This window comes from Streptomyces sp. NPDC037203 (genome assembly GCF_055605065.1).
Map to the genome: position 1 here is coordinate 171,081 of NZ_JBVJUC010000007.1, position 207,530 is coordinate 378,610.

A 207,530-nucleotide genomic window follows, 5' to 3' on the forward strand; every position below is an offset into this window, starting at 1 on the left:
CGGGAGTAGATGTTCAGCGCGCCGAGTTCCTCTTCCTCGGTGTAGAGCAGGAAGCCCATCATGCTGCCGAGGCCGAGCTTGCGGGCCTCGGACACGTATCTGGGCCAGCTGGGATGGGGCTCGCGGAAGTCGGCGATCCGGAACACCCGCTCGTCGCTCTCGGGGCGGGCGACGTCGTAGCAGGGGCCTTCCTGGAGGCGCTCCTGCAACTCGTCGCTGTCGATCACCAGCCGGTCGGTCGGCGCGAGGGTGCGCACGCCCTTGGCGTGCAGGATGAGAATGCCGGCCGCGTCGCAGTCGGGGACGTGCTCGGTGGCGGAACGGGTGATCCGCTCCAGAGTGTCGGTCACCGTGTCCTGTGCCAGCAGTTCTCTGGCCATTCCTGCCATCCGCTCGGCGAATATGCGCCAGTCCATCCTGCTCCTCTCCGCCCGCCTCCCCAGACCGACAACCTGCCCTCTTTCCACCATCGCATCCCTCCGGGGGCGCGGCTGAGTGGGACACGAGTGCGAAGGGGAACACGTCCGCGGTGGAGCGGGGGGATGCCTTGGCGGGCTTGCCTTGGTGGGGGGCGGTCTGGGTAGGGCGATGCGGTGAGGGGGCGGGCTGGTGGGTGGGAGCGGGCGTGGGAGAGGTGGGGGGCGGGCCTGAGGGGCGCCGTGGGGGGCCGGGGGTGTGCAGCCGAGGGGCGGCGCGTGCGGCTTCGGCGGGCGGCCTGGGTGCGCGGGGGCGCGGGATCCGGGGGCGTGCGCGGATCGCGGGAGCGCAGGTGGAGGCGGTGGCAGCGGGGCCGGGGTCGAGACAGGTCGACCCGTGCGCCGGGGGGACGCCGCCATCCGGAACCCTGCGCGACGTACCGGAGGGCACGCCGGCGGCTCATGCTCGGGCGGCCGGTCGGTGCGGAGGTTCCCAGGTCAGCCGCCGCAGGGACCGGCCGGGCGGCCCCTGCGGCGGGGATCGCTCTGTCCAGCTACCGCCGGTGATCAGGATGCGCCCGGCCGGCGGTGCGCCGGGGCGGAAGGGGCGCCGTGGTGTTCGGTCGACGGTCGCCGGCCGGGTCACCTCGACCCGTTCGGTGCGGCCCCCGCGTTCGCGTCCGGCTGCTGCCCCAACTGGTCTGGCCGCGCGAGGGGTTGCCCCTGCCGCCTGCACCTGGTCCGTCCGTGGTCGGGTGTCCGGGGCGCCGGGGTGAGGCGGCGCCGGGGTGTGGCGGCCTGGGACGCACCGCTCACGGCCCGTCCCCGTGTCGCGGCGGTGGGCGGGCGGGCGGCGGGACGGCGCATACTGCCCTATTTTTTAAGAGATGACCGAAAGGCCAGTTCCGCCGCTCCATGTCCCGGCCTCTGAGCACTCAGGGTCACTCCAGGAGGGCGCAATGTACCGCTCCGATACCGGACGACCGGCCGAGGGGAGTCCCTGATGGCCGGGGCGGAGGACGGGGCGCCACCGCGGCAGCCGGACGACTCCGACCTCCATGTCCGCCTACGGTCCGAGCTGGGCCGCATGGACGAGCAGATGCGGAGCCTGCTGGACGCCATGGACCGGCTCCAGGGTCTGCTCGACGCGGTGGTCGCCATCACCCGCGAGAACGAGCTGCCCTCGGTCCTGTACCGCATCGTGACCACCGCCATGGACCTGGTGGGCGCCCACTACGGGGCCCTCGGCGTACTCGCACCCTCCGGCGACGAGCTGGAGCAGTTCATCACCGCCGGCCTCACCGAGGAGGAGCGGGCCGCCCTCGCGGGCACCGACTTCCCCCACGGCCGGGGTGTCCTCGGCGAGCTGATCCAGCACCCGGAGCCGCTGCGGGTCGAGGACATCGCGGCCCATCCGTCCTCCGTGGGCTTCCCGCGCAACCATCCCTCCATGAGCACCCTGCTCGGCGTCGCCATCAGCGTCCGCGGCGAGATCTACGGCGACCTGTACCTCTCCGAACGCCGGGACGGGCAGCCCTTCGACGCCGACGACGAGAGCGTGGTCATCGCCCTGGCCGGCGCCGCCGGCATCGCCATCGAGAACGTCCGCCTGTTCGAACGGGTCCGCGAGGGCGCCGAGCAGTTCCAGCGCCTGCTCCTGCCCGCCCTGCCCGATCTGCACCCCTTCACCGCCGCCGCGGTCTACCGGCCGGCCGCCGAGCCCAGCCAGCTCGGCGGTGACTGGTACGACGCCATCCCGCTCCCCGGCAATGTGGTGGCGGTCGTCATCGGCGACGTGGTCGGCCACGATCTGCCGGCCGCGGCCGCGATGGCCTCCATCCGCAATATGCTGCGCGCCCTGCTGTTCGACCGGAGCAGCCCGCCCGGCGCCATCCTGTCCCAGCTGGATCACACCCTTCAGGCCCTCGCCGAGAACCCCATCACCACCACCACACTGGCCCGTATCGAACCGGACGAGGCGGGCTGGCGGCTGTCCTGGAGCTCCGCCGGACACGTCCCGCACCTGGTGGTCGCGCCGGGCCGCCCGGCGGAGTACCTGGACGCCGAGCCCGGCCTGCCGCTCGGCGTCGATCCCGCGGTACCGCGCCCCGACCACTCCTGTTCCGTGCCGCCGGGCGCCACGGTGGTCTTCTTCACCGACGGGCTGGTCGAGCACCCCGACCGCCCGATCGACCAGAGCCTGGCCGAACTGACCGGACTCGCCGACGAGTACGCCTCCCTCCCCCTGGACGACTTCGTCCACGCCCTCGCCGACCACCACCCCAGCGACGGTCACGACGACATGGCCGTCCTGGCCCTGCGCACCCCGCCGGCCTGACCGGGCGACGCCCGCCCGCTCTCCCCCACCGGCCCCGGTCGGCCGCTGCCATGGAGGATCGCCGGGATCCGGCGGATGATGGTGACCGGGGTGGTGTCGATGCGGAGGTCGCGCCATGACGGTCGCGCGGCGGGCAGAACTCCGGCGCGGCGGTGTCGCCGTCCTGGAGATCTGCGCCCTCGCGGCCCTGTACTACGGCTCCGCCGAACTGGGGCTGCTCCAGCAACTGGTGCGCGGCCAGGTCACCCCCTTCTGGCCGCCGACCGGTATCGCCGTGGCGAGCCTGCTGCTGCGCGGTCCGCGGACCTGGCCCGGCATCGCGCTCGGCGCGCTGCTGGCCAACCTCGCGCTCGGGCCGTCGTACGCCGGCCTGTTCCTGATCGTCGTGGGCAACACCCTCGCGCCGCTGTGTTCGTACGCCCTCCTGAAACGTGCGGGGTTCCGCCCCGGACTGGACCGGCTGCACGACGCGCTCGCGCTGATCTTCCTCGGCGCCTTCGCCGGGATGCTGGTCAGCGCGACGGCCGGCAGCGGGACGCTGGTCCTCACCGGCGCCCTGGGCCCCGACCGGTTCTGGCCCACCTGGTGGGTCTGGTGGACCGGCGACGCGATGGGCGTGCTGGTGGTGACACCGGTGCTGCTGGTGCTGCGCCGGGCGTGGCCGCCCAGGCCGGTGGTGCCCTCCCGCTGGGCGGAGGTGCTGCTGCTCCTCGCGGCCACCGCCTGCGTCGGGGTCGTCGACACCGGCAGAACCCCCCTCCTCTTCCTCGGCTTCCCGCTGCTGATCTGGGCCGCCTTCCGCTTCCGGCTGGCCGGGGCCGCACCCGTCGCCCTCGCCGTGTCGACCTTCGCGATCATCGCCGCGACCCACGGCTCGGGCCCGTTCGCCGAGCACGGCATGCTCGGCGACATGGTCACCCTCCAGGCCTACAACGCTTCCTCCGCCCTGACCGGCCTGCTCGTGGCGGCGGCCGTCACCGAGCGGGACAGGTCGCAGAAGGAGATCGCGCGGGCCTGCGGCCACCTCGCCGATCTGGTGACCAGGCTCTCCCACACCGGCACGCAACCGATGCCGCCCACCGCAGGCGCGAGCCCCGCCCCCGGCCTCGCCCCCGACTCCGGCTCAGGCTCCGGCTCCGGCTCCGGCTCCGGCGCGGAACGCCGGCACTACCGATCGCCCCACCGGCCTGCCCCGCCCCCGCGCAGACCCGCCGGCCCGAGCTGAGACGAGGAGCGCGGCAGCGGCCGTAGCACCGCCGCACCCTCTCCGCCGGGCAAGCGGTCAGGCCGAGGCGAGTCTCGGGAAGAGGACCTCTGCGTTGCCCCGGTTGATCGCGTCGAGCTGTCCCGGCTCGTAACCGTCGTAGCCGTCGAGCATCGAGTCGAAGAGGGTGCCGTACTCCTCCGCCGCGAAGGGCCAGTCGCTGCCGTAGAGGACATGGCCGGGAGCGGCGAAGGCGAGCAGGGAGGGCAGGGCGGAGGGGCTGGCGGACAGCGCGGTGTCGAAGTAGAAGCGCCGCAGGTCGGTCAGGATGCCCTCGGGGGTGGTACCGGGGTGGAACTGGGCGCCGATGGTGAACCGCCAGGCCGCGTAGGGCAGGAAGCCGCCCGCGTGGGAAAGGATCACCTTCATCCGGGTGTGCCGGCTCATCACGCCGTTGAGCGTCATGTGCAGTGCGGTGCGGGTGGTGTCGAAGGGGAAGTCGACGACGGGACCGGGCAGACCGTCGAGCATGGGCAGCGGGGAGCCGGTGGGGTGGATGAACACCACGGCACCGCGAGCGTCCAGCTCGGCCCAGAGGGGGGCGAACTCCTTGTCGCCGAGATAGCGGCCGTGGACGTTGGACATGAGCACCACGCCGTCGGCGTGCAGTTCGTCCAGCGCGTAGGCCGCCTCGGCGAGCGCGCCGTCCACGTCCGGGAGGGGGAGGCTCGCGAACAGCCCGAAGCGGTCGGGGTGGTCCTTGACCAGCTCCGCCGCGTATTCGTTGACCCTCCGGGCCAGCGCGCGGGCCTCCGCGTCGTCGCCGAAATGCGTGCCCGGTGAGCTGACGGAGAGCACGCCGGTGGCGATCGAGCGGCGGTCCATCATCGCGATCGCGCTGTCCGCGTCCCACGCGGGCGTGGGCCAGCCGGCGGCCGTGGCGCCATGCCGCTCCATCACCTCCCGATAGGCGCCGGGGATCAGGTGCTGATGGACATCGATGCGTCGAGAAGCAGCCATCCTCTCCTACCCTCCTAACATTTAGGGTGCTAACGATTGCTTTGCTAAAGTAGCACCCATGAGTGACAGACGCAACAGCCTTCGCGCCGCCGACCGGGCGACGCCCGACAGTGCCCGGTCGAGTGCGGAAGGCTCCCCGTCGGCGGCGGAAAGCCCACGGCAGGCCCCCGAGGCCCCCCGGCCGGCCACGGACACCCAGCGGATCGCGGCGGATCACGTCCAGCCGGCGGCGCGCGGTGACATAGGGGCGGAGGAGATCTCCCAGGCGGCCGATGCCCTCTTCTTCGCGATGCGCCGGGCGCGTTCGACCGGCGCCGAGCACTACGGCGGCCTCTCCCTCCCCCAGGTCGCCCTCCTCGAACCCCTGGCCGCGGAGAAGGACCTGCCGGTGGGCCGGCTGGCGAGCAGCGCGGGCGTCAGCGTCCCGACCGCGACCCGGATGCTCCAGCAACTGGAGGGGAAGGGCATCGTCGTACGGCGCCGCTCCCCCGAGGACGAACGGCGCGTCCTGGTCAGCCTCACCGACGACGGCGCCGAGCGGCTCGCCGGACTCCGGAGCCACCTGCGCGAGCGCCAGGCGCGCGCCTACGAAGCGTTCACCCCGGCCGAGCGCGCCCTCCTGGTCACGCTGCTGCACCGGCTCACGGACCTGGTCGCCGACACGGGCACCGGCTGAATCCCGCCGACCGGTCCGACCAGCCCCCGCCCCGGATACGCATGGCCGCATGACCCAACGAGGTCGCCGAGAACCTGCCGGAACTCGCCTCCTTCGTCCGGGCCGTGCGGACACGGCGGCCGGGCGACGGCACCTGGCGCGCGGCGTGGACGGTGCGGGACGTGCTGATCCACCCGACGGGGAACGCCGGGGAACCGGCCCGCGTCCTGGAGGCGTTCCTCGCGGGCGCGCCGGTGCGGACCCGTGCCTTCGACCGCGGGCTCCCCACCGCCGCCTGTCCGACGCCGACCTCTAGTCCGCCTTCCTGCGCCACCGCGCGCATCCGGCGGACATCGCCACGGCCGCCGCGCGGGATCTCTCGGACGGGCCCTGGATGACGGAGCACAGCGCGCTCTGCGTCGGCCGCCCTCTGCCGGCTCGTGGCCGCGCCGCCGTGGACCTCGCCCCGGACGAACGGCTCGACGCCCCTCTGCGCACTCCCGGCACGAACCACATCGCGCTGACCGCGACACCGAGACCGCCGGCGTCCGCCTGGCAGCCCCGAGGGCCTCGCCGCGATCGAGAGCGACGCGGCCACCCGGCTCCTCCTGCTGTGGGGCCGCTTCCCCGGCGGCCCGTGAACAGCCCTGCGGAGCCTTACAGTTCGGCGATGAGGGCGGGCAGCTTGCGCATGTCGTGGAAGACGACGGTGCCGGGCCCCTCGAGACGCTCGGCGGGCGTCAGTCCCCCGGCGTACCCGAACGCACGCATCCCCGCGGCGCGCGCCGCCCGCACACCGGGCGCGCTGTCCTCGACCACGGCACAGGCCGCGGGTTCGACGCCCATGCTGCGGGCGGCGTGGAGGAACAGGTCCGGCGCGGGCTTGCCGCGGGCGACCTCGGCGGCACTGTAGATGCGGCCCGCGAAACGGTCGTACAGTCCGGTACGGCCCAAGGTGTGCCGCATCTTGTCGTGCGACCCGCTGGAGGCCACGCAGGTCGGCAGCGTGAGCGCGTCGAGGGCCTCCACCAGCCCTGCCACGGGCGCGAGTTCGGCGTCGACGGCCTCGCGGTGCAGTTCCTCGAACCGCCGTGCCCAGACCGCGGCGGTCTCGGGACCCAGCCGGTCGGCGACCTGCTCGCGGATCGCGGCGTGCGAGCGGCCGATGAACCGGCCGACCACCTCATCCTCGCTCAACGGCCAGCCCAGTTCCGCGCCGAGGGCGACCTGGAGGCGGACGGCGATGCGCTCGCTGTCGACCAGCACCCCATCGCAGTCGAATATGACGAGCTTGATCGGCTTGATCACCCCGGCAGGATAGACGCTTGCCCGGCGTGCCGCCTCCTCTCTCCCGAGGAGGTGGCGCGCCGGGCCTGGTGTCCAGCCGTCGCGGCACTACTCGTCCGAGGCCGGGTCCGACCCCCGTGCGGATCTGCCCTCGAATCCCCCGCGTGTTCCCTCGCCACGACCACTGGCTCGCTGACTACCTATCAGCAGACTTGAAACTCAGCAGATATGAAGCGTGAGCGAGTCGGCCGAGGCGCCTTCACCGTCTCGGTCGTCCTCCTCCAGCTGGTCCTCGACGCGATCCAGCAGCGCCTCCCAGCTCACCGGATCGATCTCCTGTGGGGGCTGCCGAGTTGGTGCCCGGCATGCCGCCGCCGCCTGGCGGAGCAGTTCGAATGTCTGGTACATCCCGCGTATTCCCTCCCGAAGTGCGCGTGTGGGCCTTGTTCGTCTTCCGGGTCGCTAGGACCCAACCTGGGCTCACGGGAGACGACATGGAGCCCCCTCCCGTGAGTCCGAGTAGCGGCACTAGCTCGTCACGTCGCCCAGTACCTCGTCGTAGATCGTTTCCTTGTAGGGCTCCAGGGCCTTGCACACGTCCTTGAACCGGCGGCCCACCGTATGCCGGTCGATCTTGAGGCAACGCGCGATCTCCGCCTGGCTGAGGCCCTCGATGATCGCGAGCCTGCCGACCGGGTACAGCCGGTCCGTCAACTTCTCGGCGAGGAAACGGTCGATGGCCTTGAGGCGGACCTCCCGTGCGTGGTCGCCCTCGTCCGCCTCGACCGGCAGCTCGGGGAACTCGTGCACCGGGGACGAGAGATCACGGTCCCTGCCGCGCGCCGCGTCGGCGATGACATCGCGCATCACCTTGCGCGCGAAGGCCCGTCCGCCGTCCCGCCGGTCGAGCACGAAGTCCGGCCTCGACCATGCGCGGACCAGTTGGAGCACGCAGCTCTGCACCAGGTCCTCCAGCAGGTACTGCATGCGCGCCTGGCGCACCATGCCTTCGAGGAACGGCTTCAAGCGCCGCAGCTCCTCGATCTGTTCCGCCGTGAGCCGTCGGCGGGGCTTGGGCTCCGGGGCGGGTCGGGCGCCGGGAGCGGGGTCCGGCGGGGTACTCGGGGGGTCGTTCGGCTCCGTCGGCCCTCGAACGTCGGGGGCATTGCGCATAGGGACCAGTCCTTCCCGTCGGTCAGCCAACTCGACACTTGATTGCGGCAGTTAGCCGCTCATTCGTCCATGCCGTGGGACGGAGTCCGTACGGTGCATTTTCGGCGCACGAGTTCGGGGACCGGCGCTCACCCCAGCACCTGGAGTACGAAGACCGCGACGCCGGCACCCACGAGCAGGGCGACCCCGAGCGGCGGGTCGAGAAAGGCGATGTAGGTGACCAGCCCCGCGATGACCAGGATCAGCAGGGCGCGTTGAAGCTTGTGGACGGGATCCATTCGGGCTGCTCCAAGGGGAGTTACGACACCGGCTCCGATCCGGCAGAACCGGCCACCGGCGATTCATCCGAGCAGGCCGCACGGGCAACCCCCCGAGGGAGCGCCGCGCACGGTGACCATCCTCACCTCCCCGAACGCGCCTACCGCACCCGTCTTCAGGGGGCATCGGAAGGGAGGCCGTTGTCGGAGGTGGGTAGGCTGCGGTGCCGTTCCCTCAGAGATGTCATGCCCATTCGAAAGGCCGCAGTTGAGCACGCCACCGTCGTATCCCGATCCCCGGCTGACGCAGGGGTCGTATCCGCAGCCTCCCGGTCCGTACCAGCAGCCGCAGGCGCCGGGGCCGTACGCCCAGGCGCCGGGGCCGTACGCGCCCGCGTCGGGGTCCTATGCGCAGCCCGGAGCGGTGCCGTACGCGTCCGTTCCGGGGCCGTATCAGCAGGCGCCCGCGCCCGTTCCCGGTCCGTATCAGCAGGCGCAGGCGCAGCCGTACGGCGGGGGGTTGCCGGTCGGTGGGGCGATGCAGGCATGCCAGCTGTGCGGGACGGGGCCCGCGGCGCAGGTCACGGTGCGGGGGCATCAGGGCATGATCGTGATCATGCGTTCCCTGCGCCGCAGGGGGACGATGTGCCGTCCCTGCGCGCTGGCCACCTTCCGGGAGATGCAGGCCAACACCCTGGTGCAGGGGTGGTGGGGGCCGATGTCCCTGGTCATCACGCCCATCATGCTGCTGATCAATCTCGGTGCCCTGTCCACGATCCGCCGGATACCCGAGCCGGTCGTGGCCGGGCACCGGCCTCCGCTGAACCCCGGCAAGCCGGTGTTCAAGCGGCCGCAGGGCATCGTGGGCCTGGTCCCGCTGCTGGCGGTGCTCGGCATGGTGCTGCTCGTCGTCATCGGCATGGCGGCCGGTTAGCGCGACGACCGTACCGCCGTACGGGGCGGGGCCGTGTGAACGGCAGCGCCCCGCAGAACCGCCTTGGTTCCGCACGGCGCCGACGGTGACGGGCCGGTGCATTCCGCACCGGCCCGTCTTCCGTAGGGGTGGATCGTCAGCGGTGGTGCCTGGTGCGCCACTTGCGGCCCGCGTAGACGCATCCCGCGCCCGCGCAGAGCAGCAGAGCGACCAGCGAGAGGGTCCTCCCCATGCCGGCCAGGCCGGTGCTGGCGAGGGGACCGCCGCCGCCCTGGCCCGTGCCGCCCGGTGCGGGGGCCGGGGACGCCCCGGTGGTCGGCGGCGCCGAAGGCGAGGGGGCGGACGCCGAGGGCGACGGGCTGGGGGCCGGCGGCTTGGCCTTGGGGATGTACACGCCGGCGTCGATGGTGTGGTCGACCCCGCCCGGCTTCGCGGGTGCCGTGACCGGTGCCTGTCCGCTGCACAACCGACCGGTGGTCGGCGGGGTCACGTTGGAGTCGTGGGCCCGGTCGGCACCGGCCCGCGGGAGGGTGAACCGCAGTGCGGTGGCGGCGGGCCGGCCGGGCACCTCGCTGGTGTCCGCGGTGCACACGTCGAACCGTACGGTGTACTTCGCGCCGGGCGTCAGCTGGTAGTCGGCGCCGACCCCGCCGAAGTAGTACTCGCCGTCGGCATCCGTCTTGGTGCTGGCGACCTGCTTGCCGTGGGCGTCCAGCAGGTCGATCGTCGCGCCCGGCAGCAGTACCTGCCCGGCGTCCTGGATGCCGTTGTGGTCGCCGTCGTACCACACCACGTTGCCGATCTGGATCGGCGCGTTCGCAGCGGCGTACGCGATGTCGCCGAGGCCGCCGGCCTTGCCGAAACCGTTCTGGTTCGGGCCGATGAACTGGTAGGCGTTGGCGGCCGGGTCGTTGCCGGGGCCGGCGCCGGTGGTGATGTCGTAGTAGCCGGTGCCGTCCGTGATGACATTGCCGGTCGGGTCCATCTGCGTGCTGACGACCCACTGCTGCTGCGGGATGTAGGCGACCGAGCCCAGCGAGGACTCCTGGTGCGGTCCGGGCTGAGTCGCGGAGCCGCCGTTCGGGAAGAAGTCGCCCGGAAAGTACTCGGTGACGCCCGGTGCCTCGGCGCCGTCCACCGCGGGAGCCGCGTGGTTGGGGCAGGCGCCGGTGCCTTCCCAGTCGTACCCGCCGGCTGGCTTGGCACAGGCCATGTTGATGTCGCCGCCGGACATGCCGTTCTCGGGGTCGTCGTTCGACGGCCTCGGGTCGAGGCCGCCCCAGCTGACGATGTCCATGAACCGGTCGCGGAAGCCGAGGATCATCGAGCCGTCGCGGGCGAAGGCCATGCTGGCGAGTTCCGGCTGCGGATCGATCATCGTGCCGTTCAGCTTGAAGCTGTCCCAGTCCTTCAGGCTGCCGTTCCACGGGTTCCAGAAGTGCGACTGCGGGAAGGCCGCGTCGCTGCTGAGCACGTCGCCGCGCTGGTCGGTCAGCGTGTGGGTCAGCACCGGGGTGAACCGCTTGCCGTCGTAGGCGTAGACGACGGCCTTCAGGTCGTCGCGCTTCTGGGTGCTCTCCGCGTCGCACACACCGCCGACGTACAGCGTGTTGTCGTGGGTGGTCAGGCCGAAGGGCCGCCAGTCGCCGGAGGCCGCGCAGCCCGGATCGGGGATCGGCACGGTCGCCTCGGGCGCGGAGGCCCGTGTCCCGGTCGCGTCGAAGCTCACCAGTGCCCGCGTACGCAGGTTCACCGCGTACAGCGTCGAGCCGTCCTCGGACAGGGCCAGCCCGCCGATGCTTTCCTTGCCCGGCACGTCGGTGAAGCCCGCGTCCTTGATCAGGCGCGCGGTGTCATGCGGGGTGACCGAGGCACCCGGCACCTTCGCGAACAGCTTCGGGGCGCCCCCGCCGGCGGCCGGCACGGTGTAGATCGCGTCGCCGCCGTCGGGGCCGTACTTGGTGTAGCGGCGGGCGAACTCGGCCTGGAAGAGGCGCTGTCGGTCCTTGTCGTAGGCGAGCCCGAAGGTGGTGCCCACTTGGTCCTGGGTGTCGAGTACCGTCGGACACGCCGCCTTGTCGGGGCAGTTGCCGCGGGCGCTCGTGCCGAAGGCCACCAGGGAGCGGGTATCCGTCCCGCTGCCGCCGTTCTGGATCGGCACGAAGTACCGGGAGTCCGGCAGGGCGTAGTCGGCCGCGTCCCAGACGCCGGTGATCACCGAGGCGTCCTTGCCGTCCGAGACGTCCACGAAGGAGGTGAAGCTGTCGAAGTGGTTCGCCGCCGTCGAGGCCGGTGCGGCCCGGAGGTAGCGGCTGTAGGGCGCCGGAACGCTGACGTCGACGCGGTAGCGGCCGCCGGACAGTTCGGCCGACGGCTGGACGACGACTTTTCCGGTGGCGTCGGTGACGCCGCTGACGTGATGTCCGGCGCGGTCGGTGACCTCGACCTTCATGCCGCGCTGCGGCACGTCCATGGTCGTGTTGATGACGCCGGTGCCGAAGAAGTCCCGCAGTGTCTCGACGGTCAGTGTGCCGTCGGTGGTGGCGGCGCCGGCCTGCCCGGCGCTCGTCGCGATCGTACCGGTGGCGCCGCCCATCAATAACAGACCGGACAGCCCCACCCGCAGCAGCCTACGTAATGGCATCGCATTCCTTTGCGTTGTCTGCGTCGTCGCCCGACTCGGCGAAATGACGGCAACCCCCGCCTGGAGGGTACAAGTTGACGGTCCGTCATACGATGGGAACGGGGAAATTGGAGACGCGTCGGCAAAAACTGTTAGCGTCGCGCCGCGTGTGGACCAAGAGGCGCGTGCGGACCGGGGGAAGCGAGCGAGGTCTCCGGCGGGGGGCGGCGGGCGGGCGCCGCCGATGGTCGCGATTACCGTGGATCGCGGGCGGGGTCGCCCTCGCGGTCGCCGCGGCGGCTGCGGCGTTCGTTCTCCTCGGCGGCGGTGATCCGGCCGGCCGGCGACCGCTGACGCCGGACGAGGCGAACCGGCTGGCGATCACCCGCTTCCTCAACTACCAGACGGGCGGACGCGCGATGACGATCACCGTGCCGGGCACCGCCGGCGGGCTGGTCGTCACCGGGTCCGTCGACTACCGCGCGGGGATCGGGTACGCGGTGGTGCGCGGCACCGGGCGGGACACGTCCAGCGACGGGCTGCTCCAGTGGACGGCCGACAGCGTGCTCGTCCACCCCATGACCGGTGTCCCGGACTCGGCGCCACCCGTGCCTCCCGCGTCCGGCTGGTACCGCCGCCCCCTCCTGAAGTCCGGCAGCACGCTGGACAGTTCACTCGCCATCGCACTGGGACTGGGCAGCGACCGGCCGGACAACGCGGAGCTGCTGCCGCAGAACGGCGCGGCGATGGTCGGCCGGGACACGGTGCGCGGTCATTCGGTGGAGATCATGACCGGCCCGAACACGCATTCCAGAGGCGGGAATTCGACCGCTCTCGATTCCGGCGCCGGGGACAGCGTGCGCTATTGGATCGGCGCCGACGGGACGATGTACCGGGTGCGGGTAGGCGTTGCCTCCGAGTCGCGGCCGGTCGTCATCGATTTCGACACCCGGACATACGTACCCGTCCGGCCCGCGCCCGGCATTTCAGCGGCGAAGTAGTCACCCGCTCCCGCGGTCGTCCCGATCGCCGGCCCCCGGCTCAGGAGGTGTGCACCCGTGCCGCACCGGCGAGCAGGGACGGTGGCGGCAGCGGGACGCGGGTGACGTCCGGGAGCGCGGGAACGGCCGGCACCTCGGTGGCGCCGGTGGTGGTGGCATGCGGGAACTGCGGCTGCGGACCGGGCGCGGCCACCTCGGTGAACGGGATGCCTCCGGGGGCCGCCGGGGACCGCCAAGTGCCGGACGGCGTGGGCGTGTCGGGTGCGAGCGGACAGGACGCCGCCACCGCGAGCCGTGCGGGCACGGTCGTCCGCAGCGTGTTGCCGTGCAGGCAGTTGCCCTTGCCGTGGGTCGCGGTGGGGAACGTCCAGCCGACGTCGACGCCGTTGGCGGCGAAGATGTTGTCCGTGACCCGGTTGCCGTCGGGCGGCACGTCGGCGGTCGCGGTGATCACCAGCCCGGCGTTGGTGTTGCCGGTGATCCGGTTGCGGAGGAACCGGTTGTCGCCGCCGCCGTCGACACCGATGCCGATCCCCCAGCCGCCGTCGGCCTGTTCGGGGGTCCGCGCCTGCTGGTTGTCCGCGATCAGGTTGCCGGCGACGACGGCGCCGCGCTGCGGGAGCAGCTTCTCCTGGTGGTCGGAGTCGGTGGTGAGACCGACGCGGTTGCCGACCAGGCGGTTGCCGACGACGTACAGGTCGCCGCCGGCGTTGGTGCCCTCGTACCCGACCGCGTTGAGCTCGGCGATGTTGTCGCGCACCACGACGCGGCACGGCTTGCACTGTCCGACGTAGATTCCCGAGTCGGCGCCGCCCGAGGTGTAGGAGTGCTCGATGACGCCGTTCTGGGCGGAGAACGCGTAGATGCCGTACAGCCCGTTGCGGGTCGCGGTCACGTACGAGACCAGGAAGGACTTCAGGAAGGTGACGGGCTCGTCCCCGGTGTCGTAGCCGCCGCTGCGGCCCGGCAGTCCGGCGACCGCCGCCGCGGAGCCGGTCACCAGCACACCGTTCTGCGTGTTGTTCCGCACGGTCAGGTTCTCGACGGCCACGCCGGGCGCCGCGACGACGACACCGTTCGGCTGGCGCAGCCGCCCGTCGATGACGACCTTGTCGCGGGAGGCGCCGCGCAGGGTGATGCGCGGCGTCCTGATCCGCACCGACTCGTGGTACACGCCGGGTGCGACCAGCACCAGGTCACCGGGCCGGGCCAGGGACACCGCCGCCGAGATGGTCGGGGCGTCGGCGGGCACGCGGATCGTCACCCGCGCGCCCTCCGGCCGCCGGCCCTTGGCCGAGCCGCCGTCGCCGCCACCGCCGCAGCCGGCCACCAGGGCGAGCGCGCCGAGCACCAGCGCCGCCATCACGCGAAGAGAAGCTGATCGAGGCATGGCCCCAGTCTGGCAGCGGCGCGAATACCGCGCCGGAATACGGGAGTTGACCAGCAAGGGTGTTTCGGTTGTGGCACCCTGCACTCCATGCGCCGAGCCGATCACCGCCCGTCACGCCGTGCTTTCCTCGATGCCACCGGCGCCCTGATGGCCGCCGGTCTCACGGCCGGGTGCACGGCGGAACCTGCAGGCTCCGGGCAGCACGGCGCCCCGGCGGCACCGGCGTCTCCGGCTCCGGTCCCGGCGCTGGGCCGGCATCAGGCGGGTGTCGCGCTTCCCCAACCGGCCCAAAGCAACCTGCTGGTCGTGGTGGCCGACCTCGGTACGGCCGTGGACCCCGGCCCGCTGCTGGCCGAACTCGGCACGTCCATCCGTACGTTGACGGCGGGAACGGACCCCCGGCTGCTGGGCCTGGCTCCGGGTGACCTCACCGTGACCGTCGGTGTGGGCCCCCGGCTGGTGCGCGCGGCCGGCGCCGCGCTGCCCGGCGCGGCCGGCCTGCCGCGGTTCTCCCGCGAACGGATCGCCCCCCGCGAGCGCGGCGGCGACCTGCTGCTCCAGATCTGCGCGAGCGACCCGCTGGTCGCCCCGGTCGCCGCCGCCGCGCTCCTGGAGCGAGCCGGTGACCGGGTCCGGGAGCGCTGGCGGCAGTCGGGGCGCCGCGGTCCGAACGTGCCCGTGGACAAGGGCCTCGCCGCCCCGCGCAACCTGCTCGGCTTCATCGACGGCATCGTGGGCCCGCACAGCGCCGCCGAGCAGCGGCGCGACCTGTGGCTGGCCGGGCCGCCCGCGGTCGCCGGGGGCACCCTCGCCGTCGTACGGCGCATGGAGCTGGACCTGCCGCGGTTCGCCGCGCTGTCCGTCGCCGAGCAGGAGGCGGTCTTCGGGCGGCGCCGGGCCAGCGGGGTGCCGCTCTCCGGAGGCACGGTCGCCGCGGGCCCGGACCTCGGTGCCAAGACCCCCGACGGCCGCTACCTCGTCCCCGCGGACGCCCATGTGCGCAGGGCACACGCCACGGTGGTCGGCGTCGGCCTCATGCTCCGCCGCTCCTACAGCATCGACGCGCCCGCGCCCGGTCTGCTGTTCATCAGCTTCCAGAACGACCTGCGGACGTTCACCGCCACCCTCACGCACATGGACACGGCCGACGCGTTGCTGGGGTTCACGACGACGACGGCCAGCGCGACGTTCCTGATCCTGCCCGGCTTCGACCGTCAACGGGCTTTGGGGGCAGGGTTGTTCGGGGGCGGGGGGTGAAGCCCTTGGGGGATGCGGTGATGTGACGCGGGTGCGGCGTGCTCCGGATGCGGGCGGTCGCACCGGCGTGGGCCTGGAGCCTGGCGCCGACGCCGGTGCGACCGCTGGCGCGTGACGAGCCCCGGCCCACCGCATCTTCATCCCCCGCGGAGGCTCAGAAGTCGTCCGCTCCGTTGCGGAGTTCGGGGGTCCACTAGCCGGTACGGGCCTTGGCCGCGTCGACGGCGATACCGGCGCCGCCGGGCGCGGTGACCGCGATGACCGCCGGGTCGCCGGCGAGCATGACGGAGAACGCGGACACGGGCTCGTCGTCCTCCTCACGCCCGCCGTCCGACAGCTTGACCAGGGCATAGGCCGGCTCTCCCGCCGCGAGCACGACCGGTGCCTCCGGCTTGCTCCTGGCGACGGCCGACACGTCCTGCCTGTGGCTCTCCAGGAACTGGATGTGCGGGAAGCCCGTCATCCGGCAGGAGCGGCCGGAGTGGGAGCCGACTTGGTGTCCCCGCCGCTCTGGCAGGCGGGCAGGGACAGGGCGCGGCCCGCGCATGCAGGGACGGCCTTCGGGAGGGCTGGGCCCTCGGCTACGGCGCGGGCGCGCTGCACCGGCAGGGGCGGGTACCGGAGGCGCAGGCGCGGCTGCACGCGGCGGCCGACTGCCTGGCCCCGCAGGAGTCCGCGCAGGCGCGGCCGGCCGAGCTGACGACCCTCAACTCCCTGGGCACCCTGCTCCGCCAGACCGGCGATCCAGCCAAAGCCTTGGAGACACACCGCCGCAGCGAACGGATCCGCCGGGCGGGGCTTCCGGGCCGCACGGACGAGCTGATCGCGCTGTATCACGCGGTCGCCCGCCGGCAGATCGGCAACGACCTGGCCCCCCTGGAGCGGTGGGTCGAGGCCGAGGTCCCGCTCCGCCGGGCCCTCGCCGCCTTCTAAGGCGCGCAGATGCCGGCCCCGGCCCGCCTCGACCTGGGCCATGACCTCACCGACCTGCCCAGCCCCCGCCAGGCGGAGGCCGCCGCGGTCCTGGGGGCCCTGGACGAGGCCACGGCCACCCGGTGCGGCCCGTAACCACCACACGGCCACACTTTCCATCCAAACGTTTGATCCAAAGGTAAGAAATTCATTAAGGTCAGGCTCCAACCCCTCGTTCAGTGCTCACTCAGACGGAGTGACAGCGGCGGGTCCCGCCCACCGCAGGTTCCGGCAGGCGGCTGAAGGAGCAAGGAGTTCCCCTGTGGCCTCCCACCGTCGACCCAAGCAGCCCAGCCGAACGCGTGTCACCGTCCTGACCGGCGCGGCGGCGGCCGCCGTGGCGCTGAGCGCACAGGCCGCCAACGCCGCTCCGGGTGCGAAACCCGGCAAGGACGAGGTCAAGGCCAGGGTCGACAAGCTCTACGAGCAGGCCGAGCAGGCGACCGAGAAGTACAACGGCGCCAAGGAGCGGCAGCAGAAGCTCCAGAAGGAGATCTCCGCGATCCAGGACGGTGTCGCCCGCGGCCAGCAGGAGCTGAACGCGCTGCGCGACGGACTGGGTTCGCTGGCCAGCGCGCAGTACCGCTCCGGCGGCATCGACGCCTCGGTCCAGCTCTTTCTCTCCTCCGACCCGGACGACTTCCTGGACAGGGCCGCCACGCTCGACCAGTTGAGCGGCCAGCAGCTCGCCGCCCTGAAGAAGATCCAGGGCAAGCGGCGCGAACTCGCCCAGCGGCGCGCCGAGGCCACCGAGAAGCTCAAGGACCTCGCCACCACCCGCACCGAGCTGGGCGCGAAGAAGCAGGAGATGCAGGGCAAGCTCACCGAGGCGCAGAAGCTGCTCAACACGCTTACGGCCAAGGAGAAGTCGGCCCTCGCCGAGGAGCAGCAGCGGGCCGGCCGCTCCGCCACCGAACGGGTGCGGCTCGGCGACGACAGCTCCGCCTCCGGCCGGGCAGCCGCCGCCTTCTCCGCGGCCCGGAGCCAGCTCGGCAAGCCGTACTTCCGCGGCGCCACCGGCCTCGCCTCGTACGACTGCTCGGGCCTGACCTCCTGGGCCTACGCGCAGGCCGGCGTCCACATACCGCGCACCTCGGAGGAGCAGGCGGGCATCGGCACCCGCCTCACCCGGAGCCAACTCCAGGTCGGCGACCTGGTGTTCTTCTTCAACGACCTGCACCACGTCGGCCTCTACGCGGGCAACGGCCAGATCCTGCACGCCCCGCGCACCGGCACGGTCGTACGGTACGAGTCGATGGACACCATCGGCGGCCCGTTCATGTTCGGCGTGCGGGTCTGAACCGCCCCGGAGCGTGCCGGGCCGCCCGCGGGCGGGAGCAGGGCGCCGGCCTCGTCGAGCGGCGCGGCCGGGACCGGGTCGCGCCTGCCGCGAGGCACGCGCGACCGGCCATCGTCGGCCGGTTTCCCGCCAACGACGGGCCGGTGGACCGGGGCGGGGGTCCGTTGTCAGTGCCGGGCGCTAGTGTCGTTCGCCCGGCAAGGAGCCGGTGAACTCACGGGGAGCACGAGATCGCCATGCCCGACAACCACACCGGATACCGGATCTCCGTCGTCGACGACGACCCGCTGCGCGCCCGCAAGGACGCGCGCGAGCTGCTCGCCGCGCTCGGGGAGGCGGACCCCACGGCCAGGCTCGACCTTCCCGAGTCCGGCATCCGGGTGGGAGCCGCCGACAAGGGCGGGCCGTCCGCCGAGAGCGTCGGGCTGCTGCTGAGCGCCGGTTCGTTCGTCGTCGCGCTGGTGCAGACGTGGCTGGCGCGGGTCCCCCAGCGCACCATCGTGGTCAGGCGGCCCGACGGCGCGGCCCTGCACATCACCGGCAAGGAGGCCCGCGAGGACGACACCCTGGTCGAGCGGTTCCTCGCGGACGACGGCGACGACGGCACCTCCGCGAGCTGAGCGCCGATGACCGACAACGACCGGTACGCGCTGCTCGTCGGCGTCTCCACCTACGACAGCGAGGCGTACGCCGATCTCCCGGCCGTACGGGCCGATCTGCACTACATGCGGGCGGTGCTGGAGAACACCGAGATCGGCATGTACAACGAGTGCGCGCTGGCCGCCGAGCCGACGCGGGCGCAGATGCTGCACGCCGTCGAGACCTTCCTGGAGGCACGGCAGCCCAGCGAGACCGCACTGCTCTACTTCAGCGGGCACGGCGAGTACTGCGAGCAGGACGGCCAGCTGTACTTCCTGACGCGGGACACCGACCCGGCCGACCTGCCGGGCACGGCCGTGCCGGCGGAGTTCCTGGAGCGCATGCTCCAGTCCTGCCGGGCGGCCTCCAAACTGGTCCTGCTGGACTGCTGCTCCAGCGGCTCCGTCGTCCAGGGCTGGACCGCCAAGGGCCCCTCGGAAGCGGACCGGCCGGCGCCGAGCACCCTGCTGCGGCCGACCGGCGTGTACTTCATCACCGCGTCCGACGCCCTCCAGGCGGCCTCCGCGATGGCACCGCCCGGATCCAGCCTCGGCACCTCCCGGTTCACCGGGGAGATCGTCGAGGGGCTGCGCAACGGCCGGATCAAGGACGGCGGCTGGATCACGCCGGACGACCTCTTCGACTACCTGACCGCCCAGATGGCGAGCGAGGGCGTGCCGGAGGAGCAGCGGCCCACCAAGTCCACCATCAGGGCCACCCGCAGCCTCCCCTTCGCCCGGTCGGTGGCCCGGCCGGTACGGCTCCCCGCGCTCCCTCGGGACGCCCTGGGAGCCGTCCACCACTCCCCTGCCCTGCTCAAGGCCCGCGAGCTGGCCGAGGCGGACGAACGCGACGGCGTCGACCGCCGACGGCTGCTGCGGTACTACGCGGACTGCCTCACGGCGCAGGCGGCGGCCTCGATGCGGCCGGACCGGGACGGCGGCCGGGACAAGAAGTACTTCCTGCTGGCCCAGGGCGAGGAGACCATCCAGTCGGGACGCGGAGCGCACATCCCGGCCCCCGGAGCGCTGCCCCGGCCGCAGGACGGCGGCTCGGGCACCGAGCCGGGCTCGCGCCAGGAGTACTGGTACGGCTATCCGGCGATCACACTGCCCACGCGGGACGGCGGCCGGGGGCGGCGCGCGACGGTGGAGCTGGCGCCGTTGCTCATCCAGCAGATGGAGCTGGCGCCGGACGAGGAGGGCCGGGACGTGCTCCGGCCCAGCGGGGTGCCGTCCCTGCACAGCGGCGTCGTCTCGGAGCTTCTGGACGCCGGTGACGCGGCCGACCTGGTCGCGCGCTGGCAGCCGGCCTGGCAGGAGGGCAACAGCGCCCAGATGCTGCGCGCCATCAGGGAGTTGCTGGACGAGCTGGGGCTGCCGGAACTGGAACCGCTGGACCCGGCCGCGCTGAGCGACCGTACGGTGCTGCAGGCACTGCGGCCCGGCGCGCACAACGCGGCGGTGCTGCTGGTGCCTACGGGTGCGGAGGCCATGGCCACCCAGGCGCTGGTGGACAACCTGCTCCAGATCTCGACGCGGACCGCGCAGATCGAGGGCACCGCGCTGGACGCGCTGCTGAACGCCGGAAGCGGGCAGGCGCCGGCCGCCGCGGCGAGCCCGGTGACGCCGGTCGCTCCGGGGCCGTGCAACGAGAGCCAGGAGCTGGTGATCTCCTCGGCGATGACCCGGCCGCTGACGGTGGCGACCGGGCCACCCGGCACGGGAAAGAGCGAGGTCGTCACGGCCGTCGTCACCACCTGCGTCGCCGCCGGGCAGTCGGTGCTGGTCGCCTCCACGAACAACGAGGCCGTGAACGTCGTCGCCCAGCGCTGCGACGACATCGCGCCCGGACTGCTGATGCGCACGGGCAACGTGGAGGCGCTGGAGCGGGAGGCGGCCAAACTGGAGCGGCTGCTCGCCGAACCGGCCGGGGCGCCGCGGCGCGGATCGGCCACCGTGGGCGGCGCACTGCGCAACACACGGGAAACGGCCGACCGGCTGCGGGACCAGGCCGCACAGCGTGTCGCCGAGGAGAGCAGGCTGCTGGAGCTGCTCCGCGACCGGGAGGAGCGGGCCGCGGCCCTGGAGCTGCCCCTGCCCCTGCTCGAAGGAGCCTGGGCGGCGGACGCGGACGGCCCGGCCCCGCTGAGCCGGTGGGCGGACAGGGCGCGGAAGACGGCCGGGGCCCGCCGGTGGCAGCTGGGGGCGTGGCGGCGCGGGCGGACACTCGCCGCGCTGGTCGCGGCGGTGGCGGAGCAGCCCGAGGAGCCCGGCGCGGCATGGCCGGCGTGGGCGGCGGAGCGGCCCGTGCCGCCCGCGCTGCTGGAGTCCCTGGCCGCAATCGTGTCCGTGGAGCGTGAGCTGCGGGAACTCGTCCACCGGCACGGGGAGTGGGACGAGGACGGGCTCAAGGCGTCCAGGGCCGCGACGGCGGACGCCCTGTCCGCGCTGTCGGCGGAACTGTCCCGCGCGCTGTCCGCCGAGGCGCTGAACCGCGCCGACGCGCTCATGAACCAGCGGCTCCAGGCGCTCCGCCGCCGCTCCGGCTACCAGCGCAGCCAGAAGAACCTGATGCAACACATCAAGGGATGGGCCGTCAGCACCCACTCCGTGCGTCAACTGGAGCTCGCCCCGAAGCTGTTCGACCTCGTCGTCATCGACGAGGCCAGCCAGTGCTCCATCCCGTCGGTGCTGCCGCTGCTGTTCCGGGCCCGCCGGGCACTGATCATCGGTGACCCCATGCAGCTCGGGCACATCCCCGGAGTGTCACCGCAGCAGGAGCGCCAGGCGCGGATACGGGCCGGGCTGAGCGCCGCGCAGCTGGAGCACCATCGCCTCACCTACCACGTGCACTCCTCGTACCACGCGGCCGAGCAGCACGGCGAGGGCGCGCTGCTCCTCGACGAGCACTACCGCTGCCACCCGCGGATCGCGGACGTCGTCAACGGCCATTGCTACGGCGGCCGGTTGCGGGTGCTGACCGACGTACGGCGGCAGGTACCGGCGCACGACCCGGCGGGAGCGGCCGACCCGGCGCCGGTGCTCGGCTGGGTCGACGTACCGTCCGGGGAATCGGCGCGCGGCGGCGACGGGCAGTCCTGGCGGAACGCGGCGGAGGCGGAGGCCGTCCGGCGCGTGGTCGACGGACTGCTGGCGGGTCTTCCGCCGGACGCGACGGTGGGCGTGGTCACGCCGTTCCGGGCGCAGAAGGAGGCACTGGCCCGGATGTGGCGGGACGACGACCGCGTCCGGGTCGGCACCGTCCACACCTTCCAGGGCGGACAACGGGACGTGATGGTGCTCAGCCCGGTGGCGGCGCACAACACCCCGCCCCGGACGACGCACTGGGTCGCGAGTCAGGTCAACTTGTGGAACGTGGCGGTCACTCGGGCCAAGTCGCAGCTGATCACGGTGGGTTGCCGCGCCTTCTGGCAGGACCAGAGCGGCCTGCCCGCCCTCCTCGCGGCGCGTTCGATGCCGCTGGGCGCGGCCGGTGAGGGTACGACGGCCGAGGCCGGCGCGCCCGGTCCGGCGACCGGGGCCCGCGAGGATCTCGCCGACCGCCTCCAGCGGTTCCTCACCGGGCGCGGCATCACCGATCTGGAGCGGGCCGCGCTGGTCGGCGGACACCCGGTGGACCTGCTGTTCACCGACGCCGGCGAGAACACGGCGGTCCTGATCGACCCCGGCCCGGCGCCCGGCACGGATCCCGCACGGCACCTCCGGCTGACCCACGCCCGCGGGGACCTGCTCACCGGACTGCCCTCCGGAGGCCGCGGCGCCAAACCCGGTCCCGTGACCCGGACGGTACGGGTCCCCGCCTGGCGCATTCTCGCAGGCGAGCCCGCGCTGGCCGCCCTGTTCACCTGACCACCGGTCCCGGCGGCCGACCCGGCCACCGGGTGCGGGCGGCACGGCGCGTTGTCGACCGCGACCCGCCGCCGGGGAGGTGTGCGCCGGTCTGGGTGATGCCGCCGTCTATCAGTTGGTGCGGTCGGCGAAGCCTCGGGGCAGGTCCTCGGGGCCTACGGCGACGACGCTCTCGTCGTTCTCGCCGACGTGCTCGAACAGGGTGATGCGGGCGAACTCCGGGACGACGTAGATCGGGTAGGTGGGTCCGGCGTCCCGGTAGGCGCGCATCTCCTCCAGGTGGTCGTTCTGGTAGAGCACCGTCTTGCCGCCGTCCTGCTCGATCCACTGCGGGAAGAAGATGGTGCCGTGCAGCACCCGTCGGCGGGGCAGCACATTGACGACGACCGAGGTGCCGGTCGGTTCGTTCCAGGACACCTTGTAGACGTCGTCGGCGAGCCGCACCAGGTCGACCTCCTGGTCCTTCACCCAGCGGCCGCCGACCATCCCGGAGTGGATGCGGTAGTCGATGGTCGTGGCGTTCTTCACGTACATCTCGTACTGCCAGCCGTTGGCGTACGTGTAGATGAACCGGTGCCCGACGATGCCGGACAGATCCTGCGGCGGGACGGGGTTCTCGACGGTCGTCTGGGTGTCGTGCTCGGGGGTCATCGTGGTGCTCCTTGCCGTGCTGCGAGTGGTCACCCGCCGGCGTGGGGTTCGGCCGGTCCGGTGCCATCAACCTGCATGCCACTTTGCCACAAAATCTGTTTGTAACAAAACATTACCTGCTCAATGCACAATGGAGCATGCGCAACACAGAGAGAGCGGCGGACGGGGTGGCCGGCCGCGGTGCGACCGGGACACCGGAGGCGGCGCGCGTCGCGTCGGGACTGGGCGGACTCCTCGGACCGCTGCGGCGTGCCGTCCTGCGCGCCACCCGCAACGCCGAGGGACTGCCCGACCTGCCGGAAGCGCAGATCGAACTGCTGCGAGCACTGTCCTCCTCGCCCGAGGGTCTCAGCCCCGGCGCCGCGGCCACGCGTGTGCGGGTGGCACCGTCCACCGTGAGCAACCTGGTCCGGGCGATGTCCGCCGCACGGCTCGTGGAGCGGGTCCGGCCCGAGCACGACCAACGGGCCGTGGTACTCACCGCGTCGGAGGAAGCCCTGCACCTGCTGGAGCGCTACGACCGGGCCAGCACCAAGGCCCTCACGCGTGTCGTGGAGGAGCTGTCCGACGCCGACCGAGCGGCGCTGCACCAGGCACTACCGGCCCTGAACCGGCTGGTCACCGCACTGGAGACCGGCGACGGCACACGGCCGGACCCGGCCAGCCCCTGATCGGGGTGCCACCATCCCGCCGGGTGGGACCCCAGGCCGCGGGAGCAGCCGCAGATTCATGGTGGGCGTCGTCAGCTTGCCGGCGGCGCAGCGGGCGGTGGACAACCGGGGGCCGGGCAGGGGGATGGCCACCCAGGGACCGTCCCAGGCGGGCTCAGCCTGCCGCAGGTGCCGCGGAGCGGGCCCGCAGGATTCCTTCGACGCCCTCCATGAACGTCTCGGTGATCAAACCTGGATCAGAGAGGCACCCCGCGGCCATGGCCCCGTCCCGGAGCATGACGAAGTGCCGCCCTGCCGGTTCCGCAGGCGCGTTTCCGACCTGCGCCAGCAGGCCCGTGACGGTGTCGAAGAACCACTGCCGGTGCGCGAGCACGGCTTGGTGGATCGGATGCGCCGGATCGGGATACTCGGCCGCGGCGTTGAGGAAGGCACAGCCGCGGAAGCCCTCCGACCGGATGCCGTCGGCGATGGCGCGGCCGACCGCGCGCACCTTGTCACCCGGCGTCCGAGCACCCTCCTGGGCAGCCGACAGCTGCGCCCTGATGCCCTGGTCGGCCTGCTCCAGGTAGGCAAGGACGAGATCCTCCTTGCCGGAGAAGTGGCGGTACAGGGTCGCCCGCGTCACCTGCGCTTCCGCGATGATCCGGTCGACACCGACGGAGTGAATCCCCTCCGCGTAGAAGATCCTCACCGCCGTCCCGAGCAGCCGCGCTCGGGCCTCGGACGTGCCGCCCTCTTTTGTCTTCCGGTTCATGGCCCCCACTCTACAACCGAGGGAGAACGTTCGGTCTTGACAGGTTGGCCGGCACGCTCGACGATAAGACGAGACCGAACGTTCTCCCTCATTGTGAGAGGCGGTTCCGCCATGAACACCGTCACCCAGCCCGTTCCCACCGCCCCGGCAGAGCTCTCATCGGCTCTGCGCAGGCTGTATCTCCTGCGTTTCGCGTTCGCCACCGTCTGGGCCGCCCTGCTGTTCACGGCGGCCGACAGGCTGGGCCCGCTCAGCGGGACGCTGCTGGTGCTCTATCCCCTCTTCGACGCGGCCTGCGCGGTGATCGACCTGCGGTCGGCTCGGGCGGCCGACGGCGCGGTAAGGAGGCTGTCCGTGAACATCGCGCTCAGCGTTCTCACCGGCATCGCTCTGGCCGTCGCACTCGCCTCCGGCATTCCGGCCGTCCTGCGGGTCTGGGGCGTCTGGGCCGTCACGGCAGGCATCACACAACTTGCCGTGGGCCTGGTCCGGCGCCGGATGGGAGGGCAGTGGCCGATGCTCGTGAGCGGGGCCATCTCCGCCCTCGCCGGTGCGAGCTTCTTCCTCCAGGCCGGCAAGGACGGAGCCTCGCTCACGAATCTCGCCGGGTACGCCTTCCTCGGCGGCGTCTTCTTCCTCATCTCCGCGCTTCGCCTCAGGTCCGCGGAGCGCAAGGGCTGAACGCCAGGCGGCTCGAACTCTCCCCGCCAAAACCGGTCCGCGATCCGGGCCACGGCCTGGCCGGGCATCGCCCACGGTCGTGAACCCTGACCGAGATCGTGAACCATGACTGAAATATCAGGGGCGATCGAACAGAGTGACCACGCTCCGCGGTGCTTCCCGGCCGAAGAAGGTCTCCAGGTTTTGCGCCGAGCGGCTGGCGGCGGCGCCACTACGCGGGAACAGCCGATCTTCGTAGGCGGTGAGCGCGCCCTCGATGTCGGGTTCCTCGACCAGCTTGCTCGCGAGGTCCGCACCGTCGTACATGGCGAGGTTCGCCCCCTCCCCGGCGAAGGGCGACATCAGATGCGCGGCGTCGCCGACGAGCGTCACGCCGGGCACCCTGTCCCATTCGAGACCGACGGGCAGGGCGTGGATGGGCCGGAGCCACGGTTCCACGTCGCTGCGGGTCACGAAGGCGGTGAGCAGCGGCGACCAGCCATCGAACTCGTCGGCGAGTCGGCGGAGGCCGGCGGACGGGTCGCCGAAGTCGACCGACCTCATCCACTCCTCGGGCTTGTTCAGCGCCACGTATCCGCGCACATGCCCGTCGGCGTAGCGATGCGCGATGATGCCTTTGCCCGGCGCGACCGCCATCAGTGTGCCGCTGCCGATCGCGGCCACGCTGGCTCGGCAGTCCCGACCGCCCGAGGTGAGGGCGATCTCGACGAAGCAGGTTCCGCTGTAGACAGGCTTGGCGGGGGTGAGCAGCGGACGCACCTTCGACCAGGCACCGTCCGCGCCGACGACGATGTCGGCGCGCGTGGCGGAACCTTCCGCGAAGGCGAGGACGCAGCCGCCCTCCGGGAGGTACCGGACCGAGGTGACCTTGCGGCCCCACCGGATCGTCCCAGGGGTCAACGAGTCGATGAGCAGGCGCCTGAGTTCGCCACGATCCACCTCAGGACGGGCCGAACCGGGGTCCGCAGGCATGTCGAACAGGATCGTGCCGTCGCGGTCGACCACACGCTTGGCGTCCTCGCCCGGACGGACAAGAGTCAGGAACTCGTCGTACAGACCAGCTGCGCGAAGCGCGACCTGTCCGGTCTCCTCGTGGATGTCCAGCAGGCCGCCCTGTGCACGGGTCGCCGCCGAAGCCTCGCCCTCGTAGATCGTCGCGGCGACGCCGTGAGCCTGAAGCACCCGCGCGAGCGTCAGCCCGCCCAGTCCCGCTCCGACAATGGCGATGGTCTTCCGCATGCTGCGCTCCTCGGTAGCGCCGGCACGTGCCGGCGATGGTCAGCGCCAAAAGCGGGGCGGGATGCCCGATCTCGGCAAGGAGACGCTCACCGATCAGAACCATCTGCGTCGATGTACGAGCGATGTCCGGCGGGAGGACCGCGGAACATCGTTTTTCGCGACCTCACGACTATAGCCCGGCCGCCAACGGTCCCTCGGTTACGGCGACGGCAGGCGACGCGTTCACCGACGTCGCCAAAACGGTGGTAGCCCTGCTCGTCGGAAGCCTCGGCTTCGACGCCGTACCCGGTCCGTTCCGAGGCATCGCGGGCGCCGGGTGAGTTTCGTCAGCCCACCGCCTCCAGGACCTCGCTGTGCTCGAAGAAGGCGGGTCGTGCCACCTCCTCCGGCGACAGGGTAGCCAGCTGGTCCGCGTCGCGGATCGGGATCAGCTGGTCGGCGGAGATGGTCTGCGCGTGCGCTTCCAGATGGTCGACCATGGCCAGTGCTTCGCTGTGCGGGGCAAGGTGCTTCCTCGGCGGACGGTTCACCTCCGACTGCGCGGAGCAGACGACTTTGCAAGCCGTCCCAGCTCCCGTTCTTCCGGTTCGCCTCCGCCTAGGTGGAGGCGAACCGGCGGCACCGGGCTTGTCACCCGACTCCAGGTTGTCGCGCCCTCGTCGGCAACAGCGTCTACCTGGAGCTCGCAGTGGCGTACAAGAAGGAAGGGGCGCCCGTCAGCGGTCGGAGCCCTCTGGGACTTCCGGCCCCACCAACCGGCACGAACAGGAAACAACTGAAAGACCATGCACGCAGGTCATGAAGCCGTCAGTCACTCATAGCGGCAGGTCACCGCCTTCCCTGGTCTCTTCCAGGACATCTGACCAGCATGACTCAACAGGTCTGCGCTCAGCGTCGCCTGTCCTGAGCGCCCCATCGATGCTCGCCACCTTGACAGGGTCCACACCGCACATAATGCGCGTGCATAAAGCCGCAGGTCAGGAGCCCTTCGCGGCCGGTTCGAGGATGGCCACGCACTCCACATGATGCGTCATCGGAAAGATGTCAGCCTGAGCAGGTCTCCGAACAGACCAGGTCAGGCCCACGCTTCGGCGCGTTGTCCTGCGTTCGGGTGTCAGGAGCGTCAACCGAGCGTCAGGACGACATCTCTCCCTCGCCCTCGGATGGAACTGTCCGGACCGGCTGGGTGCGCAGATCCTCAACCGGACGCTGAGGCCGTCCTCATACGCCTGCGGCGCGCGAACCGCGGGCGGGCAGTTCAAAAGGCCGTGAGGAGGTCATCGCTCAGGCCCGGACACGGACCAAGGGCGTATCGACCAGGTGTTCTGCGAGGAACCACGCCTGGAGTTCGCCGGTCCGGATCACCTGGGAGACGAGCAGGTCGTTGGTGCCGTCGTCGCCCAGCTCGACGGTGCGGGCGGCCGCGTCATGGGCCTCCGTCAGGATGACCTCGTGGGCCTCCAGCAGCCGCGAGAGCATCGCCGGGACCTCCTCCACACCGTCCGGAGGGCGCGGGATCGACGTGATCTCGGCGACGTGCCGGGGATCGCCCACGGCGACACCGCCCAGGGTCTGGACCCGCTCGGCGAGGGCGTCGACGAGTTCCAGCTGTTCCCCCGCGTGCTTGTCCAGGACCAGGTGGAGTTGGTAGAAGGTCGCCCCGCGCATCAGCCAGTGGTGTTTCTTGTAAAGGCCGTAAAGGATCTGGGTGTCCGCGAGGACCTTGTTGAGGCGCTGGCAGGAGTACATGCGCGTCTCGTAGGACAGGCCGAGGGGGAACTGCTTCACGGTCCCGAACTCCTGGATGATCTCGCCCTTCTGGTGCAGCCACGGCTGGCTGCCGACGTGCTGGGATTCGATGGTCATGTTCCGCCTCCTGTTGACTGGCCGTGGACACGGGTGACGCTAGGTGCCGGCACGGCGGGTGGGTTGCCCTGAAGCGCACATGCACGTGCTCGGGAGCGCACGGAACGATCCGTGCGTGCCCTTGTTCGCTCTCGGGCAAGCCCCCGTGCGCCGGCGGGCACGGCTCAGCACCTCGTCCCGCCTAACGTCGCTGACGACGTGGGCCCGGAAAACGACGAGGAGAGGCATGATGCCGAGCGAGCAGCGGAGGGTGGATTGCGCCCCGGGAGCCCGGCGTTGAGCCTGCGGGGGCGGGACCCGAGGGAAGCGCACAGAACCGCCACGACGCTGGAGTGCTTTTTCGACCTGTGCTTCGTCATCGCGGTCGCGCAGGCGTCCGCGTGCCTGAACACGGCGGTGACGAGCGGGCGCTGGCTCCCTGGCGCCCTGCGCTTCGCGCTGGTCTTCTTCACGATCTGGTGGGCCTGGATGAACTTCACCTGGTTCGCATCCGCCTATGACCCTGACGACGTCCCCTACCGGTTGACGGTGCTGGTCCAGATCGCGGGCTCCCTCATTCTCGCCGCCGGTGTCCCCAGCGCGTTCGAGGAAGGCGATCTGCGCGTCGTCACGCTCGGATACGTCGTCCTGCGTACGACGCTGACCACGCTGTGGCTGCGTGTCGCACGATCGGATCCCGCTCGGCGGCGGACCGCGCTCCGCTTCGCCAGGGGAGTGACGGGTTGTCAGGTCGGCTGGGTCGGGGTGCTAGCCCTCCCGGCCCCGGCGCGCCTGCCGGCCATCATCGCGTTGATCGTTGCCGAGGTCTGTGTTCCGGTGTGGGCGCAGTCCGCCGGAATGACGCCGTGGCATCCGCAGCACATCGCCGAGCGGTACGGGCTGTTCGTCCTCGTCGTGCTGGGTGAGTCCGTCGCGGCAGCCGCGGCGGCGGTCCGCGGTGCCCTGAACCGGGACCATGGCACCGCGGCCCTGTACCTGCTGGCGGCAGGTGGCCTGCTTCTGGTCTTCGCCCTGTGGTGGCTGTACTTCGCCCGGCCGGCCCATACCCTGCTCGCCACCTCGCACCAGGCCCATCGCAGGAGGTTCACCTGGGCGTACGGCCACTACCTGATCTTCGCCTCGGCAGCCGCCGAGGGAGCCGGCCTGGCGGCGTACGCCCAGCTGATCACCGGGCGCACCGGTGCCCCGCCGTTGTCGGCGGGTGGCGCGGTCACGGTGCCGGCGGCGGTCTTCCTCATCACCGTGTGGGCTGTGCATGTCCGGCCGCACCGGCGGAGCCGGGTCGAACAGCTTGCGTTTCCCGCGGTGGCGGTGGCAGTCCTGATGGCTGCCCGCTCGCCGACGCCAACCCTCCTCGCCGCTCTCGCGGCGGCGGCCCTGGTCGTCGTGGTCACGCTGGTCGATCGGGCCGAGCGGGTACGGCGAGCGGACCCGTGACACGGAAATGGGGTGCCGCCCGGAGTCCTTCTCCGTGCAGCACTCCTTTCCCCTGGTCAGGTTGTGGCGCGCACCGCCTCGCGGATCAGCTCGGCGACCTGCTTCGGCTGGGAGACGGCGACCGCGTGCGAGGCGCCCTCGATCTCGACGACGGTCGCCCCCGCGCGCTTCGCGCCGAAGCGCTCCACCTCCGGATTGATCGCGCTGTCGGCGCCCGCGACAAGCGCCCAGGACGGCTTGGTCTTCCAGGCGGCGGCGGAGGCCGTCTCCTCGAAGGCGGCGGCGGCCAGCGGGCGCTGCGCCACGGCCAGCACCTTCGTGACGTCTGCGGGCACGTCGGCGGCGAAGACCGAGGGGAAGGCGTCCGCGGCGATGGTCACCTCGACGGCCGGGTCGCCGTCCGCCACGGGGTACGTCCACTGCTTGAGGTTGCTCACCAGCGGGGAGAGCGGGAAGCGGCCCTGCAGCTCGCCGAGGCTCTCGCCCTCTTCGAGGACGTAGGCGGCCACGTAGACCAGCCCGACGACGTTCTCCGTGGTGCCGGCGACGGTGATCAGCGCACCGCCGTAGGAGTGGCCGACCAGCACGACGGGGCCGTCGATCTGGGCGGCCACGGAGGCGACGTACGCGGCGTCCGAGGCCAGGCCGCGCAGCGGGTTGGGCGGGGCGACGACCGGGATGTCGTGGCGCTGGAGCTCCTCGATGACGCCGGACCAGCTGGCCGCGTCGGCGAAGGCGCCATGGACGAGGACGACGGTGGGAGTGGTGGTGCTCATGTCTGCCGGATCTCCTTGCGGTCAGGCGGTGTGCAGGGCGGCGCGCAGGGTGCCGGCGGCCATCGTGATGGCGGCCTCGGCGGCGTGGGTCCCGCGCAGGGCGTTGAGCATCACGAAGTCGTGGATGATGCCCTGGAAGCGGACGGCGGTGACGGGGACGCCGGCCTCGCGAAGCTTGCCCGCGTACGCCTCGCCCTCGTCGCGCAGGACGTCGGCCTCGCCGGTGATGACCAGGGCCGGGGGCAGGCCGGTGAGCTGCTCGGCGGTGGCGCGCAGCGGGGAGGCCGTGATCTGGGCGCGCTCGGCCTCGTCGGTGGTGTACTGGTCCCAGAACCACTGCATGCCGTCGCGGCGCAGGAAGTAGCCGGTGGCGAACTGGTGGTAGGACGGCGTGTCGAAGTTCGCGTCCGTCACGGGGTAGAACAGCACCTGCTGCAGCAGGGAGATGTCGCCGCGCTCCTTGGCCATCAGGGTGAGGGCGGCGCTCATGTTGCCGCCGACGGAGTCCCCGGCCACGGCCAGACGCGTGCCGTCCAGGCCCTTGGTGGCGCCCTCCTCCACGACCCACCGCGCGACCGCGTAGTTCTGCTCGATGGCGACCGGGTAGCGGTGCTCGGGCGAGAGGTCGTACTCGGGGAAGACCACCGCGGCGTCCGCGCCGACGGCGAGTTCGCGCACCAGGCGGTCGTGGGTGCGGGCGTTGCCGAACACCCAGCCGGCGCCGTGGATGTAGAGGATCACCGGGAGGGTGCCGGTGGCGCCGGCGGGCTTGACGATGCGGGCCCGGACACTGCCCGTGGGGCCGCCGGATACGGTGATCCACTCCTCGTCGATCGCCGGCTTGTCGATGTCGCCGGACTGCACCTCGTCGACGGCCTTGCGCCCGTCCGCCGGAGGCAGGTCGAAGAGGTAGGGCGGGTTGGCGGTCGCCTCCGCGAAGGCGGCCGCCGCGGGTTCCAGTACCGGCTGAACCGGCTCGACGGTGTGGGACATGTGCCTCTCCCGATGTTCCGAGGGTCTGTTTCGTGTGGTGCGCCGGTCACGCTAGTGAGCGTCGCCGGGTCGGGGTTCTCCGTGAGCGCACCACCGCTGTTCCCCCAGCGCACAGCGGGCTGCCGGCCGTCTAGCGAGCATGCGGAGTACTGAGCGACGCAGTGCACTGTGGGACCAAGTCCGGTGCACTGCGGGGACATTGCAGCAGGTCGGGCGTGCCTATCGTGAGGGCCCGAGCGAGACCGCGGCCCCTTGCCGCGTCTGCCCTCCATCCCACCGGCGCGGCGCGTATCCCGGACTTCGCCTTGGCGCGCCGCGAGTGGACGGAACCGAACTCCCCTGCCCCGGAAAGGACTTCAAGAGATGTCGACAATGCCGGTCGGCGGGCTCGTTCCGCATGCCTCCGACGATGCCGCAGACCTCGTCGTCCGCAACGCGAAGATCCACACAGCCGACCCGAGGCTCCCGCACGCCGAGGCCATCGCGGTCCGGGACGGCGTCATCACCGTCGTCGGCGACGACAACGACGTGGCCCCGCACATCGGTACGGCCACCAAGGTGGTCGACGCATGCGGCCGCCGGGTCGTCCCCGGCCTCAACGACGCTCACCTGCACGTGATCCGCGGGGGCCTGAACTACGTACTGGAGCTGCGCTGGGACGGGGTGCGCAGCCTGCGGCAGGGACTGGCGATGCTGCGTGAGCAGGCCGCGCGTACCCCGAAGGGCCAGTGGGTGCGGGTGGTGGGCGGCTGGTCCGTCGAGCAGTTCGCCGAGCGCCGGCTGCCAACCGTCGCCGAACTGAACGCGGCCGCCCCGGACACCCCGGTGTTCGTGCTGCACCTTTACCACTCGGCCGTGCTGAACCGTGCGGCGCTCAAGGCCGCCGGCTTCACCAAGGACACGCCCGACCCCAAGGGCGGCCAGATCATGCGCGGCCGGGACGGGGAACCGACCGGCATGCTGCTGGCCGCGCCCAGCGCCCTCATCCTCTACTCGACCCTCGCCAAGGCGCCGGTCCTGGAGAGCGAGGAGGACAAGAAGACCTCCACCCGTCATTTCCTCCGCGAGTTGAACAGGTTCGGACTGACCTCGGCGATCGACGCCGCCGGCGGATTCCAGAACTTTCCCGACAACTACGCCACCGTCATCGAACTGGCCAAGGCCGGCCAGCTCTCGATGCGCATCGCCTATCATCTCTTCCCGCAGACTCCGGGCCAGGAGGTCGACGATCTCGCCCGCTGGATCGAGATGGCCCGCCCCGAGGACGGGGACGAATGGCTGCGCCTGAACGGCGCGGGCGAGAATCTCACCTGGGCCGCCGCGGACTTCGAGAACTTCGCCGAGCCGCGTCCAGAACTCACGTCGGACTACGAGGTCGAGTTCGAGCAGGCCGTCCGTCTCCTCATGGAGAACGGGTGGGGCTTCCGGCTGCACGCCACCTACGACGAGACCATCCGCCGGGACCTCGCGGTCTTCGAGAAACTCGCCGCGGACGGGCTTTTCCCGGCCGGGAACCGGTGGCTGTTCGACCACGCGGAAACCGTCTCCAGGGACAGCCTCGACCGCATCGCCGCGCTCGGCGGCGCCATGTCCGTGCAGAATCGTTTGTCTTTCCAGGGTGAGGCGTTCCTGCGCCGCTACGGTCCCGGCGCCGCCGCGGACGCCCCGCCGATCCGGGCCATGCTGGACCGCGGGCTGACCGTGGCCGCCGGCACCGACGCCACCCGGGTGTCCTCCTACAACCCGTGGGTGGCCCTGCACTGGCTGGTCAGCGGCCGCACCGTCGGCGACCTGACGCTGCGGCCGCCGGCCAACCGCGTCGACCGGCAGGCCGCGCTGACGATGTTCACCCGCGCCGGGGCCGTACTGACCGGCGAGGACGAGGTCAAGGGCGTCCTGCGGCCGGGCTGCTACGCGGACCTGGCGATGCTGTCCGAGGACTACTTCACCGTGCCCGAGCCTGAGATCGCGCACATCGAGTCGCTGCTGACGGTGACCGGCGGGCGGATCGTCTACGCCGCCGGCACCTACGAGGGGCTGGACGAGGAACTGCCGCCCGTCAGCCCTGCCTGGAGCCCGGTGGCGCATTTCGGCGGCTACCAGGCGTCTCCCTCAGCGGCCGGCGCCCGCCAGGCGGAGTCCCTCGGCCAGGCCGTCGCCGAATCGGAGCAGCACCGCCAGTGGCGCATCGCCCGTGGCCTCACCCCGGAGACCGCGAGCACGCCCTTCGATCCCTGCTTCGACCTCTAGAACACCCGGCAAGGGCCGGGCCGTTGAGCGCCCAAGCCGGGACACCCACCGACTCCGTCCGCACACGGACGGTTCTACCTGGATAGGAAAGGTTCATCCTCATGGTCAACATCTCCGACGTCACCGCCGCCCCCAGCCCCGACCTGCTCACCCCCGACAACTGCGCCGTGCTCTTCGTGGACCACCAGCCACAGATGTTCTTCGCCGCCGCCAGCGGTGACCGCACCTCGATCATGAACGCCACCGTGGGCCTGGCGAAGGCTGCCAAGGTCTTCGACGTGCCGACCGTGCTGAGCACCGTGGCCGCCGAGTCCTTCTCCGGCCCGATCATGCCGCAGCTGGCCGCGGTCTTCCCCGACCAGAAGATCATCGACCGCACCTCGATGAACGCCTGGGAGGACGTGCCCTTCGTCGAGGCCGTCAAGGCGACCGGCCGCAAGAAGCTGGTCATCGCCGGCCTGTGGACTGAGGTCTGTGTCGTCCTGCCGACGCTGTCGGCCCTCGCCCAGGGCTATGAGGTCTACGTCGTCACCGACGCGTCCGGCGGCGTCAGCCCGCAGGCACATGAGCACGCCGTCCAGCGCATGATCCAGGCCGGCGCGGTTCCGGTGACGTGGGTGCAGGTACTCCTGGAGCTTCAGCGGGACTGGGCGCGCACGGAGACGTACGTCCCGGTCACCGAGGTCGTCAAGGAGCACGCCGGCGCCTACGGCCTCGGGGTCGTATACGCGCAGGCCGTCATCGGCGCCCATGCCGCAGGCTGACCGCACCGATTCCGATTCAGGAACAGGCAGGAACACGATGGACGCTGGACTACTGGTCCTCCGGCTGGTGGCGGGCTTGCTCATCGCCGGTCACGGGGTGCAGAAGGTGAGCTTCCGGCTCGGGGGCAACGGCTTGGCGGGCGGAACCGAGGAATTCCGCCGTGACGGATTCCGCGGCGGAGTGCTGACCGCACTCGTCGCGGGAGCCAGTCAGATCGGTGCCGGCCTGTTCCTGGCCCTCGGGCTGCTCACGCCCCTGGCCGCGATGGCCGCGACGGGCGTGATGACGGTCGCGGGCTCGGTCAAGTGGCACAAGGGGCTGTGGGTACAGCACGACGGCTACGAATACCCCCTGGTCCTCGTCACCGTCTCCGCCGCACTGTCCCTCGCCGGGCCCGGACGGTGGTCCGTGGACCACGCTCTGGGCATCGCCTCCTGGCCGGTGTGGGTCGCCGTCGCCGCGATCGTGCTGGGTCCGGCGAGCGGACTGCTCACCCGCGTGGTGCTGCACCGGTCGGGCGCCGGGTCGGAAGGGGTGCGGCATGCGCACGTTGCTGACTGACGCGGTCCGCACCCTCCTTCCCCGCGGCGAGGAACGTCATGGTCCGCTCCCCCCGCTGCTGCTGACCATGACGGTGGTCACCGGCCTGGTGGACTCGGTGAGCTATCTGGCCCTCGGACACGTCTTCGTCGCCAACATGACCGGCAACGTGGTCTTCCTGGGGTTCGCCCTGGGAGGCGCCGGCAGCCTGTCCGCGCTCGCGTCCGTCGTCTCGGTGACGGCGTTCCTCCTCGGCGCGCTCGCGGGTGGCAGGCTTGGAACCCGGTTCGCCACGCACCGCGGGCACCTGCTGAGGGCGGCGACGGCGGTGCAGACGGCGCTGGTCGCCGTCACCGTGGTGGTCGCCGCGGTCGCCGACGGCCGGGTCACCACCTCCGTCCAGTACACGCTGATCGTATTCCTGGGGCTCGCCATGGGGCTGCAGAACGCGGTCGCCCGGCGCCTCGGCGTCCCGGACCTCACCACCACCGTGCTGACCCTGACGCTGACGGGCCTGGCCGCCGACTCCACGGCGGCCGGCGGCGAGGCCCCGCGCCCCGGCCGCCGGATCCTGTCCGTGCTCGCCATGTTCCTCGGCGCCCTGGTCGGAGCCGCGCTCCTGCTGCACGGCCACCTGGTCCTCGTCCTGAGCCTCACCCTGGTCCTGCTCGCGGTCACCTCCGTGACCACCCATCGCCTCACCGCCGCCGACGCCCCCTGGCTGCGGCCACGGCCATGAACACGGCGGTGACCACCCCCAGCGCGGACGCCGGAGCCGGACCTTCGGCGCCTCCTCGGGGCCCCTCGTCCATGGAGGCCCTGCGCACCACCGACCCGCACCCACCGAAAGGAACCCGATGAACCGGCCCTCCCCCGCCCCGGCCGTCGAACGGGCGGACGACAGGCACCGTTACGAAATTCTGGTCGGCGGCCGGCTCGCCGGTCTGACCGCCTATCGCGACCATGCCGAGCAGCGGGTCTTCTACCACACGGAGGTCGACGACGCCTGCGCCGGACAAGGGCTGGCCGCGCGCCTGGTCCAGGAGGCCCTCACCGATGTACGCCGCTCAGGCATGCGCATCGTGCCGGTGTGCCCCTATGTGGCCAAGTACCTGAAGAGGCATGAGGAGTTCGCGGACATCACCGACTCGGTGACCCCGGAGATCCTGCACTGGCTCAAGACGGAGCTGCGGACCCTCACCTGATGGCGCCGCTGGTGGCGTCGACGGTGAGGAAGCGCTGGGCTGCGACCAGCAGCACCGCCGTCGGCACCGACGCCAGGACCGCGGTGGCCATCACCGCGTTCCACTGGGTCGTGTGAGCACCGATGTACTCGTAGATGCCCAGGGTGACCGGCCGGACCGTCTGGTTGGTGGTCAGTGTGAGGCCGAAAAGGAAGTCGCTCCAGGCGAAGAGGAAGGTGAAGAGCGCGGCGGTGACCAGAGCGTTCCGGCTCAGCGGCAGCACCACGGCGCAGAAGGTGCGCAGCCTCCCGGCGCCATCCATGCGCGCGGCTTCGATGATCTCCCTGGGAATGCCCCGCATGAACGAGTGCAGGATGATGACGGCGAACGGGACCCCGGAGGTGGAGTCCGCGAGGACGAGTCCCAGGCGGGAGTTCAGCAGTCCCAGGTCGTTGTAGGCGCCGTAGAGCGCGTTCGCCACGACGATGCCAGGCACCATCTGCGTGAACAGGATTCCGATGAGGACGAGGCGGGTTCCCCGCAGGGAGAACCGGGCCAGGGCGTAGGCGGCCGGGGCCGCCAGCCCGAGGCTGAGCGCGACGCTGCCGAGGGCCACGACGAGGCTGGTGACCAGGTTGGGGCCCTGATCGCGCAGCGCCGTGGCGTAGCCGCTGAGGTGCGGGCGGGAAGGGAACCAGCCCGCCCCCAGTGTGGTGCCCGTCGGCTGCAGAGAGGCGTTCACCATCCAGTAGACGGGAAACAGCATCACCGCGAGCAGGACTGTCCCGACGACGGTGGAGAGCAGGCCACGGCGGCGTCCGCGCCGCGCCGGCCCGCCCCTCATGGGTGCGCGGCGCGCCGGTCGGCGCGCAGGAAGACGAGGGCGAGGACGAGCGAGAGGATGATGAGTACGTTGCCCATGGCGGCGCCGCGCCCGAACTCGAACTGCTGGAAGGACAGTTCGTAGGACTGCGTGGCGAGGGTCTGCGTGGCGTCGGCCGGTCCTCCGCCCGTCACGACGAGGATGATGTCCAGCACCTTGAGGGTGTAGACCACGCCCAACACCAGCACGACGCTCACGGCGGGCCGCAGCAGCGGCCACGTGATGTGGCGGAACGACGCCACCGGACCGGCGCCGTCCAGCTCTGCCGCCTCGTACAGCTGGGCCGGGATGTTCCGCAGGCCGATGTACAGTATCGCGGTGTTGAAGGGGATTCCCACCCAGATGTTGACGAGGGTCACCGACACGAGTGCCTGTGAGGTGCCGGTGAGCCAGGGGATGCCGGACGACACGAGGTGGAGGGCGCGCAGTGCGTTGTTGACGACTCCGTCGTCGGTGTCGAGCATCCACTTCCACGTCGTGGCCGAGACGACCAGCGGCAGCAGCCACGGCAGCAGCAGGAGCGAGCGCAACAGACCGCCGAGCGGGAAGCTGCGGCGGAAGAACAGGGCCAGGGCGAGACCGAGCAGGAACTGCCCGGCGACCGAACCCGCGGTGAACAGGACCGTGGTCAGCAGTGTCTGGGAGAACAGGCCCGACGACAGGATCTCCGCGTAGTTCCGCAGCCCGACGAACGGCGCGGCCCCGGTGTAGAAGGTGGCGGGCGTGTACTGCTGGAAGCTCAGCACCAGGTTCTTGACCACCGGGTAGCCGAAGAACAGCAGCAGGTAGACCGCGGCGGGCACGACGAACAGCCATGGGGCGAGCAGTTCCGGCAAGCGGGTCCGGGTCGCGGCCGGCGGACAGGTCATGAACCGGTCGCGGTTCGCTGCGCGCGTCGGAGCGCCTCCTGCGGCGTCTGCTCGCCCGTCAGCGCGGACTGGATCGCCGTGGATATCGCGGTCGCCGTTCCGGGCCACTTGACTCCGAGTTCGGCGGTACGGGACCGGGCCCGCTCCACGCTGGTGACGAAGCCGGACATCGACGGGACCCGCTCGGCGTACCGGGCCGCCACCGCGGTGCGGGAGGGCACGGTGAAGTGCTCCTTCGCCAAGGCGAGCATGGTCGTGGGGCCGTTCAGGCAGGCCAGGACCTGGGCGGCCTTCTCCTGCCGGGACGGGGAGGAGTTCTGCGGCACCGTCCACACCTCGCCGCCGAGGGGCGTGACGAGCGTCTGCCCCTCATGACGGACGGGGAGGGGGGCCACTCCCCAGTGCAGGTCACGGTCCTTGTTCAGCGCGGGGATCCGCCAGGGGCCGTTGACCATCATGGCGGCCTTTCCAGCGGCGAACTGGTCGTGGAGGTCGGCCTGGGTCCAGTTCAGTGCCGACCTCGACATGGATCCGCTCTTCACCAGGTCGGTCCACAGCCGGAGGGCCTGCGCGGCCTGCGGCGTGTCCAGGTGCTTCTCGTCCCCGCCGTTGGACCACAGGAAGGGCAGGAACTGCCAGGTGCTTTCGCGGGTTGCGTCGGCCGAGACGGCGATGCCGTAGCGCCCCGGGCGGGTCAGGCGGGCGGCCGCCGTCTGCAGCTCGTCCCAGGTTCGTGGCACGGCGACACCGGCCTCGGCGAGCATGTCCTTGTTGTAGATGAGGGCGACCGTGTTGACGGTGGGCGCCAGCCCGTACACCTTCCCGCGGTAGGTGCCCGCCGACAGGATGCCCTCGGCGAAGCCGGTGGTGTCGATGCGGTAGCGGTCCAGCGGCGTCAGTGCGCCGGTGCTCGCGATCTGCTGGAGGTCGGGGTTGTCGAGCATCAGCAGGTCGGGCAGGGTGCGTGACGACGCCTGTCGCAGGACCGTGGGGATGAGCGACGGCAACGGGACGCTGGCGTGCTCGACCTTGACCCCGGCGGTCCTGCCGCAGTCGGTGAGCCGCTTGCTCCACTGGGCGTGCTCGGTCGCGTCGGTGTAGTAGTCGAGCGCGGTGATGGAGGTCACCTTGTCCGGGGCCGACGCGGCGCCGGTTCCCCCGCCGCAGCCGGCCGCAACCAGTGTGAGGGCAACGGTCCCGAGGAGGGTGGTGATCCGTCGCGCCGACGGTCTGGGGGCCGGTGAGGTCAAGGTGGTGCCTTCCCGAGCTAGCCTGTGGTCGAGGCCAGGCGTCCCGCGTCGCCGAGGAGAGGCTTTGACACCGGCGTCTTACCGATCGAACAGGGATGCTAGCTGATTGATCTGCGCATCAGCCGCACGGGAGCCCGTAGCCGTCGCCGCGGTCCATGCCCTGTTCGGCGGCTTCCCGGATCATCGCCGCCACGGCGCCGGGCTGTGACAGGACGACGCCGTGCGAACCGGCCACCGCGTACTCGGTGGCCGCCATGCGCTGGGCCATGAAGCGCTGGGCCGTGGGGACGATGATCCGGTCGGCGGCAGCGATGGCGTACCACGACGGCTTGCAGGCCCAGGCCGGCGGCCCTGACATACCGGTCAACGCGCGTCTGGCGATGGGGCGTTGGGTCACGGCGAGGACATCGGTGACGTGCGGTGGCAGGTCGGCGGCGAACATCGGCCCGAACTGTTCCTCGATGAGGTACAGCTCGTCCCCCGGGCCGTCGGAGAACCGCGCGGGCAGCGCGGCCGTGATGGTGGTGTCGGTCACCGGTGCGCGGGCGAAGCGGCTCAGGATGTCCAGGACGGACTCTCCGGCATCCAGGCCGAACGCCGCGACGTAGCACATGGCCACGATCTGGTCGCAGTCACCGGCGGCATGGGTGATGACCGCGCCGCCGTAGCCGTGTCCGACCAGCACGACCGGGGCATCGAGCTGACGCACCACGCTCCTGATGTAGGCGGCGTCCTGCGCCAGTCCGCGCAGCGGGTTCGCCGGGGCGAGCACGGTCAGGCCGGCGGCCTGCAAGAGGGTGATGACCCCGGCCCAGGAGGAGGCGTCGGTGAACGCCCCGTGCACGAGCACGACGGTTGGTGGGTGGGGGGCGGGTCCGTTCACGTTCCGATGACCTCCGGATGAGTCCTGGCGTTCAGCCAAGCGCATCCGGTTACCGCGGGCATCGCGTGAACGTACCAAGACGTGGCGGACGTACCGGCGGATCCGCTCAGTCCTCGGGCAGGGCCATGACCACATGGGCCAGCTGGACCCTCGAGTTGACCGACAGCTTACGGAAGGCGGAGGCCAGGTGGGTGTTGACCGTGTGCGGGGAGACGACGAGCAGGTCGGCGGCCGACCGGTTGGTGTGGCCCGCGGCGACCAGGCGCGCGATTTTCTTCTCCGAGGCCGTGAGCGCCTCCCAGCCCTGGACCGGGCGCGGTGTGGTCGCCCCGCGGCTGTCGGCCCCGGCACGGTCCAGATCGCGCTGTACGCGTGCCGCCGCGGCGTGGGCACCCGACTCGGCGAACAGGCCGTGGGCGCGGGTCAGGGCGGCCTTGGCCTCGGTTCCCCGGCCTGCCGTCAGCAGTGCCCGGCCGAGATCGGCATGGGCGCCGGCCCGAACCAGCGGGCGCGGGCTTTCCCCGAGGAGTGCCACCGCGCGTTCCAGCAGAGCGAGGTCGCCCCGCACCAGGCCCGCGGCCTGGGCGGCGATGCCCGTGGCGGTGGGCACGGCCGGGTTGCGGGCACCGTGGGCCTCGGCCTGTGCGGCCAGATCCTCCGCCAGCGCGTGGTCCGCGCCGCCGAGGGCCATGCGTATCGCGGAGTCGACCCAGGTGCGCAGCAGCCGCCAGCGCATGAAGGGACCTTCCTGCTGCACCCGCCGGATCCTGTCGAGGGCGAGCGCGGTGTTCCCCTCGTCGTCGGCGATGAGCGCCTCCAGGAAGCGCACCGCTGCCGTGTTGCCCGGGTTCGGTTTGGTCGCGCGTCGTTCCCGCGCGGCGGTCAGCTGGTGCCGCGCTGCTTCCCGGTCGCCGCGTAGTAGGGCGATCCAGGAGCGGATCACCCGGGCGTTCACCTGCTGGACGCAGATGTGTACGTCGTTCTCCAGGCGCTCCATGGTGACCAGGTCGGCCTCCGCGTCGTCGAGGTCACCCAGCCCCAGATGCTGCGAGGCCTGAGCCCACAGCAGCATGGTCTGCGGCACCGAGCCGCCGTCGTCCGCCGTCCGCAGCAGCAGCCGCCGGCCGGCCTCGAAGTCGTCCATGTGCTGGTGCGCGACGATCTCTTCGGGAAGGAAGGCGGGCTCGACGGCGCTGAGCGCGGTGAAGCGTTCCAGCGCGACGGCGTTCGCACCAGCGTTCAGAGCGCTCTCCCCCAGACCGAACAGGGCCAGCACGTGTGCCTCCCGGTCACCGGTCGCGATGGCCGCACGCAGGGCGTTCTCGCCGGCTTCCCGTGCCGCGCCGAGATCCTCGCCCCGGGAGAGGGCCAGCGCGCGCAGGGCGGTGAGCCGCGCCTCGACCTCCGGGGCGGCACCGCCGAGCGCGAGGGCTGTCTCGGTGCGGCGGCGCAACTCCTCGGCGACGTCCAGGTTCCACAGCGTCCCGCCGAGGGCGGCCTGGATCCGGCCGAACGTCTCCAGCGGCGGCCGGGCGGCCAGCAGCCGGTCGCCGGTCTCCAGCGCCTCGCGGTTCCGGCCGGCCCGGGTCAGACAGACGATCGCCTGCACACCGACGTCGTACCACGACGGCCGTCCGGGAGGCACCAGTTCAAGGGCCCGCGTCATCAGGTCGGCCGCGAGGCCCGGCGTGACCGACAGGACGTCGTCGGCGGCCTGCCGCAGCAGCGTCACCGCTTCGTCGTCTCCGGGCTGGGCGCTCCGGAGAATGTGCGACACCGCGTCGATCGGCCGGTGCCCGGCCGCGACCAGGTGTCCCGCGGCCTCCCGGTGCAGGGCCTTGCGGGCTGACGGCGGGATGTCCACGTAGACGGCCTGGCGCAGCAGGTCGTGCCGGAAGACCAGCTGGTCGCCGTCGTCGTCCAGGAGCCCGGCGCGCACCGCCTCCTCCAGCTCCGCGAGCAGGCCGGCGGACGGTCGGCCGTAGAGCGCGGCGGCCTCGAGGAGGCCGAATCTGCGTCCCAGCACCGCTCCCATCTGCAGGAAGCGCAGGGTGCTGGGCTCAAGTGACCTGAGCCTGCCGCGCACGCCCACCACGAGCCCCTCGGGCACGGGCTCCCCCGACGGGCCGGTGGTCCGCAGTCCCGTGAGCATCTCGACCGCCAGGAAGGGGTTCCCGCCGGCTCCGTCGAGCAGCTGCCGCACCCGCTCGTCGACGGCCGCGCCCAGGGTGTCGTCGGCCAGCTGGCCGATCGCCGTGCCGGAGAGCGGTCCCAGGGGCACGGTGACCGACGGGAGCCCGCTCGCGGCCGCCTCGACGATCTCCTGCGCCGGGCCGGCGGGATCCTGCCGCCCGGTGAGCACCCAAAGAACCGGCGATGTCCGCAGGCGTGCCGGGAGCTGTTTCAGGGCGAACCGGCTCAGTGGGTCGGCCCACTGCACGTCGTCCAGGGCGATCAGCACGGGCATCTCGGCGGCCCTGGCCTCGATCGCTTCCGCCACGCGCTCGACCAGCCAGATCCGCTGGTCGTGATGGCGGGTGAGGTCGGCGAACGCGTCACTGGACAGCAGCGGCCGGTCACCGTACAGGAGGCAGGCCGCCAGCGAGGAGAGCGGGACGATGTGGTGCAGTTCGTCGGCCTTGCCCAGACCGACCGAGAAGCCCGCCATACCGGCCGTGATGACGACCTCGCCGAGCAGCGCGGTCTTGCCTATGCCCGGCTCCCCTCGGAGCAGGACCAACGCGCCGCTTCCGGTGCCGACCACCGATGCGAGGACGGCCCGCAGCTGTTCGAGTTCGGTCTCTCGGCCACGCAGACCGCGCCGGGACAGCGACCCGTCCGACCGCTCCACTCACGCCCCTCTGTCCGCACTCGCCGACCGCCTCCGGTCCAGGCAGCCATACGGAGCGGCGATGTCGCCCTATGCCGTCGCCCGCCTGTCCGGGTGGGGGGCCGGCCGAGGCGCGGACGGCGCTCCGCGTGTCCACTATCGCAAGAACCGCAGCTCAGTGCATACCCCGGGGGGGGGGCGGCCAGGGCCGTGCGGCGGCTCTGAGCGGGTTGGGTGACGTCGGCTACGGTTCGGCAGCGCCGCCAAGGGGCGCGGCGAACTGCGCGACCAGCCACGACGACGGCCGTGGACGAGCGACGGCATGGCGCGGCACTTCGAGCGGAGGGTTCAGGCGTCCAGCGGCGACGTGTGCGTACGACGCTCGAGTGCCGCGTGGTCCCGCCACTCGACGGGGGACATCCCGTAGGCGGCCCGGAACGCCCGGCTGAAGTGGGCGGCGCTGATGAAGCCCCACCGTCGGCCCACCGCGGCGATGGTCCGGCTCGCCGCGTCCCGGCGGGCCAGCTCGCGTCGGCACTGCTCCAGCCGGCGGCCCTGGATCCACCGGCGGACGGTGGTCCCCTCGTTCTGGAAGAGGCTGTACAGGTAGCGCAGGGAGATCTGGTTGGCCCGGGCGATGGCCTCCGGGGCCAGGTCGGGGTCCGCCAGGTGACGGTCGATGTACGCCTGGACCCGCATCAGCAGCACGCGGGTGGCGCTCGGTGTGCCCGTGCTGTCACCGCCGCGTCGCTCGTCGGCCAGCACCGTGAGCAGGTCCAGGACGTTGCGGGTGATCAGGTCGCCGACGTGCTGCGGATACGCGTCCGCGGTGTCCACGAGGCGGGACAGGAAGGGGGACAGCAGGTGGCCGAGGGGCGTCGTGGAGTCGAGGGGAGAGGCCGTGATCCGGCACAGGTCCGACTCCCTCAGGCTCAGCAGGTGCCGGGGCAGGACGAGAGCCTTCGTCTGGAAGGTGTCGGGGAAGGTCAGCCGCATGGGACGCGCCCGGTCGTAGACGAAGAGCTGCCCGGGCTCGACATACGCGTCGCGCGCGTCCTGCTCGACCCGGGCGAGCCCGCTGTTCAGCAGCATCACGACCACGTGGTCGTCGCCTGTGGACCCCGCGATGAGGCGCGGTGTGCGCACGGTCTGCAGGGCTTCGCTGTCCACCGTGACGCCCCGTGTCCGGCCCGCCGGTGACGCATGGATCGTGCCGGAGAACACCTCCTCGGCGAGCTTGACGTCCACGGCTCCGAAGGTGTGGGCCACGGCGTCGCGCCAGTAGGTCCGTCTTCGCTCCCTGGGCACCCCGTCCGTGGTGTAGAAGATGCCCGCGGGCTGCTTCCCCGTCCCCTTCACCGATACGTCCGACATGATCTCCGCCCTTCAGCCGCTGTGCGCTGCGGACACCGTGCCAGCGGGGCACGGGGTGGCGCATCGAGTGAACGCACTAGATCCGGGATCCGGGGCGGAGATACGGGGGACCGCGGGACCTCAGTCGAAGCGCAGGTCGGAGAGCTGCCGTTCGAGGGCGGTGACCTCGTCGTCGGGCGTCGTCCCCGACGCCGGGCGGGCCGTCATGGCGACGGTCAGTTCACCGGCCGCCCGCTGGATGCGGGCGGGCAGGCCCTCGGTGTAGTCGTCGGCGCCGGACCCCCAGTCCTCGGACGCCGCGTACACCGCGGTGGGGACGACACCGGCTCGCAGGTAGGCGAAGAGCGGGCGCAACGCGTGCTCCAGAACCAGGGAGTGGCGGGCCGTCCCTCCCGTCGCCGCGATCAGGACCGGCGTGCCGGTGAGGGCGTCCGGGTCGATGAGGTCGAAGAAGGACTTGAACAGCCCGCTGTAGGAGGCGGTGAACACGGGCGTCACGGCGATCAGGCCGTCCGCGCCCGTCACCGCGTCGATCGCGGACGCCAGCTGGGGCGGCGGGAAACCGGTCACGAGCTGGTTGGCGACGGCGACGGCCAGTTCGCGCAGCTCGATGACCTCGGTCTGTACGTCGTGGCCCTCGGCGGCCAGGTCGGTGCGGGCCGACTCGGCGAGCCGGTCGGCGAGCAGGCGGGTGGACGACGGGGTGCTCAGCCCCGCCGAGACGGCGACGAGCTTCACGCGGCGGCCACCTCCCGCGCGGTCCGCAGGGACTCGTGGGTGGGCGCGTCCGGCACGTCGGCCGGGCGGCCGATCGCGAACTCCTTGCGCAGCACCGGTACGACCTCCTCGCCGAGGATGTCGAGCTGCTCCAGCACGGTCTTCAGTGGCAGGCCCGCGTGGTCCATCAGGAACAGCTGCCGCTGGTAGTCGCCGACGGTCTCGCGGAAGGACAGCGTCCGCTCGATGACCTGCTGCGGGGAGCCCACCGTCAGCGGGGTCTGCTCGGTGAAGTCCTCCAGGGACGGCCCGTGGCCGTAGACCGGCGCGTTGTCGAAGTACGGGCGGAACTCCCGTACGGCGTCCTGGGAGTTCTTCCGCATGAACACCTGCCCGCCCAGGCCGACGATGGCCTCCTCGGGCCGGCCGTGACCGTGGTGGGCGTACCTGCGCCGGTACAGCTGGACCATCCGTCGCGTGTGGTCGGCGGGCCAGAAGATGTTGTTGTGGAAGAAGCCGTCGCCGTAGAAGGCGGCTTGTTCGGCGATCTCGGGCGAGCGGATCGAACCGTGCCACACGAACGGCGGTACGCCGTCCAGCGGGCGGGGCGTGGACGTGAAGCCCTGCAGGGGAGTGCGGAACGTCCCCTCCCAGTCCACGACGTCCTCGCGCCACAGCCGGCGCAGCAGGGCGTAGTTCTCCTTGGCGAGGTCGATGCCCTGCCGGATGTCCTTGCCGAACCAGGGGTAGACCGGCCCGGTGTTGCCGCGGCCCATCATCAGGTCCACCCGGCCGCCGGCCAGGTGCTGGAGCATCGCGTAGTCCTCCGCGATCTTCACCGGGTCGTTGGTGGTGATCAGTGTCGTGGCAGTGGAGAGGATCAACTTCTCGGTGCGGGCCGCGATGTAGCCGAGCATCGTGGTCGGCGACGACGGCACGAACGGCGGGTTGTGGTGCTCACCGGTCGCGAAGACGTCCAGGCCGACCTCCTCCGCCTTGAGCGCGATGGCGACCATCGCCTTGATGCGCTCGTGCTCCGAGGGAGTACGGTCGTTGGTCGGGTCGGGGGTGACGTCCCCCACCGAGAAGATTCCGAACTGCATGGGCGCCTCTTCGTTCCGGCGAGCTGTGTGGATGCGGGAAATGTAGGCACGACTCGGACGATGCCCCTTGTCCGTGCGTGCAGCGGTGCTGGTCCCTCGGTGCCCTCCTGCGGCCCCCGGGGTGAGCTGCCGCCTTTCCGTCCGTGACTGTGCAGCGTGGGGCCACTGCACGGGCGCTGAGAGGCAATCGCCTTACCCGGTCGGCTGCCTAGCGTGGCAGTCCCCCCTGCTTCCCCGGAGTACCCATGGCTTCCGCAACCGTCGTCGAACTGTCCCGATGGCAGTTCGCGATCACCGCGATCTTCCATATGACCTTCCCCGCGCTCACCGTCGGCCTGTCCGTGCTCCTCGCGGTCGTGTACACGGTCTACGTGCGCACGGGGAATCCCCTGTATCTGCAGATCTTCCGGTTCTGGAAGAAGATCTTCGCCGTCGGCTTCGGCCTGGGCGTGGTCGCGGGCACAGTGATGACGTTCGAGTTCGGCCTCAACTGGGGCGTCTACGCCCACGCCGTCGGTCCCGTCATCGGGGTCACGATCGGCATGGAAGTGATCACCGCCTTCTTCCTGGAGGCGGGATTCATCGGCCTGATGCTCTACGGCGACGGGCGGATCCGCCCGCGCACCATTGCATTGGCGAGCTGGATGGTCGCCTTCGGCACGCTGCTGTCCACCACCTGGATCCTGTCGGCCAACAGCTGGATGCAGGACCCCGTCGGCTACGAGAAGGTCGACGGACAGTTCCACGCCCGGGACTGGGCCGGCATCCTGCTCAATCCCGCCTTCGCCCACCGCTTCCCGCACATGCTGCTGGCCGTGCTGATCAGCGCCGCCTGGTTCGTCGGCGGGATCTCCGCCTGGTATCTGGTGAAGAACCGGGTGCACGCCCGGCCCATGGCCCGCCGCTGTTTGTCCATCGCGCTCGGTGTGCTGGGTGTGCTGATGCCGATCCAGCTGTACGTGGGAGACGGCACAGCGGTCTTCATGGGTCAGCACCAGTTGCCCAAGCTGGAGGCGTTCGAGGGCAACTGGAAGAGCGACAACAACGGCTACAACCTGCTCGTCGTCCCCGACACCGACAAGGGCGAGAACAGGCTGCACGTCGAGATCCCCTACCTCGGCTCGGCCATCGCCCAGGACCTCAGCGGCAAGACGAACACGCCCGGCCTGCTGCTGACCCCGCCCGGTGAACGCCCCAACATGTGGACCACCTTCTACGGCTTCCGCGCGATGTACTTCACCGCGCTGCTCATGTTCGGCACGGCCTTCGCGGGCGTGGTCCTGCGTATGCGGCGCCGCCTGTTCGACTCGCGGCGCTTCCTCAAGTGGCTGGTGTGGATGACCCCGGCCGGGATCATCGCCATCACCGGCGGCTGGATCGTCGCCGAGACGGGCCGCCAGCCCTGGGTGGTCTACGGCCAACTGCGCACCGCCGACGCGGTCTCCCACCTCAGTGTCCTCGAAGTCACGGTCAGTCTGGCGGGCTTCGTCCTGCTCTATCTCACCCTGCTGGCCATCTGGGCCCGCTACATCGTCCGCACGGTCAAGGCCGGCCCCGAGGCCCTGCCCACGGGGCCCGCCGCGCCCGACACACCGGAGGCCCTCGTTGCTTGAGTACGCCAGTTACGTGCTCGTCCTCTTCTCCCTCGCCATGTACGTCGTTCTCGACGGCTACGACCTCGGGGTGGGCATGCTCAGCCTGGCCGCGCGGCCGGAGCGCCGACGGGAGTACGGCGAGATCGTCGCCACCGCCTGGGACGCCAACGAGAGCTGGCTCATCCTGGCCGGGGTCGTCCTGTGGGCCGGACTGCCGGGTGTCTACGCCGTGGTCCTGCCCGCCGTCTACCTGCCGTTGACCGGCATGCTGATCGCCGTCATCCTGCGCGGCCTCGGCCTGGAGATGCACAGCGCGGCCGACGGCTACCGGCGGGGCTGGGCGTTGCTGTTCGGTGGAGCGTCGCTCGCCGCGGCCGTGTGCCAGGGGCTCGTCCTCGGGACCGTGCTCACCGGCCCGCACCAGCGCGACGGCGTCTTCACGGGCGGTGCGTTCAACTGGCTCAGTCACTACGGCGTGCTGTGCGCACTGGGCCTGGTCGCCATGTACCTGCTGGCCGGTGCCGCCTGGCTGCAGGACAAGACAGAGGGATGGTCGCGGCCGGAAGTTAGGGGCACCGGACGGGCGTTGCTGGTGGCCACCGCTGTCATGGCGGTCGTACTGAGTCTGCTGCTGCCGGGCGCCGACCCGCAGCGGTTCGATGTCCACTCGTTGCGGGCCGTACTGTTCTGGCTCACGGTCGGTACCGCCGTGGTGGCCGGTGGGGTCGCCTGGTACGGCTTCGGGCGGCGCCCCGACTGGCGGCCGTTCGCCGCGGTGGCCACGATGACGGTCTGCGGACTGCTCGGGCTGGTGGCGCTCACGGCGCCGGTCGTCGTACCGTCCGCGCTGACCGTCCACCAGGCCGCGAGCCCGCACTCCTCGCAGCTCTTCCTGGTCCTGGGCGTCGGGCTGTGCATGCCGTTCGTGCTGGCCTACAACCTCTACGCCTGGCGGAGTTTCCGCGGCAAGTACACAGATCCGGTGGAGCGTCCGCTCCCGCCGCTGCCCGTCCGCACCCGCCCCTTGACGGCCCCCACCGTGTCCGAAGGCGGCGCGCGGACGGTCGTACGACGGATCCCGCTGGTGGTGCTCGGCATCCTGGCCACCGCCCTGTCCCAGGACGTCTTCGGCGGTGTGGCGGACTGGATCGGTCCTGTCGGCATCACCGTCCTGGGCGGTACGGCCATGACGGCGTGGATCGCGGGTGACCGCCGGGACCGGCGTGCCGGATACTTCGACGCGGACGCCGAGGCGGAGAGCGCCTCGTGACTGCCGCGGACGTGCTCCTGGACGAACTGACCGGGGACGCGGTGCCTGCCGCCCGGCTCAGGGGGTGGGCGGACGCCGGCCGAGCGGAGCTGTGCCGGGCGGGGCTGCTGCGCGGCGCGGCCCAGCTCGGGACGGTCCTGTGGGCGGGCGGGCTGTCCTGGGGCGCCGAGCGCGGCCTGTCCGCCCTGCACAGCGGCCCCGCGTCCGCCGTGCTACCGCCCGCGTTGCTGATCGCGGGTGGCGTCGCCCTGCGCGCCCTCCTGCTGGCCGCGGGCGACGCGGCGGCCGCGCACGGCGCGCGTACCGTACGGGAGACCCTGCGCGGGCGGCTCGTCGAGACGGCGCTGCCCGCGTACGGCCCGGCCTCTGCCGAGGCCGACGACGCGGCCGTGATCCAGGCCGTCGACGGGGAGGTGGACGAGCTGACCGACTGGCTCACCGACTACCTGCCCGCGCGGATCAGCATGCTGCTCGGCAGCGGCCTCGTCCTGGCGGCGATCGCCGCCCGCAGTTGGTTCGTCGCCCTGCTCGTGCTGGCCGCCACTCCCCTGCTGCCCGCCAACCTCAAGGTCATCGGCCTCGGCACCCAGACCGCCGTACGCGCCCAGCTGACCGCGATCCGCGGCCACCGGGCCCGGCTCCTCGACCACCTGCGCGGCCTGCCCACCCTGGTCGGGCTCGGGGCGCACGACCGGGCGGCCGACGAGCTGGCCCGGAACGACCGGGAGGTCGCCGGACGCACCGAGAAGGTGCTGCGCATCGCCTTCCTGTCGACGGCGTGGGTCGAACTGCTCATCACCGGCACCCTCGCCGTGGTGGCGACCTACTGCGGACTGGTGCTGCTCGACTATCTGTCCCTGCCTGTCGTACCGGACCGCATGAGCCTGTCCGCCGCCCTGTTCGTGCTGGTCCTGGTGCCCGCCTACTTCGCGCCGGCCCGGGAACTGGCCGCCGGGTACCACGCCCGCGCGCGGGCGAGTGCCGCGGCGGGCCTGCTGGGCCAGGTGCTGGACGCGGGGCGTGAGGTCACCGCGGTGCCACCGGCTCCACGACGTGCCACCGCGCCGCCCGGACTGCACCTCGTCATGGTGACGGGTCATCACCAGGAGCGAGGAACAGCGGCGTTGGAGGGGCTCGAGCTGCGCCTTGCGCCGGGGCGGTGCCTCGTGGTGACGGGTCCCAGCGGGGCCGGGAAGTCCACGCTGCTCGCCGTCGCAGCCGGGCTGTACACGCCGCGCGGCGGACGCGCGTTCCATGTGCTGGACGGCCGGCCCGTCCCCGCCGCTCCCAGCCGGGTCGCCTGGGTGGGCCAGCCCGCGCACCTGCTGCCGGGCACCCTGCGAGAGAACCTGCTGCTGGCGAGGCCCACCGCGAACGACGACGACCTGCTGGACGCCATCGCCACCCTCGGCTTCGAGGACCTCCTCGCCGCGCTGCCGCGGGGACTGGACACCCCGCTCGGCGAACGCGGCTCCGGCCTGTCCTCCGGCCAGTCCCAACGGCTCGCCCTGGTACGGGCGTTGTTGCAAGACGCGCCGCTGCTGTGCCTGGACGAACCCACCGCGCACCTGGACCCGGAGGCGGAGCGGCGCGTGCTGTCCGCGCTGCGCACGCTGGCCCGCGACCGTACGGTCCTGCTCGCCACCCACAGCCCCGCGCTGCTGACGCTTGCGGACCAGGTCGTCAGGCTGGACCACGGGAGGACCCGATGAAGCCGGTGAACGGGATCAGCGCATGGCGGCTGCTGCGTACGGCGACTTCCCGCCGCGCCCTGCTGACCGGCGTGCTGTGCGCCGCCGCGGCGGAGGTCAGCGGGGCCGCGCTGCTCGGGGTGTCCGGCTGGTTCCTGACGACGTGTGCTGTGGTCACCCTCCAGGCCAACACCACGTGGTCCTGGATGTATCCCTCGGGTGCGGTCCGGGCCCTGGCCCTCACCCGCACCGGTCTGCGCTACCTGGAACGCCTGGTCAACCACCGGGCCCTGCTGGACACCCAGGTGGCCCTGCGGGCCCTGCTGGCACGCGGCGCCGCCGGACTGACGCCTCGTCAGTTGCGCGCCGAGCGCGACGGAACGCTGCTCACCCGGCTCACAGCCGATGTGGAGACCGTCGCCGGCCTGCCGGCGAACGCCCTCGCCCCGCTGACGGCCGCGCTCGCGACCGCGGGCCTGGTCGATGTCCTGCTGCTGTGGGCGATGCCGATCCTGGGCCTGACCGAACTGGCCGTCTGGGCGGTCGGCCTCGCCTGCGTCCGCCGCTTCCACTTCCGCGCGCGCACCCACCTCGCCGACGCCGCCGCAGCCAGGGCCGCGCTGCGTACGGTGTTGCTGGACAGCCGGACGGCCTTCAACGAGCTGCGGTGCCTGGACGCGGTGCCGTTGGCACGGCGAACGGCCACGAGCGCCATGGCGGCGGTCGAGTCCGCCGAGTGGGCCGCGGCCCGGGCCGAGCGGCAGGGCCGCCTGGCACTGCGTCTCCTCGCCGCACTCGGCCAGGCGGCGGTCCTGGTCATCGCCCTGCGCGCAGCCCCGGCCCAGCCGATCGCGGTGGCAGTCGGCGAGGTGTTGCTCATAGCCGCCGGATGGGAGCTGCTGGAACGGATTCCGCGACTGGCGCAGCACCTGACTCAGGCCAAGGACGCGGCCGGGCGGCTGGCCCCCCTGGCGGCCACCGAGGCACACCCGGCGGGCCGGCAGCAGGCGACCGAGGGCATCCTCGACGTGGTCGGCCTTCCGCTCGTCGGCTCCCTCACGGCACTCACCCTGACCGCCGCGGGTCCCGCTCTCATCCTGATCACCGGCCCCAATGGCAGCGGGAAGTCGACCCTGCTCGGCCAACTCGCCGGTCGCGAACCGGCGCCCGCCGGCACCGTCCTCCTCGACGGCACTCCCTTGCACGAGCTGTCGGCCGCGGCCGCCGCCGAGACGCTCACCCTCGTCGAGGCAGACGACTGGCTGGCCGACGACACGCTCGCGGCCAACCTCCGCCAGGCGGCACCGTCGGCCGACGCCGCCGCACTGCGGGCCGCTTTGGAAGTGGTCGGCCTGTCGGTGCTTCCGTTGCAGACGCCGGTGGGTCCTGGCGGCCGTCTGCTGTCCCAAGGGCAGCGAAGGCGCCTCGCCACGGCCCGCGCCGTACTGAGGAGTCCTCGGATCCTGCTGCTCGACGAGCCGGTGGCGGGCCTGGACCGCGCCACCGCCGAGGCGCTCCTGGCCGCGCTGCCCCGGGCGTTGCCGCAGACCACGCTGGTGATCGCCCTCCAGGAACAGGACGTCGGCCTGCTGGAGGGCGCCGCGGATGCCGTCGTACGACTCGGACGAGCCGTGGAGCGGGCGTGCGCGTAGTCCCCGTACGGGGCTGTACCGGCGGCGCGCGGAAGGGGCCAGGGCCGTGTTCGGCCCTGGCCCCTTCCTGTCGTTGCGTCAGTCGGTCTCGGAGTCCGGGATCAGATGCATCGCCGCCTCCTCGGGCGATACCCCGGCGCCGTCCGTCCCCGGTCGGAGGCGAACCGGTCGGATTCGAGGCTCACCCCTCGCCACCGCTCCGACGCGTGACGCCGGTGGTTCCCCCGTCCAGGGCCTCTCCGGGGGCGAGCGGCCCTCGTCCAGAGCCTGGTCATCCGCGGGCGGTCCGGGGTGTGGGACGCGTCCAGCAGCGCAGCGTCGTCCTGAATGTCCGGACATCGGCTCTTCCCCCCGCGTTGGTGATCCCCCGCCGTAGGAGTGGCCGACGAGGGCCACTGGACCGGAGATTGTCGCCGGGAAGTCGGACAGCGTCTCGGCGTCGTGGGCGACACCGCGCAGCGGGTTCGGCGGGGCGTAGACGTCGTCACCGGCGTGAAGCGGAAAGGGCGAGGGGCGAGGGGCGAGCGGAATCCGAGCACTCCGGGAACACGCGTGCCGCACAAGTGCCTTTCCGGACAACCCCCGGTGCACTTGTCGGCAAGGCAACGGAGCAGCCGCGGCTTACGGTCGTCCACAACCGTACGAACAGTCAGATACAGGGGGCGGAGTGAGAATCCCTCTTTCCGATTCCGCGGACGCGTGCTCGATCGTCTTTCCCACGGAAGTCCATATCAGCGTGACCGGCGAAGCGTGGGTACCGCTCCCCGCCGCACTCCGTTACGACGTGGCCGACCCGTATGCCGTGCGCCTGTCCATGGGCGCCCCTGCGGCCCCTTCCGTCGACTGGGTCTTCGCCCGGTCGCTGCTCGCGGACGGACTCCACCGGCCCACGGGAATCGGAGACGTGGTGGTCATCCCGCGGCACCGCCGCCGTCCGGAGTCGGTTCGCATCCTCTTCAGGACTCGCACAGGGGCGGCGCTTCTCGCGGTCCACGCCCTCGTGGTCACGGACTTCCTGCGCCGGTCCGAGGCGCTGGTGCCGCCGGGCACCGAGCACCACCACATCGATGTGGACCGCGTCATCGACCGGCTCACGGCCGGCCACGAGTGAGACGCCGCTCGGCGCGATCCAGGTGACGGCCTGCAGGCACAGCCGGGGTCAGGCCGCGTGCAGGACGGTGTACAAGGTGTCCGTCACCTGCACCCGGGCCGCCCGGGAGGCGTGCGTGCCGCGGAGCAGGTCGAACAGCACGATCTCCGAGAGTCCCCGGAGACGGTCGCTCGACAGATTCCCCGCGTGGTCTCGGGTACGTCTCAGCGCGTGCCGTACTTGGCCGTCCGGTCGCGCGAACCGGCTGCCGAGTCGCTCGACCGCCGCCTCAGTCGCCGCCTCACCCTCTGGCTCCGGTACGACGGCTCCTCCTGGGATGCCCTCCATGGAGAAGAGCGCATCGGCGGACGCAATTCCCCGCTCCACTACAGCTGTTCGACGCACCGCATCCCGCCGTGGCCATCCCTGTCCTCCGCATACCTCGACACTCCCCACGACACAGGGTAACGAGGCCAGCGCGATCAGCACACGCCAACCCGAGACCTGTCGCCGTATGGCCCGAGCCCGAGAACAGCCCCAACGCGCTGCTCAACGGGTTAAGCCCGACAAGTCGATTGACCCGCGCTACCTGATCCAGGGCGACCATTTCACGCTCCGTCAGAAACAGCGTCGACCGAGCGTCAAGACATTTCCCGAACCCGTCTCTTACGGAGCGGAGACAGAGCGTTCTGGACCAACGCCCACGCCGCGCGCCCGGCCTCGCCTGAGAAACCTACAAAAAGCGCAGGTCAGAGCCCCTTCACCGCAGGCTCCAGAATCGCCACGCACTCCACATGATGCGTCATCGGAAACAAGTCGAACGCCCGCAGCATCCGCACCCGGTACCCGTTCTCCCCGAAGTACCCCAGGTCCCGCGCCAGTGCCGCCGGGTCGCAGGCGACGTACGCGATGCGGCGGGCGCCCAGTGACGCGAGGTGTTCGACCGTGTCGCGGCCCGCGCCGGCGCGTGGGGGGTCGAGGACGATCAGGTCGACCTCGGTGATGCCCGTGCGCGGGAGGACGGATTCGACCTTGCCCTGTTCGATGCGGACGCGGGGGAAGTCGGCCAGGTTGTGGCGCGCGTCCTCGACCGCGCGCTTGCCGGACTCGATGCCGAGGACCGCGCCCTTGTCGCCGAGGCGGTCGGCGAGGGCGCCGGCGAAGAGGCCGACGCCGCAGTAGAGGTCGAGGGCCATCTCGCCCTTGCGCGGGAGCAGGCCCTGCATCACCGCGGTGACGAGGGTGTCCGCCGCCTTCGGGTGGACCTGCCAGAAGCCGCCGGCACCGACGCGGTGGGTGCGGCCGTCCGCGCGCTCGCGGACGAAGGGGCGGCCGTGCACGCGGTGCACGCCGCCGGTCTTCTCGTCGACCCGCATGACCGAGACCGGCTTGTCCAGCTCGACCAGGGGCAGGCGGCCGCCCGGACGCGGGGTGAGGATGACCTGGCGGTCCTGGGAACCCGTCGCCGCGATCGCCTCGACCGACTCCATGCCGGCCCACTCGTGCTTCTCGATGCCCAGCTCGGACACGCCCGGCGCGGCGATCATGCAGTGGTCGATGCGCTCGACCTCGTGCGAGCGGTGCCGGCGCAGGCCCGCGTGGCCCTCGGCGTCGACGGCGTACTGCACCCGCGTGCGCCACTGCGGCACCTCGCCGGCGGGCAGCTTGTCGCCCTCGGCCGGGACCACCGTGCCGTCCCAGCCCGCCTCCTCCGGGGTCAGGCCCGCGAGGCGCCTGAGCTGCTCGGCGAGGACGTCCGCCTTCAGCTGGCGCTGGGCGCCCGGCTTGGCGTGCTGCCAGTCGCAGCCGCCGCAGCGACCGGGACCGGCGAAGGGGCAGGGGGCCTCGATGCGGTCCTTGGACGCCTCCAGGATCCGTACGGCGTCCGCGCGCAGGAACCGCGCGCCCTCCTCGCCCTCGGTCACCTTCGCCACCACCCGCTCACCGGGCAGCGCGTGCCGGACGAACAGCACCTGGCCCTCGGCGGTACGGGCGATGCAGTGGCCGCCATGGGCGACGGGGCCGATCTCGACCTCGTACTCCTCGCCCACCAGAGACGTGGTCGGTTCTGCCTGCATGGTGGGTGACTCCAGAGGATCGGGTTCGCGGCGGCACAGGGACGGCGGCGAACGCCGCCGAGCTGCGAAGACGGGTCCGGGGTGGTCGAGCGCAGCCCGGTGGACCGACAACAGCCCACCAGTCTACGGCCTCGCCGCCCCGGCCCCGTACCCCGGTGCCGGTGACCCGGCGCCCCGTCAGTCCTTCGCCGACGGGCCCGACGAGCCCGGCAAGCCCGAAGACTCCGCCGAGCCAGACGATCCCGCCGAGGCCGCCGAGCCCGAGCGTTCCGCCGGCTCCGACGACCCGGACGGCTCCACCGGCTCCTTGGGCCGCACCGCCGCCGGTCCGCGGCGCACCGCGCCGGGCGCGCTCCACTCCTGGCGCCTGCGGGCCCGCATCTTGGCCGCCTCGGAGGAAGCCAGCTGGTAGGGCACCGAAGTGACCATCACACCGGGCGTGAACAGCAGCCGGCCCTTGAGGCGCAGGGCGCTCTGGTTGTGCAGCAGGTGCTCGTACCAGTGGCCGACCACGTACTCGGGGATGATCACCGAGACCGCGTCGCGCGGGGACTCCTTGCGCAGGCCCTTGACGTATTCGATCACCGGCCGGGTGACCTCGCGGTACGGCGAGTCGAGAACCTTCAGCGGTACGTCGATGCCGCGCCGCTCCCACTCCTCGCGCAGCGCCTTGGTCTCGGCCGGGTCCACGTTGACCGTGAGCGCCTCCAGGCCGTCGGAGCGCATCAGCTTGGCGTAGGCCAGAGCCCGCAGCGTCGGACGGTGGATCTTGGAGATCAGCACCACCGAGTGCACACGGGAGGGGCGGACCAGGTCGTCGTCCGGCTCCTCGGGCGCGGCGATCTCCTCGGCGACGCGGTCGTAGTGCTTGCGGATCGCGGTCATGGTCGCGAAGAAGATGCACATGCCCAGCAGGGCCACCCAGGCGCCGTGCGTGAACTTGGTGACCAGGACGACGACCAGCACCAGGCCGGTGAGGAAGGCACCGAAGGTGTTGATCGCCCGCGAGCGCATCATGTGGCGCCGCTTGGCCTGGTCCTTCTCGACCGCGAGGTGGCGGTTCCAGTGCCGGACCATGCCGGTCTGGCTGAGCGTGAAGGACACGAACACGCCGACGATGTACAGCTGGATCAGGCGCGTGGAGTCGGCGCCGTAGATCACGGTCAGCAGCGCGGCGGCGCCGGCGAGCAGCACGATGCCGTTGGAGAAGGCGAGCCGGTCGCCGCGGGTGTGCAGCTGGCGGGGCAGGTAGCGGTCCTGGGCGAGGATCGAGCCGAGCAGCGGGAAGCCGTTGTACGCGGTGTTGGCCGCGAGGAACAGCACCAGCGCGGTGGCGGCCGCCAGGAGCACGAACAGGAAGCTGCCCTTACCGAAGACCGCCTCGGCGACCTGGGAGATCACCGGGTTCTGGACGTAGCCGGAGCCGATCGGGTGGCCGTTGTGCAGCAGGTCGGTGGCCGGGTTCTCGGCCATGCGGACCTTGGTCACCGCGGCCAGGGCGATGATGCCGCAGAACATGGTGACGGCCAGCAGGCCCATCGCCGCGAGGGTGGTCGCCGCGTTCTTGGACTTCGGCTTGCGGAAGGCCGGGACACCGTTGGAGATGGCCTCGACGCCGGTCAGGGCGGCGCAGCCGGAGGAGAAGGCGCGCAGCAGCAGGAAGACCAGCGCGAAGCCCGCGAGGCCCTGGTGCTCGGCCCTGATGTGGAAGTCGGCGGTCGGCGCCCGCATGGTGTCGCCGAGCACCAGGCCGCGGAACGCGCCCCACAGGATCATGACGAAGACGCCGCCGACGAACACGTACGTCGGGATCGCGAAGAGTTTGCCGGACTCCTTGACGCCGCGCAGGTTCATCAGCGTCAGCAGGACGATCACCACGGTCGCGCAGAGCACCTTGTGCTCGACCACGAACGGGATCGCCGAGCCGAGGTTCTCGATGCCGGAGGCGATGGAGACCGCGACCGTCAGCACGTAGTCCACGAGCAGAGCGCTCGCCACGGTGAGGCCGGCCTTGGGGCCGAGATTGGTGGTCGCCACCTCGTAGTCGCCGCCACCGCTCGGGTAGGCGTGCACGTTCTGGCGGTAGGAGGCGACCACGGTGAACATCAGCACGACGACCGCGACGGCGATCCAGGGGCTGAAGTGGTACGCCGACACGCCCGCGATGGACAAGACCAGCAGAACCTCCCCCGGCGCGTAGGCGACGGAGGACAGCGGGTCGGAGGCGAAGACGGGGAGTGCGATGCGCTTGGGCAGGAGGGTTTCCCCCAGCCGGTCACTGCGCAGTGCGCGCCCGATCAGGATCCGTTTGGGCACGTCGGTCAGTTTGGACACGAGAGAGGATCGTAAGCCTTCGAACTGGCAGCCGCCCACCCTGTCCGCAATATCTTCCCCATGGGTGAACTCCGCGGCGGTGTGATGTACGGATTCCGTGGCGCGGGCTCGGGTCGTGTCTAGATGGCAAACCCCGCCTGTCGCCGACCTCCGGAGGCCCCATGCCGCCGACTCCTGAGCTGATCGGGGCGGTGCTCGCCCTGGCCTGCCTCGGAATCCTGACCGTGTGCAGCGTGCGCAGCATCACTCGCAGACGTGCGGACGAGCCTCTGTGAGCCCGTGTGAGCCCGGTGCGCGGGGCTACTCCAGGGCACGGGGGTGCCCGGTGAGGGTGATGCGTGTGTAGCTTAAGCGGCGGTCTGAGAACCTGTTTAGGCCAAGCCAACGACTCTTGACTTCGGAAGGACGGTCGTGCACATCGTCATCATGGGCTGCGGGCGAGTAGGCTCCGCTCTCGCCCAGACCCTGGAGCAACAGGGGCACACGGTCGCCGTGATCGACCAGGACCCGACCGCCTTCCGTCGGCTGGGACCGGGATTCGGGGGCCGCCGGGTCACCGGAGTCGGCTTCGACCAGGACACCCTGCGCGAGGCGGGGATCGAGGAGGCGGGCGCCTTCGCCGCCGTCTCCAGCGGCGACAACTCCAACATCATCTCCGCGCGGGTCGCGCGCGAGATGTTCGGCGTGGAGAACGTGGCCGCCCGCATCTACGACCCCCGGCGCGCCGAGGTCTACCAGCGCCTCGGCATCCCGACCGTGGCCACGGTCCGCTGGACCGCCGACCAGATGCTGCGCCGGCTGCTGCCCTCCGGGGCCGAGCCGCTGTGGCGGGACCCGACCGGCGGGGTGCAGCTCGCCGAGGTGCACGCCTCCCCGAAGTGGGTCGGCCACAAGATCAGCAAGATGCAGGAGGACACGGGCGTCCGGGTGGCGTTCCTGACCCGGCTGGGCGAGGCGATCCTGCCGACTTCCCAGACGGTGCTCCAGGAGGGCGACCTCGTGCACGTGATGATGCGGACGGACGACGTGGACACGGTCGAGGCGGCGTTCGCCGGCGGTCCGGAAGAGGAGGGCGGTCACTGATGAGGGTCGCCATTGCCGGAGCCGGCGCCGTCGGCCGCTCGATCGCCGGCGAGCTGCTGGAGAACGGTCACGAGATCCTGCTCATCGACAAGGCCCCGACCGCCATCTCGGTGGAGCGGGTGCCGCAGGCGGAGTGGCTGCTGGCCGACGCCTGTGAGATCACGTCCCTGGACGAGGCGGCGCTCCAGCGCTGCAACGTGGTGATCGCCGCCACCGGTGACGACAAGGTCAACCTGGTGGTGTCGCTGCTCGCCAAGACGGAGTACGGCGTCCCCCGTGTCGTCGCACGGGTGAACAACCCCAAGAACGAGTGGCTGTTCAACGAGGCGTGGGGCGTGGACGTGGCCGTCTCCACCCCGCGGCTGATGTCCGCCCTGGTCGAGGAGGCGGTGAGCGTCGGCGACCTGGTACGGCTGCTGCGCTTCAGCCACGGCGACGCCAACCTGGTGGAGCTGACGCTGCCCGAGGAGTCGGCCCTGGCCGGCACCCAGGTCGGGGATGTGCGCTGGCCGGAGGACACCTCGCTGGTGACCATCATCCGGGGCACCCGCGTGCTGACGCCGTCCCGTGAGGACTCCCTGGAGCCGGGCGACGAGCTGCTGTTCGTGGCCGCACAGGCCCGCGAGGAGCAGCTGGAGGAACTGCTGTCGGTGCGCCGGCAGGAGGAAGCCTGACGGGTCCGACGCTCCCGAACACGCGGAAGGGCGCCCTTGCCGGCAAGGGCGCCCTTCCGCGTCGTAGCGACGCATACGGTACGGCGGCCACGGTCGCGGCGCGGCATACGGTACGGCGGTCAGGCCGTGGCGACCGCCTGCGGTGCGGCGGCTCTCACGCCTGCCTGCGATGGCGGCCCGGCAGGGACTCGGTCTCGCCGCTCTCCGCGGCCGTCGCGGCCTTGCGCTCCTTCTCCGCCTTCTCGGCCTGCTCCTCGGCCTCCATCTCCGCGAAGACGTCGATCGGGGCGGGCGCCTTGGCGAGGAAGACCCAGGTGAGCCAGACGGCCAGCAGGAAGGGCGGGATCTTCAGGGCGACGAGGACCCAGCCGAGCCGGGTGGTGTCGGACCACCAGTACAGCGGGAAGAGGATCGCGCACTTGGCGAGCAGGATCAGGCCCCAGGCCCAACTCGACTTCGCGTACGCCTTCTTGCGGCCCGGATTGCGGGTGCGCCAGGAGAGGTTCTCCTTGAAGACCGGGCCCAGCACGACGCCGATCAGCGGGACCCCGAGCAGGGTGGTGACGATGTAGGCGAGCGCCAGGCCCAGCGTGTAGAGCATGCCGGGCAGGTAGAAGTCCTTGGCATTGCCGGTGAACATGGCGAACACCACGCCGAAGACCACGCCGAACACGCCGCTGAAGGCGTGCTTGACGGTGTCCTTCATGGCGAGCCGGACCACCACCAGCACCAGGGAGACGGCCAGCGCGGCGATCGCCGAGACGTGCAGGTCCTTGTCGATGGTGAAGATCGCGACGAACAGCAGGCCCGGCACGACCGTCTCGACCATGCCGCGGACGCCGCCGAACGCCTCGAACAGCGCCGCCTCCGTCACCGCACGGGCGTCGCCGTCGCCGGACTCGCCGGGTGGGGTCTGGTCGGTGTCTTCGGTCGGCTTGTCGAGGGACGTCACCGGCTACTCCCGTCCGAGGGGTCGCAGTTCGTACTTCGGGTTGAAAAGCACCCGGCGGCCCCGGCTCAGCGAGATCCGGCCCGATGCGATCAGCTTGCGCCCCGGTTCTATGCCCACGATGGAACGCCTGCCGAGCCACACCACGTCCAGCGCCGCGGAGCCGTCGAACAGCTCGGCTTCCAGGGCCGGGACTCCGGCGCGCGGACGCAGGGTGACCGTGCGCAAGGTACCAGTTACGGTGACGATCTGCCGGTCCTGGCAGTCGCCGATCTTCGTGCAACCCGCCGTCTCGGCGTCCTCGCGCAGCTCCTCGGACTCCAGGTCCTCCTGGGAGGTGGAGAGCCGGTCGAGCATGCGCCGGAACCGGCCGGCCGGCTTTTCGGAACGAGGAACAGCACTCATATCTGAAGCGTACCGGGGCCCACCGACAGCGCCGTATTCCCGCTCACACTTCCCCCGTACGGGCTGTGTCACTTCTCGAACCGGTACCCCATACCGGGCTCGGTGATGAAGTGCTTCGGATGCGAGGGGTCGGCCTCCAGCTTGCGGCGCAACTGCGCCATGTAGACGCGCAGGTAGTTCGTCTCGGTCCCGTACGACGGCCCCCACACCTCCTGGAGGAGCTGCTTCTGGCTGACCAGGCGGCCGGTGTTGCGGACCAGCACCTCCAGGAGGTGCCACTCCGTGGGGGTGAGCCGGACGTCGCGCCCGCCGCGGTTGACCTTCTTGGCGGCCAGATCGACGGCGAACCCCTCGGTCTCCACCGTGGTCACGTCGTCCTCGCCGGCGCCGACCGGCTCTGCGCGGCGTACGGCGGCGCGCAGCCGGGCCAGCAGCTCGTCCATGCCGAAGGGCTTGGTGACGTAGTCGTCGGCGCCCGCGTCCAGGGCCTCGACCTTCTCGTCGGAGGAGTGGCGCGCGGACAGCACCAGGATCGGCACACGGGTCCAGCCGCGCAGGCCCCTGATCACCTCGACGCCGTCCATGTCGGGCAGGCCCAGGTCGAGGACGACCACGTCGGGGTGGCGGGAGGCGGCGAGGTCGAGGGCGGTCCTGCCGTCGGCGGCCGCGTCGACCTCGTACTTGCGTGCCTTGAGGTTGATCACGAGGGCGCGCACGATCTGCGGCTCGTCGTCGACCACGAGGACCCGCGTGGGGGTGCGGTCCCCGCTCGGGCTCAGCATAGGGTCTGCCTTTCTGGTTCCGCGCTGCCCGGCCCGCCATGGACCGGGTCGGGGGTGGACGCCGTTTGCGTGGACTGGGTCGCCGGCTGCCGCCCGTGGACGCTGCGCAGGCTCAGCACCATGGTGAGGCCGCCGCCGGGTGTGTCCTCCGCGGTGAGGGTGCCGCCCATGGCCTCGGCGAAGCCGCGGGCGACCGCGAGGCCGAGCCCGACACCGGCGCCGCGCGGCGCGTCGCCGTAGCGCTGGAAGGGTTCGAAGATCCGGTCCTTGGCCGCGTCCGGCACACCGGGGCCGCGGTCCACCACGCGGATCTCCACCCGGTCCGCGAGAGCGCTGGCGGCGACCAGGACGCGCCGGCCGCGCGGGCTGTACTTGACGGCGTTCTCCACCAGGTTGGCCGCCGAGCGCTCCAGCAGGCCGGGATCGGCCAGGATCATCGGCAGGGTCTCCGGCACGTCCAGGTCGACGCTGTCCTCCGGCACGCCGCCCAGGGCCATCGGCACCACCTCGTCCACGTCGATCTCGCGGATCAGCGGGGTGACGGTGCCGGTCTGGAGGCGGGACATGTCCAGGAGGTTGCCGACGAGGTGGTCGAGCCGGTCGGCGCCCTCCTCGATGCCCTCCAGCAGTTCGGCGCGGTCCTCCTCGGACCAGTCGACGTCGGCGGAGCGCAGCGAGGAGACGGCGGCCTTGATCCCGGCCAGCGGAGTGCGCAGATCGTGGCTGACGGCGGCCAGCAGAGCGGTGCGGATGCGGTTGCCCTCGGCGAGGGTCCGGGCGCGCTCGGCCTCCTCCTGGAGGCGCCTGCGGTCGAGGACGACGGCGGCCTGGGCGCCGAAGGCGGCGAGCACCCTGCGGTCCTCGGCGGGCAGTACGCGGCCGGTCAGGGCCAGCGCCATGTGGTCGCCGACGGGCATGTCGACGTCGGCGTCCTCGGGGCGCTCCAGGACGGGCCCGAAGCCGGCCCGGCCCGCGCAGGTCCACGGTTCGACGTCGCTCTGCCGCTCCAGCAGGGCCGCCGACTCCATGGCGAAGGTCTCGCGCAGCCGCTCCAGCAGCTCCTCCAGGCTGGTCTCGCCGCGCAGCACGTTGCCGGCCAGGAAGGAGAGGATCTCGGACTCGGCGCGCAGCCGGGCCGCCTGGTGGGTGCGGCGGGCGGCGAGGTCCACCACGGAGGCGACCGACACCGCGACGCCGAAGAAGATCACTATGGCGACGATGTTCTTCGGGTCGGCGATGGTCCAGCGGTGCAGCGGCGGTGTGTAGAAGTAGTTCAGCAGCAAAGAGCCGAACGCCACCGAGGCGAGGGCGGGCAGCAGACCGCCGAGCAGGGCCGCCGCGACCGTGACGGCCAGGAACAGCAGCATGTCGTTGGCGAGGCCGATGTCGACGGTGTTCAGCAGCAGCGCGAGCACGACCGGACCGGCGAGCCCCATGGCCCAGCCCGAGAGGATCCGGGTGCGGCCGAGCCGGGCACCGCGGGCCACGGGCAGCCCGCGGCCCTTGGCGACCTCCTCGTGGGTGACGATGTGGACGTCGAGGTCGGGGCCGGACTCGCGGGCGACGGTGGCGCCCACGCCGGGTCCGAAGACGTACTGCCAGGCCTTGCGGCGCGAGGAGCCGAGCACGATCTGGGTGGCGTTGACGCCGCGGGCGAAGTCCAGGAGCGCGGCCGGGATGTCGTCGCCGACCACGTGGTGGAAGGTGCCGCCGAGGTCCTCCACCAGGGTGCGCTGGACGGCGAGTTCCTTCGGAGAGGCGGCGGTCAGCCCGTCGCTGCGGGCGATGTAGACGGCGAGCACCTCGCCGCCCGCGCCCTTCTCGGCGAGCCGGGCGGCCCGGCGGATGAGCGTACGGCCCTCGGGGCCGCCGGTCAGCCCGACCACGATCCGCTCGCGCGAACCCCAGATCTTCGAGACCCGGTGCTCGCTGCGGTACTGGTTCAGGTACTCGTCCACCCGGTCGGCGACCCAGAGCAGCGCCAGCTCGCGCAGGGCGGTGAGGTTGCCGGGGCGGAAGTAGTTGGAGAGCGCCGCGTCGACCTTGTCGGGCTGGTAGATGTTGCCGTGCGCCATCCGGCGGCGCAGCGCCTCCGGGGACATGTCGACCAGCTCGATCTGGTCGGCGCGCCGGACCACCTCGTCGGGCACGGTCTCGCGCTGGCGCACCCCGGTGATGGATTCGACCACGTCGCCGAGTGATTCCAGGTGCTGGATATTGACGGTCGAGATGACGTCGATCCCGGCGGCGAGCAGTTCCCCGACATCCTGCCAGCGCTTGGCGTTGCGCGAGCCGGGGATGTTGGTGTGGGCGAGTTCGTCCACCAGAGCGATGGCGGGCGCCCTGCGCAGCACGGCGTCGACGTCCATCTCCCCGAAGAGGGCCCCGCGGTACTCCAGCTCCTTGCGGGGCACCTGTTCGAGGCCGTGCAGCATCACCTCGGTGCGCGGCCGCCCGTGGTGCTCCACGAACGCCACGACGCAGTCCGTGCCGCGCTCGACGCGCCGGTGCGCCTCGGCCAGCATCGCGTACGTCTTTCCGACTCCGGGCGCCGCCCCGAGGTAGATCCGCAGCTTCCCGCGTGCCATGGCTCCATTGTCTTCCGCTCACCCCTGCCTACGCAGCGTCGACCTTACGGCCAACGATGGGGACAAACGGGACGGGGGCAGGCGCCCGAGAGCACTTTGACGGAACCCTGATGGGTCGGGGCTCCCCCGCCGCGTGCCGGCGCGTGAAACGGGCCGCACCCCGCGAGGGCGCGACCCGTCCTGGCGGAAGCCGTCAGCGGACTTCCGTGATCTCCGGCCCCCGCTGAAGCTGTCCCATGCCCCCGGAGAACCGCGAGCCCTCTTCCTGCTGGACTCCCTCGGGAACCATCTGGGCGTCGTTCGGGAGCTTGAGGACGATCGGGTCGCGGGGCGCCATCGGGCCCTCGCCGCGGACCACGACCGTGTCCCGGAAGATCTGCTCCAGCAGCCCGGCGGCCTGGGGCTGCACCGCGCCCTGCCCGGAGATCACACCGCGCAGGAACCAGCGGGGCCCGTCCACACCGACGAACCGCACCACCTGGAAGCCGCTGGTGCCGTCCGGAAGCTGCACCGGCACCTGGGCCCGCAGCTCCCAGCCGAGGGGGCCCTCGACCTCGTCGACGATGCCGCCCTGCTGGGTGATCCCGGACGCGATCTCCTCGCGGACCTCGCCCCAGATGCCCTCGCGCTTGGGCGCCGCGAAGGCCTGGAGCTGGATGGCGCTGTCATTCAGGACGACGGTCGCGGCGACGATCGCGTCACCCGCGACCTCGACCCGCAGCTCCATGCCGTCCACGCCCGGTACGAACAGACCGCCGAGGTCCACGCGGCCCTCGGCCGGGTCGCGCACCTCGGTGCTGTCCCACGGCCCGTCGGGCCGGGGCTCGGGCTCCAGCCGGACGCGCTCGCGCTCGGCCTCCGCTTCCTCGTCCGCCTCGGTGTCGACGCTGTCGACGACCTGCTCGGCCTCGCCGGCCGCGTCCTCGGCGGCACCCTTCTTGTTGCGACGTCCGAACACGTCACTGTCCTTCCCGGTCGGATACGACCGAAGCGTATCGATTCCCACCCGTCGGACCACCCTCGGCGGACCGACCGCTTGTGCCGCTCTCGTCGCCCACCGCGGCATGGCCACCGGTGGACCCGAAGCCCCCTTCGGCCCGCGCCGAGCCGGGAAGTTCCGCGACCTCCTGGAAGCGGACCCTCTCGACCTGCTGGACGACCAGTTGGGCAATCCGGTCGAAGCGCTCGAACCGCACGCTCTCGCGCGGGTCGAGATTCACCACGATCACCTTGATCTCCCCACGGTACCCGGCATCAACCGTCCCCGGGGCATTCACCAGGGCGACACCGCAGCGGGCGGCGAGACCGGAACGGGGGTGCACGAAGGCCGCGTACCCCTCGGGGAGGGCGATCGACACTCCCGTGGGCAGCACGGCCCGCTCGCCGGGGGCCAGTTCGCACGTCTCGGTGGTGCGCAGATCGGCGCCGGCGTCGCCCGGATGCTCGTACGACGGAAGCGGGACGTCCGGGTGCACGCGCCGGACCAGCACGTCCAGCGGGGGGCGGCCGGCGGCGCTCACGGGTTCACCTCGAAGGCGCGGGCCCGGCGGACCTGGTCGGGGTCGCTCATCGCGGCCCGGATCTCCTCCGGGCGGCCGTGGTCGGTGAAGTGGTCGATCTTGACCTCGACGAAGAGGGCGTCGGCGCGGACGGCGACCGGCCCGTCGGGGCCGTCGAGGCGGCCGACGGCGCTGGAGTAGATCTTGCGTCCGGCGACGGCGGTGACCTCGGCCGACAGATGGAGCGTGCTGCCGACCGGAACGGGCCGTACGAAGTCCGTCTCCAGGCGTCCGGTCACGGCGATGGTGCGCAGCAGCCAGTTCAGGGAGCCCAGGGTCTCGTCCAGGGCGGTGGCCAGTACGCCGCCGTGGGCGAGACCGGGAGCGCCCTGGTGGGCGGCCTGGACGGTGAACTCGGCGGTCAGGGTGACGCCCTCGCCGGCCCGCGCCTCCAGGTGCAGCCCGTGCGGCTGCCCCGGACCGCAGCCGAAACAGTGTGCGTAGTGGGCGCCGAGAAGTTCCCCGGCCGCGGGCGCGTCGGGGTGCCGTACCGGTTTCACCGCGTCGGCCGGGGGCTGAAGACTCATGGAACTACCACTCACGAGCGCAGACCTTACCCGCGCGTCGGGCGCCACAGGATCCCGTGCCAAGCTTGGTTCCATGCAGCACTCCGCCACCCCGTACGAAGAACGCCTCACCGCCCCCCGCTCGTGGTGGCTGATCAGCTTTCTGGTCGGCGTCTCCTGCGCCCTGATCCTCTTCCCGTTCGGCACCCTGCCGATCCTGGGCGGTCTGGTCGGCGGCACGGCCGCGGCCGCCGTGGTCGCCAGTGCGTACGGCTCGCCGCGCATCCGTGTGGTGGGCGACTCGCTGATCGCGGGCGAGGCGAGGATCCCGGTGTCGGCGCTGGGCGAGTCGGAGGTGCTGGACCCGGAGGAGACCCGCGCCTGGCGCACGTACAAGGCCGACGTGCGCGCGTTCCTGCTGCTGCGCGCGTACATCCCGAGGGCACTGCGGGTGATCGTCACCGATCCGGAGGACCCCACGCCCTACCTGTACCTGTCGACGCGTGAGCCGGAGCAGCTGGCGGCGGCGATCGAGGCGGCGAAGAAGGCGAACGCCCACAGCCCGGCGGAGAGCTAGGAACCGGCCCCTCGGGAATCCGCTGGATGGGGCCAGGACGGCCGGAGAGGGCCCGGCAGGGGCTTCAAGGGGCTCGGGGCGGGTCAGGGGCCCTTGTGCGGACCGCGCAGCCTCAGGGGCTTGGCAGGCTGTTCCAGGGGCGGCAGCTGCTCCAGCTCCTCCCAGGGCACCTGGATCTTGCGCAGGTCGGCGCGGATGCGGGCGGCGAGTCTTCTGGTGTCCCGGCGGTTCAGGACCGCCCCGACCGCGGCGCCCACCATGAACGGCATCAGTGTGGGCATGTCCCGCACCATCCGCTTCATGATCTGCTGGCGCAGTTCGCGCTTCATGCGGCCGCCGAGGGCCGCGTCGTACGTCGACGGCTTCGTCACGTCGACGCCGCGCTCCCCCGACCAGGAGGACAGGTAGGCGGTGCTGCGGGCCTTGAGGTTGCCGGGCGGGCGGACGCCGTAGACCTCGTGCAGTTCCGCGATGAGTTTCAGTTCGACCGCCGCGACCCCGGTGATCTCCGTGGCCAGTTCGGTCGGCAGGGCGGGTGGCACGGGCAGCATCGCCGCCGCACCGACGCCGGCCCCGATGGTCGAGGTTCCGGCCGCGGCGCCCGCCACCAGCTTGTCGGCCAGCTCCTCGGGTCCGAGACCGGGGAACTGCCTGCGCAGGGTCGCGAGGTCGCGTACGGGCACCCGCGGGGCGATGTCGATGACACGGTCCGTGAGGTACGCCAGGCCCGCACGAGCGCGGTCGCCGCTCCTGCGGGCGCCTTCACGGGCGAGAATCCGGGCCTTGCCGCCGATGACCCGTGCCTGCCGCCTGGCGATGGGCACGGGTCGCCGCTTGGGCGCCGGGTGGTCGGCCCGGTCCGCCGTCGGTTCGAGCGGGGCTCCCGCGTCCGGGGAGCCACGCTCGTCGTCACGCGCGCCGAGTGGGCCGTCCAGCGGCCCTTGGTCCGCTTTCCGCAGGGGGAAGCGGCGCTTCCGGGGAGGGGTCGAGCCAGTCATGGCCGACCCGTCCTCAGTCGCAGTCGCGGCAGATCGGCTGACCGTTCTTCTCGCGGGCCAGCTGGCTGCGGTGGTGCACCAGGAAGCAGCTCATGCAGGTGAACTCGTCCTGCTGCTTCGGCAGGACCCGGACGGCCAGCTCTTCGTTCGAGAGGTCCGCTCCGGGCAGTTCCAGGCCCTCGGCGGCCTCGAACTCGTCGACGTCCACCGCGGAGGTGGTCTTGTCGTTCCGTCGAGCCTTCAGCTCCTCCAGGCTGTCCGAGTCGACGTCATCGTCGGTCTTGCGTGGAGTGTCGTAGTCGGTTGCCATATCGCTCTCCCCCTCTGGGTGTCTGCGGTGTCTCCAGCGCACGTAACGCGTGAGAGGCCGGACTTGTGCCCGACCTGAGGCGGAGATTTTGCCTCACATCAAGGGCTGTTACTCAATCGACACCCAACCCGATCCCTCAAGAGTGATCGGCTTGGATGGCGGTGAGGACCGTACACGCTTCGAATACCGCACCTCAAAGGCGCCTCATCGTGTACTTCCCGTGATCAAGAGCCCTGAAAACCAGGACTTTTCAGGGTTTCTGTCCCCTGTCAGGATCACTGACAGTACATGGCCGGAATTCCGTCCATGTGATCGATCACACAGACACAAGCCCATTCGGCCTCTGGAAAATTCCGCGTGCAGCGAACATCTCCCGCGTGTGTCGATGGATCGGGTGACTGCTCGGGCGCTGGATCACAGCGGAAGTGTCACACGCATCACCAGGCCACCGCCCTCGCGGGGCCGCGCCACGATGTGTCCGCCGTGCGCCCTGGCCACGGACCGCACGATGGACAGCCCGAGGCCGACGCCCTTGTCGCTGCCCGTGCGCTCGGTGCGCAGCCGTCTGAACGGCTCGAAGAGGTTGTCGATCTCGTAGGCCGGCACCACCGGACCGGTGTTCGAGACGGTGAGCACCGCCTGTCCGTGCTGGACCTCGGTGTCCACCTCGACCCATCCCGCCTCGGCCACGTTGTACCGCACGGCGTTCTGTACGAGGTTCAGCGCGATGCGCTCCAGGAGCACGCCGTTTCCCTGCACCACGGCCGGCTCGCGCTTGCCGCGGATCTCCACGCCCTTGGCCTCCGCCTCGGTGCGCACCTGGTCGATGGCCTGGGAGGCGACCTCGGCCAGGTCGACCGGTTTGCGCTCCACGATCTGGTTGTCGCTGCGGGCGAGCAGCAGCAGGCCCTCCACCAGCTGTTCGCTGCGCTCATTGGTGGCCAGCAGGGTCTTGCCGAGCTGCTGGAGCTCCACCGGGGCGCCGGGATCGGAGAGGTGCACCTCCAGGAGCGTGCGGTTGATCGCGAGCGGGGTGCGCAGTTCGTGCGAGGCGTTGCCGACGAAGCGCTGCTGGGCGGTGAAGGCCCGCTGCAGGCGCTCCAGCATCTCGTCGAAGGTGTCCGCCAGCTCCTTGAGCTCGTCGTCCGGGCCGTCCAGCTCGATTCGGCGGGACAGGTCGGAGCCGGCCACCGCGCGGGCGGTGCGGGTGATCCGGCCGAGCGGGGACAGCACCCGGCCGGCCATCGCGTACCCGAACGCGAAGGCGATCACGGCGAGACCCAGCAGGGCCAGCAGGGAGCGGCTGAGCAGGTTGTCCAGGGCGACCTGCCGCTGGTGGTCCACGCACCGGCTGATCGCGTCGTTGAAGTCCGCCAGCGGCAGGCTGGTGGTGTTGATCGCGGGGCAGTTGTCGCTGGAGACCTTCAGCTCCTGGAAGCTGACGATCTTGAACAGCGGCTGGTTGCCGGTGCTGATGGCCTGTGCGGCGAGCAGGTAGATGATCGACAGCAGCAGGATGCCGGCGATCAGGAACATGCCGCCGTACAGCAGCGTGAGCCGTATGCGGATGGTGGGCCGCAGCCAGGGCAGGGGTGCCTGGGGGCGCCGGGGGTCCCAGGTCGGTTTCGGGGGCGCCTGCGGGTGCGCGGGGGTCGTGGCCATCGCCGGTCAGATCCGGTAGCCGGAGCCGGGCACGGTGACGATCACGGGGGGCTCGCCGAGTTTGCGCCGCAGGGTCATGACCGTCACCCGGACCACGTTGGTGAACGGGTCGGTGTTCTCGTCCCAGGCCTTCTCCAGCAGCTGCTCCGCCGAGACGACCGCGCCCTCGCTGCGCATGAGGACCTCCAGGACCGCGAACTCCTTGGGCGCGAGCTGGACCTCCTTGCCGTCGCGGAAGACCTCGCGGCGGTTGGGGTCCAGCTTGATGCCGGCGCGCTCCAGGACCGGCGGCAGGGGCATGCTGGTGCGGCGGCCGAGGGCGCGCACGCGGGCGATCAGCTCGCTGAACGCGAACGGCTTGGGCAGATAGTCGTCGGCCCCGATCTCCAGGCCCTCCACGCGGTCGCTGACGTCACCGGAGGCGGTGAGCATGAGCACGCGGGTGGGCATGCCCAGCTCCACGATCTTGCGGCAGACGTCGTCGCCGTGCACGAGCGGGAGGTCGCGGTCGAGGACGACCACGTCGTAGTCGTTGACGCCGATGCGCTCGAGGGCGGCCGCACCGTCGTACACGACGTCGACGGCCATGGCCTCCCGGCGCAGTCCGGTGGCCACCGCATCGGCGAGCAGCTGCTCGTCCTCGACGACGAGTACGCGCACGTCCCTTGTCCTTCCTGTGTCCACCCGCGTAGCGCTTCCGGGCGCGGGCGCGGGCAGGGGTGTTCGTGGAGTGTGACCTCCATCCTGCCCTTTTCGGCCATAAGTCGGCTGTAAGCGGGGTCCGGCCGGGGAGACGGGGGGCCTGGGGCGGGATTGCGAGATTTTCTGCGCCGCCGAGGTTTCCCGGATCGGGAGCGGGGGGAGGACGGGTTTACACCCCGCGATCACGCTCTGCATGTGCCGCAGCACCATGCGGTATCACGCGATCCGCTTGTGCAGGGCGGGCGCGGGTGTCCGGCACCGTAGCCGCCCGGCCGGGCGTGCCGGGCATCCGCGAGACGTGATCGTCCTTTCCCGACGGCACACCCCCGTGCCACCGACCCACCCGACCCAGGACGAGGGGGCGCAGCATGGACGCTTTCACCGCAGGACTCCTCCAGCGCATAAAGACGACCGAGTCCGACCTGTCGCGGGCCCGTGACGAGGGCGACGACTTCCTCGTGGAGGTGGAGCAGGCAGAGCTGGACGACCTGCGCCGCCTCGCCGCCGAACACGGTGTGGAGGTCGGCGCGATCCGCGTCTGATCCGCCCGGACACACAGGCACGGCACCGGCACGCGAAGGGGCCCCGGCGAATCCAGCGCCGGGGTCCTTTCGCGTCGTCCGGGGGTGTTTCGGAACTATCCGGGGCAGGTCGGTGCGGGGCCGTCAGTCGTGCCAGGCCCCGAAGTCCTCCAGCAGCCGCTGGAGGGGCTCGAAGACGCCCGGTGTCCCCGCGACCGTCAGCTCCCGTGACGGGGCCTGTGCGGGCCGTCCACCGGTCATGGCGCCCGCTTCACGGGCGATGAGGTCCCCCGCCGCGTAGTCCCACGGGTTCAGTCCCCGCTCGTAGTAGCCGTCGAGCCGGCCGCAGGCCACGTCGCACAGGTCGATGGCCGCGGAGCCGCCCCGCCGGATGTCCCGGACCAGCGGGACGATCCGGGCGGCCACCTGCGCCTGGTGGGCCCGCACGTCGGTGACGTAGTTGAAGCCGGTGGAGACGAGCGCCTGGTCCAGCGGGGGCGCGGGGCGGCAGGCGAGCGCCCGTTCGCCCTCCCACGCGCCGGTGGCCCAGGCGCCGCCGCCGCGCACCGCGTGGTACGTCTCGCCGCGCATCGGGGCCGCGACGACCCCGGCGACGGTCTCGCCGTCCTGCTCGGCGGCGATGGACACCGCCCAGGTGGGCAGGCCGTAGAGGTAGTTCACGGTGCCGTCGAGCGGGTCGATCACCCAGCGCACGCCGCTGGTGCCGGCGGCGGACGCGCCCTCCTCGCCGAGGAAGCCGTCGTCGGGGCGCTGTCCGGAGATCAGATCGGTGATCAGTTTCTCGGCCGCGATGTCCATCTCGGTGACGACGTCGATCGGGCTGGACTTGGTCCGTGCCACCGCGAGGTCGGCCGGGCGGCCGTCCCGCAGCAGCTCGCCGGCGCGGCGGGCGGCCTCCTGGGCCAGCCGCAGCAGGTCCTGGTGCAGGGCGTCGGTCACGGGTCTCCTCACGCGTAGGGGCTGTCGGCGCCGGCGGCGGCCGGGCGGGGCGTCCGGGCGGGGCAGCAGCCGACCGGGCAGAGGTGGTGGCTCGCGCCCAGGGTGCCCAGGGCGCACGGGGTGATGTCCTGGCCGCGCTCGACTGCGGCGCGCTCCAGGGTCAGCTCGCGCACGGCGGCGGCGAACCGGGGGTCGGCGCCCACGGTGGCCGAGCGGCGCACCGGCAGGTCCAGCTCCCGCGCCTTGGCGGTGGCCTCGGTGTCGAGGTCGTACAGGACCTCCATGTGGTCGGAGACGAAGCCGATGGGGGCCATGACGACCGCCGGGACGCCGGCCGCGTGCCGCTCCTCGAGGTGGTCGCAGATGTCGGGCTCCAGCCACGGGATGTGCGGGGCGCCGGAGCGGGACTGGTAGACGAGGCGCCAGGGGTGGTCCACGCCGGTGCGCTCGCGGACGGCGTCGGCGATCAGCTGGGCCACCTCCAGGTGCTCCTCGACGTAGGCGCCGCCCTCGCCGTGGGCCTCGACGGGACCGGAGGTGTCGGCGGCGGCCGTGGGGATGGAGTGGGTGCTGAAGGCGATGTGGGCGCCGTCGCGGACGTCCTCGGGGAGATCGGCGAGGGAGCGCAGCACGCCGTCGATCATGGGCTCGACGAAGCCGGGGTGGTTGAAGTAGTGGCGCAGCTTGTCGATCCTCGGCAGCTCCAGGCCCTCCGCCTGGAGGGTGGCCAGCGCGTCGGCGAGGTTCTCGCGGTACTGGCGGCAGCCGGAGTACGAGGCGTAGGCGCTGGTGGCGAGGACCAGGATGCGGCGGCGGCCGTCGGCGACCATCTCGCGCAGGGTGTCGGTCAGGTACGGCGCCCAGTTGCGGTTGCCCCAGTAGACCGGCAGATCCAGGCCGTGTTCGGCGAAGTCCTCGCGCAGGGCCTTCAGGAGGGCGCGGTTCTGGCCGTTGATGGGGCTGATCCCGCCGAACTGGAAGTAGTGCTGCCCGACTTCCTTCAGGCGTTCCTTCGGGATGCCGCGCCCGCGGGTGACGTTCTCCAGGAACGGGACCACGTCGTCGGGGCCTTCGGGGCCGCCGAAGGAGAGCAGGAGCAGGGCGTCGTACGGGGTGGCATCGAGCGCGTCTGGCATGACTCGATCCTGCCACCCGGCACCGACAGCCCGGCAACCGCGGGGTGAAGAGTCGAGATCCAGATGGTTTCTACCGAAATTTCCCCAGCCGAAACCGAGTGTACTTAGGGTCACCTAACTCGTAAGCTGTATCCGCCGCATTCGCGCCTTACGGACCGCTTCGGAGACCACGTGCCCAGCCCCTACAGAGCCCTCTTCGACGTGCCCGGCACCAAGGCCTTCTCGGCCGCGGGGCTGCTCGGCCGGATGCCGCTGTCCATGATGGGCATCGGCGTGGTCACGATGATCTCCCAGCTCACCGGGCGCTACGGGCTCGCGGGCGCGCTGTCGGCCACCATCGCGCTGTCCGCGGCGGTGCTCGGACCCCAGGTCTCCCGGCTGGTGGACCGGCACGGGCAGAGCCGGGTGCTGCGCCCGGCCACCCTGGTGGCGCTCGCCGCGGCCGCCGGGCTGCTGCTGGCCGCGCACTTCCGGTGGCCGGACTGGGTGCTGTTCGCCTGCGCCGCCGGGATCGGCGCGGTGCCGAGCCTGGGCGCGATGATCCGGGCCCGCTGGGCCGCCCTGTACCGGGGCACGCCCAAGCTGCACACCGCCTACTCGTTCGAGTCGGTCATGGACGAGATCTGCTTCGTCTTCGGGCCGATCATCTCCATCGGCCTGTGCACGGTCTGGTTCCCGGAGGCCGGCCCCCTGCTGGCCGCCGTCTTCCTGGCCGCCGGCGTGTGCTGGCTGACCGCCCAGCGCGCCACCGAGCCGGAGCCGCACCCGAGCGAGCGGCACGGCGGGGGTACCGCGCTGCGCTCGCCGGGACTCCAGGTGCTGGTGGCGACCTTCGTGGCGACCGGTGCGATCTTCGGCTCGGTGGACGTGGTCACGGTGGCCTTCGCCGACGAACGCGGCCACAAGGGCGCCGCGAGCGTGGTGCTCGCCCTGTACGCGGCCGGTTCCTGCCTGGCCGGCGCGGTCTTCGGGCTGCTGCGGCTCTCCGGGTCGGCGGAGCGCCGCTGGCTGCTGGGCGTGGCCGCCATGGCCGTGAGTATGATCCCCCTCCTACTGGTCGGAAACCTGCCGCTTCTGGCCGTGGCGCTGTTCGTTGCGGGGCTGTCCATCGCACCGACGATGATCACGACGATGTCCCTCATCGAGAAGCACGTACCTCGCGCACAGCTCACCGAGGGCATGACCTGGGTGAGCACCGGCCTCGCGGTCGGCGTGGCGCTCGGTTCCTCGCTGGCCGGCTCGGTGATCGACGCCGCCGGGGCGCGCGCCGGGTACGGGGTCCCGGTGCTCTCCGGGGCCGTCGCGGTCGTGGTCGGTTTCCTCGGGTACCGCCGGCTGCGCAGGCCGGCCGCGGGTCGGGGAGGAACCGTTGAGCAGCACAGCGAGCGGGAAGACGAGCGGCGCGAACGGCACATGGCGTAACTGGGGCGGGAACATCGCGGCCCGGCCCGCCCGGCAGGTCGCGCCGGCCTCGGTCGGGGAACTGGCGGCGGCGGTGCGCCGGGCGCGGGAGGACGGGCTGGCGGTGAAGGCCGTCGGCACCGGGCACTCCTTCACGTCGATCGCGGCCACCGACGGCCTGTTGATACGCCCTCAACTGTTGACCGGTATACGCACCATCGACCGGGACGCCATGATGGTCACGGTCGAGGCGGGCACCCCGCTCAAGCGGCTCAACGCTGCGCTGGCACGCGAGGGTCTGTCGCTCACCAACATGGGCGACATCATGGAGCAGACGGTCTCCGGGGCGACCAGCACCGGCACCCATGGCACGGGCCGCGACTCCGCCTCCCTCGCCGCCCAGATCAAGGGCCTCGAACTCGTCACGGCGGACGGCTCGGTGCTCACCTGCTCCGCGACGGAGCACCCGGAGGTCTTCGCCGCCGCCCGGCTGGGGCTCGGCGCGCTCGGCATCGTCACCGCGCTCACCTTCGCCGTGGAGCCGCTGTTCCTGCTCACGGCGCGCGAGGAGCCCATGCCCCTCGACCGGGTCCTCGCCGAGTTCGATCAACTCTGGGCGGAGAACGAGCACTTCGAGTTCTACTGGTTCCCGCACACCGGGAACACCAACACCAAGCGCAACAACCGCAGCGCGGGCCCCGAGCGGCCCCTCGGGCAGTTGTCCGGCTGGTTCGAGGACGAGTTCCTCTCCAACGGCCTGTTCCAGGTGACCCAGTGGGTCGGCCGGGCGGCGCCGGCGAGCATCCCCGGCATCGCGAAGGTCTCCAGCAGGGCGCTGTCCGCGCGGACGTACACCGACATCCCGTACAAGGTCTTCACCTCGCCGCGCCGGGTGCGGTTCGTGGAGATGGAGTACGCCGTGCCGCGCGCGGCCCTGGTGGAGACGCTGCGCGAGCTGAAGGCCATGGTGGAGCGCTCGGGTCTGCGCGTCAGCTTCCCGGTGGAGGTGCGCACCGCTCCGGCCGACGACATCACCCTGTCCACCGCCTCGGGCCGGGACAGCGCCTACATCGCCGTCCACATGTACCGGGGCACGCCGTACCACTCGTACTTCACCGCCGCCGAGCGCATCTTCACCGCGCACGAGGGCCGGCCGCACTGGGGGAAGATGCATACGCGGGACGCGGAGTACCTCGCACGGGTGTATCCGCGGTTCGCCGAGTTCACGGCGTTGCGGGACCGTCTGGACCCGGAACGCCTGTTCCGGAACGACTACTTGCGGAGGGTGCTGGGGTCGTAGCCGCCCCGGCGGAGCCGCTGGGCGCGGGGGCCGCAGAGGCATGGTCCCCGCCGGCGCTCCCGTCCGGCGAGATGCTCGGGGCCGGCGACGAGGAGTCCGCCGTACCGCCGCCGGAGCCGGTGCCGGGGCCGGTCGACGGGTCCGCGCTGGAACCCGGAGCCGGGGTGCCGGCGTCGGACGCGGCGCCACCGCTCGGGGAGGTGTGCGGGGGCAGCCGGCCGGGGTCGTCCGTCCGGTGGGCGCCGGACCCCCGGCCGCCGACGGCATCGCCGACCGTCGTACCGGTGCCGCCGCTGAAGCTGCTGCCGGACACCAGTTCGTACGCCGTGATGCCGCCCATCGTCACCCCGAACACGAGAGCGGCCGCGACCAGCGGACGCCGCCAGCTCTTGACCCGCGCGCGGTAGACGGTGCCGGCGGAGAACTCGCCCTCGGCGGGCGTCTCCTGTGCCGGGGACGCGGCAGCCGGGTTCTTCACCACCCGCAACTGCTCCCCGGTCCGCCGGAAGAAGTGCTGGAAGACGGAGCCGCCGCAGGTGGCGATCGCGCTGACGACACCGGCGCCGAGGATCGTGCCGTACACGCCGAAGGAGGAGGCCAGCTTCGCCGCGATGACGGCCGCCAGGGCGCTGCCCGCCACCTGCGGCACGCTCAGGTCGATCCGCTTCCGCTCCGCATCGGGTGTTTCACGCATACCCGGAACTTGCCTGCCTTTCCCGTACTTGATCGACATCGGTGTACCGATTGCACGGGATAGGGACGTATGCGCGAAACCGATAGTTCCGTTTTCGGGGATTGCGTGAACTTCGCCACGCCCATGATCCACAAAACCGGTTGCGCACGGCCGGGAGCCACCCCTTGCCAGAAGTTGGGCGGCGCGCCAATCCACGCACGTGGCCCGAATGGAGTACTGTTGCGAGCCCTGGGTCCGGCCTCCCACCAGGGTGTCCGCGGCCACCAAGGACCGCCGGGAGGGGGCTAGTTGCACAGGGTGACAGACTTGGTCACTTAGCGTGGCGAATTGGTAACCGTGCCATAACGGCGACCCAGGGCCCGCGCCCGACACGCCGGGCAACTCGGCAAGGTTGTGGCAGGCTGCACCCGGGCAGGCCACACTCGACTAGCGGAAGCAGCGACGCACGTGACGTCGGCAGGCACCACCCGGGAGGTCCCCATGCCCGAACTGCGTGTCGTGGCCGTCTCGAATGACGGCACACGGCTGGTGCTGAAGGCTGCCGACTCTACGGAGTACACACTTCCGATCGACGAGCGGCTGCGCGCCGCCGTGCGCGGAGACCGGCCGCGTCTCGGTCAGATCGAGATCGAGGTCGAGAGCCATCTGCGCCCCCGTGACATCCAGGCGCGGATACGAGCCGGTGCCACCGCGGAAGAGGTCGCACAGCTCGCGGGCATCCCCGTCGACCGGGTGCGGCGCTTCGAGGGGCCGGTGCTGGCCGAGCGTGCCTTCATGGCCGAGCGGGCCCGCAAGACCCCCGTCCGCCGCCCCGGCGAGAACTCGGGGCCGCTGCTCGGCGAGGCCGTCCAGGAACGGCTGTTGCTGCGCGGCGCCGAGAAGGACACCGTGCAGTGGGACTCCTGGCGCCGCGACGACGGCACCTGGGAGGTGATGCTCGTCTACCGGGTCGCGGGCGAACCGCACTCGGCGAGCTGGACGTACGACCCGCCCCGGCGGCTGGTCCAGGCTGTGGACGACGAGGCGCGCTCGCTGATCGGCGAGTCCGACGACCTCGCCGTACCGGAGCCGAGCTTCCCGTTCGTCCCGCGCATCGCCCGGCTGCCGCGCGAGCGCTCGATGGACCGCGCCCTCGACCGGCAGACCGACCGGGAGCGGCCGAGCCTGCCCGTGCAGTCGGCCGAGCCCGCCGAGGAGACCGCCGGCGAACGAGACTCGCTGACCAGCCTGTTGGAGGCGGTGCCGTCCTTCCGCGGCGACATGGTGGTGCCGGAGCGCACCCCGGAGAGCCCGGACGAGCCCGACGAGGAGGCCGCGGTGGAGGAGCCGCCGGCGCCCGCCGCCTCGGCCGGCTCGGCCTACGCGGACGTCCTCATGCCCCGCTCGGTCGGCAGCCACCGCGACCGGCTGACCGGTGCCACAGACCGCCAGGCCGAGGCCGACGGGGTGCGCCCCGGCCGCCGCGCGGCCGTCCCGAGCTGGGACGAGATCGTGTTCGGCACCCGGCGCAAGAAGCAGGAGTAGACCGTCGTACGACGCTAAGAGGGGCGGGACATACAGGTGTTCCGCCCCTCCTCCGCGCCGCCCTGGCGGCTACTGCGGGTCGGCACCCACCGCAACCGGCCGGGACGGGTCCGCCGACCACTCCGACCACGAACCCACGTACAGGGCCGCCGGGATGCCCGCCACCGCGAGGGCCAGCACCTCATGGGCGCCGGACACGCCCGAGCCGCAGTAGACGCCCACCGGCGCGTCGGAGGAGACTCCGAGGGCCTTGAAGCGGTCCTTCAGCTCGACCGCGGGCAGGAAGCGGCCGTCGGGGCCCACGTTCTCCGTGGTCGGCGCCGAAACCGCGCCGGGGATGTGCCCGCCGACCCGGTCCACGGGCTCCACCTCGCCCCGGTACCGCTCCCCCGCGCGGGCGTCCAGCAGCACACCTGTACGGGCCAGTTCGGCTGCTCCGTCCGCGTCCAGCAGACCCTCCGCGGCCGGCACCGGCACGAAGTCGCCCTCGGCCGGATCGGGCACCTCGGTGGACAACTCCCCCGTCCAGGACGGCAACCCGCCGTCGAGGACCCGCACGTCCGGGTGACCCGTCCAGTGCAGCAACCACCACGCGCGGGCGGCGGCCCAGCCCTGGCCGCCGTCGTACACGACGACCGGACGGCTCGCCGACACGCCCGCGCGGCGCATCGCGGCGCCGAACTGCGCGAGGTCCGGCAGCGGATGGCGGCCGTGCTCGCCCGCAGCCCCGGCCAACTCCCGGTCCAGGTCGACGAAGACCGCGCCGGGGAGGTGCCCGGTCGCGTACTCGGCCCGGCCGTCGAAGGGCGCGGCGCCCGCCGCCTTCGCCAGGCTCAACTGCCAGCGCACGTCCAGCAGGACCGGCGGCGCCTCGCCGGCGAGCGCCTCGGAGAGTTCGGTTGCGGTGATGATGACTGTCATGCCGCCATGCATACGCCAGGGGTGGCCACGGCGTCCAGGTGCGGCTACTCTGCTCGGCCGGGCAGGCTCGATCACGACACGTAGGCGATCGAGCACATGCCGTACACCCGGCGAACATCCGTCGGACCCCCGTCGGACATCGTCAGAAGGCGGCGAAAGACGTCAGCCCAGGCATTCTTCCGGAAGACACCGCCAAACCGGCGGCGCGGCGACACGACAGGGCCGTGCGACCGTGGAGGATGCGGACACACCGGTACGGGCGTACGCGCCGGCGGCGTGCACACACCTGCCGGAGAAGCGGAAGCGACACGGCCACCGCACAACGGGGCCGGGGAGAGAGTGATCGATGACCGAGGCACGGGAGTCGGCCGGTCCGCAGGCGCTGCGCGCGCCCGGCACGCCCTGCTGGGTGAGTCTGATGGCGCACCGGCTCACCGCCACCGAGGATTTCTACGGAGAGCTGTTCGGCTGGGAGTTCCGGCCGGGGCCGCAGCAGCTCGGCCCGTACGTGCGGGCGTTGCTCGACGGGCGCGAGGTGGCCGGCATGGGCCAGCTGCCGCCCGAGAATCTGCTGCCGATCGCCTGGACGCCCTATCTCGCCTCGGACGACGTGGACCGCACGGCCGAGGCGGTACGGCTGTGCGGGGGCACCGTGGCGGTCGGCCCGCTGGACGCGGCCGAGGCCGGGCGGCTGGCCATCGCGGCGGACCCCTCGGGCGCGGTGTTCGGCATCTGGCAGGCACCCCCGCATCTCGCCCCGGCGGTCACCGGGGTGCCGGGTGCGCCCGCGTGGAACGAGCTGCTGACGTTTGAGACGGAGAGCGTCGCCAAGTTCTACGCGAGCGTGTTCGGTTACGAGGCGGAGCCGGTGCTGTCGGCCGGGTTCGACTACGTGACCCTGCGCGTCGGCGGGCGCCCGGTGGCCGGGCTGCACGGCGTGGGCCATGGGCTGCCGCGGGACCGGGGGCCGTACTGGGCGACCTACTTCGAGGTGACCGACATCGCGGAGACGCTGCGTCAGGTGACGGGCCTCGGCGGCCTGATCCTCCGCCCGGCCCACGACAGCCCGCACGGACGGGTGGCCATGGTGGCGGACCCGGAGGGCGCGGTGTTCTCGCTGCTCCAGGATCCACGCTGATCGCTGAGCTGGTGAGCCGCTGAGCCGGTGAGCGCGGGATGCCGGGTCCCGGCTCGCGCCGAGCGGTGCGGGAGGTCTGGCGAGCGGCCGGGGGCGGGGCGGTTGGCGGGAGCCCGGCGGTTGGCCGGGCTCGGGAAGTGGCCGGGCTCGGGAAGTGGCGAGGGCTCGGAGAGTGGCGGGGACGATCGGCGGCGCGCCGGAGGGCCGGCGAGCGGTCGGCGACAGGCAGTCAGGCCCCCGGCGAGCGGTCGGGAGACCCGGCGAGAGGCGGCCGCCCGGCCAGCGGTCGGGGGTCCGGCGAACAGTGGGAGCCCAGCCGACGGACGGGATGACCGGCGGGCGATCGGGGGCCCGCCAGCCAGTCCGCAACAGGCCCTCAGGCTCCCGGCGAGCGGTCGGGAGACCCGGCGAGAGGTGGGAGCCCGGCCAGCGGTCCGGAGACCCGACGAGAGGCGGGGCCCGGCCAGCGGTCGGCGGTCCGGCGAACAGTGGGAGCCCAGCCGACGGACGGGATGACCGGCGGGCGATCGGGGCCCGGCAGCCGGTCCGCGACAGGCCGTCAGGCTCGCGGCGAGCGGTCAGGAGACCCGGCCCGGCCAGCGGTCGGAAAGACCGGCGAGCGGGCGGGAGACCGACGAGAGGCGGAGGCCCGGCCGACGGTCGGGAGAGTCAGCGGGCGTGGTCGGTGGCAGGCCGTCAGTCGCCCCCGGCGAGAGGCGGGCCCAGGCCGGTGGTCAGAGGCCCGGTGGGTTCAGGAGGAGGAGACGGGGAGGACGTCCGGGGACAGGGCCGCCGCGCGGGCCGTCGCGGCGGTCATGCGGCGCCGGTGGTGACGGCGGCACAGCACCTCGTACCCGACCTCGTCCGCCGCCTGGTTGACGTCCCCGACGACGACCTGGGCACCCTCGACCACCATCCGGCCACCGACCGTACGGGCGTTGTGCGTGGCGCGGGCGCCGCACCAGCACAGAGCCTCCACCTGGAGCACCTCGATACGGTCGGCCAGCTCCACCAGTCGCTGCGAGCCGGGAAAGAGCTTGGAACGGAAGTCGGTGGTGATGCCGAAGGCGAAGACGTCCACGCCGAGGTCGTCCACCACGCGCGCGAGCTGGTCGATCTGCACCGGCGCGAGGAACTGCGCCTCGTCCGCGATCACATAATCGATCCGGCCGCCCTGCGAGAGGTGGTCCACGATGTACACGTAGAGGTCCTGGGCATCGGCGACCTCCACCGCGTCGGTGACCAGGCCGAGGCGCGAGGACAGCTTGCCCGCGCCCGCGCGGTCGTTGCGGGTGAATATCATCCCGGCCAGGCCCCGCGCGGAGCGGTTGTGCTCGATCTGCAGAGCCAGCGTCGACTTCCCGCAGTCCATCGTTCCGGAGAAGAACACCAGCTCGGGCATGAGGAGTTGAGCACCTTTCGGTGAGGGAGGGGCGGATGAGGCGGAGAGGGGCAGCGGGTCAGGAGCGTACTTCGAGCAGCGGGACCAGTTGCTCCACGGGAGTCATCGAACCGTGGTTGCCCACCAGCGCGGACTCCTTGGGCTCCCGCTCGGAGGCGATGATCAGGACGTCGTCGCACGCGGCCGCGATCACGTCGCCGAGCCGGGCGTACACCCGCTCGTCCACCTGCGGTCCGAACCAACCGGCCTCGATCGCCTCGTCGCGCGAGGCCACCCAGAACTGCTCGCCGAGCACCTCGCGCCAGCAGGTCAGCACGTCGTTCCCGGCGCCCGGCACCGCGTACACATGGCGGGCACGGCCCTCGCCGCCCAGCAGGGCGACCCCGGCGCTCAGTTCCCAGTCCGTGTCGAAGTCGAAGCGGTGCTCCTCGTCGAACGGAACGTCGATCATGCCGTGGTCGGCGGTCACGTAGAGCGCGCTGCGCGGGGGCAGCTGCTCGGCGAGGCGCTGGGCGAGCCGGTCGACGTACATCAGCTGGCCGCGCCAGGTGTCGGAGGCGACGCCGTAGCGATGGCCCGCGCCGTCGAGTTCGGCGTAGTACGTGTACACCAGCGAGCGGTCCCCCGCGGCCAGTTGCTCGGCCGCGAGGTCCATCCGCTCCTCGCCGGACAGCCTGCCGTGGAAGGTGCCGCCGCTGAGTGCGACCTTGGTGAGCGGCGTGTGCTGAAACGTCGGCGAGGAGACCTGGGCGGCGTGCACCCCGGCGTCGTGGGCCAGCTGGAAGACGGTGGGGTACGGCTGCCAGCGGCCCGGATCGGTGTACGGCTGCCAGCGGAGCTGGTTCATCAGCGCGCCGGTGGCCGGGTCGCGGACCGTGTAGCCGGGCAGGCCGTGCGCGCCGGGGGGCAGGCCGGTGCCGACGGAGGCGAGGGAGGTCGCGGTGGTCGCCGGGTAGCCGGCGGTGAGCGGCCGACCGGTGCCGCCGCGCGAGCTGCCGAGCAGCGAGGTGAGGAACGGCGCCTCGTCGGGGTGGGCGCGCAGCTGCTCCCAGCCGAGGCCGTCGACCAGGAAGACGCAGGCGCGGTCGACAGGGGCCAGCTCGGTGATCGCCGCGGTGGTGCCGGGGACGCCCATGCCCGCGGCGAGGGTGGGGAGCAGGTCGGCGAGGGAGCCGGTGCCGTACTCGGGCAGCGGTGCGCCGGACAGGGCGAGGGGTTCCGGGTGGTCCCAGGCGGAGAGCTGGGACATCAGCGGTCGAGATCCGCGGTCGCCTCGGAAAGGGCCTGCGCGAAGACGAGCGCCTCGCGCACCGTCTCGGGGCCGTCGCCGGCCTCGCTGACGCGCAGGCTGAGGTCGTCCGCCGTGGAGTTGCCCGTGTAGCCGTGGTCGGCGTCGCAGTTGGGGTCGCCGCAGGCGGCGGGCTCCAGGTCGATCCGGCTGACCGCGCCCCAGCCGATGGTCAGCACCACCTCGCGGGGCAGGGTGCCCGGTGTGTACTGCTCGGGGTTGGCGACCACCCGGCTGACCACGACGGAGGAGATCCGGCCGAGCTTCACGGACTCGGTGGAGGTGGTGGCGTACGGCGTCGGGGAGGTGCCGTCGGCGGCCTGCTCGTCGGTGTGGCTGACGATGAAGCGGTTGGCGGTGAGGACCAGGACGGTCACATGGCGGCGCACCTCGTTCTGGTCGAACGTGGTCTCCTGGTGGACCAGGTACGACCGGATGGGCTCGCCGCCCACGGCGGCCTCCACCGCCTCGGCCACGAGGGCCGGGTAGTAGCCGCTGCGCTCGATCGCCGCTCGCAGCCCCTGGGTCGTCGTACTGGTCTTGGCCATGGCGTCCATCCTAGTGCGTGGACGGGCACACTCCGGGCCAACGGGGCGTGCGGGGGGAGGGAGGCCGGAGTGTCTCCCGGTCAGGTGCCTTCCCGCTTCCGCGGTCGCGGCCCGTGCCGGATCTCCACCCGCTCGGCGGCGATCGGACAGGACACGGGTTCGATTCCACCGGCGCCCGGCTCGGCCGCAACGAGGACGGTCGGCACCTCACTGAGGACCTCACGTACCTCACCGAAGGTCCGGGGCGGGCGGTCTCGTCGGGGTTGGGGGCGCTCACCAGCGGCCCATGGGGAATCGGTGGCCGGCGATCTCCGCGGGGCGCGGTCAGTAGGCCGGCATGGTGCGCGGGCCCTGGTCGTCGCGGGCGGGCGGGGGTGCGAGCCGTACGGTCGCGCCGAGGACGCTCACGCCGTGCGGGGCCACGACGACCGGCTCCAGGGTGACGGCGACCACCTCGGGATGGTCGTCGACCAGGCGGGAGACCCGCAGCAGCAGCTCCTCCAGGGCGGGGGTGTCCACGGGGGTGGAGCCGCGCCAGCCGAACAGCAGGGGCGCCGTGCGGATGGCGCGCACCAGCGAGGTCGCCTCCCGGTCGGTGACCGGGATCAGCCGGTGCGCCGTGTCGTCCAGCAGCTGGGAGGCCGCGCCGGCGAGCCCGAAGGACAGCACGGCTCCGGCCGCCGGGTCGATCACGGCGCGTACGACGGTGTCGACGCCTCGGGGCGCCATCCCCTGCACCACCGGCCGGATCTCCTCCGGCTTGCCGAACAGCTCGGTCAACTCCGTGTACGCGCGCCGCAGTTGCTCCTCGTCCGCCAGGTCCAGGCGGACGCCGCCCAGGTCGGCGCGGTGCCGCAGGTGGGGGGCGGTCGCCTTCAGGGCCACGGGGTAACCGAGGGTGCGGGCGGCCTCGACGGCGTCGTCGGGGGTGGGCGCGGGGAGCGCGCGGCGCACCCGGACGCCGTACTTCGCGAGCAGCTCGCAGGTCTGCGCGTCCGAGATCGTGAGCCCCTCGCCGCGCTCCAGCAGCTCCCCGATCAGCCGCGCGGCCCCCTTCTCGTCGATGTCCTCGTACTCCGGCACCCGTCCGGGCTCGGCCGTCTCCCGCCGCCACTGCCCGTACCGGACCGCCTCGGCGAGCGCGCGTACGGCGCGTTCGGCGGCGGGGTAGGCGGGGATGAGGCGGGTGCCTTCAGGGGGCGTGGGGAGCGGGGTGGTGCCCGCTGATTCCGCCGTGGGCGGCTTCTCCTCAGCCCCGGTGCTCCGGGTACTCCCGGTGCTCCCGGTGCTCCCGGTGCTCCCGGTGCTCTCGGTGCCTCCGGTGCCCTCGGCGTCCTCGGTGCCGAGCGTCCGGTCAGCGGCCTGTGGTGCCGTACTCGCCGCCGCCGACAACGCCTCCGCCAGCCCGCCCAGCTCCACATGCACCACCAGCACCGGCTTCCCCGGCACCCCGGCGGCGGCCGACCGCAGCGCCTCCGCCAGCTCCGCGTCCCCCGGCGACGCCTCCCCGATCGCGGGTATCGCCGTCACCACGACGGAGTCGTTCGTGTCGTCGGCCAGCGCCGCGCTCAGTGCCCGGTGGAAGTCCTGCGGCGTCGCCCCGGTCGTCAGGTCGAGCGGACGCGACGGCCGCAGTCCCTCCGCGAGGCACCGGTCGTACGTCAGCACGCCCAGCGACTCGGAGTTCCCGATGATCGCCACCCTGGGCCCGGCGGGCAGCGGCTGCCGGGCGAGCAGCAGTCCGGCGTCGACCAGCTCCGTGATGGTGTCCACCCGGATGACCCCGGCCTGCCGCAGCAGCGCGGAGACGGTCGCGTGCGGCAGTCGCGTGGCGCGCACCGCGTGGCCCTGCGGTGCCGTGCCGGTCCCCTGCACGACGACCAGCGGCTTCGCCGCCGCCGTCCGCCGGGCGAGCCGGGTGAACTTGCGCGGGTTGCCGATGCTCTCCAGGTACATGAGGACGACGTCGGTGTCCTGGTCCTCGTACCAGTACTGGAGGACGTCGTTGCCGGACACGTCCGCCCGGTTGCCCGCGGAGACGAACGTGGAGACGCCCGTGACCCCGGTGACGCCGCCGCCGCGCCGGTGCAGCCGGGACAGCAGGGCGATGCCGATGGCGCCGGACTGGGCGAACATGCCGATGCGGCCGGGGCGCGGCATCTCGGGGGCGAGGGAGGCGTTCAGCCGTACGTCCGGGGCGGTGTTGACGACGCCGAACGCGTTGGGCCCGATGATCCGCATGCCGTACGCGCGCGCCTGCTGCACGAGCGCCCGCTGCCGCTCCCTGCCCTCGGGGCCGCTCTCGGCGTACCCGGCGCTGAGGACGACGAGCCCCTGGACGCCGTGTTCCCCGCACTCGGCGACCACCGCGGGCACGTGCTCGGCCGGTACGGCGACGACGGCGAGGTCCACCGGGGCGCCGATGTCCCGCACACAGCGGTAGGCGGCCACCCCGTCGACCTCGGCGAGGTCCTCGGGGAAGGCCTTGTTCACGGCGTACAGCCGGCCCGCGTACCCGGCGTCGCGGATGTTGGCCAGGACGCCGCGGCCGACCCCGCCGGACGCGCGGCCGACGCCGACGACCGCGACGGAGCCGGGCGCGAGCAGCCGCTGCACCGAGCGCGCCTCGGCACGCTGCTCGCGCGCGTACTGCACGGCGAGGGCGCGGTCGGTGGGTTCGAGGTCCAGCTCCAGGCGTACGACGCCGTCCTCGAAGCTGCGCTTCTGGGTGTACCCGGCGTCCGTGAACACCTTGATCATCTTGGTGTTGGCGGGCAGCACCTCGGCGGCGAAGCGGCGGATGCCCCGTTCGCGGGCGACGGCCGCGATGTGTTCGAGGAGGGCGGAGGCGACCCCCCGGCCCTGGTGGGCGTCCTGCACCAGGAAGGCGACCTCGGCCTCGTCGGCGGGACCGGACGCGGGCGCGCCGCCGGCCCCGATGCGGTCGTAGCGCACCGTCGCGATGAACTCGCCGCCCACGGTGGCCGCGAGGCCCACCCGGTCCACGAAGTCGTGGTGCGTGAAGCGGTGGACGTCCTTGGCGGACAGCCGGGGGTAAGGGGCGAAGAAGCGGTAGTACTTGGACTCGTCGGAGACCTGCTCGTAGAAGTGGACCAGGCGGTCGGCGTCGTCGACGGTGATGGGACGGATGCGGGCGGTGCCTCCGTCCCGCAGCACCACGTCCGCCTCCCAGTGCGCCGGGTACTCGTACCGGCCCTGCGGTTCCGCCGAGGTTCGCATGGGGCCCAGCGTACGGCTCGCGTCCGACAACGGCGCGGGGCAGTCTGTGGAGCACCGCGGAGGGGATGCGCAGCCCCTCTTCTGGCACGCTTCAGGATATGGAACACTGGTCTAGACAACCCTGAACAGTGAAGGGCAGCAACACATGGCTGAGCGCCGCGTCAACGTCGGCTGGGCCGAGGGTCTTCACGCCCGCCCCGCCTCCATCTTCGTCCGGGCCGCCACGGCCGCAGGCATCCCGGTGACGATCCGCAAGGCCGGCGGCACCCCGGTCAACGCGGCCTCCATGCTGGGCGTTCTGGGCCTGGGCGCCCAGGGCGGCGAGGAGATCGTACTCGCCTCCGACGCCGAGGGCGCGGACGCCGCCCTGGACCGGCTGGCCAAGCTGGTCGCCGAGGGCCTGGAGGAGCTGCCCGAGACGGTCTGAGCCGTCCGGGACGGGCCGGGTTCGGGTCCGAGAAAGTCCGGGCCGGATTCGTGAAGCCGCGTCATCCCCCAGCGGGTGGCGCGGCTTCCGTGTTTTCCGGGCGCCGCCGTATCGGCCATGCCGAGAATTCCGGGTGGGCAGCCTCCAGGGAATTCAGGGCACCCGGAAATACGCGCCCGCCGGATATTCCCACCACTTTGTATACGGCACCCGTGTTAATTCCGCGCACCGGACATGTTTACGGCATGTTGCGAAGCCCGCACACGCGCCGCGGCCCCGGACAGCCGCAGCCGGTGCGCCGCCGTCGCCCGCTCGGTGTGCAGCGCGGTCACCGTGCGGGCGCGCTCACTGTCGCCGCGCGCCACCGCGTCCACGATGGCGCCGTGCTCGGCCCAGGTGCCGACCGCGTCCGACGGCGCGTCCACCGTGTACATCCAGGCGATCTTGTGGCGCAGTTGGACGAGCGCCGAGGTCAGCGAGGGGCTGCCGCAGGACTGGGCCAGCGTCTCGTGGAACCAGCCGTCCAGGGCGCGCAGATCCTCGCTGCCGCCCCTCCTGGCGCGCTCCTGGCCCAGCCTGACCAGGCCGCGCAGCACCTTCAGATGGGCCTCGGTACGGCGCCGGGCGGCCCGCGCGGCGCCGAGCGGCTCCAGGAGCAGCCGCATCTCCAGCAGGTCGGCGGCCTCCTGCTCGGTCGGCTCGGCCACGCAGGCGCCCGCGTGCCGGCGCGTCACCACGAAGCCCTCCGCCTCCAGGGTGCGCAGGGCCTCGCGTACGGGGACGCGCGAGACGCCGTAGCGGCGGGCGAGCACCTCCTCGGTGAGCCGGCTCCCCCGTTCGAGGGCGCCGGCGACGATGTCGTCCCGGATCGCCGTGCACACCGATTGCGCCGGAATACGCATGACCGACCTCCGCCTTAATACCCGCGACACGACGCCGACGACGAACGCGTGTTTTCCGTGACTCTATTCCACCGGGCCGGAATTTCCGACGGCGGGCCTCGATCCATGGATATTTTTTGGACAGGGCCGGACGGGAACATCCGGGAAAGGCGAAAGCCCCGGCCGGGTGGGCCGGGGCTTTCGGTGCCGTGCGGTCGGTCAGACGTTCACGCCGTGACCGCGCAGGTACGCGATGGGGTCGACGTCGGAGCCGTAGTCGGGGCTGGTGCGCGCCTCGAAGTGCAGATGCGGGCCGGTGACGTTGCCGGTCGCGCCGGACAGGGCGATCTGCTGGCCCGCGGTGACCTGCTGGCCCACCGTGACCTCGATGGACGACAGGTGGCCGTACTGGGTGTACATGCCATCGGCCATGCGGAGCACGATCTGGTTGCCGTACGCCCCGCCCCAGCCGGTGGAGACGACGGTGCCGGCGCCGACCGCGTGCACGGGGGTGCCGGTCATCGCGTGGAAGTCGATACCGGTGTGGGAGCCGGAGGACCACAGCGAGCTGCTGGCCTTGTAGCCGGTGGACACGTAGGAGTGCGCGATCGGGGCGACGAAGGCGTTCAGCCGCTTGCGCTCGGCCTCGCGGGCGGCGCGGGCCCTGGCTTCGCGGGCCTCCTTCGCGCGCACGGCGGCGGCCCTCTCGGCCGCCTCGTGCTCGGCGATCCGCTGCTGGGCGACGGCCTGGGCGTCGATGTGCTCGGCGAGGTCGTCGCTCGCGGCGAGCACCGGGGTCAGGCCGGTCTGCTCGACGGGGGTCTCGGCGGCCAGCGCCGGGGACGCGGCGAGGGTGCCGATGACACCGGTGGTGGTCAGGGCCGCGATACCGGCCGCCTGGGCGGTGGTGCGCTTGACCCGGCCGGGCTTGCGGTGCTTCCCGGTGGCGCATGCGAACGCCATGTGCGTGGCTGTTCCTTTCCTTCCCTCTCGCCTACCGGGTTAGCTGACGGGTTCGGAGCAGGAAGGTCTCCTACGGGCGCCGCGCTCGCGCGCGGACGGGCCCGATTCACCCCAGGGACAAGTGGGTCCCCGGCTCCCCTGGCTCGCGCCTCGGGGACTCGGCGATGGCTGTCCGGTGCCGCGGCTGCGGCGCACTGCCCGACGGACAACCGGGATGACGCTAAGCGGACCGGCCGGCAATCCCCAAACAGAAGGCGGCTTTTGTAGCGCATCCCACAGGGCAGACGGGCAACCTCCGCCCCAATTCGGACATCCTGGGGAGAGAGTGGAACAAAGCGGGGCCCTGACGACCCGTTGGCCGTCAGGGCCCCGTCCGCTGTCGGGGTCTCGCCCCTAAGGGGGCTGCCCGTGCGGGTGGTTACTCGGCCGCCACCACGGTGACCGCGCCGATGCCCAGCGCCTCGACCGGCGCCTTGATCTGGGACGCGTCACCCACCAGAACCGTCACCAGGCGGTCCACCGGGAAGGCGTTGACGACCGCCGCGGTGGCCTCCACGGTGCCCGTCGCGGCCAACTGCCGGTAGAGCGTCGCCTGGAAGTCGTCGGGAAGGTGCTGCTCGACCTGGTCGGCGAGCGTGCCCGCGACGGCCGCCGCGGTCTCGTACTTCAGCGGCGCGACCCCGACGAGGTTCTGCACGGCGACGTCCCGCTCGGCGTCGGTCAGGCCCTCCGCCGCGAGGGTGCGCAGCACCTTCCACAGGTCGTCCAGCGCCGGGCCGGTGTTGGGGGTGTCCACGGAGCCGCTGATGGCCAGCATGGAGGCGCCGTTGCCGTCGGGTCCGGAGCGGAGCACCTGTCCGAACGCGCGCACCCCGTAGGTGTAGCCCTTCTCCTCGCGCAGCACGCGGTCCAGGCGGGAGGTGAGGGTGCCGCCGAGGCAGTAGGTGCCGAGCACCTGGGCGGGCCACACCCGGTCGTGCCGGTCCGGGCCGACCCTGCCGATGAGCAGCTGCGTCTGGACGGCACCGGGCCGGTCCACGATGACGACACGCCCGGTGTCGTCGGCCGTCACGGCGGGCACCGGGCGAGGCGTGCCCGGCGTGCCGGTCCAGGCGCCCAGGGTCTCGCCGAGCAGGGCGTCCAGGTCGATGCCGGTGAGGTCGCCGACCACGACCGCGGTGGCGGTGGCGGGGCGCACATGGCGGTCGTAGAAGGCGCGTACGGCGGCCGCGTCGATCTTCTCGACCGTCTCCTCGGTGCCCTGGCGCGGCCGGGACATGCGCGCGGTGGCCGGGAACAGCTCCTTGGAGAGCTCCTTGGCGGCCCGGCGGGCGGGGCTGGCCAGCTCGTGCGGGATCTCGTCCAGGCGGTTGCGGACCAGCCGCTCGATCTCGCTCTCGGCGAAGGCGGGGGCGCGCAGCGCGTCGGCGACCAGACCGAGGCCCTTGGCCAGGCGCGAGGCCGGGACCTCCAGGCTGATCCGGACGCCGGGGTGGTCGGCGTGCGCGTCCAGGGTGGCGCCCGCGCGCTCCAGCTCGGCGGCGAACTCCTCGGCGGAGTGCTTGTCGGTGCCCTCCGAGAAGGCCCGCGCCATGATGGTGGCGACGCCGTCCAGGCCGGCCGGCTCGGCCTCCAGGGGGGCGTCCAGGAGCACCTCGACGGCGACGACCTGCTGGCCGGGCCGGTGGCAGCGCAGCACGGTCAGGCCGTTGTCGAGCGCGCCGCGCTCGGGGGCCGGGAAGGCCCACGGCTTCGCCTCGCCGGCCTGCGGCTGCGGGTGGAAGTCCATGGTGGCGAGCTGCTCGGTCACTTGGCCGTCTCCTCGTTCTCGTTTCCGGCCTCTACGGTGGCCTCCGACTCCGGGTCCTCGGGCAGATCGGCGTCCTCGACGGCCTGCGGGGACTTCGGCTCGTAGACCAGGACCGCGCGGTTGTCGGGGCGCAGCCGGGCCTTGGCGACCTCCCTGACCTCCTCGGGGGTGACCTCCAGGATGCGCTGCACGGCGTTCAGGGCGAGCTGCGGATCGCCGAACAGGACGGCGTAGCGGCACAGTTCGTCGGCGCGGCCGGCGACGGTGCCGAGCCGGTCCAGCCATTCGCGCTCCAACTGGGCCTGGGCGCGCTCCATCTCCTCCGCGGTGGGGCCCTCCTCGGCGAACCGGGCCAGCTCCTCGTCGATGGCCCGCTCGATGACCGGCACCTCGACGTCGCCGGAGGTCTTCACGTCGAGCCAGCCCATGGAGGGCGCGCCGGCCAGGCGCAGCAGCCCGAAGCCGGCCGCGACGGCCGTACGGTCGCGCCGCACCAGCCGGTTGTACAGCCGGGAGGACTCGCCGCCGCCGAGGACGGTCAGGGCGAGGTCGGCCGCGTCGCACGCGCGTGTGCCGTCCTGCGGCAGCCGGTAGGCGGCCATCAGGGCGCGCGCCGGGACCTCCTCCACGACAACCTCGCGCAGCTCCTCGCCGATGACGTCCGGCAGGGAGCCGTCACGGGGCGCGGGCTTGCCGTCGTGGGCCGGGATGGAGCCGAAGTACTTCTCGATCCAGGCGAGTGTCTGCTCGGGGTCGATGTCGCCGACCACGGAGAGCACCGCGTTGTTCGGCGCGTAGTAGGTGCGGAAGAACTGGCGGGCGTCCTCCAGGGTGGCCGCGTCCAGGTCCGCCATGGAGCCGATCGGCGTGTGGTGGTACGGGTGGCCCTCGGGGTACGACAGGGCGGTCAGCTTCTCGAAGGCAGTGCCGTAGGGGACGTTGTCGTAGCGCTGGCGGCGCTCGTTCTTGACGACGTCGCGCTGGTTCTCCATGGACTCGTCGTCCAGGGCGGTCAGCAGCGAGCCCATGCGGTCGGCCTCCAGCCAGAGCGCGAGCTCCAGCTGGTGGGCCGGCATGGTCTCGAAGTAGTTGGTGCGCTCGAAGCTGGTGGTGCCGTTGAGCGAGCCGCCGGCGCCCTGCACCAGCTCGAAGTGGCCGTTGCCCTTGACCTGCCCGGAACCCTGGAACATCAGGTGCTCGAAAAGGTGGGCCAGGCCGGTGCGCCCCTTGACCTCGTGGCGGGAGCCGACGTCGTACCAGAGGCAGACCGCCGCAACGGGGGTCAGGTGGTCCTCGGAGAGCACCACGCGCAGACCGTTGGCCAGGCGGTGCTCGGTCGCTGTCAGGCCCCCGGAGCCTGCCTCGGCTGTGGTCGTGTGACCCATGGGCATGTACGTCCCTTCGCGAGCGGAGGCGGTCGTGAAACCGCGGTTTTCCTGCCGTTCCTGCCACTGTATGCAAAGCGTGCGGGGCCCCGGTGAAGTTCCCGCGGCACGTACGCCGACAGCGGATCGCGTAGCCTGCCTCGCACCCGGATCCGGTGATCGTCCGGGGCACCGGACGAGCCCCGCGGACCGGGGCGCCGGTCCGGGTTGTCAGTGGCCCGGTCCACAATGGTCCGCGACAGATTTGTCAGACGCTTCAGCACGAGCGAGCCGAAGGGTGCGCGCCCCGAAGGCGAGCGACCAGATCAGGAGGAGCCGGCAGCGATGGCCCGCCGCAGCACGAAGACCCCGCCGCCCGACGATTCGTACGAGGAGAAGATCCTCGACATCGACGTCGTGGACGAGATGCGTGGCTCCTACCTCGAGTACGCCTACTCGGTCATCTACTCGCGCGCCCTGCCGGACGCCCGTGACGGCCTCAAGCCGGTGCACCGCCGGATCGTCTACCAGATGAACGAGATGGGACTGCGCCCCGAACGCGGCTATGTGAAGTGCGCGCGCGTCGTCGGCGAGGTCATGGGCAAGCTGCACCCGCACGGCGACGCGTCGATCTACGACGCCCTGGTGCGCATGGCGCAGCCCTTCTCCATGCGGCTGCCGCTGGTCGACGGCCACGGCAACTTCGGCTCGCTGGGCAATGACGACCCGCCGGCCGCCATGCGGTACACCGAGTGCCGGATGGCCGAGGCCACGAGCCTGATGACCGAGTCGATCGACGAGGACACGGTCGACTTCGCACCGAACTACGACGGCCAGGAGCAGGAGCCGGTGGCCCTGCCCGCCGCCTTCCCGAACCTGCTGGTCAACGGCTCCTCGGGGATCGCGGTCGGCATGGCGACCAACATGCCGCCGCACAACCTGCGCGAGGTCGTGGCCGCCGCCCGCCATCTGATCAGGAACCCGAACGCGGACCTGGACGCGCTGATGAAGCACGTCCCCGGCCCCGACCTGCCCACCGGCGGCCGGATCGTCGGCCTGGACGGCATCCGGGACGCGTACGCGACCGGCCGCGGCACCTTCAAGATGCGCGCGACGGTCTCGGTCGAGCCGGTGACCGCCCGCCGCAAGGGTCTGGTGGTCACCGAACTGCCGTTCGCGGTCGGCCCGGAGAAGGTCATCGCGAAGATCAAGGACCTGGTCAACGCCAAGAAGGTCCAGGGCATCGCCGACGTCAAGGATCTCACCGACCGCGAGCACGGGCTGCGCCTGGTCATCGAGATCAAGAACGGCTTCGTGCCCGAGGCCATCCTGGAGCAGCTCTACAAGCTGACGCCGATGGAGGAGTCCTTCGGCATCAACAACGTGGCCCTGGTGGACGGCCAGCCGCTCACCCTCGGTCTGAAGGAGCTGCTCGAGGTCTACCTGGACCACCGCTTCACCGTGGTGCGCCGCCGCAGCGAGTTCCGCCGCAGCAAGAAAAGCGACCGGCTGCACCTGGTCGAGGGCCTGCTGACCGCCCTGGTCGACATCGACGAGGTCATCCGGCTGATCCGCTCCAGCGACAACTCGGCGCAGGCCAAGGAGCGCCTGATGGGGCGCTTCTCGCTGAGCGAGGTGCAGACGCAGTACATCCTCGACACGCCGCTGCGCCGGCTCACCAAGTACGACCGCATCGAGCTGGAGGCGGAGAAGGACAAGCTCACCGCCGAGATCGCGGAGCTGACCCGGATCCTGGACTCCGACCAGGAGCTGCGCAAGCTGGTCTCGGCCGAACTGGCCGCCGTGGCCAAGAAGTTCGGCACCGACCGGCGCACCGTCCTGCTGGAGTCCGGCGGCGCCCCGGCGGCCACCGTGCCGCTCCAGGTGGCCGACGACCCGTGCCGGGTGCTGCTGTCCTCCACGGGCCTGCTGGCGCGTACGGCGACCGCCGAGCCGTTCCCCGACCAGGCGGGCGGCAAGCGGGTCAAGCACGACGTGATCGTCTCGGCGGTGCCGGCGACGGCGCGCGGTGAGATCGGCGCGGTGACCTCGGCGGGCCGGCTGCTGCGGATCAACGTGGTCGACCTGCCGCAGCTGCCCGAGGCGACGGGCGCGCCGAACCTCTCCGGGGGTGCGCCGCTCGCGGAGTTCGTCTCTCTGGAGGACGACGAGACGGTGGTCTGCCTGACCACGCTGGACGAGTCCTCCCCCGGTCTGGCGCTCGGTACCGAGCAGGGTGTGGTCAAGCGCGTGGTGCCCGACTACCCGTCCAACAAGGGCGAGTTGGAGGTCATCACGCTCAAGGAGGGCGACCGGATCGTCGGCGCGGTGGAGCTGCGCACCGGCGAGGAGGACCTGGTCTTCATCACGGACGACGCGCAACTGCTGCGGTTCCAGTCCTCGATCGTCCGTCCGCAGGGCCGTCCGGCGGGCGGCATGGCGGGCATCAAGCTCGCCGAGGGCGCGAAGGTCATCTGCTTCACGGCCGTCGACCCGGCCGTCGACGCGGCGGTCTTCACGGTGGCCGGCTCGCGCGGCACCCTGGACGACTCGGTGCAGACGACGGCCAAGCTGACCCCGTTCGACCAGTACCCCCGCAAGGGCCGGGCCACCGGCGGCGTGCGCTGCCAGCGGTTCCTGAAGGGCGAGGACTGTCTGGCGCTGGCCTGGGCGGGCCCGGTGCCGGCGCGTGCCGCGCAGAAGAACGGCACGCCGGCCGAGCTGCCGGACCCGGACCCGCGCCGGGACGGCTCGGGCACCTCGCTGCCGAAGACGGTGTCGGTGGTCGCGGGGCCGGTGTTCTAGGCGAGGTCGTAGTCGCCGCAGGGCTCCGGGCCGGGTTCGTCCTCGGTGCCCTGCACATAGCGCAGGACGCCCCACATGCCGTGCTCGTCGGCGTGCGGGGTGTCGCTCTCGCAGCCCTTGAGTTCCTTGCCGAGCGCCTCGGTGTCGATGCCGGACCCGATCAGCACCAGTTGGGTGCGGCGGGGCTCGGCGGGTGCCCAGGGTTCGGGGTAGAAGCGCAGGAACCGGCCGACGGCGTGCATGGTGTACCGGTTGCGGGGGTCGCCGGGGCCGAGATCGACGTGGCCCTTGATCCGGTACAGGCCCTCGGGTCGGCTGTCCAGGAACCGCATCAGGCGGCGCGGGTCCAGGGGGACGTCGGAGGTGAACGACAGGCTGTCGTAGCCGGTGTGCAGGTGTCCGGCGTGGCCGCTCGCGCCGAGGCCGTCCGTGTCGTGGGCGTCGTCGTGGTTGTGCAGGTCGTCGAAGGACAGCTGGCCGATGCGTTCCTCGCTCGGCCGGCAGTCGAAGAGGAACTCGGGGTCGACGCGCCCGTAGGTCGCCGGGACGACGGCGGCCCGGTCGGTCAGCGACCCCGCCAGGGCGAGCACCCGTTCGGGGTCCGCGGCCCGGTCCACCTTGTTGACGACCACCAGGTCGGCGAGGGCGAGATGCCGGTCGATCTCGGGGTGCCGCGCGCGTGTGTCGTCGAACTCGGCGGCGTCCACGACCTCGACGAGCCCGCCGTAGACGATGTCGGGGTGCTCGCTGGCCAGCACCATCCGCACCAGCTCCTGCGGTTCGGCGAGTCCGCTGGCCTCGATGACGATCACGTCGACACCGGTCTCGGGGGCGGCGAGCTTGGCCAGGTAGACGTCGAGTTCGCCGGCGTCCACGGCGCAGCACAGGCAGCCGTTGCCCAGGGAGACGGTGGAGTCCCCGAGGGCACCCGCGACGGCCAGCGCGTCGATCTCTATGGCGCCGAAGTCATTGACGATCGCGCCGATCCTGCTGCCCGCGCTGCGGTGCAGCAGGTGGTTGAGGAGCGTGGTCTTCCCCGACCCGAGGAATCCGGCGAGGACGACGACCGGGATCTGCGGCTGGGGACGACGGTTGCCGTCCGTGCTGTGCACCAAGCTGTTCCCCAAGGGGCGACCTTTCTCCTGCGAACGGGCTGTCGACCAGGATAAAAGGGCCGTGGGGGCGGAAGGGCGCCGATAGCGGGGGCCGCAAGGCCGCAGGCCGGCAAAGGCGGCCCCCTGAAGAGTTTCGGGAGCCGGGAAGGCGCCGGGGTCTCGCCGGCGAGGGCGAGCAGGCGCGAGGCGGGACAGATCACGCGGTGGAAGGACCGGCGCCCGGTCGGCGGGCGGCCCGTCAGGCAGCGGGTACCGCGACCGCCGGTTCGGGGCCCACATAGCGCGCCGCCGGGCGGATGATCTTCGGGTCGGCGGCCTGTTCCAGAATGTTGGCACTCCAGCCCACCACGCGGGCCGCCGCGAAGGTGGGGGTGAACATCTCCCGCGGCAGGCCGCACAGTTCCATGACCACACCGGCGTAGAACTCGACGTTGGTGTGGAGTTCGCGGCCCGGCTTCAGCTCGGCGAGAACGGCCTCGACTCGGCGTTCGACCTCCACCGCGAACTCCACCCGCGGTCCGCCGAAGCCGAGGGCGATCTCCCGGAGCATCCGGGAACGCGGGTCCTCCGTGCGGTAGACGGCGTGTCCGAAGCCCATGATCCGCTCGCCGGCCAGCACTCGTTCCCGGATCCAGGCATCGACCCGGTCCGGTGTGCCGATCGCGTCCAGGGTGTCCAGGGCCCTGCTGGGCGCGCCTCCGTGCAGCGGACCGGACAGCGCGCCCACGGCGCCGGTGAGACAGGCCGCCGTGTCGGCGCCGGTGGAGGCGATGACCCGAGCCGTGAAGGTTGACGCATTGAACCCGTGGTCAATGGTGGAGATCAAATATTGCTCGACCGCACGGGCCCGGCGCGGATCCGGTACCGAACCGGTCAACATGTACAGGTAGTTGGCCGCGTAGGGCAGATCCTCGCGCGGCTCCACCGGGTCGAGTCCCCGCCCCAGCCGGTACAGCGCCGTGAGCAGCGTGGGCACGGCGGCGCAGGCGGCGAGGGCGTCGGCGCGGCGCCCGGCGGCGTCCAGGTCGTACAGCGGCCGGAACCCGCGCGCCGCGCCCAGCAGGGACAGCGCGGTGCGCAGGCCGGCCAGCGGCCCCGAGGTTCGGCTCGCGGCGGCGATCGCGGGCAGACTCGCGCGGACCTCCTCGGGCAGCCACCGAAGCGCCGCGGTCTCGGCGGCGAAGACGGCGCCGCGCCCGGCGTCGGGGAGCGTGCCGTGTACGAGCAGGTGCCAGACGTCCTCGAAGCGGCGGGTGCGGGCGAGTTCGACCGCCGAGTACTGCCGGTAGTGGTAGAAGCCCTCCCGCCCCCGGACGTCGCCGATCTCCGTCTCCGTGACGACGACACCGGCGAGACCGCGCGGAACGTCGACGAGGGGCGTTGCGGTCCTGTTGATGGCCATGGCTGTCCTCCTTGAGATTGATCCGACTGTCCACTCTTGACGAGTTTCCTGTCAATGTTGATCCGATCAATGCAATTGAGAGGTGAGTCATCACGATGTGCAGAGACCGCTACCGTGACCCCCATGCGCGATCACGAACCCGCCCCCAACCGACCGGGGCGCAGGCTGACCACCAAGGAGACCGCCGAACTGCTCGGTGTGAAGCCCGAGACGGTCTACGCGTATGTCAGCCGCGGCCTGCTGAGCAGCAAGCGCGAGCCCGGAGGCCGCGCCAGCACCTTCGAGGTGCGCGAAGTGGAAGACCTGGCCCGGCGCAACCGCCGGGAGAGCGCCGGGATTCCGGGCTCGGGCGGCGATCTCTCGGTGCGTACCCGGATCACGCTGATCGAGGCGGACCGGTACTACTACCGGGGCGTGGACGCCACCGAACTGGCCGCCCGCCACTCCTACGAGGAGGTCGCGGAGTGGCTGTGGACCGGCCGGCTCGTGCCCGGTACGGCCTTCACCGCGCCCGCGGCGACCGTGCGCGTCGCCGGCTGGGCCGTGGAGTCGCTGCCCGAGCACACCTCCCCCATCGACCGGCTGCGGGTCGCGACGATCGCCGCGGCGGCCGAGGACCCACTGCGCTTCGACCTGTCCGCGCAGGCCGTCCTGAACACGGCGCGCGTACTCATCCCCACGCTCGTCGACGCGCTGCCGCCCATCGCGAGCGACCCCGGCCGCGACGCGTCGCTGGCCCACCGCCTGTGGTCGCGGCTGACCGCCTGCCCGGCGGACGAGGACGCCGTGCGCGTACTGGACGTCGCGCTGGCCCTGCTCGCCGACCACGACCTCGCCGCCTCCACGCTCGCGGTCCGGGTCGCCGCGTCCGCGCGGGCGCACGCCTACGCGGCCGTCTCGGCGGGTCTCGGCGTCCTGGAGGGCCCGCTGCACGGCGCCAGCAGCGGGCTGGCCCACCGGCTCCTGCTGGACGTGCTCGAACTGGGCAACGCGGCCCCGGTGATCGCCGGGGAACTGCGCGCGGGGCGCCGCATCCCCGGACTCGGCCACCGCCTCTACACCGGCGAGGACCCCCGCGCGCAGGTCCTGTTCGGCCTGCTGGAGCGGCTCCCACGCGCGGAGCCGGCCCTGCTCGCGGCCCGCGACATCGTCGCCACGACCGCCCGGCACACCCCGCTGCACGCCAATGTCGACCTGGCGCTCGCGGTGTTCACCTCTTCCTTCGGCATGCCGGCCACCGCCGGCGAGACGATCTTCGCCGTCGCCCGCACGGCGGGCTGGATCGCGCACGCCCTGGAGGAGTACGACGAGCGCCCGCTGCGCATGCGTCCCGTCGGCCACTACATCGGCCCGCGCCCGCCGCAGCCCTTTCCCGAGGCCGACTGAGAACCCCGCGTCGGCTCGCCGACTCCTACCCCCTCCGGAGCCGCCGCCCTTCCATGAGCACGACACGGACCCCGGCCGGAAGTCGCCCTGCTCGAAGTCAGGTTAGGCTCACCTCTGTGAGTAGGTGCGCGTCCGTCTCCCTCAGCCTCGACGAGCCCGTTTCGGCGACGGCGGCCACGGCGAGCACGTGGCTGCTGCTGGAGCAGCCCGGCCCGTGGGGTGCCAAGGCGCTCACTTCGAGCCATCTGGACCCGGCGGTCGGCCGCGCGCTGGAGCGGGCCGCCGAGGGCACCGGCGTACGCGTGGCCCTCATCCGGCGCCCCGGCCGCCACGCGGACCCCGGCACCCCTGAGATCCGCCGGGTCTACGCCGCCCACACGGTGCCGGGGCGCACCTGGCTGCGCTCGGCCGCCACTCGCGACCCCGGGCAGCTCCTCGATCTGGACCTCGCGGGCCTCGGCGCGGGCGATCACCGTTCCTTCGACGCGGTGCTCGGCGGGCGTCCGCACACCGGCGACCCGCTCGCGCTGGTGTGCACCAACGGCAAGCGCGACCGCTGCTGCGCCCTGCTGGGCCGCCCGCTCGCCACCGAGCTCGCCGCGTCGGGGGAAGAGGGCGTCTGGGAGGTCACCCATCTGGGTGGACATCGCTTCGCGCCGACGGTGCTCGTACTGCCGTACGGCTACGTCTACGGTCGCGCCGAGGCGGACACCCTCAAGAAGGCCCTGGACGACGTCCGGGAGGGCCGGGTGGCCGTCACGGGGTGCCGCGGCTGCTCTGCCTTCGAACGCCCAGCTCAGGCGGCCGAACTGGCGGTGCGTGAGGTGGCCGGCGAATACCGGGCGGGCGTGCTGGGCGTCGTACGGACCGACGGCGCCGCGCCGCGCTGGGCGGTCACCGTCGCCCATGCCGACGGCCGCCGCTGGCGGGTCACCGTGGCGCGCGGCGTGTCGCTGCCGCCGCGCCCGGAAAGCTGCGGCGCGGCGGTGCTCGGCACCCCGGCGCGGATGACCGTCGTCGCGGTGCGCGAGCTGCGGCCGACGGCGCTGGCGAGCTGAACCACGCAGCGGGCGCACCCCGTACTGTCGTCCCCCATGAGCCCCACTTTCTCCGCACGCCGTCTGCGCCTCGGGATGCCACGGCGGGTGTTCTCGCAGGTGCTGCTCATGCAGGTGACGATCGCCGCGGGCGTCGCGGTGCTCGTGACCGGCCTGTTCCTGGCGCCGCTGAGCAAACAGCTGGACCACGAGGCGATGCGCCGCGCGCTGGCCATCGCCGAGACCACGGCCCAGGACCCGCAGATCGCCCAGGGACTGCTCACCACGCCGCCGACCAAGGACGGCCCGGTGCAGCGGGAGGCCGAGCGGATCCGGCGGGCCACGCACGCCGAGTACATCGTGGTCCTCGACCGGCACTGGGTCCGCTGGTCGCATCCGACCACCTCGCAGATCGGCCGCAAGGTCTCCACGAGCCCCTCCGAGGCCCTGAAGGGCAAGGAGGTCATGGAGATCGACCGGGGCACCCTGGGACGCTCCGCGCGCGGCAAGGTGCCGCTGTACGACGACCGCCACCGCCTGATCGGCGCGGTTTCCGTCGGCATCGCCTACGACAGCGTGCGCGCCCGGCTGATCGGCGTCATTCCGGGGCTGCTGGCCTACGCCGGAGGCGCCCTCGCGGTGGGCGCGCTGGCCGCCTGGCTGATCGCCCGCCGGGTGCACCGGCAGACCCGTGACCTGGCCTTCTCCGATATCTCGGCGCTGCTCGCGGAGCGCGAGGCGATGCTGCACGGCATCCGTGAGGGTGTGGTCGCCCTGGACCGGGGCGGCCGTGTCCGGCTGCTCAACGACGAGGCGCGACGGCTGCTGGGCATCGGCGACGAGGCCGTGGGCCGCACCCCCGACGAGGCGCTCGGCGAGGGCCGTACGACCGATGTGCTCGCCGGGCGGGTGACCGGCACCGATCTGCTGACGGTGCGCGGGCCGCGGGTGCTGGTCGCCAACCGCATGCCCACCGACGACGGCGGTGCGGTCGCCACCCTGCGCGACCGCACCGAACTGGAGCAACTGGGGCGCGAACTCGACTCCACGCGCGGGCTGATCGACGCCCTGCGCGCCCAGGACCACGAGCACGCCAACCGGATGCACACCCTGCTCGGGCTGCTGGAACTGGAGATGTACGACGACGCGGTGGAGTTCGTCGGGGAGGTGGTCGGGGATCACCGGGTCACCGCCGAACAGGTCACCGAGAAGGTGCAGGACCCGCTGCTGGCCGCTCTGCTGGTCGGCAAGGCGACGGTGGCCGCCGAGCGCGGGGTCGCGCTGTGGGTGTCGGAACGCAGCGGGCTCCCGGACCGGCTGGTCGACTCGCGGGGTCTGGTCACGGTCGTCGGCAACCTGGTGGACAACGCGCTGGACGCGGTCGCGGGCACCCCGCACGCGCGGGTGGAGGTCGAGTTGCGCGTCGAGGACCGTACGGTCGTGCTCAGGGTGCGGGACACCGGGCCGGGAGTACCGGCGGACCAGCGGGAGTTGGTCTTCACCGAGGGGTGGTCCACCAAGCAGGTGCCCGCGCACGGCAAGCGGGGCCTCGGCCTGTCACTGGTGCGCCGGCTCGCCGAACGCCAGGGCGGCAGCGCGACCGTGGACACCGCGGGCGGGGGCGGTGCGGAGTTCACGGTCGTGCTGCCGGAGGCGCTGCGGGAGCCGGAGCTGGGGGCCGGACCCGGACTGGAGCCCGAGCCCACGGCACGCACCAGTTGACGACGTCGACTGTCCGCCGTACTACTTGACCGCCTTGGCGAACTCGGTCGTGTACGTCTTGCTCAGGTCGACGTTCGCGTTCTTGATGTTGGGGTTGAACGCCTTGAGCACCTTCTCCACGGTCTCCGGGCCGTTCTCCGGCATCACGCCGTCGTCGGTGAACATGGGCAGGGTGGCCTTGATGGACTGGGTGTAGAGCGCCTTGTCGCCCTGGGAGTAGTCGGCGGGCATCTTGGCGGCTATCTCGTCGGCGCTGTGGGTGGACATCCACTTGAGCGTCTTGACGAATGCGTCGACCAACTTCTGGACGGTGTCCTTGTGTCCATTCACCCAGTCCGTCTGCATGTACAGACTTGACGACGGGTAGGGCCCGCCCAGCGCCTGCTGCGAACCCTCGGGGGTGCGCATGTCGAGCAGGATCTTGCCGGCCTTCTTGTCGAGGATCGTCGCCACGGTCGGGTCGGTGGTCATGCCGCCGTCGATCGAGCCCTTCTGGAGTGCCGCGATGAAGGTCGGTCCCGCGCCCACCGCGACCGGTGTGAACTCGCTGACGTCCACGCCGTTCTTGACCGCCAGGTACTTGGTGAGGAAGTCGGTGGAGGAGCCGAGCCCGGTCACACCCAGTTTGCGGCCCTTGAAGTCCTTGGGCGAGGTGATGTCGCCCGCGGCCTTGCCGGAGACGACCTCCACCTCGCCCGGCGCGCGCGAGAACTGCACGACCGACTCGACCGACTTGCCCTTCACCTGGAGGTCGAGGGTGTGGTCGTAGAAGCCGACCGCGCCCTGCACCTGGCCGGCGACGAGCGCGGTCTCGGCCTGTACCCCGGCGGGCTCGGACATGAGCTGGACGTTCAGGCCCTCGTCCTGGAAATAGCCCAGGCGCTGGGTGAGCATCGCGGGCATGTAGATGACCTTGTCGAGGCCACCGACCATGATCTTGACGCTCTCGCCCTTGCCACCGCCCCCGCCGGAGCCGGCCGCGGAACCCGCCGCGTCGTTGGCGCAGGCGGTGAGCGAGGACAGGGCGAGCAGGCCGGCGGCGGCCAGGGAGGTGGTTCTGGCGGTCTTGCGCATGGCGGTTCACGTCCTTGTGAGAGGGCGGTGCGGGTGAGGTGTGGGGGGCTGGTCCTGCGACGGCCGGCGGTGGTGCGAGCGGGACCGTCCGGCCGCCGTGGCCGGCGGGTCAGTCGTCCGAACTGGCGGGCTTCCAGCGGAAGATGCGCCGCTCGGCGAAGGTCAGCAGACCCTCGGCGGCGAGGGCGACGACGGCGAGGATGACCATCGCCGCGTACACACCGGCAGCGTTGAAGGTGTTCTGCGACTGCGCGACGAGCAGGCCGATGCCCTTGGTCGCGCCGATGTACTCGCCGACGATCGCGCCGATCAGCGCGAAGCCGAAGCTGACGTGGAGGCTGGTGAAGATCCAGGAGGTGGCCGACGGGATGACGACCTGGAGGGTGACCCGGCGGTCGCTCGCGCCCAGGATGCGGGCGTTGGCCACCAGATTGCGGTCCACCTCGCGGGCGCCCTGGAAGGCGTTGAAGAACACCGGGAAGAAGACCAGCACCACGGCGGAGGCGACCTTGGAGGACGGGCCGAGTCCGAACCAGATCAGGAAGATGGGCGCGAGGACGATCCGGGGTATCGAGTTGAGCACCTTGATGTATGGACCAAGCACCTCGGCGAGCAGACCGATCCGGCCCAGCGCGATCCCGAGCAGGACACCGGCGACCACGCCCACGAGCCAGCCGAGCAGCGCCTCGTAGAGGGTGTACCAGACCTGCTCGCCCAGGGAGCCGAGCGCGGTGCCGTGCATGACCCAGGTGGAGATCTGGTCCCAGATCTTGGAGGGCATCGAGAAGTTGAACGGATCGATGACCTTCGCCCGCGACAGCGCCTCCCACAGACCCAGCACGGCGACCAGGAGCACCACCCGCGCGGAGTTGACGAGGAGCTTGCGGCGGCGGGCGGCTTGTGCGCGGCTCTGCGCACGGTCGGGGGCCTTGGCGGTGGCGGCGACCGGGGTGTCGAGAACCTCAGGCGACATGGGCGGCACCCCTCTCGCGGGTGATGCGGACCTCTTCGCCGAGCGACTCCCAGATCTCCCGGTAGATCTCGATGAAGCGTGGTTCGAGCCGCACCGACTCGACCTTGCGCGGGCGCGGCAGATCGATCTCGAAGACCTGCTTGACGGTCGCGGGGCCCGCCGTCATCACGACGACCTTGTCGGCCAGCGCGATGGACTCCTCCAGGTCGTGGGTGACGAAGACGACCGAGGCGCCGGTGCCCTCCCACAGTTCCAGCAGTTCGTCCGACATCAGCGCACGGGTCTGCACGTCGAGCGCCGAGAAGGGCTCGTCCATCAGCAGGATCTCGGGGTCGTTGACGAAGGTGGCGGCGAGGGCGACGCGCTTGCGCTGGCCGCCGGAGAGCTGGTGCGGGTAGCGGTCCTCGAAGGCGGCGAGCCCCACTCGGGCCAGCCACTCGCGGGCCTTCTGCCGGGCCTCCGCCTTCGGGACGCCCCGGAAGCGGGGGCCCGCCATGACGTTCGACAGCACGGTGCGCCAGGGGAAGGTGGCGTCCTGCTGGAAGACGAAGCCGACCTTGTCGCCGACGCCGCGGACCGGCTCCCCGGCGACCGTCACCTCGCCCTCGGTGGGCTCCTCCAGCCCGCTGACCAGAGTCAGCGTGGTGGACTTGCCGCAGCCGGTCGGTCCCACGACGGCCACGAACTCACCGCGTCCCACGGTGAGGTCCAGACCGCGCACGGCCGTGTGCAGCCCCCCGGAGGGGGTTCTGAAGGTCTTGCTCGCGCCCCGCAACTCGATGGCGGGGCCGGTGTGTGCGCTCATGGCCGGGACGGTAGGTCGGCCCGGCCACGAGCAGCAGTCTTGTGTGCACAAGGCGTTCTTTTGCTCGCAAGAAGCTGTTGTGCTCGTTTTGCTCGCGCTACAACTGCGGAGCCGCACAGGCGGGCCGGACGCCCGCCGGCCTTGAAGGAGAGGCCTGATGATTGACGTCCTGGTGGTCGACGACGACTTCCGCGTCGCTGAGATAAACGCCAAATACGTGGGAAAGGTTCCCGGCTTCCGGGTGGCCGCCCGCGCGCACAACGCCGCCCAGGCGCTGGCCGCCGTGGAGCGCGGCGCCATCGATCTGGTCCTGCTCGACCACTATCTGCCGGACCGCACCGGCCTGGAACTCGTCCACCGTATGCGGGAGCAGGGCCACGGCGCGGACGTCATCATGATCACGGCGGCCGGCGATGTCGCCACCGTCCAGCAGGCGATGCGCCTGGGGGCCCTGCACTACCTGGTGAAGCCGTTCACCTTCGCCGCGCTGCGCACCCGCCTCGACTCCTATGCCGCGCTACGCCGCACGGTCGACCGGATGGGCGGCCGGGGGGTGGCGGGCCAGGAACAGGTGGACCGGATCTTCGGGGCGCTGCGCACGGCCCCCGCCCCGTCCGCGCCCGGCCTGCCGAGCGGTCACACGGCGCCCACGACGGACCTGATATGCGACGTCCTCTACGACGCCGACCATCCGCTCTCCGCCCACGAGGTGGCCGCCCGCACCGGCCTGAGCCGTTCCACGGCCCAGCGCTACCTCCGCCACCTGGAACAGGCCGGCCGCCTGCGCCTCTCCCTGAAGTACGGGGACACCGGCCGCCCGGAGCACCGGTACGCCTGGGTGGCGCCGTGACGGTGCCGGCCTCACCCGTCAGACGGCGCCGGCCCCGGTGAGGGAGCGCACCTCCGTCTCGGCGAACTTGGCCTCGTCCGGGATCTCGTCCGAGGTGACCGTGCCCAGCCAGCCGGCGAGGAAGCCCAGCGGGATGGAGACGATGCCCGGATTCTGCAACGGGAAGTACTGAAAGTCGACGCCGGGGAACAGGGAGCCGGGACAGCCGGAGACCACCGGGGACAGCAGCACGAGTCCGAGCGCCGGGACCAGGCCGCCGTACACGGCCCACACCGCGCCGCGGGTGGTGAAGCCGGACCAGAACAGCGAGTACATCAGCACCGGCAGGTTCGCCGACGCGGCGACCGCGAAGGCGAGTCCGACCAGGTAGGCGATATTGAGGTCACGGGCCAGCAGCCCGAGCGCGATCGCCACGACACCGATGCCGACGGCGGCGAACCGCGCCACGGTCACCTCACCGTGTGCCCCGCCCTTCCGCCCGCGGTGTGTGCGGCGAAGGGAGGCGTACAGATCGTGGGCCACGGAGGCGGAGGAGGCGAGCGTGATGCCGGCGACCACCGCGAGGATCGTGGCGAAGGCGACGGCGGCGACCACCGCGAAGAGAACCGTTCCGCCAGTGGAGCCCGCGCCGCCGCCCAGGTCGAGGGCGAGCAGCGGCATCGCCGTGTTCCCCGCAGCGTTGGAGGCCCGCAGGGTACCCGGCCCCACGACCGCCGCCGCCCCGAACCCGAGGACGATCGCCAGCAGGTAGAACCCACCGATCAGGCCGATCGACCACACCGCGGAACGGCGGGCGGCGCGCGCGGTCGGCACCGTGTAGAAGCGGGACAGGATATGCGGCAGCCCCGCGGTGCCCAGCACCAGCGCGAGCCCCAGGCTGATGAAGTCGAGGCGGGCGGTCCAGCTCCCGCCGTACTTCAGGCCGGGCGCCAGGAAGGCGTCCCCGTGACCGCTGCGCTGCGCGGCCGTGACCAGCAACCGGTCGACATCACCGTGGAACCGCAGCAGTAGGAGCACGGTCAGCGCGAGCGTCCCGCCGAGCAGCAGCACCGCCTTCACGATCTGGATCCAGGTGGTGGCCCGCATCCCGCCCAGCGACACATAGATCACCATGAGCGCGCCGACCCCGATGACCGCCCACGCCCGAGCCGGCCCGCTCGTGCGCCCCAGCAGCAGCGCAACCAGGCTGCCCGCGCCGACCATCTGCGCCACCAGGTAGAGCACGGACACCACGACCGACGACATACCGGCCGCGATCCGTACCGGGCGCTCGCTCATCCGCGCGGACACCACATCGGCCAGGGTGAACCGGCCGCAGTTGCGGACCAGTTCGGCGACCAGGAACAGCACCACGAGCCACGCCACGAGAAAGCCCACCACGTAGAGCAGCCCGTCGTAGCCGTACAGCGCGATGAGCCCCGTGACGCCCAGGAAGGACGCCGCCGAGATGTAGTCGCCCGCGATGGCAAAACCATTCTCCATCGGGGAGAACAACCGCCCGCCCGTGTAGAACTCCTCCGCCGAACCATGCCTTCGCCGGCTCGCCCAGGTGGTGATCCCGAGGGTGACCGCGACGAACCCGCTGAACAGCAGCAGCGCCAACGTCTGATGACCTCCGGTCACCGGCTACCTCCCCGAGTCCCGCGGGTGAGCTCCTGGGTGTCCCAGCGCAGTTCCAGCGCGGCCCGGTCCCGCCGCAGCCGGGCGTGCCGGGCGTAGGCCCAGGTGAGCAGGAACGTGGTGAGGAACTGCCCCAGCCCCGCGAGCATCGCCACGTTCACCGCGCCCACTACGGGGCGTGCCATCAGTCCCGGTGCGGTGGTCGCCGCGACGACATACGCGACGTACCAGCTCAGGAAGACCGCGACCCCCGGCACCACGAACCGCCGGTATCTGCCGCGCACTTCCCGGAAGGCCGCGCTGCGCTGCACCGCGACGTACACATCGCGGGCGGGCTCCGCCGCCGTGTCCCGCTCCCCGCGGGCTGAGGGCACGGCCGGCGCGGGCGGTCCCGCGCCGTAGGGCTCGTCTCCGTCCAGGGCCGACGGGTCGTGCCAGGGGTCCCGGTGCTGCCTGTCGCGGGTGGGCGCGCCGTGGTCCCTCCCGCGCCCGGCCGAAGGCTCGGGACCGTCCCCTGCTCCGCGGGCACGATCATCGCTTGACTGCATGTCCAAGGATGGGCAGACCGGTAAGTTCCCCGACTCTTCTTCTCCGGGACCTTCACCCCATCAGGTGACCTCACCCCGCGGGCGGTCGCACCAGCCCCTTGGCGTAGGCGTAACGCACCGCCTGGGCCCGGTCCTTGAGTCCCGTCTTCGCGAAGAGGTTGTTGATATGCGTCTTCACGGTCGCGGTCGAGACATGCAGCCTGCGGGCGATGTCCTGGTTGCTCAGACCCTCGGCGATCAGCACCAGGACCTCGGTCTCGCGCACGGTCAGCCCGTCCGGCGGGACCACGGCCGCAGGCACGACCGCGGCCGGCTGGGGCTCGGGCTGCGACAGCCGCTCCAGCAGACGGCGCTGCACGCTCGGAGACAGCCCCGCCTCCCCCGACAGCACGCTCTCCACGGCCCGGACGATCTCGTCGCCACCCGCGTCCTTGGTCAGGTATCCCCGCGCACCGGCCCGCAGCGCGGGGAACAGCGAATCGTCGTCGGCGTACGTGGTGAGCACCACCACCTGGGTGCCGGGGTACTGCTCCCGGATCCGCCGGGTGGCCTCCACGCCGTCGCAGCGGGGCATCCGGAGGTCCATCAGGACGACGTCCGGAGCGAGTTCCCCGACCAGCCGCACCGCCTCCTCACCGTCCCCCGCGGCACCGACGACCTCGATGCCCGGCAGCAGACCGAGCAGCATCACGATGCCTTCCCGCACGACGGTCTGATCGTCGGCGACCACCACCCGTGCCGGCTTCTGCTCCTCCTCGGGCTCGGTCATACAGGCACCTTCAGCGTAACCACGAACCCCTCCTCGTCCGGCCCCGCGTCCAGCGAGCCGCCGAGCAGTTCGGCGCGCTCGCGCATACCGAGCAGACCGTACCCGCCGCCGGAGGAGGTCAGATCGCCGGGCCGTCCGCCCGAGTCGCGTACGTTCAGCGTCACTTGGTGGTCGCTGTAGTCGAGACGCAGGTCCACCCTGGCGCCCTGGGCGTGTTTGCGGACGTTCGTCAGCGCCTCCTGGGCGACCCGGCGCACGGCCTGGGAAGCCTCGGCCGGCAGGGGCCTGGGCTCACCCGTGACGGTGACCGCCGCGCCCTCGGCGCCGCTGACGAGTTCGCCAAGGAAGTCCTCCAGGGGCGTCAGTTCGCCCCGCAGCGCGGACAGCGCCTGTCTGGTCTCGGCGAGACCGTCACGGGCCATGCCGCGGGCGGCCACCACCCGCTCCAGGATCCGCTCGCGGTCGGCGCCCTGCTCGATCAGCAGTCGGGCCGCCTCCAGGTGGACAAGCTGTGCGGAGAGGCTGTGGGCCAGCACGTCGTGGATCTCACGGGCGATCCTGGCCCGCTCGGCGAATGCCGCGGACTCGGCCTCGGCGACTCTCGCGGCCCGCTCCTGGTCGAGCAGCCGCTGTGCGTTGCCGCGCGCTTCGGCGTCCAGCCGCAGGACGTAGCCGGCGAGGGCCATGCCCACTACCGAGGCCGCGGTGGTCAGCCAGACGTCGTTGTTGAACGCGGAGTACGCGGCGAGGCCCGCCGAGGTGACCGGGGTCGCGGCCGCGAGCGGGAGGCGCTCCAGGGCGGTGATTCCGCAGCCGCACCACAGGACGAGGGCCAGTGCCCTGAATCCGGTGGCCTCGGCTGCGACCGCGATGCCCATGAGCGAGGCCAGCAGGAGGAGCGAGGGAATCAGTCGGTGCCGGTAGGTGGTGCGGAAGAAGGCCCAGGCGAGGAATCCGGCGGCGACGACGCCGACGAGGGCGCCCACCGCGGTCCAGGCGCCTACATGCTTCTGGTTGTACGCGCCCCACAGCAGCAGGCCGATCACCAGAGCCCTGACCGCCCAGGCGAGCAGGCGGCGGGGGCGGGTGCTTCCGGCGCGGCCGAGTGCTTCTTTCGAAGGCCACCGCGTCCAGGCGTTCTCGGTCACACGCGCTCCCTTCCCGCGAGCCTGCCGTCACCGTACGCCGCGGTGGGGCGGCTCGTGGTGCCGAGAGGCTGGGTGGTCAGGGGCGTACGGCTGCCGAGGGTGCTCGCCCGCCAGGTCAGGATCCCGCCGCGGACCAGCAGGGAGGCGGCGAAGCCGAGAAGCAGGGCGGAGCTGTGCTGCTGCAGGCCGAGGGCGGCGCCGATGGCGTAGATGCCGATACGCAGGGCGATGCCGGCGATCCAGACGGCGGCGCTCGCCTTGGTGCCCTTGCTCCACACGGCGCCGTCCGGCTCCGTCCAGACGCGAGTGGTCCAGGCCCAGCCCGCGCCCATGGCGAGGCCGATGAGGAGTTCCACGGCGAGCAGCCCGGCGGACTCGACGCGGTGCTGGGCATCGAGGATGCCGGGCCCGCGCAACGCCATGACGCCGAGGATCAGCGGCAGCAGCCACCAGCGGCGGTCCGTGTTGACCGGGCGTGCGCGGAACTGCCGTGCCAGTACGAGCGCGACGACGGCCACGACCACCAGCGCGTTGGTGAGCCCCACCATCAGATCCTCCGTGAGTGAGAAGTCGGGTGCCGGGAGCGGCGCTGCCCGACGCTTCGAAGTTACGGAAATTCGCAGGTCGGGAGATCGGAGCCGGGGTGGATCACAGGTGGAGATCTTCGATGGGGCGCCTCCACCCAGGGGTGGAGAGGGAGCCGGGGGTCGGTGGGGTGGCGCGTGAGGGTGGGTGCGGGTTTGGGGTTGGTCGGCGGCGGCGAGCCTCGGAGGGGCAGCGGTGGTGTTGATGAGAGGGGCGAACCGGCGTCTGGGCCTGCCTCTGCGACGGGCCGCGCGAGACGTCCGAAGGCTCACCGCAGCGGGGTCGCATCAGGTCTCGCCGGCCCACGGCCGCCCGAGCGCAGCCCCGTGTGAGCCCCTCACCAGCGCGTCCCCACTCGATGCGCGCCACCTCGTCAGCGCGCCCTCACCCGTTCCGAGACGGGGCACGCCATCCCGACCCACGGGGTGCTCCTCACAGGGACAGTGGCATTGAGGGACGCCCTGACCGCCGCAGGGCGGCGACGTCGAGGCACCCCGCTCCCCGGACCGCCATGGCATCCTCTGGGTCCCCGCCAGGACCGCCCCGCCACACACCCGCACGGCGGTCCTCAGCCGAACCCACGCCCGGTCAGAGCACTCCCGCCCCAGCGAGATCACCCACCGCGAGCAGACCCTCCGCCGCGGTCCGCCCCAGTGAGGTCACCTGCCGCGAACCAGACCCCCCCGCCCCAGCCCGCCGCAGCCGTCACGCGTCGATACGCGACCGGTCCAGCGTCGCTGCCGAGCTGGAGATGAACTCCTTGCGGGGAGCCACGTCGTTGCCCATCAGGAGGTCGAAGACCTGTTCGGCGGCTTCGAGGTCGGAGAGGTTGATGCGGCGCAGGGTGCGGTGGCGGGGGTCCATGGTGGTCTCGGCCAGCTGGTCGGCGTCCATCTCGCCGAGGCCCTTGTAGCGCTGGATGGAGTCCTTGTAGCGGATGCCCTTGGTCTGGAACTCCATGAGCTTGTCCCGCAGCTCGCGGTCCGAGTACGTGTAGACGTACTTGTCCTGGCCCTTCTTCGGCTGGACGATCTCGATGCGGTGCAGCGGCGGCACCGCGGCGAAGACACGGCCGGCCTCGACCATGGGCCGCATGTAGCGCTGGAACAGCGTGAGCAGCAGGCACCGGATGTGGGAGCCGTCCACATCGGCGTCGGTCATCATGATGATCTTGCCGTAGCGGGCCTGGTCGATGTCGAAGGTGCGGCCCGAGCCCGCTCCTATGACCTGGATGATCGCACCGCACTCGGCGTTCTTGAGCATGTCCGTCACGGAGGAGCGCTGCACGTTGAGAATCTTGCCGCGGATCGGCAGCAGCGCCTGGAACTCGGAGTTACGCGCGAGCTTGGCGGTGCCGAGCGCGGAGTCGCCCTCGACGATGAACAGCTCGCTGCGGTCGACGTCGTCGCTGCGGCAGTCGGCGAGCTTGGCCGGCAGGGAGGAGGACTCCAGGGCGGTCTTCCTCCGCTGGGCGTCCTTGTGCTGGCGGGCCGCGACACGCGTCCGGGCGGCGGCGACCACCTTCTCCATGACGACGCGGGCCTGGGCGGCGGCGTCCCGCTTGGTGGCGGTCAGGAATGCCTTCAGTTCCCTGGTGACCACCTGGTTCACGATGCGGCGGGCCGCCGAGGTACCGAGGACCTCCTTGGTCTGGCCCTCGAACTGCGGCTCGGCCAGGCGCACCGTGACGACGGCGGTGAGGCCCTCCAGGGCGTCGTCCTTGACGATGTTGTCCTCGGCCACGCGCAGCATCTTCTTGGCGCGCAGCACGTCGTTCATCGTCTGGGTGAGGGCCTGCTCGAAACCGGAGACGTGGGTGCCGCCCTTGGGCGTGGCGATGATGTTGACGAACGACCTGAGGGTCGTGTCGTAGCCCGTGCCCCAGCGCAGCGCGATGTCGACGCCCAGTTCGCGGGCGACCTCGGTCGGGGTCATCTGGCCGTGCTCGTCCAGGACGGGGACGGTCTCCTTGAAGGTGCCCTTGCCGGAGAAGCGGAGCACGTCGCACACCGGCTTGTCGCCCGCCAGGTACTCGCAGAACTCGCTGATGCCGCCGTCGAAGCGGAAGGACTCCTCGCCCTTGCTGCCGCCCTCGCCCAGACCGTATTCGTCGCGGACGACGATGGTCAGACCGGGCACCAGGAAGGCGGTCTGCCGGGCGCGCTGGTGCAGCGTGTCCAGGGAGAGCTTGGCGTCCTTGAGGAAGATCTGCCGGTCGGCCCAGTAGCGCACGCGGGTGCCGGTGCGGGTCTTGGGGATCTTCTTGGCCTTGCGCAGACCGCTCTTGGCCTCGAACTTCGCGTCCGCGCCGGCGCCCGAGAAGGCGCCCGGCACGCCGCGCCTGAAGCTGATGGCGTGGGTGTTGCCGTCGCGGTCCACCTCGACGTCGAGGCGGGCGGAGAGGGCGTTGACCACGGAGGCGCCGACGCCGTGCAGACCACCGGAGGCGGCGTACGAACCGCCGCCGAACTTGCCGCCCGCGTGGAGCTTGGTCATGACGACCTCGACGCCGGACAGGCCGGTCTTGGGCTCCACGTCCACCGGGATGCCGCGGCCGTTGTCGCGGACTTCCACGGACGCGTCGTCGTGGAGGATCACCTCGATGTGGTCGCAGTAGCCGCCGAGGGCTTCGTCCACCGAGTTGTCGATGATCTCCCACAGGCAGTGCATCAGACCGCGGCTGTCGGTCGAGCCGATGTACATGCCCGGACGCTTGCGCACGGCCTCGAGGCCCTCGAGGACGAGCAGGTGCCGCGCGGTGTAGTTGGAACCGTCGCGGTCTGCTCCTGCCAGCAGCGCTGTGGACGGCACGGACGTATCGGCGGTCACGCGGTTCGCTCCTCGCTGAATTTCAGATTGCCCCCTTCTGGGTAAGGGGGAGGCTTCGGTTGCCCGTCAGAGGGTACCGAGGCCTGGTAGAGCCGGTGTAACGCCACCCTCGTCGGTTCCTCAGACTAGTCCAGACTCGCATGCACGTTCGATCCCTCGATGGGGTGAAGCGCATATCACGTTCCCTTGGAGGCATGAACCATTTAGGCTCCGGGCACGTCCTCATGAACAACCGGCAACCCAGCCGGGAGGACCGAGATACTAGACAGCGCGAACCCGTAAGCACCCCAACACGCACTACGGCACATTCGCCGCCAACCGGCAGCAGACAGCCGCCCCCGGAAAGATTTTTTCGAGGAAAAGCCACGAGCGGGAACGTTTTCGGGCTGGTTGGATGTTGACCCTGGTACGACAGCTCGTCGAGCTAGAGAAGAGGCGACGTGACTACTGTTCTGACCCCCGCGAGCCCGCTGACGGCCGCTGATCGCTGCGACCGCTGCGGCGCCCAGGCATACCTGCGCGTCGTCTTGCTCAGCGGCGGAGAGCTGCTCTTCTGCGCCCACCACGGGCGCAAGTTCGAGCCGGAACTCAAGAAGATCGCCGCTGAGATACAGGACGAGACGGAGCGGCTGACGGCTGCCCCGAGCAGCACCACCCCCGAAGAGGAACGCTGAATCTCGCACGTACGACGAGCAGCACCGGCGCAGGCCGATGAACGGGCGGCCGCTCCGTGAAGGAGCGGCCGCCCGTGCTCATATCCTCATCACGCCCGCGAAGGCCCCTCAGACCCCCCTGTGGGCCCCTTCACGGGCCTTCGTGAGTTCTTTCCCGTCTCCGCCGTCGCCGCCCACCCCAAGGGCGCGTACGACCTCGGAGACGCGCGTGTAGACGCCGGGACTCCCGGCCCGTCCGCAGCCGCTGCCCCAGGACACGAGCCCGATCAGCCGCTCGCCGGCCACCAGCGGGCCGCCGCTGTCCCCCTGGCAGGCGTCCGGACCACCGGTGGCCTCTCCGGCGCAGAGCATGCTTTCGGCCCGGTAGACGCCGTCCGGGCCGCCGGGATAGGCACGGGCGCAGCGGTCGTCGGCGAGCACATGCACATCGGCGGCGTGCAGCCGGTGCGCGTAGGCGCCACCGCCCGTCAGGTCGCCCCAGCCGGAGACCAGGGCCTTGGTGCCCGGCGTATAGGCCGGGTCGCCAGGCCCCGCCATGCCGATGACCGCGCTCTGCGGCAGCGGCTCGGCGAGCGTGACGAGGGCGAAGTCGCCGGAGTTCGTCGCGCTGTCGAAGCCGGGGTTGATCCGGACCGCCCGCACGGCGACCTCCTGGCCGTCGTCGGACAGCAGGTCGGTGCGGCCCGCGATGACCTTGAGGTCGTGCACGCGGTCGGGGGGTGCCCCGAGCACGTCCGCGTTCATGCAGTGGGCGGCCGTGAGCACCGTGGTGCGGGCGATCGCCACGCCGCCGCAGAACTGGCCCGCACGGGTGCCTCCGAACCGGTCACGGCTGGACAGTGCCACCGTCCACGGGGCCCGCGAGACATCGATGGGGAAACCCCCCACGACCACGCTCCGGACCGCCGTGGGCGACGCCGGGAACGCGCTCACCAGGGGTATGGCGGTCACGGTGGCCGCGAGGACGAGCGACCTGATCAGTGCGCGGCCAAGGGAACGACGCATGTCGACTCCTCACTCAGGGTGGGAACTGGAAGACCCAGAGTGATCCACATGGTCTCCGCGCGCAGCACGAAGGCCCGGCCCCCGCGAGGGGAACCGGGCCTTCGGCATCGTACGACCGGCCCGCGAGTGGCCGGAGCGGCGGACTAGTCGAGGTAGTCGCGCAACACCTGGGAGCGGGACGGGTGGCGCAGCTTCGACATGGTCTTGGACTCGATCTGGCGGATGCGCTCACGCGTCACGCCGTAGACCTTGCCGATCTCGTCCAGGGTCTTCGGCTGGCCGTCGGTGAGGCCGAAGCGCATGGAGACGACGCCGGCCTCGCGCTCGGAGAGGGTGTCCAGGACCGAGTGCAGCTGCTCCTGGAGCAGGGTGAAGCTGACGGCGTCCGCGGGGACGACGGCCTCGGAGTCCTCGATGAGGTCACCGAACTCGCTGTCGCCGTCCTCACCCAGGGGGGTGTGCAGGGAGATGGGCTCGCGGCCGTACTTCTGGACCTCGATGACCTTCTCCGGGGTCATGTCGAGTTCCTTGGCCAGCTCCTCCGGGGTGGGCTCGCGGCCCAGGTCCTGGAGCATCTGGCGCTGCACGCGGGCGAGCTTGTTGATGACCTCGACCATGTGCACCGGGATACGGATGGTGCGGGCCTGGTCGGCCATGGCGCGGGTGATCGCCTGACGGATCCACCAGGTGGCGTACGTGGAGAACTTGTAGCCCTTGGTGTAGTCGAACTTCTCGACGGCGCGGATCAGACCGAGGTTGCCCTCCTGGATGAGGTCCAGGAAGAGCATGCCGCGGCCGGTGTAGCGCTTGGCCAGGGAGACCACCAGACGGAGGTTGGCCTCCAGCAGGTGGTTCTTGGCGCGGCGGCCGTCCTCGGCGATGATCTCCAGCTCGCGCTTGAGCTTCGGGGCGAGCTTGTCGGCGTTCGCGAGCTTGTCCTCGGCGAACAGGCCTGCCTCGATGCGCTTGGCGAGCTCGACCTCCTGCTCGGCGTTGAGCAGGGGGACCTTGCCGATCTGCTTCAGGTAGTCCTTGACCGGGTCGGCGGTGGCGCCGGCCGCGGCGACCTGCTGGGCGGGCGCGTCGTCCTCGTCCTCGTCGGACAGGACGAAGCCCGCGCTCTCGGTGCCCTCGGGCTCGTCGCCGACCTTGGTGTCCTCGAGGACCTCGTCCTCGAGGATCTCGGCGTCGTCCTTCTTGCCCGTGGTCTTCTTGGCCGCCGTCTTCTTGGCGGTGGTCTTCTTGGCAACCGTCTTCTTGGCGGTCGCCTTCTTGGCCGCGGCCTTCTTGGCGGGCGAGGCCTCTTCGGCGGGATCGGCCGGGGTGGCGGACGCCTCGGGGGCGGCCGTGGTGGCGGTGGCCTTCCTGGTGGTCACCGTCTTCGCCGCGACCGTCTTGGTGGCGGTGCGCTTGGCCGGGCTTTTCGCTGCGACGCTCTTTCGGGTGCGCTTGGGCTCTGCTGCACTGACCATCAGCGTCACACCCTCTTCCTCAAGAATCTGGTTGAGGCTGCGCAGTACGTTCTTCCACTGAGTGGCCGGAATCTGGTCAGCTTCGAAGGCCCGACGCACATCGTCGCCGGCGATCTGCCCCTCAGCCTTTCCCCGCTCAATGAGCGCCATGACAGAGACGGACTCGGCGATCTCCGGCGGGAGCGTACGGGATGTGCTGGCCGACACGAACAACCTCTCGGAACGTTGGAAAACGGCTTCCGGCACCGTCCACTGCGGACGGGAACCGACCACCGGCCTGGGGATGGGCCGACGGCGCGGGCGCGGGCCGGGAAGATGCACAGCGCCATGTCTGGCGTCCGTATTCCCTTCGCGGCTGTCACCTCTTAGGTCATCGCGCTGTTCCCATGAGTGTTACGCCCATTCTGCGTGGCCCGAGTCACACCCCGTAAGCGAACAAAGACGGTCAGATGCGGCCAAAAGCCATCACCCGGCGCACCACCGGACCCCGCCGGACTCCTGAGGGTCCGGCGGGGTCCGGCGGTGGCGGGTACGACGGCCGGCGCCCGGACCGGACCGCCACGGGGACCACGAGGGCGCCGCACACCGGCGGACCGCGCCGCCCGCGGGGCGGGTCAGTGCTCGCGCGGGGCGGGAACCACCCGTTCCACCTCGGGGTGGGCGGTGAGCAGCTGACGCATGGCGGCCTCCGCGGCGCCGCCGTCGCCGGTGCCGATGGCGTCGACGATGCGCGCGTGCTGGGCGAGGGACGCGTCGTTCGGCCGGTCGCAGGCCGTGACCGGGCCGCCGGAGACCTGGAGGGCGGCGCCGACGATGCCGGAGAGGTGCTCCAGCATGCGGTTGCCCGCGATCTGGATGAGCAGCGCGTGGAACTCGGTGTCGGCGCGCGAGTAGGTGAGCGCGTCGCCCTGTGCCATGGCGTGGCTCATGATCTCGACCATGTCGGACAGGCGCTGCTGCACCTCCTCGCGGCCGTGTCCGGCGGCGAGACGGGCGGCGAGCGGCTCGATGGTCCAGCGCAGCTCGCTGAGCTCGCGACGCTGGTCGTCGCGCTGGGGGCCGAAGGCCCGCCACTCGATGATGTCCGGGTCGAGGAGGTTCCAGTCGCTGACCGGACGCACGCGTGTGCCGACGTTCGGCCGGGCGCTGACCAGGCCCTTGGCCTCCAGGACGCGGAGGGATTCGCGGACGACGGTGCGGGAGACCTCGAAGCGCTGGCCGATCTCCTCGGGCACCAGCGGGCGGTCCGCGCCCAGGTCGCCGGAGACGATCATCTGACCCAGCTGCTGGACGAGTTGGCCGTGCAGCCCGCGGCCGCGGCTGCCCGCCGGCCGCCGGCCGACCCGGCCCAGCTCGGATTCGCCTCCGTCCCAGGCGGGCGCTCCGACGCGGTCGCCCACCGGGGCTTCGCCGTAGGAGTAGCGGTCGAGTTCGCCCGGACCGACCAGACCGGAGTCGGTGGAACGGGCGGCGGTCATCATGGTGTGCGCAAGGGTACTCACGGATCCTTTGTCGGCGTCGTCTCCAACTCCCTTGAGGTCTTTGGTGAAAAGCACACGAAAGGGTGATCGCTCACACCGTCGCAATTGACGCCTTATCGGAAAGAAACGAGCCGCCCGCGGGGAGTTGTGGGCACAAGCGGCATCAGAACCGTAAGAGGCGTGGTCTCAGGCCCTGGCGCGCAAGGTCGTGAACAGATAAGCGCACAGCAGTACCGCCAGGGACAACGCCATTGCCCCGCCTACGGGTTGGAGGAGCAGCCGCGCCACCGCGAGCAGGTAGCGGTCCCCTGCGAGCGGCCACGGCAGCAGGAAAACCTCCCGCGTCCGCGCCGGGAGATCGGCCACCGCGTGCTCGGCCGGCCCCCGGAACGCCGTGCGCAGCAGGGGTACGAGGGCCACGGGTACGGCGAGGACGGCGGCGAGCCCGCCCGAGGTGGACCGGAAGAGACCGGCGGCGAGCACGCCGGCCCAGGCGCACCCGGTGACGAGTGCGAGCCAACTCGCGGCCAGCGGGAGCCAGTCGTCGGGGACCTGGGTCATCTCCCTGCCGTAGACGAGGTAGAGCGCTTCGGCGTCGCAGCCCGCGACGAGGAAGGCGAGCAGTGCCGCGGTGGCACCGGAGACGAGGAGTTTCGCGGCCAGCAGCCCGAGCCGGCGGGGCACGGTGCCGCGGTCGGCCGCGAGGGCGGGGTGGCGGAACTCGTCCCCGAAGGACAGCGCTCCGAGCAGCCCGGCGGCGAGCGCGGCGGGTGGCAGCGGCAGTTCCCGCGGCCAGGCCGCGAACAGCCGCGCCTGCGGGGTGTGGCCGATTCCGGCCAGCGCCACGGCCGTGAGCACGGACAGCACGAGCGCCGCGCCGCAGGTCAGCCATCCGGTGCCGACGCCCATGGCCCGCCGCAGCTCATAGCGCAGGGGGCGCAGGGGGGTGGGGGCGGGACGGATGGAGACGGGGGGCGGGAGGGGGGAGCGCGGGTCGAAGGCCCGGACGCTCTCGTCGCCGCCGGTACGAGGCTCGGGGTCCGTCCGCCAGGGCCGACGGGCGGCGGGAGTTCCGGCGCGGGGCAGGAGGGTGCGGAGGGCGGAGATACGGGCGGGGGCGATGCGGGTGAGGGTGATGAGGGTGGCGGCGGTGCGGGTGAGGGCGGTGGGGGTGAGGGCGGTGCGTGTGTCGGTGGATTCCGGCCGTGCGGGACGGCGGGGAGTGGTCCCGGCGTCCACGGGCACGCGCGCTCCCGCCCGCGGCGGGGCCTCGGCGGGTTCGGCCGGCGAGGCCGGGGTGGCCGAAAGGGCAGGGGGCGCGGAGGAGTTGAGCTGGGACGGATTCCGCGGGACGGCGGACGAGGCGGTGGAATCCGTGTACGCCGCGGCGGGCGGGTCCGGGACGGAGAAGCCGAACACGGTTCTCCCGCGCTCCGGTGGCGTATGACCGGTCGCCGGGCCGCCCGCGGTCGGCGCGCACTCGGACAGTGCACCGGCGGTGCCGGAGCCGGGCCCCATGTCGCCTACCTCGTCGGCGAGTTGGTGGACGAGGATGCCGTGCCGGAAGGCCGTCTCGCCGACGACCGCGGTCGTGGTGCCGTACACGGAGAGGCGGTTGCCGTCCTCGCGGACCACCTCGACGGAACGGCGGCCGGTGCGGGCCTCCTTGGCGATCGCGGCCGCGAGGCGCCCCGCGTACGGGCTGCGCACGGCCACGCGCGGGCGCAGCCGGGTGCGGGCGAACTCCCCGGCCTCCTGGTCGGCGACGAGCCTGCCGGCGTCGAGCGTGATCACCCGGTCGGCGATGTGCGCGGCCTCCCTCGGGTCGCCGGTTGTCGTCAGCACGGTGCCGCCCTGGTCGGCGTGGGCACGCAGCATGCCGTGCAGCCACTGCGCCTCGGCGGGTGAGAGACCTGCCGCGGGATCGTCCAGGACGAGCGTGTGCGGGTCGGTCAGCAGAGCGCACGCCAGGCCGAGCCTGCGGTCCATGCCACGCGCGAGCGTGCCGAGGCGTTCCTCGCGGAGGCTGACGAGGCCGACCGCTTCCAGGACCTCGTCGGCGCGGCGCCCCGGCACGCCCGACGCCGCGCACAGCATGCGCAGATGACCGCGGACCGAACGGGCCGGATGCCCCGGTACGTCGCCGAGCAGCACGCCGACCTCACGCGCCGGATGGGGGATCCGGCACAGGGGCCGGCCCCTGAAGTAGGTGACGCCGCGCCCCGGCCGCAGGGCGAGCATCAGCCCCAGCGCCGTGCTCTTGCCCGCGCCCGCGGCCCCGAGGAGCACGGTGATCTGTCCGGCGCGCGCTTCGAAGGAGACGTTGTCGACGGCGGGCGGCCGCGCCTTGCGGGGGGTGCTGGTCAGTCCGAAGGCTTGGATCACTCGCAGCAAGATAGCGTGCGATGTTCGGTTTTTTGGTGTATGGGACGATTTAAAGAAGAATGCCACGCTCCCGCGTCGGCCCCTGTCCCCCATTCGACGCAACAAGGGCCCGGTTTCCGGCCGCGGCCGGGCCGGCGTCGGTCAGACTTCGGGGCGCAGCATCGGCGGGTTGAGCAGCGTGGCACCACCGGCCCGGAACAGTTGGGCCGGGCGGCCGCCCTGGCGTGTGGTCGTGCCTCCCGTCGGAACGAGGAACCCCGGAGTCCCGGTGACCTTGCGGTGGAAGTTGCGCGGGTCGAGGGCCACCCCCCACACCGCCTCGTACACCCGGCGCAGCTCTCCGACGGTGAACTCGGGCGGGCAGAACGCGGTGGCCAGCGACGAGTATTCGATCTTCGAGCGGGCCCGCTCCACGCCGTCGGCGAGGATCTGGGCGTGGTCGAAGGCGAGCGGGGCGACGGGCTCGCCGTCCCGGCCGTAACCGCCCTGCTGGAGCAGTTCCTCGACCGGGGCCCAGCGCGCGTTGCTGGCGTCGCCGCCCGCGCGGGGTGCGGGCAGGTCGGGGGCGAGCGCGAGGTGCGCGACGCTGACCACCCGCATGCGCGGGTCCCGGCCGGGGTCGCCGTAGGTGGCGAGTTGCTCCAGGTGTGCTCCGTTGCCCTGCGCGGGGGCCGAGGGATCGTGTGCGTGCAGCCCGGTCTCCTCGGCCAGTTCGCGCGCCGCCGCCTGGTTCAGGTCCTCGTCGGCCCGCACGAAGCCGCCGGGCAGCGCCCACCTTCCCTGGAAGGGCGGCTCGCCCCGGCGTACCGCCAGCGCGCACAGCGAATGACGGCGAACGGTCAGCACGACCAGGTCCACGGTGACGGCGAAGGGCGGAAAGGCTGACGGGTCGTAGGGCATGCCGCGATCATAGTCGTCTGCCTGACGATAAACACGTCCTTCCCTGGTGGGCACCGCTGGTGCTTCCGCTTCGTCGCGTTATGGGGCGGGCCGTCTCCCACCCGGTTCAGGTCGCGGACTCCTCCGTTCCCTCGGCGCGGAGACGGGTGCCTGCCGGATGCCGGGTGCCCTGTCGCGCGGTCCGGCCGGCAGCCGGACCGGAGCCCGTCGGCCGGAGTCGCCGACCGGGCACACGGGCGGCGCGGGGGCCGTCCCCGGTGGCGGCGAGGGCGGAGCGCAACCGGCGGCGCCGGCGGATACGCGCTGCCGGGTCCGGTGCGTCGGCCGGTACCGCTTCAGGGGTCGGTGCAGGGTCCGTCGGTTCCTCGGTCGCCGGTTTCGCGGCCGTGGGATCGGCGGGTTCCGGAGGCGTGACCGTGGGGTTGGCAGGTGCCGGAGGCGTGACCATGAGGTTGGCAGGTGCCGGGTTCGCGGCCGTCCGATTCGCGGGCGCCAGGGGCTCCGCGGACGGCGCGCCCTCCGCCGCCGGTTCCGTGCCCGGCGCTCCCCCGGTCCGGCCCGGCCGCAGGCAGCGGCGGATCGACTCCACGTCCAGTCCGTCATTGCACGCCTGGTGCAGGAGGCGGGCGAAGAGGTAGTCCGGATCGGCTGCCATCGCCATGGCCAGGGCCTCTCGGGCCTCCAGTTCGTCGCCGGTGGACCAGGCGACCCAGCCTGCCAGGGTCAGCGGAGCGGCGGCGTGCTCGGCGTACGGCCCGACGCAGCGGCGGGCGAGGGTGCGCCAGAGCCGGAGCGCCGGGGCCGCCTCGTCGCCCTCCATCCACGCGGCGGCGCGGTCGCGGGTGTCGCGGTCCTGGAGGCCCAGGATCAGCCGTGCCGCCTCGTCGTGTCCGATCAGGCCGTCGTCGCGCAGGTCGGCCGGGAGGGCGCCCGCGACCGGGTTCGCCGCGGCGAGGCGGTGGAGGGCGCGCTCGGCGAGGACGATGGTCTCCTCGGCCACCTCCGCACGGCCCGCCTCGTCGAGGATGCGGGGGACCAGCGCCAGCCCGGCCGCGTCGAGAGCGGCCTCCTGCTCCCGCGCCGCGGCGGCCTCCCAGGGCTGGAGGCGGGCGCGCAACTCCTTGAGGGTTCCGCGGACTTGGAGGCCGGCGTAGGTGGCCGCGGCGGCGAGGACGGAGGTGCCGGGCAGCCCCATCGGCCGACCGTCCTGCGGACAGCAGTCCTCGACGGGGCAGCAGTACGACCAGTAGCGGCCGTCGGAGACGCACAGTGCCTCGATGACCGGCACGTCGAGCTCGCCGCACTGGACGCGCAGCAGATGGACGAGGCGGGCGAGACGGCGTTTGACGTCCCGGCCGCGCTCTCCGGGCGCGGGTTCCTGGCAGACGTAGGCCACCATCTGTTCGGGTTTGGCGCCCCGCCGCTCGCTGCCGGTCACCAGGCCCCTGGCCAGTTGCCGCGCGGCCTCTTCCCAGTCCTCCTCGTGCGCGGGGATGCCGAGCCGGGCCCGGCCGCCGAACCTGCCCTTGCCTCCGCTGTCGTGCAGGGCGACCAGGACCATGCTGTCCTCCGGCCGGTAGCCCAGCAGATAGGGCAGGGCGTCGGCCAGCTCGGCCGCGGAACGCAGGGTGATCTGCGCGGTGGTGTCGCTGTGATTCGTCATGCGCCGACGATCCCGCGGATCCGTCGATCCCGCTCGGGCCTGTGGATAAGTCGAATCAGGGACACGACAAGGCGTCGCGGGTTGTCCACAGATCCGCCGCCGGCCCGCCCGTTCGTCGGTCCCGTCCTGTTGTATGGAACGCATGGAGCACGAGCACACGAGCAACGCGGATCTCCGGGCACGGGCGGACGCCGTCCTCGCCCGGCTCGTCGGGGACGCCACCGGCGCCGCCCGGCTGCGCGAGGACCAGTGGCGGGCGATCGAGGCGCTGGTCGCCGAGCGGCGCCGGGCGCTGGTCGTGCAGCGCACGGGATGGGGCAAGTCCGCGGTGTACTTCGTGGCGACCTCGCTGCTGCGGGCCCACGGCAGCGGGCCGACGGTGATCGTCTCGCCGCTGCTCGCGCTCATGCGCAACCAGGTGGAGGCGGCGGCCCGCGCCGGCATCCACGCCCGGACCATCAACTCCTCGAACACCGAGGAGTGGGAGGACGTGCAGTCCGCGATCGCCGCCGGGGAGGTCGACGTCCTGCTGGTCTCGCCCGAGCGGCTCAACAACCCCGACTTCCGCGATCAGGTCCTGCCCAAGCTGTCCGCGGCGACCGGGCTGCTGGTCGTGGACGAGGCGCACTGCATCTCCGACTGGGGCCACGACTTCCGCCCCGACTACCGGCGGCTGCGCACCATGCTGGCCGACCTCCCGCCCGGCGTCCCCGTGCTGGCCACGACGGCGACGGCCAACGCGCGCGTGACCGCCGACGTCGCCGAGCAGCTGGGCACCGGCGGCAACTCCGACGCGCTGGTGCTGCGCGGCCCGCTGGACCGGGAGAGCCTGAGTCTGGGCGTGCTGCGGCTGCCGGACGCGGCGCACCGGATGGCCTGGCTCGCCGATCACCTCGACGACCTGCCGGGCTCCGGCATCGTCTACACCCTCACTGTCGCCGCCGCCGAGGAGGTCACCGCGTTCCTGCGGCAACGGGGCCACACCGTCGCCTCGTACACGGGCCGGACGGAGAACGCGGACCGGCAGCAGGCGGAGGAGGATCTGCTCGCCAACCGGGTCAAGGCGCTGGTCGCCACCTCCGCGCTCGGCATGGGTTTCGACAAACCCGACCTCGGATTCGTGGTCCATCTCGGCTCGCCCGCCTCCCCCATCGCCTACTACCAGCAGGTGGGCCGGGCCGGCCGCGGGGTGGAGCACGCGGAGGTGCTGCTGCTGCCGGGCCGGGAGGACGAGGCGATCTGGGAGTACTTCGCCTCGCTGGCCTTCCCTACCGAGGAGCTGGTGCGGCGCACCCTGGACGTCCTCGCCCACGCGGACGGACCGCTGTCGCTGCCCGCGCTGGAGCCCCTGGTCGAGCTGCGCCGCTCCCGGCTGGAGACCATGCTCAAGGTCCTCGACGTGGACGGGGCGGTGCGCCGGGTCAAGGGCGGCTGGCTCGCGACCGGGCAGCCGTGGTCGTACGACGCCGAGCGGTACGCGTGGGTGGCGCGGCAGCGGGCGGCCGAGCAGCAGGCGATGCGGGAGTACGCCGGCACCACCGAGTGCCGGATGGAATTCCTGCAACGGCAGCTGGACGACGAGGGGGCCAAGCCGTGCGGGCGCTGCGACAACTGCGCGGGCCCGCGCTTCACGGCCGACGCCTCCTCGGCGGCGCTGGACGCGGCGCGCAGCGATCTGGGGCGCGCGGGGGTGGAGGTGGAGCCCCGGCGGATGTGGCCGACGGGGCTCGGCGCCATCGGGATCGGTCTCAAGGGGCGCATCCCGGCCGGTGAGCAGGCGGCGCCGGGGCGGGCGCTGGGGCGGCTCTCGGACATCGGCTGGGGCAATCGGCTCCGGCCGCTGTTCGCGCCGCGGGCGCCGGACGGGCCCGTGCCGGACGACGTGGCCCGCGCCGTGATCGAGGTGCTGGCCGACTGGGCCAAGGGGCCCGGCGGCTGGGCGCCCGGCGCCGAGGGTGCGCAGCCGAGACCGGTCGGGGTGGTCACCGTCGCTTCGCGCAGCCGGCCCCGGCTCGTCCACTCGCTGGGCACGCGGATCGCGGAGACCGGGCGGTTGCCGCTGCTGGGGTCCGTGGCGTACGACGAGGACGCGCCCCGGATGCCGCGCAGCAACAGCGCGCAGCGGCTCAAGGCGCTCGACGGCGCGCTCACGGTGCCGCCCGCCCTCGCGGCGGCGCTGGCCGAGGCGAACGGTCCGGTGCTACTGGTCGACGACTTCACGGAGACCGGCTGGACCCTCGCGGTCACGGCGCGTCTGCTGCGCCGCGCCGGTGCGGAGGGGGTGTTGCCGCTCGTCCTCGCGATTCAGGGCTGAGCCGGGTGAGGGGCTTGCGGCACCAGGACCCAGGGGTTCGGCCCGAGGAGCGGGCGGTGAGCGGGCCGCCGAAAACGGGGTGCGGTCGGCAATCGGCCTGACGGCGGGATGGCGACCGATCCAACAGTCAGGCGGCGTCGGACCCGAGGATCAGGCGGCGTCGGACCCACCGGTCAGGCGGCGACCGACCTGCCCGTCAAGCAACGTTCGACCCGAGAGCCAGGCAGCGACCGACCCGCCCTTCAGGCGACGATCCACCCGAAGGCCGGGGGGGATCGCCCGGAAGGCCAGACGGTGGACGGCCGCCAGATCGGGGGCGTTGGGTCGCAGGGTGGGATGGCGACCGGCCCGAAGGTCAGACGGCGTCGGACCCGAGGACCAGGTGGCGATCGACCCGCCCATCAAGCGACGATCAACCCGAAGACGGGGTGGCGATCGCCCAAAGGCCGGACGGTGGACGGCCACCAGCTCGGGGGGGCAGCCACAAGGTTGGATGGCGACCGGCCCAAGCATCAGGCGGCGCCGGACCCGAGGGCCAGGCAGCACCGACCCACCCGTCAAGCAACGACCGGCCCGAGGGCATGATCGCTCCAAAAGCCGGACGGTGGATGGCCCCAGACCGGGCGGCGTTCGGCCACAAGGCGGGCTGACAACTGACCCGAACATCAAGCGGCACCGGACCCGAGAACCAGGCAGCGACCGACCCACCCATCAAGCGACGACCGACCCGAAGGCAAGCTGGCGACCGCCCCGAAGGCAAGCTGGCGACCGGCCCGGAGGGCAGTCGGTGAACGGCCCGGAAGGCAGGCGGCGAACGGCCCGCGGGGTGCGTGGTGTTCGGGGTACCCGTCCTGGAGGCGCGCGAGGGCCCCATGCGTCATCCGGCCGAGGCTTGGGTAGGGATATAAGCCACGCACCACCCGATACCCGGCGGCGGCCCCAATTGCTCGTTGCCGCATTCCAGTTCGACAGGAAGAATTGAGATCCGCTCCCCGCACGGCCCGGCCGTGATCCGGTCGGGCTTCGCTGCGGTGCGCGGTCCCCGAATCCGACCTCGCCCGCAGTGTGGGCGCGTAGCCGAAGGGAGGAACGTGACCTTCGGATTCGCCTCGTCCCCGGCGGCCTCGTTGACGACGTCCACCGCTTCCGCCAGCCGTGTGCTGGAGCCGGCGGAGTGGGCCGCCGCGGGAATCCCGCTGCTGCGCAACCCCCGTGAGGTCGTCAGCGGACTGCACGCCCGGCATCAGCCGCGGCCGTCCACCGCGGTCGTGGCCGTCCTCGACCCGGAGGAACGGCTGTGCGCCAGCGCGTCGTTCACCCGCCGGGCCGCTCCCGCGGACGGCTGGATGTTCCGCAACGCCCTGCTGTCCCAGCTGCGCCGGGTCATCCCGCACGACCTGCGCCGCCGTACCCCGGTGCGCACCGCCGTGCTGCTCTACTGCCGTGAGGGCGACGCGCGTTGGACCGAAGAGGACGGCGCCTGGATGTGGGGACTGCGCGACGCCTGCACGCTGCACGGGCTGCGGTGCGGCGCGTACATCACGCTGACCCACGAAGGCTGGCAGGTGCTGGGCGAGGGGCGCGGTGGCCGCCGTCCCCACGCGCACTCGGCGCCGGAGCCGCTCGCCACGGCGGATGCCCCGCCGCCCGTACCGCGCACCGGCGGACCGGTCTCCGAGGTCCTGCGCCGCGCGGCGGCCCGCTGAGGGACGGCGCGGGTCCGGCGCGCCTCCCCCGCCGGGGAATCCCCTGCCGCCAAGGCACCGGGGAAGGCGACAGCCGCCCCACGGCCGGTGCCGAGGCGCGCGCACGGCATGCCGAAGGGCGCACCGTGCGGTACTCCCTCGGGCGGCTGCCGACTCCCGGAGCCCCGCGTGTGGTTCAGGCGCCGGTGCCGAGGGCCGCGTTGATCTGCTGCGGGTCGCCGCAGACGATCAGCAGGGCCGTGGCGCGGGCGTGGGCCAGCGCGAGGACGTCGGCGGAGGGAGCACCGCCGTTGACGGCCACGACGACCACCGGGCGCGAGGCGGCGCGGGAGGCGATGGCGGCGTCCGTGTAGAAGACGTCGTCACCCGCGTCGTGCTGCGCCCAGTAGGCGGCTTCGCCGAAGGACAGTTCGTGCTCGGCCCACGGGTGCTGGGCACCCGTGGTGATCACCAGCACGTCGCCGGGAGCGCGGCCCGAGTCCAGCAGCAGGTCGACGGCCTCCTCGGCGGCGTCGACCGCACCCTCGGCCGAGGCCGGGATCAGCTGGATCTGCGGGCCCGCGACCGCGGTGGGGGCAGCCGGACCGGAGGGGGCGGGCTTGGCCGGAGCCACGTCACGCGGCGTGCGCTGCACCGGCGGCGTAGGCCGCTGAGGGCCGGGACGACCGGGGCGGGACGGCGCCACGGGACGGGGGCCGGGTACGGGGCGAGGGGTCGGGGCGGTGCGGCCGCTGGCCGGCGCGACGCGGGGACCCTGGGCACTCTCGTGAATCTGAGGCTCCTCGGGAATGAGAGGCATGAGCTGATTTTTATCAAACGTTGAGGTGGCGCTGATGAACGGGGTGGCACATCAGTGCGATCGGAACCGTCAGAAGTCGAAGCCGAGCTGACCCTCGATTTCCGGAACGCTTCCGTCCGCCCAGTTGCGGGCCTTCTTGAGGTGCCGCCACTGGGGCAGCGCATCAAGATACGCCCACGACAAACGGTGGTGCGGGGTGGGGCCCCGCTCCTCCAGTGCGGCCTTGTGCACGGGCGACGGATACCCGGCGTTGTCCGCAAACCCGAAGTCTGCATGGTCGACAGCCAGTTCGGCCATCATTTTGTCGCGCTGAACCTTGGCGATCACCGAGGCCGCCGCGACGGCGACGCACGAGCGGTCGCCCTTGATCACCGTGCGGACCTGCCACGGGGTGCCGAGGTAGTCGTGTTTTCCGTCGAGGATCACGGCGTCGGGGCGGACCGGCAGGGCGTCCAGGGCGCGGACCGCGGCGAGCCGCAGTGCGGCCGTCATCCCCATGGCGTCGATCTCCTCGGGGGAAGCATGCCCCAGCGCGTAGGCGGTCACCCATGACCGCAGGATCTCGTCCAGGGCGGTGCGCCGCTTGACGGTCAGCAGCTTGGAGTCGGTCAGGCCCGCGGGCGGTCGGCGCAGTCCGGTGATCGCCGCGCAGACGGTGACGGGCCCGGCCCAGGCGCCGCGCCCCACCTCGTCGACACCGGCGATGACCTTCGCTCCGGTCGTGGCGCGCAGGGAGCGCTCGACGGTGTGGGTGGGAGGTTCGTACGGCATGGCGCCCTTAGATTACGCCGCCGGGGGCGCCGGCCGACACCCCGGTCGCCCGGAGGGCGGTGGAAGTGCCGGCCGACGGGGGGCCGTAGCGGAATCCGGATCGCCGGATTTGCGGCAGCATATCCAGGGGGGTGGTCGTCATGATGGCCGCGGGAGCGGGGCAGGGGTGGACCACCGGCCGTTCCCGGATGCCCGGATCTGGTTCGCTCGCAGCGGGGTTGCCCCGGAGGAGCGCGCTCGTCGGCCACCCCGACCTCACCCGCCCCGCACGCGGACCGTCCCGAATGCGGTCGCACCCGCGAATCGCGTCCTGCTCCGGGTCGGAGCAGGTCAGGCGGCCTCCTCGCGCGGGATGTACCGGACGCTGAGGACGATGACGGCGAGGAAGCAGAGCGCCACCAGGGCGACGCTCAGGCGCAGGCCGAGCAGGGTGTCGGGCATGCCGATCAGGGAGCCGAGCAGTGCCACGCCCATCGCCATGCCCACCTGGCGGGAGGTGTTGAGGACACCGGATCCGAGTCCGGCGTAGGCCGGGTCGATGGCCAGCAGCGCGGCGGCGTTCAGGCTCGGGGAGAACACACCGCAGCCGAGGCCGGTCAGTCCGGTGCCGACCGCGAACAGCGGCCAACTGGCCTGGCCGGTGACCCCGAGGAGCAGGGCGCTGCCGACCAGGGAGGACAGGGCGCCGGTCCACAGCAGGAACCGCGGCCCGCGGTGCACGAGGCGGCGGTTGAGGACGATGGTGCCGAAGACCCAGGCGACGGAGAAGGGCAGGAAGTACACGCCGGTCCGCTCGGCGCTCAGGCCCCACCGCTGCTGGAGGTAGAGGGCGAGCATGAACTGGAGCCCGTAGCCGCCGAACTGGAAGGCGAAGCCGTTGGTCACGGAGGCGGAGAAGGCGGAGCGGCGGAAGACGGCCAGCGGAAGCATCGGATGCGGGGAGCGGGCCTCGACGGCGACGAACGCGACGGCGGTGAGCACCGAGACGGCCAGCAGCAGAAGCGGGACGGGGGCGGCCCAGCCCAGCGAGCCGCCCTCGATGAGGTAGGCGACGCTCGCGGAGAGGGCGACGATGCCGGTCAGCTGGCCGGGCAGGTCGGCGGCGCGGGACGCGCGGCGGGGGGTCTCACGGGCGTGGCGCCGGGCGAGGTGGAGGGTGACCAGGCCGACGGGCACGTTGATGACGAAGATCGAGCGCCAGCCGAACAGTTCGGTCAGGGCGCCGCCGCCGAGCGGGCCGGCGACGAGGGCGAGGCCGCCGGTGGCACCCCAGACCGTGATGGCCTTGGCGCGCTCCAGCGGGTCGGGGTAGGTACGGGCGATGATCGCCAGGGTGGTGGGCAGCAGACCGCCGGCGGCGACGCCCTGGAGGAAGCGGGCCACGACCAGGACGGTCAGGTTCGGGCTGAGCGCGCACAGCAGGGAGGCGGCGGTGAACGCGGCGAGCGAGGAGACGAACAGCCGGCGCGCCCCCCAGCGGTCGCTGATGCTGCCCGCCGTGAGCAGGAGGGCGGCCAGCGGGATGGTGTAGCTGGTGACGACCCACTGGAGGGCCGCCATCGAGCCGTGCACGTCGCGTTCGATGGCCGGCAGGGCGATGTTCAGGGCGCTGCCGTCCAACAGGATCATGAAGAACCCCAGGCAGACGGCGGCAAGGGCGAGCGCGGCACGGCGCCCGGCACGCGCCGGGTCGGCCGACGGTAAGGACGGGGCCGCGGCCGGAGGTGTGGGCGCGGGCGCAGGCAGGGTTGCGGCCGCGGGCGCAGACGTGGCCTCGGGCGCAGTCGCGGGCGGGGCTGTCCGCTCTCGCCTCGCGTTCGTCGGTGCGTCGGGGACGGTGGTCATGACGAGAGCCCTCTTTCGGTGGGGGTGATGTGCAGTGCGGTGATGTGCGACGGCGGGCGGGGGCCGGGGTGGGCCTCGAGCCGCGCCAGGGCACTCTTCGCCGCCTCCGTGGCCCGCCGGAACGCCGACGGGTCCTGCCGGGCGCGGGCGAGCACGTAGCCGCCCTCGACCGTCGCGATGACGAGTGAGGCCATGGCCGCGGCATCGGTGTCCGCGCGCAGCTCGCCGTCCCGTACACCCTCGGTGAGCACGTCGGCGATGCGCTGGTGCAGCCATGCGAAGAACTCGGCCACGGGCGCGCGGAGTTGGTCGTCGGCGACGACATCGGGGTCCTGGACGAGCCGGCCGACGCGGCAGCCGGCGAGCGGGGCGCGTTCCATGTCGAGGAAGGCGCCGACGCGCTCCAGTGCCGTCGTACCGCCACCGAGCGCGGCCTCGGTGGCGCGGCGCAGTCGCTCAGCGGAGTGCCGGATGGCGGCGGCGGCCAGGTCGGCCTTGCCGGAGAAGTGGTGGTACATGCTCCCCTGTCCGGCGCGGGAGCGTTTCTGGATCATCGCCGGGCTGGTGGCCGCGTAGCCGCGTTCCCACAGCAGTTCGGCGGCGGCCTCGACGAGGAGGTCCTTTGTCGGCTTCACGTCGGCGGCTGTCGGCTTCATGCCGCGACCGTACATACTAGTAGGTACAGAAGGCAAGGCCGGATATTCGCCCCGCTCCGTCACCTCGGGTGACGACATCGATCACGCAATGCGGTCCCGCATGCCGAGACGATCTCTGAGACACCGATATAAGTCTCGGGGTCAAACTTGGTCGCCGGTGTAACTTTGCATCGCCCTTGCACCGCGCACCTCAGAACCCGTCCCGCCCTCCCGCGGCGAGGCGGTGGGTGTTTGTTCTCATCGGCTCTGATCGAAGGTGAACGTACGTGGAGCGCTTCCCGTGCGCAGGTGGCGTCCCCATAGCCGTCGTCGGCATGGGGTGCCGCTTTCCGCGCGCCAACAGCATCGCGGAATTCTGGGATCTCCTGATGGCCAACTCCCAGGCCGTGACCCGGATCCCCGAGGACCGATTCGACATCGACGACCACTACGCCGGCCGGACCCCCGCGCCCGGCAAGACCGTCTCCCGTGACGGCGGTTTCCTTGATGACGCCTTCTCCTTCGACGCGGCGTTCTTCGGGATCTCGCCGGTCGAGGCCAGGAGCATGGACCCGCAGCAGCGCATCCTGCTGCACGTCGTATGGGAGGCGCTGGAGTCGGCGGGGATCGCGCCGGCCGGCCTGGCCGGCTCCCGCACCGGCGTGTTCGTCGGCCAGGCGACCGCCGAGTACGGCGAGTCCGGCCGCCCCGCCGAGGGCCCCGGCGTCCGGGACACCGTGGGCGGGCGCCTGCGGGCGGTCACCGCGGGCCGTGTCTCCTACGCCCTCGACCTGCGCGGACCGAGCCTGGTGCTGGACACGGCGTGCTCCTCCTCGCTGGTGGCGGTGCACGCCGCCCGGCAGAGCCTGCTGACCGGGGAGAGCGACCTGGCGATCGCGGCGGGCGTCAACATCATCGTGTCCCCGCAGGACTCCATCGCGTACTCGCAGGGCGGCATGCTCTCGCCGGACGGCCGGTGCCGGTTCGGCGACGCGTCGGCCGACGGGTTCGTGCGCAGCGAGGGCGTCGGCGCGGTCGTCCTCAAGCCGCTGCCGGACGCGCTGCGCGACGGCGACCCGGTGCTCGCACTGCTGCTCGGCAGCGCGGTCACCAACGACGGGCAGGGCAGCGGGCTGTTGCTGAAGCCCGCGGTCTCCGGCCAGGTGCAGATGCTGCGTGAGGCGTGCCGCAGCGCGGGCATCGAACCGGACCAGCTGGACTACGTCGAGGCGCACGGCACCGGCACGCCGACCGGTGACACCGTGGAACTGCGGGCGCTGGCCGAGGCGGCGGGCGGTGAACGGCCCTTGCGCTGCGGGTCCGTGAAGACCAACATCGGGCACGCGGAGGCCGCCGCCGGCATCGCCGGGCTGATCAAGACGGTGCTGATCGCCCGCCACGGCGTCATCCCCGCCTCCCTGCACCTGTCCGACCCGCACCCGCTGCTCACCGGCGAGCGGCCGGCCGTCCGCGTCGTCACCGAGAACGCCCCGCTCGACAAGGCCGGTCCGCGGGGGCTGCTGGGCGTCAGCTCCTTCGGTCTGTCCGGTACCAACGCCCATGTGATCGTGGGTGAGTTCACCGACGAGCGGCTACCGGCCGCACAGACCGCTCCGATGTCCGGGGGCCCCCGGCTCCTGGTCCTCTGCGCCCGCTCGGCCGCGGCGCTGCGGCGCCTGGCGGCGTCGTACGCGGACCATCTCGGACCGGACGGCGCGGGCCGCGGACAGGCGCTCGGTGACATCTGCGCGACCGCGGCGACGCGCCGCGACGCGGGCCCGCACCGGCTGTGGGCGGTCGGCGCCTCGCACGACGAACTGGCGGCGGTGCTGCGGTCATTGGCCGCGGGCGAGCGCACGGCCGACGGCGGGTTCGGCGAGGCGGGCTTCACCGGCCCGCGGCGCCGCGTCTTCGTCTTCTCCGGGCAGGGTTCCCAGTGGCTCGGCATGGGACGCGGCCTGCTCGCCGCGAACGAGGCGTTCCGGATCGCGCTGCGCGCCTGTGACCGGGCGGTGCGCGAGGAACTGGGCTGGTCGGTCGAGGAGTTGCTGACGGGGGAGGCCGACCGGTTTCCCGGCGGTGTGGAGTTCGTGCAGCCCACGCTGTGGGCGGTGCAGGTGGCGCTGGCGGCGGCCTGGCGGGATCTCGGTGTGGAGCCCGAGGTGTGCGTCGGGCACAGCATGGGCGAGGTGGCGGCGGCCTGTGTCAGTGGCGCGCTGTCGCTGCGGGACGCAGCGGCGGTGATCTGCCGCCGCAGCCGGCTGATGGGCCGGATGGCGGGCAAAGGCGCCATGCTCGTCGTGGAGTTGTCCGCCGACCGGGCCCGCGAGGCCGTCGCCCGTACCCCGTCGGTGTGCGTGGCTGCCGAGAACTCCCCCACCTGCACCGTGCTCGCGGGCGACCCGGACGCCCTGACGGACCTCTCGGCCCGGCTGGAGGCGGAGGGGGTGCTGTGCCGCCCGGTGGACGTCGACGTGGCCTCGCACTCCCCGCAGATGCGCCCGCTGCACGCCGAACTGGCCGCAGAACTGGCGGGTTTGTCGCCCCGCACCGCCGATACCGCACTGTTCTCCACGGTCCGCTGCTCCCCCGTGACCGGTCCCGCACTGGACGCCGGCTACTGGGCGGACAACCTCTGCGAACCCGTGCGGTTCCATACGGCGATGCGACAACTCGCGGCTCAGGACGAGGGGTTGGGCAGCGTCTTTCCTGGAGATCAGCCCCCACCCGGTGCTCACCGCCTCGGTCACCGACACGCTCGCGGCCGACGCGGCGCCCGGCACCGCCGTGCCCTCGCTGCGCCGCGACACCGACGAGCGGGCCGAACTCCTGCGGGCGGCGGGCCGGTTCTTCGCGGCGGGCGGCCCGGTGGACTGGTCGCGGTGGTACGGCACTCCGGTACGGCCGGTCCCGCTCCCCCATTACCCGTGGGAGCGCACCGAGTTCCGGCAGGCGCCCGCCGCGCGCCCGGCGCCAAAGGCCCTCGTCGGCCGGGTGGATCTGGGCCGGTGGGGCATCGCCGCCTGGGCGGAGCAGTCGGGCGTGGCCGGGGCGACGGTGCTGCCGCCCGCCGTGCAGGTCGCCGCCGTACTCGACGCGGCCGCGCGGCACCTCCCCGAGGCGATGTTCGCGGTACGGGACGTACGGCTCGCCCCCTCCCCGGTTCTGCTCCCCGATCCCGAGGCGGCCGTGCTGGCCATCGCGCTGGAGCGGTCCGGTGACGCCTGGCGGGCGGTCGTGGAACTGGAGGAGCCGGACGGCGCCGCGGGGATCTTCTGCTCCTCGGCGCGGCTGTGCCCGGTGGACGACAGCGACGGCCACCGGGCGCCGGACGAACTGGACCGCGCCCTGGCCCGCTGCCGGCAGTACCTGTCCGCCGCCGGATTCCGCCGGCTCGCCCTCGGCTACGGCTTTGAGCTCGCCGAGACGTCCGGCGTGGAGCAGCTGTGGCGGCGGCGCGGCGAGGCGGTGGCGCGGATCCGGCCGGCCAAACCGGCGCCGGGGCTGTGGGAGACGGCACTGCTGCCGCTGCTCGCGGCCTGGCCCGAGGCGCGCCGGAGTGGCGAGGTGGACCGCGGTTTCCTGCCCACCGGCTTCGAGAGCGTCCAGCTCTACGGCGAGCTGCCGGACGACTTCTGGAGCCTGGCCGCCGTCACCGCGGGGCCCGGCCCGGCTGAGGCGCGCGGTGACGTGCTGGTCCTCGACGGGGAGGGGCGGGTGCTGGCGGAGTTCCGCGGGATCTCCCTGCGCCGTCCGGGGCACCCGCGGGGTCCGGAACGCCAGGGCCGCCCGGTGGCGTCCTCGCTGGTCGGCGCGCTGCCGGTCCGGCTGCCCCGGCTCGGGGGGTCCCTGCGGGACGCCCCTCGCCTCGGCCCCGCGCGGCCGCTGCTGTCCCGGTTCGCCACCATGATCCGGCCACCGGCGGCCGGGCGGTGGCTACGGCCCGACGAGCACCCGGCGGAGCAGCCCGCGCCGGGCCCGGTGGAGCGGTCCGCGCCACGCCCGGTGGAACGGTTCTCGCCGGGCCGGGTGGTGCGAGGCGCCGTGATCCCGGCGCACACCGGCAGGGCTCGGGCGACCGCCGCGCACGCGGAGCCCCCGTGCCCGCAGCCCTCACCCGCGGACCCCGCCGGCCTGCTGATCGCCGCCGCCTGCGAGGTGCTCGGCGTGGCCGGGGCCGATCTCGATCCGCGCCGGTCGCTGCGTGATCTCGGGCTCGACTCGCTCATGGCCGTGCAGCTGCGCAACCGGCTGAAGACCGGCTGCGGGGTGGACATCACCGCGGGACGGCTGCTGGGCGGGGAGAGCCTGGAGCGGCTCGTCCGGGACCTGTCCATGGGTGCGGCGCCCGTGTGATCCGGGCCGGCCGACTCCCGTCGGTGGAGCGGCAGTTCAGGGGCCGTCGCGCCGGACTGGCGTGACGGCCCCTGCTCTTGTCACGCGGGCGAACCCGCCAGTCCGTCCCCCTACCCCAACTACCCCCACCTGTCCCGGAGTTCCGCCGGTCAGACCGTCCCCGGCACCCAGTCGGGCAGCGCCTCGGTCCGCTGGGACCACTCGGCGGGCGGCGCCCCCGCCCCGCTGGCGGCGAGGACGCCGCCCACGATCGCGCAGGTGGTGTCCACGTCGCCGCCCGCCCGTGCCGTCGTCCAGAACGCCGTCTCGAAGTCGCCGAGTCCGCGCGCCGCGGACCACAGGGCGAAGGGCACGGTGTCATGCGCGGTCCTGCGGCGTCCGCAGCCCAGCACGGCGGCGACGGTGGCGGCGTCGCCGTAGTCGAGCATGTCGCGGGCGCGGCGCAGGCCCTGCCCGACCGCGCTCTTGGGGACCAGCCCGATCACGCCGTCGAGGAGCGCCTCGGGGGCGGGCGGGCCGTCCGGGGAACCGGCCAGGGCCGCGGCCGCCGCCACCGCCATGGCGCCGACCACCGCCTCCCGGTGCTGGTGCGTGGGGTAGGCGGAGATCTCGGCCTGGTGGGTGGCCTGCTCGGGGTCGTCGGCGTACCAGGCGCCCAGGGGCGCGGTGCGCATCGCGGCGCCGCTGCCCCAGGAGCCGCGCCCGTGGAAGAGGGCGGCGGCGGGCTCGCGCCAGTCCTCGCCCTGGCGGACGAGGCCCAGCAGCCGGCTGGCGGTGGGGCCGTAACCCCGGTCCGGGTCGTGGTGCTCGGCGAAGGAGTGGGCGAGGGCGTCCTGGTCGATGCGGCGGTGGGCGGCGAGCACGGCGAGGACGGAGCAGGCCATCTCGGTGTCGTCGGTCCACGGCCAGGGTCCGGGCGGCAGCTCGCGGCGCTTGAGCAGGGCGTGCTGGGCCGGGACGAAGAACTGGGCGCCCAGGGCGTCCCCGACGGCCAGTCCGCGCAGGCTCGCCAGGGCGCGCTCAAGGCGTGCGCGGGGGGAGAAGTGTGCGGTCATCGCTCTGCCACTTTATCCGGTGGCCCAGTCCGGCACCGGTTCACGCCAGCGCTCGAAGGGCCGGTCGAGTGTGTAGCGGCCGTCCTCGCCGAGGACGAGCATCCGCATCTCGGCGTTGCCCGGATTGGACAGGGATTCGAATTCGGCGACCGTCCAGTGGAACCAGCGCATGCAGAACAGCCGCATCGCGAGGCCGTGGGTCACCAGCAGCACGTTGGGCGGATGGTCGGGGGCCTCGAAGCTGCGGAACAGGCTCTCCAGGAAGCCGCCGACCCGGTCGTAGACGTCGGCGCCGGACTCGCCCTGGGGGAAGCGGAAGAAGAAGTGGCCGTAGGCGTCGCGGTAGGCCTTCTGGAGGCGTACGTCGTCGCGGTCCTGCCAGTTGCCCCAGTCCTGCTCGCGCAGCCGGGGCTCCTCGCGCACGCGTATGAGGTCGGGGTCGAGCGCGAAGGCGCGCAGGGTCTCGTGGGTACGGCGGTACGGCGAGACGTACACGCTCACCTGTTCAGAGCCGAACAGCTCCCGGAGCCGTTCGCCGGTCTCCTCAGCCTGCCGCCAGCCGAGGTCGGTCAGCGCCAGGGCGTGGTCCGGCTCGCGCTCGTACACGGAGTCGTCGGTGTTGCCGGTGGACTCGCCGTGCCGGACGAGGACGATGCGCCGTGGTCGTGCCATGCCGAAACCCTAGATCGGGGGGCGGCGAACCGGGGAATCGAACGGGGCCCATACAGCGCACGTCACACCCCCGACTCCCGGACCGACCGGCCGGTATTCCGGGGCCGACCGATCCAGGACGGCTGATGCCGGAGGTTCCGTGACGGCCGGGGCTGCTTTGATCGCGGTGGCCGAGGCTGGTTGATCGCGGCGGCCGAGGTTAGACGATCCAGGACGGCTCCAGGTCGACGATGTCCCCGGACAGGGCCGCGATGTCCGCCTCGGTCTGGGCGCGCAGGGCGAGGCGCTCGATCCGTTCGGTGCGGTACTTGCCGTGTTCGGCGGCGGCCCGCCACATCGACAGGATCAGGAACTCCTGCTCGGGCGCCTCGCCGAACATCCCCCGGATCATGCCGGGCGAGCCCGCCATGGCCGGGTTCCAGACCTTCTCCTGCATGAGGGTGAAGTGCTCCACCCGTTCCTCGCGGACCCGGCACAGGGCGAGCCTGAGCAGGTCGGAGTCGGTGAAACGGGGTTCGAAGCCGGTCTTCACGTCGAAGCGGTACTCGAAGAGCCTGACCTGGGCGTCCTTGAAGGTGCCGGCCTGGGCGGCGGCGAGGCGGTCGTGGGAGCGGGCCATGAAGGAGTCGTAGAAGGCACGGCTCTCCCAGAAGGCGACGATGTGCGCCACGTCGGGCCGCCGCCGGCTCCAGCCCCCGCCCTGTCCCCGGAAGCCCGGCTCTCCGGGAAGCCCCGCCCATTTTCGCTGCCCCCGCTCGAACCCCCGGCGGTCCACCACGGTGCAGCGAATCCACTTGACCAGCACCGCGCCATGGTAAGGCCAGCGGACATGGCGCCGGTCACACTCCGGCGCAGTTCGTCCGCGCACGCGGAGCCGGGTACGTGGCACGATGGGCAAGGATCCTCGGCCGCCGCACGGGAGTTGGGGACGAGGTGCGCACAGGGAAGGGGAGGCCCGGTGACCGGTTTCAGCAAGGGGATGCGCAAGGTCGAGGTCGCGCTCAAGTGGGACCCCAGTCCCGCGGGTACACCACCCACCGATCTCGACGTCATCGCCGCGACCTTCGACGCGCGGGATCCCTACGGCGCCCCGGCGTACCTGGTGCACTTCGACAGCCGTTCGCCCGACGGCACCATCTTCCTCAACCGTGACAGCACCGACGGGCGGGGCTTCGGCTGGGACGAGGTGATGACCCTGGAGGTCGACCGGCTCAGCGAGCGCTACGGCCGCGTGGTGGTGGGCGTCGTCATCCAGCAGCAGCCCGCGCGCCGTACGTTCTCCGGTGTCCTCAACCCCGCGATGCGCGTCCGCGAGGGCTACACCGTGCTGTCCGAGGACGACTTCGCCTCGGTGCACGACGCCACCGCCGCCACCATCGCCGAGTTCGTCCGCAACGACTCCGGCGAATGGATCTTCCACCCCGGCGTCCACGGCTTCCACGAGGACCCGGAGGACTTCACACGGGTGATGGGCCGGGCCCACCAGCCCTGACCGCCACGCGGGTTACGGGCCGCCCCCGGCCTCGGTCGCGGTGGCCGGCACGGCCGCTCACCCGACGGCGAAGGGGCGCCGGCCAGTCGGCCGGCGCCCCTCACTTCAGCGGGTCAGTCGCGGAGCGTCAGCTGCAACCGCTCGTCGAGCCGCAGCCCTCGCAGATGTAGCAGGAGCCGGCGCGCTGCATCTTGGTGCCGCAGGAGAAGCAGAGCGGGGCGTCGGCCTGGATGCCCATCTGCATCTCCACCAGTTCGGCGCTGGTGTGGGCCTGCTTCGGGGCGGGCTTCACGGACTCGGCCTCGGCCTTCGGGGCCGCGACGGCCTTCGGCTCCTGGGCGCGGGGCGCCGACTGGGCCAGGCCCTCGACGTCGACCTCGTCGTCGGCCGGCTCGTAGGAACCGGTCTCCAGGTGCCGCTGGCGCTCCTCGGCGGAGTGGATGCCGAGCGCGGAGCGGGTCTCGAAGGGCAGGAAGTCCAGCGCCAGGCGGCGGAAGATGTAGTCCACGATGGACTGCGCCATCCGCACGTCCGGGTCGTCCGTCATACCGGCCGGCTCGAAGCGCATGTTGGTGAACTTCGAGACGTACGTCTCCAGCGGCACGCCGTACTGGAGGCCGACGGAGACCGCGATGGAGAAGGCGTCCATCATGCCCGCGAGGGTCGAGCCCTGCTTGGACATCTTCAGGAAGACCTCGCCGAGACCGTCGTCCGGGTAGGAGTTGGCGGTCATGTAGCCCTCGGCGCCGCCGACGGTGAACGACGTGGTGATGCCGGGACGACCCTTCGGGAGGCGCTTGCGGACCGGGCGGTACTCGACGACCTTCTCGACCGCGGTACGGATCGTGTCCTCGGCCTTCTCGGTGATCTCGGCCTTCTCCTCCTCCTTCTTCTTGGCGGAGAGCGGCTGGCCGACCTTGCAGTTGTCCCGGTAGATCGCGAGCGCCTTGACGCCGAGCTTCCAGGCCTCGAAGTAGATCTCCTCGACCTCCTCGACGGTCGCCGTCTCCGGCATGTTGACCGTCTTGGAGATCGCGCCGGAGATCCAGGGCTGGATCGCGGCCATCATGCGGACGTGGCCCATCGGGGAGATGGCCCGCTCGCCCATGGCGCAGTCGAAGACCTCGTAGTGCTCCTGCTTGAGACCGGGGGCGTCGATCACATTGCCGTTCTCGGCGATGTGGGCGACGATCGCCTCGATCTGCTCCTCCTGGTAGCCCAGGCGGCGCAGGGCCTGCGGCACGGTGCCGTTGACGATCTGCATCGAGCCGCCGCCGACGAGCTTCTTGAACTTCACCAGCGCGAGGTCGGGCTCGACGCCGGTGGTGTCGCAGGACATCGCCAGACCGATGGTGCCGGTCGGGGCCAGCACGGACGCCTGGGCGTTGCGGAAGCCGTTCTTCTCGCCGAGGCGGACCACGTCCTGCCAGGCCTCCGTGGCGGCGGCCCACACCGGGGTGTCCAGGTCGTCCATACGGACGGCCTTGCCGTTGGCGTCCGCGTGCTGCTTCATGACGCGCTGGTGGGCGTCGGCGTTGCGGGCGTAGCCGTCGTACGGGCCGACGACCGCGGCCAGTTCGGCGGAGCGGCGGTAGGCGGTGCCGGTCATCAGGGAGGTGATGGAGCCGGCCAGGGCGCGGCCGCCCTCGGAGTCGTACGCGTGACCGGTGGCCATCAGCAGGGCGCCGAGGTTGGCGTAGCCGATGCCGAGCTGGCGGAAGGCGCGGGTGTTCTCGCCGATCTTCTGGGTCGGGAAGTCCGCGAAGCAGATCGAGATGTCCATCGCGGTGATGACCAGCTCGACGACCTTCTGGAAGCGCTCGGTCTCGAAGGACTGGTGGCCCTGGCCGTCGTCCTTCAGGAACTTCATCAGGTTCAGCGAGGCGAGGTTGCAGGACGTGTTGTCCAGGTGCATGTACTCGCTGCACGGGTTCGACGCGGTGATCCGGCCGGACTCGGGGCAGGTGTGCCAGTTGTTGATCGTGTCGTCGTACTGGATGCCCGGATCGGCGCAGGCCCACGCGGCCTCGGCGATCTTGCGGAACAGCGACTTGGCGTCGACCTCCTCGATGACCTCGCCGGTCATCCGGGCGCGGAGCCCGAAGTCGCCGCCCGCCTCGACGGCCTTCATGAACTCGTCGTTCACGCGGACCGAGTTGTTGGCGTTCTGGTACTGGACGGAGGCGATGTCGTCGCCGCCCAGGTCCATGTCGAAGCCCGCGTCGCGCAGGACGCGGATCTTCTCCTCCTCCTTGACCTTGGTCTCGATGAAGTCCTCGATGTCGGGGTGGTCGACATCGAGCACGACCATCTTGGCGGCGCGGCGGGTGGCGCCACCGGACTTGATGGTGCCGGCGGAGGCGTCGGCGCCGCGCATGAAGGAGACCGGTCCCGAGGCGTTGCCGCCGGAGGAGAGGAGTTCCTTGGAGGAGCGGATGCGGGAGAGGTTCAGGCCGGCGCCGGAGCCGCCCTTGAAGATCATGCCCTCTTCCTTGTACCAGTCGAGGATCGACTCCATGGAGTCGTCGACGGACAGGATGAAGCAGGCGGAGACCTGCTGGGGCTGCGGGGTGCCGACGTTGAACCAGACCGGGCTGTTGAAGCTGAAGATCTGGTGCAGGAGCGCGTAGGCGAGCTCGTGCTCGAAGATCTCCGCGTCGGCGGGCGAGGCGAAGTACTTGTGGTCCTCACCGGCCTTCCGGTACGTCTTCACGATGCGGTCGATCAGCTGCTTGAGGCTGGTCTCGCGCTGCGGGGTGCCGACGGCACCGCGGAAGTACTTGCTGGTGACGATGTTGACCGCGTTCACCGACCAGAAGTCGGGGAACTCGACGCCACGCTGCTCGAAGTTGACCGAGCCGTCGCGCCAGTTGGTCATGACGACGTCACGGCTCACCCACTCGACCTCGTCGTACGGGTGCACGCCGGGGGTGGTGTGGATGCGCTCGATGTGCAGTCCCTTGGTGCCCGCCTTGCCGCCCTTGGCTCGGGAACCTCGTGCCGGACCGCTCGCCGTCTCTGTCATGCCGCCTCCCTGATACGGGCAAAACGCCCTGAAGTGCCCCGATGTTCCCGTGGCACGGTGTTCTGTCATGTGTCGCGGGCACCCTCAGCTGCCACCCGCGACAGGTCTTCGGTCGCCGCTTCCCGCGGCCGGAGTCCGGGCCCTCCCCCGGTCTCCCGCGCCGGTCAGTCGGCGGCTTGCGCGGGCTGGGGGACCTGGGAGGTCCCGCCGGTCCCGCGTTCGTCTTCCTGGCTCCCCGCGGCCCGTCCGCCCGTCCGGTCCGTCTCGTCCGCCGCACCCCCGGCGGTGCCGGGCATCGCCTGCCGCAGCTCCGCGATGGCGGCCTCGAAGTCGTCGAGCGAGTCGAACGCCCGGTAGACCGAGGCGAACCGCAGATAGGCGACGACGTCCAGTTCCTGCAACGGGCCGAGTATGGCCAGACCCACGTCGTGGGTGGTCAGCTCGGCGCTGCCGGTGGCCCGCACCGCCTCCTCGACGCGCTGGCCGAGCTGGGCGAGCGCGTCCTCGGTGACAGGCCGGCCCTGGCACGCCTTGCGCACGCCGTTGATGACCTTGGTACGACTGAAGGGCTCGGTGACGCCGGACCGCTTCACCACCATGAGCGAGCACGTCTCCACGGTCGTGAAACGACGGGAGCAGTCGGGGCACTGGCGGCGCCTGCGGATCGACGTGCCGTCGTCGGTCGTACGACTGTCGACCACACGGCTGTCGGGGTGCCTGCAGAAGGGGCAGTGCATGATCTCCAACCCTCCTCACAGCAGACTCGATAGCCTCGCCGAGCCCCATGGGCCTCGCGAAGCAGCCCTAAGCATAGGCGATCGCGGAGCCGTCTCCGACAGGGGCCACCACAACTTGTGGGCTGCTGTAGCCATCCAACCACTAGATGTGGGGATCGGCTTATTCCCCGAGGCCGGATCGCGTGTCGCGTGGGCACGGCGGGGCGGAGCGCTCCGCGAGGCCCCGGACAGGGCCCCGGACGGCCCGTCCGCAAGGACACGCGGGCGCGGGGCCGTACCCCTGTGGCGGTTGCGGGGATACCGTGGGCGCCGCACGGAGGACGCGTAGGACTCCGGTGCGGAACGGACCCCTCGCCCGGCCGGCGCGGGGCCCGGATGGCAGACTGGGGACGCGCTCACGAGGCCGGCGACCCGGTGGGAAAGAGTACAACGCAGACAAAGGGCACTTTCGCCCGCCCCGCGCCCTGCCCGTGCCGCACCCGGACCACGTCAGCCCATACACCCAAACACGCGATCGCAACAGATGAACCGCACTTTTTCACTCGAACGTGTGTTTGGCGCAACCTTTCGAAAGCAACTACCGTTGTCCAGCAGGGAGACCATCGAGAGGGGCCGACGTGACCACCACCGCAGACAGTGCCACCATCACCGCCCAGGACCGCTCCCAGGGCCGGGTCGAGCCGGTACATGCGATGAACGAAGCCACGAATCCCGAGGGGCCCCGGCGCTCCCTGCCGGGCCGACCTCCAGGCATCCGGGCGGACAGCTCCGGACTCACCGACCGGCAGCGCCGGGTGATCGAGGTCATCAGGGACTCCGTGCAGCGGCGCGGGTACCCGCCGTCCATGCGGGAGATCGGCCAGGCCGTCGGCCTCTCCAGCACCTCCTCCGTGGCGCACCAGCTGATGGCGCTGGAGCGCAAGGGCTTCCTGCGCCGCGACCCGCACCGCCCGCGCGCCTACGAGGTGCGCGGCTCCGACCAGGCCGTGTCGGTGCAGCCCACGGACACCAGCGGCAAGCCCGCCGCGTCGTACGTCCCGCTGGTCGGCCGGATCGCCGCCGGCGGGCCGATCCTCGCGGAGGAGTCCGTCGAGGACGTCTTCCCGCTCCCCCGCCAGCTGGTCGGCGACGGTGAGCTGTTCGTCCTCAAGGTGGTCGGCGACTCCATGATCGAGGCCGCGATCTGCGACGGCGACTGGGTCACCGTGCGCCGCCAGCCGGTCGCGGAGAACGGCGACATCGTGGCCGCCATGCTCGACGGCGAGGCCACGGTGAAGCGCTTCAAGCGCGAGGACGGCCACGTCTGGCTCCTCCCGCACAACGCGGCCTACGAGCCGATCCCCGGCGACGACGCCACCATCCTGGGCAAGGTGGTCGCCGTACTGCGGCGCGTGTGACGCCCGCGGCGAGCGGCCCCCCGCTCGCTCCCTGACCGGGCCCCGGAACCTCTGCGCCGGTTCCGGGGCCCTGCCTTTGCCTCCGGGCCGGGCCTCGCCCAGGGGCGGGGCAGGCCCTATGCCGGGTTCCCGGCCTCCGCCTGCTTCGCCGCCGCGTCGATGGCCGCGAGCGACCTGCGGGCCTGATCGCGGTCCGTGGTGTACCAGAAGTCCGGCAGGGACGCCTTGAGGTAGGAGCCGTACCGCGCCGTGGCGAGGCGCTGGTCCAGTACGGCGACCACGCCCCGGTCCCCCGACGCGCGGACCAGCCGGCCGGCGCCCTGGGCCATCAGCAGGGCGGCGTGGGTGGCGGCCACCGCCATGAACCCGTTGCCCCCCGCGTCCTCCACCGCCTTCTGGCGGGCGCTCATCAGCGGATCGTCGGGGCGCGGGAAGGGGATCTTGTCCATGACGACCAGCTGGCAGCTGGGTCCGGGCACGTCCACGCCCTGCCACAGCGACAGCGTGCCGAAGAGGCAGGTCTGCGGATCGGCCGCGAAGTTCTTGATCAGCTCGCCGAGCGTCTCCTCGCCCTGGAGCAGGATCGGGTACTCGGGGATCCGCGAGCGCAGTTCCTCCGCGGCGAGCTGCGCGGCCCGCATGGAGGAGAACAGCCCGAGGGTACGGCCGCCGGCCGCCTGGATCAGCTCCGTCAGCTCGTCCAGCATGTCGCCGCGCTCGCCGTCGCGCGCGGGGCGGGACAGGTGCTTGGCGACGTACAGGATGCCCTGCTTGCGGTAGTCGAAGGGGGAGCCGACGTCGATGCCCTTCCACTGCGGCAGGTCCTCGCCCTCGGCGCCCTCGGGGCCGAGTCCCAGGGAGGCGCCGACACCGTTGAAGTCGCCGCCGAGCTTGAGGGTCGCGGAGGTGAGGACGACGGCGCGGTCGGCGAACAGCTTCTCCCGCAGCAGCCCCGAGACGGACATGGGGGCGACGCGCAGAGAGGCGCCGAAGCGGTCGTGCCGTTCGTACCAGACGACGTCCCATTCCGAGCCGTTCAGCACGCGTTCCGCGACGTCGTGGACCGACTCGACGGAGGCCAGGGCCTGCTTGCGGACGGCGTCCTCGTCCTGGACGGACTTGTCGCGGGTGGCGCCGATCGCGGAGATGACCGTACGGGAGGCGTCCCGCAGCGTCATCAGGGCGTAGCCGAGGTCCTCCGGGATCTCCTCCAGGCGGCCCGGCAGGGCCAGCTCCATCAGTCGCTCGAAGCCCTCGGCGGCGGTCTGGAGCTGGTCGGCCGCTTTCTCGTTGACGAGTTTCGCGGCGCGGCGCACGGCGCGGTTGACCTGGCCGGGGGTCAGCTCCCCGGTGGCGACGCCGGTGACACGGGAGACGAGTTCATGGGCCTCGTCCACGATCAGCACCTCGTGCTGCGGCAGCACCGGGGCGCCCTCGATGGCGTCGATGGCCAGCAGCGCGTGGTTGGTGACGACGACCTCGGCGAGCTTGGCGCGCTCGCGGGCCGCCTCCGCGAAGCATTCGGCGCCGTACGCGCACTTGGTGGCGCCCAGGCACTCCCGCGAGGAGACCGAGACCTGCGCCCAGGCGCGGTCCGAGACGCCGGGGGTGAGGTCGTCCCGGTCACCGGTCTCCGTCTCGTCCGACCAGTCCCGCAGCCGCAGCAGGTCCTGGCCCAGCTTGCTGGTGGGCGCGGCGGCCTCGAACTGGTCGAAGAGGCCGTCCTCCTCGTCCTGGGGCATGCCCTCGTGCAGCCGGTGCAGGCACAGGTAGTTGGAGCGGCCCTTGAGCATCGCGAACTCGGGACGGCGGCGCAGCAGCGGGTGCAGCGCGTCGACCGTGCGCGGCAGGTCGCGCTCCACGAGCTGGCGCTGGAGGGCGAGGGTGGCCGTCGCCACGACCACTCTCTCCCCGTGCGCGAGCGCGGGCACGAGATAGCCGAGCGACTTTCCGGTGCCGGTGCCGGCCTGGACCAGCAGATGGGATCCGTCGTCGATCGCCTCGGCGACCGCTTCGGCCATGGTCACCTGGCCGGGGCGCTCCGTGCCGCCGACCGCGGCGACGGCGGCGTGCAGGAGTTCGGGGAGGGAGGGCTTCGTCATAGCCCGACCACCCTACGGCCCGGCACCGACAATCGGAGGCCGTTCACACCCATCGTGACACCCCGCTCACTCGGCGCTACAGCACATCGCGCAGCACCCGGTCCCGGATCATGAGCGCGGCCCGCTTGTCCGGCAGGTCGACCTCGGCGGCGTACCGGAATCCGGCGCCGAGGAACGCGGCGAGCGAGGGGGTGTTGCGGTGATCGGGTTCGGCCACGACGCGGGCGCAGGCGGGGCGCCGGTCGAGGATCAGGTCGGCCACGGCCCGCAGCAGCGCGGAGCCGAGCCCCCTGCCCCGGTCCCCCGCGGCGCCGAGCAGCAGGTGGATGCCGGTGTCGTGGGGCAGGACCGGGCAGTGCAGGGCCAGCGGGTCGAGGTCCGCGCGGTAGATCTCCCAGTAGCTCATCGGGGTGCCGTCCAGCACGCCGAGGCAGGGCACGCTCCGTCCGTCGCCGTCGAGTTGGGCCCGTAGGTGGTCCGCGGTGCGGTGGCGGGGCCCGGCCAGTTCCCAGAACTCGGCGACGGCGGGGTCGTTCATCCAGGCGTGCACGAGCGGGAGGTCCCGGTCGAGGCGGACAGGGATCAACTGGAAGGTGCCGACGGGGGTCCGGACCGGTCCCCAGGGAGTGTGGAGGCCGTCGAGAAGGTCGTCGGCGGTTCCCTCCAGGAGATCACCGGTCGTCCCGTCGCCGAAGAGGTCCAGGAACTCGGTGGGGGCGGTGCGCACGTCGGTGGGCGGCACGGCGGGTTCCTCTCTGCACTGCCCGAGGGCCTTACGGATGGAGGGGGTTGGCGATGGTGACGTACACGGACTGGGTGTCGACCGGGCCGACGAGTTCGTCGAGACCGTGCAGCCGGGTCAGCAGGTTGGCCTTGCAGCGCAGGACGGGCGAGTCGAGGAGCCGGGCGGGCAGGGGGGTGCGCAGGGCCGCGGGGCCGGTGGCGAGGCCGGTGAGGAAGCGGCGGAACGCGGCGAGCAGCAGCCGTTCGTCGGCGAGGCGCTGGGAGCCGAAGGCGCCGATCAGGCCGAACACGTTGTTGACGGCGAGGTAGTAGGCGAAGCGTTCGTCGGTGACCTCGTCGGAGACGAAGGTGTCGCTGTGCTCACCGATGCCGGGCAGCCGGGCGTCGAGTTCGGCGCGGCGGGAGGCGCGGAAGTAGTAGCCCTGGTTGTCGCGGTAGCGGCCGCCTCCGGGCCAGCCGTCGGAGTCGAGCAGGACGAGGGTGTTCTGCTGGTGCGCTTCGAGGGCGATGCCGGCCTCGGCGTCCAGCCAGAGAACGGGGCGGACGACCTGCTCCAGGTAGCGCAGGAACCACTCCGTGGCGACGGCGGCGACGGGACGGCCGGTGCGGGCGGCGAGCCGGGCGACGAGCAGGGCGAGCCGGGAGCGCATGGGCGGGACGGTGGCGGTATCGGGGGCGGTCTTCGTACCGGTGGTGGTTCCCGTCCATGGCCGGGGCGAGACGAGTCCGGCGAGGCAGCAGGCGTCGTCGGCCGGGGTGAAGGGGTTCTGCCGGATCATCACGTCGAGGCCGGGCACCGGCCGCCCGGCCGGATCGTCCACGGCGAGCCACGCCGGGTCGCGCACGATGTCGAAGCCGGGGTGGGCGGCGCTCCACTGCCTGGACAGGCCCGCGCGCAGCAGCCGGTGCACCTCGACGCCGCGCCGCAGTTCCTTGCGCAGGTTCTCCCGGCGGGAGTTGGTGATGCGCAGGCCCAGCGACAGCTTGAGCATCGCGGGGGCGCCGGAGCGGTAGACGGTGCGCACGGAGGAGGTGGGGTGCCAGGCGGGGCCGTGTGCGCCGAGGTCCCTGAGCAGGCCCGCGTCGAGCAGTGCGGCGACGGGGGCGCGGTGCCGTACCTCGCGGGCCTGCCAGGGGTGCAGCGGGAGGGCGGTGTAGCCGTCGGGCAGGGGCAGGGCGGTGCCGGACAGATGCCGGATGAGGTGGTCGGCGGGGACCGGACGGCCGCGCTCGGTCCAGGCCGACTCGGTGGCGAGCACGGTGGGGGCCACGGCCAGCCAGTGCAGCGCGAAGGAGCCGCGCAACTCCGGCGAATAGAGGGCGGCTTCGGCCTCGGCCAGGCCCTCGCGGCTCTTGGGGGTCGGGTGCAGGGGGTGGCCGAGGAGGAGGGCCTGTTCGGCGCCGAGGAAGAGGTCGGGGCCGTCGGCGGGGTGGGCGCGCCGGTGGCGGACGAAGACGGCGGTGCGGCGCAGGGAGTCGGCGACCCGTGCCACGAGGTCGCCGTCGTCGCCGCCCGCGCTCTCCCTGGTGAGCAGCGCCGCGAGGGTGACGGCGTCGACGGGCCGGGCGGTCGCGGGCGCGTCGGCGAACCGGGGCGGTCCGAAGCGGTGCCAGCCGGTCGGGGACCAGTAGCGGACCGGGACGAGCAGGCAGGTGCCGGTGGCGGGCAGCACGATGCGCAGGGTGCCGGCGGCCGGGGCGGGCAGGCCGGTCTCCCGCACCCAGCAGCGCAGCAGGTTCTCCACGGCGGCGGCCTGCGCCGCGGCGGAGGCGTCGGGGTGGTCCAGCGCCTCCGCGCCGGGCTCGGCGGGCCGGGTCGGGTCCACGGTCCGCCGGCGCTGCTGCGGAACCGCCTCGGCGTACGGCGCGCCCGTCCCGGCGGCTCCCGGTTCATCGGGGGCACCGGAACGGCCGTCGGGGGCGGGGTTGGCGGTCAAGACGGCTCCTCGGGGCGTGACGGGTCGGGCGCGGGGGTGTCGACGGGGCCGGGGTGGGCGGCCCCGGGACACGACGGGGGCAGCGGGGTGTGCCTGACAGCGTGATCAGTCGGCGCGGTGCGCCGGGCCGTGTGCCGCGGCCTCGCGGGCCACGGCCGCCACCGCGTCGGTCAGCCGGTCCAGTACGGCGGTCGTCTGCTCGTCGCTGATCGTCAGCGGCGGCAGCAGCCGGACCACCGAGGAGTGCCGCCCGCCGAGCTCCACGATGAGCCCCCGCCGCAGGCACTCGCGCTGGACGGCGGCGGCGAGTCCGGGAGCGGCGGGCCGGGGCTGGGGCGCACGGGCGGCTTCGGCGGGGAAGGACGGGGCACCGGAGCCGTGGGCGCCGGGCGCACCACCGGAATGCGCGGCACCGGAGTCGTAGCGATCACATCCCCCGCCGACAGACCCGGCACCCGGTCTCCCGTCGGTGGGCGCGGCACCACCGCCATCACCGACGCTCTCGGCGCGCCCCGCCGCCGCGCCCTCCGGCTCGACCAGTTCCACCCCGATCATCAGCCCCCGCCCCCGGACCTCCCCCACGCACGCCAACCCCCCGAGATCGGACCGCAGCTGTTCCATGATCCGCGCCCCCAGCCGGTCCGCGCGCTCCGCCAGGCCGTTCTCCCGGACGTACGCGAGCGTCGCCGTGCCCGCCGCCATCGCGAGCTGGTTGCCGCGGAAGGTGCCCGCGTGAGCGCCCGGTTGCCAGACGTCGAGGTCCTCGCGGTAGACGATGACGGCCAGCGGGAGGCTGCCGCCGATGGCCTTGGAGAGGACCATGACATCGGGGGTGATGCCGCTGTGGTCGACCGCCCAGAAGGCCCCGGTGCGGCCGACGCCGGTCTGCACCTCGTCGGCGATCAGCGGGATGCCGCGATCGGCGGTGACGCGGCGCATCCGGCGCAGCCAGTCGTCCGGGGCCGGGTGCACCCCGCCCTCGCCCTGCACCGGTTCGAGGATCATCCCGGCGGGCAGCGGCACCCCGGACTTGGGGTCGTCGAGGAGCGACTCGGTCCAGCGCGCGGCGAGTTCGGCGCCGTAGGGGCCGCCGACGCCGAAGGGGCAGCGGTAGTCCTGCGGGTAGGGCAGCCGGACGGCACGGACCTCGGGCGTGCCCCCGGAGACGGCCAGCGCGCCCTCGGTCATGCCGTGGTACGCGCCGGTGAAGGCGAGGATGCCGGTGCGGCCGGTCGCGGCCCGCACCAGTTTGAGCGCGGCCTCGACCGCGTCCGTCCCGGCCGGCCCGCAGAACTGCACCCGCGCCCGCCCGGCGAGACCCGCCGGGAGGGTGCGGAACAGCTCGGTGATGAACGCGTCCTTGACCGGGGTCGCGAGGTCGAGGACCGACAAGGGGGCGCCGGAGTCGAGGACTTGGCGCACGGCGGCCAGGACCACCGGATGGTTGTGGCCGAGCGCGAGCGTGCCCGCGCCGGAGAGGCAGTCCAGGTAGCGGCGGCCGTCCGCGCCCTCGATGGTCAGCCCGCGCGCCCGCACGGGCACGATGGGCAGGGCCCGCGCGTAGGTGCGCGCCGCGGACTCGCGCGCCGACTGGCGCCGCAGAATCCCCTCGTGCACGGCACCCGCCGGCACCTGCGTCTCTTCCGCCAACGACTCGGTCACGGCCACGGCTGGCTGTCCTCCCGCTGTAGTCAGGCGAGTTGATCCACGGGGCCAAGGACAGACAGCGGGCCCCCCACCGCCTACAACCGCCGACCCCGCCCCGGAGTCACGGCCTGCCCCGGACCGATACGCGAGCCCACGCGCCGCTCGTAGCGAAACCGTTGCCGTTCCGGCAAAAGCGCCGGCCGCCGAACGCATAGGGTGTGATGCCGTTCCGCATGGTCATGGCACCGGCCTGAACTCTCCGCGTGGAGAGCGCCGATGCCCTGGCCGGCGCCGAAGTTCCGTCATCACACGGGGAGTCACGAGCATGCGATCCATACGGCCGTCGTCCACCACCCGGCGGGAAAGGGGCGGCCGCACCCGCCGCGCCTCGACCTCGCTGGCGGCGGTCGCCCTCGCCTCGGCGCTGGCGCTGACCGCCACCGCCTGCGGCGGCGACGACCAGGCCGACGGCAATCCGTCCGCCTCCGCCGCCGCGGCCGGCACCGGCGACGGAAAGATCAAGATCCCGGACGACGTGCGCCGCAAGCTCAGGGAGCACGGGATCGACATCGACAAGTGGAAGAACGGCGCCTGGAAGGACTGGAACCGCAAGGACTGGCTGCGGGAGGCCAACGACTTCATCAACCCGGTCATCAAGGGCCTGTGGGACCCGAACCGGATGCGGCACGCGGGCGACCCGGACAAGGGCGTCGACGCCAACGACATCTCCGGTGACCAGGGCGTGACCGACCCGACGCCGCAGCCGGTGACCGCGCGGCAGGTCGCGGCGCCGTACCACGCCGGCGCGGCCACCTCGGGCAAGGTGTTCTTCGACTCCCCCGAGGGCCACATGGTCTGCTCGGGCACGGTCGTGGAGGACCCGGCGCACCCCGGCAAGTCCAACCTGGTGTGGACGGCGGGCCACTGCGTGCACGCCGGCAAGAGCGGCGGCTGGTACCGCAACCTCGCCTTCGTGCCGTCGTACAACAACGCGGCGTGGTCGGTCGGCCGGCTCCAGCACGCCACCCGCGAGCAGATCGCGCCGTACGGCGTCTGGTGGGCGGACGCGGCGCAGACCTCCCAGCAGTGGATCGACAAGGGCGGCGAGACCGGCGGCGACGGGGCGCCGTACGACTTCGCGGTCATCCATGTGACGCCGGAGCAGGGCAACGGCGGCAAGTCGCTGGAGGAGACGGTCGGCGGGGCGCTGCCGGTGGACTTCAACGCGCCGGCCGTGCCGGAGGTGGCGCACATGACGGCCTCGGGTTACCCGGCGGCGCCGCCGTACGACGGCCAGCTGCTGTACCAGTGCGAGGACAAGCCGGGCCGGCTGTCGATGAACCAGGCCGCCCCGACGATGTACCGGATCGGCTGCACCATGACCGGTGGCGCCTCCGGCGGCGGCTGGGTGGAGACCGGCCCGGACGGCAAGCCGGTGCTGGTGTCCAACACCTCGATCGGCCCGGTGACGTCCGGCTGGCTGGCGGGTCCCCGCTTCGGCGATGTGGCCAAGGGCGTGTACAAGTCGGTCAGCGACAAGTTCGCCGGGCGGTAGTCCAACCGCGTGTATGACCGTACGACGAAGGCCCGCCGCCCCCGAGGGGGTGGCGGGCCTTCGTGCTGCCGTGGGTCAGGCCGCGGAGACCGGTGTGTACGGCGCGAGGTCCGCCGCCAGTTCCTCGTGCACCCGGACCTTGAGCAGGGTGCCCTCCGCGGTGTGCTCCTCGGAGATCACCTCGCCCTCGGTGTGGGCGCGCGCGACCAGCTTGCCGTGGGTGTACGGCACCAGCGCCTCGACCTCGACCTCGGGGCGCGGCAGCTCCGCGTCGATGAGCGCGAGCAGCTCGTCGATGCCCTGGCCGGTGCGGGCCGAGACCGCGATGGAGCGCTTCTCGACGCGCAGCAGCCGCTGGAGGACCAGCGGGTCGGCCGCGTCCGCCTTGTTGATCACGACGATCTCGGGCACGCCGGTGGCGCCGACGTCCCGGATGACCTCGCGCACGGCGGCGAGCTGCTCCTCGGGGGTCGGGTGCGAGCCGTCCACCACATGCAGGATCAGGTCGGAGTCGCCGACCTCCTCCATGGTGGAGCGGAACGCCTCGACCAGGTGGTGGGGCAGGTGCCGGACGAAGCCGACGGTGTCCGCCAGGGTGTACAGGCGGCCGCTCGGGGTCTCCGCGCGGCGTACGGTCGGGTCCAGGGTCGCGAACAGCGCGTTCTCGACCAGGACGCCGGCGCCGGTGAGCCGGTTGAGCAGCGAGGACTTGCCGGCGTTGGTGTAACCGGCGATGGCGACGGAGGGCACCTTGTTGCGGCGGCGCTCCTGGCGCTTGATCTCGCGGCCGGTCTTCATGTCCGCGATCTCCCGGCGCATCTTCGCCATCTTCTCGCGGATCCGGCGCCGGTCCGTCTCGATCTTGGTCTCACCGGGGCCACGCGTGGCGAGGCCGCCGCGACCGCCACCCATCTGCCGGGACAGCGACTGGCCCCAGCCGCGCAGCCTCGGCAGCATGTACTGCATCTGGGCGAGCGCGACCTGCGCCTTGCCCTCGCGGGACTTGGCGTGCTGGGCGAAGATGTCCAGGATCAGGGCGGTGCGGTCGATGACCTTGACCTTGACCACGTCCTCCAGCTGGATCAGCTGGCCGGGGCTGAGCTCACCGTCGCAGATCACGGTGTCCGCGCCCGATTCGAGGACGATGTCACGCAGCTCCAGGGCCTTGCCGGAGCCGATGTAGGTGGCCGCGTCGGGCTTGTCGCGGCGCTGGATGACGCCGTCGAGCACGAGGGCGCCCGCGGTCTCCGCGAGGGCGGCCAGCTCCGCGAGGGAGTTGTCCGCGTCCTGCGCGGTGCCGGTGGTCCACACGCCGACGAGCACGACCCGCTCCAGGCGGAGCTGGCGGTACTCGACCTCGGTGACGTCCTCCAGCTCGGTGGACAGACCCGCCACGCGGCGCAGCGCCGCGCGCTCGGAGCGGTCGAACTGGTCGCCGTCCCGCTCTCCGTCGATCTCGTAGCTCCAGGCGACGTCCTCTTCCATCAGGGCATCGGCCCGAAGATTCTCGGGGTAGGCGTGCGCCGTGCGCTTGGCGTCCTGGGAAGGGGAAGAAGAGGAGGTCATTGGATCCTTACGTCGATGGGAGTGCCGTGAGGGCGTCGGTACGGCGACCCGGCCGGGCCGCTCGTCTTGGTCAACGCTCGGGTACCCCGGTAGATTCCCGTGTCCCGCGCGGTGCCGACCCGAAGATGGTCGCACGAGCCGCCGCACCGCGTCACCGGGTTATCGCGGCCCGGAGCGGCAGCCGTCACCCTTGTGCGTGCCGGGCCCGGCACGGGCTCACCGGCGGGCGGGGCGCTTGGTGGCCTTCGCGGACTTGGTGGGCGGGTCGGCCGGCTTCCAGTCGGGGTGGCCCGGCATCGGCGGGGTCTTCTCGCCGTACAGCCAGTCGTGCAGGAAGCCGGTGAGGTCGCGGCCGGCGACCTGGGAGGCCAGCTTGATGTAGTCGTCGGTGGAGGCGTTGGCGTCACGGTGGTCGCGGACCCAGAGCCGTTCCAGGCGCTCGAAGGCGGGGCGGCCGATCTCCTGCCGCAGGGCGTAGAGGGCGAGGGCCGCGCCGTCGTAGACGCTGGGCCGGAAGATGCTGATCTTCTGGCCGGGCTCGGGCAGCTTGGGCCGGGCGGGCGGTCCGCCGGAGGCGCGCCAGCCGTCGGAGGCGCCGTAGGCGGCCTTCATCCGGTCGATCATGGGCTGGTGGCCCTTCTCCTCCGCGTACAGGGCCTCGTACCAGGTCGCGTGCCCCTCGTTCAGCCACACGTCCGACCAGGTGGCGGGGCTGACGCTGTCGCCGAACCACTGGTGGGAGAGCTCGTGCACCATGACGGACTCGACGTACCACTTGGGGTAGCCGGGCTCGGTGAACAGCTTCTTCTCGAAGAGGGAGAGGGTCTGCGTCTCCAGTTCGAACCCGGTGGTGGCGTTCGCCATGATCACGCCGTACGTCTCGAACGGGTACGTGCCGACCTTGCGCTCCATCCAGGCGATCTGGTCGGGCGTCTTGGCGAGCCAGGGTTCGAGGGTCTTGCGGTCGGCGCTGGGCACCACGTCCCGCAGCGGCAGTCCGTGGGGGCCCTCGCGGCGCGGCACGGCGGAGCGGCCGATGGACACCTGGGCCAGCTCGGTGGCCATGGGGTGCTCGGTGCGGTAGGTCCAGGTGGTGCTGGAGCCGGTGCGCCTGGACCCGGTGGGCAGGCCGTTGGCGACCACGGTGTAGGCGTTGGGCGCGGTGACCCGGAAGGTGAACATCGCCTTGTCGGACGGGTGGTCGTTGCACGGGAAGACCAGGTGGGCGGCGTCGGCCTGGTTCGCCATGACGAGGCCGTCGGTGGTGGGCACCCAGCCGCCGTCGCCCTTCTGGTCCCCGGTGGGCCGGGGGTCGCTGGTGTGCCGCACGGTGATCCGGACCCAGTCGCCCCGGCGCAGCGGGTGGCCGGGGGTGACGACCAGGTCCTCCCCGGCGCTGGCGAAGTCCGCGGGCACCCCGTCGACCTCGACGGAGCGGACGGTGCCGCGCGCGAAGTCGAGGTTGACGCGGTCCAGGTCGGCGGTGACCCAGGCGTCGATGGTGGTGACGGCCTGGAGCGGCTTGTCGTCGCTGCCGGGGTAGGTGAGGTCCAGGTTGTACGACGCGACGTCGTAGCCGGGGTTGCCCAGCGTCGGGTACAGCCGGTCACCGATGCCGAGCGGCACGGGCGGCGCGGCCGCGCCGAGCAGGCACAGCGAGCAGAGGGAGGCGGCGGAGGCGATCAGGGCGCCCTTGCGGCGGCGGGCGGCCGGGCGCCGCCGGGAGACAGGGGCCGGGGTGGCCCGGTGCTGGGAGGCGGAGCCGGGGGTGGCGCGGTGGCGGGGGTTGAGCAGCATGGACCACGGCTACCAGCGCCCGCGCGCCGGACGGCGGCGACGCGCGCCCGTCCCACCCGAACGGATTGCCCCGCGTGAGCGGGCCGACCGAACGCCGGGCGTGCCCCGCGTGGGCGGGACGCCCGCTACGGCGTCCGCGGGGCCGGGGTCTGGTGCCGGGTGCGGCTCACGTCGTACACGCCCGGAACGTCCCGCATGGCGCGCATGAGGGCCGGCAGGCCCGCGGCGTCGGGGAGCTGGAGGGTGTAGGTGTGCCGCACCCGCTGCTCGCTCGGCGGTTCCACCGTGGCGGAGACGATGTCGCCGCCCGCCAGCGCGATGGCCTCGGTGAGGTCGGCGAGCAGACCCCGGCGGCCGAACGATTCGGCGACCAGGGTGACCCGGCACGCGGTGCTCTCCCCCCAGCGCACTCCGATCTCCGTGCGCCCCTTGTTCTTCATGTGCGCCACCGCCGCGCACTCCACGCGGTGCACGGTCACCACTCCCCCGCGTACCGGGAAGCCGGTGATCTCGTCGGGCGGCACGGGCGTACAGCAGCCGGCGAGGCGTACGGCGGCGCCGGGGCGGTCGGTGCGGACGTCGGCGCCCTGCGTGCGTCCCGCGGGGCCGGACTCGTAGGCGTGCCGTTCGGGGAAGTCGGCGTCGGCGCGGTAGCCGGCCGACTCCTCGGCGGGGGCGCCGCCGCCGGGGTGGGTGGCCAGCCAGCGCTGGATGGCGATGCGGGCGGCCGGGGTGTGGGCGTGCTCCAGCCACTCGCGGGACGGCTCCGAGGCGGGGTCCTGGCCCATCAGGAGTTCGACGGTGTCGCCGTCCTTCAGGACCGTGCTCAGCCTTGCCAGGCGGCCGTTGACGCGGGCGCCGATGCAGGCGTGCGCGTCCTCGCCGTACTGCCCGTAGGCGGCGTCCACGCAACTGGCGCCCTCGGGCAGGCCCAGGGTGCCGCCGTCCGGGCGGAAGACGGTGATCTCGCGGTCCTGGGCGAGGTCCTCGCGCAGGGTGGACCAGAAGGTGTCGGGGTCGGGCGCGGCCTGCTGCCATTCCAGGAGGCGGGAGAGCCAGCCGGGCCGGGTGGGGTCGGCACGCTCGCCGTCGGCGGGGTCGTCGGTGGCGGCGTCCGTGCCGGAGGCGTAGGGGTTGCCGAGCGCGACGACGCCGGCTTCGGCGACCTTGTGCATCTGGTGGGTGCGGATGAGAACTTCGACGACCTGTCCGTCGGGGCGGGCCACGGCCGTGTGCAGCGACTGGTACAGGTTGAACTTCGGTACGGCGATGAAGTCCTTGAACTCCGAGACCACCGGTGTCATACAGGTGTGCAGCTCGCCGAGCACGCCGTAGCAGTCGGCGTCCTCGCCGACCAGCACCAGCAGCCGGCCGAAGTCGGTGCCGCGCAGCTGCCCGCGTTTGCGGGCCACCCGGTGCACGGAGACGAAGTGGCGCGGGCGGATGAGGACTTCGGCGGCGATGCCGGCCTCGCGCAGCACCGCCCGCATCTCGTCGGCGACCGCGGCGAGGGGGTCGTCGGTGCGGGCGGCGTTCCGCGCGATGAGTTCCCTGGTGTGCTCGTACTCCTCGGGGTGGAGGATGGCGAAGACCAGGTCCTCCAGTTCGGTCTTCAGGGCCTGGACGCCGAGGCGTTCGGCGAGTGGGATGAGGACGTCGCGGGTGACGCCCGCGATCCGCGCCTGTTTCTCGGGGCGCATCACGCCGAGGGTGCGCATGTTGTGCAGCCGGTCGGCGAGTTTGATCGACATCACGCGCACGTCGCTGCCGGTGGCGACGAGCATCTTGCGGAAGGTCTCGGGTTCGGCAGCGGCGCCGTAGTCGACCTTCTCCAGCTTGGTGACGCCGTCGACCAGGTAGCGGACCTCCTCGCCGAACTCCTCGCCCACCTGATCCAGCGTCACCTCGGTGTCCTCGACGGTGTCGTGCAGCAGGGAGGCCGTCAACGTCGTGGTCTCGGCGCCGAGTTCGGCGAGGATGAGGGTCACCGCGAGGGGGTGGGTGATGTACGGCTCGCCGCTCTTGCGCATCTGGCCGCGGTGCGAGGTCTCGGCCAGCACGTAGGCGCGGTGCAGGGGCTCGAGGTCGGCGTCGGGATGGTGGGCGCGGTGCGCCTCCACCACATGGCCGATCGCGTCGGGCAGTCTGTGCCGGGCGGCGGGCCCGAGCAGCGCGGCCCGGCCGAGCCGGCGCAGGTCGATCCGGGGCCGGGACTTCCGGCGCACCGTCGCGGGCGCCGCGGCGGCCTTCGCGGCCGTGGGCACCACCGGGACCGGGGTCGAAGGGTTCGTGGCCTCCGCACTCATGGGCACCTCCGGCTCGTGGACCGGCGGACGGATCCCCAGGGCATGCGCGGCGCAGGGCGCCGACGCTCCCCCGTCCGTGCCGGTGCTTGATGCTATCGAGCCCACCACGTGCGACAGACCGCCTCTCGCCGAGCGTGAAACGGATCACCCATTCGAGCGACGAAAAGGAGGTTTAAGTTTTGCGCCACCTGCCCTGCCGTCGCCCGTGGTTTCGATCCGGGCCCGGTACCGGGAACCGCTGCTCCGGGCCGTCCAGGGCCGTCGCAAGGGTGGTTCCAGGAGGTCAGAGAAGCGCGTTTTCCAGCCACTCGGCGTCGATCTCGCCCTCGGCGACGATCACCGCGGGTCCGGTCATCTCGATCTGCCCGTCCGGCCGTTCGGTGATGACCAGGCGGCCGCCGGGCAGGTCCACGGTGTACGTCGCCGGGGTGCCGGTGACGGCCGGGTCGGCGCCGTCACGGCGGGCGGCGGCCACGGCGACGGCACAGGCACCGGTGCCGCAGGAGCGGGTCTCGCCGGAGCCGCGCTCGTGCACCCGCATGGCGACATGGCGGGGGCCGCGGTCCACGACGAACTCCACGTTGACGCCGTCCGGGTAGGCGCTCTCGGGGGTGACCGGCGGCGGGGTGTACAGGTCTCCGGCCTCCGCGAGATCGGCGACGAAGGCGACCGCGTGCGGGTTGCCCATGTTGACGTTCCGCGCGGGCCAGCCGCGCTCGCCGACGCGCACCGTGACGTCACCTCCGGGGAGGCGGGCGCTGCCCATGCCGACGGTCACGTCCCCGTCCTTGGCGAGGTGCACGCTCTTGACGCCGCCGCGCGTGGCGACGGCCAGATCGCCCTCGGCGACATGCCCGGCGTGCTGGAGGTAGCGGGCGAAGACGCGGACGCCGTTGCCGCACATCTCCGCGATCGAGCCGTCGCTGTTGCGGTAGTCCATGAACCACTCGGCCTCGCCGGCCATCCCCCGCGCCTCCGGGTGCGCGGCGGAGCGCACCACGTGCAGCACGCCGTCGCCGCCGATGCCGGCCCGGCGGTCGCACAGGGCGGCCACGGCGGCCGGGGACAGCTCGATGGCGTTGTCGGGGTCCGGGACGATCACGAAGTCGTTCTCCGTACCGTGCCCCTTGAGGAAGGCGATCCGCGTGCTCATTCCTCGATCGTACGGGGTGGGTACGACAGCGGTCCCGCGGCGGCCGTGGCCGGCCCGGCGTCGGCGGCGGGCGGGCGACCGCCGGCCGGGCGCGCGGTCAGCGCAGGCGGGCGACCCGCCACACGGCGAGCACGGCCACCACGGCGACCAGCAGGGCGTAACCGAGGACGACGCGCCAGTCGGGGCGGCGGCCGGAGCCGCGCGGGGGCAGGCCGGGCCAGGTGTAGCCCACGCGGCGGGCGGCCATCATGCCCCAGCCGGCGGCGCAGCAGCAGATCAGCAGGCCGAGCATCGCGATGACCGCGCCGCTGTCGCCGTCGAAGGCGAGCGGGAAGGCGAACATCAGGGAGCCGACGGCGGACAGTCCCACGATGGGCGCGAGCTGCCAGATACGCAGCCGGCGCTGCGGGCGCAGCTCGACCTCGACCTCGGGGCCGCTGCTGTACATCTCCTCGGGCGCCGGGCCGTCGGCGGTCACGCCGTCCGCGCCCTCGTCGGGCCCGTCGTCGGCGAGCCGGTCCTCGGCTTCGGCCTCGGCGAGGGGATGCGCGTCCGCGGCCGGGCCGTGCTCGCCCACTGCCTGGAAGTCGTCCCGGAGATCGTCCCGGAGGCCCTCTCGAAGGTCCTCCCGCGGACTCTCGTCCCGGTCCGGTCGGTCACCCCCGGTGGTGACGTGCTCCGCACCTGATGCGGTGTCGCGAGGGCCGGCCTCCATCGCCACGCGCCCTCCCAACTAGGACTCCACTTGGTCGATCGAAGCACGATGATGGCACGGCACCGAAGGCGCCGATGACCGGCGGCGCATCCCGATGCCATCACGTGATCAGGCTGTGACCGGTCGTTCGACCAACGTCAGGGCCTGCCGCGGAAGTTCCCCGCGGTCGGCTTCGGCGCCGCTCAGCCAGTGCACACGCGGGTCGCGGCGGAACCAGGAATCCTGCCGGCGTGCGAAGCGCTTGGTGGCGCGCACGGTCTCCGCTCGCGCCTCCGCTTCGGTGCATTCCCCGGCGAGCGCGGCGAGTACCTGCTGGTATCCCAGCGCGCGCGACGCCGTGCGCCCCTCGCGCAACCCCTGCGCCTCCAGCGCGCGCACCTCGTCCACGAGTCCGGCCTCCCACATCCGGTCGACCCGCCGGGCGATCCGCTCGTCCAGCTCCGGACGGGCCACGTCGACGCCGATCTGGACGGTGTCGTAGACCGAGTCGTGGCCGGGGAGATTGGCGGTGAAGGGCTGGCCGGTGATCTCGATCACTTCCAGGGCGCGGACGATACGGCGGCCGTTGCCGGGCAGGATCGCGCGGGCGGCCTCGGGGTCGGCGGCGGCCAGGCGGGCGTGCAGGGCGCCGGAGCCGCGCAGCGCCAGTTCCTCCTCCAGGCGGGCGCGGACCTCGGGGTCGGTGCCGGGGAACTCCAGGTTGTCGACGGCGCCGCGGACGTACAGCCCGGAGCCGCCGACGAGGATCGGCCAGCGGCCCTCGGCAAGCAGCGCGTCGATGTGGCCGCGGGCCAGCTTCTGGTACTCGGCGACCGAGGCGGTGACCGTGACGTCCCAGACGTCCAGGAGGTGGTGCGGTACGCCGCCGCGCTCCTCGGGCGTCAGCTTGGCGGTGCCGATGTCCATCCCCCGGTAGAGCTGCATCGAGTCGGCGTTGACGACCTCGCCGCCGAGTTGCTGGGCCAGGAAGACGCCGAGATCGGACTTTCCGGCCGCGGTGGGTCCGACGACGGCGATGACGCGGGGGGCGGGGGATGCGCTGCTCACCGCACCAGTCTCGCAAACCTCGCGGCGGGGTCTCGAACGAGTTGCGTGACGGAGCCGGTCACCGGGTCGTTGCCCGAGGTGAGCTGCCATGTGCGGGCCGTCCGCGGCGGTGACCCTCGGCGGCCCGGTCGTACGCACCGCGTGACGCGGGAACGTCCCCGCGCGAGTACCGTATGGAGTGGATATGGGCGTGATTTCACGGCTGCCGGGCAGGGTGTCCGCGGACGGCCGTTTCGCGAGGGAAGGTTGATCATGGGCCTGTTCGACAACATGAAGGCCAGGCTCGGCCCGGCCAAGGACAAGGTGTCCGACCTCGCGCGCCAGCACGGCGACAAGGTGCAGCAGGGCCTCGACAAGGCCGCCAAGGCCGTGGACGAGCGGACCAAGCACAAGTACAGCGACAAGATCCAGGCGGGCACGGGCAAGGCGAAGGACGCCATGGACCGCCTGGCGCACATGGACGAGCACCCGGAAGGCACACCGGGCGCCCAGCCGAACCCTCCTGCGCCGCCGCAGGGGCCGCCGCCGGCCTCGTGAGCCAGGCGGGCCGGTCGGGCCGGTTCCGTCAGGACCAGGTCGCGACCAGGTAGCCGACGCCGTACGGCGCGTCCTCGTACAGCAGGCTGCCGTCGAGGCCCATGCCCTCGGCGGCGCCGGCCAGGATCTGCCAGGGGGCGCGGCCGGAGGACTTCAGGGTGCGGGCGAGGGCGGCGTCCAGGGAGCGCAGGGCCGGGAGGTCGGCCGTGGCCAGGGCGCGGGCGGCTGCCGCGTCGTAGGGTGCCGCGCGTTCGTCCAGGTAGCCCGGAGCCTTGACCGTGCGGCAGGCGCTGCCGTCGCCCAGGACCAGGAGGGCCACGCGGTCGGCCCGGCCCGCGAGTTCCCGGCCGGTCTCGGCGCACCGCGCCGGCGTGAGCGTCTCCTCGGCGCCGAGGCCCTCGACGGGGGCGTCCGCCCAGCCGGTCCGCGCCAGCAGCCAGGCGCCGACGGCCAGCGCGGACGGCAGCTCGCGCGCCGCCGCGGTGTTCTGGCCGGTCCCCAGGCGGACGTCCAGGGCGACGCCGTAGCCCCGGAACGAACCCGGCGCGCCCGGCGGGTACGGCCCGCCCTCGCCCGGCCCGGCGGGTCCGACGACCACCAGCAGGTCCGGGCGCGCGGCCGCGAGCACGCCCAGCGCGTCCGTGCAGGCCGCGCGCGCGGTGTCCAGTTCGGGTGCGGCGCCCGCGGCGACCTCGGGCACGAGCAGCGGGGGGCAGGGGCAGACGGCGGCGGCGACAAGCATGGTCGGCAGGGTAGCCCGGCAGCGGCGGGTGGGGGCAGCCCGGCTGGGCCGCACACCCGCGCGCCCGGCGTCAGCCGCGTCTCAAAGCCCGCGCGCCGGTTCCGGCCGGCGGCCGGAGCCGACAGGCCGCGCAGCCGCTGGTCACCCCGTCCGCGGCCGTCGAGCGCCGCCTCAGTCGCAGCCGCACCCGCTCGACACCGCAGGCATGGGCGCCGGAACGCCGACCTTCGGCAGGCCCAGCATCACGCCGGCCGGCTTGGCGGCCTCGGCGGCCGTGCGCTTCTCCCACGCGTCGCCGGCGCGCGTGCGGCGCACGGCGAGGACCGGGCCCTCGGCGAGAAGGTGGTGCGGGGCGGCGTACGTCACCTCGACGGTGACCACGTCACCGGGCCGTACCTCCTGCTCCGGCTTGGTGAAGTGGACCAGCCGGTTGTCGGGGGCGCGGCCGGACAGGCGGTGCGTGGCGCCGTCCTTGCGGCCCTCGCCCTCCGCGACCATCAGCTCCAGGGTGCGGCCGACCTGCTTCTTGTTCTCCTCCCAGGAGATCTCCTCCTGGAGGGCGACGAGCCGCTCGTACCGCGCCTGGACGACCTCCTTGGGGATCTGGTCGTCCATGGTCGCGGCCGGGGTGCCGGGCCGCTTGGAGTACTGGAAGGTGAAGGCCTGCGCGAACCGCGCCTCGCGCACGACGTGCAGCGTCTGCTCGAAGTCCGCCTCGGTCTCGCCGGGGAAGCCCACGATGATGTCGGTGGTGATCGCCGCGTGCGGGATCGCGGCGCGGACCTTCTCGATGATCCCGAGGTACCGCTCCTGCCGGTAGGAGCGGCGCATCGCCTTGAGGACGGTGTCCGAGCCGGACTGGAGCGGCATGTGCAGCTGGGGCATCACGTTCGGCGTCTCGGCCATGGCGGCGATGACGTCGTCGGTGAAGTCACGCGGGTGCGGGGAGGTGAAGCGGACCCGCTCCAGGCCCTCGATCTTGCCGCAGGCGCGCAGCAGCTTGCTGAAGGCCTCGCGGTCGCCGATGTCGGAGCCGTACGCGTTGACGTTCTGGCCGAGCAGCGTGATCTCCGAGACGCCCTCGGCGACCAGCGCCTCGACCTCGGCGAGGATGTCGCCGGGCCGCCGGTCCTTCTCCTTGCCGCGCAGCGCGGGGACGATGCAGAAGGTGCAGGTGTTGTTGCAGCCGACGGAGATCGACACCCAGGCCGCGTACGCGCTCTCGCGCCGCGTCGGCAGCGTGGAGGGGAACGCCTCCAGCGACTCGGCGATCTCGACCTGCGCCTCCTCCTGGACGCGGGCGCGCTCCAGCAGCACCGGCAGCTTGCCGATGTTGTGCGTGCCGAAGACGACGTCGACCCAGGGCGCCTTGCGCACGATCGTGTCGCGGTCCTTCTGCGCGAGGCAGCCGCCGACCGCGATCTGCATGCCGGGCCGGGATGCCTTGCGCGGCGCGAGCCGTCCGAGGTTGCCGTACAGCCGGTTGTCGGCGTTCTCCCGCACCGCGCACGTGTTGAAGACGACGACGTCCGCGTCACCGTCGGCGTCCTCCGGCGCCCGCACGTACCCGGCCTCTTCCAGCAGTCCGGCCAATCGCTCGGAATCGTGGACGTTCATCTGGCACCCATAGGTGCGGATCTCGTAGCTCTTGGGTGCGGGCACGTCCACTGCGGGGCTCCGGTCGCTGCTGCTGGTCATGGCTCAAGGGTAGGCGGTCCCGGAGACGGCTCCGCCGCCCCGTTCGCCAGGGCGCCCTTCCGCCGGAGGACGGGGCGAGGGGCTTGCCGGGCGAGGTGGCCGGCCCCCGGCCGTGGCGGGAAAACGGAATGGGCCCTACGTCGGGTCGCCCAGTCCCTCCGGACCAGGCAGGTCGCCCCCGTCGCGAAAAGCCGGTGGAGAACCGCGCCCCGGCATGCCTATGGTCGCCGGATGAACACACGGACCTTCCGCGTCACCGTGCGCGGTGTCTTCGACGGCCTCACCGAGGACCAGCGGGCCGCGCTGCTCGCCGACGCCGCCGCCCACGACGTGCTGCACGCCGCCTTCACCCCCGAGGGCAGCCTGACCTACGACATCGCCGCCCGGCCGGCCTTCGTCTTCCGCTTCTCGGACACCGGGGAGGAAGAGGAGGACATCCTGGAGGCGACCGAGCGCGCCGAGACGGCGGCCGCGGCCTGGCTGACCGAGCGCGGCTACGGCTTCAAGAACCTCCGCTCCTCCGCCGAGGACCTGTCCCAGGCCCCGCTGGGCAAGCGCCGGCGCCGGGCGGCCCGGTCGGCCGGCACGTGACGCCTTCGCACACATCCACGCCCTAAACTTGACTACTCAAGGAACTCGCAAGGAGTTGTTGTCCGGATGAACACGGACCATGAGTGACGCCCTGGACGCCGCCCTGCGTCTGGTGCGGGCCCAGGCGGCGCTCGTACGGCGGTTCGACGCCCGGCTCGGCGGGCTGCACGGGGTGAGCCTCGCCGACTTCACCCTGCTGCTCCGGCTCGGCCAGGCACCCGGCGGCCGGATGCGCCGCGTCGACCTCGCCGAGGCACTGGGGCTGACGGCCTCCGGGGTCACCCGCGCGCTGGCTCCCCTGGAGCGGATCGGTCTGGTGACCAGGGAGCCGGACGCGCGGGACGCGCGGGTGGCCTACGCCTCGCTGACCGGCACGGGCCGGAACCGCCTGGCGGAGATGCTGGCCACGGCCGAGGAGACCGCCGAGGACCTCTTCACCGCCCCGGCCTGGCGAGAGGAGGAAGTCCCCCTCCTGGCAAGCCTGTTGACCCGCCTGGGCGGCACCGGACCGCGATCCTGAGCCCCGGCGGCGACCTCCCCGGAGGGCTACTGGGCGCCGGTCGGCGCGGCGTCCTCCCGCACCGCCGGTATCCAGCCCTGGCGGCGCAGGACCGACGACACGTCCGGTGCCCGGTAGTGCTCGCCCTTGAGGACCTTGCCGTCGGCGCGGCGACTGACCTGTCCGTCGGGGCCGAGCTTGCTCATGTTGGCGCGGTGGATCTCGGCGATCACCTGGTCCAGGTCGATGCCGTGGACCAGGGCGGTGCCGTACGCCACGTACACCACGTCGGCCAGTTCGTGTGCCAGCTTGTCCAACGGGCCCTCGACGGCGACCTCGCCGACCTCCGCGGCCTCCTCGGCGAGCATGTCCCAGCGGTGGGCGGCCAGTTCGGGCGAGACCTCGGTGGGCGTGCTGCGGGCGTCCAGGCCGAAGGCGCGGTGGAACTCACGGACGAGATCGGCGGGCGAAGTGCTCATGCGTCGACTTTAACGGCCCCCACCGACAACGCCCGCCGCCCGACCGCCCTCCGGCCGTCTCCACAGGGCCCCCGCCCGCTCCCCCGCCCCCGGCCCACCTCACAGCCGCGGCCCTGGTCAGCGTCGTACCCCGGCTGGCAGGATCGCCGCATGTCCAAGCTGTTCGCGCGCGCCGGCAGACGCCGGGCGCTGCCGGCCGTGGCCGCCGGTGCCGTCGTCCTCGGTCTGCTGCTGTGGTGGCTGCTGCCGCTGGGCGAGAAGCCGCCGGGCGGCACGATCGTCTTCAGCACCGGCACCCCCAGGGGCGTCTACCAGGAGTACGGCGAGCGGCTGCGCGCCGAACTGGCCAAGGACATGCCCGGTCTGAAGGTGAAGCTCCTCAACAGCGCGGGCTCCCAGGAGAACGTGCGGCGGGTGGCGACCGGGAAGGCCGACTTCACCATCGCGGCGGCCGACGCGGTGCAGACGTACGAGCTCGGGCACGGCAGCGGCGCCCGGAACCTGCGCGGGGTGGCCCGGCTCTACGACGACTACGTGCACCTCGTCGTGCGCAGCGACTCGGACATCCACGGCATCGCCGACCTGCGGCACAAGCGGGTGGCGACCGGACTGCCCGACTCGGGCGTGAAGCTGATAGCCGACCGGGTGCTGCGGGCCGCCGGCATCGACCCGCGCACGGACATCACTCCCTCCGCCGACGGCATCGGCACCGGGCCCGGCCGGCTGCAACAGGGCGCGATCGACGCGTTCTTCTGGTCGGGCGGCCTGCCCACCAAAGGACTGGTCGCGCTCGCCAGGAAGGGCGCCTTCCGGTTCCTCCCGATCGACGCCGACCTCGTCACCAAGCTGCACGCACAGGGCGACGACACGCGCTACTACCGGGCCACCAACATGCCCGAGTCGGCGTATCCGGGCGTCCAGCACGGCGTCCAGGTCCCGACGATCGCGGTGTCCAACCTGCTGATGACCCGCGCGGACATGGACCCCCGGCTCACCGAATGGGTGACCCGTACCGTGATCAAGAGCCGCGACGGCATCGGCGCCCATGTCCACTCCGCCCAGCTGGTCGACCTGCGCACCGCCATCTACACCGACCCCCTCCCGCTCCAGGAGGGCGCCCGCCGCTACTACCGCTCGGTCAAGCCCTGAACCTCGGCACCGACACCGTCACCCGCAGTCCCCGCGGCTCGTTGGGGCCGTAGGCGATCGAGCCGCCACCCGCCTCCAGGAGGGCGCGGGTGATGGACAGGCCGAGCCCGGACCCCTTGACGTTCTGGTGACGGCCGCTGCGCCAGAACCGGTCGCCCACGCGCGCGAGTTCCTCCTCGGTGAGGCCCGGACCGGTGTCGGCGACCACGATCCTGGAGGTGTCCCCTCCGGACGAGACGGAGACCTGCACGGCGCCGCCCTCGGGGGTGAACTTGACCGCGTTGTCGATCACCGCGTCCAGCGCGCTGGACAGGGTGATCGGGTCGGCCCAGCCGGTGGTGGCCGGGCAGTCGCCGGTCAGCCGGACCCCCTTGGCCTCGGCGGCCGGCGTCCAGGCGGCCAGCCGGTCCTCGGCGAGCGCGCCGATGTCGGTCAGGCTCAGATCGGCCTCGGCGTGCTCGGCGAGCGCCAGATCGAGCAGGTCGTCCAGGACGTGTGCGAGGCGCTTGCCCTCGGTGCGCACCGAAGCGATCTCCGCGTTGTCCTCCGGGAGTTCGAGTGCGAGCAGCTCGATGCGCAGCAGCAGCGCGGACAGCGGATTGCGCAGCTGGTGGGAGGCGTCCGCGACGAACGCGCGCTGCTGTTCGAGAACGTCCTCGACGTGATCCGCCATCTCGTTGAACGAGTGGGCGAGGCGCCGGAGTTCCGGGGGTCCGCCGGCCGCCGCGACGCGCGACTTCAGCCGTCCGGTGGCGATGTCGTGGGTGGTGGCGTCCAGTACCCGTACGGGCCGCAGCACCCAGCCGGTCAGCCGCAGTGCCGCACCGACGGCGAGCAGCATGGCGGCGATCTCGCCGGCCCCGATGAGCAGCCAGCCGTGCAGGATGCGTTCGCGCAGCGGCCCGGTGGGCGAGTCGGTGACGACGACCGCGATCACGTCCCCGTCCCGGATCACCGGTGAGGCGACCACCAGTCGGCTGTCCTGCCAGGGCCACGCCTGCTGCGGGTCGTGGCTGCGCCGGCTGAGCAGCGCCTCGTCGAACGCCTCCCGCACCTCCCCCGCGGACGGTACGAACCAGTCGCCGGGTGCGTTGGCCATGGCGGAGCCGTTGCGGTAGAAGACGCCGGCACGTATGCCGTAGACGTCGTAGTAGCTGTCGAGTTCGCTGCGCAGCGTCTCCCAGCGCTCGTCCGTGCCGGTGCGCTGGGAGCCGCCGGGGCCCTCGCTGACGAACTGGGCGAGCGCGGCGAAGCGCGCCGTGTCGTCGATCCGGTCGACCACGACCCGCTGTTGCTCGGACGCGGCCATGCTGACGGCGAGCGGGACACCGAGGGCGAGGAGTACGGCCGCCATCAGGACGATGAGCAGCGGCAGCAGCCGTGTGCGCACGCGGTCCCCGCTAGGCGGCCGGGGCGACGAGCCGGTAGCCGACGCCGCGGACGGTCTCGATGAGCGCGGGCAGCCGCAGCTTGGCGCGCAGCGAGGCGACATGCACCTCAAGGGTGCGTCCGGTGCCCTCCCAACTGGTCTGCCAGACCTCGCTGATGATCTGCTCCCGCCGGAAGACCACACCGGGCCGCTGGGCGAGCAGCGCCAGCAGGTCGAACTCCTTGCGGGTGAGCTGGACGACCGAGCCGTCCACGCTGACCTGGCGGGTGGGCAGTTCGATGCGCACCGGGCCGAGGTGCAGCAGGTCGTCGCCGGCCTGGGCGGGCTCCTCGTGGGCGGTGCGCCGGCTGACGGCGTGGATCCGGGCGAGCAGTTCCCCGGTGTCGTACGGCTTCACCACGTAGTCGTCGGCGCCCAGGTTGAGCCCGTGTATGCGGGAGCGGACGTCGGAGCGGGCGGTGACCATGATCACCGGGGTGCCGGTGCGTTTGCGGATCTTGCCGCAGACCTCGTAGCCGTCCTGGTCGGGCAGGCCCAGGTCGAGCAGGACCACGCCGAAGCCGTCGCTCTCGGGGACGAGGGCGCGCAGGGCCTCCTCGCCGTTGCGCGCGTGGGTGACATCGAAACCATGCCTGGTCAGCACGGCGGACAGGGCCGCGGCGACATGGTTGTCGTCCTCGACGAGCAGCAGTCTCATTCCGGCCCCCTCCGGTTCAGTGGTCGTACGGACATCGTTTATCCGCCTTGCAGATCATGTGCCCGCTCGCGGACACCATGGCAGTGACGCCGATGGAGCAGGACGTCGTCAAGTGGCTTCCGGTTGCCCGTCGCTTCCGTTATGTGGCCGATACGCATCCTGACGGTGCCGCTACGAGATGTGCACGGCGGCTACCGGATCGTGATGCTCAGATCTCCCTCAGATGTGATGACGCAGGTCACAGGCCCTCATTACTGTCCTCCGAAACCGAGGAGGACGGAGCCGTGAAGCGATGACCGAAGTATCGGTGGCCAAGGAGGACAGGGCCGCGTCCGACGAACTGGTCGTCCTGAGCAGCGTCAACAAGCACTTCGGCGCGTTGCACGTGCTCCAGGACATCGACCTGACGATCGACCGCGGCGAGGTCGTGGTCGTCATCGGGCCCTCCGGGTCCGGAAAGTCGACCCTGTGCCGCACCATCAACCGCCTGGAGACGATCGACTCGGGCACCATCACGATCGACGGCAAGCCCCTGCCGCACGAGGGCCGGGAGCTGGCGCGGCTGCGCGCCGACGTCGGGATGGTCTTCCAGTCCTTCAACCTCTTCGCGCACAAGACCGTGCTCGAGAACGTGATGCTGGGTCAGGTCAAGGTCCGCAAGGCCGACAAGAAGCAGGCCGAGGAGAAGGCGCGGGCCCTGCTCGACCGGGTCGGGGTGGGCACCCAGGCCGACAAGTACCCCGCCCAGCTGTCCGGCGGTCAGCAGCAGCGTGTCGCCATCGCGCGGGCGCTGGCGATGGACCCGAAGATCATGCTGTTCGACGAGCCGACCTCGGCCCTCGACCCGGAGATGATCAACGAGGTCCTGGACGTCATGCGGCAACTCGCCCGTGAGGGCATGACGATGGTCGTCGTCACCCACGAGATGGGCTTCGCGCGGTCGGCCGCGCACCGGGTGGTCTTCATGGCCGACGGCCGGATCGTCGAGGAAGCCGCGCCCGAGCAGTTCTTCAGCAACCCGCGCAGCGACCGGGCCAAGGACTTCCTGTCCAAGATCCTGCACCACTGAGCCCGCGGGCGGCCGTCGCAGGCGCCCAGGGGTCGAATTCTCCGACGGGCCTCGTCCCTCACCACTTCGAAGGATGTTCAGCATGCAGCTCCGCAAGGTCACCGCCGCCTCGGCCGCCGTCCTCGCCCTCGGCCTCACCGCCACCGCGTGCGGCGGCGGCAAGGACGACAACGGGTCCTCCGGTGGCAAGAAGATCGCCATCGGCATCAAGTTCGACCAGCCCGGTCTCGGCCAGCAGACGCCCCAGGGCTACGCGGGTTTCGATGTCGACGTGGCCACCTATGTCGCCAAGAAGCTCGGCTACGGCCCGGACCAGATCGAGTGGAAGCAGTCCAAGAGCGCGGACCGCGAGACCATGCTCCAGCGCGGTGACGTCCAGTTCATCGCCGCCACGTACTCGATCACCCCCGAGCGCGAGCAGAAGGTCGACTTCGCCGGCCCGTACCTGCTGGCCCACCAGGACGTGCTGCTGCGCGCCGACGAGACGGCCATCAAGGCGCCGAAGGACCTGAACGGCAAGAAGCTGTGTTCGGTCTCCGGCTCGACCTCGGCCCAGAACCTCAAGGCCAAGCTGAACCTCAAGACCGACCTGGTGACCTACCCGACCTACTCGGCCTGCCTGTCGGGTCTCCAGAGCGGCGCCATCGACGCGCTCACCACGGACGACTCGATCCTCGCCGGTTACGCCGCCCAGGCCCAGTTCAAGGGCAAGTTCAAGCTCGGCGGCTTCAAGATGACCAACGAGAACTACGGGATCGGCGTCAAGAAGGGCAGCGCCCTCAAGGCGAAGATCGACAAGGCCCTGGAGTCCATGGTCTCCGACGGCTCCTGGGCCGCGGCCGTGAAGAAGAACTTCGGCCCGGCCGACTACAAGAACGAGCCCGCGCCGAAGATCGGCGACGTCAAGAGCTGAGGCAACGCCCTGCCGGTGCGTCGCCGCTGACGGCGGCGCACCGTGGGCATCCCTACACGCGGAAGCGCGGGAGATCGTGTTCGACTTTCTTGGACATTACGACGTACTGGGCGCCTTCTGGACGACGGTGCAGCTCACCCTGCTGTCGGCCGTGGGCTCCCTGGTCTGGGGCACTCTGCTGGCTGCCATGCGGGTGGGCCCGGTACCGCTCATGCGCGGTTTCGCCACCGCCTACGTGAACATCGTGCGGAACATCCCGCTCACGGTGATCATCCTGTTCTCCTCGCTCGGTCTGAACCAGACGCTGGGCATCAGTCTGGGCGCCAAGGGCTTCGACGCGATCAACTTCCGGCTGGCCGTGCTCGGTCTGATCGTCTACACCTCGGCCTTCGTGTGCGAGGCGATCCGGGCCGGCATCAACACGGTGCCAGTCGGCCAGGCGGAGGCCGCGCGGGCCCTCGGCCTCGGCTTCTCCCAGGTGCTGGGCCTGGTCGTGCTCCCGCAGGCGTTCCGCGCGACCGTCGGACCGCTGACCAACGTGCTGATCGCGCTGACCAAGAACACGACGGTGGCCGCCGCGATCAACGTCGCGGAGGCGGCCCTGCTGATGAAGAAGATGATCGAGAACGAGGCGCAGCTGATGTCGATCTCGGCGGTCATCGCCTTCGGCTTCGTCTGCCTGACCCTGCCGACCGGCCTGATCCTCGGCTGGGTGGGCAAGAAGGTGGCGGTGAAGCGATGACTTCGGTCCTGTACGACACTCCGGGACCCCGCGCGAAGCGGCGCAACGTCCTGTACACGGCGGCCTTCCTGGTCGTCCTCGCGGCCCTCGTCTGGTGGGTTTACAGCGCGCTGAGCGACAAAGGCCAGCTGAACTGGGCCCTGTGGAAGCCGTTCTTCTCCGGCTCCGAGGCGTACACCACGTACATCTGGCCGGGTCTCCAGAAGACCCTGGAGGCGGCGGCGCTGGCGATGGTCATCGCGCTTCCGCTGGGCGCGGTGCTCGGCATCGCCCGGCTCTCGGACCACACCTGGGTGCGCGTGATCGCCGCGGTCGTGGTCGAGTTCTTCCGCGCGATCCCCGTACTGGTCCTGATGATCTTCGGGCTTGCGCTGTTCGCCCAGTACACCGGCGTCAGTTCGGACGACCGGCCGTTCTACGCGGTCGTCACCGGCCTGGTGCTGTACAACGCGTCGGTGCTCGCCGAGATCGTCCGCGCGGGCATCCTCTCGCTGCCCAAGGGCCAGTCCGAGGCGTCCCTGGCGATCGGCCTGCGCAAGGGCCAGATGATGCGGCTGGTGCTGCTGCCGCAGTCGGTCACCGTGATGCTCCCGGCGATCGTCAGCCAGTTGGTGGTCATCGTGAAGGACACCGCCCTCGGCGGCGCCGTCCTCACCTTCCCCGAACTGCTGAACTCGGCCAACACGATGAGCGGCTACTACGGCAACTTCATCGCCTCGCTCACCGTCGTGGCCGTGATCTACGTGCTCATCAACTTCTCGCTGACCTCCTTCGCGCACTGGCTGGAGGGCCGGCTGCGGCGGGGCAGGAAGTCGACCGGCGCGGTACTGGGGGCGCAGGACGTGGCGGACGTCGCGGGCACGGCGGCGAGCGGCGCGGCTGCGGCCGGTTCCGTCTCCGCAATCGACGACGTCAACGACACCAAGAAATGACGATCATTTAATTTGCATGATTCGGCCGGGGGCAGTGGCATGATCGCCACTGCCCCCGAGGGTCACTTGACGCATACTCCCCCAATGGGTTGCATACCTTTTGTGATCGTGCACCCGGCCTCACCTTGCTGTTCACCCATCGCCACCGAGGCATCGCCGCGGACAGGGGGCGTCGCGCCGTGGACCCGGTGATCATCGTCGGAGCGGGGCCCGTCGGGCTCACGCTCGCCCTGGCGCTGGCCCGCCAGGAGGTGCCGTCCGTCGTCCTGGACGAGGGCCCCGGCAAGGAGGAGCCCAGGCCCGCGCGCACCGCCGTGCTGCGCGAGGACACCGCCGCGCTGCTGGAACGGCTGACCGGGGCGGCCCTCGACCACCACGGTGTGCGCTGGACCGGCTGGCGCTCGCTGCGCCGCCGGCAGGTGGTGGGCGAGATCGCCTTCGCCCCGGACGAGCCCGCCCCGGTGCATATCGCCCAGCATGTGATCACCGGGCTGCTGAGGGCGGCGGCCGCCGACCAGCCGCTGGTGGAGATCGCCACCGACAGCAGGCTGGACGCGATCGAACAGGAGCCCTCCGGCGTCACCGCGCACACCCGTGGCCCCAAGGGCACCTGGTGGCGCGGAAGTTACCTGGTGGGCTGCGACGGCACCCGCTCGACCGCGCGCAAACTCCAGGACATCCGCTTTCCCGGCCGTACGGCGGTGGAGCGGCACGCGGTCGCCGCGCTGCGCACCGAACTGCCCTGGGAAGGGCAGGCGTTGCTGCACCGGATGCCGCCATGGCGGTCGTCCGGGCCCTTCGCCGGGGAGGTGACCGCGCGCCCCCTCCCGGACGGCGCCTGGCGCCTGGACTGGCTGCTGCCGCCGGGCAAGGACCTGGTCACGCCGGAACTGCTGGTGGCCCGCATCCGCGAGACCCTCGCGGGCTGGACCGACGGCTCGACACCGCCGTACGAGCTGCTGGACACCGGCGTCCACACCGTGCACCACCGGCTGGCCCGGCGGTGGCGCGACGGCCGTGTCTTCCTCGCCGGCGACGCGGCGCATCTGCTCGGCGCGCTGGGCACGCAGGGGCTCGACGAGGGGCTGCGGGACGCCGACAACCTCTCCTGGAAGCTGGCCGCCGCCTGGCACCACGGGCCGCACGAGGCGCTGCTCGACAGCTACCAGGCCGAGCGGCGCGCGGTGGTCGCCGCCCGGCTGCGCGCAGCCGATCAGGCACTGCCGGGGCTGCGCGGCGGGGGTGCGCTGCGGCAGATCGTGCCCGGTACGGCCCGCGGTCACGACGCGCTCCTCACCGACGGCCACCTGGGCCGCGGGGCGCTCGGCGCGCCGGGCGCGTACACGGAGTCCCCCCTCACGCCCGGCCGCCTCCAGGGCGAGATCCCGGTGGACACCGCGCCCGGCGCCCCGGTGACCGACGTCCGCGTCACGGCGGAGGACGGCTCCTTCGTCCGCCTCCGCGAACGCCTCGGCCGCGGTTCACTGCTCGTCGTGCTGATCGCTCCCGGCACCGGCGTCTGGGACCGCAAGCACTGGGTGTCCGCGGGCGTGATGCCCCGGCTGGCCGCCGCGGTGACGGCCCTGCCGCACCCCGCCGAGCTGCTGGTCGCCGAGGCGTATCCGGGCGCCCCGGCCCACAGCGTCCTCCTCGTCCGCCCCGACGGCCACCTGGTCACCGCCTTCAACGGCGTCCGCCCCGCCGATCTCTACTCGGCGGCGGAGGCGACGGTGGGGGGAGCGGTGCGGGAGGGGGCGGAGGCGGGGGTGCGGTGACGAGGCTGCCGGAGTGACGGGGGGGTGGCAGGTGTGGAGGTGCGGGGGTCCGGGCCCCCAAGAGCCTCGAGGCCAGCCGCACGCCTCTGATGAGCCTCCGGGCTCCCGCTCCCGCTCCCGCTAAGCCCCGGCCGTTCGCTTCTTCGCGCCCCCTCACTCCCCCGCGCGCCGTCACCCTCCGTCCACATCGTGACCGTCTGTTGACCGGGTTTTCGGTGGCGTGCTGTACTCCCGTCGTGACCGACACCTGTGTGCGCCTGTGGCGGAGGGTCCATATGGACCTCGTCCGCTACGCGGGCTGTGTGTGTCGGCCGTCCTGCTGAATTCGCATCCCTTCTTTCTCCGGGCGCCGTCGCGCGTCCGTTCCGCGAACCCTCTTCAGGACGGTGCACGTGTCCCTCTCGTCTGCCTCGACGTCTCTTTCGGCGTCCCCCGCCACCGGCTCCGCGCCGACCCAGGCCGACCTCCTCGCGTTCGTACGGCGCACGGCGGCCGATGCCGAACTGCTCGCCTCCCTCCCGCTCGATCCGCAGGGCCGCACCTGGGTGCGGCTGGAGGGACCCGGCGGCAGCGAGGCCTGGCTGATCGGCTGGCCACCCGGCGCCGGCACCGGGTGGCACGACCACGCCGAATCCGTCGGCGCCTTCCTCACCGCCTCGGGTGAGCTGAAGGAGAACTCACTCGCCGCCCGGCTGCCCACGGACGGCTGGAAGACCCTGGAACTCACCGAGGGCGTGGACCGCGAGCGCCGGCTGCCCGCCGGACAGGGCCGCGCCTTCGGCCGCCACCATGTGCACGAGGTCCTCAACGAGTCCCCCGACCGACACGCGATCTCCGTCCACGCCTACTACCCACCGCTCCCGCGCATCCGCCGCTACAGTCGCTCGGGCCAGGTGCTGCGCCTGGAGCAGGTCGAACGCCCGGAGGACTGGCAGTGAGCGCCGCCCCGCACCCCCACCCGGTCGGCATCGACGAGTTGCTGGAGCGGGTCCGCACCGGCTACCGGCGCATCGAGGCGCGGGAGGCGTACGACACGGCGCGCAGTGGTGAGGCTCTGCTGGTCGACATCCGGTACGCGGCCCTGCGCGAGCGGGACGGGTTGATCCCCGGTGCCGTCGTCGTCGAGCGCAACGAACTGGAGTGGCGCCTCGACCCGCAGGGCAGCCACCGCATCCCCGAGGCCACCGGTCACGACCTGCGCATCGTGGTGATCTGCAACGAGGGTTACGCCTCCTCCCTCGCCGCGGTCTCCCTCCACCAACTCGGCCTGCACCGGGCCACCGACCTCGTGGGCGGCTTCCAGTCCTGGCGCTCGGCCGGCCTGCCGGTAACCCTGCCGGGGGCGTGACGACCGGCGCCCCCGGCCGGTCGACCCGGCACTGAACGCGCTGGGCACGGCGAGCGCGACACCGCCGCCGACAGGGCCAGCGCGTTCAGAAGTCGGACGTCTCGCCGAGGAAGTCCGTGTCCTCGCCCTCTTCTTCCAGGGCGCGGCGGACGATGCGCAGGGACATGCCCTCGGGGTAGCCCTTGCGGGCGAGCATGCCGGCGAGGCGGCGGATGCGCTTGTCGCGGTCCAGACCCCGAGTGGCGCGCAGCTTGCGGGAGACGAGTTCCCGTGCGGTCTCCTCCTCCTGGTCGGAGTCGAGCTGTCCGACGGCCTCCTCGATCAGCGCCGAGTCGACGCCCTTGGTGCGCAGCTCCCGTGCGAGGGCCCGCCGGGCAAGCCCCCGGCCATGGTGCCGGGACTCCACCCAGGCGTCCGCGAACGCGCCGTCGTCGATCAGCCCGACCTCCTCGAACCGCGACAGCACCTCCTCGGCCACCTCCTCGGGGATCTCCCGCTTGCGCAGGGCGTCCGCGAGCTGCTTGCGGGTGCGCGGGGTCCCGGTGAGCAGGCGCAGGCAGATCGCCCGTGCCCGCTCAGCCGGGTCCCCTGAAGACTCCCCCTGCCCGGCCCTCGACGAGGAGGGGGAGCCTTCGTCCGCACCGGGCGGCTCCCCGAAGCGGCGCCGTCGGCGGCCGCGCCCTGGGCGACCGGTCGAGCCGCCCCCGTGCGGCTCACCGCTCCCTTCGCCCGGCCAGGCACCGTCTCCGTACCCGCCGACCCCGTATCCGTCGTCTCCACCGGTCGCGTACGCGTCCTCACCGCCCGGAACACGGGCCGGACGGTCTCCGGTGCCCCTCCCCCGTGAGGCACCGGAGCCGGCGTGCTCGTACTCGGACCAGTCGGTTCGTCGTGTCACGGTCAGCTCTTGGCAGCGGCGGCCTTGGGCTTGGTGGCCTTGACGGCCGGGGTGGCCGCAGTGGCCGTCTTGGCGGTGTCCTCGGCCGGGGCGGCACCCGCGGCGTCCGCACCGGGCTCGGCCGACGGCTCCTCCGGCCGGACACCCACGCCCAGCTTCTCCTTGATCTTCTTCTCGATCTCGTTGGCCAGGTCGGGGTTGTCCTTGAGGAAGTTGCGCGCGTTCTCCTTGCCCTGGCCGAGCTGGTCGCCCTCGTACGTGTACCAGGCGCCGGCCTTGCGGACGAAGCCGTGCTCCACGCCCATGTCGATCAGGCCGCCCTCGCGGCTGATGCCCTGGCCGTAGAGGATGTCGAACTCGGCCTGCTTGAAGGGGGGCGCGACCTTGTTCTTGACGACCTTGCAGCGGGTGCGGTTGCCGACCGCCTCGGTGCCGTCCTTTAGGGTCTCGATGCGGCGGATGTCGATGCGCACCGAGGCGTAGAACTTCAGCGCCCGGCCACCGGTCGTGGTCTCCGGGGAGCCGAACATGACGCCGATCTTCTCGCGGAGCTGGTTGATGAAGATGGCGGTGGTCTTGGACTGGTTGAGCGCGCTGGTGATCTTCCGCAGCGCCTGGCTCATCAGACGGGCCTGGAGACCGACATGGCTGTCGCCCATCTCGCCCTCGATCTCCGCGCGCGGTACGAGCGCGGCGACGGAGTCGATGACGATCAGGTCGAGCGCGCCGGAGCGGACCAGCATGTCCACGATTTCCAGCGCCTGCTCGCCGTTGTCCGGCTGGGACAGGATGAGGTTGTCGATGTCGACGCCGAGCTTGCGCGCGTACTCGGGGTCGAGGGCGTGCTCGGCGTCCACGAAGGCGACCTGGCCGCCGGCCTTCTGCGCGTTCGCCACGGCGTGCAGCGTCAGGGTCGTCTTACCGGAGGACTCCGGTCCGTAGATCTCCACGACGCGGCCGCGCGGCAGACCACCGACGCCGAGAGCCACGTCGAGCGCGGTCGAGCCGGTCGAGATGACCTCGATGGGTTCCCTCGACCGCTCGCCCATGCGCATGACCGCGCCCTTGCCGAATTGTCGTTCAATCTGTGCGAGGGCGGCGTCGAGCGCCTTCTCGCGGTCGGTTCCTGCCATGGGTTCCACCCGGTTTGCTTGAGTCGATCGCTTCACGTCAAAGACGCTAGCGCCTGCCACTGACAATGCGTCCCGACGTCGGCCCGGCCTGTGGATAACCGGGGTGCATATCCACCCAAATCATGACCGAACCCCCGGTCCACAGCCGCGCCGGAGCCTTCATAAGAATGGATGTTCGATTTTCGTGTCAAGCGACACCCCGAGCGGTGCCCGAGCGAAGCCGAGCCGGTTGCGACCCCGAGCCCGGCGGGTCGACGCCCGGACGGAACCGGGAGGGCGCTAGCGCCGGGTGCGCGTGGCCCTGAGGCGGGCGAGGAGGCCGGGGGTGGTCTGGGGACGCGGGCGGTGTCCGTGTACACGAGGGTCGTCGGTGACGTCGTAACGCTTGACGTAGGCCCCCAGGAAGGCCTGGAGAGTGGCCACCGCGGGGATGGAGATCAGCGCGCCGACGGCGCCCAGCAGAGCCGTACCCACGATGACCGAGCCGAAGGCGACGGCGGGGTGGATGTCGACGCTCTTGGCGGTCAGCTTGGGCTGGAGCATGTAGTTCTCGAACTGCTGGTAGATCACGACGAAGACCAGCACCCACACCGCGTACCAGGGGGCGACGGTGAACGCGATCAGCATCGGCAGCGCACCCGCCAGATAGGTGCCGATGGTGGGGATGAACTGCGAGACCAGCCCCACCCAGACGCCGAGCACGGGCGCGTACGGCACGCCCAGGGCTTGCAGCAGGATGTAGTGCGCGATGCCGGAGACGAGCGCCATGAGGCCGCGCGAGTAGAGGTAGCCGCCCGTCTTGTCGACGGCTATCTCCCAGGCGCGCAGCACCTCGGACTGGCGCGCGGGCGGCAGCACCGAGCACAGGGCGCGGCGCAGCCGGGGGCCGTCGGCGGCGAAGTAGAACGAGAACAGCGCGATGGTCAGCAGCTGGAAGAGGCCGCCCAGCACCTGCTGGGAGACGTCGAGGACACCGGCGGCGCTGTTCTGCGCGTACTTGCGCAGCCAGTCGGAGTGGAGCAGCCCCTCCTGGACGTCGACCCGTCTGAGGTTGGCGTGGAAGGTCTGGTTGATCCAGTGGATGAGCGAGTCAAGGTAGTCCGGGAAGCCCTCGATCATCTTGATGATCTGGCCGGCCAGCATCGAACCGAGCAGGGTGACGAACCCCGCGGCGGCGATGGTGAGCAGGAAGAAGACGAGGAAGGTGGCGAGGCCCCTGCGCATGCCGCGGGCGGCCATCCGGCTCACCGCGGGCTCGACCGCCAAGGCCAGGAAGAACGCGATCAGGATGTTGATCAGCAGCCCGGTGAGCTGGTGGAAGGCCCAGCTGCCCAGCTGGAAGGCGGCGACCAGCGCGAGCGCGAGCACCATGGCACGCGGCAGCCAGCGCGGCATGCGGCCGGCCGCCGTACGACCATCCGGCAGACGGCCGTCGGCCGTGCGGCCAGCCGGCGTGACGGCGTCCGGAGCCGGCGGCCGGTCGGTCGTCGCCGTCGGGCCGGCCGGTGCCGTGGGCCGGGTGGGCTGCTCGGTGTCCTCGTCAGTGCGTGCCACGCGCCAAGTCTCGCCCACCCCACCGACAAACGGCGCCCACCTGCGGCTTTCGTGACCGATCAGTGCCGTAGCGTCGACTTCACATCGGACCTTCGGGGCATTCCACCCAAAATCGCCGGGGGAGCGGCGCCGGTGTCAGCGCCGCTCTCCCGGCACGTCCATGACCGCGCACACCACGCGCCACACGTCCTTGGCGTCCCAGCCGGCGTCCAGCGCCTCGTTCACCGTGCGGCCGCCCAGCTCCGACATCACGTGATCGCGGGCGAAGGTCTCGGCGTACCCCGGTCCGAAGTGTTCCGCCATCCGCTGCCAGAAGACCGTCAACCGCATGAATCCCGCTCCATACCCGCTATGACCTGAACGTTTCCCGCCTCTCGCGCCTCGCTCGCCCGCGTCGGGCAGAAAGCGCGTGTCTGTGCGCAGCGAAGAACGCGTGTACCCAGGAAGCGTAGAACGAGGGCGGGCGTACGGAGGGGCGCGGGAGGCGGGCGGCTCCCGCCGGGGAGGCGGCACCTTGTCCGAAGAGACCGTCAACCCCGTGCATCCGGTATCCCGCCCCTGAGAGTGGGGCCCGCCCGCGGACCGCTTGCCACGGCCGCATTCCGTCCTACGGTCTGACGCATGGCCGAAACCGGAGCTTCCCCACTCCCCTGCACGCCCCCGGCGCGCTCCCCGCTGTTCAGCGCGGAACAGTTCATGTGGCTCACCGCGCGCGTGCTGGAGCAGCGCCTTTTCGCGTACCACTTCCTGCGCGGCACCCCGGACGCGGTGGAGACGGCACTGGACGCCTACCGCAACGAGGACGGCGGTTACGGGCACGCCCTCGACCCCGATCTGCGCGGACCCGTGAGCCAGCCCCTGCACACCGCGCACGCGCTGCGCGTCCTGGACGCCGTCGGGCGCTGCGGCGGACAGCGGGTGGAGCGCGTGTGCCGCTATCTGACGTCCGTCTCCACGGCGGACGGCGCGCTGCCCGCGGTCCATCCGAGCGGGCGCGGGTATCCGGCGGCGCCCCGCGTCCACGGCTCTCCCACGGTCCCGGACGCGCCCGCCCGTGACGGCTCCCGCGGCTCGCTGGCGGCCACCGGCCCCGTGGTGGGGCTGCTGCACCGCAACGAGGTGTGGCACGCCTGGCTGTTCCGGGCCACCGACTTCTGCTGGCAGGCCGTGGCAGACCTGGAGGTACCGCGTCCTTACGAGGTGCTGGCCGCGGTGGCCTTCCTGGACTCCGTTCCCGACCGCCCGCGCGCGGAGGCCGCCGCGGACCGGCTCGGCCGCCTGGTGCGCGCGCAGCGGCTCGTCGTGCTGGACCCGGACCGCCCGGTGCCGCCCGGCCAGGCCACGGGTATGCACCACGTCCCCCAGCAGGCGGCGCGCCGGGGCGATCCGGGCGCGCGCCACTATCCGCACGATGTCGCCAGGAGCCCCGCTTCGCTCGCGCGCGCCTGGTTCACCGACGAGGAGATGGCCCGCTCCCTCGACCATCTGGCCGCCGGGCAGCAGGAGGACGGGGGCTGGCCGGCCCGCCGCCGTCCGTGGGCACCGGTCCCCGCCTTCGTGGCGCGCGCCCTGGCGACGATCGATGCCCTGTGCACCCTGCGGGCGTACGGCCGCTTCGTGGGCTGAGCCGGTTCACACCCGGTGCCGGTGTCGAAGCCGGTTCCGGGTCCGGAGCCGATATCCGTCCGGGTATACGTTCGGGCCCGAGGTGCGACGGCTCAGCCGCCGAGGGCCCGGACGCCCGCCGTCACCAGTACGGCCGCGGCGACGACCATCAGGAACGGCGCGCGCAGTACGAGGGCCACGGCGGCCGCTCCGAGCCCCGCGGCCCTGGCGTCCAGCAGCAGCGCGTGCCCCTGGGCGAACGTCTGCTGTGCGGTGAGCGCGGCGAGGAGGGCGACGGGCAGCAGGGCGGCGAGCCGCCGTACGACGGGCCGTTCGACGACGTGGGCCGGTACCAGCAGGCCTGCGAGCTTGACGGCATAGCAGCCGAGCACGGTCAGCCCGATCGCGATCCAGGTGTTCACCGGCCTTCCTCCACGACCTTGTCCGACGGGGTCTCCTTCAAGGCGTTCGATCCCTCCGGGGTTTCGCACGGGAATTCACGCAGAGCGGGGCCGTCCGGCGCGCGGCCTGGGCCTCCTTTTCCGCGCCGCCCCGGCATGAACAGGGCGAGCGGTGCGGCCAGCGCCGCCACCAGGACCGGCACCCCGGCCGGGAGCACGGGCAGCAGGCCGAGGCCCAGCAGCACCGCGAGGCCCGCGACCACGCGCTCGGTGACCGTCCTCAGCATCGGCGCGAGCAAGGCCAGGAACACCGCGGGGCCGGCCGCGTCCAGCCCCCAGGCACGTGTGTCGCCGATGGCTTTGGCGCCCAGGGCGCCGAGCAGGGTGGTGAGGTTCCACAGCACGTAGAGGGTGAGTCCGGTGACCGTGAAGCCGATCCGCGCGGCGCGCCGGGTGGGCTGCGCCAGGGTGACCGCCGTGGTCTCGTCGATCACCCACTGGGCGGCGAACGGCCGCACCGCGCGCGGCAGGGCGAGGAGCTGCGAAAGGCGCAGCCCGTAGAACGTGTTGCGCACGCCCAGGAAGAAGGCGCCGGCCGCCGCCGTGTACGGGTTGCCCCCGGCGGCCAGCGCGCCGACCAGAGCGAACTGGGAGGCGCCGGTGAACACCAGAAGGCTGAGCGCGCAGGTCTGGAGGAGCCCGAGCCCGCCGCCCGCCGAGGTCACCCCGAAGGCGAACCCGGACAGGCCCACGGCGACGCCGACTCCGAGGGCGTCCCGTACGACCGCCGCGTCGGGCTTGGCCGCGCCGTCCGCCATGTCCACTGGTGCTGTCTGCTGTGCCATGTGGGGACGGTACGAGCGGACATCAGACCGAGTCTTGTACGTTCTTGCGACCCAGCGTGTTCGCGCGCTCGCGTACGCCGCCGCGCTCGCGCTGGTAGGCGCCCGGCGGCACGCCGACGATCCGGGCGAAATGCCGGTTGAGATGCGGCTGGTCGGTGAAGCCGACGGCGATGGCCGCCTCGGCGGGCCGGGTCCCGGAGTCCAGGAGCAGGCGCGCGCGGCGCACGCGGGCGTCGGTCAGCCAGACGTGCGGCGGCATACCGTAGCTGTCGCGGAAGGCCCGCAACAGCGCGAACGGGCTGGTCCCCAGCTCGGTGGCGAGCCGCTCCAGGCTCGGCGGCTCGGCCATGCGCTCCTCGAGCACGGCCCGCGCGCGGGCCGCGATCCGCGCCCCTGCCGTGCGCGGCCGCCGCTCGGGCAGCGTGCCGCCGTTCAGCCGGAGCAGCCGGGTGACGGCGACCCGGAGCAGGGTGTCGGCGGCCAGCGCGTTGCCCTCCTCGGCGGCGCGCAGCACCTGGTGGACGAGGCGGACGGTGGCGGGGTCGTCGAGGACCGGGCTGACGAAGCCGGGGGTGCCGCGCAGGGTGCTGGTCTCGGCCGCTATCGCCGCCACCACCTCGGGCGCCGGGTAGACCGCGCCGTACCGCCAGCCCTCCGGGACCCCGGCCCGGCCGGTGTGCGGGGTGTCCGGGTTGACCAGCGCGAGCGCCCCCGCGCCCGCAAAGACGTCGGAGCCGCGGTGATGGAAGACCTCGACGCCGTCGGCGATGGCGGCGATCACGAAGTTCTCGTGGGTGTGCCGGACGAACGTCTTGTGGACGTACCGGGCGCGCAGCAGGTCGACGCCCGGCAGCTCCTCGTAGCGCCAGTGCCGAGCCTGCTCCACCGCCCGACCCACCCGGCCCGCCCGCTCCACCGCCCGACGCGTCCGGTCGCGGGACGGGCGTTCTTCGCGGGACGGGCGTTCTTCGCGGGACGGGCGTTCGTCGCGGGACGGGAAGTCGTCGTGGGACGGACGGTCGTCGCGGGGCGAGCGGTCGTCCTGCCGTCCAGCCGTGCCTGCCATGGGTCCATTGTCCGTCGCGGCGGCCGGCCCCCGCCCCTCGCCGGTCCGCCACGTCGGGTCATTTGCCCAGGTCAGCACGATTGTCAGTGGTCGGGTGCAGGATGGACGCATGGTCAGCTCCGCACACCGGGCCCTCGACGGCTTCTCCCCCGCGACCCGCGGTTGGTTCACGGGGGCCTTCTCCGCGCCCACCGCGGCCCAGGCGGGCGCGTGGGGTGCCATCCAGGCGGGTTCGGACGTGCTGGTGGTCGCCCCGACCGGCTCCGGCAAGACGCTGGCCGCCTTCCTGGCCGCCCTGGACCAGCTCGCCTCCACCCCGCCCCCGGCCGACCCGCGCAAGCGCTGCCGGGTGCTGTACGTGTCACCGCTGAAGGCCCTCGCCGTCGACGTCGAGCGCAATCTGCGCAGCCCGCTGACCGGGATCCGGCAGGAGTCCGTCCGCCTCGGTCTGCCGGAGCCCGAGATCAAGGTCGGCATCCGCTCCGGCGACACCCCGGCCGCCGAGCGCCGCGCCCTGTCCACACGCCCGCCGGACATCCTGATCACGACGCCCGAGTCGCTGTTCCTGATGCTGACCTCCGCCACCCGCGACGCGCTCACGGGCGTGGAGACGGTGATCCTGGACGAGGTGCACGCGGTCGCGGGCACCAAGCGCGGCGCCCATCTCGCGCTCACCCTGGAGCGCCTCGACGAACTGCTGCCGAAGCCGGCCCGGCGGATCGGCCTGTCGGCGACCGTGCGCCCGGTGGACGAGATCGCGCGCTATCTCTCGCCGCACCGCAAGGTGGAGATCGTCCAGCCGGAGTCCGGCAAGGAGTTCGACCTCTCGGTGGTCGTGCCGATCGAGGACATGGGCGAGCTGGGAGGCTCCCCGGCCACCGACGCGGCCGACGGCGGGGACCGCCCGTCGATCTGGCCGCATGTGGAGGAGCGGATCGCCGACCTGGTCCAGTCGCACCGCTCCACCATCGTCTTCGCCAACTCCCGCCGCCTGGCCGAGCGCCTGTGCAACCGGCTCAACGAAATCGCCTACGAGCGTGCGACGGGCGAGCCGCTGGCGGAGCACCACTCCCCGGCCCAGCTCATGGGCGGCTCGGGCGCGGCCCAGGGCGCGCCCCCGGTGATCGCCCGCGCCCATCACGGCTCGGTGTCCAAGGAGCAGCGCGCGCTGGTCGAGGAGGACCTGAAGGCGGGCCGGCTGCCCGCCGTGGTCGCCACCTCCAGCCTGGAGCTGGGCATCGACATGGGCGCCGTCGATCTCGTCGTCCAAGTGGAGTCCCCGCCCTCGGTGGCCTCGGGGCTCCAGCGCGTCGGCCGCGCCGGACACCAGGTGGGCGCGGTCTCCACCGGTGTGGTCTTTCCCAAGTACCGGGGCGACCTGGTGCAGGCGGCCGTGGTGACCGAGCGGATGCGTGCGGGCGCCATCGAGTCCCTCAAGGTGCCCGCGAACCCCCTGGACGTGCTCGCGCAGCAGCTCGTCGCCATGACGGCGCTGGACACCTGGCAGTTCGACGACCTGCTCGCCCTGGTCCGCCGCGCGGCCCCCTTCGCCTCGCTCCCGGAGTCGGCGTTCACCGCGGTCCTCGACATGCTCGCGGGCCGCTACCCCTCGGACGCGTTCGCGGAGCTGCGCCCCCGCGTGGTGTGGGACCGCGTGGCCGGCACCATCACCGGCCGCCCCGGCGCCCAGCGGCTGGCCGTCACCTCCGGCGGCACCATCCCGGACCGCGGCCTGTTCGGGGTCTTCCTCGCCGGCTCCGACCCCAAGAAGGGCGGCGGCCGGGTCGGCGAGCTGGACGAGGAGATGGTCTACGAGTCCCGCGTGGGCGACGTCTTCACCCTGGGCACCAGTTCGTGGCGCATCGAGGACATCACCCGCGACCGGGTCCTGGTCTCCCCCGCGCCGGGCGTGCCGGGCCGGCTGCCCTTCTGGAAGGGCGACCAGCTCGGCCGCCCGCTCGAACTGGGCCGCGCGGTGGGCGCCTTCCTGCGCGAGGTCGGCTCGCTGCCCGAGGAAGACGCCCGGCCGCGCCTGCTCGCCGCGGGCCTGGACACCTGGGCGGCGGACAATGTGCTGGCGTATCTGCGGGAGCAGCGCGAGGCCTGCGGCCATGTCCCGGACGACCGTACGATCGTCGTGGAGCGCTTCCGCGACGAACTGGGCGACTGGCGGGTCGTCGTCCACTCCCCCTTCGGCGCCCAGGTGCACGCCCCCTGGGCTCTCGCGCTCGGCGCCCGGCTGTCCGAGCGGTACGGCATGGACGCCCAGGTGATGCACGCCGACGACGGCATCGTGCTGCGCCTGCCCGACGCCGACCTGATGGGCCTGGACCTGCTCGATCAGGAGTCCGTGAAGCCGGGCGCGCCCTTCCCCGCGGACAGCGAGCAGGCTCCCGTGGGCGCGGCGGACGTCGCCTTCGACAAGGGCGAGGTCGACCAGGTGGTCACCGAGCAGGTCGGCGGCTCGGCCCTGTTCGCCTCCCGGTTCCGGGAGTGCGCGGCGCGTGCCCTGCTGCTGCCGCGCCGCAGTCCCGGCAAGCGCACCCCGCTGTGGCAGCAGCGCCAGCGCGCGGCCCAACTACTCCAGGTGGCGAGCGAGTTCGGCTCGTTCCCGATCGTCCTGGAGGCCGTCCGCGAATGCCTCCAGGACGTCTTCGACGTGCCGGGCCTGGCCGAGCTGATGGGCGACATCGAGTCCCGCAAGGTGCGGCTGGTCGAGGTCACCACCCCGGAGCCGTCCCCCTTCGCCCGCTCCCTGCTGTTCGGGTATGTCGCCCAGTTCCTGTACGAGGGCGACTCCCCGCTGGCCGAGCGCCGGGCCGCCGCGCTCTCCCTGGACTCCCGGCTGCTGGCCGAACTGCTCGGCCAGGCGGAGCTGCGCGAACTGCTCGACGCCGACGTGCTGACCGAGCTGGAGCGCGAACTCCAATGGCTCACCGAGGACCGCCGGATCAAGGACGCGGAGGGCGTCGCCGACGTACTGCGGCTGCTCGGCCCGCTCACGGAGGCCGAGTTGGTCGCGCGGGGCGCCGATCCGCACTGGGTGCGGGAGCTGGCCGGGGCCCGCCGGGCGATCAAGGTCCGGATCTCCGGCGCCGACCACTGGGCGGCGATCGAGGACGCGGGCCGGCTGCGCGACGCGCTCGGCACCGCGCTGCCCGTCGGCGTGCCCGAAGCCTTCACCGAACCGGTCAAGGACCCCCTGGGCGACCTCCTCGCCCGCTATGCCCGTACGCACGGCCCGTTCACCTCGGCCACCGCCGCCGACCGCTTCGGCCTGGGCGTGGCGATCACCGACGGCGCCCTCCAGCGGCTCGCCGCGAGCGGCCGGGTGGTGCAGGGCGAGTTCCATCCTGCGGGCATCGGCCAGGAGTGGTGTGACGCCACGGTGCTGCGGCGACTGCGCCGCCGCTCCCTGGCGGCGCTGCGGCACGAACTGGAGCCCGTACCGCCCGCCGCGCTCGCCCAGTTCCTGCCGCAGTGGCAGCACATCGGCAAGGGGCACGGTCTGCGCGGCGTCGACGGACTGGTCCGCGCGATCGAGCAGTTGCAGGGCGCCTCCGTGCCCGCCTCCGCGCTGGAGAAGCTGGTCCTGCCGTCACGGGTGGCGAACTACACGCCGTCGATGCTGGACGAGTTGACCGCCGCCGGCGAGGTGGTCTGGGCCGGCGCGGGCGCCCTGCCCGGCAAGGACGGCTGGGTCTCGCTCTATCTGGCGGACGCGGCGCCCCTGCTGCTCCCGCCGCCGCACCCGCTGGAGCTGACGGCGCTGCACCAGTCCGTCCTGGACGCGCTGTCCGGTGGCTACGGCCTGTTCTTCCGGCAGATCGCCGACCAGGTCCGCGCCACCACCCACCCCGAGGCCACCGATCCCCAACTGGCCGACGCCCTCTGGGACCTAGCCTGGTCGGGCCGGCTCACCAACGACACACTGGCACCGCTGCGCTCCCTGCTGGGCTCGGGCCGTACGGCGGGTTCGACCGCCCACCGGGCCAAACGTGCCGCGCCGCGCGGCCGGTACGGCTCCCTGACGGCCGCGGCGCGTACGGCATCCCGTACCGGCCCGCCGACCGTCGCGGGACGCTGGTCCCTGCTGCCCGCGGCCGAGCCGGACCCCACCGTGCGCGCGCACGCGCTGGCCCGCACCCTGCTGGACCGGCACGGCGTGGTGACCCGCGGGGCCGTCGCCGCGGAGGGCGTGGAGGGCGGTTTCTCGGCGGTGTACCGGGTGCTGTCCGCCTTCGAGGACAGCGGCCAGGCCAGGCGCGGATATGTGGTCGAGGGGCTCGGCGCGGCCCAGTTCGCCATGGACGGCGCGGTGGACCGGCTGCGCGCGGTGTCCAACGCGCGGGACCGCGGCGAGTCCCTGCCGGCCCCGGCAACCGGCTTCCCGGCGGCAGGATTCACCGATCCGAACGGCTTCCCTGCCACCGACGGCGGCCCGCACGGCCACGCCGCGTCCCCTTCCGCCGCCGACGCGGGGTTCGCCCACCCCGGTCTCGACGGCGACTTCACCTGGCCGCCGGCCGACCCCGGCGGCCACGAATCCCCCCGCGACCTCGCCGACCCCTTCGCCACCCCCGGCTACGGCGGCCCACGGGGCGGGGGAGCCACCGGCTACGGCTCGGGCTCCACCTGGGGGGACCCCGGCCCGCAGCGGACCCGCGGCCGGGACCGTGCCGCCGACTCCCGTGCCGTCGTCCTCGCCGCGGCCGACCCGGCGAACGCGTACGGCGCGGCCCTGTCCTGGCCCGAGCCACCGACCGGTGCCGGGCACAAGCCGGGCCGCAAGGCGGGTTCCCTGGTCGTCCTGGTGGAGGGCGAGCTGACGCTGTACATGGAGCGCGGCGGCAAGACCCTCCTCGCCTGGCCGGTCACCCCGGACACCGGGGCCACGGACGACCCCCGCCTGCGGACGGCCGCCGAAACCCTGGCCGCCGCCGCCCGCGCCGGCTCCCTCGGCACGGTCACCGTGGAGCGGATCAACGGCACCTCCGCCCTGACCTCCCCCATAGGCACCCTCCTGGAATCAGCGGGATTCGTGGCCACCCCGCGGGGCCTGCGCCTGAGAGCGTGAACCGAGACGGGCGACCAGCCGGGCCGACGGACGGCGGACCGCTGGCTGCGAGACCCGCGGGGCCCGCTCCGGGGGGCCTGGGCTCGGAGGCGGCTCCTCCGTCCGCCTGGAGGCCCCCGCCCCGGCGGCCCTCCGGGGCGGGGCCCCAGGCGGGCGGAGGCCGCCGAGGACGGAGGGCCGACCAAGGACAGCGGCCGTCGGCCGCTCCGCCAGACGGGGGACCCTCTGGCTGCCAGACCCGTGCGGGTGCCCCGGCATAGGCCGAGCCTCGGGGTCGGCCGCCAGACCTGCAGGGGCCAGGGCCGGGGCCGCAGATCAGTCGGACGGCGTCTGCCCCCGCCACCACCGACGCGCTCCGCCCCCGGCCACCACCACCGACGCGCTCCCTGCCGTCCTGCCGGACAGCCGCCCCCTGAACCACCGGCCCCCTCCCCTCGCGCCTCTCCCCCTCGGGCCGCCCCGACCGCTGTCCTCCCGCACCGCCCCCCTCTCCCCCACCGTGGCACCCTTGACCCATGCCCGAAGGTGACACGGTCTGGCAGGCCGCGCGGCGGCTGCATGAGGCGCTCGCGGGTGAGGTACTGACCCGCAGCGACTTCCGGGTGCCGAAATACGCGACCGTCGATCTCACCGGCCGACGGGTACTGAGCACCATCCCGCGCGGCAAACACCTGCTCACCCGGTTCGAGGGCGGCCTCAGCCTGCACACGCATCTGCGCATGGAGGGCGCGTGGAAGGTGTACGGCACGGGCGAGCGCTGGCGCGGCGGTCCGGGGCACCAGATCCGCGCAATCCTCGGTACCGTCGACCGGACCGCCGTCGGATACCGCCTCCAAGTGCTCGAACTGCTGCGCACCACCAAGGAGGAGCGGGTGGTGGGCCACCTCGGTCCCGATCTGCTCGGCCCCGACTGGGACCCGGAGCACGCGCTGGCCAATCTGCGCACGGACCCCGCCCGCCCTCTCGGCGAGGCCCTGCTCGACCAGCGCAATCTGGCCGGGATCGGCAATATCTACAAGAGCGAACTGTGCTTCCTGCTCGGCGCCACCCCCTGGCTGCCGGTCGGCGCGCTCCCCGCGGACCGCGCCGAGAAGCTGCCCGAACTCGCCCACCGCCTGCTGGTGGCCAACCGCGACCGCCCGGTCCGCCAGACCACCGGCCTGCGCCACCAGGACCTGTTCGTCTACGGCCGCGCGCCCCGCCCTTGCCTGCGCTGTCATACCCCGGTCCGCGTGGCCGACCAGGGGGACGGCTCCCAGGACCGCCCCACCTACTGGTGTCCCACCTGTCAGACCGGACCCGCCCCGGCACCGGGCGCCCCCCAGCGCTGGCGCGAGCGCCACCGCCGTACCCCCACCTGAAAACCGAAGAACCAGACCGGAGCAGCCTCAAGGACAAGCTCGAAGCTGCCGATCCGACGAGCCTCACCTGTCACAGATCGGGCATTTCCTCCGAAGGGCCCCGCGCGGAAAGCCCACCGGCGTCGGCCTCCCCCGCCCGCCACGCCGCCGCCTCTTCCCCTGGCGCCTCCGTCCCCGCCCTCCTCCGCGGAGCGCAGTGCACCGGCAGCACGCTGAGTCCCCATCCGCCGGCCGCGACGGCGCCCTCCAGCACCCCCGTGCCCTGTCCGAGGGCGAGCCGCAGCACGGCCCACCACCACACCGCGCCGCACACCAGCGCCACGGCCCAGCGCACCGGCCGCCGCGTCATGCCCACCACCTCCCGCCGGACGCCGGCTCACACCCGCTTTCCGGCGGCACCGGCGGACGCTACGCGTTCTCCGCCTGGAACATCCAGTGATGCTTCTCCAGGTCGGCGGTGATCCCGATGAAGATGTCCTGGGACACCGGATCCGGTTCCCCGGTCGCGTGGACGCGCTCCCGCATCCGGGTGATGACGGCGCCGAGGGCGTCCACCATCGCCCCGACCGCGTCCCCGTCCTTGATCCAGCCCGACGGGGCGGTCTTGATACCGCTGGTCGAGGACACCGTGGCGGCGCGGCCGTCGGGCGGGACGCCCAGCGCCGAGGCCCGCTCGGCCACCGTGTCGGAGTGGGTGCGGGCGGAGGCGACGACCTCGTCCAGTTGCAAATGGACGGAGCGGAAGCGCGGCCCGACGATGTTCCAGTGGATCTGCTTGGCGACCAGGGAGAGGTCCACCAGGTCGACCAGGGCCCCCTGGAGCGCCTCGGCCACGGTCTTCAGATCCGCGTCGGCCAACGGGCTTTTCACGACGTACATCCGCTTCCTCCGGCGCTCCGGCGGCCCTCACGGCCGGCATGTCCCTCCACCATGACCGCCCCACCGGACTCCGGCAAACGGACGAAGCCCCGGCCGCGCTTCCCGGTTCACCCGAGAAGCCCGGTCGGGGCCTCGTCCATGTCTGGCTGTGTCTGGCCGTGCCCGTCGGGCGCGGCGCCGCGTGTGTCAGGCGGCGACCACGTCCACCGCCTTCGCGGGCGCCTTGATGGTCACCCGTTCCGGTGGCACACCGGTCACCGAGACGGAACCCAGCATCGGACGGACCGGCGTGGGTACGGGCTCGGTGGCCGCGGCGGACTGGGCCAGTTCGGCGAGCGCCAGTTCGTCGCTCACTTCACGCATGAGTTCCGACATCCGTACGTCCAGCGCGTCGCAGATGGCGGAGAGCAGCTCGGAGGAAGCCTCCTTCTGCCCCCGCTCCACCTCGGAGAGATAGCCGAGTGAGACTCGGGCGGACGAGGAGACTTCGCGCAGAGTACGGCCCTGGCGTTGGCGCTGCCGACGCAGCACGTCACCCAGCAGGCGACGGAGCAGAATCATCGGTGGCTCCCTCCTCGGACCGCGTAGCCGCATCCTTCTCGCCCCACCGTACCGCCTCGCGCTGCGGCCGTGCGGGGAGCGATGTCGTGTTCACTCAGGGCTGCAAACATCAAAACCCCCCGTTCCGTTCCGTATCCTGTGCCCGCTCATTCCCGAACTGTTCGCCCGCAATCCGCTCCAGGAGCAGTGCGAGTACGCTCCGTACACTCTCCCTACGAATTTCCGTACGGCTGCCGTTCAACCGCAGGGCCTCCACTTTTCCGCCACCGGCGGAAGGCGCGACGGCTGTCAGCGGGCCGTCAGCGGCCACGAAAACCGTGCCGACCGGTTGGCCGTCCTGCGGGTCGGGGCCCGCGACACCGGTGGTCGCGATACCCCAGTCGGCGTCCAGAGCCTTGCGCACCCCGGCCGCCATCTGGGCCGCGACCTGCGGGTCCACCGCTCCGCGCCGCTCCAGTAGAGCCGCGTCGACGCCCAGCAGCCGGTGCTTGAGCTCCGTGGCGTAGGCGGTGACCGAGCCACGGAACACCTTGGAGGCTCCGGGCACCGCGGTGATCTCCGCCGCCACCAGGCCACCCGTGAGCGACTCGGCGACCGCGAGCGTCTCGCCCCTCACCGTCAGTAGTCGCACCAGTTCGGTGGCCGGGGAACTCACGCTTCCGTCTCCTCCAACGCCGCCGCGCGCTCGGCAATTCCCTGCCTGCGCAGCACAATGGCTTGTCTTACATAGTCGAGACCGGTCACAACGGTCAGCACGACCGCCGCGGCCATCACCCAGAACCGCAGGGTGGCCAGCCATCCGGTCAGCGCCAGCACATACATGCCGACGGCCACGCCCTGGGTCAGGGTCTTCAGCTTGCCGCCGCGACTGGCCGGGATCACGCCATAGCGAATGACCAGAAAACGCATCAGGGTGATGCCGAGTTCCCGGCCGAGGATCACGATCGTCACCCACCACGGCAGATCCCCGAGGGAGGACAGGCAGATCAGCGCCGCGCCCATGATCGCCTTGTCGGCGATGGGGTCGGCGATCTTACCGAAGTCGGTGACCAGGTTGTAGGTACGCGCGAGATGACCGTCGAACAGGTCGGTGATCATGGCGATGGCGAAGGCGGCCCAGGCCAGCGAGCGCCAGGCCGGGTCGTAACCGCCGTTCGCCAGCATCAGCGCCACGAAGCCGGGCACCAGGACTAGCCGCAGCATGGTCAGCAGATTGGCGACGTTCCAGACGCTCGCCTGGTTGACCGCCGCCGCCGTGATCTTGCCACCGCGCGCCGGCCTGCCCTCGGCCGTCGCCTCGGCGTCGGCGGCGGACCGGCCCGACGCGGACCGGGCGGCGGCGGAACGCCCGGAGCCGGACCGGTCGGAGCCGGACCGGTCGGAGCCTTCGGCGGCGGACCGGTCGGCAGCGGCTTCACCGGGAGCGGACGCGGAACCGGAGACCTCGGACGCAACGCCGTCGGCAGCGGCGGCATCGCTCCGCGCGCCCCGCGCGCCGGAGGAGCCGCCCGCGGCGGATGCCGGGACTCCGGTCATCTGCCCGCCTCCTCACTACACGCGAGCGAGCCGGTCAGCGGCTCGGCCACCAGGTCGACACCCTCCGTACCGACCACCTTCGCCTCGACCATACGTCCGACGACGAGGCCCTCGCCGCTCGTGAGCAGCACCTGGCCGTCGGTCTCGGGCGCCTGGTGCGCGCCGCGGCCGTACACGCCCTCCTGCTCGTCCACCGACTCCACCAGGACGTGCACGCTCTCGCCGACGCGCTCCTCGGCGCGCTGCGAGACCAGTTCCTCGGCCAGCCGGGACATGTGGGCCAGGCGCTCGGCCACCACGTCCTCGTCCAGCTTGTTGTCGTAGGTGGCCGCCTCGGTGCCCTCCTCGTCGGAGTAACCGAAGACGCCGATGGCGTCCAGGCGGGCGCCGTTGAGGAAGCGCTCCAGTTCGGCGAGGTCCGACTCGCTCTCGCCGGGGAAGCCGACGATGAAGTTGGAGCGCACGCCGGCCTCGGGAGCCTTGGAGCGGATGGTGTCGAGCAGCTCCAGGAAGCGGTCGGTGTCGCCGAAGCGGCGCATGGAGCGCAGCACACCGGGCGCCGAGTGCTGGAAGGACAGGTCGAAGTACGGCGCGACCTTGGGCGTCGAGGTGAGGACGTCGATCAGTCCGGGGCGCATCTCGGCCGGCTGGAGGTAGCTCACCCGGACCCGCTCGATGCCGTCGATCCCGGCCAGCTCGGGCAGCAGGGACTCCAGCAGGCGGATGTCGCCGAGGTCCTTGCCGTACGACGTGTTGTTCTCGGAGACGAGCATGATCTCCTTCACGCCCTGCTCGGCCAGCCAGCGCGACTCGTTGAGGACGTCGCTGGGGCGGCGGGAGATGAAGGAGCCGCGGAAGGACGGGATGGCGCAGAAGGAGCAGCGCCGGTCGCAGCCGGAGGCGAGCTTCACCGAGGCGACCGGGGCGCCGTCCAGGCGGCGGCGCAGCGGCGCGCGGGGCCCGGAGGCGGGCGCGACGCCCTCGGGCAGGTCGGCGGGGCCGTGGCCGGGCAGCGCGACCGAGGCGGCCGAGTCCTGGCGCTCGGCCGGGCTGATCGGCAGCAGCTTGCGGCGGTCGCGCGGGGTGTGCGAGGCGTGGATGCCGCCGGACAGGATGGTCTGGAGGCGGTCGGAGATGTCGGTGTAGTCGTCGAAACCGAGCACACCGTCGGCCTCGGGCAGCGCCTCGGCGAGTTCCTTGCCGTACCGCTCGGCCATGCAGCCCACCGCCACGACGGCCTGGGTTCTGCCATGGTTCTTGAGGTCGTTGGCCTCGAGGAGGGCGTCGACGGAGTCCTTCTTGGCGGCCTCGACGAAGCCACAGGTGTTGACGACGGCGACGTCGGCGTCCGCGGCGTCCTCGACCAGCTGCCAGCCGTCCGCCTCCAAACGGCCTGCGAGCTCCTCGGAATCCACCTCGTTACGAGCGCAGCCGAGAGTGACGAGTGCGACGGTACGGCGTTCAGGCATGGGCTCAAGAGTACTTTGTCTCACCGACAGCCCATGTCGACGGGGTTGGCCGAACTCGGCCGACCCCGTCGGCGGGGTGCGCGGCGGGCCGGATCAACCCGCGACGGGGTCGCCCTTGGTGTACGTCAGGCGCTCCACGGCGCCGGGCCGGAAGTTGTTCTGGATCTTCTTGCCGTTGACGTACAGCTCGATCGCGCCCGCGTCGCCGAGGATCAGATCGATCTTGGCGTTGTCCTGGAAGGTCTTGGACTGGCCCTTGTCCAGCAGGCCGTCGAAAAGCATCCGCCCGTTGTGGTCCTTGGCCGAGATCCAGCTGCGTCCGCTGGGCGCGCTGACCTGGACCGTCACCTTGTCCTGCGGGGCGGCGGCGATGGCGCTGTCGGTGGGTCCGGGGGTCGGCGAGGTGGACTTTCGCCTGGTCGGTGCGGACGAGGCCGCCTTGCTCGCGGCGGGCGTGGAGCCCTCGGCGAGCTGCGCCTTGGCGTCGCTGCCGCCGTCGCCGCCCTTGACCGCGGTGAAGCCGACGAAACCGATCACCACGACGATCGCGGCGACCATCGCCGCGGTCCAGTTCGGGCCCCGTCGCTCGGGGCGGATCCGCTCGGCCTCGAACAGGGGCGCGGCCGGGGTGGGCGCGGGCCGGCCGCCGTGCTCGGCGTCGTACTGGGCGACCAGCGGCTCGGGATCGAGATGGACGGCCCTGGCCAGGTTTCGGATGTGGCCGCGCGCATAGACGGCGCCGCCGCAGGGGCGGAAGTCGTCCGCCTCGATGGCGTGCACGATGGCGAGGCGGACACGAGTGGCGCTGCTGACGTCGTCCACGGTGAGCCCGGCCGCGATCCGCGCCTGATGGAGGGCACGGCCCACGGAGATCCGGGCTTCCTGGGACTCGTCTGGGAAGGGACGCTCGTCTTCAGGGGAGTTGCCGAGGGACACGGGGGCGCCTTTCGAGCGTGTAGCCACCTGTGCTGGAAGCTCAGTCTAGGGGGGGTACGAAAGGGTGGGGCAACCGGGCGGTTCGAACTTCTACGCCATCGGAATGGCCCGACACCCCGAGGGCTGGACAGGCGGATACCCGGGGATCGGGACGCTTACCTGTCCTCTCGCTCAACTTGACGTAGGACAAAGGGAAACGGTTGCCCGCCGCTCTCTAACGGGTGGATCACGGCGGGCACGGACGGTGCAGGACGGCAGGGACGATCACGCCGGAACGGACCCGTCCCGGCGTACAGCCACCCGGTCTTCGCGGTGCGGAACCGGGCGGCTCTTATTACTATCCCTCGGATTCGCCGCGAATCACGGCGAGCACGCCGTCCAGTTCGTCCGGTTTCACCAGAACGTCACGCGCCTTGGAGCCCTCGCTGGGTCCCACGATGTTGCGGGACTCCATGAGATCCATCAGCCGGCCCGCCTTGGCGAAGCCGACCCGCAGCTTGCGCTGGAGCATGGACGTGGATCCGAACTGGGTCGAGACGACGAGTTCGGCCGCCTGGCACAGCAGGTCGAGATCGTCGCCGATGTCCTCGTCGATCTCCTTCTTCTGCTTGGTGCCGACCGTGACGTCGTCCCGGAAGACCGGCGCCATCTGCTCCTTGCAGTGCCGTACGACCGCTGCGACCTCCTCCTCGGTCACGAACGCGCCCTGCATACGGGTGGGCTTGTTGGCGCCCATCGGCAGGAAGAGGCCGTCGCCCTTGCCGATCAGCTTTTCGGCGCCGGGCTGGTCCAGGATGACGCGGGAGTCGGCGAGCGAGGAGGTGGCGAAGGCGAGCCGGGAGGGCACGTTCGCCTTGATCAGACCGGTGACCACGTCGACCGAGGGGCGCTGGGTGGCGAGCACCAGGTGGATGCCGGCAGCGCGCGCGAGCTGGGTGATGCGCACGATCGCGTCCTCGACGTCGCGCGGCGCGACCATCATCAGGTCGGCCAGCTCGTCCACGATCACCAGCAGGTACGGGTACGGCTGGAGCTCGCGCTCGCTGCCCGCGGGCGGCTTGACCTTGCCTTCGCGCACGGCCCGGTTGAAGTCGTCGATGTGCCTGTAGCCGTAGGCCGCGAGGTCGTCGTAGCGCAGGTCCATCTCGCGCACCACCCACTGGAGCGCCTCGGCGGCCCGCTTCGGGTTGGTGATGATCGGCGTGATCAGGTGCGGGATGCCCTCGTAGGCGGTCAGCTCGACCCGCTTGGGGTCGACCAGGATCATCCGCACGTCCTCCGGGGTCGCCCGCATCATGATCGAGGTGATCAGGCAGTTGATGCAGGACGACTTGCCGGAACCGGTGGCGCCGGCCACCAGCATGTGCGGCATCTTCGCCAGCGAGTGCATGACGTAGCCGCCCTCGACGTCCTTGCCGAAGGCGACCAGCATCGGGTCGTCGTCCTCGGCGGACTCCGCGAGGCGCAGCACATCGCCGAGGTTGACCATCTCCCGGTCGGTGTTGGGGATCTCGATGCCCACCGCCGACTTGCCGGGGATGGGGCTGATGATCCGCACGTCCGGGCTGGCGACCGCGTACGCGATGTTCTTGGCGAGCGCGGTGATCCGCTCCACCTTGACGGCCGGGCCCAGTTCGACCTCGTAGCGGGTGACCGTCGGGCCGCGGGTGAAGCCGGTGACGGCCGCGTCGACCTTGAACTCGGTGAAGACCTGGGTGAGCGAGGCCACTACGGCGTCGTTGGCCTCGCTGCGGGCCTTGCCGGGGCCGCCGCGCTCCAGCAGGTCCAGGGCGGGCAGCGCGTAGGTGACGTCACCGGCCAGCCGCAGCTGCTCCGCGCGCGCGGGCAGCTCGCGGGGCTGCTCGGGGGCCTTCTTCGTGAGGTCGGGTACGAGGGAGCCCGTGCCCTGCTCGGGGCGGGCAGCCGGGACGGGCCGGGCGGCCGGCTTGGCGACCGGGGCCGCCGCCGACTCCGCGGCCGGCGCCGGCTCGGGGGCCGGGGCGGCGGGCGCCTCCGGGTCCGGCACCGGCGTGGTCTCCTCACGGTCCCCGGTGCCGACGCCCTGGGTGAGGTCGGCGACCAGCGGGGAGGGCGGCATGCCGTGCAGGACCGCACCGTCGAGCGCGGCGGCGGCAGCGGCGGCCACGTCCACGGCGTCCATCCGGCGCCGCGGATCCGGCTGGGGCACCGCGGAGCGCCTGGGACGGCCCCGGCGGCGCGAGAGGGCCTCTTCCTCGGCCTGGTCGGGTTCGTACGCCCGAGGTCCGGCCGAGCGCCCGCGGGAGCGCGCCGGCAGCGCCTCGCGCCACTGCTCCTCGTAGCGCTCGTCGTCCTCGCCGAACTCCTCCGGCTCGTGCTGGTGCAGCACGCCGAGCCGCACCCCGAGGGCGCGCAGCCGCTGCGGGATGGCGTTCACGGGGGTGGCGGTCACCACGAGCAGCCCGAAGACGGTCAGCAGCACCAGCAGGGGCACGGCGAGCATCTCGGTCACGGTGTACGTCAGCGGGGTGGCCGCCGCCCAGCCGATGAGGCCGCCGGCGTCCCTTATGGCCTGCATCCCGTCGCTGCGGGCGGGCGAGCCGCACGCGATGTGGACCTGGCCGAGGACGCCGATCAGGAGCGCGGACAGACCGATCACGATCCGGCCGTTGGCCTCCGGCTTCTCCGGGTGCCGGATGAGCCGTACGGCGATCACCGCGAGCAGTATCGGCACCAGCAGGTCGAGCCGGCCGAACGCGCCGGTGACCAGGACCTCCACCAGGTCGCCGACGGGACCCTTGAGGTCGGCCCAGGTGCCGGCGGCGACGATCAGCGCGATGCCGAACAGCAGCAGCGCCACGCCGTCCTTGCGGTGGGCCGGGTCGAGGTTCCTGGCGCCCTGTCCTATGCCGCGGAAGACGGCGCCGACCGCGTGCGCGAGACCGAGCCAGAGGGCGCGCACCAGGCGGTACAGGCCCCCGGTGGGGCTGGGCGCCGGCTTTGGCGGTGCCTTCTTGACCACGGCCTTGCGGGCGGGCGCCCTCTTGGCGGGCGCCTTTCCGGCCGGGACCCGCTTCGCGGCGGCGGCCTTCTTCGCCGGACCCTTCGCGGGAGCGGCCGCCTTCTTCGCGGGCTGCTTCTTGGCTGCGGAGGGACGTGAGGCCATGGGTGTGAGGTTACCGGGGGAGACGACGGTGGACACGTGTGCCCACAGCTTCACCCGTTCGTGTCGCCCTTGCCGGGGCGCGGAACTGACGCGGGCTCATGGGCAACGGGAGCCTCGGCACGGGTCAGTTGACCGGCGGCACCGCGGGGCCGCCGGTGCCGGTACCCGGCTCCAGGGCGTCGAGCGCGCGGCGCAGTCCGGTGAGCTTGCGCTCCAGATGGGCCGCCGTGGCCACCGCGGCCGCGTCCGCCGAGTCGTCGTCCAGCTGTTTGGACAGCGCCTCGGCCTGCTCCTCGACGGCCGCGAGCCGTGCGGACAGCTCGGCGAGCAGTCCGGCCGACTCCTTGCCGCCGACCGCGCCCCTGCCGCCGCCCTCCAACTGGAGCCGCAGCAGCGCCGCCTGCTCGCGCAGCTGGCAGTTCTTCATGTACAGCTCGACGAACACCGAGACCTTGGCGCGCAGCACCCACGGGTCGAACGGCTTGGAGATGTAGTCCACCGCGCCCGCCGCGTAGCCTCGGAAGGTGTGGTGCGGGCCGTGGTTGATCGCCGTGAGGAAGATGATCGGGATGTCGCGGGTCCGCTCGCGCCGCTTGATGTGCGCCGCGGTCTCGAACCCGTCCATGCCCGGCATCTGGACGTCCAGGAGAATGACCGCGAAATCGTCCGTGAGCAGCGCTTTGAGCGCTTCCTCCCCGCTCGATGCCCGCACCAGCGTCTGATCGAGCGCAGAGAGGATGGCCTCCAGCGCCAGCAGATTCTCCGGCCGGTCATCGACCAGGAGGATCTTGGCCTTCTGCACCATGGCCCGCCCTCCTCGCCCCGGCGGTACACCGGGCGCCGCCCCAGGGGACGACTCCCTTTCGCCGCCCGTCCTTGTGCCGGTCATCGTAGCCGCACCCCGCTTGTCGCCACACCCTGTCACCGCGATGTCACCGTGCACACAGCGGAAACGCGGGAGGAACCCCGATGGTTCCCGGAACCCCACGTTCCCATACGTCTCCAGTCACCTTAAGCGGACAACTCCGCACACGGGCCAGGGGTTCCCCGGCTGTTCACAGGGTGGTCGGCCGATCCCGTCACTTCCCCCCCATCCAGTGCTGGAGCACGCCCAGCAGATGGTCCGGATCGACCGGCTTGGTCACGTAGTCGGACGCGCCTGCCTCGATGGCCTTCTCCCGGTCGCCCTTCATCGCCTTCGCGGTCAGGGCGATGATCGGCAGCCCGGCGAACTGCGGCATCCTGCGGATCGCCGTGGTCGTGGCATAGCCGTCCATCTCGGGCATCATGATGTCCATCAGGACGACCGCCGCGTCGTCGTGCTGCTCCAGGACCTCGATGCCCTCGCGGCCGTTCTCGGCGTACAGCACCGACAGGCCGTGCTGCTCCAGGACACTGGTGAGCGCGAAGACATTGCGGATGTCGTCGTCGACGATCAGCACCTTCTGGCCGCCGAAACGCACCCCCCGCGCGGACTGCGGCTCGCCGTCCTGCTCGGGCGCCGCCGACCGCTGCCCGTCCCGCTGCTCCCCCTGCGGCAGGCTCCGCCTGCGCCGCCGGAAGAGGGCCGCGGGGCCGTTCTGCATCTCCAGGTACGACTTGACCTCGGCCGGCGTCTCGATCTCGGAGGCGGACAGCTGCGAGGACTGCTCCGCCTCGGATGCCGTCAGGTCGCCGGCCTCCAGCGGGGCCACCGACTGCTGGTAGCCCTGCGGCGGCAGCTCGCTCGGGTACAGCGGCAGGTACAGCGTGAACGTGGAGCCGCGGCCCGGTTCGCTCTGCGCGTGGATCTCACCGCCGAGCAGCTGCGCGATCTCCCGCGAGATCGACAGACCGAGACCGGTGCCGCCGTACTTGCGGCTGGTAGTGCCGTCCGCCTGCTTGAACGCCTCGAAGATCACCCGCATCTTGCTGGCCGCGATGCCGATGCCGGTGTCCGTCACGGAGAACGCGATCAGCTCGCCGTCCGGATCGGTGAGCGACCCGGCCTCCAGCAACTGCTCCCGGATGTTTTGCGGCACACCCGCGCCCGCGGGCCGGATGACCAGTTCGACCGACCCGGAGTCGGTGAACTTCACCGCGTTGGACAGCAGATTGCGCAGCACCTGGAGCAGCCGCTGCTCGTCGGTGTGCAGGGTCGCCGGCAGCTCCGGGGAGACCCGCACCGACAGGTCCAGGCCCTTCTCCGCGGTCAGCGGCCGGAAGGTCGCCTCCACGTAGTCCACGAGCTGGACGAGCGCGATCCTGGTCGGCGAGACGTCCATCTTGCCCGCCTCGACCTTCGCGAGGTCCAGGATGTCGTTGATCAGCTGGAGCAGATCGGATCCCGCGCCGTGGATGGTCTCGGCGAACTCGACCTGCTTGGGCGAGAGGTTGCCCTCGGCGTTGTCGGCGAGCAGCTTGGCCAGGATCAGCAGCGAGTTCAGCGGCGTACGCAGCTCGTGCGACATGTTGGCCAGGAACTCGCTCTTGTAGCGCATCGACACCGCGAGCTGCTCGGCACGCTCCTCGAGGACCTGCCGCGCCTCCTCGATCTCGGTGTTCTTCACCTCGATGTCCCGGTTCTGCCGGGCCAGCAGCTCCGCCTTCTCCTCCAGTTCGGCGTTGGAGTTCTGGAGCGCCTGCTGCCGGCTCTCCAGCTCCGCCGAGCGCTCGCGCAGTTGCTCGGTCAGCTCCTGCGACTGCTTCAGGAGCTGCTCGGTCTTGGTGTTGACCGAGATGGTGTTGACGCTGGTCGCGATCACCTCGGCGATCTGGTTGAGGAAGTCCTTCTGGATCTGCGTGAACGGCGTGAAGGAGGCCAGTTCGATCACGCCGAGCACGGTGTCCTCGAACAGCACCGGCAACACGATCACCTGGGCGGGCGGTGCCTCGCCGAGCCCGGAGGAGATCTTCAGATATCCGTTCGGCGCGTCCGAGACCAGGATGGTGCGCCTCTCCTGGGCCGCCGTACCGACCAGCGCCTCGCCCGGCCGGAACGACGTCGGCATGGAGCCCATGGAGTAGCCGTACGAGCCCAGCATCCGCAGCTCGTAGGCGTCCTTGCCGTCACCGGCGTCCTTGCCCTCCATGAGCGGCATGGCCAGGAAGAACGCGCCGTGCTGCGCGGAGACCACCGGCGTCAGCTCGCTCATGATCAGCGAGGCCACGTCCTGGAGGTCGCGGCGGCCCTGCATGAGCGCGGAGATGCGGGCCAGGTTGCCCTTGAGCCAGTCCTGCTCCTTGTTGGCGATCGTGGTGTCCCGCAGATTCGCGATCATCTTGTTGATGTAGTCCTGGAGTTCCTGGATCTCGCCGGACGCGTCGACGTCGATCTTCAGGTTCAGGTCGCCGCGGGTCACCGCGGTCGCCACCCGCGCGATGGCGCGCACCTGCCGGGTCAGGTTCCCGGCCATCTCGTTCACCGACTCCGTCAGGTCCCGCCAGGTGCCGTCCACGTCGCGCACCCGCGCCTGACCGCCCAACTGGCCCTCGGTGCCCACCTCGCGGGCCACTCGCGTGACCTCCTCGGCGAAGCTGGACAGCTGGTCGACCATCGTGTTGATCGTCGTCTTCAGCTCCAGGATCTCGCCGCGGGCATCGATGTCGATCTTCTTGGTCAGGTCGCCCTTGGCGATCGCCGTGGTGACCATCGCGATGTTGCGCACCTGACCGGTCAGGTTGGACGCCATCTGGTTCACCGACTCGGTGAGGTCCTTCCAGGTGCCCGCCACGCCCGGCACATGCGCCTGACCGCCCAGGATGCCGTCCGTGCCCACCTCACGGGCCACCTTGGTGACCTGGTCGGCGAACGAACTCAGCGTCTTGACCATCGTGTTGATGGTGTCGGCGAGCTGCGCGACCTCACCGCTCGCCTCGATCGTCACCTGTCGCGTCAGGTCACCGTTGGCGACCGCCGAGGCCACCTGCGAGATGTTGCGCACCTGCATGGTCAGGTTGTTGGCCATCAGGTTGACGTTGTCGCTCAGGTCCTTCCAGATGCCCGTGACACCCGGCACGTGCGCCTGGCCGCCGAGCATGCCCTCGGTCCCCACCTCGCGGGCCACCCGCGTCACCTGCTCGGCGAACGACGACAGCTGTACGACCATGGTGTTGACGGTCGTGACCAGCTCCAGGATCTCGCCCTTGGCGTCCACCGTGATCTTCTTCGACAGGTCGCCCTTGGCGACCGCGGTCGTGACCTCGGCGATGTTGCGCACCTGGATCGTCAGGTTGTTCGCCATGAAGTTCACCGACTGCGTGAGGTCCTTCCAGGTGCCGGAGACCCCCTGCACCTCGGCCTGACCGCCCAGGATGCCCTCCGTGCCCACCTCACGGGCCACCCTGGTGACCTCCTGGGCGAACGACGACAGCTGGTCCACCATCGTGTTCAGGGTGTTCTTCAGCTCCAGGATCTCCCCGCGCGCGTCCACGGTGATCTTCTGGGAGAGGTCACCGCCCGCCACCGCGGTGGCGACCTGCGCGATGTTGCGCACCTGGGCCGTCAGGTTCCCGGCCATGCCGTTCACCGAGTCCGTCAGGTCCCGCCACACACCGGCGACACCGGGCACCTGCGCCTGACCGCCGAGCCGGCCCTCCGTGCCCACCTCGCGCGCCACCCGCGTCACCTGGTCGGCGAACGCGGACAGCTGATCGACCATGGTGTTGATCGTGTTCTTCAGCTCCAGGATCTCGCCCCGCGCGTCCACGTCGATCTTCTGCGACAGATCGCCGTTGGCCACCGCCGTCGTCACCTGGGCGATATTGCGCACCTGGGACGTGAGGTTTCCGGCCATGAAGTTGACGGAGTCCGTCAGCTCCTTCCAGGTGCCCGACACACCGTCCACCCTGGCCTGACCGCCGAGGCGGCCCTCCGTACCCACGTCCCGCGCCATCCGCGTGACCTGGTCGGCGAAGCTCGACAGCTGGTCCACCATGGTGTTCACGGTGTTCTTCAGCTTGAGCATCTCGCCGGAGACGTCCACGGTGACCTTCTGCGACAGATCTCCGTTGGCCACCGCCGTCGTCACCTGGGCGATGTTGCGCACCTGGCCGGTGAGGTTTCGGAACGCGGTGTTGACCGAGTCGGTCAGGTCCTTCCACGTCCCCGCCGCGCCCGGCACCTGCGCCTGGCCGCCCAGCTCGCCCTCGACGCCGATCTCCCGCGCGACCCGCGTCACCTCGGCACCGAAGGACGACAGCTGGTCCACCATCCCGTTGACGGTGTTCTTCAACTCCAGCATCTCGCCGGCCACGTCCACCGTGACCTTCTGCGACAGATCACCGTTGGCCACCGCGGTCGTCACGGCGGCGATGTCCCGCACCTGGGTCGTCAGGTTCCGGAACACCGTGTTGACGGAGTCCGTCAGGTCCTTCCAGGTACCGGCCGCGCCCGGCACGTTCGCCTGACCGCCGAGGCGGCCCTCCGCGCCGACCTCGTTGGCCACGCGCGTGACCTCGTCCGCGAAGATCCGCAGCGTCTCGGTCATCTGGTTGATCGTCTGGGCGAGCTGCGCCACCTCGCCGCGCGCCTGGACGGTCACCTTCTGGGACAGGTCACCGTTCGCCACCGCAGTGGTGACCTGGGAGATCCCCCGCACCTGGGCGGTCAGGTTGCCCGCCATCGTGTTGACGGAGTCGGTCAGCTCCTTCCAGACGCCGGCCACCTCGGGCACCTGCGCGCGACCGCCGAGAATGCCCTCGGTGCCCACCTCGCGGGCCACCCGCGTGACCTCCGAGGAGAAGGCCGAAAGCTGGTCCACCATCGTGTTGACGGTGTTCTTCAGCTCCAGCATCTCGCCCGCGACATGCACGGTCACCTTGCGCGACAGATCACCCTTGGCGACCGCCGTCGTCACCAGGGCGATGTCCCGAACCTGCGCCGTGAGCCGGTCCGCCATCGTGTTGACGGACTCCGTCAGGTCCTTCCAGGAACCCGACATGCCGCGCACCCGTGCCTGACCGCCGAGCTTGCCCTCGGTGCCGACCTCGCTGGCCACCCGCGTGACCTCGTCGGTGAACGTCGACAACTGGTCGACCAGGTTGTTGACGGTACGGCCGACCTTCAGGAACTCACCCCGCAGCGGATGCCCGGTACCGCCGTCCGGCGCCTGCGTCCGCAGCTCCATGCGCGGCGACAGATCGCCCTCCGCGACCGCGGTGAGCACCCGGCCGACCTCGGAGACCGGTCGTACGAGATCGTCCACCAGCGCGTTGGAGTGGTCGATCGCCGTCGCCCAGGAGCCCTCGCAGGCCCCCGTCTCCAGCCGTTCCGTGAGTTTTCCCTCACGGCCCACCATGCGCCGTACCCGCGACAGCTCGCCGGTCAGGTGCAGATTGCGGTCGGCCACCTCGTTGAAGACCGCCGCGATCTCCGACATCACCCCGTCCCCGGAGACCGTCAGCCGCTTGCGGAAATTGCCGTCACGCATCGACACAAGGGCCGCCAGCAGCCGGTTCAGGGCAGCCGTGTCCACCTCGGTGGTGCCGCCACTCCTGCCCAGGGACGGTCCGCCCTTCGCGCGCGTCTTCGTGCCACGCGTCGCTGCGCCAGACTCCACTGTGTCCCTCCCGGGGATTCGACCCTTACTGCCCTGGCGGGACGCTTCCGTACGGCACGCCGGTCCCCGGCATACCGGTCACGTCCGCGTACCGGTTACTGCTGCGTATGTCTGCCAGACGAGATCCGGCCACACCAGGGTCTGCTGCCCGCCGTTCACGGAACACACGCGGCACGACCGGACCTCCGTCAGAAGCTTGCCCAGTGTTTCACCCTGCCTGAACCAGGCCATAACAGTTCGGCAGCTTCGCACATCGTCCGCACACCCTGGGGGGTAAACACCGGCGACCGGCACCCGCTCGGACGGCGAAGGTAAGTAACCTTGCATCCGGCTGTCCAGCCGCACCGGTCCCGTCCGGCCTGGGCGGTGGCACCAGTACGAGCGGGCATCGGAGGGGCGGCCGCAGACCATGACCACCGGACTGATCCCGGGGGGACCGCCCCCGGAGCCGCAGCCGACCGACGCGACCATGCCGCAGCAGCGGGTCGAGCCGGCCGGCCCGTCCGCCCTGCCCGTCGACAACCGGCCGAGGAGTTCTGTGATCACCGCGCGCGCGGCCGCCAGTTTCGAGCCCGTCGGACGATCCGTGGCGACCGCCCGGTCCTTCGTCCGCGACACCCTCCAGGGGTGGGGCTTCGCCGACATCGTCGACGACGCCGTCGTCCTCACGAGCGAACTGGTGACCAACGCGGTCGTGCACGCCGGCACCCACGCGGAGGTGCTCTGCCTGCGCACCGAGGACGGGGTGCGCGTCGAGGTCTCCGACCACTACCCGGAGCGCGAAGTCCCGCTCCAGAACTCCGCCAGCCCCATGGCCAGCCCCGACCGCGAGGGCGGCCGCGGCCTCCAGCTCTGCGCCGCCCTGGCCACCCGCTGGGGCGTCGACTACACGCCGACCCACAAGCACGTCTGGTTCCAGCTCAACCTGCCCGAGCGCGCCGTAGGCACCCGCACCGCAGGTCCCGCACTCCCCGCCGACCTGCTGCCGGTGACCGACGGCCGGGTCCGCGTCGCCGTTCTCCAGATCGACCGCAAGGGCGCCATCGCCTCGTGGAACGAGGACGCGGAGGACCTCTTCGGCCACCCGGCCGCCCAGGCCGTCGGCCGGCCGCTGACCGAACTCGCCGCCTGGCCGCACACACCGGGCACCAGCACCGGCATCGCCGAGGCTCTCCAGCTCTCCCGCTGGGAGGGCAGCTACGGCATCCGCGGCGCCGATGGCCGCGTCGTCCAGGTGTACGCCTCCCACCTGCGGGTCCGGGACAACGGCGGCGAGCCCTCCACCGTGTGCCTGCTGGTGCGCGACCAGGAACGCGCCGTGCTCCAGACACCCGCCCGTGTCCCGGCCGGCGACCAGGGCTCCGCGCAGGACGGCCAGAGCACCGACCCCTTCGAGGTCTTCATCGGCTCCCCCGCCCCCGACGACCTCGACGGCCTGCTCCAGCGCACCGTGGAACGCGCCCGCGACATGCTCGACGGCGACTCCGCGTTCCTGCTGCTGGCCACCGACGACGAGACCGAGCTGGAGGTCCGCGCCTCCACCGGGCTGCCCTCCGCCCGCCAGCGCTTCGCCCGCGTCCCCGTGGAAGCCGGCCCCGGCCGCTACGGCTCCGCGCGCATGCCCGCCGTCCACGACGACCTCAGTGCCGTCCCCGGCGCCGTCCCCCTGCTCGGCGGCACCGGCATGCGCTCGGTCGTCACCGTGCCGCTCAAGGTCGAGGGCCGCCTCACCGGCTCCCTCGGCGTCGCGGCCGAGGCACCGGGCAGGTTCTCCAACGAGGAGGCGCTGCGCCTCCAGTTCGCCGCCGACCGCATCGCCCTGGCCGTGGAATCGGCGCGCCTCGGCGAGCTGGAACGGCTGCGGCGCGGCTCCCTGAGCTTCCTGGTCGAAGCCTCCGACCTGCTGGCCGGTACCCTCGACCGCGACCAGACGCTGGCCCTCATGGCCCAGATGACGGTCCCCACCCTGGCCACCTGGTGCGCCGTCTACACCATCGCCGACCAGGCCTCGGACCCGTACCTGTCGTACGTGCTGCACGAGGACGAGGAACTCATCGACGGCATCAAGTCGTTGCTGTCGAAGGTCACCCCGCCCGACCCGGTACCCACGCCCGGCGCCCGCGTGTGGACGATTCCGGGCGAGATCGCCCACCAGGCCGCCCTGCGCACCTCCATGCGCTCCCTGGGGCTGGCCGCGGGGCCCACGCACAGGATCACCGCAGGCATCGGTCCGACCCTCGCCACGGCTTCCGCGGTCGGTGGCGAAACGGTCGTCCTGCCGCTCGTCGCCCGCAACCGCGTCATCGGCATGCTGGTCCTCGGCAAGCCCACCGACGAACACTTCCGCCAGGAGATCCTGGAGCTGGCCGAGGACCTGTCCCGCCGGGCCGCGCTCGCCCTGGACAACGCCCGCCTGTACTCGGAGCGCACGGCCATCAGCCAGGCCCTCCAGCGCAGCCTGCTGCCGCCCGGCACCCCGCACATCGACGGCGTCGAGGTGGAGGTCATCTACCGCGCGGCCGGCGAGGGCAACGAGGTGGGCGGCGACTTCTACGACCTCTTCCCCATCGGGGACGGCGCCTACGGCTTCGCCATCGGGGACGTCTGCGGTACGGGACCCAACGCGGCGGCGGTCACCGGCCTCGCCCGGCACGCCCTGCGCCTGCTGGCCCGCGAGGGCCTCAGCGGCCCCGCCGTCCTGGAACGGCTGAACTCGGCCATTCTCGACGAGGGCGACCGCAGCCGCTTCCTGACGCTCCTTTACGGCGAGCTGCGGCCCCAGCCGGACGGCAGCGCCGAGCTGAAGGTGGTCTGCGCCGGCCATCCGCTGCCGCTGCGCCTGCGCCAGGACGGCACGGTCACCCCGGCCGCCGAACCGCAGCCCCTCCTGGGCGTCATCGAGGACCTGGAGCTGTACGAGGAAACGGTCACCCTGGACGCCGGCGATGTGCTGCTCTGTGTCACGGACGGCGTCACCGAGCGCCGCGAGGGTTCCCGCATGCTGGGCGACGACGGCCTCGCCGAGGTCCTCACCACCTGTACGGGTCTGACGGCGGGCGCGGTCGCGGCGCGCATCATGCGCGCGGTGGAGCGCTTCGCGTCCGACGCTCCGTCCGACGACATGGCCATTCTGGCGATGCGGGTTCCGGGCCTGGACCCCAACGAGGGCTGAGCCGGGGCGGTTTGCGGCCGCCCCGGAACACGAAAAAGACCCCACCCGAAAGGGTGGGGTCTTTCTTTTGTCGAGCCCCCAAACGGAATCGAACCGTTGACCTTCTCCTTACCATGGAGACGCTCTGCCGACTGAGCTATAGGGGCTTGTCGTTTTCGAGGTTTCCCTCGCGGCGACAAAGAAACTGTACCCCGAACCAGCCCGACTTCCCAAATTCGTTCGGGAGCCGGTCAGAAGGCGGGTTGGAGCAGTCCGCCGAGGGCGTTGCAGGCCGCGGCGACGCGCTGCATCTCCCGCTTGGTCAGGGAGGCGTCGACGGGCAGCGCGAGCGTCTCGTCGGCGGCCCGTTCGGTCTGCGGCAGGGATACGCACCGGCGGAACTCCGGCAGCCGGTGCACGGGTGTCTTCACCGGCACCCGGCAGTCGATTCCCTTGGCGCGCAGGGCGCGTGCGAAGGCGTCCCGGTCCGGCCGGCCGTTGCCCGGCACCCGCACCACGTACTGCTGGTAGGTGTGCCCGTCCCCGCCGTCCGGGGTCCGCACGCCCTTCAGCTTGGCGTCCAAGTATGCGGCCCGCTGCCGCCGTTGAGCGGTCTCGTCGTACGGCACCTCGGACTCGCCCTGTTCCAGGACCAGCAGCTCGTGCCGCTGCCCGAGGGCGTGCAGCCGCTTGGTGTCGGCCCGCCGGCCGAACCGGTGGACGACAACGACGGCCGCGGTGCGGGACGTTACGGCCGCCGCCACCGCCGCGGGGTCCAGGCAGTAGGTCACGGGGTCTATGTCGGCGAACACGGGGAGCGCGCCGGCCAGGGTCACTGCCTCGGCGATCTCGACGTTCCCGAAGGCCGGTACGACGACCTCGTCACCGGCTCCGACACCGGCCGCCCTGAGCATTGCGGAGGTTCCCATGCAAGGGATGCTCGGTGCGCAGGGTGAACGACACGTTACGCGAAACAAAAAAAGGTCGGATCCTGAACCGAAGTTCAGGATCCGACCTTTTGAATAATTGTTCGGCGGCGTCCTACTCTCCCACAGGGTCCCCCCTGCAGTACCATCGGCGCTGAAAGGCTTAGCTTCCGGGTTCGGAATGTAACC

170 protein-coding genes, 1 tRNA gene, 1 rRNA gene and 1 riboswitch (1 of these 173 only partly in view) are annotated in these 207,530 nt (G+C 72.0%); of the genes, 62 read left to right on the forward strand and 110 right to left on the reverse strand.

The window, feature by feature from the left end; translation table 11 throughout:
• On the reverse strand, positions 1-416 hold the 5' portion of the coding sequence (locus ACZ7EC_RS20865) for a GAF and ANTAR domain-containing protein (RefSeq protein WP_471064533.1). Its footprint begins 274 nt before the window's first position; only the first 416 of its 690 coding nucleotides appear in the window; it begins with the start codon at positions 414-416; its stop codon lies off the left edge, out of view.
• A gap of 1,003 nt (positions 417-1,419) precedes the next feature.
• Between ACZ7EC_RS20865 and ACZ7EC_RS20870 the strand changes: the two genes are divergently transcribed.
• Positions 1,420-2,754, forward strand: a complete 1,335-nt coding sequence (locus ACZ7EC_RS20870; RefSeq protein WP_471064535.1) for a PP2C family protein-serine/threonine phosphatase — start codon at positions 1,420-1,422, stop codon at positions 2,752-2,754.
• A gap of 115 nt (positions 2,755-2,869) precedes the next feature.
• Positions 2,870-3,979 (forward strand): MASE1 domain-containing protein, encoded by a 1,110-nt coding sequence (locus tag ACZ7EC_RS20875; protein WP_471064536.1) that lies wholly within the window; start codon positions 2,870-2,872, stop codon positions 3,977-3,979.
• Between the two features lie 57 nt (positions 3,980-4,036).
• Here the strand turns inward: ACZ7EC_RS20875 and ACZ7EC_RS20880 are convergent, their stop codons facing one another.
• Complete coding sequence (locus ACZ7EC_RS20880; protein ID WP_471064538.1) at positions 4,037-4,978, reverse strand: amidohydrolase family protein; 942 nt, start codon at positions 4,976-4,978, stop codon at positions 4,037-4,039.
• A 58-nt stretch (positions 4,979-5,036) separates the two neighbouring features.
• Between ACZ7EC_RS20880 and ACZ7EC_RS20885 the strand changes: the two genes are divergently transcribed.
• Positions 5,037-5,654, forward strand: coding sequence for a MarR family winged helix-turn-helix transcriptional regulator (locus ACZ7EC_RS20885; RefSeq protein ID WP_471064539.1), 618 nt, complete (start codon positions 5,037-5,039; stop codon positions 5,652-5,654).
• Positions 5,655-6,290: 636 nt separating this feature from the next.
• On the opposite strand, the gene ACZ7EC_RS20890 is transcribed toward ACZ7EC_RS20885, so the two are convergent.
• The 4 genes from ACZ7EC_RS20890 to ACZ7EC_RS20905 all read right to left on the reverse strand — a co-directional run bounded on the left by ACZ7EC_RS20890 (position 6,291) and on the right by ACZ7EC_RS20905 (position 8,371).
• The gene (locus ACZ7EC_RS20890) at positions 6,291-6,941 is read right to left on the reverse strand and encodes an HAD family hydrolase (protein ID WP_471064540.1); all 651 of its coding nucleotides are present in this window, start codon (positions 6,939-6,941) and stop codon (positions 6,291-6,293) included.
• A 198-nt stretch (positions 6,942-7,139) separates the two neighbouring features.
• Positions 7,140-7,328, reverse strand: coding sequence for a hypothetical protein (locus tag ACZ7EC_RS20895; protein WP_471064542.1), 189 nt, complete (start codon positions 7,326-7,328; stop codon positions 7,140-7,142).
• Between the two features lie 120 nt (positions 7,329-7,448).
• On the reverse strand, positions 7,449-7,946 hold the full coding sequence (locus ACZ7EC_RS20900) for a sigma-70 family RNA polymerase sigma factor (protein ID WP_471064544.1): 498 nt from the start codon (positions 7,944-7,946) through the stop codon (positions 7,449-7,451).
• Positions 7,947-8,221: 275 nt separating this feature from the next.
• A complete protein-coding gene (locus ACZ7EC_RS20905) occupies positions 8,222-8,371 on the reverse strand; it encodes a hypothetical protein (RefSeq protein WP_471064546.1) in 150 nt (49 codons plus the stop codon).
• 595 nt (positions 8,372-8,966) lie between these two features.
• On the opposite strand from ACZ7EC_RS20905, the gene ACZ7EC_RS20910 reads away from it, so the two are divergent.
• A complete protein-coding gene (locus ACZ7EC_RS20910) occupies positions 8,967-9,284 on the forward strand; it encodes a hypothetical protein (RefSeq protein ID WP_471064548.1) in 318 nt (105 codons plus the stop codon).
• A gap of 136 nt (positions 9,285-9,420) precedes the next feature.
• On the opposite strand, the gene ACZ7EC_RS20915 is transcribed toward ACZ7EC_RS20910, so the two are convergent.
• On the reverse strand, positions 9,421-11,928 hold the full coding sequence (locus ACZ7EC_RS20915; protein ID WP_471064549.1) for an SdrD B-like domain-containing protein: 2,508 nt from the start codon (positions 11,926-11,928) through the stop codon (positions 9,421-9,423).
• Between the two features lie 146 nt (positions 11,929-12,074).
• On the opposite strand from ACZ7EC_RS20915, the gene ACZ7EC_RS20920 reads away from it, so the two are divergent.
• On the forward strand, positions 12,075-12,908 hold the full coding sequence (locus tag ACZ7EC_RS20920; protein ID WP_471064551.1) for a hypothetical protein: 834 nt from the start codon (positions 12,075-12,077) through the stop codon (positions 12,906-12,908).
• A gap of 40 nt (positions 12,909-12,948) precedes the next feature.
• On the opposite strand, the gene ACZ7EC_RS20925 is transcribed toward ACZ7EC_RS20920, so the two are convergent.
• On the reverse strand, positions 12,949-14,298 hold the full coding sequence (locus tag ACZ7EC_RS20925) for a right-handed parallel beta-helix repeat-containing protein (protein ID WP_471064553.1): 1,350 nt from the start codon (positions 14,296-14,298) through the stop codon (positions 12,949-12,951).
• 87 nt (positions 14,299-14,385) lie between these two features.
• On the opposite strand from ACZ7EC_RS20925, the gene ACZ7EC_RS20930 reads away from it, so the two are divergent.
• Positions 14,386-15,555: a Dyp-type peroxidase gene (locus ACZ7EC_RS20930; protein WP_471064555.1), complete on the forward strand. Its 1,170-nt coding sequence runs from the start codon at positions 14,386-14,388 to the stop codon at positions 15,553-15,555.
• A gap of 193 nt (positions 15,556-15,748) precedes the next feature.
• Here ACZ7EC_RS20930 and ACZ7EC_RS20935 read toward each other — a convergent pair whose 3' ends face one another.
• A complete protein-coding gene (locus ACZ7EC_RS20935; RefSeq protein ID WP_471064557.1) occupies positions 15,749-16,102 on the reverse strand; it encodes a DUF4232 domain-containing protein in 354 nt (117 codons plus the stop codon).
• Between the two features lie 50 nt (positions 16,103-16,152).
• Between ACZ7EC_RS20935 and ACZ7EC_RS20940 the strand changes: the two genes are divergently transcribed.
• The 5 genes from ACZ7EC_RS20940 (at position 16,153) to ACZ7EC_RS20960 (ending at position 22,338) form a co-directional block, all read left to right on the forward strand.
• The gene (locus ACZ7EC_RS20940) at positions 16,153-16,488 is read left to right on the forward strand and encodes a tetratricopeptide repeat protein (protein WP_471064803.1); all 336 of its coding nucleotides are present in this window, start codon (positions 16,153-16,155) and stop codon (positions 16,486-16,488) included.
• Positions 16,489-16,497: 9 nt separating this feature from the next.
• Entirely contained in the window at positions 16,498-16,623 is a 126-nt protein-coding gene (locus tag ACZ7EC_RS20945) for a hypothetical protein (RefSeq protein WP_471064559.1), read from the forward strand.
• A 166-nt stretch (positions 16,624-16,789) separates the two neighbouring features.
• Complete coding sequence (locus ACZ7EC_RS20950; RefSeq protein ID WP_471064560.1) at positions 16,790-17,827, forward strand: C40 family peptidase; 1,038 nt, start codon at positions 16,790-16,792, stop codon at positions 17,825-17,827.
• Positions 17,828-18,063: 236 nt separating this feature from the next.
• A complete protein-coding gene (locus tag ACZ7EC_RS20955) occupies positions 18,064-18,447 on the forward strand; it encodes an effector-associated constant component EACC1 (protein ID WP_471064562.1) in 384 nt (127 codons plus the stop codon).
• A gap of 6 nt (positions 18,448-18,453) precedes the next feature.
• On the forward strand, positions 18,454-22,338 hold the full coding sequence (locus tag ACZ7EC_RS20960; protein ID WP_471064564.1) for a caspase, EACC1-associated type: 3,885 nt from the start codon (positions 18,454-18,456) through the stop codon (positions 22,336-22,338).
• Between the two features lie 111 nt (positions 22,339-22,449).
• On the opposite strand, the gene ACZ7EC_RS20965 is transcribed toward ACZ7EC_RS20960, so the two are convergent.
• Positions 22,450-22,989: a phenolic acid decarboxylase gene (locus ACZ7EC_RS20965; RefSeq protein ID WP_471064566.1), complete on the reverse strand. Its 540-nt coding sequence runs from the start codon at positions 22,987-22,989 to the stop codon at positions 22,450-22,452.
• Positions 22,990-23,126: 137 nt separating this feature from the next.
• Between ACZ7EC_RS20965 and ACZ7EC_RS20970 the strand changes: the two genes are divergently transcribed.
• A complete protein-coding gene (locus tag ACZ7EC_RS20970) occupies positions 23,127-23,660 on the forward strand; it encodes a MarR family winged helix-turn-helix transcriptional regulator (RefSeq protein ID WP_471064568.1) in 534 nt (177 codons plus the stop codon).
• Between the two features lie 154 nt (positions 23,661-23,814).
• On the opposite strand, the gene ACZ7EC_RS20975 is transcribed toward ACZ7EC_RS20970, so the two are convergent.
• The gene (locus ACZ7EC_RS20975) at positions 23,815-24,414 is read right to left on the reverse strand and encodes a TetR/AcrR family transcriptional regulator (RefSeq protein ID WP_471064805.1); all 600 of its coding nucleotides are present in this window, start codon (positions 24,412-24,414) and stop codon (positions 23,815-23,817) included.
• Between the two features lie 111 nt (positions 24,415-24,525).
• Between ACZ7EC_RS20975 and ACZ7EC_RS20980 the strand changes: the two genes are divergently transcribed.
• The gene (locus ACZ7EC_RS20980; protein WP_471064570.1) at positions 24,526-25,095 is read left to right on the forward strand and encodes a hypothetical protein; all 570 of its coding nucleotides are present in this window, start codon (positions 24,526-24,528) and stop codon (positions 25,093-25,095) included.
• 117 nt (positions 25,096-25,212) lie between these two features.
• Here ACZ7EC_RS20980 and ACZ7EC_RS20985 read toward each other — a convergent pair whose 3' ends face one another.
• From ACZ7EC_RS20985 to ACZ7EC_RS20995, 3 genes are all read right to left on the reverse strand, one after another.
• Positions 25,213-26,334, reverse strand: coding sequence for an FAD-dependent oxidoreductase (locus tag ACZ7EC_RS20985; protein ID WP_471064572.1), 1,122 nt, complete (start codon positions 26,332-26,334; stop codon positions 25,213-25,215).
• A 326-nt stretch (positions 26,335-26,660) separates the two neighbouring features.
• Positions 26,661-26,813, reverse strand: coding sequence for a hypothetical protein (locus ACZ7EC_RS20990; RefSeq protein ID WP_471064574.1), 153 nt, complete (start codon positions 26,811-26,813; stop codon positions 26,661-26,663).
• An 805-nt stretch (positions 26,814-27,618) separates the two neighbouring features.
• Positions 27,619-28,200 carry a Dps family protein gene (locus ACZ7EC_RS20995; protein WP_471064576.1) on the reverse strand — a complete coding sequence of 194 codons (582 nt, stop codon included), beginning with the start codon at positions 28,198-28,200 and terminating at the stop codon, positions 27,619-27,621.
• Positions 28,201-28,398: 198 nt separating this feature from the next.
• On the opposite strand from ACZ7EC_RS20995, the gene ACZ7EC_RS21000 reads away from it, so the two are divergent.
• Entirely contained in the window at positions 28,399-29,637 is a 1,239-nt protein-coding gene (locus ACZ7EC_RS21000) for a low temperature requirement protein A (RefSeq protein ID WP_471064578.1), read from the forward strand.
• Between the two features lie 56 nt (positions 29,638-29,693).
• On the opposite strand, the gene ACZ7EC_RS21005 is transcribed toward ACZ7EC_RS21000, so the two are convergent.
• Entirely contained in the window at positions 29,694-30,413 is a 720-nt protein-coding gene (locus ACZ7EC_RS21005) for an alpha/beta fold hydrolase (RefSeq protein WP_471064579.1), read from the reverse strand.
• Between the two features lie 21 nt (positions 30,414-30,434).
• Entirely contained in the window at positions 30,435-31,406 is a 972-nt protein-coding gene (locus ACZ7EC_RS21010) for an alpha/beta hydrolase (RefSeq protein WP_471064581.1), read from the reverse strand.
• A 363-nt stretch (positions 31,407-31,769) separates the two neighbouring features.
• Here ACZ7EC_RS21010 and ACZ7EC_RS21015 point away from each other — a divergent pair, with 363 nt between their 5' ends.
• The 5 genes from ACZ7EC_RS21015 (at position 31,770) to ACZ7EC_RS21035 (ending at position 36,166) form a co-directional block, all read left to right on the forward strand.
• Positions 31,770-33,656: an amidohydrolase gene (locus ACZ7EC_RS21015; RefSeq protein ID WP_471064582.1), complete on the forward strand. Its 1,887-nt coding sequence runs from the start codon at positions 31,770-31,772 to the stop codon at positions 33,654-33,656.
• A 101-nt stretch (positions 33,657-33,757) separates the two neighbouring features.
• The gene (locus ACZ7EC_RS21020; protein WP_351559709.1) at positions 33,758-34,420 is read left to right on the forward strand and encodes a hydrolase; all 663 of its coding nucleotides are present in this window, start codon (positions 33,758-33,760) and stop codon (positions 34,418-34,420) included.
• Positions 34,421-34,457: 37 nt separating this feature from the next.
• On the forward strand, positions 34,458-34,982 hold the full coding sequence (locus ACZ7EC_RS21025) for a DoxX family protein (RefSeq protein ID WP_471064584.1): 525 nt from the start codon (positions 34,458-34,460) through the stop codon (positions 34,980-34,982).
• The gene (locus tag ACZ7EC_RS21030; RefSeq protein ID WP_471064585.1) at positions 34,963-35,700 is read left to right on the forward strand and encodes a YoaK family protein; all 738 of its coding nucleotides are present in this window, start codon (positions 34,963-34,965) and stop codon (positions 35,698-35,700) included. Before ACZ7EC_RS21025 ends, ACZ7EC_RS21030 begins: the two co-directional genes overlap by 20 nt.
• A 118-nt stretch (positions 35,701-35,818) precedes the next feature.
• The gene (locus tag ACZ7EC_RS21035) at positions 35,819-36,166 is read left to right on the forward strand and encodes a GNAT family N-acetyltransferase (RefSeq protein WP_471064586.1); all 348 of its coding nucleotides are present in this window, start codon (positions 35,819-35,821) and stop codon (positions 36,164-36,166) included.
• On the opposite strand, the gene ACZ7EC_RS21040 is transcribed toward ACZ7EC_RS21035, so the two are convergent.
• The 8 genes from ACZ7EC_RS21040 to ACZ7EC_RS21075 all read right to left on the reverse strand — a co-directional run bounded on the left by ACZ7EC_RS21040 (position 36,159) and on the right by ACZ7EC_RS21075 (position 46,054).
• Positions 36,159-36,989, reverse strand: coding sequence for a carbohydrate ABC transporter permease (locus ACZ7EC_RS21040; protein WP_471064588.1), 831 nt, complete (start codon positions 36,987-36,989; stop codon positions 36,159-36,161). The two genes, ACZ7EC_RS21035 and ACZ7EC_RS21040, sit on opposite strands and share 8 nt — an antisense overlap.
• Positions 36,986-37,897 carry a carbohydrate ABC transporter permease gene (locus ACZ7EC_RS21045; RefSeq protein WP_471064590.1) on the reverse strand — a complete coding sequence of 304 codons (912 nt, stop codon included), beginning with the start codon at positions 37,895-37,897 and terminating at the stop codon, positions 36,986-36,988. The genes ACZ7EC_RS21040 and ACZ7EC_RS21045 overlap by 4 nt, the downstream gene beginning before the upstream one ends.
• Positions 37,894-39,024, reverse strand: a complete 1,131-nt coding sequence (locus ACZ7EC_RS21050) for a sugar ABC transporter substrate-binding protein (RefSeq protein ID WP_471064591.1) — start codon at positions 39,022-39,024, stop codon at positions 37,894-37,896. Before ACZ7EC_RS21050 ends, ACZ7EC_RS21045 begins: the two co-directional genes overlap by 4 nt.
• Before the next feature lie 241 nt (positions 39,025-39,265).
• Complete coding sequence (locus ACZ7EC_RS21055; protein ID WP_471064593.1) at positions 39,266-40,030, reverse strand: alpha/beta fold hydrolase; 765 nt, start codon at positions 40,028-40,030, stop codon at positions 39,266-39,268.
• A 106-nt stretch (positions 40,031-40,136) separates the two neighbouring features.
• Complete coding sequence (locus ACZ7EC_RS21060) at positions 40,137-42,881, reverse strand: ATP-binding protein (RefSeq protein ID WP_471064595.1); 2,745 nt, start codon at positions 42,879-42,881, stop codon at positions 40,137-40,139.
• A gap of 327 nt (positions 42,882-43,208) precedes the next feature.
• A complete protein-coding gene (locus ACZ7EC_RS21065; RefSeq protein WP_471064597.1) occupies positions 43,209-44,234 on the reverse strand; it encodes an AraC-like ligand-binding domain-containing protein in 1,026 nt (341 codons plus the stop codon).
• A 120-nt stretch (positions 44,235-44,354) separates the two neighbouring features.
• A complete protein-coding gene (locus ACZ7EC_RS21070; RefSeq protein WP_471064598.1) occupies positions 44,355-44,972 on the reverse strand; it encodes an FMN reductase in 618 nt (205 codons plus the stop codon).
• Positions 44,969-46,054 (reverse strand): LLM class flavin-dependent oxidoreductase, encoded by a 1,086-nt coding sequence (locus ACZ7EC_RS21075; protein WP_067054624.1) that lies wholly within the window; start codon positions 46,052-46,054, stop codon positions 44,969-44,971. The genes ACZ7EC_RS21070 and ACZ7EC_RS21075 overlap by 4 nt, the downstream gene beginning before the upstream one ends.
• Before the next feature lie 245 nt (positions 46,055-46,299).
• Between ACZ7EC_RS21075 and ACZ7EC_RS21080 the strand changes: the two genes are divergently transcribed.
• The 5 genes from ACZ7EC_RS21080 (at position 46,300) to ACZ7EC_RS21100 (ending at position 53,373) form a co-directional block, all read left to right on the forward strand.
• On the forward strand, positions 46,300-47,667 hold the full coding sequence (locus ACZ7EC_RS21080) for a cytochrome ubiquinol oxidase subunit I (RefSeq protein ID WP_471064600.1): 1,368 nt from the start codon (positions 46,300-46,302) through the stop codon (positions 47,665-47,667).
• Positions 47,660-48,919: a cytochrome d ubiquinol oxidase subunit II gene (locus ACZ7EC_RS21085; RefSeq protein WP_471064601.1), complete on the forward strand. Its 1,260-nt coding sequence runs from the start codon at positions 47,660-47,662 to the stop codon at positions 48,917-48,919. The genes ACZ7EC_RS21080 and ACZ7EC_RS21085 overlap by 8 nt, the downstream gene beginning before the upstream one ends.
• Positions 48,916-50,631 carry an ABC transporter ATP-binding protein/permease gene (locus ACZ7EC_RS21090; protein ID WP_471064603.1) on the forward strand — a complete coding sequence of 572 codons (1,716 nt, stop codon included), beginning with the start codon at positions 48,916-48,918 and terminating at the stop codon, positions 50,629-50,631. Before ACZ7EC_RS21085 ends, ACZ7EC_RS21090 begins: the two co-directional genes overlap by 4 nt.
• On the forward strand, positions 50,628-52,262 hold the full coding sequence (locus ACZ7EC_RS21095) for an ATP-binding cassette domain-containing protein (RefSeq protein ID WP_471064605.1): 1,635 nt from the start codon (positions 50,628-50,630) through the stop codon (positions 52,260-52,262). Before ACZ7EC_RS21090 ends, ACZ7EC_RS21095 begins: the two co-directional genes overlap by 4 nt.
• Positions 52,263-52,998: 736 nt before the next feature.
• Entirely contained in the window at positions 52,999-53,373 is a 375-nt protein-coding gene (locus ACZ7EC_RS21100) for an SsgA family sporulation/cell division regulator (protein ID WP_471064607.1), read from the forward strand.
• Positions 53,374-54,101: 728 nt separating this feature from the next.
• Here the strand turns inward: ACZ7EC_RS21100 and ACZ7EC_RS21105 are convergent.
• Entirely contained in the window at positions 54,102-55,430 is a 1,329-nt protein-coding gene (locus ACZ7EC_RS21105) for a class I SAM-dependent RNA methyltransferase (RefSeq protein ID WP_471064609.1), read from the reverse strand.
• Positions 55,431-55,607: 177 nt separating this feature from the next.
• Positions 55,608-57,764 (reverse strand): APC family permease, encoded by a 2,157-nt coding sequence (locus tag ACZ7EC_RS21110; protein ID WP_471064611.1) that lies wholly within the window; start codon positions 57,762-57,764, stop codon positions 55,608-55,610.
• A gap of 411 nt (positions 57,765-58,175) precedes the next feature.
• Between ACZ7EC_RS21110 and ACZ7EC_RS21115 the strand changes: the two genes are divergently transcribed.
• The gene (locus tag ACZ7EC_RS21115; protein ID WP_128792054.1) at positions 58,176-58,847 is read left to right on the forward strand and encodes a potassium channel family protein; all 672 of its coding nucleotides are present in this window, start codon (positions 58,176-58,178) and stop codon (positions 58,845-58,847) included.
• Positions 58,847-59,521 (forward strand): potassium channel family protein, encoded by a 675-nt coding sequence (locus tag ACZ7EC_RS21120; RefSeq protein WP_397983589.1) that lies wholly within the window; start codon positions 58,847-58,849, stop codon positions 59,519-59,521. Before ACZ7EC_RS21115 ends, ACZ7EC_RS21120 begins: the two co-directional genes overlap by 1 nt.
• Before the next feature lie 154 nt (positions 59,522-59,675).
• Here the strand turns inward: ACZ7EC_RS21120 and ACZ7EC_RS21125 are convergent, their stop codons facing one another.
• From ACZ7EC_RS21125 to ACZ7EC_RS21155, 7 genes are all read right to left on the reverse strand, one after another.
• Positions 59,676-60,473, reverse strand: a complete 798-nt coding sequence (locus ACZ7EC_RS21125) for a DUF3159 domain-containing protein (protein WP_471064613.1) — start codon at positions 60,471-60,473, stop codon at positions 59,676-59,678.
• Positions 60,474-60,476: 3 nt separating this feature from the next.
• On the reverse strand, positions 60,477-60,875 hold the full coding sequence (locus tag ACZ7EC_RS21130; protein WP_078967283.1) for an OB-fold nucleic acid binding domain-containing protein: 399 nt from the start codon (positions 60,873-60,875) through the stop codon (positions 60,477-60,479).
• Between the two features lie 68 nt (positions 60,876-60,943).
• Positions 60,944-61,657, reverse strand: a complete 714-nt coding sequence (locus ACZ7EC_RS21135; protein ID WP_471064615.1) for a response regulator — start codon at positions 61,655-61,657, stop codon at positions 60,944-60,946.
• The gene (locus ACZ7EC_RS21140; RefSeq protein ID WP_471064616.1) at positions 61,651-64,245 is read right to left on the reverse strand and encodes a sensor histidine kinase; all 2,595 of its coding nucleotides are present in this window, start codon (positions 64,243-64,245) and stop codon (positions 61,651-61,653) included. The genes ACZ7EC_RS21135 and ACZ7EC_RS21140 overlap by 7 nt, the downstream gene beginning before the upstream one ends.
• A gap of 193 nt (positions 64,246-64,438) precedes the next feature.
• Entirely contained in the window at positions 64,439-65,203 is a 765-nt protein-coding gene (locus ACZ7EC_RS21145) for a DUF3710 domain-containing protein (protein ID WP_397983593.1), read from the reverse strand.
• A 1-nt stretch (position 65,204) separates the two neighbouring features.
• A complete protein-coding gene (gene dut / locus ACZ7EC_RS21150) occupies positions 65,205-65,765 on the reverse strand; it encodes a dUTP diphosphatase (RefSeq protein WP_471064618.1) in 561 nt (186 codons plus the stop codon).
• Positions 65,762-66,346 (reverse strand): PaaI family thioesterase, encoded by a 585-nt coding sequence (locus ACZ7EC_RS21155; protein WP_471064620.1) that lies wholly within the window; start codon positions 66,344-66,346, stop codon positions 65,762-65,764. Before ACZ7EC_RS21155 ends, dut begins: the two co-directional genes overlap by 4 nt.
• 58 nt (positions 66,347-66,404) lie before the next feature.
• Between ACZ7EC_RS21155 and ACZ7EC_RS21160 the strand changes: the two genes are divergently transcribed.
• Positions 66,405-66,887, forward strand: a complete 483-nt coding sequence (locus tag ACZ7EC_RS21160) for a DUF3093 domain-containing protein (protein ID WP_471064622.1) — start codon at positions 66,405-66,407, stop codon at positions 66,885-66,887.
• An 83-nt stretch (positions 66,888-66,970) separates the two neighbouring features.
• Here the strand turns inward: ACZ7EC_RS21160 and ACZ7EC_RS21165 are convergent, their stop codons facing one another.
• The 4 genes from ACZ7EC_RS21165 to ACZ7EC_RS21180 form a co-directional block, all read right to left on the reverse strand.
• Positions 66,971-67,885 (reverse strand): hypothetical protein, encoded by a 915-nt coding sequence (locus ACZ7EC_RS21165; protein WP_471064623.1) that lies wholly within the window; start codon positions 67,883-67,885, stop codon positions 66,971-66,973.
• A gap of 13 nt (positions 67,886-67,898) precedes the next feature.
• Complete coding sequence (locus ACZ7EC_RS21170) at positions 67,899-68,195, reverse strand: DUF4193 domain-containing protein (protein ID WP_037654155.1); 297 nt, start codon at positions 68,193-68,195, stop codon at positions 67,899-67,901.
• 414 nt (positions 68,196-68,609) lie between these two features.
• A complete protein-coding gene (locus ACZ7EC_RS21175) occupies positions 68,610-69,857 on the reverse strand; it encodes a sensor histidine kinase (RefSeq protein ID WP_471064625.1) in 1,248 nt (415 codons plus the stop codon).
• 6 nt (positions 69,858-69,863) lie between these two features.
• A complete protein-coding gene (locus ACZ7EC_RS21180) occupies positions 69,864-70,517 on the reverse strand; it encodes a response regulator transcription factor (RefSeq protein ID WP_111580853.1) in 654 nt (217 codons plus the stop codon).
• 410 nt (positions 70,518-70,927) lie between these two features.
• Between ACZ7EC_RS21180 and ACZ7EC_RS21185 the strand changes: the two genes are divergently transcribed.
• Complete coding sequence (locus ACZ7EC_RS21185) at positions 70,928-71,101, forward strand: hypothetical protein (RefSeq protein ID WP_471064627.1); 174 nt, start codon at positions 70,928-70,930, stop codon at positions 71,099-71,101.
• A gap of 123 nt (positions 71,102-71,224) precedes the next feature.
• Here the strand turns inward: ACZ7EC_RS21185 and ACZ7EC_RS21190 are convergent, their stop codons facing one another.
• The gene (locus ACZ7EC_RS21190; RefSeq protein WP_471064628.1) at positions 71,225-72,040 is read right to left on the reverse strand and encodes an inositol monophosphatase family protein; all 816 of its coding nucleotides are present in this window, start codon (positions 72,038-72,040) and stop codon (positions 71,225-71,227) included.
• Positions 72,041-72,048: 8 nt separating this feature from the next.
• The gene (locus ACZ7EC_RS21195) at positions 72,049-73,176 is read right to left on the reverse strand and encodes a ferrochelatase (protein ID WP_471064629.1); all 1,128 of its coding nucleotides are present in this window, start codon (positions 73,174-73,176) and stop codon (positions 72,049-72,051) included.
• Positions 73,177-73,347: 171 nt separating this feature from the next.
• Between ACZ7EC_RS21195 and ACZ7EC_RS21200 the strand changes: the two genes are divergently transcribed.
• Positions 73,348-74,598 carry an MFS transporter gene (locus ACZ7EC_RS21200; protein ID WP_471064630.1) on the forward strand — a complete coding sequence of 417 codons (1,251 nt, stop codon included), beginning with the start codon at positions 73,348-73,350 and terminating at the stop codon, positions 74,596-74,598.
• Positions 74,546-75,877 (forward strand): D-arabinono-1,4-lactone oxidase, encoded by a 1,332-nt coding sequence (locus ACZ7EC_RS21205; protein WP_471064632.1) that lies wholly within the window; start codon positions 74,546-74,548, stop codon positions 75,875-75,877. Before ACZ7EC_RS21200 ends, ACZ7EC_RS21205 begins: the two co-directional genes overlap by 53 nt.
• On the opposite strand, the gene ACZ7EC_RS21210 is transcribed toward ACZ7EC_RS21205, so the two are convergent.
• Positions 75,801-76,571 carry a hypothetical protein gene (locus ACZ7EC_RS21210; RefSeq protein WP_471064634.1) on the reverse strand — a complete coding sequence of 257 codons (771 nt, stop codon included), beginning with the start codon at positions 76,569-76,571 and terminating at the stop codon, positions 75,801-75,803. The two genes, ACZ7EC_RS21205 and ACZ7EC_RS21210, sit on opposite strands and share 77 nt — an antisense overlap.
• 480 nt (positions 76,572-77,051) lie before the next feature.
• On the opposite strand from ACZ7EC_RS21210, the gene sepH reads away from it, so the two are divergent.
• Positions 77,052-78,095, forward strand: a complete 1,044-nt coding sequence (sepH, locus tag ACZ7EC_RS21215; protein WP_471064636.1) for a septation protein SepH — start codon at positions 77,052-77,054, stop codon at positions 78,093-78,095.
• A 69-nt stretch (positions 78,096-78,164) separates the two neighbouring features.
• Here the strand turns inward: sepH and ACZ7EC_RS21220 are convergent, their stop codons facing one another.
• A complete protein-coding gene (locus ACZ7EC_RS21220; protein WP_471064638.1) occupies positions 78,165-79,016 on the reverse strand; it encodes a sulfurtransferase in 852 nt (283 codons plus the stop codon).
• Positions 79,017-79,362: 346 nt separating this feature from the next.
• Between ACZ7EC_RS21220 and ACZ7EC_RS21225 the strand changes: the two genes are divergently transcribed.
• The gene (locus ACZ7EC_RS21225) at positions 79,363-80,154 is read left to right on the forward strand and encodes a VOC family protein (protein ID WP_471064640.1); all 792 of its coding nucleotides are present in this window, start codon (positions 79,363-79,365) and stop codon (positions 80,152-80,154) included.
• Between the two features lie 751 nt (positions 80,155-80,905).
• Here the strand turns inward: ACZ7EC_RS21225 and ACZ7EC_RS21230 are convergent.
• The 4 genes from ACZ7EC_RS21230 to ACZ7EC_RS21245 form a co-directional block, all read right to left on the reverse strand.
• Entirely contained in the window at positions 80,906-81,556 is a 651-nt protein-coding gene (locus ACZ7EC_RS21230; protein WP_471064641.1) for a thymidine kinase, read from the reverse strand.
• 58 nt (positions 81,557-81,614) lie between these two features.
• Entirely contained in the window at positions 81,615-82,805 is a 1,191-nt protein-coding gene (locus tag ACZ7EC_RS21235; protein WP_471064642.1) for an alkaline phosphatase family protein, read from the reverse strand.
• Positions 82,805-83,401, reverse strand: a complete 597-nt coding sequence (locus ACZ7EC_RS21240; RefSeq protein ID WP_471064644.1) for a DUF5998 family protein — start codon at positions 83,399-83,401, stop codon at positions 82,805-82,807. The genes ACZ7EC_RS21235 and ACZ7EC_RS21240 overlap by 1 nt, the downstream gene beginning before the upstream one ends.
• 315 nt (positions 83,402-83,716) lie before the next feature.
• Positions 83,717-86,632, reverse strand: a complete 2,916-nt coding sequence (locus ACZ7EC_RS21245; RefSeq protein ID WP_471064646.1) for a bifunctional acetate--CoA ligase family protein/GNAT family N-acetyltransferase — start codon at positions 86,630-86,632, stop codon at positions 83,717-83,719.
• A gap of 145 nt (positions 86,633-86,777) precedes the next feature.
• Here ACZ7EC_RS21245 and ACZ7EC_RS21250 point away from each other — a divergent pair, with 145 nt between their 5' ends.
• Entirely contained in the window at positions 86,778-87,059 is a 282-nt protein-coding gene (locus ACZ7EC_RS21250; protein ID WP_471064648.1) for an HPr family phosphocarrier protein, read from the forward strand.
• 215 nt (positions 87,060-87,274) lie between these two features.
• Here the strand turns inward: ACZ7EC_RS21250 and ACZ7EC_RS21255 are convergent, their stop codons facing one another.
• The 4 genes from ACZ7EC_RS21255 to ACZ7EC_RS21270 all read right to left on the reverse strand — a co-directional run bounded on the left by ACZ7EC_RS21255 (position 87,275) and on the right by ACZ7EC_RS21270 (position 92,104).
• Positions 87,275-87,961: a GntR family transcriptional regulator gene (locus tag ACZ7EC_RS21255; protein ID WP_471064650.1), complete on the reverse strand. Its 687-nt coding sequence runs from the start codon at positions 87,959-87,961 to the stop codon at positions 87,275-87,277.
• 198 nt (positions 87,962-88,159) lie between these two features.
• Positions 88,160-88,903 (reverse strand): M23 family metallopeptidase, encoded by a 744-nt coding sequence (locus tag ACZ7EC_RS21260; protein ID WP_471064652.1) that lies wholly within the window; start codon positions 88,901-88,903, stop codon positions 88,160-88,162.
• Between the two features lie 13 nt (positions 88,904-88,916).
• A riboswitch (cyclic di-AMP (ydaO/yuaA leader) is annotated at positions 88,917-89,077 on the reverse strand.
• 244 nt (positions 89,078-89,321) lie between these two features.
• Positions 89,322-90,692, reverse strand: coding sequence for a M16 family metallopeptidase (locus ACZ7EC_RS21265; protein WP_471064807.1), 1,371 nt, complete (start codon positions 90,690-90,692; stop codon positions 89,322-89,324).
• 17 nt (positions 90,693-90,709) lie between these two features.
• On the reverse strand, positions 90,710-92,104 hold the full coding sequence (locus ACZ7EC_RS21270) for a M16 family metallopeptidase (RefSeq protein ID WP_471064654.1): 1,395 nt from the start codon (positions 92,102-92,104) through the stop codon (positions 90,710-90,712).
• Positions 92,105-92,422: 318 nt separating this feature from the next.
• On the opposite strand from ACZ7EC_RS21270, the gene ACZ7EC_RS21275 reads away from it, so the two are divergent.
• The gene (locus tag ACZ7EC_RS21275; protein ID WP_471064656.1) at positions 92,423-94,882 is read left to right on the forward strand and encodes a DNA gyrase/topoisomerase IV subunit A; all 2,460 of its coding nucleotides are present in this window, start codon (positions 92,423-92,425) and stop codon (positions 94,880-94,882) included.
• Here ACZ7EC_RS21275 and ACZ7EC_RS21280 read toward each other — a convergent pair.
• Together ACZ7EC_RS21280 and ACZ7EC_RS21285 are read right to left on the reverse strand one after the other, a co-directional pair.
• Entirely contained in the window at positions 94,879-96,009 is a 1,131-nt protein-coding gene (locus ACZ7EC_RS21280; protein WP_471064658.1) for a CobW family GTP-binding protein, read from the reverse strand. The genes ACZ7EC_RS21275 and ACZ7EC_RS21280 overlap by 4 nt on opposite strands.
• 226 nt (positions 96,010-96,235) lie before the next feature.
• On the reverse strand, positions 96,236-97,399 hold the full coding sequence (locus tag ACZ7EC_RS21285; protein WP_471064660.1) for a citrate synthase: 1,164 nt from the start codon (positions 97,397-97,399) through the stop codon (positions 96,236-96,238).
• Positions 97,400-97,522: 123 nt separating this feature from the next.
• On the opposite strand from ACZ7EC_RS21285, the gene ACZ7EC_RS21290 reads away from it, so the two are divergent.
• From ACZ7EC_RS21290 to ACZ7EC_RS21300, 3 genes are all read left to right on the forward strand, one after another.
• A complete protein-coding gene (locus ACZ7EC_RS21290; RefSeq protein ID WP_471064661.1) occupies positions 97,523-98,785 on the forward strand; it encodes a citrate synthase in 1,263 nt (420 codons plus the stop codon).
• 116 nt (positions 98,786-98,901) lie between these two features.
• A complete protein-coding gene (locus tag ACZ7EC_RS21295) occupies positions 98,902-99,843 on the forward strand; it encodes a sucrase ferredoxin (RefSeq protein WP_471064662.1) in 942 nt (313 codons plus the stop codon).
• Between the two features lie 36 nt (positions 99,844-99,879).
• The gene (locus tag ACZ7EC_RS21300) at positions 99,880-101,544 is read left to right on the forward strand and encodes an ATP-binding protein (RefSeq protein ID WP_471064664.1); all 1,665 of its coding nucleotides are present in this window, start codon (positions 99,880-99,882) and stop codon (positions 101,542-101,544) included.
• Positions 101,545-101,565: 21 nt separating this feature from the next.
• On the opposite strand, the gene ACZ7EC_RS21305 is transcribed toward ACZ7EC_RS21300, so the two are convergent.
• From ACZ7EC_RS21305 to ACZ7EC_RS21315, 3 genes are all read right to left on the reverse strand, one after another.
• Positions 101,566-102,618, reverse strand: coding sequence for an ABC transporter substrate-binding protein (locus tag ACZ7EC_RS21305; protein WP_471064665.1), 1,053 nt, complete (start codon positions 102,616-102,618; stop codon positions 101,566-101,568).
• Between the two features lie 109 nt (positions 102,619-102,727).
• On the reverse strand, positions 102,728-103,591 hold the full coding sequence (locus ACZ7EC_RS21310) for an ABC transporter permease (protein WP_471064667.1): 864 nt from the start codon (positions 103,589-103,591) through the stop codon (positions 102,728-102,730).
• A complete protein-coding gene (locus tag ACZ7EC_RS21315; protein WP_471064669.1) occupies positions 103,581-104,396 on the reverse strand; it encodes an ABC transporter ATP-binding protein in 816 nt (271 codons plus the stop codon). Before ACZ7EC_RS21315 ends, ACZ7EC_RS21310 begins: the two co-directional genes overlap by 11 nt.
• A gap of 157 nt (positions 104,397-104,553) precedes the next feature.
• On the opposite strand from ACZ7EC_RS21315, the gene ACZ7EC_RS21320 reads away from it, so the two are divergent.
• Positions 104,554-105,246: a response regulator gene (locus ACZ7EC_RS21320; protein WP_397983624.1), complete on the forward strand. Its 693-nt coding sequence runs from the start codon at positions 104,554-104,556 to the stop codon at positions 105,244-105,246.
• Between the two features lie 18 nt (positions 105,247-105,264).
• Here the strand turns inward: ACZ7EC_RS21320 and ACZ7EC_RS21325 are convergent, their stop codons facing one another.
• The 6 genes from ACZ7EC_RS21325 to ACZ7EC_RS21350 all read right to left on the reverse strand — a co-directional run bounded on the left by ACZ7EC_RS21325 (position 105,265) and on the right by ACZ7EC_RS21350 (position 112,745).
• The gene (locus ACZ7EC_RS21325) at positions 105,265-106,869 is read right to left on the reverse strand and encodes a solute symporter family protein (protein WP_471064670.1); all 1,605 of its coding nucleotides are present in this window, start codon (positions 106,867-106,869) and stop codon (positions 105,265-105,267) included.
• Positions 106,866-107,414 (reverse strand): DUF485 domain-containing protein, encoded by a 549-nt coding sequence (locus ACZ7EC_RS21330; protein ID WP_471064672.1) that lies wholly within the window; start codon positions 107,412-107,414, stop codon positions 106,866-106,868. Before ACZ7EC_RS21330 ends, ACZ7EC_RS21325 begins: the two co-directional genes overlap by 4 nt.
• A 70-nt stretch (positions 107,415-107,484) precedes the next feature.
• On the reverse strand, positions 107,485-108,183 hold the full coding sequence (locus ACZ7EC_RS21335) for a response regulator transcription factor (RefSeq protein WP_471064674.1): 699 nt from the start codon (positions 108,181-108,183) through the stop codon (positions 107,485-107,487).
• Complete coding sequence (locus ACZ7EC_RS21340) at positions 108,180-109,331, reverse strand: sensor histidine kinase (RefSeq protein ID WP_471064676.1); 1,152 nt, start codon at positions 109,329-109,331, stop codon at positions 108,180-108,182. Before ACZ7EC_RS21340 ends, ACZ7EC_RS21335 begins: the two co-directional genes overlap by 4 nt.
• Positions 109,328-109,879 carry a DUF1453 domain-containing protein gene (locus ACZ7EC_RS21345; protein WP_471064678.1) on the reverse strand — a complete coding sequence of 184 codons (552 nt, stop codon included), beginning with the start codon at positions 109,877-109,879 and terminating at the stop codon, positions 109,328-109,330. The genes ACZ7EC_RS21340 and ACZ7EC_RS21345 overlap by 4 nt, the downstream gene beginning before the upstream one ends.
• Positions 109,880-110,621: 742 nt before the next feature.
• Positions 110,622-112,745, reverse strand: coding sequence for a DNA gyrase/topoisomerase IV subunit B (locus tag ACZ7EC_RS21350; RefSeq protein ID WP_471064680.1), 2,124 nt, complete (start codon positions 112,743-112,745; stop codon positions 110,622-110,624).
• Positions 112,746-113,185: 440 nt separating this feature from the next.
• On the opposite strand from ACZ7EC_RS21350, the gene ACZ7EC_RS21355 reads away from it, so the two are divergent.
• Positions 113,186-113,419 (forward strand): DUF7455 domain-containing protein, encoded by a 234-nt coding sequence (locus ACZ7EC_RS21355; RefSeq protein WP_471064681.1) that lies wholly within the window; start codon positions 113,186-113,188, stop codon positions 113,417-113,419.
• 108 nt (positions 113,420-113,527) lie between these two features.
• Here the strand turns inward: ACZ7EC_RS21355 and ACZ7EC_RS21360 are convergent, their stop codons facing one another.
• The 6 genes from ACZ7EC_RS21360 to ACZ7EC_RS21385 form a co-directional block, all read right to left on the reverse strand.
• Complete coding sequence (locus ACZ7EC_RS21360) at positions 113,528-114,424, reverse strand: serine protease (RefSeq protein WP_471064683.1); 897 nt, start codon at positions 114,422-114,424, stop codon at positions 113,528-113,530.
• Positions 114,425-114,567: 143 nt separating this feature from the next.
• Positions 114,568-116,103 (reverse strand): RNA polymerase sigma factor, encoded by a 1,536-nt coding sequence (locus tag ACZ7EC_RS21365; RefSeq protein WP_471064685.1) that lies wholly within the window; start codon positions 116,101-116,103, stop codon positions 114,568-114,570.
• 407 nt (positions 116,104-116,510) lie between these two features.
• On the reverse strand, positions 116,511-117,398 hold the full coding sequence (locus ACZ7EC_RS21370; RefSeq protein WP_471064687.1) for a FadR/GntR family transcriptional regulator: 888 nt from the start codon (positions 117,396-117,398) through the stop codon (positions 116,511-116,513).
• A 165-nt stretch (positions 117,399-117,563) separates the two neighbouring features.
• On the reverse strand, positions 117,564-119,762 hold the full coding sequence (locus ACZ7EC_RS21375; RefSeq protein ID WP_471064689.1) for an ABC transporter ATP-binding protein: 2,199 nt from the start codon (positions 119,760-119,762) through the stop codon (positions 117,564-117,566).
• A 141-nt stretch (positions 119,763-119,903) separates the two neighbouring features.
• Positions 119,904-120,662, reverse strand: coding sequence for an NUDIX hydrolase (locus ACZ7EC_RS21380; RefSeq protein WP_471064691.1), 759 nt, complete (start codon positions 120,660-120,662; stop codon positions 119,904-119,906).
• Between the two features lie 106 nt (positions 120,663-120,768).
• The gene (locus ACZ7EC_RS21385) at positions 120,769-122,325 is read right to left on the reverse strand and encodes a DUF4192 domain-containing protein (protein WP_471064693.1); all 1,557 of its coding nucleotides are present in this window, start codon (positions 122,323-122,325) and stop codon (positions 120,769-120,771) included.
• Positions 122,326-122,458: 133 nt separating this feature from the next.
• On the opposite strand from ACZ7EC_RS21385, the gene ACZ7EC_RS21390 reads away from it, so the two are divergent.
• Complete coding sequence (locus tag ACZ7EC_RS21390) at positions 122,459-124,639, forward strand: RecQ family ATP-dependent DNA helicase (protein ID WP_471064695.1); 2,181 nt, start codon at positions 122,459-122,461, stop codon at positions 124,637-124,639.
• 1,091 nt (positions 124,640-125,730) lie between these two features.
• Positions 125,731-126,345 (forward strand): hypothetical protein, encoded by a 615-nt coding sequence (locus tag ACZ7EC_RS21395; RefSeq protein WP_471064697.1) that lies wholly within the window; start codon positions 125,731-125,733, stop codon positions 126,343-126,345.
• 175 nt (positions 126,346-126,520) lie between these two features.
• On the opposite strand, the gene ACZ7EC_RS21400 is transcribed toward ACZ7EC_RS21395, so the two are convergent.
• From ACZ7EC_RS21400 to ACZ7EC_RS21415, 4 genes are all read right to left on the reverse strand, one after another.
• Positions 126,521-127,144, reverse strand: coding sequence for a hypothetical protein (locus ACZ7EC_RS21400; RefSeq protein ID WP_471064699.1), 624 nt, complete (start codon positions 127,142-127,144; stop codon positions 126,521-126,523).
• Between the two features lie 69 nt (positions 127,145-127,213).
• Positions 127,214-127,915, reverse strand: a complete 702-nt coding sequence (locus tag ACZ7EC_RS21405) for a ribonuclease HII (protein WP_471064701.1) — start codon at positions 127,913-127,915, stop codon at positions 127,214-127,216.
• A gap of 330 nt (positions 127,916-128,245) precedes the next feature.
• Positions 128,246-129,661, reverse strand: a complete 1,416-nt coding sequence (locus ACZ7EC_RS21410; RefSeq protein WP_471064809.1) for an MFS transporter — start codon at positions 129,659-129,661, stop codon at positions 128,246-128,248.
• Between the two features lie 95 nt (positions 129,662-129,756).
• Complete coding sequence (locus tag ACZ7EC_RS21415; protein WP_471064703.1) at positions 129,757-130,416, reverse strand: TetR family transcriptional regulator C-terminal domain-containing protein; 660 nt, start codon at positions 130,414-130,416, stop codon at positions 129,757-129,759.
• 266 nt (positions 130,417-130,682) lie between these two features.
• On the opposite strand from ACZ7EC_RS21415, the gene ACZ7EC_RS21420 reads away from it, so the two are divergent.
• Complete coding sequence (locus tag ACZ7EC_RS21420; protein WP_471064705.1) at positions 130,683-133,616, forward strand: type I polyketide synthase; 2,934 nt, start codon at positions 130,683-130,685, stop codon at positions 133,614-133,616.
• Entirely contained in the window at positions 133,519-134,751 is a 1,233-nt protein-coding gene (locus ACZ7EC_RS21425; protein WP_471064810.1) for a phosphopantetheine-binding protein, read from the forward strand. The genes ACZ7EC_RS21420 and ACZ7EC_RS21425 overlap by 98 nt, the downstream gene beginning before the upstream one ends.
• A 149-nt stretch (positions 134,752-134,900) precedes the next feature.
• Here ACZ7EC_RS21425 and ACZ7EC_RS21430 read toward each other — a convergent pair whose 3' ends face one another.
• The 3 genes from ACZ7EC_RS21430 to ACZ7EC_RS21440 form a co-directional block, all read right to left on the reverse strand.
• Positions 134,901-135,806 (reverse strand): ADP-ribosylglycohydrolase family protein, encoded by a 906-nt coding sequence (locus tag ACZ7EC_RS21430; protein WP_471064706.1) that lies wholly within the window; start codon positions 135,804-135,806, stop codon positions 134,901-134,903.
• A gap of 12 nt (positions 135,807-135,818) precedes the next feature.
• On the reverse strand, positions 135,819-136,478 hold the full coding sequence (locus ACZ7EC_RS21435; RefSeq protein ID WP_471064707.1) for a histidine phosphatase family protein: 660 nt from the start codon (positions 136,476-136,478) through the stop codon (positions 135,819-135,821).
• Between the two features lie 199 nt (positions 136,479-136,677).
• On the reverse strand, positions 136,678-137,283 hold the full coding sequence (locus ACZ7EC_RS21440) for a YdbC family protein (protein WP_471064708.1): 606 nt from the start codon (positions 137,281-137,283) through the stop codon (positions 136,678-136,680).
• Between the two features lie 153 nt (positions 137,284-137,436).
• On the opposite strand from ACZ7EC_RS21440, the gene ACZ7EC_RS21445 reads away from it, so the two are divergent.
• Positions 137,437-137,970 (forward strand): TerD family protein, encoded by a 534-nt coding sequence (locus ACZ7EC_RS21445; RefSeq protein WP_471064709.1) that lies wholly within the window; start codon positions 137,437-137,439, stop codon positions 137,968-137,970.
• Between the two features lie 127 nt (positions 137,971-138,097).
• Here ACZ7EC_RS21445 and ACZ7EC_RS21450 read toward each other — a convergent pair whose 3' ends face one another.
• Positions 138,098-140,995 (reverse strand): vitamin B12-dependent ribonucleotide reductase, encoded by a 2,898-nt coding sequence (locus tag ACZ7EC_RS21450; RefSeq protein WP_471064711.1) that lies wholly within the window; start codon positions 140,993-140,995, stop codon positions 138,098-138,100.
• A 164-nt stretch (positions 140,996-141,159) separates the two neighbouring features.
• Positions 141,160-141,732 carry a transcriptional regulator NrdR gene (gene nrdR, locus ACZ7EC_RS21455; RefSeq protein WP_471064713.1) on the reverse strand — a complete coding sequence of 191 codons (573 nt, stop codon included), beginning with the start codon at positions 141,730-141,732 and terminating at the stop codon, positions 141,160-141,162.
• 617 nt (positions 141,733-142,349) lie between these two features.
• On the opposite strand from nrdR, the gene lexA reads away from it, so the two are divergent.
• Positions 142,350-143,129 carry a transcriptional repressor LexA gene (gene lexA / locus ACZ7EC_RS21460; RefSeq protein WP_037663236.1) on the forward strand — a complete coding sequence of 260 codons (780 nt, stop codon included), beginning with the start codon at positions 142,350-142,352 and terminating at the stop codon, positions 143,127-143,129.
• A gap of 116 nt (positions 143,130-143,245) precedes the next feature.
• Here lexA and ACZ7EC_RS21465 read toward each other — a convergent pair whose 3' ends face one another.
• From ACZ7EC_RS21465 to ACZ7EC_RS21480, 4 genes are all read right to left on the reverse strand, one after another.
• Positions 143,246-145,231: an ATP-dependent DNA helicase gene (locus ACZ7EC_RS21465; protein WP_471064714.1), complete on the reverse strand. Its 1,986-nt coding sequence runs from the start codon at positions 145,229-145,231 to the stop codon at positions 143,246-143,248.
• A 76-nt stretch (positions 145,232-145,307) separates the two neighbouring features.
• Positions 145,308-145,973: a GNAT family N-acetyltransferase gene (locus ACZ7EC_RS21470; protein ID WP_471064715.1), complete on the reverse strand. Its 666-nt coding sequence runs from the start codon at positions 145,971-145,973 to the stop codon at positions 145,308-145,310.
• A gap of 31 nt (positions 145,974-146,004) precedes the next feature.
• Positions 146,005-147,912, reverse strand: a complete 1,908-nt coding sequence (locus ACZ7EC_RS21475; RefSeq protein WP_471064717.1) for an IucA/IucC family protein — start codon at positions 147,910-147,912, stop codon at positions 146,005-146,007.
• A gap of 105 nt (positions 147,913-148,017) precedes the next feature.
• A complete protein-coding gene (locus ACZ7EC_RS21480; RefSeq protein WP_471064718.1) occupies positions 148,018-149,580 on the reverse strand; it encodes a diaminobutyrate--2-oxoglutarate transaminase family protein in 1,563 nt (520 codons plus the stop codon).
• Between the two features lie 304 nt (positions 149,581-149,884).
• Between ACZ7EC_RS21480 and ACZ7EC_RS21485 the strand changes: the two genes are divergently transcribed.
• The gene (locus ACZ7EC_RS21485) at positions 149,885-151,114 is read left to right on the forward strand and encodes a trypsin-like serine peptidase (protein ID WP_471064719.1); all 1,230 of its coding nucleotides are present in this window, start codon (positions 149,885-149,887) and stop codon (positions 151,112-151,114) included.
• Positions 151,115-151,189: 75 nt separating this feature from the next.
• Here ACZ7EC_RS21485 and hflX read toward each other — a convergent pair whose 3' ends face one another.
• The 6 genes from hflX to miaA form a co-directional block, all read right to left on the reverse strand.
• The gene (gene hflX / locus ACZ7EC_RS21490; RefSeq protein ID WP_471064720.1) at positions 151,190-152,680 is read right to left on the reverse strand and encodes a GTPase HflX; all 1,491 of its coding nucleotides are present in this window, start codon (positions 152,678-152,680) and stop codon (positions 151,190-151,192) included.
• A 216-nt stretch (positions 152,681-152,896) separates the two neighbouring features.
• A complete protein-coding gene (locus ACZ7EC_RS21495; RefSeq protein ID WP_471064722.1) occupies positions 152,897-154,477 on the reverse strand; it encodes a M1 family metallopeptidase in 1,581 nt (526 codons plus the stop codon).
• A 125-nt stretch (positions 154,478-154,602) separates the two neighbouring features.
• A complete protein-coding gene (locus ACZ7EC_RS21500; protein WP_471064724.1) occupies positions 154,603-156,783 on the reverse strand; it encodes a RelA/SpoT family protein in 2,181 nt (726 codons plus the stop codon).
• A 283-nt stretch (positions 156,784-157,066) separates the two neighbouring features.
• On the reverse strand, positions 157,067-157,936 hold the full coding sequence (dapF, locus tag ACZ7EC_RS21505; protein WP_471064726.1) for a diaminopimelate epimerase: 870 nt from the start codon (positions 157,934-157,936) through the stop codon (positions 157,067-157,069).
• A 97-nt stretch (positions 157,937-158,033) separates the two neighbouring features.
• Entirely contained in the window at positions 158,034-158,651 is a 618-nt protein-coding gene (locus ACZ7EC_RS21510; protein ID WP_471064811.1) for a hypothetical protein, read from the reverse strand.
• A gap of 108 nt (positions 158,652-158,759) precedes the next feature.
• Complete coding sequence (gene miaA, locus ACZ7EC_RS21515) at positions 158,760-159,698, reverse strand: tRNA (adenosine(37)-N6)-dimethylallyltransferase MiaA (protein ID WP_471064728.1); 939 nt, start codon at positions 159,696-159,698, stop codon at positions 158,760-158,762.
• Between the two features lie 252 nt (positions 159,699-159,950).
• Between miaA and ACZ7EC_RS21520 the strand changes: the two genes are divergently transcribed.
• On the forward strand, positions 159,951-160,235 hold the full coding sequence (locus ACZ7EC_RS21520; protein WP_471064730.1) for an antitoxin: 285 nt from the start codon (positions 159,951-159,953) through the stop codon (positions 160,233-160,235).
• Positions 160,236-160,263: 28 nt separating this feature from the next.
• On the opposite strand, the gene ACZ7EC_RS21525 is transcribed toward ACZ7EC_RS21520, so the two are convergent.
• Positions 160,264-160,977, reverse strand: a complete 714-nt coding sequence (locus ACZ7EC_RS21525; RefSeq protein WP_471064732.1) for a class III extradiol dioxygenase subunit B-like domain-containing protein — start codon at positions 160,975-160,977, stop codon at positions 160,264-160,266.
• A 171-nt stretch (positions 160,978-161,148) separates the two neighbouring features.
• Positions 161,149-162,675: a tRNA (N6-isopentenyl adenosine(37)-C2)-methylthiotransferase MiaB gene (gene miaB, locus ACZ7EC_RS21530; protein WP_471064733.1), complete on the reverse strand. Its 1,527-nt coding sequence runs from the start codon at positions 162,673-162,675 to the stop codon at positions 161,149-161,151.
• A 231-nt stretch (positions 162,676-162,906) separates the two neighbouring features.
• Between miaB and ACZ7EC_RS21535 the strand changes: the two genes are divergently transcribed.
• Entirely contained in the window at positions 162,907-163,266 is a 360-nt protein-coding gene (locus ACZ7EC_RS21535; protein WP_471064734.1) for a DUF6204 family protein, read from the forward strand.
• Between the two features lie 79 nt (positions 163,267-163,345).
• Positions 163,346-163,786 carry a MarR family winged helix-turn-helix transcriptional regulator gene (locus ACZ7EC_RS21540; protein ID WP_471064736.1) on the forward strand — a complete coding sequence of 147 codons (441 nt, stop codon included), beginning with the start codon at positions 163,346-163,348 and terminating at the stop codon, positions 163,784-163,786.
• Between the two features lie 26 nt (positions 163,787-163,812).
• On the opposite strand, the gene ACZ7EC_RS21545 is transcribed toward ACZ7EC_RS21540, so the two are convergent.
• Positions 163,813-164,244, reverse strand: a complete 432-nt coding sequence (locus ACZ7EC_RS21545; protein ID WP_471064738.1) for a pyrophosphohydrolase domain-containing protein — start codon at positions 164,242-164,244, stop codon at positions 163,813-163,815.
• Positions 164,245-164,394: 150 nt separating this feature from the next.
• On the opposite strand from ACZ7EC_RS21545, the gene ACZ7EC_RS21550 reads away from it, so the two are divergent.
• Positions 164,395-165,393 carry a TAXI family TRAP transporter solute-binding subunit gene (locus ACZ7EC_RS21550; RefSeq protein WP_471064739.1) on the forward strand — a complete coding sequence of 333 codons (999 nt, stop codon included), beginning with the start codon at positions 164,395-164,397 and terminating at the stop codon, positions 165,391-165,393.
• Here the strand turns inward: ACZ7EC_RS21550 and ACZ7EC_RS21555 are convergent.
• Together ACZ7EC_RS21555 and ACZ7EC_RS21560 are read right to left on the reverse strand one after the other, a co-directional pair.
• Positions 165,383-166,783, reverse strand: a complete 1,401-nt coding sequence (locus ACZ7EC_RS21555) for a sensor histidine kinase (protein ID WP_471064741.1) — start codon at positions 166,781-166,783, stop codon at positions 165,383-165,385. The two genes, ACZ7EC_RS21550 and ACZ7EC_RS21555, sit on opposite strands and share 11 nt — an antisense overlap.
• A gap of 10 nt (positions 166,784-166,793) precedes the next feature.
• Entirely contained in the window at positions 166,794-167,480 is a 687-nt protein-coding gene (locus tag ACZ7EC_RS21560) for a response regulator transcription factor (protein ID WP_471064743.1), read from the reverse strand.
• Between the two features lie 292 nt (positions 167,481-167,772).
• Here ACZ7EC_RS21560 and ACZ7EC_RS21565 point away from each other — a divergent pair, with 292 nt between their 5' ends.
• The 8 genes from ACZ7EC_RS21565 (at position 167,773) to ACZ7EC_RS21600 (ending at position 174,259) form a co-directional block, all read left to right on the forward strand.
• Positions 167,773-168,549, forward strand: coding sequence for an amino acid ABC transporter ATP-binding protein (locus tag ACZ7EC_RS21565; protein ID WP_471064745.1), 777 nt, complete (start codon positions 167,773-167,775; stop codon positions 168,547-168,549).
• A gap of 82 nt (positions 168,550-168,631) precedes the next feature.
• A complete protein-coding gene (locus ACZ7EC_RS21570; RefSeq protein WP_471064747.1) occupies positions 168,632-169,462 on the forward strand; it encodes a glutamate ABC transporter substrate-binding protein in 831 nt (276 codons plus the stop codon).
• Positions 169,463-169,538: 76 nt separating this feature from the next.
• Positions 169,539-170,204 carry an amino acid ABC transporter permease gene (locus ACZ7EC_RS21575; protein ID WP_471064749.1) on the forward strand — a complete coding sequence of 222 codons (666 nt, stop codon included), beginning with the start codon at positions 169,539-169,541 and terminating at the stop codon, positions 170,202-170,204.
• Entirely contained in the window at positions 170,201-171,136 is a 936-nt protein-coding gene (locus ACZ7EC_RS21580; RefSeq protein WP_471064751.1) for an amino acid ABC transporter permease, read from the forward strand. Before ACZ7EC_RS21575 ends, ACZ7EC_RS21580 begins: the two co-directional genes overlap by 4 nt.
• Positions 171,137-171,315: 179 nt before the next feature.
• Positions 171,316-172,911, forward strand: a complete 1,596-nt coding sequence (locus tag ACZ7EC_RS21585) for an FAD-dependent monooxygenase (protein WP_471064752.1) — start codon at positions 171,316-171,318, stop codon at positions 172,909-172,911.
• A 275-nt stretch (positions 172,912-173,186) separates the two neighbouring features.
• A complete protein-coding gene (locus ACZ7EC_RS21590) occupies positions 173,187-173,234 on the forward strand; it encodes a hypothetical protein (RefSeq protein ID WP_309506048.1) in 48 nt (15 codons plus the stop codon).
• A 69-nt stretch (positions 173,235-173,303) separates the two neighbouring features.
• Positions 173,304-173,849: a cupin domain-containing protein gene (locus ACZ7EC_RS21595; RefSeq protein WP_471064754.1), complete on the forward strand. Its 546-nt coding sequence runs from the start codon at positions 173,304-173,306 to the stop codon at positions 173,847-173,849.
• The gene (locus ACZ7EC_RS21600; protein WP_471064756.1) at positions 173,846-174,259 is read left to right on the forward strand and encodes a rhodanese-like domain-containing protein; all 414 of its coding nucleotides are present in this window, start codon (positions 173,846-173,848) and stop codon (positions 174,257-174,259) included. Before ACZ7EC_RS21595 ends, ACZ7EC_RS21600 begins: the two co-directional genes overlap by 4 nt.
• 85 nt (positions 174,260-174,344) lie before the next feature.
• Here ACZ7EC_RS21600 and recX read toward each other — a convergent pair whose 3' ends face one another.
• From recX to ACZ7EC_RS21620, 4 genes are all read right to left on the reverse strand, one after another.
• On the reverse strand, positions 174,345-175,157 hold the full coding sequence (gene recX, locus ACZ7EC_RS21605) for a recombination regulator RecX (protein ID WP_471064758.1): 813 nt from the start codon (positions 175,155-175,157) through the stop codon (positions 174,345-174,347).
• A gap of 2 nt (positions 175,158-175,159) precedes the next feature.
• On the reverse strand, positions 175,160-176,290 hold the full coding sequence (recA, locus tag ACZ7EC_RS21610) for a recombinase RecA (RefSeq protein ID WP_471064760.1): 1,131 nt from the start codon (positions 176,288-176,290) through the stop codon (positions 175,160-175,162).
• Positions 176,291-176,569: 279 nt separating this feature from the next.
• On the reverse strand, positions 176,570-177,844 hold the full coding sequence (locus tag ACZ7EC_RS21615) for an AI-2E family transporter (protein ID WP_471064762.1): 1,275 nt from the start codon (positions 177,842-177,844) through the stop codon (positions 176,570-176,572).
• 135 nt (positions 177,845-177,979) lie between these two features.
• Positions 177,980-178,174 (reverse strand): DUF3046 domain-containing protein, encoded by a 195-nt coding sequence (locus tag ACZ7EC_RS21620; protein ID WP_471064764.1) that lies wholly within the window; start codon positions 178,172-178,174, stop codon positions 177,980-177,982.
• Positions 178,175-178,465: 291 nt separating this feature from the next.
• On the opposite strand from ACZ7EC_RS21620, the gene ACZ7EC_RS21625 reads away from it, so the two are divergent.
• On the forward strand, positions 178,466-179,470 hold the full coding sequence (locus ACZ7EC_RS21625; RefSeq protein ID WP_471064766.1) for a hypothetical protein: 1,005 nt from the start codon (positions 178,466-178,468) through the stop codon (positions 179,468-179,470).
• A gap of 92 nt (positions 179,471-179,562) precedes the next feature.
• On the opposite strand, the gene ACZ7EC_RS21630 is transcribed toward ACZ7EC_RS21625, so the two are convergent.
• The 3 genes from ACZ7EC_RS21630 to ACZ7EC_RS21640 are packed head-to-tail and all read right to left on the reverse strand — an operon-like array spanning position 179,563 to position 181,761.
• Positions 179,563-179,871 carry an AzlD domain-containing protein gene (locus tag ACZ7EC_RS21630; protein WP_471064768.1) on the reverse strand — a complete coding sequence of 103 codons (309 nt, stop codon included), beginning with the start codon at positions 179,869-179,871 and terminating at the stop codon, positions 179,563-179,565.
• Positions 179,868-180,695, reverse strand: coding sequence for an AzlC family ABC transporter permease (locus ACZ7EC_RS21635; protein ID WP_471064770.1), 828 nt, complete (start codon positions 180,693-180,695; stop codon positions 179,868-179,870). Before ACZ7EC_RS21635 ends, ACZ7EC_RS21630 begins: the two co-directional genes overlap by 4 nt.
• Positions 180,696-180,717: 22 nt before the next feature.
• Complete coding sequence (locus tag ACZ7EC_RS21640; protein WP_471064771.1) at positions 180,718-181,761, reverse strand: AraC family transcriptional regulator; 1,044 nt, start codon at positions 181,759-181,761, stop codon at positions 180,718-180,720.
• Positions 181,762-181,870: 109 nt separating this feature from the next.
• Between ACZ7EC_RS21640 and ACZ7EC_RS21645 the strand changes: the two genes are divergently transcribed.
• A complete protein-coding gene (locus ACZ7EC_RS21645) occupies positions 181,871-186,838 on the forward strand; it encodes an ATP-dependent helicase (protein ID WP_471064773.1) in 4,968 nt (1,655 codons plus the stop codon).
• Positions 186,839-187,353: 515 nt separating this feature from the next.
• A complete protein-coding gene (locus ACZ7EC_RS21650) occupies positions 187,354-188,199 on the forward strand; it encodes a DNA-formamidopyrimidine glycosylase family protein (RefSeq protein ID WP_471064775.1) in 846 nt (281 codons plus the stop codon).
• A 70-nt stretch (positions 188,200-188,269) separates the two neighbouring features.
• Here ACZ7EC_RS21650 and ACZ7EC_RS21655 read toward each other — a convergent pair whose 3' ends face one another.
• From ACZ7EC_RS21655 to ACZ7EC_RS21700, 10 genes are all read right to left on the reverse strand, one after another.
• A complete protein-coding gene (locus ACZ7EC_RS21655; RefSeq protein WP_471064777.1) occupies positions 188,270-188,548 on the reverse strand; it encodes a hypothetical protein in 279 nt (92 codons plus the stop codon).
• Between the two features lie 59 nt (positions 188,549-188,607).
• The gene (locus ACZ7EC_RS21660) at positions 188,608-189,078 is read right to left on the reverse strand and encodes a Dps family protein (RefSeq protein ID WP_471064778.1); all 471 of its coding nucleotides are present in this window, start codon (positions 189,076-189,078) and stop codon (positions 188,608-188,610) included.
• Positions 189,079-189,264: 186 nt separating this feature from the next.
• A complete protein-coding gene (locus tag ACZ7EC_RS21665) occupies positions 189,265-189,639 on the reverse strand; it encodes a helix-turn-helix domain-containing protein (RefSeq protein ID WP_070026017.1) in 375 nt (124 codons plus the stop codon).
• Positions 189,640-189,748: 109 nt separating this feature from the next.
• Complete coding sequence (locus ACZ7EC_RS21670; RefSeq protein WP_471064781.1) at positions 189,749-190,294, reverse strand: CinA family protein; 546 nt, start codon at positions 190,292-190,294, stop codon at positions 189,749-189,751.
• Positions 190,291-191,175, reverse strand: a complete 885-nt coding sequence (gene pgsA, locus ACZ7EC_RS21675) for a CDP-diacylglycerol--glycerol-3-phosphate 3-phosphatidyltransferase (RefSeq protein ID WP_471064782.1) — start codon at positions 191,173-191,175, stop codon at positions 190,291-190,293. The genes ACZ7EC_RS21670 and pgsA overlap by 4 nt, the downstream gene beginning before the upstream one ends.
• Complete coding sequence (gene rimO, locus ACZ7EC_RS21680) at positions 191,172-192,644, reverse strand: 30S ribosomal protein S12 methylthiotransferase RimO (RefSeq protein ID WP_471064784.1); 1,473 nt, start codon at positions 192,642-192,644, stop codon at positions 191,172-191,174. Before rimO ends, pgsA begins: the two co-directional genes overlap by 4 nt.
• 93 nt (positions 192,645-192,737) lie before the next feature.
• Positions 192,738-193,580 (reverse strand): helix-turn-helix domain-containing protein, encoded by an 843-nt coding sequence (locus ACZ7EC_RS21685; RefSeq protein WP_471064786.1) that lies wholly within the window; start codon positions 193,578-193,580, stop codon positions 192,738-192,740.
• 337 nt (positions 193,581-193,917) lie between these two features.
• On the reverse strand, positions 193,918-196,725 hold the full coding sequence (locus ACZ7EC_RS21690) for a DNA translocase FtsK (RefSeq protein ID WP_471064787.1): 2,808 nt from the start codon (positions 196,723-196,725) through the stop codon (positions 193,918-193,920).
• 124 nt (positions 196,726-196,849) lie between these two features.
• Positions 196,850-197,530, reverse strand: coding sequence for a response regulator (locus tag ACZ7EC_RS21695; protein ID WP_471064789.1), 681 nt, complete (start codon positions 197,528-197,530; stop codon positions 196,850-196,852).
• A 274-nt stretch (positions 197,531-197,804) separates the two neighbouring features.
• Complete coding sequence (locus ACZ7EC_RS21700; RefSeq protein WP_471064790.1) at positions 197,805-203,264, reverse strand: HAMP domain-containing protein; 5,460 nt, start codon at positions 203,262-203,264, stop codon at positions 197,805-197,807.
• Between the two features lie 409 nt (positions 203,265-203,673).
• Between ACZ7EC_RS21700 and ACZ7EC_RS21705 the strand changes: the two genes are divergently transcribed.
• Positions 203,674-206,436: a SpoIIE family protein phosphatase gene (locus ACZ7EC_RS21705; protein WP_471064792.1), complete on the forward strand. Its 2,763-nt coding sequence runs from the start codon at positions 203,674-203,676 to the stop codon at positions 206,434-206,436.
• A gap of 73 nt (positions 206,437-206,509) precedes the next feature.
• Here ACZ7EC_RS21705 and ACZ7EC_RS21710 read toward each other — a convergent pair.
• The 3 genes from ACZ7EC_RS21710 to rrf all read right to left on the reverse strand — a co-directional run.
• Positions 206,510-206,582, reverse strand: a tRNA-Thr gene (locus ACZ7EC_RS21710).
• Positions 206,583-206,666: 84 nt separating this feature from the next.
• Complete coding sequence (locus ACZ7EC_RS21715) at positions 206,667-207,329, reverse strand: DegT/DnrJ/EryC1/StrS family aminotransferase (RefSeq protein ID WP_471064812.1); 663 nt, start codon at positions 207,327-207,329, stop codon at positions 206,667-206,669.
• Between the two features lie 114 nt (positions 207,330-207,443).
• Positions 207,444-207,530: ribosomal RNA gene (gene rrf / locus ACZ7EC_RS21720) — 5S ribosomal RNA — on the reverse strand; the annotation flags it as partial.

Bases quoted from the DNA above. Each gene is read 5' to 3' on its own strand.
- ACZ7EC_RS20910 (WP_471064548.1), top strand. From the start codon at position 8,967: ATGCGTTCCCTGCGCCGCAGGGGGACGATGTGCCGTCCCTGCGCGCTG.
- ACZ7EC_RS21245 (WP_471064646.1), bottom strand. From the start codon at position 86,632: ATGCGAACCTCGGCGGAACCGCAGGGCCGGTACGAGTACCCGGCGCAC.
- ACZ7EC_RS21285 (WP_471064660.1), bottom strand. From the start codon at position 97,399: ATGGCCATCAACAGGACCGCAACGCCCCTCGTCGACGTTCCGCGCGGT.
- ACZ7EC_RS20990 (WP_471064574.1), bottom strand. From the start codon at position 26,813: ATGGTCGACCATCTGGAAGCGCACGCGCAGACCATCTCCGCCGACCAG.
- ACZ7EC_RS21010 (WP_471064581.1), bottom strand. From the start codon at position 31,406: ATGTCCCACACCGTCGAGCCGGTTCAGCCGGTACTGGAACCCGCGGCG.
- ACZ7EC_RS21220 (WP_471064638.1), bottom strand. From the start codon at position 79,016: ATGACAGTCATCATCACCGCAACCGAACTCTCCGAGGCGCTCGCCGGC.
- ACZ7EC_RS21565 (WP_471064745.1), top strand. From the start codon at position 167,773: ATGACCGAAGTATCGGTGGCCAAGGAGGACAGGGCCGCGTCCGACGAA.
- ACZ7EC_RS21030 (WP_471064585.1), top strand. From the start codon at position 34,963: ATGCGCACGTTGCTGACTGACGCGGTCCGCACCCTCCTTCCCCGCGGC.
- ACZ7EC_RS21560 (WP_471064743.1), bottom strand. From the start codon at position 167,480: ATGAGACTGCTGCTCGTCGAGGACGACAACCATGTCGCCGCGGCCCTG.
- ACZ7EC_RS21130 (WP_078967283.1), bottom strand. From the start codon at position 60,875: ATGAGTGCTGTTCCTCGTTCCGAAAAGCCGGCCGGCCGGTTCCGGCGC.
- ACZ7EC_RS21210 (WP_471064634.1), bottom strand. From the start codon at position 76,571: ATGCGTGAAACACCCGATGCGGAGCGGAAGCGGATCGACCTGAGCGTG.
- ACZ7EC_RS20880 (WP_471064538.1), bottom strand. From the start codon at position 4,978: ATGGCTGCTTCTCGACGCATCGATGTCCATCAGCACCTGATCCCCGGC.
- ACZ7EC_RS21510 (WP_471064811.1), bottom strand. From the start codon at position 158,651: ATGGAGGCCGGCCCTCGCGACACCGCATCAGGTGCGGAGCACGTCACC.
- ACZ7EC_RS21415 (WP_471064703.1), bottom strand. From the start codon at position 130,416: ATGAAGCCGACAGCCGCCGACGTGAAGCCGACAAAGGACCTCCTCGTC.
- ACZ7EC_RS21465 (WP_471064714.1), bottom strand. From the start codon at position 145,231: ATGACGAAGCCCTCCCTCCCCGAACTCCTGCACGCCGCCGTCGCCGCG.
- ACZ7EC_RS21290 (WP_471064661.1), top strand. From the start codon at position 97,523: ATGCGCGATCACGAACCCGCCCCCAACCGACCGGGGCGCAGGCTGACC.
- ACZ7EC_RS21080 (WP_471064600.1), top strand. From the start codon at position 46,300: ATGGCTTCCGCAACCGTCGTCGAACTGTCCCGATGGCAGTTCGCGATC.
- ACZ7EC_RS21660 (WP_471064778.1), bottom strand. From the start codon at position 189,078: ATGTACGTCGTGAAAAGCCCGTTGGCCGACGCGGATCTGAAGACCGTG.
- ACZ7EC_RS21540 (WP_471064736.1), top strand. From the start codon at position 163,346: ATGAGTGACGCCCTGGACGCCGCCCTGCGTCTGGTGCGGGCCCAGGCG.
- ACZ7EC_RS21450 (WP_471064711.1), bottom strand. From the start codon at position 140,995: ATGACAGAGACGGCGAGCGGTCCGGCACGAGGTTCCCGAGCCAAGGGC.
- ACZ7EC_RS20895 (WP_471064542.1), bottom strand. From the start codon at position 7,328: ATGTACCAGACATTCGAACTGCTCCGCCAGGCGGCGGCGGCATGCCGG.
- ACZ7EC_RS20930 (WP_471064555.1), top strand. From the start codon at position 14,386: ATGCGCCGAGCCGATCACCGCCCGTCACGCCGTGCTTTCCTCGATGCC.
- ACZ7EC_RS21435 (WP_471064707.1), bottom strand. From the start codon at position 136,478: ATGGCACGACCACGGCGCATCGTCCTCGTCCGGCACGGCGAGTCCACC.
- ACZ7EC_RS21075 (WP_067054624.1), bottom strand. From the start codon at position 46,054: ATGCAGTTCGGAATCTTCTCGGTGGGGGACGTCACCCCCGACCCGACC.
- pgsA (WP_471064782.1), bottom strand. From the start codon at position 191,175: ATGACCGGAGTCCCGGCATCCGCCGCGGGCGGCTCCTCCGGCGCGCGG.
- ACZ7EC_RS21035 (WP_471064586.1), top strand. From the start codon at position 35,819: ATGAACCGGCCCTCCCCCGCCCCGGCCGTCGAACGGGCGGACGACAGG.
- ACZ7EC_RS20960 (WP_471064564.1), top strand. From the start codon at position 18,454: ATGACCGACAACGACCGGTACGCGCTGCTCGTCGGCGTCTCCACCTAC.
- sepH (WP_471064636.1), top strand. From the start codon at position 77,052: ATGCCCGAACTGCGTGTCGTGGCCGTCTCGAATGACGGCACACGGCTG.
- ACZ7EC_RS21580 (WP_471064751.1), top strand. From the start codon at position 170,201: ATGACTTCGGTCCTGTACGACACTCCGGGACCCCGCGCGAAGCGGCGC.
- ACZ7EC_RS21525 (WP_471064732.1), bottom strand. From the start codon at position 160,977: ATGCTTGTCGCCGCCGCCGTCTGCCCCTGCCCCCCGCTGCTCGTGCCC.
- ACZ7EC_RS21260 (WP_471064652.1), bottom strand. From the start codon at position 88,903: ATGGCGTTCGCATGCGCCACCGGGAAGCACCGCAAGCCCGGCCGGGTC.
- ACZ7EC_RS21335 (WP_471064674.1), bottom strand. From the start codon at position 108,183: ATGACCGAGCCCGAGGAGGAGCAGAAGCCGGCACGGGTGGTGGTCGCC.
- ACZ7EC_RS21665 (WP_070026017.1), bottom strand. From the start codon at position 189,639: ATGATTCTGCTCCGTCGCCTGCTGGGTGACGTGCTGCGTCGGCAGCGC.
- ACZ7EC_RS21385 (WP_471064693.1), bottom strand. From the start codon at position 122,325: ATGACGAATCACAGCGACACCACCGCGCAGATCACCCTGCGTTCCGCG.
- ACZ7EC_RS21495 (WP_471064722.1), bottom strand. From the start codon at position 154,477: ATGCTGCTCAACCCCCGCCACCGCGCCACCCCCGGCTCCGCCTCCCAG.
- ACZ7EC_RS21170 (WP_037654155.1), bottom strand. From the start codon at position 68,195: ATGGCAACCGACTACGACACTCCACGCAAGACCGACGATGACGTCGAC.
- recA (WP_471064760.1), bottom strand. From the start codon at position 176,290: ATGGCAGGAACCGACCGCGAGAAGGCGCTCGACGCCGCCCTCGCACAG.
- ACZ7EC_RS21705 (WP_471064792.1), top strand. From the start codon at position 203,674: ATGACCACCGGACTGATCCCGGGGGGACCGCCCCCGGAGCCGCAGCCG.
- ACZ7EC_RS21095 (WP_471064605.1), top strand. From the start codon at position 50,628: ATGAAGCCGGTGAACGGGATCAGCGCATGGCGGCTGCTGCGTACGGCG.
- ACZ7EC_RS21195 (WP_471064629.1), bottom strand. From the start codon at position 73,176: ATGCCAGACGCGCTCGATGCCACCCCGTACGACGCCCTGCTCCTGCTC.
- ACZ7EC_RS21120 (WP_397983589.1), top strand. From the start codon at position 58,847: ATGAGGGTCGCCATTGCCGGAGCCGGCGCCGTCGGCCGCTCGATCGCC.
- ACZ7EC_RS21715 (WP_471064812.1), bottom strand. From the start codon at position 207,329: ATGCTCAGGGCGGCCGGTGTCGGAGCCGGTGACGAGGTCGTCGTACCG.
- ACZ7EC_RS21320 (WP_397983624.1), top strand. From the start codon at position 104,554: ATGATTGACGTCCTGGTGGTCGACGACGACTTCCGCGTCGCTGAGATA.
- dapF (WP_471064726.1), bottom strand. From the start codon at position 157,936: ATGAGCACGCGGATCGCCTTCCTCAAGGGGCACGGTACGGAGAACGAC.
- ACZ7EC_RS20945 (WP_471064559.1), top strand. From the start codon at position 16,498: ATGCCGGCCCCGGCCCGCCTCGACCTGGGCCATGACCTCACCGACCTG.
- ACZ7EC_RS21345 (WP_471064678.1), bottom strand. From the start codon at position 109,879: ATGGTGGGGCTCACCAACGCGCTGGTGGTCGTGGCCGTCGTCGCGCTC.
- ACZ7EC_RS21235 (WP_471064642.1), bottom strand. From the start codon at position 82,805: ATGTCCCAGCTCTCCGCCTGGGACCACCCGGAACCCCTCGCCCTGTCC.
- ACZ7EC_RS21695 (WP_471064789.1), bottom strand. From the start codon at position 197,530: ATGGTGCAGAAGGCCAAGATCCTCCTGGTCGATGACCGGCCGGAGAAT.
- ACZ7EC_RS20995 (WP_471064576.1), bottom strand. From the start codon at position 28,200: ATGACCATCGAATCCCAGCACGTCGGCAGCCAGCCGTGGCTGCACCAG.
- ACZ7EC_RS21640 (WP_471064771.1), bottom strand. From the start codon at position 181,761: ATGGCAGGCACGGCTGGACGGCAGGACGACCGCTCGCCCCGCGACGAC.
- ACZ7EC_RS21040 (WP_471064588.1), bottom strand. From the start codon at position 36,989: ATGAGGGGCGGGCCGGCGCGGCGCGGACGCCGCCGTGGCCTGCTCTCC.
- ACZ7EC_RS21225 (WP_471064640.1), top strand. From the start codon at position 79,363: ATGACCGAGGCACGGGAGTCGGCCGGTCCGCAGGCGCTGCGCGCGCCC.
- ACZ7EC_RS20905 (WP_471064546.1), bottom strand. From the start codon at position 8,371: ATGGATCCCGTCCACAAGCTTCAACGCGCCCTGCTGATCCTGGTCATC.
- hflX (WP_471064720.1), bottom strand. From the start codon at position 152,680: ATGACCTCCTCTTCTTCCCCTTCCCAGGACGCCAAGCGCACGGCGCAC.
- ACZ7EC_RS20965 (WP_471064566.1), bottom strand. From the start codon at position 22,989: ATGACCCCCGAGCACGACACCCAGACGACCGTCGAGAACCCCGTCCCG.
- ACZ7EC_RS21140 (WP_471064616.1), bottom strand. From the start codon at position 64,245: ATGGCACGCGGGAAGCTGCGGATCTACCTCGGGGCGGCGCCCGGAGTC.
- ACZ7EC_RS20980 (WP_471064570.1), top strand. From the start codon at position 24,526: ATGAACACCGTCACCCAGCCCGTTCCCACCGCCCCGGCAGAGCTCTCA.
- ACZ7EC_RS20970 (WP_471064568.1), top strand. From the start codon at position 23,127: ATGCGCAACACAGAGAGAGCGGCGGACGGGGTGGCCGGCCGCGGTGCG.
- ACZ7EC_RS21620 (WP_471064764.1), bottom strand. From the start codon at position 178,174: ATGCGGTTGACGGTCTTCTGGCAGCGGATGGCGGAACACTTCGGACCG.
- ACZ7EC_RS21015 (WP_471064582.1), top strand. From the start codon at position 31,770: ATGTCGACAATGCCGGTCGGCGGGCTCGTTCCGCATGCCTCCGACGAT.
- ACZ7EC_RS21550 (WP_471064739.1), top strand. From the start codon at position 164,395: ATGTCCAAGCTGTTCGCGCGCGCCGGCAGACGCCGGGCGCTGCCGGCC.
- ACZ7EC_RS21305 (WP_471064665.1), bottom strand. From the start codon at position 102,618: ATGCGCAAGACCGCCAGAACCACCTCCCTGGCCGCCGCCGGCCTGCTC.
- ACZ7EC_RS21175 (WP_471064625.1), bottom strand. From the start codon at position 69,857: ATGGCCACGACCCCCGCGCACCCGCAGGCGCCCCCGAAACCGACCTGG.
- ACZ7EC_RS21400 (WP_471064699.1), bottom strand. From the start codon at position 127,144: ATGCCTCTCATTCCCGAGGAGCCTCAGATTCACGAGAGTGCCCAGGGT.
- ACZ7EC_RS21065 (WP_471064597.1), bottom strand. From the start codon at position 44,234: ATGTCGGACGTATCGGTGAAGGGGACGGGGAAGCAGCCCGCGGGCATC.
- ACZ7EC_RS21135 (WP_471064615.1), bottom strand. From the start codon at position 61,657: ATGCTGAGCCCGAGCGGGGACCGCACCCCCACGCGGGTCCTCGTGGTC.
- ACZ7EC_RS21535 (WP_471064734.1), top strand. From the start codon at position 162,907: ATGAACACACGGACCTTCCGCGTCACCGTGCGCGGTGTCTTCGACGGC.
- ACZ7EC_RS21160 (WP_471064622.1), top strand. From the start codon at position 66,405: ATGCAGCACTCCGCCACCCCGTACGAAGAACGCCTCACCGCCCCCCGC.
- ACZ7EC_RS21105 (WP_471064609.1), bottom strand. From the start codon at position 55,430: ATGCAGGCAGAACCGACCACGTCTCTGGTGGGCGAGGAGTACGAGGTC.
- ACZ7EC_RS21255 (WP_471064650.1), bottom strand. From the start codon at position 87,961: ATGCGTATTCCGGCGCAATCGGTGTGCACGGCGATCCGGGACGACATC.
- ACZ7EC_RS21165 (WP_471064623.1), bottom strand. From the start codon at position 67,885: ATGACTGGCTCGACCCCTCCCCGGAAGCGCCGCTTCCCCCTGCGGAAA.
- ACZ7EC_RS21645 (WP_471064773.1), top strand. From the start codon at position 181,871: ATGGTCAGCTCCGCACACCGGGCCCTCGACGGCTTCTCCCCCGCGACC.
- ACZ7EC_RS21570 (WP_471064747.1), top strand. From the start codon at position 168,632: ATGCAGCTCCGCAAGGTCACCGCCGCCTCGGCCGCCGTCCTCGCCCTC.
- ACZ7EC_RS21520 (WP_471064730.1), top strand. From the start codon at position 159,951: ATGGGCCTGTTCGACAACATGAAGGCCAGGCTCGGCCCGGCCAAGGAC.
- ACZ7EC_RS21485 (WP_471064719.1), top strand. From the start codon at position 149,885: ATGCGATCCATACGGCCGTCGTCCACCACCCGGCGGGAAAGGGGCGGC.
- ACZ7EC_RS21240 (WP_471064644.1), bottom strand. From the start codon at position 83,401: ATGGACGCCATGGCCAAGACCAGTACGACGACCCAGGGGCTGCGAGCG.
- ACZ7EC_RS21300 (WP_471064664.1), top strand. From the start codon at position 99,880: ATGAGCCCCACTTTCTCCGCACGCCGTCTGCGCCTCGGGATGCCACGG.
- ACZ7EC_RS21330 (WP_471064672.1), bottom strand. From the start codon at position 107,414: ATGCAGTCAAGCGATGATCGTGCCCGCGGAGCAGGGGACGGTCCCGAG.
- ACZ7EC_RS21315 (WP_471064669.1), bottom strand. From the start codon at position 104,396: ATGAGCGCACACACCGGCCCCGCCATCGAGTTGCGGGGCGCGAGCAAG.
- ACZ7EC_RS21045 (WP_471064590.1), bottom strand. From the start codon at position 37,897: ATGACCTGTCCGCCGGCCGCGACCCGGACCCGCTTGCCGGAACTGCTC.
- ACZ7EC_RS21275 (WP_471064656.1), top strand. From the start codon at position 92,423: ATGGCCCGCCGCAGCACGAAGACCCCGCCGCCCGACGATTCGTACGAG.
- ACZ7EC_RS20975 (WP_471064805.1), bottom strand. From the start codon at position 24,414: ATGAACCGGAAGACAAAAGAGGGCGGCACGTCCGAGGCCCGAGCGCGG.
- ACZ7EC_RS21360 (WP_471064683.1), bottom strand. From the start codon at position 114,424: ATGCGTCGTTCCCTTGGCCGCGCACTGATCAGGTCGCTCGTCCTCGCG.
- ACZ7EC_RS21265 (WP_471064807.1), bottom strand. From the start codon at position 90,692: ATGGACTTCCACCCGCAGCCGCAGGCCGGCGAGGCGAAGCCGTGGGCC.
- ACZ7EC_RS21250 (WP_471064648.1), top strand. From the start codon at position 86,778: ATGGCTGAGCGCCGCGTCAACGTCGGCTGGGCCGAGGGTCTTCACGCC.
- ACZ7EC_RS21020 (WP_351559709.1), top strand. From the start codon at position 33,758: ATGGTCAACATCTCCGACGTCACCGCCGCCCCCAGCCCCGACCTGCTC.
- ACZ7EC_RS21025 (WP_471064584.1), top strand. From the start codon at position 34,458: ATGGACGCTGGACTACTGGTCCTCCGGCTGGTGGCGGGCTTGCTCATC.
- ACZ7EC_RS21650 (WP_471064775.1), top strand. From the start codon at position 187,354: ATGCCCGAAGGTGACACGGTCTGGCAGGCCGCGCGGCGGCTGCATGAG.
- ACZ7EC_RS20935 (WP_471064557.1), bottom strand. From the start codon at position 16,102: ATGCGCGGGCCGCGCCCTGTCCCTGCCCGCCTGCCAGAGCGGCGGGGA.
- ACZ7EC_RS21655 (WP_471064777.1), bottom strand. From the start codon at position 188,548: ATGACGCGGCGGCCGGTGCGCTGGGCCGTGGCGCTGGTGTGCGGCGCG.
- ACZ7EC_RS21405 (WP_471064701.1), bottom strand. From the start codon at position 127,915: ATGCCGTACGAACCTCCCACCCACACCGTCGAGCGCTCCCTGCGCGCC.
- ACZ7EC_RS21005 (WP_471064579.1), bottom strand. From the start codon at position 30,413: ATGAGCACCACCACTCCCACCGTCGTCCTCGTCCATGGCGCCTTCGCC.
- ACZ7EC_RS21635 (WP_471064770.1), bottom strand. From the start codon at position 180,695: ATGGCACAGCAGACAGCACCAGTGGACATGGCGGACGGCGCGGCCAAG.
- ACZ7EC_RS21690 (WP_471064787.1), bottom strand. From the start codon at position 196,725: ATGGCCTCACGTCCCTCCGCAGCCAAGAAGCAGCCCGCGAAGAAGGCG.
- ACZ7EC_RS21390 (WP_471064695.1), top strand. From the start codon at position 122,459: ATGGAACGCATGGAGCACGAGCACACGAGCAACGCGGATCTCCGGGCA.
- ACZ7EC_RS20925 (WP_471064553.1), bottom strand. From the start codon at position 14,298: ATGCCTCGATCAGCTTCTCTTCGCGTGATGGCGGCGCTGGTGCTCGGC.
- ACZ7EC_RS21310 (WP_471064667.1), bottom strand. From the start codon at position 103,591: ATGTCGCCTGAGGTTCTCGACACCCCGGTCGCCGCCACCGCCAAGGCC.
- ACZ7EC_RS20915 (WP_471064549.1), bottom strand. From the start codon at position 11,928: ATGCCATTACGTAGGCTGCTGCGGGTGGGGCTGTCCGGTCTGTTATTG.
- ACZ7EC_RS21545 (WP_471064738.1), bottom strand. From the start codon at position 164,244: ATGAGCACTTCGCCCGCCGATCTCGTCCGTGAGTTCCACCGCGCCTTC.
- ACZ7EC_RS21425 (WP_471064810.1), top strand. From the start codon at position 133,519: ATGTTCGCGGTACGGGACGTACGGCTCGCCCCCTCCCCGGTTCTGCTC.
- rimO (WP_471064784.1), bottom strand. From the start codon at position 192,644: ATGCCTGAACGCCGTACCGTCGCACTCGTCACTCTCGGCTGCGCTCGT.
- ACZ7EC_RS20875 (WP_471064536.1), top strand. From the start codon at position 2,870: ATGACGGTCGCGCGGCGGGCAGAACTCCGGCGCGGCGGTGTCGCCGTC.
- ACZ7EC_RS21230 (WP_471064641.1), bottom strand. From the start codon at position 81,556: ATGCCCGAGCTGGTGTTCTTCTCCGGAACGATGGACTGCGGGAAGTCG.
- ACZ7EC_RS20985 (WP_471064572.1), bottom strand. From the start codon at position 26,334: ATGCGGAAGACCATCGCCATTGTCGGAGCGGGACTGGGCGGGCTGACG.
- nrdR (WP_471064713.1), bottom strand. From the start codon at position 141,732: ATGCACTGCCCCTTCTGCAGGCACCCCGACAGCCGTGTGGTCGACAGT.
- ACZ7EC_RS21380 (WP_471064691.1), bottom strand. From the start codon at position 120,662: ATGCCCTACGACCCGTCAGCCTTTCCGCCCTTCGCCGTCACCGTGGAC.
- ACZ7EC_RS21430 (WP_471064706.1), bottom strand. From the start codon at position 135,806: ATGACCGCACACTTCTCCCCCCGCGCACGCCTTGAGCGCGCCCTGGCG.
- ACZ7EC_RS21270 (WP_471064654.1), bottom strand. From the start codon at position 92,104: ATGCCCATGGGTCACACGACCACAGCCGAGGCAGGCTCCGGGGGCCTG.
- ACZ7EC_RS21500 (WP_471064724.1), bottom strand. From the start codon at position 156,783: ATGAGTGCGGAGGCCACGAACCCTTCGACCCCGGTCCCGGTGGTGCCC.
- miaB (WP_471064733.1), bottom strand. From the start codon at position 162,675: ATGACCAGCAGCAGCGACCGGAGCCCCGCAGTGGACGTGCCCGCACCC.
- ACZ7EC_RS20885 (WP_471064539.1), top strand. From the start codon at position 5,037: ATGAGTGACAGACGCAACAGCCTTCGCGCCGCCGACCGGGCGACGCCC.
- ACZ7EC_RS21185 (WP_471064627.1), top strand. From the start codon at position 70,928: ATGGACGCTTTCACCGCAGGACTCCTCCAGCGCATAAAGACGACCGAG.
- ACZ7EC_RS20870 (WP_471064535.1), top strand. From the start codon at position 1,420: ATGGCCGGGGCGGAGGACGGGGCGCCACCGCGGCAGCCGGACGACTCC.
- ACZ7EC_RS20955 (WP_471064562.1), top strand. From the start codon at position 18,064: ATGCCCGACAACCACACCGGATACCGGATCTCCGTCGTCGACGACGAC.
- ACZ7EC_RS21625 (WP_471064766.1), top strand. From the start codon at position 178,466: ATGGCCGAAACCGGAGCTTCCCCACTCCCCTGCACGCCCCCGGCGCGC.